Below are 220947 nucleotides of genomic sequence, written 5' to 3' on the forward strand. Positions count from 1 at the left end.
CCTGATGGGACACAACGGCTCAGTGAACACCGTCGCCTTCAGCCCGGACGGCGCCACCCTGGCCAGCGGCGGAGAGGACAGGACCATCCGGCTGTGGGACGTGGCCACCCGCCACCCGATCGGCGCCCCCCTGATGGGACACAACGGCTCAGTGAACACCGTCGCCTTCAGCCCGGACGGCGCCACCCTGGCCAGCGGCGGAGAGGACAGGACCATCCGGCTGTGGCAGGAGAGGCTGCCCGTGGACCCCTCCGCGGAGGTCTGCGCCGTTGTGGGCCGTTCCCTCACCCTGCAGGAATGGCGGCAGTACATCCCCGGACAGCCCTACCAGCAGGTCTGCCCTTAACGCGTTCCCGCACATCAACGGCCTGAATGGTACGGCGGGACAGGGCTGCCGCCCCGCTCCGCCGTACCCGGCCCGTCCCACGCCGCCCACAGGTCAATCCCAGACGACGCACCTCAGTGGATGACCGGCGTTGTCCACCCCGCGCCCGCCGTAGCGTTCACCTGAAGCCCACCCGGCGAGGAACTCCGTCATCGTCTCGGGCGTCGGCCCCATCGCCACGTTGTGGCGGTACAGCACGACCACCGGCCAGTCCACGGGATCGCCCACGGTCAACCAGCCCATGTCCTCACCGTCGATCGTGCTCCCCCACGGCAGGAACCCACCCGCCTCGGGCCACATCGCGAGGGGATACCCCTCGGGGTCGTCATCTCGCATGTCCCGGTAGTCGTCCCCCCACTCGGCCACCCGCCTCCGGTAGTCCTTGGGAAGACGTCTCGGATCGTGGATCGCCAGCCAGTCCGCGAACCGGCACGCGCCGTACCGCTCGATGAAGGCCACATGGTCCGCGGGCAGCCGTACTCCCATGTCAGAGAAGACCTCCTCCCACGTCGCGGCGCCGACGGACGGGACGGCGGGAGGAGGAACCAGCGCCACAAGGCGGTCCAGAGCAGTCAGATCACCGTTCACGGAGGGGACTGTAGCCCCGTGCCCCGTCGAACGGCCGGTGTCAGTGGCCGCCGGACAGTTCTCCGGACAGGGCGTCGTGCATGCGGGCGCTGGGCCGGTTGAGCCCGGTGATCCGTACGGTCTTGCCGCGGGCGGCGTACTTGGCCTCGACGGCGTCCAGGGCCGCCACCGAGGAGGCGTTCCAGAGTCGATCGATGTCGAACGTTCTCACCCCTCCCGGCTTCTCGGTGGCGCCCGCACCCCGGAGGAGACAGGGAAATCCGCCGATCAGGTTTCCTTTCGCGGCATCGCGGTACGCGATAGGGAGTCGGACAAAAAGGGAGAAAACGGATGATTACCCAGAATCAGATCTCAGCGGTGATCGACCAAACCGTCTACGACAACCACGGAGACAAGGTCGGCAAGGTCAAGCACGTCTACCTCGACGACAACACCGGTCGCCCCGAGTGGCTGTGCGTGCGGACCGGGCTGTTCGGCATCAACGAGACCTTCATCCCGATCCAGGGCGCCGACGTGGTCGGCGACCACGTGGAGGTCGCCTTCGACAAGGACCGCATCAAGGACGCTCCCAACATCGACGTCGAGTCCGGCGGTCACATGTCGCCACAGGAGGAGCGCGAGCTGTACCACTACTACGGCATCGACCTGGACGCTTCCTGGAAGGAGGCCAACCGGCCGGGCGAGACCGGCTGGGCACACACCGGCGGCCAGAGGGAGCGCGAGCGCCTGGGCTCCGCCGGCCGGGAGCGGGAGGCCGGAAGCGCGAACCTCACCGGCGACGACGCGATGACCCGCTCGGAGGAGCGGCTGACGACCCACACCGAGAGCCACGAAATCGGCCGGGCACGGCTGCGGAAGTACGTGGTCACCGAGGAGCAGCAGGTCACCGTACCGGTCACCCGGGAGGAGGTACGCGTCGAGCGCGAGCCGATCACCGAGGAGAACCGGGACGCCGCGCTGCGGGGCCCGGACATCAGCGAGGCCGAGCACGAGGTCACCCTGCACGAGGAACGGGCGGTGGTGGAGAAGAACACCGTCCCGGTGGAACGGGTCCGGATGACCACCGAGAAGGTCACCGACGAGGAGACCATCACCGAACAGGTCCGCAAGGAACGCATCGAGGCCGAAGGAGACATCGACGAGGACGGCCGCGCCTTCTGAGCGTGGGGGCGACCCATCCGGAAGCGCCTCACCGCCCCCCGCCCGCCGTCATGACCGGCCTGCCGCTCGCCTCGGAGCCGACGGTCGCGCCCCACAGGCGCCCGAACAGGTATCCAACAGGTCCCGCACGGGGCGAGCACGGCCGGTCAGTCTCCCTGTGCCTCTCGCCGGTTCCCGAAGAGCGGACCGCTCCGGGCAACGGCCCGCCTGCTCGCATTCGAGGGCGGCCCTCCTCGCGCCGGCGCCGGGCGCGTCGATGCCAGGGCGCGCCGATCGCCCCGGCCCGTACCACTCCCGGCCGAAGACGACGGGCCGGAAAACCGGGCAGCGCAGCCGGAGCCCCAGGATGGCCGAGAGCCGACCGCCACGGCGAGAGGGCCGGTACGGTATTACGCCAGTCTGAAAATACTAAAAAGCACCGTATTAAACCCCCTCGGATTCACAAGGCGGCACCCCCGGGAGCCGTCTGACCGGGGTCGTTCCGGCCCCGACGGGCCTTGGCGGACCGGTCCCCCGGCACCCGCCCACGACCGGCCAAAAATATGTGAATTCCTGAATTCGGCGGAACTTTCGATAGACCGTTCGACACAGCTCCGGGTTGTCGGTCGCCTGTCCGTTTCTTCAGATCTCGCCTGGCTGAGCTATGTCCGGATCCGGAACTTCGTTCACATAATGACAGATTTAATGATTTAGCTATACGATCGCCGTTCGTGGTTGGAGTTAATCCCCCAAGAACCCGATTGGCCGACGACCTGTTCTTTGTCATGCATGACAACGCGACCGGCCGTCTGCGGCTTCACGCCCGCCTGGCCGGTCTGGGGCTGGCCGCCGCCGTCCTGGGAGAGCTGATGCTCGCCGGGCGGACGACCGTGGGATTGGCATCGGGGCAGATACGGCTCGTCGTTCTCGACACGGCGCCGCCCGAAGACGCGGTCATCAGGACCGCCTTGGACCACATCATCGCCGAGCCCGCCCATCGCCTCCATACCTGGCTGCAGTTCTTCGCCCGTACGGCGCTCGCCGACGTGGCGGCCCGGATGACCGCCGACGGCCTGCTGCGCCCGCCCGGCAGACGCCCGTCGCGGAGGCAGGCACCGGTCGACGTGAACATCGCGGCGTGGCCCGGTGGACGCGTCAACCTGGCGATCCAACGCCGTGAACCGCTCAACGTCCAGGACAACGTCCTGCTGGGGCTGCTCGTCGTGACCGGCGGCAGCCGGCTCGTCCTGTGGGAACAGAACCCGGGGTATCTCTCCGATTCGGTCGCCGCCCTCCCGGCACCGCTCCAGGAACTGATCGCCCAGACCGAGGCTGCCGTGGGTGACTCCATCATCAGCCGCCGGTGAACCCACCCCCCTCACCCCAAGGATCCCCATGTCCGTGACAGAACGAAGGGCCAGCGCCGTTTCCGCCGCGCTGGCCCAGGACCGCCTCGGCGTGCCGTCGGTGGTGTTCTTCGTCATCTCGGCAGCGGCGCCGCTGACTGTCATCGGCGGCTCGGTGACCTCCGCCTACGCCGCGACCGGTGTGACCGGCGTGCCACTCGCCTTCATCCTGCTCGGAGGCATCCTGGGCCTGTTCGCCGTCGGTTACGTGACGATGGCCCGTTACGTCGTCAACGCCGGGGCGTTCTACGCGTACACCGCGAAAGGGCTCGGCAGACCGATCGGGGTGGCGACCGCGTGGGTCGCGTTGCTGGCCTACAACGCGCTCCAGGTGGGCCTCTACGGCATGATCGGCGCGGCGGCCCAGCAGCCGATCACCGACTGGTTCGGAAGCTCCCCTCCCTGGTGGGTCATCGGACTGATCGCCTGGGTGCTGACCGGGGTGCTCGGCCTCATGCGGGTCGACGTGAACGGGAAGGTCCTGTCGGTTCTGCTGCTGACGGAGATAGCCGTCGTCATCGTGTTCGACATCGCGGACCTGATCAACCCGTCGGCCTCGGGCTACAGCCTCGACGTCTTCGCCCCGTCGAGCCTCTTCGTCCCCGGGATCGGCGCGGTGGTCGCCATCTGCATCGCGTCCTTCGCGGGCTTCGAGTCGTCGGTGGTGTTCTCCGAGGAGACCAAGGACCCGAGGCGTACGGTGCCGATCGCGACCTACGTCGCGCTCGCCGTCATCTCCGGCCTCTACGCCGTCTCGTCCTGGGCGATGACCGTGCCGATCGGCTCGGGAAAGATCATCGACGCCTCACGTGAGCAGAGTTCGGCCCTGCTGTTCAACCTGGCCGGGGAGCACCTGGGGGCGACCATCGCCACCATCGGCTCTCTCCTGTTCGTGACGAGTCTCTTCGCCGCGCTGATCGCCTTCCACAACACGATCTCCCGCTACATCTTCGCCCTCGGCAGGGAGAGGGTGCTTCCCGAGACCTTCGGTCGTACCTCCCCCGGGACCGGCGCCCCGATCAACGGCTCGCTGGCGCAGAGTGTCATCGGGCTGATCACGATCGTCGTGTACGCGGTCTTCGGCCTGGATCCGGTCGTCCAGCTGTTCTTCACCGTCGGATCGTTCGGCGGCCTGGGACTGCTCATGATGCTGGCGGCCACCTCGGTCTCCGTGCTGGTCTTCTTCTCCAAGAACCCCAACGAGGAGAACGCCTGGCGGACCAGGATCGCCCCGGGCGTCTCCTCGGTCCTGCTGGTCGTGGTCATCGCGCTCGTCATGATCAATTTCGACACCGTGCTCGGCGTGGCCTCCGACTCCCCGCTGCGCTGGATCATGCCCGCCGTCTACTTCGTCGCCGTGGGGCTCGGCATCGTGTGGGGACTCACCCTGCGGTCCAACCGGCCGAAGGTGTACGCGAACATCGGGCGGGGCGCCCAGGCCGCCGTGGGAGGGGCCGAATGACAGAGATCATCCGCATCCAGAACGTTCCCGGAGCGGCCGAGGCCGTCGGCGCGATCATCGCCACCTCCTTCCACGAGCAGGAGATCTCGGCCTGGATGATCCCGTCGGACGACGACCGCCGCCAGGTGATGCCCCCCTTCTTCTCCATGGCCACCGAGAGTGCCCTCGTCCACGGCGAGGTCCACGCGACGGCCGACATGACCGCCGTGGCCGTGTGGTTCCACAAGGGAGTCGAGCCGCTTCCCGAGATCCCCGGCCGGGACGCCCGGGTGGCGGAGCTGGCCGGTCCCCACGCGGAGCGCATCGGGCGGATGGGAGAGGAGATGGACAAGCGCCACCCTCACGAACCGCACCACTACCTGGCGTTCCTCGCCGTGCTCCCCGGGCACCAGAGGCAGCGGACGGGGACCCGGCTGCTCCAGGGGTACCACCGCGGGCTCGACGAGGCGGGCATACCCGCGTACCTGGAGGCCAGCAGTACCCACAGCCGCAGGCTCTACCTGCGCCACGGCTATCAGGACCTCGGCGACCCGATACTCATGCCCGGCGGCCCGCCGATGTTCCCGATGTGGCGTCCGCCGAACCCCTGACCCGCGTACGGCCCCGCCCCCGCCTGACAGGCGCCCTGGCAGTCCTCGGGCGGCCCCGCCGACGCCCCTGTTGCCGGCGAGACCGCACTCACGTCGTCGGATCCCGAACCCGGGTGCCCGGCGATCGCGGGTTGACCCGGCGGAGGGTCGTGACGGGCTCGGGAACCGTTTTCCCGAGCCCGTCGACCCCCTCGCCGGTGGTGATCCACGTGCTTGCCGTACGGGTGACCACAGGAGACTCGAACGCCGGGCCGTACCAGGTGGTCCTGCCGCCGGCTTCGGCGTCGAAGCCGTATCCGCCCTTTTCCCGGTCGCCGGCCTGCTTTCCGATGGTCTTCTCGTCGCCGACGCCGTGGGGGAGCCTGTGGTGCCGTTCGACGGTTTCCGAACCCCGGGCGGCTCACCGGGGATACCTGTTCATGGGAGTGACGCGATCCTCATCCGAAAGCCGATTTTCGGCACGCGCGAAACCGTTCCGGTCGATGCGGTCGTCGATGCCGACGACCACCTACGAGGCCTCGCCCGCGTCGACGGTCACCGCGGGCCGTTCGGCCGCCGGGTCGTCAGTCGCGGCCAAGGCGGGAACGGCCGTGCCGACGACCATGTCGGTCAGCGTGATCTCTGAGATCAGGAGCAGGCGGCTGACGAGCATTCCAGGTCATCTCCTCGGGTGGATGTGACTCCGTTCCGTCCTGGCGGTGGGATGCCGTCGGCGAACGACTCACCGGTCTGAGATCGTCTCGTCAGCCCGGTCAGTGGAACCGCCGCGGAAACGTCCTGGAGAAGGCGTCCCCACGGTCGGCCGAAACCAAGCTGTTCCGGTCTTTCCCGGCTTCCGGTGAACCACTTGCCTCCGGTGGCTGCCGTGTTTCCGGCATCCGCTCTTCCGCTTTTTTGGTGGAACGAGAACCACTGTGCGACATTGCCTGTGGACGAACCTTGGGCCAACCTTGAACCGGCTGGTCCGACCAGCTGTCTCAGGCCGGAATTCCAGCTGGAAAGGTGAACGGAATGGCCGTGGAGTTCGGCTTGTTCGGTGGCGTCGAGGCGCGGGCCGACGGTCGGCTGATCGAGCTGGGCCATGCCCGGCAGCGATCCGTGCTGGCGGCACTGCTGATCGACGCGAACCGGACGACATCGGTCGAGCAGCTGGTGGACCGGGTGTGGGGCGAGCGTTCTCCCCAACGGGCTGAGGGAACCCTCTACAGCTACGTGTCCCGGCTGCGTCAGGCACTGGCTCCGGTCGCCGGTGAGGCGCGCCTTTCGCGAGCCTCCGGTGGCTATGTCCTCGCGGTCGACGTCTCCACCGTGGACCTGCACCGTTTTCGCGACCTGACCACCCGGGCCCGCACGGCCGACGACGACGGCACCGCCGCCTCCCTGCTGGAGCAGGCGCTCGGCCTGTGGCGGGGAGAGCTCTTCGCCTTCCTGGACACCCCGTGGTTCAACTCCGTACGCGAGTCCCTGGAAAGGGAACGGTTCGCGGCCGAACTGGATCTGGGCGATGTCCTGCTGCGGCTCGGACGGCACGCGGAAATGCCCTTCGAGCTGGCCGCCCGCGCCGGGGAACATCCGTTGGACGAGCGCCTGGCCGGGCAGCTCATGCTGGCCCTGTATCGCTGCGGCCGTTCGGCCGACGCTCTGAACCACTACCGGGACCTCCGGAGCCGGTTGGCGGATGATCTCGGTATCGACCCGGGCCCGGAGCTGCGGCATCTCCATCAGCAGATCCTCACCGCCGATCCGGCCATCGCCGCACCGTCTCCCGCCGTCTCCCCCGCGACCGGCGCCCACCCCGCGCCCACTCCGGTGCCGCGGCAACTCCCGGCGCCGCCACCGATGTTCACCGGCCGGGACCTGGAGGTGAAGGTCCTCTGCGGAATGCTGAATCCGGACGAGCCCCGGCACGCCCATGTGGTGGCCGTCGACGGAGTCGCCGGAGTCGGGAAGTCCGCGCTGGCGCTTCACACGAGCCATCGGATCGCGCACGGGTTCCCCGACGGGCAGCTCTACGTCAACCTGCAGGGCGCGGCGGCCGGAGGGGCGCCGCTGACGCCGTACGACGTCCTCGTCCGGTGGCTTCCCCAGCTCGGTGTGGCGGGCACGGATGTGCCCGGCGAAACAGGGGCGGCGAGCGCGCTGTGGCGCTCGGTGCTGGCGGGGCGGCGCCTGCTGCTGGTGCTCGACGACGCCTTCTCCGCCGAGCAGGTCCGTCCGCTGCTGCCCGCGGAACGCGGATGCGTGACGGTCGTGACCAGCAGGAGCGTGCTGTCCACCCTGGACGGAGCCGAGTTCGTGCACCTGGAGCCGCTGGCCCAGGAGGAGGCGGTGACGTTACTGGAGCGGCTGGCGGGTGCGGGCCGGGTGGCCGCGGACCCGACGGCCGCCGGCGACGTCGTCGGGTTCTGCGAACGCCTCCCGCTCCTGCTGCGCATCGTGGCCGCCAGGCTGGCGGCCCGTCCGAGCTGGCCGATCCGGGTGATCGCCGACCGGCTGGCCGAGGAGCACCGGCGTCTGAACGAACTACAGGCCGGTGAGCTGAGCGCGCGGGCGAGCCTCGCGGTGAGCCTGCGGGAGACGAGTGAGGAGGGCGCGCGGCTCTTCGCGTCTCTCGCGATGGTCGGCGTGACCGAGCTCGACCTGCCGCTGGCGGCCTCGCTCGCCGGTCTGCCCTGGGCCGCCGCCGAGGCCGTCCTGGAACAGCTCGTCGACGCCCGCCTCATCGACTCACCCGTTCCCGGCCGTTACCGGATGCACGATGTGGTCCGGCTCTACGCCCGCGAGCAGGCCCGTCTGCGGGCCGACACCGCCGGGTGGAGCGCCACGCGGCGCCGGGTGCTGGATCACTACCTGGCCCTCACCCAACAGGCCGCCCTTCTGCTGGATCCGGAGGAGGCGTCCGCGCTCACGGCCGGACCGCCGCCGGCCCATCCCTCCGGTTTCGCGTTCGACGACCGCTCGGAGGCGAGCGCCTGGATCGACTTCGCGGCCCCCCATCTGCCGATGATCATGGACGAACTGGCAGGCTCCGACGACCTGGCCGCCGACGTCGCCCTGCTCGCCCTGGAGGCCTATCCGGCGCTGGTGGTCCGCGACCGCTGGACGGAGCTGATCCGGCTGAGTTCCATCGCGGTCCGGACCTCTCGCGACGGTGGCCGACAGGTTCTGGAGGCGCGGGCCCACAATCTGCTGGGCATGGCGTACGGCAACACCGGCCGGTTGGACGAGAGCCTCGCCGAGTTCGATCTCGCCCTCCGCCAGTGGGAGGAGATCGGTGACCGGCACCAGATGGCCCGCGCCCTGAACAACCTGGGCCTCGTCGCACGCCTGCGCGGCGACCTGCCGGAGGCGGTGCGCTGCCACGAACGCAGCATCCTGCTGTTCCAGGAGGTCGGGGACTCCAACGGTCAGGCTCGGGCCCTGTCCAACCTGGGTCTCGTCCACCAGCGCATCGGTGACCACGATCAGGCGATCGTGGCGCACGAGGAGGCCGCCGAGATATTCCGGACCCTGGGCGACCGGTACCGTCTCGGCCTCATCCTGGGCAACCTGGCCCGGTCCGTACGGCTGGCCGGCCGGATCCGCGAGTCCCTCGACCGCTACCAGGACAGCCTGAGGGTCATCCGCGAGACCGGCAACCGTTCCGGTGAGGCCGAGCAACTGTGGGGGCTGGCACAGGCTCTGCACGACCTCGGCGAATCCGACCTCGCGCGTGCGCGGTGGCGCGCCGCCCTGGACATTCTCCGCGAGTGCGGTGACCTCACCGCCAAGGAGGTGGAGGCCATCCTCGCCCAGCCCGTTCCGCAGGCGCCGGCGGCCATCAGCAGGGGAGTCTGAACGAGGATCGGCCGTCCGGCCCGGACCCGGGAGCGGTCAGAGTGCCGTGTGGTGGTCGTTCCCGGAGGACTGCATCGTGTCGATTTTGGCGTGCAGCCGGGCCAGGTCCTCGGCGATGGCGGCCAGCCGGTCCTCGGTTCGCTGTTCCTCCGTCGAGGTGTTCTGGTCGTCCATCGCGTTGACCACGACGGCGATCAACAGGTTCAGCACCACGAAGGTCGTCATGAGGATGTAGCCGACGAAGAACACCCACGCCCACGGTTCCCGCCCCATGACCCTCTCGGCGATGTCCGGCCACGCCTCACCGGTCATGACCTGGAACAGGGTGAACAGCGAGGTGGGCAACTCGCCGAAGTACTCCGGGGCGATCCCTCCGAACAGCTGCGTCGCCAGGACCGCCGAGACGTACATGACCAGAACGAGCAGGCCGACGATCGACAGCATGCCGGGGATGGCGGACAGCAGGGCGTTGATGACGTTGCGCATGCTGGGCACGGCCGACACCAGGCGTAACGCGCGCAGGATTCGCAGGGTGCGCAGTATCGAGGTCGGGCCTGAGGCGGGGACCAGCGCGACGCCCACGATGATCGTGTCGAACCAGTTCCACGGGTCGCGGAAGAAGGCCCCACGGTAGGCGTACAGCCGGGCGGCCAGTTCGGCGGCGAAGACCGCCAGGGCGATCCTGTCGACGACGTGGAGCAGTCCGCCGACATGATCGACGAGGTAGGAGGACGTCTCACAGCCGATCGTGATCGCGTTGATCACGATGACCGCGACCACGGTCCGCTGGAGGCGGGAACTCTCAAGAAAACGGCGCGTCCGTTCCCGTACCGGCACCTGGTCGATTCCTGAAGGGTGGGGGTTCACCCGACGATCATCGCAAACCGCCGCCCATGATTTTCGGACAGATCCCCTGATGCGGCTCATCACAGGAGAATTCGACCGATGATCGGGCAGGGCCGTGAAGGCGCTCCGGCGGCTACGAGAGGTCGAAGGGAGCCGGGAAGTGGCCCTCCCAGATCCGGCGGGAGGCCTGTTCCGGGTAGGGCAGGGTCTCCGACGTGGCGTCCAGGACGCGGGTGAGCCGCCGGTCGGGCCGGTGGGCGGCCCATCCCGCGTCGCCGGTGGTGACGAAGCGGATCCACGCCTCCTTCAGCTCACGGGAGAGAGCGACGGCCTCGGGGGTGGGCTCGTCGCCGATGAGCTGCGCGCCGATGGGGCTGTCCAGCGTGCCGAACGCCAGGGGGACGTCAAGACTGTGGCAGGCGCCCAGGGCACCGCCGAGGGCCGGAGCGTTCCAGCGCAGCTCGAACAGGTACGAGGTGCCGCCCGCCGCGGCGTTCGCCTCGGCCAGCTTCTGCGACGGCATGCGGAAGAGGGCGTCGGAGTACACCGCCTCCACCAGTTCCTCAGGGTCGGCCCGCGCGAACGCGGCGCGGTACGCCTCCGCGCCGTGCGGCCGGGGGGCGAGCAGTTCCAGGGCCGTACGGGCGTCCTGCTCGGTGAAGGCGCCCCGCCGTCCGCCCATGACGCTGAACAGCCGGAACTCGTCCCGGGTGTGGCCGACGAGCAGTTCGGTACCGCTCGCGCGCGCGCCGGTCAGCGCGGACCAGGGCGTTTCGGGAAGGACCTCGCCGTCGACGACGGGGCACAGGGAGGTGCCGGTCCCCGTGATCCGCCCCCAGCTCTCCCGGTGGGCGTGGAGACCGGCGTTGAAGGAGGTGAGCTCCGCGGCCAGACGCCAGGGGTCGATGTCGCGCAGGGCCGCGGCGGTGGGGGCCGCCGCTCCCAACCGGTCCGCGAGCGCGGCGGTGATCCGCCGCGCCAGCGCGGGGGTGCTGTGCAGTCCCGGCACCGAGTGGGCGATGGCCCGCCGGAACAGGCCACGCGCCGGTTTCATCGTCAGGAGGGCGGCGACCGACCCCGCCCCGGCGGACTGTCCGGCCACGGTGACCTGGCCGGGGTCGCCTCCGAAGGCGGCGATGTTCCGCCGCACCCATTCCAGTGCCGCGATCTGGTCGAGGAATCCGCGGTTCGGCGGCGCGTCGTCGAGGAACGCGAATCCCTCCGCGCCCACGCGGCTGTTGACGGTCACCACGACGAGTCCCGCCTCGGCCAGCGCCGCCGGGTCGTACATCGGGTCGCTCGACATCGCCGTGACGTAGCCGCCCACGGGCAGCCACACCAGCACCGGCAGTCCCGCCGCGCCCGGGTCCGGAGTGCCGACGTTGAGCGTCAGCCAGTCCGTGCCCCGCTGCGGGCCCACGTCGACCGGCAGGGACAGCGGCACCACGGGACCGAACTCCGTCGCCTGCCTCGTCCCCTCCCAGCGGTCCGGCGGGGCGGGCGCGGCGAAGCGGAGCTCCCCCACCGGAGGGCGGGCGTAGGGGATGCCGCGGAACACCGCGTGCCCCTGCCGCCAGAGCCCCCGGACCGCGCCTTCCGTGGTCCGCACCCTCGGCTGCCCAGACATGACGTCCCCTTCCCTGAGAGGGCCCAGGATTGTAGGTCAGCTGTATTATGTCAACTGTATTGGAAAGACTCCGGGGCACGAGGGAGAGACCGGCGATGCCGAAACAGGTGGACCACCGTGAGCGCCGCGAGACGATCGCCCGCGCGTTGTGGCGGGTCGTTGAGCAGCGCGGCGTCACGCACCTGACGCTGCGCGTGGTGGCGCAGGAGGCGGGCATCTCCCTCGGGCAGCTGCAGCACTACTTCGCCTCCCGGACCGCCATGCTCTCCTTCGCCATGGACTTCGCGTCCGAGCGGACCTCGCTACGCGTCGCCCAGGACCTTGAGAGGCTCGGCGACCACCCGCACCCCCGCGACGTGCTGCGACTGACGCTCATGGAGATGCTCCCCCTGCACGCCGACGCCCGCGCGACCAGCCGGATGAGCGCCGCCTACGTCCTGGAGGCGCTGCACGACGAGGCCGTCCACGAGCAGGCGCGCCACGGCCTCACCCAGGGACGGGCCCTCGTCGAGCGGCTGGTCCGTCAGGCGATCGCCGACGGGCACCTCGCCCCCGACCGCGACCCGGCGATCGAGACCAACCTGCTTCTCGCCCTCACCGGCCTCACCCCCCTGATCGAACTGAACGTGATCGAACCCCGGGACGCGCTCGCCGCGATCGACCTGCACCTGGACCGGCTGTTCGACGGGAACGACCGGAGGGCGTGACCCACACCCCGCGACACGTCCGAAGCGGATTCCGCGCCGGAACGGCGGCCATCTCGAAGTCCGGCGAGATCGGCGGACCGGCCGCCGGTCCACGCCCCAGGAAGCATTCCGTGTGACGGGAAAAGCCGTCAGAGTGATTTCCCCAGGACGGAACGCATCGGGAAATTTCAAATTCCCACCTCTTCGCAGAAACGCGCCGATCCCCACGAGCCAATGGATTCCCTACGACGCGAAATCGGCGCTGTCAAGTCGGTGGACAGCCAATTTCCTGCGACAACGGCCAGCGCAATGACGCTGCGCATCCACCCGGCAGCCAACCGTGTAAATCAAATTCACAGTTGATTTTCACACATGTGATCGGCCTATGCTGACCCGTCGGCTCCCTTGGTCCCACAACAAACCCATCGCGCGGGAAACGCGCCATTCGGCGTGCCCGCACGCCCAAAGTCACGAACGCCGGGCGGCACCCGCGCACCCCAGAGGACGACGAGAAGAGGAGAATTCGGTGCCAACTCACTCCGCCACGCGGGGTCACGGAGGACCGCGGTCACGGCGGCTCGCCGCGGCCCTGCTCGCCGTGGCCGTCGGCGCGCTGTCCGGCGTGGTCGCCGCGAATCCCGCCTCGGCCGAGCCCGCCCCGGCCTACGACCACAGCAAGGACAAGGGCACCGCCCCGGGCACCCACGCCCCCCTGCCCAAGGGCTTCTCCACGACCGAGCTCTCGGTGAAGTTCAAGCCCGGCCTCGCCGTACGGCTGCGCGGGCAGGGCCTGGTCGCCAAGGACTCCGGAGACGCCGCGGACATCCAGAAGGTGCTGGCCAAGTACAAGGACGCCTCCATCAGGCCCCTGTCCTCGGCCTCCGAGACGAAGACCACCGAACGACGCCTCCAGCTGGAGAGGAAGACCGGCAGGCAACTGCCCGACCTGAACTCCTGGTTCGTCGTCACCGCCCCCAGGAGCGGCGTCGAAGGCCTGCTGAAGGACCTCAACGCCCTGCCCTCGGTCGAGATCGCCCAGGCCAAGTCGAACGTCCGCTCCTTCTCCGAACCGCTGCGTTCCCACCAGAAGTACCTCAACTCGGCCACCTCGGTGTCGGGGAGCGGGGTGGACGCCGAGTACGCCCACACCCAGACGGGTGGCAAGGGCGACGGCATCACCGTCACCGACATGGAGGTCCAGGCCACGGTCATCCCCTCCTACGGCGGGCAGACGATCTCCGCCGGAGACGACCACTCACTGATGCTGGCCTCCCCCGGCCAGGTCTGGGCATGGGGGGACAACAGCCAGGGCCAGCTCGGCACCGGGGACACCACGACCAGGAAGGTCCCGGTGCAGGTCCCCGGCCTGAGCACCTTCATGGACGTCGCCGCGGGCAACGACTTCTCCGTGGCGCGGAAGAGCGACGGCACCGTGTGGGCGTGGGGGGACAACAGCCAGGGCCAGCTCGGCAACGGCACCCTGACCGACAGCTCCGTCCCGGTGCAGGTCGCCGGGATCTACAACGCCAGGAGCATCAGCGTCGGCCCCAACCACGCCCTGGCCGTCCTGGTCGACGGCACCGTACGCGCCTGGGGGGACAACAGCCAGGGCCAGCTCGGCTACGTCGGCCCCGACTCTCCCATCGCCATCGCCGTCCCCGGCCTCTCCGGCGTCATCACCTCGACCGGCGGAATCGCGGCGGGCTACGGCCACTCCGTGGCCCTCATCAACGACGGCACCGTCAAGGCCTGGGGCGGCAACGGCACCGGCCAGCTGGGAGACGGCACCACGACCAACCGCGCCACCCCGGCCGCCGTCACCGGCCTGACCGACGTCAGGCAGATCAGCAGCCGGGGCTACCACACCCTGGCCCTCCTCAACGACAACACCGTCAAGGCCTGGGGTGACAACGACCAGGGCCAGATCGGCGACGGCACCACCGTCGACCGCAAGACCGCGGTCACCGTCCCCGGCCTGACCAACGTCAGCGGCATCTCCGCCGGAGCCCTGCACAGCCTCGTCACCACCTCCTCGCTCACCTCGACCACCTACGCCTGGGGTGACAACGCCCAGGGGCAGCTCGGTGACGGCACCACCGTCGACCGCCTCTCCCCCACCGCGATCTCCCCCTCCCTCGAATGGGTCGCGGCGGGCCGTACCCACAACATCGGCAAGTCCAGCTGGTTGTTCTACAACTGGGGCGTCAACGGCAGCGGCCAGCTGGGCGACGGCACCACCACCGCCCACATCACCCCGACCCAGCTGAGCGGGGTGACCAACCGCTGGAACCTCTGCCACGAGGACCTCGCGGGACGCGTCGCGGCCGGTCAGATCGTCCAGCTGCCGGCCGCGTTCGGCGACCCGTGCTCCACCGACGCCGGCACGATGTACCACGGCACCGCCGTCGCCGGAGTGATCGGCGCCCAGGACGACAACGGCGTCGGCATGGCGGGCATCGCGCCGCACGCCACCCTGCAACTGGCCGGCAACGCGGTCTCCGACCCCCTCGCCTACGCCACCGCCAACTCCCAGCCGGGCGACGTCATCCTCTTCGAGTTCGGGGCGGAGCCCGAGGCGTACAAGTACTACCCCTGGGAGTACGACAGCAGCATCTACGACCAGATCGTCCTGGCCGTCGCCGCCGGAGTGACCGTGGTCGAGGCGGGGGGCAACGGAAGCAGCAACCTCGACGACCCCCTGGACCCCTACTCCGTCGTCATCATGGGCCGCCCCGACTCGGGCGCCATCGTCGTCGGCGCCGGAGCGCCCCCCAGCCCCGGCGGCACGAACTGCCTCGGCTCGACCCCGCCCGCCGAGCGGACCGCGATGTCCTTCTCCACGTACGGCTCCCGCGTCGACCTCCAGGCCTACGGCGCCTGCGTGGCGACCCTCGGCATCCCCTCCGCGAACGACCTGACCCCCACGGAGACCAACCCCAACAAGACCTACACCGGCAGGTTCAGCGGCACCTCCAGCGCCAGCGCCATCGTCGCCGGAACCGTCGCCTCCCTGCAGGGCGTCGCCAAGGCCAACGGCGGCGTGCTCACCCCCGCCCAGGTCCGCGACACCCTCAAGCTCACCGGTACGGCCCAGCCCGCGAGTGACCCCCGCCACATCGGCCCGCAGCCGAACCTGCACGCCGCCATCGACGACATCCTGACCCCCTGACCTACTGACCGCACCGACCTGCCGGCCTTCTGGCCGGGCTGACCTCCTGGCCGGAACCGAGGGCCGGTGAACGCGCGGGCCACGGGACGACTCCCGTGGCCCGCGCCTCGTATCGTGGGGGCCTGTTCTATGACGGGAGACACCGGATGCGACTTGATCAAGCCCTTGTGGACGCGGCCATCGCGCAGATGGAACGGCGCTGGCCCGCCGACGAACCGGGGGGCGCCGCGGCCGTCTACCTGGAGGACGGGCAGATCATCACCAGCGTCGGCCTGGACAACTTCAACGACGGGGTGTCCCTGTGTCATGAGACCGGGGCCTTCTGCCAGGCCTACACGCTCAACAAGAGGATCACCGCCTCCGTGTGCGTCTTTCGGGAGTCCGCGCGGGACCGCGTCCTCTTTCTCCCTCCGTGTGGCGTCTGCCAGGAGCGTCTGGCCCTGTGGGGGCCTGACGTGCAGGTCGGTGTGCCCGACGGCTCCAGCCCTGCGGGGTGGGGCGTCCGCACCCTTCGCGAGGTGAACCCGTACTACTGGGCGCCGCAGTTCACCGAGGACGGCACCTGGCCCACCTTCGAGGCCCACTCCTCCTGAGCCGTCAGTGCGCTCCGGCGGCGCGGAGCAGGCCGGCCACCGCGGTCTGTCCCTTGGAGATCGCGTGGGCGAGGGGGGTGACGCCCTCTCGATCACCGAGGTCGACGTCGGCGCCCGCCGCGATGAGCAGGCGGACGATCTCCTGGTAGGGCCGGCCGCCGTCACCGAGGATGATCGCCTCAAGCAGGCCGGTCCAGCCGAGGTCGTTGACGTGATCGACCTTGATGCCGGTCTTCAGCACCTCCCGGACGTAGTCCACGTGCCCGCGCTCACAGGCGGGGATCAGGGAGACGCCCCCGTAGCGGTTGCGTATGGTCAGGTCGGGCCTGCCGGGCAGAAGGGCCTTGAGCATCGCGACGCTTCCGGTCACGCCCGTGACCAGCCAGGGGGTGTCGTGCCTGGAGTCCAGCGCGTTCGGGTCCGCGCCGGCCGCGATCAGCAGTTCGGCGACCTCCACGTGGTCGCCCGCCACGGCGAGCAGCAGCGCCGTACGCCGGAGCCCGTCGCGGGCCCCGACGTCGGCCCCGGAGGTCAGCGCGTCCCGGACGCCCGCGACGTCACCTCGCGCGGCGCGCGTCAGCAGTTCCTCGTTGAGCACCCTCTCTCCCTTCACCGTGCGACTCACCGTACGGCCGCCGCAGGCCGCGGCCAGCAGGCCGAGTCCGGAGAGCAGGATCGCTCGGCGCCTCATCCGCATCGTCCCTCTCCTCTGCTCTCGATACCCGGCCTCTCGGTCCCCTGACCCGACGCCCGGCCGCCGACGACGTCCGGCGCGGCGGCGGACAAGTGGGTCAGCGGAGCCGACCGGCGACGGCCTTGAGGCCCTCCTGGGCGATGGCCTCGTCGATGTCGCCGCTCGGCGCGCCGCCGACACCGATGCCCGCGATGGGCGCGCCGCCGGAGGCCACGGGGACGCCGCCGCCGAGGAAGAGAGTGCCCGGAATGTCGGCGATGTTCGGGCCGCCGCCGGTCACGCCCTTGCCAAGCTCGCTTGTCGTCCTGCCGAAGGAGACCGCGGTGAAGGCCTTGCGCCGCGCCGACTCCTCGGTCTGCGGGCCCGCGCCGTCACCCTTCAGCACCAGGCGGGTCACGCCGGACCGGTCGACGATCACCACCGTGACGCGCTGCCTCCGCTTGGCGGCCTCCTTCATCGCGGCGTCGGCGATCGTCAGGGCGGCGTCGGCGGAGAGCACGTCGGTCTGTACGACGGCCTGCCCGGCACGCTGCTCGTTCTTGGCGGGGGCGGCCTGGGCGGGGGCGGCGACGGCGAAACCGAGGGTGCCCGCCATGATGGCGAGCCCCGTGAGGGAGCCGACGACCAGGCGGGGACGCGCGGAACGGACTGTCATTGGTTTCTCCAGGTGCGGGTCGGTGGAACCTTGCACACCCAACGTTTCCAGCGACGGCGCTCCCGGCCATCGCGAGCATGGGTGGTTCCCCGGCGTCGAAGGGTCGAGGCGGGAGTCAACCGATCGGTTGACGCGTGGCCGTACCGCTCGGGCGGACCCCCGCCAGGGGATAACGTCGAGAAAGACCAGACAAGGAGGGTGATGAGGGAACGTATCTGGCTCAACTGGGCCATGCACGCGGGGTTCTACCTGCTGCTCGCCGCCTCCGCCCTGCGGCTGGTGTCCCGGCACGACATGGGGACGCGGACCGTCGCCTCGCTGGTCGTCGGCGGCCTCCTCGCCCTGACCTACACGGCGGGCGTCGTCTTCTGGAACCGCCTCGGGCGTGGGCGCGTCGTCTGGCTGGCGGGGGTGGCGGCGGTCTGGCTCGTGCTCGTGGTGCTCGCGCCGTCGTTCAGCTGGTGCGCGGTCCCCCTGCTCTTCCTGTGCCTGCGGTCGCTGAACGCGCGTGGTTTCGCGGTGGCCGCCGCCGCCCTCACGCTGGTCGTGATCGCGGCCCAGCTCAAGATCGCGCGAGAGTTCGACCTCAGCCTGATCCTCGCGCCGATCGGCATCGCCGCCATGACCGCGGTGATCTTCTGGGAGCTCCAGCGGGAGAGCGCCGCCCGGCAGCTCCTCATCGACGACCTGATCAGCACCCGGGGAACACTGGCCGACTCCCGGCACCGTACCGGCGTCCTTGAGGAGCGCGAGCGGCTGGCCAGGGAGATCCACGACACCCTCGCCCAGGGGCTCACCAGCATGGGCATCCTTCTGCAGGCCGCCGACCGCATGTGGGCCTCCGACCCCGAGCTGGCCCGCGCCCACGTACGGCGGGCGGCGGCGGCAGCCGCGGAGAACCTCGACGAGGCCCGGCGCTTCGTCCGCGACCTCCAGCCCCCGGGACTGGTGGAGGCCTCGCTGCCCGAGGCCCTGGCCAGGCTCTGCGCGGACGCCGGGGACGGCACCGGCCCTGACGTGCGCTTCCGCCAGGAGGGCGAGCAGTACCCGCTGGAGCCCGAGGTGCAGGCGGCGTTGCTGCGGGTGGCGCAGGGGGCGCTGGCCAACGTCCGCTACCACTCCCACGCGGGCACGGCCATGGTGACCCTGTCCTACCTCGACGGTGAGGTCACGCTGGACGTCTTCGACGACGGCGCCGGGTTCGACACCCCGGCCCCCGCGCCGGGCCGGGGATACGGGCTGCGGGCGATGCGCGACAGGGTGGCGGAGGTGAACGGCGTCCTGGTCGTCGAGAGCGTCCCCGGCGAGGGAACGGGGATCGCGGCCACGGTCCCGACCGGTGCGCGGGCACGAGACGGAGAGGAAGAGCGATGAGGCTGTTTCTGGTCGACGACCATCCGGTGGTCCGGGCGGGGCTGGTGGCGCTGCTCGGCGGTGAGCCCGACATGGAGGTCGTCGGCGAGGCCGCCGGTGGGGACGAGGCGCTGCGGGGTGTCGCCGCGAGTTCCCCGGACGTCGTGCTCATGGACCTGCAGCTCGGCGACGGCGTCGACGGGGTCGAGGCCACCCGGCGGATCCGGGAGCTGCCCACTCCGCCGCAGGTCCTGGTGCTGACGACGTACGAGACCGACGCGGACATCATGCGGGCCGTCGACGCCGGTGCCACCGGTTACCTGCTCAAGGCGTGTCCGCCGGAGGAGTTGTTCCAGGGCATCAGGGCCGCGGCCAAGGGCGAGTCGGTGCTGTCCGCCAAGGTCGCGGCCCGGATGATGAGGCGGATGCGCGACCCCGGCCCGGCGTTGAGCGCCCGCGAGGTGGAGATCCTGGAGCTGCTGGCGAGCGGCGCGGGCAACCGGGAGATCGCCAGGCGGCTCTTCATCACCGAGGCGACGGTCAAGACCCATCTGGTGCACATCTACGGCAAGCTCGGCGTGGACACGCGTACGGCCGCGGTGACCGCCGCCGTCGAGCGGCGCCTGATCAGGCTTCCCTGAGGCGCTTCAGAGATCGTTCTCCTGCTCGTTGAGGATGGCGAGCGCGATCGTGACCGCGCCCGCCGCGTCGCCCGCCTCGATCGCCCGGTACAGGTCCCGGTGGGTGGAGTCGGAGTCGAGCACGGCGTGTTCCATGCACTGGTCGCGGCGGACCGTGTCGCGCACCGCCTCGCTCATGCCCCGGTACAGGTCCAGCAGCACGGGGTTGTGTGCGGCCGCGGCGATGGCCAGGTGGAAGTCCACGTCGGCGTCGGCGAACGCGTCGAGGTCGGCGGCCTGGTGGGCGGCGGTGCGCCGCTCCAGCGTCTTCCGCAGCGCGTCGAGGTCGGCCGGTTCGCGTCGTTCGGCGGCGAGCCTGGCCGCCACGAGGTCCAGGCCGCGCCGTACGTCGATGATGTCCATGGTGGCCGCGCGGTCCAGGCGGCGCCTGAGGGCGACCTCGTTCTCGTCGGTCGCGGTGACGTAGGTTCCGTCGCCCTGACGAGTGGCGAGCAGACCGGCGTGGACGAGGACGCGGACGGCCTCGCGCACCGAGAGCCTGCTCACTCCCAGGGTCTCGGCCAGCCGCCCCTCTGTGGGGATCTTGGTGCCGACCGGCCAGACGCCGTTCGCGATCTCCTGGCGGAGCTCGTGGATGGCGGAGTCGACGAGGGAGGCCCGGCCCACGTGGCGCATTCTTCCTCTGCTTCTCTAATCATCTGATGTCTGATAATTCTAGGACACTGTCGCCCTCAGGTTAAGGGGATCAGCCGGTATGGCTCAGATTCTGTTCACCCATGTCCGCCCCCACGACGTCCTGGTCGAGGACGGTCGCGTCGTCCCCCTCGAACGCAGAACCGAGGAGTGCGAGGTGGTGGACTGCGGCGGACTGCTCGCCCTGCCCGCCCCGGTCGACGCGCACATCCACCCCGACAAGACCACCTGGGGGCAGCCCTGGCTGAGCCGTACCCCGGCCGGAACGCTGCGTGACCTGATCGAGGGAGACGTCGCGGCACGGGCCGGGATGACCGCACCGGTCGCCGAGCGGGCCGGGGCCCTCATGGACAACGCGATCGCCCGTGGCACCCGGGCGTGGCGGGCGCACGTGGACGTCGCCCCGGTGTACGGGCTGAGCAACGTGCACGGCGTACGGGAGGCCGCCCAGGCGCGCGGGGACCTGCTGGACGTGCAGATCGTCGCCTTCCCCCAGCTCGGCCTGCTCACGGCGCCGGGGACGGCGGAGCTGATGGAGCGGTCGCTGCGGGAGGGCGCCGACATCGTCGGCGGGCTCGACCCCGTGGGTGTCGACGGCGACCTGCACGGCCACCTCGACCTGCTGTACGGCATGGCCGAACGGCACGCCGTACCCGTCGACATCCACCTGCACGACCGCGGCGAGGAGGGCGTCGCGCAGGTGGTCGAGATCGCCCGCAGGGCGAGGTCCAGCGGGGTGCCGACCACGATCAGCCACGCCTTCTGCCTGGAAGGCCGCGAGGACCTCGCCGAGACGCTGTTCGAAGCAGGGGTCTCATTGACCACCTGCGCGCTCGGCGCGTCCCCGGTCCCGCCCGTCGGGCCGCTGCGCGAGGCAGGGGTGCCGGTCGGCCTCGGATCCGACGGGGTGCGGGACCCGTGGACGCCGTTCGGCGACGGCGACATGATCAACCGCGCGCACCTGCTCGCCTACCGCACCGACGCCCGTACCGATGAGGAACTGGCCGCGTGCTACGAGGTCGCGGCACACGGGGGCGCCGCCCTGCTCGGTCTCGAACCGGTCAGGCTCCAGCCCGGCGACCCCGCCACCTTCGTCCTGGTCCGCGCGGAGTCCATGGCCCAGGCCGTGGTGGACCGGCCGATCCCCCAGATCGTCGTCCGCGACGGCCGGGTCCGCCGGGCCGGATCGTGAACGGCCCCGAACTCGCCACCGGGCTTGCCACAGAACTCGCCGCCGAACTCGACACCCGGCTGGCGGCGGCGGACGAACGGCTGCGCACGGCCTACCCCGGCGAGCCGACCGGCAGGCAGCCGGTGCACACCATCTACGTCCCGGCCGACCGCTACACGCCGGACACCGTACGGACGTGGGGCGAGAAGGCCCGGACGGCGCTGGCCGCGCACGGCCGGACCGCCGAGGAGTTCGCCGACGCGCTCGGCCTGCCGCCGGGGACGGCGGCGGAGGTGTACGACCTGGTCCTGGCCAAGCTGGAGCGCGAACCGGTCGAGGACCTGAGGATCGACTTCGAGGACGGCTACGGCGACCGCCACGACGTCGAGGAGGACGCGGCCGCCCGGACCGCCGCGAGGGCCCTCGCCTCCGGTGACGGCACGCCCTTCTGCGGAATCCGGTTCAAGAGCTTCGAGGCACCGACCCGGCGGCGCGGCCTGCGCACCCTGGCGATCTTCCTGGAGACCCTCGGCCCACCGCCCGACGGCTTCGTCGTCACGCTCCCGAAGGTGACCTCCGTCGAGCAGGTGGAGGCGATGACGCTGACCACCGAACGACTGGAGACCGCCTACGGGCTGCCGCACGGGAGCCTGCGGTTCGAGATCCAGGTGGAGACACCGCAGGCGATCATGGATGTGGACGGCGTCTCGCCGCTGGCGCCGATGATCCACGCCTCGGCCGGGCGCTGCACGGGACTGCACTACGGCACCTACGACTACTCGGCGGCGCTCGGGGTCTCGGCCGCCTACCAGAGTGTGGAGCACCCGGTCGCCGACCACGCCAAGGCCGTCATGCGGGTCGCCGCCGCGGGCACCGGCGTACGCGTCTGCGACGGCTCGACCAACGTGCTCCCGGTCGGCGACGGCGACACGGTCCGCGCCGCCTGGAGGCTGCACGCGCGCCTGGTACGGCGCGCCCTTGAGGACGGTGTCCACCAGGGCTGGGACCTGCATCCGGCCCAGCTTCCCAGCCGGTACGCCGCCGTCTACGCCTTCTTCAGGGAGGAGCTGCCGGGCGCGGCGGCCCGGCTGCGCGGTTATCTCGAACGCCGGGAGTCCGGCTTCCTCGACGAGCCCGCGACCGCCAGGGCGATGGCCGGGTTCCTCGCCCGGGGCCTCGACTGCGGCGCCGTCGGCGAGGCCGAACTGCGCGCTCTCACCGGCGTCACCCCCGCCGAGCTGCGGGCCGTACGAAGTGGGCCGTCATGCGCATCCTGATCGTGAACGTGAACACCACCCGGTCGATGACGGAGACGATCCGTGCCCAGGCCGCGGCGTACGCGTCGCCGGGTGTCGAGATCGTCGGCCTCACCCCGTCGTTCGGGCCCGAGTCGGTCGAGGGGAACTTCGAGAGCTACCTGGCCGCGGTCGCGGTGATGGACCGGGTCGTCCGGTACGCCGAGCCGTACGACGCGGTGATCCAGGCCGGGTACGGCGAGCACGGCCGTGAGGGGCTCCAGGAACTGCTCGACGTCCCCGTGGTGGACATCACCGAGGCCGCCGCGCAGGTCGCGATGCTGATCGGGCGCACGTACTCGGTCGTCACCACCCTCGACCGAGCCGTGCCACAGATCGAGGACAGGCTGCGGCTCGCCGGGCTGACCGGCCGGTGCGCGTCGGTCCGGGCCAGCGGGCTGTCGGTCCTCGAACTCGACGAGGACCCCGGCCGGGCCGTCAGCGCGATCGTCGCCCAGGCCCGCAGGGCCGTCGAGGACGACCGGGCCGAGGTGATCTGCCTCGGATGCGGGGGAATGGCCGGTCTCGACCGGGAGATCACCGCCGCCACCGGGGTTCCGGTCGTGGACGGCGTCGCCGCCGCGGTCGCCCTCGCGGAGGGGCTCGTCCGGCTCGGCCTCACCACGAGCAAGGTGCGAACCTACGCGAAACCGCGTCCCAAGGCCGTGACCGGATGGCCGGTCCACACCGGGGGTGTCTCCTGATGGCCGGGCTCGACCTGCTGTTCCGTGCCCGTCGCGTCGTCACCCCCGCCGGGGAGAGGGCGTGCGACGTCGGCGTGCGGAACGGGACGATCGTCGCGGTCGAACCGCCGGACACGGATCTCGACGCCGCCGAGGTCGTCGAACTCGGCGACGACGAGGTGCTGCTGCCCGGACTCGTGGACAGCCACGTGCACGTGAACGACCCCGGCCGGGCCGAGTGGGAGGGGTTCGCGACCGCCACCCGGGCCGCGGCGGCCGGTGGCGTCACGACGATCGTCGACATGCCGCTGAACAGCGTCCCGCCCACCGTCGACACGGCCGCGTTGCGGGTGAAGCGGGAGGCCGCCGAGGGGCGGGCGTTCGTCGACGTCGGCTTCTGGGGCGGTGCCGTACCGGGCAACCTGCGTGAGCTGCGCGGACTCCACGACGCCGGGGTGTTCGGGTTCAAGTGCTTCCTGCTGCACTCCGGTGTGGACGAGTTCCCCCACCTTGAGCCGGACGAGCTGGCGGACGCGCTCCGGGAGACCCGGGCGTTCGACGCGCTGACGATCGTGCACGCCGAGGACCCGCACGTGATCGGCGACGCCCCGGCGGCGCGCGGCGCGAGCTACCGGGACTTCCTGCGCTCCCGGCCCCGTGGCGCGGAGAACCTCGCGATCGCACGCGTCATCGAACTGGCCCGCACGACCGGCTGCCGGGTGCACATCCTGCACCTGTCCAGCTCGGACGCGCTGCCGATGATCCGCTCGGCCCGGGACGACGGCGTCCGGATCACCGTGGAGACCTGCCCGCACTACCTGACGTTCACCGCGGAGGAGATCGCCGAGGGGGCCACCCAGTTCAAGTGCTGCCCGCCGATCCGTGAGGAGGCCAACCGCGAGTCGCTCTGGCGGGGTCTCGCCGACGGCACCGTCGACTGCGTGGTCTCCGACCACTCACCGTGCACGCCGGAGCTCAAGCGGTTCGACACCGGGGACTTCGGCACGGCCTGGGGCGGCATCGCGTCACTGCAGCTCGGCCTGCCCGCCGTGTGGACCGAGGCCGGACGCCGCGGCCACACCCTGACCGACGTGGTGCGCTGGATGGCCGAGGGCCCCGCGAGGGTGGCCGGTCTGTCCCGTAAGGGCCGGATCGCGCCGGGCCACCAGGCCGACTTCTGCGTGTTCGCCCCCGACCAGGTGTTCACGGTCGACAGGGACCGGCTGCACCACCGCAACCCCGTCACGCCCTACCACGGCCGCGAACTCACCGGCGTGGTCCGCGGCACCTGGCTGCGCGGCGTACGGATCGACATCGACGGCCCCCCGAAGGGCCGGCTGCTCAACCGAGGAGAGGCATGACCTTCACCCACCTTCCCGACCTGGCCTCACGCGCGCTGGCCGGCAGCGTCGTGTACGCCAACGACGAGTTGTTCGCCGAACGCGAGAACCTGATCAAGCCCGGTCCCTCGGTGTTCTCGACGGAGGACTTCGGCCACAAGGGCAAGGTGTACGACGGCTGGGAGACCCGGCGCCGCCGCGAGCCGGGCAACGACCACGCGATCATCCGGCTCGGCGTCCCCGGCGTGGTGCGCGGCGTGGTGATCGACACCGCCTGGTTCAGGGGCAACTACCCGCCCTACGCCTCGGTCGAGGCGACCAGCGTCGAGGGAGCGCCGTCACCGGCCGAGCTCGAACAGGCGACCTGGGAGACGATCGTCGAGAAGAGCCCGATCGAGGGCGACGCCGAGAACGCCTTCGAGGTGGCGGACCGGCGGCGCTGGACACACGTCCGGCTGAGCATCTACCCCGACGGCGGGGTGGCCCGGTTCCGGGTGTACGGCGAGCCCGTACCGGACCCCCGCCTCCTGGACGGCACGATCGACCTGGCCGCGCTGGAGAACGGCGGATCGGTGATCGACTGCTCCAACACGTTCTACTCCTCGCCGGTGCAGCTGCTGCTGCCCGGCAGGGCCGCGACCATGGGCGACGGCTGGGAGAACGCCCGCCGCCGCGACGACGGCAACGACCACGTGTCGATCAGGCTCGCGGCCCGTGGGCGGGTCCGCCGGGTGGAGATCGACACGTCGTACTTCGTCGGCAACGCGGCGGGCTGGGCCACGCTGAGAGGGACCGACGCCGATCGTCCCGGCGAGGACACCGAGTGGTTCGACCTGGTCCCCAGGACCCGGCTGCAGCCGGACACGCGTCACTTCTTCCGCCCGGTCTCCGCCGCTCCCGTGACGCACGTCCGTCTCGACGTCTTCCCCGACGGCGGCCTGGCCAGGCTCAGGGTGCACGGCGAACTGACCGCCGACGCCCACCGGGCCGCCGTCCTCGACTGGCTCGCCCTGCTCCCCGCGGAACACGCCGTCCAGGTACTCGGCGAGGCCGGTGCGTCCCGCCAGGCCGGCGAACTGCCTCCGGCGGTGCTCTCCGCGCTCATGGGAGAGCCTCGATAGGAGCGCGCCTCCTTCGCCCGGTGGCGGCCGAGACGGATACGAGAAGCGCGTCACTCTTCCGGCGTGTATCCGGATCTTCGCCCGCGTCGCCGTGATCGCAGACGGTATCTTCACCAGCGTGCTTCTCGACGCGACGAACGCCCGCCCGTTCCCGTCCGGCACACCGGTTCCGGCCATCCCCATCGCGCCCGGCCGTACCCTCCGCGCTCGGGATCGCGTCTCGCCGTGACCGCCTGACAACCACCGAACTCCCAAGGAGCGATCCATGGCACAGAACGTGACGACCGTCGATCTCCAGGCGAAGGCGGAGGCGTTGGCGAAGGAGGGCGTCGTCGGCATCACCATCACCTGGGCGGACAACAACGGCATCACCCGCTCCCGCACGGTCCCGGTCGACCAGCTGGCGGCCGTCGCGGAGCGCGGGGTCGGCGTCACCACGCTGTTCGCGGTGTTCGACTCCCACGACGGCATCACCTTCGGCCATCCGGGGCTCAGCACGCCGTCCGGTGACATCCGGCTGATCCCCGTCTCCGACCGGATCGTCCAGCTGGCCGGACAGCCCGCGTTCGCGTGGGTCCCCGGCAGGCAGGTCGCCGCCGACGGCTCCGCCTGGCCGTACGACCAGCGTGGGGCACTGGAGCGCCAGGTCGCCCGGGCGGCCGAACTCGGCCTGGAGTTCCGCGCGGGCTACGAGATGGAGTTCCACCTCAGCCACGCCGAGCCGGGACCCGGCGGGAGCACCCAGCTCGCCCTCCCCGGCCCGGCCTACGGCCCCCGCGTCCTGCTCGACGTCGACGGCTTCGCCGCGCAGCTCCTGGGTGACCTGCGGGACAACGGCGTGCGGGTCAACCAGTTCCACGCCGAGTACGGCCCGGCCCAGTTCGAGCTCAGCATCGCGGCGGCCGACCCCGTCACCGCCGCGGACCAGCAGTTGCTCGCCCGGCAGACCATCCACGCCGCCGCGAGGGCGCACGGGCTGCGGGCGAGCTTCGCCCCCCTGGTCACCGGCGCCGGGGTCGGCAACGGCTGGCACCTGCACACCTCGCTGTCCCGCGACGGGGTCAACCTGCTCTCCGGGGGCGAAGGCCCGTACGGCCTGACCGCCGAGGGAGCCGCCTACCTGGCCGGTCTCCTGCGCGACCTGCCGGCCATCACCGCCGTCACGGCGCCCAGCGTTCCCTCCCTGCACCGGCTCAGGCCCGGCTACTTCTCCAGCGCCTACACCTTCTGGGGGGTGGAGAACCGTGAGGCCGCCCTGCGGTTCGTCCCCGCGACCGAACTGCTCGGCGCCTCCCACGCCAACGTCGAGCTCAAGCCCTCCGACGCCTCCGCCAACCCCCATCTTGCCCTCGCCGTCGTCATCGCCTCCGGCCTGGCCGGGATCGCCGACGGTCTCACCCCGCCGGAGCCCATCCAGGAGAACCCCGACACGTGGTCCGCGGAGCGACGCGAAGCGGAGAACATCCGCCGTCTCCCCACCCACCCCCGACGAACAGCGCGCGGCCCTGCTCGGCAACGACCGTGTCCGCGCCGCCCTCGGCGAGGAACTCCTGGGCGCCTTCGCCGCCGTCCGCGCGGCCGACCAGGCCTGGGCCGAGGGCAAACCCCTCGAAGACATCATCACCGCCCACCTGTGGCGCTACTGACACCCCTTTCCAAGAACGCTTCGCGAACCGGCTCAGGGGTCTTCCCGGTCTTTGGAAAGGTTGTCCAGCTTCGGGTCATAGGTGGTGCGGAGTCCGGCGTGTGCGTCGACAGACGTGGCGAATGCCGCTCATGATCTGAAACGGGTCGGGCCACGGCTTTCCGTGGTGAATCGCCGGCTCGTCCGGAGCGGTGAGGGGCGATCATGGCCGAGCAGGGGCGCGTGCGCTGGAGGCGCTTCCTCCTGATCCTCCTTCCCGTCGGGGCGGTGACGTCGCTGCTGGTCGGCGCCGTGGCCCAGGGGGTCGTCGGCGCCACGTTCGTGGTCTCCGGGCAGGCGTTCAAGCTCTTCACCGACGAGTTGCGCGGGCAGGACTTCACGTTGTCCGCCGGTGTGGTGCGCGACCGGGAGGGCCGGGCCACCCCGGTCATCGTGACCGGCGTACGGCGGGCGTTCGCCAGGGGCCTGTGCCAGAGCGCGCTGGTGCGGACCCCCGTGGGCACGGTGACGATCAGGATCACCGGCGGCCAGGACGGCAACGAGGTGACGATCGAGGACATGGTGATCGACACCGCGGCGGCCCGTGGCGCGGCCACGCTGCGGGGCGTCGAGCTGGGCCGCGACGCCTCGACCCTGAACGGGGTGCCCGCCGCCCGAGGCCCGGCGGGCACCTTCGGCGGCCAGAGCCGGACCTTCACCCTGCACGACGTACGGCTGAGCGCGCGGGCCGTCTCCGCCGCGACGCTGAGCCTGCCCGACCTCGGGCTGAAGATCCTGCGCGGCGAGCACGAATGCTTCTGACCCGTGAACCGCTTCCGACCCGCGAACGGAGGACCATGAGATCGTGGCGGCGCTCACGACCCTTCTGGGGCGGCCTGTTCATCGTGACGGCGGGCCTGGAGCTGCTGTCCGTCTCCCTGACGATCGACGCCCTGCCGGTGGCCGTCATGTTCGGCGCGGTGGGGGCGGGCTACCTGATCGCGCTGGTCATGATGCTGGCGGGAGCGCTCATCTGGCTGCAGCCCGGCCAGCGGATCTTCCTCGGCCTGGTGAGCGTGGTGCTGTCCCTGGCCTCCTTCGTCTACTCCAACCTGGGCGGTTTCCTGGCCGGTATGGTCCTGGGCCTGCTGGGCGGCATGCTGGCGGCGGCCTGGGCCCCCGTCAACCGGCCCCTCAGCGGGCCCGCCGACCGAGCGAGCGACCAGGCCGTCGACCATGCCGTCGACCGGGCGGGCGGCCCCTCAGGGGGTGACGATGGCGAAGTCCGGCGTGGACTCCTCCAGTACGGCGCCCAGCCTCCGCAGGACGGTGGCGTCCCCGTCATGGTCGATGCCGTCAAGACCTCCGGAGCCGTCCCCGACGAGCAGGTCGAGCAGCCGCTGCCTGGTCAGCCGTAGCGTCAGGTCGGCGCTCTCCCCCGGCGACGTCCGCCGGTGGGTCAGCGCGCCGTTCGACATCGTGGTGCGGTGGTGTTCGTCCAGGTCGGTGAGGTGCCAGTCGATGGCGAACCGCTCGTTCCACGCCTTGGGGCCGTTGACGCGGATGGCCAGTGAGCCGAAGATCTGCTCGGCGGACAGCGCGCTGAGCATGTCCGGGGAGGTGGTGTCGGCCGTACCCGCCGAGGGGCCGTCGGCCAGTTCGGCGGCACCGGCCAGATAGAAGTTGCGCCAGGTGGCGTTCTCGGCGCCGTACCCGAGGCGGGTGTAGACCTCGGCCAGGAGCTGGCGGGCCTCGGTGTCCTTCTCGTCGGCGAAGACGGCGTGGTTGAGCAGGGTCGCGGCGAACCGCAGGTCCCCCTCGCGCACGTAGCGGCGGGCGTGCGCGACGACGGCCGCGGCGCCTCCCAGGCACTCGACGTAGCGCCTGGCCTGCGGGACGGGCGGATGCTCCCACAGATGGGCCGGGTTGCCGTCGAACCAGCCCAGGTAGCGCTGGTAGATCGCCTTGACGTTGTGGCTGACGGAGCCGTAGTAACCGTGGGTGTGCCAGGCCTGCTCCAGGGCGGGCGGCATCCGCATGGTCTCGGCGATCTCGACGCCGGTCAGGCCGTGGTTCATCAGCCGTACGGTCTGGTCGTGCAGGTAGGCGTACAGGTCACGCTGCTGCGCCAGGAAGGCGACGATGTCGTCCCTGCCCCAGGTCGGCCAGTGATGGGAGGCGAAGGCGACGTCGGCCTTGTCGGCGAACAGCGTGATCGCCTCGTCCAGGTAGCGGGCCCAGACCCGCGCGTCGCGAACCTCGGCGCCGCGCAGGGTGAGCAGGTTGTGCAGGTTGTGGGTGGCGTTCTCGGCCATGCACAGGGCCCGCCGGTCGGGGAAGAGGAAGTTCATCTCCGCCGGGGCCTCGGTGCCGGGGGTGAGCTGGAAGACGATCCGTATCCCGTCGATCGTCTCCTCCTGCCCGGTGTGGGTGACGTCGACGGTGGGCGGGATGAGGGTGACCGTACCCGCCGAGGTTCCCATCCCCAGCCCGCAGCCGAGCTGGCCCTCGGCGGTGCGCGGCAGGAGCTGGCCGTACATGTACAGGGCCCGGCGGTTCATCGCGGTGCCCGCGTAGACGTTCTCCGAGACGGCGTGCTCCATGAAGCCGGCCGGGGCCAGGATCGGGATTCCCTCGCCGTCGGTCACACCACGGGCTCCGCCGAAGTGGTCGACGTGGGAGTGGGTGTAGATCAGGCCGGTGACCGGCCGCTCGCCCCGGTGGTCCCGGTAGAGCCGCAGCGCCGCCGCCGCGCACTCGGTGGAGATCAGCGGGTCGATGACGACGACGCCGGTTTCGCCCTCCACGATCGTCATGTTCGACAGGTCCAGCCCGCGTACCTGGTAGACGCCCTCGGTCACCTCGAACAGCCCCTGTTTTGCGCACAGTTGCGCCTGCCGCCACAGGCTCGGATGCGCGTCCTGCGGGCAGTCGCCGTCCAGGAAGGCGTAGACGTCGTTGTCCCAGACGACCTTCCCGTCGGCCCCCTTCACCAGGGCGGGGTTGAGTTTCGCGACGAAGCCACGGTCGGCGTTGTCGAAGTCGGCACGGTCGTGAAAGGGAAGGTCTGCCATGAAACCGTGCTGCCCCCACCCCCTCCAACCAAAGGCCAGGAAAAACCCAAAAATCCCCTTATACGGGCTTCGACACCGTCGCGGCGGCGACTCGCGTCCAAGGCCGACGCCGCCGTGTCGGCAACGACACCGCGGCTTCGACGATCCGGATCGGCGACGACGGCTCCGTCCTGCCCGGCCGTCTCGGCTGGCTTGGCCGGCCCGGCCGTCCTCCGGCGCCCCGGCCGGGAACCGCAACGAGGACGGCCGCCGGAGCGGCACCGCGGGCGACCGGCCGGACCGGGCCCGTGGGTCGTACGGCCTGCGGACCCGCGCCACGCCCGCGCCGCGCGAATGCCCGTCTCCGGAGTCGTCCGGTTGCACAGTGTGATGACGAACCGGTCGGCTGTGGAGGTGGCGATGAACGTGTCGGGGAGCCTGTCGAGGCGGCGGATGGTCGCCGGGCTGGGGGCGCTGGCCGTACCTCTCGCCGGTCGTGGGGATGACACGCCGGCCCTCGCCGGTCGTGGGGGTGACGTGCCGGTCCCGGTCGCTCCGGCCGGTGCCACGCCCGAACGGGTCGCCCAGGACGAGGGTTTCTGGCGGTCGGTCGCACGGCAGTACCGGGTGAGCGCCGACTTCGTGAACCTGGAGAACGGCTACTACGGGATCATGCCCGAGCCGGTGCGCCTGGCCTACCACCGGGCGACGGACCGGCTCAACGAGAACAGCTCCCACCTGCTACGCACGACCTACAAGGACGAGGCGGAGCAGGTCAGGCGGCGGGTGGCGGCCGTGGTTGGGGTGGAGCCCGGGGAGATCGCCCTGACCAGGGGCGGTACGGAGGCCCTGCAGCTGCTGATCGCCGGGTATCGGCGGCTGCGGCCGGGCGACGCGGTGATGTACGCCGACCTGGACTACCACAGCGGGCGGTACGCCATGAACTGGCTGCGGCAGCGGCGGGGGGTCCAGGTCGAACGGCTGACCATCCCTGAGCCCGCGACCCGGCAGGCGGTGCTCGACGCCTACGCCACGGCGCTGAAGGAGCACCCGCGGGTCAGGCTGCTGCTGCTCAGCCACATGAACAACATCACCGGCCTGGTGACGCCGGTCGAGCGGATCGTCGCGATGGCGCGCGAGCGCGGCGTGGACGTGATCGTGGACGCCGCCCACTCCTGGGGGCAGCTGGACTTCACGATGGCCGACCTGGGGTCCGACTTCGGGGTGTTCTCCCTGCACAAGTGGATGGGGGCACCGCTGGGCACGGGCTTCATCCACATCCGCGCGAACCGTCTGGCCGACGTCGAACCGGCCTTCTGCGACGAGTCCTATCCCGCCGACGACATCCGCTCCCGGGTGCACTGCGGCACCCAGGACGTCGCCCCCTTCCTGACGGTCGGCGCCGCCCTGGACTTCCACGACCGGCTGGGCGCCGCGGTCAAGCAGGCGCGGCTGCGATTCCTGCGGGACCGCTGGGTGAGTCAGGTGCTGGAGGTGCCCAACGTGGAGGTCCTCACCCCCGAGGAGGACGGCATGTACGGTGCCATCACCGCCTTCCGGATCGCCGGCCGTACGTCCGAGGCGGACAACGCCGCGATCACCACCGAGCTGATGGACCGGTACCGGATCTTCACGGTTCGTCGTGGCGGGCTGGTCGGGGGCGCCTGTGTGCGGGTGACCCCGGCGCTGTTCACCTCGCGTGACGAGGTGGACCTGCTGGCCCGGGGGATACGTGACCTGGCGCACCGGATGGGGAGCTGAGCGCGGGGCGCGGAGTCGTGGCCCGCGCCCCGCACCGGTGTTCCTCCCGCCGTCCTGGTGGCGCCGTCCTTATGGGCGCTGTCTTTACGGGCGCCGTCCTTATGGGCGCCCCTTATGGCGCTCCGGTCCGTGCCGTGACGGCCTTGGCGGGCTGGGGCAGGCCCGCCGTACGGTCGAGGGCGGCGACGGCCGTGGCGCAGACGAGACCGATCACCGTCAGGGCCAGCCAGGACAGGGCGGGCAGGCCGACGCGCGCGCCGACGTCCAGGGTCCATCCGGTGAGCAGGTTGCCGGTGGCGATGCCGATTCCGGCCAGGGTGCTGTAGAGGCCGTAGAAGGTGCCCACGGCGTGGTCACCGCCGAAGGCGGCGATGGTCGTCATCTCGAACGGATAGATGATCATGGTGGCCACGCTCAGCAGGGCCGCCGTCGTCAGGGCCGGTGCCAGGGTGAACGCCCAGGCCACCGGGCCCGGCCCCGGGGCCGGGCCCTTCAGCCACAGCGTGCTCACGGCGACGGGCACGAAGGACAGGCCCATCAGGGCGAGACCCCTGGCGATGGCCTGGGGCGGCCGCCAGCGCGCCTGCGCCCAGGCGGTCAGCCGGGCCTGCAGGACGACGGTCAGCACCGCCGAGACCACGAAGACGCCGGTGACGCCGAGTTCGCTCGAACTCACCCTGCGGATCTCCAGCGGCAGCCCCAGATAGACCTGGAAGCCCAGCACGTAGGAGCCGGTCATGGCCAGGGAGAACAGCAGGAAGGACCGGTTGGTCAGCACGGTGTGCCAGTCCCGCAGCACGCCGGGCCGCCGTTCGCCGTCGGGACGGGACGGTGCCCGGGCGGGCAGGGCCCGCACCTGGGCGACGGTCAGGACGGCGAACATCGCCGCCGAGGTCAGGCACACCACGCTGAAGGCCATCGCGTCCAGCAACAGGCCGATCAGCGGCCCGATCAGGATGCCCAGCTGGTAGAAGGCGTTGAAGGCGGCGAAGGCCTCGACCTTGCGGGGCCCGGCCTCGGCGGCGAGGTAGGTGCGCACCGCCGGGTTGAACAACGCTCCCGCCAGCCCGACCAGCCCCGAGGCGATCAGCAGCACCGGCAGGGAGTCGGCCACCCCCAACAGGGCGAAGGCCACGGTGCGCAGGGCGCAACCGGCGACGATCAGGGGTTTGCAGCCCAGCCGGTCGGCCAGGGTGCCGCCGACGAGGAACAGACCCTGCTGGCTGAGGTTGCGCACGCCCAGGATCAGCCCGACCAGCGCGGTGGGCAGGGCCAGGGTGGTCGACAGGTGCCCGGCGAGGTACGGCATCAGCATGTAGAAGCCGATGTTGATGGTGAGCTGGTTGACCAGCAGCAGCCGTATGGGACGCTCGAAGGAGCGGGTCAGGGCCAGGGTGCTCTTCACCTGCGGCCTCCCGAAACGGAGCCGCCCGACGCGGGGTCCCCCGGCGTGGGACTTCCCGGCTCAGGATCTCCCGGCGCGGGGCTTCCCGGGACGGGGACTTCCTGCGTGACGCCTCCCCGCGCGGAGTTCCCCCGCGCGGCGTCTCCCTGTACGGCGGGCACGACGCTCCCCTGTACGGCGGGCAGGCCCACGGGGTCGAGCACGTTCGCGCACCGGGTCCAGCGCGTCACCTCCCGCTCCGTCGGATGTCCGATCCGGTCGGGGTCGGCCGCCGGGGTGCCGCACAGGCCGTGGGCCGCGCAGTAGTCGTCGTTGAAGACGGTCTCGGCGTAGCGGTGGGGGCCGTCGGGGAAGACGGCCGCGATCCGGGTGTGGCCGGGTGAGGTGCGCGCCAGCCAGGAGGCCACCAGGGCCACCGCGCCGACGCTCCAGCCTCCGGTGGCGTACCGCATCGCGGCCAGACGACGGCAGGCCCACACCGCCTCGGCCGGGGCGACCCAGTGGACCTCGCTGAAGGCCGCGTAGTCGACGTTGCGCGGGTGGATGCTGCTGCCCAGGCCGCGCATGAGGCGGTGGCGGGCGGGCTGGCCGAAGATGGTCGAGCCGACGGAGTCGACGCCGACCAGGCGCAGGTCGGGGTGGAAACGCCGCAGCGCGCGGAAGGTCCCCGCGCTGTGGCCGCCGGTGCCGACCGCGCAGACCAGGACGTCGACACGGCCGAGCTGCCCGGCCAGTTCGGTGGCCAGCGAGGTGTAGGCGGCGACGTTGTCGGGGTTGGCGTACTGGTCGGGACAGTAGGCGCCGGGTGACTCGGCCAGCAGTTCCCCGACCCGCAGGCGGCGGGCCTGCTGCCAGCCTCCCACCGGGTGGGGCTCGGTGACGGTGACCACGCGGGCGCCGTAGGCGGCCAGCAGGTGCCGCATCGGCGCCTCCAGGCCCGGGTCGCCGACCAGGGTGACCGGGTGGCCGTGGACGATTCCCGCCAGGGCGAGCCCCAGCCCGAAGGTTCCGCTGGTGGATTCGACGATGGGGGCGCCCGGGGCCAGGTGCCCGCGCTCGCGGGCGCGCTCGACGATGTACAGGGCGGAGCGGTCCTTGATGCCGCCGGGGTTGCCTCCCTCCAGCTTGGCCCAGAATCCGCGGTCGGTGCCCGCGGTGATGTCCGGGATCCACAGGGTCGGCGTGTTGCCGACCACGTGTTCGAGGGTGTGGCAGGTGCCGCCGGTGACCAACCGGCTGAGGACGGGGGTGATGGTCCGCGCTTCGCTGAGTGTGTCTGTCATGATCCGTTTCCCGTGGACGTGAGATGGTCGGCTGGTTCTCGGGCACGCCGAAGCCACGGCTCGGACCGGAAGGTGAGTCGTCGAAGGGCGCGCCGCACGGGACGGCCTATATGCGGAAGACGGATTTGGAGATCAGCATGGTGGTGCCGGGCAGGGAGTGGACCGGTCGTGTGCGCCGCGCCGTCGGCGCCGGTGCGGCCTGCGGCGACGCCATGACCGGCAGGCCGGTGAGGGGACCGGGCGACAGCGGGCGCGCCTCGGTGGCGGACGCCACCGTCGCCGCCCCGCACAGGCTGTGGTCGTGCTCCGGCGGATCGGGGGCGGGGCAGCGCTCCGGCACCCGTTCCCGCTGTGAACCGGCCACGGTGACGGAGGTGCTCGACTGTCCCGGGCCGGGTCCGTGATGGTGGTGCGCCGCCCGGGTGTGGGCGGCGGAGAGGATCAGATGCGCGAGCAGGGCCGCCGCGAGCGCGGCCAGGCACAGCGCGAGGGAGAGGCCCGCGCGCTGTACGGCTCGTCGCATCGGTGCGATCACCCCACAACCGTACATCACCCTTCGACATCGACCGATGACAGAGGGTAGTCAACCAGGCCTGGGATCAAGGTGGCGGTTGCCAATGCGACATTGGACGGCAAGATGGGACATGTGCCGCCCTTACCGATGACGTTGCGTCTGCTACGGGCGTTGGCGTTCACCACCGCCTGCCTGGCGGTCTCGGCGGGCGGGCACGCCTTCAGCGCGGGGGCCTCGCTTTCCGTCGCGGCCCTCGCGGCCGGCGCGGCGGGCCTCCTGGTCGTGGTGCTGCCGCTCGTCGGCCGTGAGCACCCACCGGCGGCGGTGGTCGGCACCACGATCGGCGCCCAGGTGCTGCTGCACGAGCTGTTCGCCCGCACCTCCGGCGGGTTCGCCGCCCAGGACGGGCACGGGCACCGGGCGGTGGGCATGGCGCTGGTCCACCTCGCGGTCGGGGCGATGAGCGGCTGGTGGCTGCACCGGGGCGAGAGCGCCTTCTGGCTCATGCTGCGCCTGCTGCGGCCCTTGTGGCCCCCGCTGCTCCGGCCGCCGGCCGCCACCTCCGACGACCCGCCGGCGCTTCGGCCCGTCGCCCCCGCGTCGTGGCCCTCCTCCGGCCGCGCCCAGCGGTGGCTCACCTCCACGATCCACCGCCGTGGACCTCCCGCGGACGACGCCGCCCCCTCAGGGGAGCGGCGCACCCGTGTCACCGACGCCCGCGCACTCGGGCGTCACCTTCGCCCCGGCCATCGCCGGGCCGTCTTCGGGAGCCCCTACCTTGTCATTCCTGACCTCGGCGGCATCGCCGCGCCGAACCGTCGGCACCGTCCTGGCAGCCGCGGTCGGCTGCCTGCTGGTGCTGGTGGGCACCGCCTCACCGGCGTTCGCCCATGACCGTCTCAAGAGCAGTTCACCGGCCGCCAACGCCAAGGTGACCAGCCCCGAGACCGTCACCCTGGAGTTCTCCTCACGTATGCGCTTCGCCAAGGTCGTCCTGACCGGTCCCGGCGACGAGACGACCAAGCTCGACGCGCCGGACGAGGGGAGCACGATTCGCGCCAAGGTGCCCGCCCAGCTGGCCCCGGGCCGTTACCAGATCGCCTGGCACGTGGCCTCCTCCGACGGCCACCCCATCAGCGGCCAGATCCCCTTCACCGTGATCGCCGACCCCGACAGCCCCTCCCCCAGCCCCACCCCGGAGTCCCCCTCGCCGTCGGTCTCCACACCGGCGAGTACAGAGGCGGCGTCCGCCGCCCCCTCCGAGGCCGTCACTCCCCCGGCCGCCGAGCCCTCTTCGGCCGCCGCGCCCGAGCCGAGCGGCGCCTCCGGCCTTCCCGGGTGGGTGTGGCCGGTCGGCGCGGTCGTCGTACTCGCCGGGGCGGGCGCGTGGCTGATCACGCGCCGTAAGGGAACCCAGGGGTAGGTTCCCCGCGCCCTCGGACACCCCGGCGTCATCGTGGGCATGGCGGCGGGGGCCGGGTGATCCCGGATGAGAGAGCGGCGGTGGCGCACCACGGCGTGCGCCACCGTCCGCGGCGTGCGCCGTACCGACCGGCGCGGACCAGCCGTACCGACCGGGGCAAACCAGCCATACCGGCCAACACGGACCCGCCGGACCGGCCCGGCCGACGTGGGCCGGTTGACAGCCCGATGGCCTAACTCGCTAATCTGCTCATATGAATACTTATTCAGATGTTTCATCGATTGATGGATGTGTCGTCAGGAAGGTCGATCCCGGCCGGGTCGCCGACGTGCGGGAGCGCATGCCCGCCCCGCGTGATCTCTCCGACGTGGCCGACATCTTCGGCCTGCTGTCGGACACCAACCGGTTGAGACTGCTGGTCGCCCTGCTTGAGGGTGAGATGTGCGTGTGCGACCTGGCCGCGGTGACCGGGCAGAGCGAGTCCGCCGCCTCGCACGCGCTGCGGCTGCTGCGCGCCCACCGTGTCGTGACCAGCCGCCGCGCGGGCCGGATGGTCTACTACCGGCTGGCGGACCCGCACGTGCGGATGCTCCTCGACGTGGCGTTGGTCCACATCGAGCACACCGAGCTCCTGCACCCCGAGCGCGACGGAGAGGGCTGAGATGGGAACCGGACACGGCCACGGGCATGTCCAGGGACACGCGGGAGGCCGTCACCGCAGGCGGCTGGCCCTGTCCTTCGTGCTGATCGGCGCCTTCTTCGTCGTCGAACTCGGCTACGGACTGGTCTCCGGGTCGCTGGCGCTGCTCTCCGACGCCGGGCACATGGCCGCCGACGTGGTCACCCTCGGCGCGGCGCTGGTGGCCACGAAGATCGCCACCCGGCCCGACACCACCGGCAGGCGCAGCTACGGCTCCTACCGGGCCGAGGTGTTCGCCTCCCTGCTGGCCGTGGTGCTGATGCTGGGCGTCGCGGTGTACGTGGTGGTCGAGGCCGTCGGCCGTATCGGCCAGACCGCCGAGGTCTCCTCCGGCCCGATGCTCGTCGTCGGCGCCATCGGCCTGTTCGTCAACCTGGCCGCGCTGCTGCTGTTGCGCTCCGGCGCCGGTGAGAGCCTCAACGTCAGGGGCGCCTACCTGGAGGTCGTGGCGGACACCGCGGGATCGGTCGGCGTCATCATCGCCGGTTGGCTGGTCGCGGCCACCGGCCAGGTGCTGTGGGACACCGTCGTGGCGCTGGCCATCGGCGTCTTCGTCGCGGTGCGTGCCCTGTCGCTGGGGCGCCAGGTCTTCGCCGTCCTGGGCCAGCACGTGCCCGAGGGTATGGACGCCGCCGCGGTGGCCGCGGACCTGGCCGCCCTCGACGGGGTGCGCGACGTGCACGACCTGCACCTGTGGACGCTGACCTCCGGCATGAACGTGGCCACCGCCCACCTGGTCGCCACCGACTTCGCCGACGGCCACGCCGTACTGGACCGCGCGCGTCACCTGCTGCGCACCCGCCACGGCGTCGAGCACGCCACCCTGCAGATCGAGCCGGCCGACCACCGGGGCTGCGACGAACTCGGCTGGTAGCCGCTCGCGCTGCTCCACCACGTCAGCGGCGGGCGGGTCCCTCCGGAGAAGGCGCCGGCCGAACGGCCAGCCCGGGGAGAGGTCGGCGCCGAGGAGTACCGGCAACGCCTTGAGGTGCTGCGAAGCCGACGGTGGCCACCCGTTAAATCCCGTTGCGGGGCTTACACGCTGCTCATCATGCTCGGGGGCATGACCATCCCCTATCGCCAGATTCGCGCGGCCTTCACCGAGGAGGCCATCACCGTCTACCAGGCCTACGACCCCGTCATCGCGGACCCGGCCGTCGCCGCCCAGCGGTTCGTGCCGCCCTTCAAACGCGAACGGATGACCTGGATCAAACCCTCCTTTCTCTGGATGATGTACCGCTGCGGCTATGCCACCAAGCCCGGCCAGACCAGGGTCCTGGCCGTCCACATCAGCCGGGAGGGCTTCGAGTGGGCACTCGGGCACTCCTGCCTCAGCCACCCCGGCGACGGCATCGATCCCGAAGTCTGGCGCCGGCGTCTGCGGGAGAGCCCGGTGCGTGTCCAGTGGGACCCCGAACGCGACCCGCGCCACAACCCCCTGCCGTACCGGTCGATCCAGATCGGCCTCTCCGGCGACGCCGTGACCCGCTATCTCGACCGGTGGACGCTGGGGATCACCGACCTGACCGGCCGGGTCCACGACATCCGTCAGGCACTGCGCGACGGCCGGGACATCACGGACATGCTTCCCGTGGAACGCCCCTATCCCCTGCCGGACGAACTCGCCCGGATCACGGAGGCCTCTGGGCATGCCGTCCCGGCAGGCCGGTGACGCCGATCGTGCCGTCTACGGGCGGCCCTCGCCGTACTCGGGAACCGGCACCCGTGTCTTCCTGTGCGCCCGGTTCCGCACCTGCTGCGGGAGGCGTATCCGGGGGGAGCGCGGTGCGCCGTCACCGCCGGGGTACGCCGGAAGGCGGATGGTGAACGTGGCACCGGCGCCCGGCCGTCCGTCGACGCCGACCGTGCCGCCGTGGGCGTCCACCACCTCGCTCACGAGGGCGAGACCGATGCCCAGGCCCCCCTGGTGGGGCTTGCCGACGTGTCTGGCGAACAGGTGCTCGCCGTCACGCGGGTCCAGTCCGACGCCGTCGTCCCGCACGCTGAGCTGGACCCACTCGGGACCCGAGCGGAGGGTCATCCAGATGTCGCCGCCCTCGCGGGCGTGCCGCAACGCGTTGTCGAGCAGCGCGGAGATCACCCGGCGCAGCGCGGACCGCGCTCCGCGCACGACGTGCTCGCCGGGACCCTTCCTCACCTCGATCGTCACCCCGCGCTGCTCGGCGCGGGCCGCCTCAGCCGTGGCGAGTTCCTCGGTCAGCGCGGCCAGGTCGACCGGGCCGAACGGCTGGAGCCGCCGTTTGAGCTGGGTGGACAGCAGCAGGTCCTCGATCACCTCGCCGAGTTGCCCGATGCCCGCGGCCAGCTGGTCGACGTCGCCGACGGCCAGGAGCGGTTCCGATCCCCGGCGCAGGTGCCGGGCGGTGAGCTGGGCGCGGACGTGCAGCCGGGTCAGCGGGGTGCGCAGTTCGTGGCTGACGTCGGCGGTGAAGCGCCGTTGCCGGTCGAGGGCCTCGCCCAGCGGCGCGATCGCCCGGCCCGCGAGGACCTGGCCGATCAGCAGCGCCGCCAGCAGCCCGGCGAGTTCGGCGGCGCCGAGGGTGCTCAGCAGCCGTTCCCGGTCGGCTATCCGGAAGCGCAGGTCCATCACCGCCTGCACCACGACGTCGTCACGTCGCTGGGTCCTGATCAGGTAGGTCAGCCCGCCGACCTCGGCGACCTCGACCCGGGGCCGCCCGTCCGCGGCGACCAGGTCCATGAACGCGCGCACCGGCAACCGGTCCGGCGACCCGGGAGACCTCCGTACGGTGTCTCCGCCCAGCTCGAACAGCCACATGCAGGGCGGGGGCTGGGTGATCGAGGCCGACCGCGCCGCCACGAACAGGTCACGCCGCGCGGCGACGTCCTGGCCGTTGACCGTGACGTAGTAGACCATCGCGCCCATGAGCGCGAGCACGAGGGAGAATCCGCCCGCGATCTGCACGGTGATCCGGCGGCGGGTCCGGATCAGCAGCCGCCGTTCCGGGTCGAGGCGCCGCCGCCCGTTCACAGTTCACCCAGGCGGTACCCCACGCCCCGTACGGTGCGTACGACGCCGTGCCCCAGTTTGTTGCGCAGGTAGTAGACGTAGGTGTCCACGATCGACTCGGTCTGGGCGCCGTCGAAGACCCGCTGCCGCAACGAGTCGCGCGTGTGCACCTGCCTTGGGCGGACCGCCAGCGCGTGGAGCAGGCGGCACTCCTGACCGGACAGGGTCACCTGCCGGCCGGAGGGCAACCGTACGAGGTGGGAGTCGGAGTCGAGCCAGGCCGCGCCGAGCGGCAGCAGTCTGGCCTGGTCCAGGTTCCTGCGTCGCAGGGCGCGCACCCTGGCCAGCAGTTCGTCGATCTCGAAGGGTTTGACCAGGTAGTCCTCGGCGCCCGCGTCGAGTCCGCTGACGCGGTCGGCCGTCGTGCCGAAGGCCGTGAGCACCAGCACCGGCACGGTGACGGCCTGCCTGCGCAGCCGTCGCAGCAGGTCGAGTCCGTCGATCGCGGGCAGTCCCCGATCGATGATCATGATGTCGTAACCGCGGCTCAACCCCAGGTGCAGGCCACGTTGCCCCTCCGGTGCCAGGTCTACGGTGTATCCCTGGTCGGCGAACACTTCGGCCAGCATGTCCGCCAGATCACGGTCGTCTTCGACGAGCAGCAGCCGGGAAGAGCGCGGTTCGGATGTCGCCGGTATCCGTGCCACTGGTCAACAATTGCACTGATATTGGTAAATTTCTAGTCAACTCTGGCGCAAAGGCAGGCGTGGCGCAGGCGTGGCGCGTGCGTCGCGCCCGCGCCCCGATCGGTCACGACCCCGGCGACCAGACATGATCATCCGGTCACCGGCGCCTCCTCCCGTCCACGCGCAGCCTCACCGATCTCCGCGATCTCCTCGATACTCGCCCGCTCGTGGCGTTCGGGCATGGCCAGTTTGTACAGCGGCAGCGCCCCCGCCGTGGTGAGCACCGCCACCAGGACGAGCATCGCGAAGACCTCCTGGGTGATCAGGCCCTGGGCCAGGCCGATGTTGATGAAGATGAGGATCATCAACCCCCGGGCGTTCATGATGGCGCCGACCGCCCACGACTCACGCCAGCCGAACCCCAGCGCCCTCGTGGACAGCGCGCAGCCGAAGTACTTCCCGCAGAAACCCGTGAGCAGGATCGCGACGAGCACCAGCAGCATCGGACCGCCGGTGATGCCGCCGAGATGGGTGTTCAGCCCGGAGAAGGCGAAGAAGACCGGCAGCAGCAGCGTGGAGACGACGTCCATCATGCGGCCGTGCAACGCCTGGCGGAACGCCGGTTCACGGGGCATGGCCAGCCCGGCGACGAAGCCGCCGAACACCGAGTAGACGCCGATCCAGTCGGTGAGCCAGCCCGCCGTGAGCGGCACCAGGACGATCACGTAGACGGCGTTGGCGCCGAGACGGCCGGTGCGCTCGACCTGGCGGCCCAGGGGACGCAGCAGCGGGGCGACCACCCCGAACATCACCGCCGCGAACACCGCCGCCAGGCCTATGGTGCGCAGCGCGTCACCGCCGCCCGTGCCCAGGTGGACCGCCGAGAGCACCGCGAGCAGGCACCACGCCACGGCGTCGTCGATGGAGGCCGCGACCAGGGTGATCCTGCCGACGCGGGTGTTCTCAAGACCGCGTTCGTACAGGATCCTGGCGAGCATGGGGAAGGCGGTCAGCGACAGCGCGCCGCCGAGGAACAGGGCGAACTCCACGCGGCCGACGTCGGGCCGGGAGAGACGATCCCACAGCAGGAACCCGAGGGCGCCGCCGAGGACCAGGGACGGGAGGATCCCCGAAACGGCCAGCGCCGTGGCCCTGCGCGCCTCCCCCGGCATCCGGACACTGTGGTCCATCCCCGCCCCGACCAGGAACATGTACAGCGTCAGCCCGATGGTGCTGAGCACGTACAGGATCGGCCGGACGTCGGCGGGGAACAGGGCCTCCTGCGCGCCGGGGAACACGGCGCCGAGCAACGTCGGCCCGAGCAGGACCCCGGCGACCATCTCACCGACGACCCGTGGCTGCATCACCATGGTCGCCAACCGGCCGCACACCGCCGCCGCCAGCAGGATCACGACCAGGGCGGGCAGCGCCCTGAGGACCAGGCCCAGGTTGGGGTCGACCGGGGAGGCCTGGGTGAAGGCCAGGAAACCGCTCATGACTCGTGCCTCCGTACGCCGACCGGATGGGGTTCTTCCGCGAAGTGGCGCTCGCACAGCCGCAGCCTGCGCGCGTCCCACACCATGTAGGTGCCGAGGACGAGCTGCACGAGGCTGCGCCACACGTCCTCCCAGCGGTCCCTGAACCGCATGAACAGCAACTTCACCCGGATCTCCGGGCCACGCCGGGCCGCCAGGGGGGTCAGCAGGCACGGCCCCCTGTTGGGCAGGGACCGGGTGTGGGAGGCGGTCGAGTCGAGTTCGCAGGCGTGCAGGACCTCCCGCACGGCCACCCGCATGGCGATCGGCGCCAGCCGCCACGCGGGGCAGGGCCGGTTCGCGGCCATTCCGAAGGGGATGTGGTTGATCTCCCTGGCCGGACGCGCCGCGAAACGGGCCGGGTCGAAGCGGTCCGAGTCGGGCAGGCCCGCGCGGTGGAACTCGGGGTAGTTGAAGCACAGCACGGAACCGGCCGGGATCGCGGCGCCCTCTCCGAGAGGGATCTCCCCGGTGGTGACGCGGTGGGCGATGCCGAACAGCGGGTAGAGCCGCAGCGTCTCCGAGATCACCTGGTCCAGATAACGGTCGTCGCCGCCCCGCGCCGCCTTCCGCACCCGGGGGTGCTGGGCCAGGACCATCAGCACGTGGGCCGTCGCCTCCGACATCTGGACGACCGCCGTGTTGAAGAAGGCCCCCTGCAGGTACAGCGCCTGCTCCCTGGCCGACAGACCCTGGGGAAGCTCGTGCCGTACCTCGGGCAGCCGTTCGACGAGGTATCCGGTCAGCCGGTCACGCCGGTCCATGTGCCGCAGGCCGCAGCACTTGAGCGAGGTGACGACGTCGTCCGCGTTGCCGACGATCAGGTCACGGGCCTTCGGCGGGCACGGTTCGCCGAAGACGAGTTCGTAGGAGAACTCCGCCCAGACCGGCATCATCAGGTCGCGCAGCCGTACCATCCCCCGCCTGTCCCGCAGCGCCCGGTTGACGCAGCGGCGGGTGAGCTCCTCGACCCTCGTCCGGGGCACGGCCAGGATCCGCCGGGTGGCCAGGGCGACGGCGTCGTAGCGCTCCCCCGCCTCCAGGTGTTCCTGGTGCATCTCGGGTCCCGGTGCCAGCCAGTACCAGAACAGGTCGGACAGGACGGCTCCCCTGCTCCGGCCCGAGGCGGCCGGGTGGGAGTAGACCTCCCTGAACCGGTCGACGCCGACCAGGTCACCGGGGACCGGGATGCTCTCCTCGCCGTTGATCCTGGTGAGGACGCGCACCCGCAGCGCGACGACCCGTGCGGGAAGCCACCAGGGCAGGCTGATCAGGACGGCCGTGAACAACACGGTCAGGGCGATCAGCATGGCCGTACCAGTCCCGGGTCGAGGTCGCGCGCTGACGCGGCGCCGCACAGGACGAGGGCCCGCTCGACCTCCTCGCGCAGCAGCCCGAGCACCCGGGCCACGCCGCGCTCGCCGTCCGCCGCGAGACCCCAGAGCACCGGGCGGCCTACCGCGACCGCCGAGGCTCCCAGCGCCATCGCCTTGACCACGTCCACCCCACGCCGGACCCCGCCGTCGAGCAGCACCGGTACGGCCCCGCCGACGGCGGCCACGATCCCCGGCAGCAGGTCGGCGGTCGCCGGGAGGGTGTCGAGCTGCCGGCCGCCGTGGTTGGAGACGAACAGCGCGGAGACACCGTGGTCGAGCGCGTGGAAGGCGTCGGCGGGGCGCACGACGCCCTTGAGCGCGATGGGCAGCTTCGTCATCCGTCTGAGCAGGTCGATGTGCCGCCAGGAGATGTCCGGCGACATGACGATCGGCCGCACCCGGTCGCCGTCGCGCAGGTTCTCGCAGCACATGCCCTCCGGCAGGTCGTCGAAGCCGTTGCGCAGGTCCCGCTCCCGCCGTCCCCGGCCGGGAGAGTCGACCGTGACGACCAGCGCCGTACATCCGGCCGCCTCGGCGCGCCGGACGATCCTCTCGGTGAAGGCCATGTCCGGCTGGACGTAGAGCTGGAACCACAGGGTGGCCTCCGGCGCCGCGGCCGCGACGTCCTCGACGGCGACGGTCGAGGCCATGCTCACGATCATGATCGTCCCGGCGGCGGCGGCCGCGCGGGCCGTGGCCTTCTCGCCCTCGGGGTCGGCGAGCCGGTGGAACGCGGTCGGCGCGACCAGCACCGGCATGGCGGCCCGGTCGCCCAGCAGGGTGACCCCGGTCCTCGGCTCGCCCGCGCCGCGCAGCACACGTGGCAGCAGGGCGAGCCGCGCGAAGGCCGCCTCGTTGGCCCGGACGGTGGTCTCGTCACCGGCTCCACCGGCGAAGTAGTCGTAGTGCGCGGGATGCAGGCGGTCGCGGGCGGCCTCCTCGAACTCCCTGACGTTCAGTGGGGGGCGCATGGCCGTCACGCCGGGATCGGAAGACTCTGACGCTGGAAGAACTCCCGCAACGGCCGCAGGTGGACCTCCTCGGAGGTCCAGTCGTTCTCCAGGTTCTCGGTGACGTGGTGTACGGCCACGACCACCCCTCCCCGGTAGTGCCGCACCACCGGGTGCAGGTAGTGGCCCTCGTGGGCCCGGGAGGCGTCGCCCTGCCTGATCCGCGCCACGGAGATGTCGAACGGGTCGACCTTGTCGTGGTCGGGGCCGTACTCCAGGGTGACCGCGAAGTGGCCGCCGTCGCCGATCGGCGGGCCCTGAAAGTCGACCGGCAGCTCCTCCAGGTAGCGCGCGCCGCCGTCGCCGTCCGGGACGATGACGTCGGCCAGCACGCCGAACTGCTGGAACAGCCCGGAGCTGCGGTTGACCCGTTCGAGTACGGCGTCCGCGAACGCGCCCGGGTCGGCGGGCAGGTCCCGGCCCGGCCAGGGGGCGTCGTGGTACCTGGTCTCCAGGATGCGGTGCAGGGCGCGGGCGCCGTACCGGAAACCGTGGATGAAGGCGTTGGTGCCGCGCTTGAAGTCACGGGACTGCGTGATGGTCCCGGCGAAGTACAGGCCGGGCACGTTGACCGACTCGTAGGCGGGTGTCAGCGCGGGGAAGCGGTTCCTGATCGTCAGCTCGGGACGACACTCGGGGGAGAAGATCGAGGCGTCGAACCGGAACCCGGTGGAGACGATCACCCGGTCGTACGGGATGTCCTTGGTGACCTCGTCGGCTCTGGCGAAGCTCACGGTCACCAGGTACGTGCCGTCCGCCCGGCGCTCGATGCGCCTGACGTCGCCGTCCAGCACCGCGTTTCCCAGTTTGAGCTGGTAGGTGTCGAGGAAGTTGCTGTTGACCGCGCGCAGGTGCCCGAGGAAGTGGGTCCGCCAGGCCAGCCGTACCGAGTGGGGGCCCGCGACGTGGATCACCGCGGCGGTCTCGATGAGGTTGTCGGCCGTCTCGAAGGCCGAGTTGCCCTTGCCGATGACGAGCACCCGCTTGGCCGTGTAGTCCGCCGGGTCGACGGAGGCGGTGTCGTAGCCCTCGGCCGTCTCGATGCCGGGGATCTCCGGGACGTTGGTCTTGGAGACCCCGGTGGCGACGACCACGTGCCTGGCCTGGTAGGTCCGGCCCTGTCCGTCGATCACCCGGAACGGCCCCTCCGCGTCCGGGCGGGAGACGTCGACGACCCGGGCGCCGTAGGTGATCCGCAGGTCGAGGGCGGCGGCGAAGTCGCCGAGGTAACGCACGAGGTCGTCGGCGCCGGGGAAGAAACGGTCGCTGTAACGGGTGAACACCAGCTCCGGGTCGTCCGAGAGCAGCGAGTTCCAGTCCACCCGGAAGTTGAGCTCCGGGTCCTCCTGGCCGGTGTGCTTCTTGTTGATGGAGATGAGCATCCGGTGGCGGGGGAAGGTCCGGAAGAACTGGCCGGGCTCGGGGCCCGCCTCCAGGATCCGGTACCTCCGCCCCGCCCGGTGCAGGAAGTGGCCCAGTTGCAGGCCCGCGGGCCCGGCGCCGATCACCAGATAGTCGAGGGTGCTGTCAGACACTGATGCCTCCGTCACTGCGTACGGTCGAACGGGACGACATCAGTGTTGGCGCGTGATTCTCAGAGATTGATCAGAGTCTCCCGGCCCCCTCGGCACGGTCGGAGCCGTACCGTTCGAGCAGGGCGCGCTTGTCCGGCTTCCCGCTGGCCGCGACCAGCGGGGCGGGGATCGTCATGATCGTCCGGGGAACGCTGTCGGCGCCGAGCTCGGTGCCGACCAGCGCGGCCAGCTCGCCGAGGTCCGGGACACGGCCGGGGGCGGGCACGACGAAGGCGTGTACGGCCTCCCCGGTCCGTTCGTCCATGGCGCCGGTCACGTACGCCTCGGCCACGTCGGGGTGACCGGCCAGCACACGCTCGATCGGCCCGGCGTAGACCACCATCGCGTTGACCATGATGACGTCCCTGGTCCTGCCGACCAGGTAGAGCAGGCCGTCCTCGTCGAGGTAGCCGAGGTCGCGGGTGCGCAGCCAGCCGTTCCGCAGCACCGCGTGGGTCTCCTCCGGCTGCCCCCAGTAGCCCGCGATGAGGTAGTCGTTGCGGACGTGGATCTCCCCGGTCCGTCCCGTGGCGACCGGACGGCCCTCCTCGTCGAGCACCCTGATCTCGACCCTGGGCTGCGGGCGGCCGACCGAGGCGAGGGCGCGCTCGGGGAACCTCTCAAGGTCCCCGGGGGTGAGCATGGAGATCATCCCGGCCTCGCTCGACCCGTACGCCTGGTAGACGACGGGCCCGAGCCGTTCGACCGCCTCCGTCAGCCGGTGCGGGCTGATCGGCGACCCGGCGACCATCAGCGCGCGCAGGCTGCCGACGTCGACCTGTTCCGTGCGGAGCAGGTCGAGCATGCGGCACAGCTTGGGCACCGGGAGGATGGCGCCGGTGATGCGGTGGCGCTCGATCGCGTACGGGAACGGCGGCCGCCCGTCGTCCTCGGGAATGACCGCGACACCGCCGCCGAGCAGGCACAACGCCAGGAACTCCTGGACCGCCAGACTGGACAGGGTGCCGAGCAGCAGATAACGCCGGAACGCCCCGGCCAGCTCGATCGCCAGCGGCGACCAGAGCCTGGGCTGCCACGACCAGCTCTCCCCCAGCGCGCGGTAGGTGAGCGCGCACCCCTTGGGCTGTCCGGTGCTGCCGCTGGTGAAGGCCATCAGGGCCACGTCGTCGGGGTGCCCCAGGAGGGCGGGCAGCCGCACACCTCCGTGGTGGGCCAGCAGGTCGACCGCACCGGGAACGTCCCCGGGAAGGGGACCGAGCGTCAGCACCGTGGCCGCCCCCGCGGCGGCGAACACCTCAGGGTCCGCCGTCGAGGCGTCCACGACCACGGCGTCCACCTCCGTGTCGAGCATGTGGGCGAGCTGGCCAGGCGTCTGTCCTGGGCGTACGAACACGACACGGCAGCCCAGCACGTGCGCGGCCGTCTGCGCGGCGAACGCCTCCGGCGAGACGCCCGTGTGGACGGCGACGCCCCGGGCGGGGTCGAGCCCGGCGTCGAGCATCGCACCGGCCATCTGCCCGACGAGGTCCAGCAGCTCACCCCGCGAGACGACCCGCGCCCCCTGCTCGAAGATCGGACTGTCGGGCGAACTCCGCAGCGCCTCAAGGAGCGCGTAGGGGAACGGCGGCTCGGGGGACCCGACGGGCCGGACGGACTCGGTGAACGACGGGAACTCGTACATGACTGGCTCCTCTGGTCTTCTGCCTTCTGCTTCGTGGACCTGTCCGGTCACCGGGCCGTCGGCGCGGAACCGGTGCGTTGTCCGCGACGGTAGGCGGCGCAGATCAGAGCCAGATCAGAACGACCGGTCGCCGGAGGGGACCTCGCCCAGGTCCAGCACCCCGACCGTCTCACCCCCGGACATCTCGCCCGTCAACTCGAATCCGAGCCTCCGGTAGAAGCCCTCGGGGCCGTCCTCCCCCGGCTCCCAGGTGACGTACATCCGCCTCTCGCCCCGGCGCCGCACCTCGGCGGCCACCGTCTCGACGGCGAAACGGCCGACCCCCCGTCCCTGCGCCTCGGGAACCACGTTGAGCCGCCACAGCCCGGAGCGGAAGTCGGCCCCCTTCCCGTCCCAGTCGATGTCCAGGAACGCCATGAGAAAACCCACCGGACGATCGCCGTCGAGGATGAGACGCGGCCAGGCCACCTCCCCGTGCGCGTAGGCCTCGGCCAGCGAGGTCGCCACCGGCGAGACGAACCGCTCCTGCTCAGGACGGACGTTCACCTTCATGGCCGCCTCGACGTTGGCGGGGGTGATGAGCTCAACCCGAAAAGTCACAGAACGACCATAACGGCCGTCATGCAAGCACCTCCGGCAATAATCTGAACGCCGACGCATGTCGAGGGCGAATCAGACTGAAATCCCTCCGGTCGATCGTCGCGACCTGGGTGATGCCCAGACGTTCCGCGATGGCGACCACGGACACGTCGGCCGGGTCAAGCCGAGCGCTCCTGTGAAGCCGGACCAGTTCAGCCATGCGTCGTACATCTGCGGGAAGCAGGTCGACCAGCTCGAATTCTTCGACAACGAGATCGAGGAACTGCGCATGCACGGCAGGACCCATATGCCGGTTGATCGTCCATCCGGCCTCGATCAGGATCGTTGACGATCGCCCTCACCGGACGCACCGATTCCGGCAATCGACAGCCGACGACGCCGAACCGGGCCGGACCGCTCCTCTTCTGTCGCTTCAGCCAGCTCCGGATCTGTCTTCACCAAGCGCAGGAGCCGACGCGCCTGGTCCGGCGACAGCCGATCCACCAGGTGGTGAAGCTCCTCATACGCATGCCCGGCGCTCATGACCACAAGTCTACGCTTACGGATCCAGCAGGCGGATGCTCAGCTCAAGTCGTGCCCGAACAGCGCGATCGGTGAGTTTTCAGTCGGCTCCTGTCACTTGCCCCACTGCTTCGTCTTCGGCTCGGTCTTAACACGCGCCTCCCGGTCAGCGGCTGCGCGACGACCTGCGTCACTCCCGCGGTTCCGAATTCTCCGTCATCTCCCGAGAGCGGGGGCCGGGTAGGCGGGGCGGCGGTCGATGCGGAGGAGGACCTCCTGGGAGCCGAAGTGGCGGTCGATGCGCCGGGTGGCCTCGGCCCAGTCGCCCATCGACCGGGCCGACGACAGGGCTTCGGCCACGAACGGGTCGCTCCAGCGCGCGACGGCGCGCCGCCACAGTACGGCGGGCTCCTCCGTCAGGAGGTTGCCCACGGTCCCCTCGTAGATGGGCATCGCGCGCACCTCCCCGTCGGGCTCGACCTGCATCAGGGGAATCACGAAACCCTGCTCGACGAAGGCCGGACGCATCTGGAGGATGACGTTGTCCGAGGCCGACACCCGCACCGACGGCGGCGCCGCCGACACCAGGCGCTCGACGTGCTCGGCGCCGGTCAGCGCGCGGATCTGGTCGTTCGTGAGCAGCTCGTGCTCGGCGAAGTCGGCCCGGCTGGCCAGCCCGGACGGTACGGCGGCGCCGAAGTTCAGGAACCGGACGTGCGGGAAGCGAGGGAGGACGGCCGTGCAGAACTCCTCCGTCTGGTGGAGGTTGCTCCGCACGACCGCGCAGTCGATCCCGAACTCCACGGGATCGGCGCCCTCCGCGACGCGCCCGCCGGAGACGTCGTCGAGGAGGGCCAGGGCGTTCATCGCCCGGTCGAAGGAGCCCGCCCGCCCCCGGATCCGGTCGTGGACGGCGGCGTCGGCCCCGTCGACGCTCACGGTGATCCGGGAGAACACCTGGGCGGCCTGCTCGGCCATCCGTGCGGTGAGCGTCCACCCGCCGGTGTAGAGGTTCACCTGGACGCCTGCCCGCCTGATGTGTTCGGCGACGTCGAAGATCCCCTTGACCAGCAGCGGTTCACCTCCGCCGAACTCCACCGCCTCCGGGCGCAGGGAGACGATCGCGTCGGCGACCCGGAGCATCTCACCGTGGCTCAGCTGCCGGGCCGGGCGCCTGCCCGACTCCGAGTAGCAGTGCGCGCACCGCAGAGGGCAGGCGTAGGTGACGTCCCAGATGACGTCGGTGGGTCCGGAGAGGATGTCGTCCATGTCAGAGGTTCCTTTCGTCGTTTCGGGCACGGCTTCGCCCTGCCGCCGTCGGCGGTGGGCGGAGCGGAAGGTCAGCGGGAGCCCTCCGGCGGCCGGTGTCCCGACGGGTCGCCGCCGTGCCAGTGGCCGACCAGGTCGGCGTAGAGGGGCGATCGGGCCGCCAGCTCCCGATGTGATCCGGTGAGCGCGGCGGTGCCGTCCATCAGCAGGACCCGCCCGGCCCGGCCCGCTGAGCTCATGCGGTGCGCGATCACGATGAGTGTGCCCTCGCGGGCTGCGAACGCCGCCTCGGCTCGCTGCTCGGCGGCCGGATCGAGATGGCAGGTGGCCTCGTCCAGGACGACGATCCTGGCCGGGGAGGCGTGGACGCGGGCCAGGGCGATGAGCTGCCGTTCTCCGGCGGAGAGCGCGGCGGGTTCCTCGATCGTGGCCCGGAGGCCGCCGAGCCGTTCGACGAGCGCGCCGGCTCCCACGGCCTCGGCCGCGGCCTCCAGCCTCTCGTCGGCGGCCCGCGTGCTCTCTGGGCGGAGGTAGGCGAGGTTCTCCGCCACGGTGCCGGTGAAGACGTACGCCTCCTGCGGCACCAGCGCCATCAACGAGCGCAGCCGGTGTTCGGGGACCGCCTCGATCGGCAGGCCGCCGAGCAGGACCCGGCCCTCGGTGGGGCGGCGCAACCCGGTCAGCAGCATGGACAGGGTGGATTTTCCGATGCCGCTGGGGCCGACGACGGCCAGGTGCTCGCCTTCGGCGATCGTGAGGTCCAGGTCGCGCACCACAGGCGTGGCCTCGGGCGCGTAGGCGAAGCCCAGGTTCTCCAGGCGCAGCCCGTGGCCGACCGGCTCCACGTCCGCGACGGTCGCCGGGGCGGTGCCGTACGGAGAGGGCGGGACGGGAGCGGCGAAGGACGGTCCCGGCGGCGGGGCGGTGCCGTACGGAGCAGGAGGAACAGGTGTGGGGGCGGACGGCTCCGGCGGCGGGGTGATGGTCTCGCCGAGTCTGCGCAGGGTGACGGCGAGGGTCACGCCCCAGCCGCCGACGACGCCGGTGAGGGCGCGCAGCGCCGGGTCGAGGCCGGTGGCCAGGTAGGTCGCCGCTCCGACGACCTCTCCCGCGCTCAGGTGACCGTCCCCGATCAGGGACCGGGCGGCGAGCAGCAGGGCGAGCAGCGGCAGGTGCGCGCCGAGCGCGACGACCAGGCGACGGCTCAGGCCGGCCCAGGCCAGGGCGTGGGTGGCCGCCACCTGGGTGTCGACGGCCGCCCGTACGGTCGCGTAGGCCTGTCGGCGCGCTCCGCAGGCGGCGACGTCGCGCAGGCCCGTCAGGATCGGGGTGGCCTGTCCGGTGAGCTCCTCATCGGCGAGGATGAGCGCTCGCTGACGGGCCACGAGCACGCGGAGCAGCCGGACGAAGACGACCAGCGCCACGGTGACGGGCACGGCCACGACGGCGGCGAGCAGGGGCGACAGGAGCAGCAGGCCGCCCAGCGCGGCGACGAGCGAGACACCCAGCGCACGGGTGCTCCGCAACAGCGCGGAGACCAGGTTGCGCACCGTCTCGACCTGCTCGGTGAGGCGGGTCACGGCGGCGGCGTCCGGTGGCCGCGCGCTCTTCGCGGCGCGGGTGACGGCGGCGGTGACGACAGCGGTGACCAGGTCGTCGCGGAGCGGTTCGACCACCGCCGCCAGGGCGGGGAACATCATCCGGACGGCCGCCGCCTGGACGAGCATCGTGAGCCCGAGAAGGCCGAGCCAGGCCAGACCGGTCCCCGGGCTCCCCGCCAGGAAGCCCCGGTCGACGGCGGTGGCGATGAGGAGGCCGGACAGCAGCGTCGGCAGCGCCTCGACGCCGGACCAGAGCGCGGCCACCGTCAGGGGACGCAGACGCGGACGCAACAGCGACATCAGCAGCCGGAGCCCGCCGTCACCCGTGAGACGGCCCTCGTACGGCGGGGCCTGCACGGGGACGGCCCCGGGCGGCGGGATGTCCCGCTCGGGCCGTGGGCGGGTCAGGGACGGACCGGGCACGGTTCCTCCTCGTGGAGCGGGTCGGCGTCGGCAGGCTCCCGACCGGTGCCGGACACCGGGACGCTGGACGCCGGAGCGGCGGACACCGAGGCGCCGGACACCGGGGCGGCGGCGGTGAACAGGGCTCGGTACGCCGGGTCCCGCCACAGCTCCCGGTGGGGACCGCGGGCCCGCACCCGTCCGTCGTCCAGCCACACGACCAGGTCGGCGCGGGCGGCGGTCGTGGCGCGGTGGGCGACGACCAGCCGGGTACGCCCGCGCATCTCCTCCGTCAGGGTCCGGATCACCTGGGCCTCGGTCGCCGTGTCGAGGCTGGAGGTCGCGTCGTCGAGAACGGTCAGGCGGGCTCGCCTGACCAGCGCGCGGGCCAGTCCGAGCCGCTGGAGCTCACCGCCGGACAGCGGGGCCGTGTCGGCGGGCGTGCCGTACCCCTGGGGAAGGCGGCGGACGACGTCGTCGACGTGCGCCGCACGCGCCGCCTCACGGACGTCGAAGGTACCGGCGGGCAGACCGTAGGCGACGGCCGACAGGAGGTCGCCGCCCAGCAGCACGGGGCGTTCGAAGGCGTAGGCGACGGCGTTCCTGAGCGCGTCGGGGTCGATCTCCGTGAGGGGCAGACCGTCGAGCAGCACCTGGCCGTGGTCGGGGTCCATCAGCCGTCCCGCCAGCAGGGCGAGGGTGCTCTTGCCGGCGCCGGAACGCCCGACGACGGCGGTCATCGCCCCAGCGGGGACCTCCAGGTCGACGCCGTCCAGGAGCGGCGGGCTGTCGCCGCCCACGGTGACGGCGCGGAACGAGAGCGCTCCGGCGCCCTCGGGCAGCGGGCGGGAGCCGGGAACCTGGACGGGCAGGGCGAGCACCTCCCCGACCCGCCGGGCCGCGGAACGGGCGTGGGCGAGGTCCATCAGCGAGTCGATCCTCTCGACGACGGCCAGGGCCAGCGCGGTGTAACCGGCCACGGCCAGCAACCGGCCCGGCTCAAGACGCCCGTCGGCGATGCCGAGCCCGGTCACCGCGAGCACGAGCACCTCGACGAGCAGCAGGAACAGCGAGAGCTGCCACACACTGCGGGCCTGGGCGCGCCACAGGGCGTGCCCGCTGGCGGACAGCTCCGCCAGCGGGGCGAGCACCCGGGAGATCTCGCGGTCGGCGGTGCCCGAGGCCCGCACGGTACGGATGCCGGCCAGGGCGTCGGTGAGGCGCGCGGCCAGGCGGCCCTGCGCGTCCTGGTAGCGGTCGTACAACCCCGAGACCCGGGCGACGAACACGCGGATGACGACGATCGCGACGGGCACACCGGCCAGGAAGGTCAGACCGACCCGCCAGTCGATCAGGAACAGCGCGACGGCGCCGCCGATGGAGGTGAGAAGCCCGGTGACCGTGTACAGCAGCGTCAGCGGGACGTATCCGGAGGTCGCGGCGTTGCTCACCAGGCGGTTGGCCAGCTCCCCGGTGGGGAACCGGCGCGCCTGAACGGTGTCGAGTCCCAGGACGTGGGCGGTGAGGCGGGAGCGCAGGGCCGACGTGGCGGACGCGGTGGCCGTCACCCCGGCCAGCGCGCCCGTGACCTCGGCGCCCGTGGCGACGGCGATGACGAGGGCGAGCCACGTCACGGCGTCCGCCGTTCCCCGTCCGGTCAGGACCGCGTCGACCGCGGCGGCGAGTGCGGCGGGCAGGGCCAGCGCGGCGGCGGACGAGATGAGGACGGACACCGTGGCCACCGCCAGCGGCGCCCACGCGCCACGCGTCAGCGACCAGAGGAGCCGGTCGCCGTGCTTGTGCGTCACTCGCTCTTCCGGCGCGTCCGACGCGTGGTCTGACATCGTTGTCCTCTCTCGGTTCTCCTGCGGCGTCGCTGCTGGGGAGCCACCCGGCCGGGAAGGGCCGCGCCCGGTTCGGTGACCGGGCGCGGCGCCGTCATGGCCGTCCTCCCGGGGAGGCGCCGGGCTCCGGCGCATCCCACGAGGCGGACGTGCTCAGGTGGTGGTCATGCTGCAGGTGCGGCCCCTGCAGGTGATGCCGCAGGTGGGGCCGCTGCACTCCCGCAGCGGGGACTCCTCCGCGGCGGCGGGGAGCAGGTCCAGGGCGGTGATGTCGAGTTCCATGACTTCTGCCTTTCTGTGGTTGGAGTCGCCGCGGGCGTCGCCGCCTCGCGGGCGATGTTCAGGTGTGCCTTCTCCGGGGCGCGTATCGCCCCGGAGGAGGTCCGGGCCACCGTGGTCGTGACGGCCCCCGAGCGGGGCCGTCGTCCCCCGGGACCCTCCCGACGCGGGAGACGTCAGACGGGGTTGGTCCAGTCGCAGGTGGGACCGGTGCAGGTGTGCTCGCAGGACTTGCCGTTACAGGTGACCTGGCACGGGTACAGGGGGCTCTCCTCCTGAGCGGGGAGCAGGTCCAGGGCCGTGATGTCGAGTTCCATGTCTTCTTCCTTTCCGTGGTCGGAATCACCGCGGGCGTGGACACGCCTGCGGCGTTCTTCTGGGAGGCGCGGACTCCGGGGATGGTCCGTGACGTTCCTTCGCCTCGGAGATCCGCGATCTCCTCGCGTTCCTCCCGCTGGGGAGGAGGTGTCACCGGTTGGTGCCCTCGCAGCTGAGCTGGCAGTGGTAGGTGTACTCACAGGAGTAGTTGCACGGGTACAGCCGGGACTCCTCCCTCTCGGGGAGCATGTCCAGGGCCGTGACATCGAGATCCATCGCCTTCTCCTTCTTTCTCCTGGTTGCCTGTCAAGGGCCGCGGGTGCCCGCCTCTTTCCCGCTCTCTCGGAGCGAGGAGAGGTGTCAGCTGCTGGTGACCTGGCAGGTGCCGCCGAGCCTGCAGGTCCTGGCGCAGGTCACCGTGCACACGTAGAGGGGGGACTCCTCGGCGGGGAGCAGGTCCAGAGCGGTGATGTCGAGTTCCATGACTTCTGCCTTTCTTGCTGTTCTCTGGAAGATGTCCGGCGCGAAGGCACACCTTCTCCGGCGGCGTCGCGTGAACACCACCGCGCCGGAAGGGGCCGTGCCCGGGCCGACACCCGGGCACGGCACCGTCAGGACCGTCCTCGGAACACGCCGGACACCCGGCGGCCACACGAGGACGAACGGCCTCAGGCCGAGGTGACCATGCAGGTGCGGCCGTGACAGGTGATGCTGCAGGAGATCTCGCACAGCTGCAGCGAGGACTCCTCGGCGGGGAGCAGGTCCAGAGCGGTGATGTCGAGTTCCATGACTTCTGCCTTTCTTGCTGTTCTCTGGAAGATGTCCGGCGCGAAGGCACACCTTCTCCGGCGGCGTCGCGTGAACACCACCGCGCCGGAAGGGGCCGCGCCCAGGCCGACACCCGGGCACGGCACCGTCAGGACCGTCCTCGGAACACGCCGGACACCCGGCGACCACACGAGGACGAACGGCCTCAGAAGGAGGTTTCCCAGCAGGTGTGGCCGGCGCAGGTGTTCGGAACGCAGGTGACCTTGCACAGGGCGAGCTTGGACTCCTCGGTGGGGAGCAGGTCCAGGGCCGTGATGTCGAGTTCCACAGTGGTGCCTTTCTGCTGATCCGTTGGTTCTGATACCGATTAGTGCGAGGGAGACGTCACCATTCGGTGATCTGGCAGGTACGGCCGATGCCGCAGGTACGCGGGTAGCAGGTGACCTGGCACGGGTAGAGCGGGGACTCCTCCTCGGCGGGGAGCAGGTCCAGAGCGGTGATGTCGAGTTCCATCGTTTTCCCTTCTTTGTTGGTGGTCGTCAGGGCCGGCCGCCTTCGACGGCGACGGCCCTCCGTACCGGCCGGTCCCGGGTTCCTCCACCGGGCGAGCCCGTGGGAGCCCCCGGGCCGGCCGGGGCTGTGGCCCCGTCCACGCCGGTTAGGCGGACGGGGGCGTCCCGGTGCGCAGGAAGCCGACGAGGCCGTCGCGGACGACCTTCCCGTCGCTCTCGGAGAGCGGGTCGTGACCTGCGCCGGGGATCTCCAGATAGGCCGCGTGGTGGCGGCTCCGGAGCAGCCGGTCGCGCAGGCGCCGGGAGTGGGAGACAGGGATGATCGGGTCCCGTTCGCCGTGGACGATGAGCAGGGGCGTTCGCAGGCGGTCGGCCAGCCGCAGCAGGTCGCGGGGCCCGAGGTCGTCGTGGATCTCCTCGCGGCCGCCGAGCCGGTCGAGCATGGTGCGCACCGTGGGGGGCCCGTCCTCGTACAGCTCCCGCCCGGACAGGAACGGGGCGACGACCGCGGCACGGGCCCACAGCTCCGGCCGCGCGGCGGCGGCCAGCAGCGCCAGGTAGGCCCCGTAGCTGGCGCCGTACAGCGCCGGTCGCTCCAGGAGCGGCCCTCGGGCGGCGCCCAGGGCGCGTCCCAGGTGGAGGATGTCGGCCAGGTCGGGGCCGCCCCACACGCCCTGGATCGCGTCGCGGTGGGCGGCGCCGTATCCGGTGCTGCCGCGCTGGTTGGGGGCGACCACCGCGATCCCCTCGGCGGCCAGGCGCTGGAACAACGGGTCGAAGCCGAGCTGCCAGGCCGCCTCGGGGCCGCCGTGCAGGGCGATCACGACCTGCGCGGCGGTGACCGGCTCGCCGTACACGACGGCCTCGATGACTCCGGCGGGACCGTCATAGGTGTGGACGCGGGCACCGGCCCAGCGGGGCCGGGACGGTTCGGGGACGGACGGGATCCGGTGTGCCCGCCGGGACACGGTGATCGGGCCGGGGGGCCGGTCGGGCGTGGTGTGGATCAGGTGCAGGTGGGTGTCGCCCCAGTGCGCCAGGGGGAACAGCGTCCCGCCCGGCAGGCCGCTCTCCTCCGTGACGTCCCCGACCAGGTCGTGCAGCAGGAGGTGAGAGCGGGCGCGGCGGGTGACCGCCAGGGCCAGCCGTCGCCCGTCGGGGGACAGGGCGAGCGGTGTCACGCCGCCCTCGATCGCGTTCAGCCGGTCGGGGAAGACGGTGGGCCCGTCGTCGTGCAGGAGACGCACGCCGAGCCGGTACACGCCGTCGCGCCGGGCGGCGGTGAGCAGCACACCCGTACGGGGCGCGGCCAGCAGCAGGTGCTCGTCGCCGGACAATCCGGTCAGGGGTTCGAGGGCGCCGCGCGCCAGGTCCAGGACCGCCGTGCTCGCCCCCGTCTTGGAACGGACGGCCAGGCGTGTGCCGTTCTCGTCGAGCCAGACCCCGCCGCCGACCAGGTCCGGCAGTACGATGACCGGTTCGGGCGGTTCGGCCCTGCCGGACAGGCGCAGCACCCTGCTCTGCTCGACGCCGGTCGCGAAGGCCACGGCCGCCGTTCCCCCGCCCGGCCCCGCGACGATCGTGAGGCCGTTGCCAAGGACGGTGCCCAGCTCGTGTTCCTCGGTGCGCCCGCTGTCCCGGGAGGGGACGGCGAGGAGGACGCGGTGCACGCCCTCGGTACCGATGTGGCAGAGCAGGAGGTGTCCGTCGTCGGTGACCATCGGCACCGTCATCGGCGTCTGCTCGTCGCGGGTGCGCGAGACCAGCGGTTCCCGCCCCGCGTCGGACAGGTCCCACAGCTCGGGGGCCAGGCGGCCGTGACCGTGGTCGGCCAGGCAGGCGAGGTACCGGCCGCGCCCGGAGAAGCGGAAGTTGATCCGGCGGACGTCGGGAAGGCGATCGGCTCCGGTCGCGAGACCGGCCGCCGTACGGCCCGCGCCCGCCGTGCCGAGTTTCATCGCGCCCGGCCCGCGGCCGCCGCGGGCACCGGAGCGCCCTTCGGCTCGTCCGCCATCCAGGGGCGCGGCCCGCCGTGGCGCAGCCTCAGCAGGAAGTCCAGAACGCCCGCCATGCCGGTGTTCCAGCCGAGGCTCACCTCGTGCCCGCCCTCGTCGGCCACGAGCAGCAGCCCGTCGTGGAGCATGGCGCGTGCCCACAGGCACGCGGCCAGTTCCTCGGCCCGCTCGCGGTAGGCGGGCTCGTCGAGCAGGTCGGCCATGTCCAGGAGGAACTGCCCGTCACCGGCCAGTCCGTGGCAGGCGGCCGTACCCATGTGCAGGCGGCCGGAGTGCACGGCCACCGCGGCGGCCTCGGCCGCGTCACGGAAGCGCGGTTCGCCGGTGGCCGCGTACAACCGGACCAGGAACGTTCCCACCCCGGAGGAGCCGCTGCACCAGTGGGTTTTGCGGGCCACGCCGCCGGGGCTCTCGGCCCACCAGGCGGCGTCGTCCTGGCGGATGGCCGCGGCCAGCAGGGTCTCCCCCGCCGCCACTGCGGTCTCCAGGCAGTCGTCCCGGCCGAGCGCGGTTCCCGCCGCCAGCAGGTAGGCCCCGATCCCGGCCACGCCGTGGCCGAAGCCGTAGTGCAGCACTCCCGCCAGTGCGGAGTCGAAGTCCGGGGGAATGCGCCACAGCACGGCCTCCGGGGTGCGCTGGGCCACCTTCAGCAGGGCGTCGGCGCACCTGTCCGCCTTGTCGCGGAACTCGGTGTCACCGGTGGCGTGCCAGAAGTGCAGCAGGGCCAGTCCCGTTCCGGCAAGGCCGTGACAGATGTCCGGGTTCGGCCAGTCGTCCGGCAGGCCCCGGGCCATGTCGAGCCCCTGGGCTCGCAGGGAGGCGTCGTCGAGCGCGCGGCCTGCCTCGTACAGGCTCCACGCGATGCCCGCCCGGCCGAAGTACAGCCCCGGCGAGGGCCGCGGCTCGCCGGCCAGGCGGCGCACGGTCCAGTCCGCCGCCTGCCGCAGCCCCGCCGTCAGGTCCTCGCGCGAGCCCGTCAGGAGGTCACCGCCCGTGCCCGGTTCGGAGGACGACGGAAGCTCGGGATCCACCACGGCGGCGAGCAGGGTGAGCACCCCGGCCGAGCCGTACTGCAGGGCGCACGGGTCGGCGGTCATGCCGAACCCGGTGACGGGCCACAGGGAACCGCGCCGCGTCACACCGCCCCCGGGTCCGGACGGCGATATCGTCCGCAGGACGTGGGCGAGCCCGTCCCCGAGCAGACGATCCTGGTCGGCCACGCTCAGGCGGTAGGCGCCCCCCGCTGAGGGAGACGGCCCGGTCCCGTCGGCCAGCTCGTCCAGGAACGCCCGCACCCGGGTCAGGTCCCAGCGCAGGGAGGGCTCCTCCCTCATCAGTCCCAGGATCATCGGCGCCAGCGCGGTCGCCGTCGCGTCGTCGGCGGTCACCACGCTCAGCAGCGTGCGCAGCCGGGACTCCCACGGCCTGACCTCCGGGGACAGGTCCTCGGGAACCGAGGGCTGGCAGCCGGTGGCCAGGAAGAACAGGGTCGCTCCCAGCGCGAACAGGTCGACCGTGGCCTCGGGCGCGGGCCCGTAGTGGGCGGCCAGCACCTGCTCGGGCGGGGCGTAACCGGGTGTGTAGGCCCGGCCGACCGGGGTGCCGGGCACGGCGGCCATCTCCAGGTCGATCAGCAGGCACTCGTCGTCGGGGGAGACCATGACGTTGTTCGGCGTCAGGTCGCGCAGCACGTACCCCCGCCCGTGGACCGTCGAGACCAGCGCCGTCATCCTCCGCGCCAGGCCGACCACCGTCTCGCGCCACTCCGCGGCGGGCCGGGAGGAGCGCTGCTCGTTGACCCAGACGCTGAGCGGGGTCCCGGCGAGGTGCTCCTGCGCGAGGAACAGGTTGCCGCCGGTCTCGAACAGCGCCGCCTTGCGCGCGGTGACCCCCAGCGGCCCGAACAGCTCCAGCATGCGGGCCTCGTGACGCAGCAGATCGCGTTCGTCGCGTCCGTCGATCGAGGCGCCGAGGTGCGGGCGGGCCTGTTTGATCACGACCATGCCGCCGTCGGTGCGGTCCTCCGCCAGGAACACCCCGCCCTTGGCGCTGTGCCGGAGGGCCTGGCGCACCACGAACCGGTCCGCCAGCAGGACCGACTCGGGCGCGGCGGTCCTGACCGCCGCCTGTCCCGACTCGAAGGGGCAGGGCGCCCACGCGGGCGGGGAGTACCAGGCGTTGCGTTCGTCGGTCACCCGGGTACCGTCGGGGGCGGTCAGCCGGGAGGCGTAGGTGCCGTCGTTGTCGAGCTCGCTGGGGGCGGAGAACACCCCGAAGCGGTAGTGCACCAGGCTGCCGGGCCGGTAGACGCGGTCGGACAGGATCGGCGGGCCCGGCAGGCCGTACGTGGCGGTGTGCAGTTCTTCGGCGATCGCCACGGCGGCCTCGTCGTCGGGCGGGTAGACCGTGACGAACTTGCCCATCGACCCGCGGTTCTGGTCGCGGGAGACGAGTCCGCTCAGTTCCGTGAGCGTGGCGGCGAACTTGAACGAGCAGCGGTGCCGGGCCAGCACCTCCACCACCCGCGTCAGCACCAGCGGCGCCGACAGCGGCGTCGCGGAGACGTGGAGTTTCCAGCCCTGCGGGCGGGTGGCCGCGTCCTGCGGTGTCACGTAGGTCCAGGGAGAGCCCTGCTGGATCTCCCAGCCGGGGACGACCCCTCCTTCCGCCCGTGGTTCCGCGTCACCCGGTCCGCTCACGGCCCTCGCCAGCGCCGCCGTGGCGACGTCCAGCAGGACGTGACGGTCCTCATCGAACCGGTTTCCCCCGTTGACAGCCTGCATGTCCACGTTTCCCCATCGTCTTCGCTCGATCTTGGCCCGCGTCGTCCACGACGGACGCGAACCGCTCACCGTCCGGGTTCGGCTCCGGGTGAGCGGCGTCGGCACCGGTCCGCTCACCGGCCTGTCGAGACCACCGTTTGAGCAGGCCGGCCCCCGGCCGAGGCCGTCGTGGGATCCACCGGCACCACCCCTGCCGGTCGGCCCCCCGATGCCGAACTTGACATCGACAAGATACGACGCGGATTCAATCTTGGCAACGGCAAGATTGAGGTGGGTCATTCCGGGGCCGACGTCCGCCCGGTCCCGAGTCCGTACGGCGAGCCGTCCGGCACGGCGAGCCGTCCGGCCCCCGACCGGCCCCCGACCCGGCTCTTTTCCGGCCTCCGAGGGGAGCCGAACGGGACCCCGGCGAAGCGCGATCCCGGAGGCGGCCCGTGTCGCGGGGTTCCCGCGAAAACCGGGACCCGGGGCGGCCGCCCAGCCGATGATTGAGCAGGTCCGCAGCCCTGAGGGGGCATTACGGCGTCCAGACGGCCCCGGTAGGCTGATCGCCGTGAGTAAGCAGTCCTACCATCACGGGGACCTGCGGCGGGCTCTGCTGGACGCCGCGCTGGAGGCCGTCACGAAGGACGGGCCGGTCGCGCTGAGCCTTCGCGAGATCGCCCGCCGGGCGGACGTCTCCCACGCCGCTCCCACTCACCATTTCCGCAACAAGGCCGGCCTGCTCACCGCGATCGCGGTCGAGGGTTACCACCTGTTGGCCGACGAGCTGGAACGGGTCCGGGTCACCGGCGGACTCGTCGAGCAGGGCGTCGCCTACGTCCTCTTCGCCACCGCCCACCCCGCCCACTTCGCGGTCATGCGCGTCCCCGACCTGCTCAACAGCCGTGACCCCGACTTCGTGGCCGCCCGCGACCGGGCCTGGCACCAGTGGCTGAGCGGCACCACCATGCCGGACGGCTCGACCGACTGGACCGCCGCCGTCGCCACATGGGCGATGATGCACGGCCTGGCCAACCTGCTCGTCGAGGGAAACGTGCAGCCCGAGCCCGGCGGTGACGTCGAGGCACTGGCCCGTGCCGTCGGCCGCCACCTCGCCCCCCTGAAACCGCGGGCACCGCACCGCGACTGAGATCCGGCGCCCTGACCGGCGACTTCCTTAACACCAGCGGCTTCCAAGTGGCTCGCAAGAATGTCCCCCAGCGACTTCCAAGTGGCTCGCAAGAATGTTCGGTGAACCTGGCGGCATCGGAACAACGCAGGTTTCCTCTCCGGACCGAGCCGCTCGAAGAAGAGCGCAGGCACGCTTCGTGTTTCACCCGGCTCCTTCGACCCGGCGAACGCGTCCGGAGGCGGCCGACGAGAAGTCCGGACCGGCGGTGTCACCGATCGTCCTGAGCGACTCTCCGAGATGGATGACCGACTGCAGATGAGCGGCACGCCCCTGCCCCCCTTCGAGGGCATCCTCACCGCCGAGCACGAGGCCCTCGTCGACGACATCCGTGATCAGTGGATGCGCGACGGCCTGTCCACCCGCCCCGTCGACAGGGGCGAGGCGGAGCTGGCGGTGCGCGAGATGTACACGATGATCGGCCTGGAGCCGCCTCTTCTCAGGGTGTGGGTGGACTCGCCGCCCGGCTGTTTCCCGATGGTCTCCGCCCTCGGCCACTCCGTCGTCCACTACGGGCACTTCGAGGACCGGCTCAAGGAGTGCCTGGAGAGCCGGCTCAGGAACCGGCTGGGGCAGCGGCTCTGGGACCGGCTCCGATGCCAGCTCCGCGCCCGGCTCTGGGAGCAACTGTGGGGGCAGCTCCGCGCCCAGTTACGGGGGCAGCTCCTGAGCCAGCTGGGAGACCGGGCCGGATCGGACCCGTCCAGGTACGTGTGGGGAGCCCAGGACATCTGGAGGGACGCCTACTGGATCGCGTTCTACACCTCCGCTCTGCGTGTGGCCGGGGTGGGATCCGACGACCACCTGGACGCGCTGGCGGAGGTGACCCGCAGGCTCGGCTGGTGGATCCCCCTGGCCGGCGCGGTCGTCATGTCCGGACGCCCCGTCGCGATCCGGCGTGACGGCGACCTGCGGCTCCACTGCGAGGACGGGCCCGCGCTCTCCTGGCCCGACGGGCACACGCTCTACGCCTGGCACGGCACCCGCGTTCCGAAGTGGGTGGTCGAGGCCCCGAACTGCGAGGCCATCGCGGCGGAGAAGGACGCCGAGGTCCGAAGGTGCGCCATCGAGTCCCTCGGCTGGGACCGCTACGTCGCCGAGACCGGACTGCCGCTGGTCGCCTCGGCCGAGGACCCCCGCGACCCGGCCCTGACCCTCGCCCTGTACGAGGTGCCCGAGGAGATCCTGGGGGAGCCGGCCCGGGTCCTGCTGCGCGTCGGCGACCCCGCGAACCCCGGCCAGCCGCGTAGGAGGGCCGGGCTGGTCGTTCCCGTGGAGACGACCACCCCGCTGGAGGCCTTCGAGTGGGATCACCCCCGGCTCTTCTGACGAACCCCACGACGACGAGCCAGGCGTATTCCCACAGGCCGGTGGGAGAGGCCGCCCGGCCGTACGGCCGCCGCCATCGCGGTTGTCTCTCCACACTTCCTGGAGTCATCTCCATCCCGGCCGGGGACGTCCGCCCTCCTAGACCACGGCGCACCCGTAGGTCGTGGTGAAAGGCGTGAGATCGGGAACGCCGAAGGTTTCGCACATCGCCTTGAACGCGACGACCTTGTCCTCGCCGAAGCGCCGGACCCGGGTGGCGTAGGACGCGGCGGAGACGAATGTGGGCGGGGTGGACTTGCTGTGGAACTTGTCGGCGTACATCACCAGTCTCTCCTCACCCGACTCGGCGACATAGTCGGCGACAGGGATGGGAAGCCCCTGGCTCCGCACGTCGTCCCGGCTGATCCCCACTCCGGTGTGGCAGGAGCAGAAACGGCAGATCTCCTCAGGAAATCCCTCCTCGCGGAGGAGTTCGTGACCGAGTACGCCGTGCCGTACGTAACGTGTGTGATCGAGCTTTCCGTCGGCGCCGTAAAGCCGATAGACCCCGATGTCGTGAAGCAGGCTTCCCGCCCGTACGAGGTCCCTGTCGAGGTCGGATCCGGTACGCGCGAGAATCTGCTCGGCGATGCCGCACACGATTTCACAGTGGGTGAAGACGAGCTCGAACGCCTCCCGCGTGGGCGCGTACTTCTCGTGGAGCGCGCGAATCTGTTCGTCTCCCGGAATCCGCATTCCGGGAGTCTAACAACGGGTGAGAACGGCGTTCGAGCGGTTCAGCCGAGGGTGCTCGCGTAGGCGAGCAGGCCGACGACCGCCGTACCGAGCAGGGTGAGCAGGACGGAGCGGCGGCTCGGCCTCGGCCCCTCACGCATGAGCCTGAACCCCAGCGGCAGGAACGCCACGCACAACCCCAGGGTCCCGGCGATCGTGAACGCGTCCGTCCCCTTGAGCACGCCGAGCGGCACCGCCCCCATCGAGGCGAGCGCGATCGAGCCGGTCAGGCCGAGAACCCGGCTGCGGTAGGCGCCGAAGGCCAGGACGTACCAGCCGAACATGATCGTGAACGACAGATAGCTGAACAGATGGGTGTCCTGGTAGGAGTCCTGGACGAAGACCGTCGCGGAGTCCAGGCCGCGCCGCAGCACCAGCCGGAACGCGGTCTGGTTGATCCCGGCGTGGAAGGTCCGCTCGAACAGCCCGAAGATGACGAACGCCCCACCCCACGCGGCCCACATGGGGTGGGTCCGCCCGATCCCGCGGGCCAGCGTGACGACGGCGGGCCACATCAGCACGTTGCCCGCAAGGAAGGCGGTGTAGCCGCCGATCACCAGGCCGGGAGCCCGCTGTACGGCCGCCAGCTGCTCGGTGAAGGGGAAGGGGAACGGCACCCGCGTCAACGCCCCCGCCAGCAGGAGCAGGGGTCCGACGATCATGGAGACCGCACTGATCCGGCGGCCGGGGAAGCTGTGGTCGGTTGGCATGGCCCGACGATCGCACCGCGTCCACCCGGGACGGATCAGCCCTCCGTGGACACTTCCCGGTCAGCCCCAGGGCTGTCGTTCATCCCCAGGGATGATCCGCCGTGGGTGGATGTGCCCTGGTTCGGCGGCGCGTTACCGTACCGGTCATGCCCGCTGAGAAGCCCACCCGCCGTCAGGTCGCCGCCGATGTCCTGACGGCCGTCGCGCTCCTGACCGTGGACATCGGTCTCGCGGGCAACCTGCTCATGGACCAGACCGGGTCCCCGTGGCGGCTCCCGGTCTCGCTGGCCGTCGCCGCCGCGATCGCCGTACCACTCGCGCTCAGGCGGTACCGGCCGCTCGGGGCGTTCGTCGTGATCGTGACGCTGTCGGTCTCCGCCGCCGTGCTCGGCCTGCTGTGGGACCCGTTCGTCGCCACGGCCTGCGCCCTGTACACGCTGACACTCGGCGCCCGGAGGGAGCTCGCCGTGCGGGCCATGGCCTGCGCCACCGCCACGACGGTGGTCGCCGCCGTCGTCGGTGACCTACCGCTCCCCGGCGGCGCGTGGTGGTACGGCCTGGCCCTGCCACTGCTCGCGGGCGCCTGGCGGTGGGCGCTCAACGTGCGTGAACGCCGTGACCAGGAGACACGCCTGGAACGGCAGCGTGAGCACCAGGTGCTGGTCGACGAGCGGCTGCGGATCGCCCGTGAGCTGCACGACGTGATGACCCACGGGATGGGGCTGATCGCGGTCAAGGCGAGCGTCGCCAACCACCTGGCGCGGAACCGGCCGGAGGAGGCCCTCGACGCGCTGCGGGTCATCGAGGAGACGAGCAGGCAGGCGCTCACCGAGACACGCAGGCTGCTCGGGGTGCTCCGGGAGGACACCGGACCGGCCCCCGTGCCGACCCTCGGCGGCCTCACCGAACTCGCCGAGCGGGCCGCCATGGCCGGGGTGGACGTCGAACTGTCGGTCGAGGGCGGGGACGACCTCCCGGAAGCCGTTGAGCTCGCCGCCTACCGGATCGTCCAGGAGGCCGTGACGAACGTCGTCAAGCACGCGGCCCCGGCCCACTGCCGGGTGGGCGTCCTGGCCGGGCAGGGGGTCGTGACGATCGAGGTGACCGACGACGGCCACGGCGCCCCGCCTCCCGCGACCTCCCCGGGACACGGCATCATCGGCATGCGGGAGCGGGTCACGATGTACGGCGGGCGGTTCGCCGCGGGGCCGCTGCCGGATGGGGGATTCCAGGTGAACGCGACCCTGCGCTACGGTGAGGCGCCGTGATCGAGCCGATCCGGGTGCTCATCGCCGACGACCAGGCCCTGCTGCGGGGCAGTTTCCGGGCGCTGATCGAGAACGAGCCCGAGATGACCGTCGTCGCGGAGGCGGGCACCGGCGCGGAGGCCGTCGAACTCGCCCTCGCCCACCTGCCCGACATCGTGCTCATGGACGTGCGCATGCCGACGATGGACGGCATCGAGGCCACCAGGCGGATCTGCGGGACACCGGAGACCCAGGGGGTGCGGGTCCTGATCCTGACCATGTTCGACCTGGACTCCCACGTGTACGCCGCGCTGCGCGCCGGGGCGGGCGGGTTCCTGCTCAAGGACACCCGGCCCGGGGAACTGTGCGACGCGATCCGCCTCGTCGCCCGGGGAGAGGGGCTCCTCGCCCCGGGCGTCACCCGCCGGTTGATCGCCGAGTTCGCCCGCTCCCCCGAGCGGCCCCCGGTGCTGACCCGCGAACTCCGACTCCTGACCGAAAGGGAACGGGAGGTCCTGACCCTGGTGGCACGCGGCCTGTCCAACACCGAACTCGCCGAGCGGCTACAGCTGTCGCTGGCCACGGTGAAGACCTACATCGGACGGCTGCTGGCGAAACTCCACGCCCGCGACAGAGCCCAACTCGTGATCATCGCCTACGAGTCGGGCCTGATCAGCCCACACCGCTGACCCCCGTCCCGAAAACGACGTCCCACGCCCTGACCGGACGCCGGTCAAGGCCGTTCCTCGTCACCGGCCAGGAGATGGACGATGTCGAGGTCGCGGAGCCGGTCCTGATCGGTTTCGACGGCGATGCGGGTGATCCTCCCGTCGTGGACGGTGAACGTGATGACGGCCTTCGGCCGTCCTCGGTGCGACCAGACGGCCGCCGGGACGCCGTCGACCAGGGCGAGCCTGGCCGCCTGGGCCCGTCCGGCGAAGAACGCCGCCACCGCTTCGGCGCCGCGGATCTCTATGGCCACGGCCTCCGGATCGAGCAACTCGACCAGGGCGGTGAAGTCCCCTCCCCGGGCCGCGGCGAGGAACGCCTCGACGATCTCCCGCTTCGCCGATCGCGCGGCGCCGGAGGCGTCGGCCGTCCCCCGCACCTGGCGCCTGGCCCGGCTGGCGAGTTGCCGGGCCGCCGCCGGGGAGCGGTCGAGGATGGCGCCGATCTCGGTGAACGACACGGCGAAGACGTCGTGCAGGACGAACGCGAGCCGCTCGGCGGGAGTCAGCGTGTCCAGCACCACCATCAGCGCGACACCGACCGAATCGGCCAGCAGCGTCTCCTCCTCGGGGGTGGCCTGGCCGACCGGGTGGGTGCTCGGTCGCGGTTCCGCCGGATCGGGCGGCAGCGCCCCGGCCGACTCCTCACGCCGGGCCCGGCGCGTCTCCAGCATGTTCAGGCAGACCCGGGCGACGACGGTGGTCAGCCACCCGGCCGGGTTCTCCACCTGGCCGGTTTCGGCGCGGCCGACCCGCAGCCAGGCCTCCTGCACCGCGTCCTCGGCTTCGGTCGGGGAGCCGAGCATCCGATAGGCCACCGCGTACAGGCGGCTCTGGTGCTCGGCGAACCGCTCGCTCAGCCAGTCCTGCTCAGCCATCCGTCACATTCCTCCGTCCGTGCCTGTCATACCAATTGACCGGCGAACGCACGCCGATGTGACATCCGGGCCCCGGTCCGGATGCCCGGCCCGCCGGCGCACACCACCCCACGCACAAGGAGCAAGGCATGAAAGCGCACGTCAGCTCGATCCTTCTCGGTGTCCGGGACATGGACCGGGCCAAGCGGTTCTACACGGAAGGACTCGGCTGGAAGATCAAGAACGACTACGGCATCTCGGTGTTCTTCGAATCGGACGGCGCCTCGCCCGTCGGCTTCTACGGTCGCGAGGGTCTGGCCGACCAGGTGGGCACGGGCCCGGAGGGCAGCGGCTTCAGCGGACTGGTCCTGACCTACGTCGTCCGTGGTGAGGCGCGGGTCGACGAGATCATGGCGGAGGCCGAGAAGGCCGGCGCCACGGTCCTCAAGCCCGCCGGCGCTCTGCCGTGGGGAGGGTACGGCGGCACCTTCGCCGACCCGGACGGCTACATCTGGAGTCTCGGCTACAGCCCCCGGGGAACGGACCAGCCCTACGCGGAGTAACCGCGATCCTCTGTCTCACAGCGGTGTCCGGGACGGCGAGGCGCGCCGCGGCCGTCCCGGACGGCGGTGCCCCGGTGCGGGAAGCGGCGCGTCACGATCCGGTGAAGAGAAATGACGCCTCCGGCAACGCGGAGGTCTGACCTGCCCGCCCCGAAAGGGGAGAACACAGGTGGCGTCCCCGGCCGTGGCCGTACCTGAGCCGGAGACCTTACCGCCCGCCCTGTCTCGCGCACCCGCCGCCGCAGCCACACTCCCAGGGCCGGCGGGTGAGCGGGGTCAGGTCGGGCAGTTCTCCACCGACGAGCTCGCCCGAGAACCAGCCCCACAGGAACTCCGTCATTGTCATGCCGATCACCCGGTCATCGTGGTGACGCGGCCAGATGGCCACCGGCCACCGGTCGGGCTCTCCCTCGGTCAGCCATCCCACATGATCGGCGTCAATGGTGTTCCCCCACGGCAGGAACCCACCCGGCTCCGGCCAGGCGGCGAACGGGCTGTCCTCCGGCCACTTCGCGCGGAAGGAACGATACTGATCGCCCAGTGTCCGCCCCTCGGTGTCCATGCTGGCCCCGTGCCCGTCCCGGCGGGGATCCGCCACCCCCAGCCAATCGGAGAAGTCACTCGACCCGTAGGCGTTGACGAAAGCCACGTAGTCCGAAGGCAGCCCCGTCCCCAGTTCCGCGAACAACTCCTCCCAGCTTCCCAGGGCGAACAACGGGGTCTCCGGCGGGGGCACAAGGGCGAGAAGCCGCTCCAGGGCGGTCGGGGCATCGCTCATGGAGCGACCATAACGAGACGGTCCGACAATCGCCTCCGGTGGAGCGCCCGTGGTGCGGCATGGCCGATCAGCCGAGGACCGTGATCGTCGAGAGTTTCCACCGTCGTGGGAAAGGGGCGGTTCCCGCCGGTCGGCTCCGCCGGGAAACGCCTCGCCGTACCGCTCGTGTGGCCCGTACGGCCGGCGCTTCCGTTGATAACGCCCCTGCCACAATGGTGGTGAATCGTGACCTTTGTACCGCCCCAAAGGCACACTAGGGTCAGGCGAAAACAGGCGCCGGAAAGCGGGAGTGGGATGGCGTGGGCAGCCAGGGCGGTCACCGTCGTCCTGGCCGTGGTGTCTCCGTTGCTCGTGACCGCGGCCATATGGATCTACGCGACCCTCCCCGAGGAGTGGAAGTCGCCCGAGACCGTCACGCCGCTGACGGCGGCGGGGGTGACCTTCCCCGCGGTCGGCGCGTTCCTCATCGCGCACCGGCCCAGGCTCAAGCTGGCGTGGCTGATGTGCCTGGGCGGGCTCGGCGGCGCCGTACACGACTTCTGCCAGGCGATGATGCTGCTGACCGCCTCGCACGGGAACCTCACGCTCGCGGGGTTCCTGAGGTTCGCGGTGTATCTGGGCTGGGGGGTCTCCGGGCTCGCGCTGGAGATGCTGCTGCCGCTGTACTCCCCGGACGGCAGGCTGCCCTCGCGGCGCTGGCGGGCGGTGGTGGTGCTCGGCGTGGTGTCCATCGTCGCCGAGACCACCCGCCAGTTCATCCGGCCCGACCCGCCGCTTGAGAGCTACCTGTTCCCGGCGGTCATCCACAACCCGCTGCAGATCCCCGAGCTGGCGCCGTACCACCAGACGATGCTGGTGGTGAACTGGACGGGGGTCCTGGCGACGCTGCCGCTGGCGGCGCTGTCCATGCTGCTGCGTTTCCGCGGGGCGGACCCGGAGGTCAGGCGGCAGATCGGCTGGCCGCTGCTGGCGTTCGCCGGATACATCGTGTTCATGTTCGTCGGCGTCGCCGCGCCGGAGCTGACCTGGCTGTCGATCCTGTGGGCGATGCTCATCCCGATCGCGCTGCTGTTCTCGGTGATGCGCTACCGGCTGTACGGCATCGACACCATCGTCAGCCGGACCTTCGTCGCGGCGGGGCTGCTGGCCGTGGTCGGTGGGGTCTACTTCGGCGTGGCCGCGCTGTCGAGCCTGCTGGTCTCCGGCCTCGACCAGATCGCCGGACTCGCCGCGGCCCTGTTCACCGGCGCGTTCTTCCAGCCGTTGCGCCGGATGCTGCAACGCGCCATCGACCGCCTGCTCTACGGTCCGGTCGGCGACCCGCGTGTGCTCGCGGAACGGCTGGTCCAGGAGGTACGCCGGGGGGATCCGGCGCAGGCGCTGGCATCGGTGATCGGCGTGCTGCGTGAGGGCCTGGCCGTACAGGGGGTCACGGTCGAGGTGACCGGCGGCGAGCCGGGACAGCGGGTCGGCGTGGCGAGCGCGACCAGCGGGCAGATCGGCGACGCCCCCCGTGAGGTGCCGCTGGTCTGGCACGGCGAGCGGGTGGGGCGGCTGCTGGTCGGGCCGCCGACCCCGCGCCGCTTCCCCGCCGCGCACGACGAGCGGGTCCTGGCCACGCTGGTCCCCTACGCGGCCGACGTGGCGCACGCGCTGCGGATGTCGGCCGACCTGCAACGTTCCAGGGAGCGCATCCTGAGCACCAGGGAGGAGGAACGGCGGCGGCTGCGCCGCGACCTGCACGACGGCCTCGGGCAGACGCTCAGCGGGCTGGCCATGACCATCAACATGGCCCGCCTCAGCCTGAAGACCTCCCCCGACGCCGCCGACGGGCTGCTGCGTGAGCTGCGCTCCGGCATGGACTCGGTCACCGGCGACATCAGGCAGCTCGTCTACGGCCTGCGCCCGCCCGCCCTCGACGACCTCGGGCTGGCCGCCGCCGTACGGGCGCTCGCCGGGCCCGCCGCCCCTGAGGGTCCCGTCACCGAGGTGAGCGTCGAGGGGGACCTGGAGGACCTGCCCGCCGCCGTCGAGGTGGCCGTCTACCGGATCGCGCAGGAGGCGCTGACCAACGTCCGGCGGCACGCGAACGCCACCCACGTCCGGGTCGAACTGCGCCGCGGACCCGAGGCGCTGCGCCTGCTGATCACCGACGACGGCGCCGGGCTGGCGCCGGAGCGCCGCGCGGGCGTCGGCCTGACCTCCATGCGCGAGCGCACCGCGGAGCTGGGCGGGCTCTGCCTCGTCAGCGGCGGCCCCGGGGAGGGCACCACGGTCGAGGTGACGCTCCCCCTTCCCGCGGTTCCCTTCGCCGACACGCAACCGGTGCCCCAGCACGGGTAGCCGGTCCCGCGACCTGCGGTCCGGGTGTGGCGCCCGCCGGGGACCTCACAGGGAGGGCACGTGGCCCGGGTCGTTCGTGGAGCGCTCCCGGGCCTCGGCAAGCGCCTGGGCGAGACTGTCGCGGATCATCAGGATCCGGGACAGGCCGGTCAGGTCCAGGACGTGGCGCATGAAGGGCTGCGGGGCGACCAGCAGCAGCGTCACACCCCGCTGCTGGGAACCGGTGAAGGCCGCGACGAGGCGGCTCAGGCCGACCGAGTCGCAGAAGGTGGTTCGTTCCAGGTTCAGCAGCAGGTGGTCGCCGTCCAGCTCCTCCCACAGCCTGTCGATCACGGCGCCCAGCACGGGAGAGGTGTCGTAGTCCAGCGCACCGCACACGTGCACGATCGTCGGATCGCCGCCCGCACCGGCCTCCACGGTGAAGGTCAGCTGCGCCTGCCCCGTCTGGTCGTTCTGGTCGGCGTGGTGCGACATGGCTTCCCTTCCACTGACAGGCGCCCCCTGCCGGTACACGGCTCTGGGACCACGGTAAGGCACATCCGGGCGTCCTGTGCGCCCCGCCGGCCCCGGGTGCCCGCCGGGGTCAGGCATGAGGAGAGAGCGGGACGCGTACGGCGAGCATGGCGACGTCGTCGTCGGCCTTCGGCCCGGCCATCTCGTCGGCCAGGGTCTCCAGCAACTCGGGCAGCGGCCGCTCCCCGTGGGCGGCCAGCAACGCGCGGGTCGTGCCGATGGCCTGTTCGACGTCCCGGCCAGGCCTGTCGACGAGGCCGTCGGTGTACAGCAGCAGCGTCGAGCCTGGCGCCAGGTCCATGCGGTGGTCGGTACGCGGTGGATGGCCGAGGCCCGGATAGAACAGCACGTCGTGCTGGTCGAGCCGCCGGGTACTCCGGTCGGGCAGGAGCAGCAGCGGAGGCGGATGACCGGCGTTTGACCAGGTCAACGCCCAGCCCGCGGCGCCGTACTCCAGACGGGCGTGCAGGATGCTGCCGGTCGCGGGCAGCCGCAGGCTCAGGCAGGCGTGTTCGAGAGCGGTCAGCGCGGCCGCGGGCCCGAGCGCGGGATGGTCGAGTACGGCCTGGCGAAGCATGCTGCGCACCTGTCCCATCAGGGCCGCGGCCCGTATGTCGTGGCCGGTGATGTCGCCCACGGTGATCGCCAGGGAGGACGTCACCGGCCCGCCGGGGACGCCGGGCAGCGGGAAACTGTCGTACCAGTCGCCCCCGACCATGTCGTCGGTGGCGGCGGGCCGGTACAGGGCCGCGCTGTCCAGTCCGGGCGTGGCGGGCAGGTCGGTCAGCATGGCGCTCTGCAGCTGGCGGGCGACGGTGATGCGTTCGCCGAGGAACAGCGCCCGGGCCACGGTGTGCGCGGTGTAGCTGGCCAGCGCGTTCAGCGTCGCCTGTTCCACCAGGTCAGGCTGGTGGTGCCGGTTCCAGCCGACCATGAGCACGCCGACCGGGCCGCGGCTGGCGATCAGCGGCAGGCACACCGCCGAGACCAGGCCCAGGGAGTCGAACGCGGCCACCGCCTCGGGGCTGTACTGGGCCGCCAGGTCCTCCCGGCTGGGGATGGCGATCATCCGGCGATCGCGCAGCGCCCGCGCCGAGGGGAAGGGCGCCTCGATTCCGTACTGGCCGAGGATCTCCTCGACCTCATGCGGGCCGTCCGTGTCGGGCACCCGCGTCAGCCTGCCGTCCCGCAGCAGGCTCAGTCCGATGTAGTGCGGCGCCAGGGCGCCGATCACCAGGTGGCGCAGTCGCTGCCGCACGTCCTGGACGCTGGCGGCCTCGGCCATCTCCTGGGAGGCGCGCAGCAGCATCGCGGCGTTGGCCTGGGCGGTCGCGCGCGCCTCCTCGGCGGCCGCCCGGGCGTCCTCCGCGGCGCGGGAGGCCAGGCGCAGCCGCAACTCGCTCGAACACGCCGCGGCCAGGTCGGCCAGGTCGGTCAGCTCCGCGCTGGTCCACCGGCGGGCGGTGGTGTCGACCGCGCACAGCGACCCCAGCACCCGCCCGTCCTCGTCGGTCAGCGGCATCCCCGCGTAGGCGACCATCCCCAGCTCGGCGACGGCCGGGACGGCTCGCACCCGCTCGTCGAGGCGGGCGTCCGTCAGGACCAGCGGTTCGCCGTCCGTCACGACGTAGCGGCACAGCGAGTGCGACAGCGGACTCTGCCGGTGCTCGGCCCATGATCCTGTCAGGCCGGCCAGGCCGGGGAAGACCTGACGGTCGCCCTCTACCAGGGACACCAGCGCCACCGGCGCCCGCAACGTCCGGGCCACCAGAGCGGCGAAGCGCTCCATGTTCGTGTCCGCCTTGGCCGACAGGCCGGTCCGTCCTCGCACTTCGCACCGCCTGTCCTCGGCGCCCTTGGTCGACATCGGTGTTCACCTGTCTTGTGTGATGCTTACTGGTCGTGGCGGCGAGCGCCGAACCGGTTACTGCCCATGGACGGCCGATATGTGCCTACTCTCCGGGGTGGATTCTCCTGCCCCGGGCCCTCAGGCCGTGGCCACCGTACTCCCGAGGTGTGCTTTTCGTACCTCCTCGACCCGGCCCCACACACCGGAAAAAGACCGAATTGTCCTACGATGGGAGGAAAAATAATACAGCGGTCAAGGTAGCGGGGCGATGCCGGTGTTTTCTTCCCCACATCGGCAAGAGAACGGGACGTGCATCATGGGCCATGGACGTGACCGGGACAAGTGGCGGCTTCATGATCCGGTCAGGTAGGTGAAAGGGCGTTCGGTGACGCGTTCTGAGGACGTTGGGCGTGAACCGTCGGTGACGGCGGGAGCCGACGTGTTCGCCGTCGACGGCGAGATCGGCGGTGATCTCGCCCTGGTGGACTGGGAGGCGACCCCGCTCGGGCCACCGGCTCGCTGGCCGCAGAGCCTGCGGACGGCGGTGAGCATCCTGCTGTCGTCCCGGTTCCCGATGTGGATGGCCTGGGGGCCCGACCTGACGTTCTTCTGCAACGCCGCCTACCGGCGCGACACCCTGGGCCGCAAGTACCCGTGGGCGCTCGGCCGCCCGGCGAACGAGGTGTGGGCGGAGATCTGGGACGACATCGGTCCCCGGATCGACACCGTGCTGACCACCGGCAGGGCGACCTGGGACGAGGCCCTGCTGCTGTTCCTGGAGCGGTCGGGGTACCCGGAGGAGACCTACCACACCTTCTCCTACAGCCCCCTGCGTGACGACGACGGCCAGGTGGTCGGCATGTTGTGCGTGGTCAGCGAGGACACCGAGCGGGTCGTCGGCGAACGGCGGATGGCGACGCTGCGGCACCTGGGCTCCGACCTCAGCGTGGTGCGCACCGAGCAGGAGATGCTCGCCTTCACCGGCAGGCAACTCGGCCGCAACCTGCGGGACCTCCCCTTCACGCTGACCTACCTGTTCCAGGACGACGACTCCGCCCGGCTGACGAACGCGACCGGCGTCGTCCCCGGGCACCCCGCCGCCCCTGCGGTCCTGGCCGCCGGGGACGCGGACGGAGTGTGGCCCGCGGCGACACTCGCCCAGGGGAAACCGGCGCTCGTGGACCTCCGGGGGGTTCCGTTCACCGCACTGCCCACCGGGGACTGGCCACAGCCGCCCACGCAGGCACTGGTCCTGCCGCTGCTGCGGCAGGGCGGCGAGCCGTACGGGTTCCTGGTGACCGCGCTGAACCGGTACCGGCCGTTGGACGACGGTTACCGCGGATTCGCCGAGCTGGTCGCCGGGCACATCGCGGCGGGGGTCGCCAGCGCCCGCAACTACCAGGCCCAGCAGCGGCGGGCCGAGGAACTGGCCGAACTCGACCGGGCCAAGACCGCGTTCTTCTCCAACATCAGTCACGAGTTCCGCACCCCGCTCACCTTGATCATGGGACCGCTGGAGGAGCTGCGCGGGCGGCTCGCCGAGGCGGACCCCGGGATACGCGAGGAGCTGGAGGCCGTCCACCGTAACGGGCTGCGGCTGGGCAAGCTCGTCAACACCCTGCTGGACTTCTCCCGCATCGAGGCGGGCCGTATGCGGGCCCGCTACCAGCCGGTCGACCTGGCCGCCGTCACCTCCGACCTGGCCAGCGTGTTCCGCTCGGCCGTCGAGAAGGCCGGTCTGTCCTTCGACGTCGACTGTCCGCCGCTGGACGACCCGGTCCACATCGACTACGGCCTGTGGGAGAAGGTGATCCTCAACCTGCTCAGCAACGCGCTGAAGTTCACCTTCGACGGCTCCATCCGCGTCCGCGTGCGCGCCCACGACGGCCACGCCGTGGTCACCGTCGCGGACACCGGCATCGGCGTGCCCGCCGGGGAACTGCCCAGGCTGTTCGAGCGCTTCCACCGCATCGAGAACGCCCGGTCCCGCTCCAACGAGGGAAGCGGAATCGGGCTGGCTCTGGTGTGGGAGCTCGTCGGTCTGCACGGCGGCACCATCACCGCCGACAGCGTCGAAGGAGAGGGCACCACCTTCACCATCCGTCTGCCCTTCGGGCACGCCCACCTGCCCCCCGAGGCGCTGACGTCCGCCACCGGTACGGCCGCGACCCTCTCCGTGACCTCCGCCGCGGCCGACCCCTACCTGCAGGAGGCCCTACGCTGGCTGCCCGACGATCCGACCGGCGGCCCGGCCGCCGAGGCGGTGGGGACGGCGGGAGCGGCGTCTGCAGCCGACCCCCCGGCACGGGTGCTGATCGCCGACGACAACGCCGACATGCGCGAGTACCTCGGCCGCATCCTGCGGGGCGCCGGTTACCTGGTCGACGCGGTCGGCGACGGACGACAGGCCCTGCGGGCCGTCCGCACGACCACTCCCGACCTGGTGGTCAGCGACGTGATGATGCCCCACCTGGACGGCCTGGGACTGGTCGCGGCGCTTCGGGCCGACTCGCGCACCGCCTCGGTCCCCATCCTGCTGTTGTCCGCCAGGGCCGGGCAGGAGGCCTCCATCGAAGGCCTGCGGGCCGGCGCCGACGACTACCTCGTCAAGCCGTTCGCCGCGGCCGAACTGCTGGCACGTGTACGGGCGAGCGTGGAGCTGGCCCGGTTGCGCGGCCACCACGCCCGCTGGCGCACCGCGCTGATCGACTCCCTGCGGGAGGCGTTCTTCGTCTGCGACGAGAACGGCGCGGTCATCGAGATCAACGCCTCCTTCGCCGACATCCTCGGCTACGGGGCCGACGGCCTGCCGTACCTGCCCGCCCATCCCTGGTGGCCCGACGCCGAGACCGATCCCGAGGCGCACCGGCAGGTCGCCGAGGCCTTCGCGGACCTGCTCGGCCAGGGCCGGGGCAGCCACACCCTGCCCATCACCCACCGCGACGGACACCGGCTGTGGATCAGCGTCACCTTCAACCAGGCCCAGGACCCCGAAACCGGCCGCAGGGTGACCGTCGGAACCTTCCGCGACGTCACCGCCGAGCACTACGCCGTCCAGCGCGAGAGCGCCCTGGCGTCGCTGAGCACGTGCCTGTCCCGGGCCACCAGCCTGGACGACGCGCTGCGCGGCGCGCTGACCGAACTGAAGAACCTCTGGCGCGCCCGGTCCGTGCTGGCCGCCGTCTTCGACGACGGCGACGAGCCGGCCCTGACCGCCACCGACGGCTCACCCGTCTGGCGGCTGCTGCCCGAGCGGCGCCGTGACGCCCTCACCGAACTGCGCGGACGGCCTCCGCTCTCCTCGGTGACCGACCGCACCGGGGCCGGCGTCCTTCTGGAGCACCCCGAGGGTCCACTGGCCCTGTGGATCGACCTGGGCGGCCACCGGCCCTTCACCGGCGAGGACCAGCTGCTGCTGTCGTTGCTGGCCGGGCATCTCGCCCAGGGCCTGGTCCGCGCCCACCAGATCGACCAGCAGCGCGAGACCGCCCTCGCCCTGCAGCGCGCCATCCTCGGCCCCTCCGACCTTCCCGACGGTTTCGCCGTCCGCTACGAACCGGCCACCCCTCCCCTGGAGGTCGGCGGCGACTGGTACGACACCGTCGCCCTGCCCGACGGCCGCATCGGCATCGTGGTCGGCGACTGCGTCGGCCGCGGGCTGGAGGCGGCGGCCGTCATGGGGCAGCTGCGCAGCGCCTGCCGCGCCCTGCTGCTGCAGGACGCACGGCCGGGCCGGACCCTCATGGCCCTGGACCACTTCGCCGCAGGCCTCCCCGGCGCGAGGTGCACCACTGTCTTCTGCAGCGTCCTGGATCCGCGCACCGGGCACCTGACCTACTCCAGCGCCGGGCATCCACCGGCCATCCTCGCCCACCCCGACGGCACCGTCCGCCTCCTGTCCGAGGGCCGCTCCGCCCCGCTGGCCGTCCTCCCCGGCAGGGCGCGTCCCGAAGGCGAGTGCGACATCCCCGCGCGCGCCACCCTGCTGCTGTACACCGACGGCCTCGTCGAACGCCGTCGCCGACCCCTGACCGCGGGCATCGACCAGGCGGGCGCGGCGGTCCAGGCGGGCCGGAACATCGCCGTCGACGATCTCGCCACCCAGATCATGTCCCGCCTGGCCCCGGAGGGGGGTTACGACGACGACGTCGCCCTGCTGCTGTACCGGCACCCCGCCCCCCTGGACGTGGTCTTCCCCGCCGAGTCGTCACAGCTCGCACCCATCCGTACGGCCCTGCGTGGTTGGCTCACCCAGTGCAGGCTCTCCCCGCTGGTCCTGCAGGGCGTCCTGCTCGCCGCCGGTGAGGCGTGCGCCAACGCCATCGAACACGGGCACCGCGACGCCCCCGGCGGCACGATCCGCCTGCGTGCCGAGGCCTTCGTCGACGATCTGCGGCTCACCGTGACCGACAGCGGCCACTGGAAGCCTCCCCGCCCCGAGATCAACACCCATCGCGGCCGTGGCATGGCCCTGATGCGCGCCATGATGCAGCACGTCACCGTCACCCCGGGTTCCACCGGAACCACCGTCGACATGCACACGAGGATCACCTGATGGCCACACCGCTCACCCTGGTCCCCGATCTCCGCCCGGACGGCGTCGCCCTGCTGACGGCTGTCGGTGAGATCGACATGAGCAACACCGACGTCCTCGCCGCCGCTCTCGAACGCACGACGGGCGCGGTCGTCCTCGACCTGACCTCCGTCGGCTACCTCGACAGCGCCGGTCTGTCGGTCCTGTTCGCCCATGTCGACCGGATCGAGCTCATCGCCCCTCCGCTCCTGCTCCCCGTCCTGAACATCTCCGGGTTCACCGACCTGGCCCCCGTCCACGCCTCGCCGGGCGTCTGACCCCCGCCCCTCCGGGGGTGGCGTGGCGCCCAGGGCCCTCTCAGGGCTTGAGGACGACCTTCTCGCAGTTCTCCCGCTTGTTCTTGAAGATGTCGAAGCCGTACGGCGCCTGTTCGAGCGGCAGGGTGTGGGTGATGATCCGGGTCGGGTCGAGGTCGCCCCGTTCGACCAGCCTCAGCAGCGGTTCCATGTACCGCTGCACATGGCACTGCCCGGTGCGCAGGGTGAGCGAGCGGTTCATCCACGCCCCGGCGGGGAACTTGTCGATCAGCCCGCCGTACACGCCGATGACCGAAACCACGCCGCCGCTGCGGCACGACAGGATGGCCTGTCGCAGGGCGTGCGGACGGTCGGTCTCGGAGCGGACGGCCTGCTTGATCCGGTCGTAGGCGCCGATGTGGGCGCTGCCGTGCGTGGCCTCAAGGCCGACGGCGTCCACGCACTTGTCCGGACCGCGTCCGCCGGTCAGTTCCAGCAGCCGGGAGCGGACATCGGTCTCCTCGAAGTCGACGGCGGTGTGGCCCGCCTCCTCGGCCATGCGCAGCCGGTACGGTTCCTTGTCGATCGCGATGACCTCGGCCGCGCCGAGCAGCCTCGCGCTGTCCATGGCGAGTTGTCCGACCGGGCCCGCGCCCCACACGGCGACGACGTCGCCGGGCTGGATGTCGCACATCTCGGCGCCCATGTAACCGGTGGGCAGGATGTCGGACAGGAACAGCACCTGCTCGTCGCTCAGCTCCGACTCGATCCGCAGCGGCCCGACGTCGGCGAACGGCACGCGTGCGTACTCCGCCTGCCCTCCGGCGAATCCGCCGGTCAGGTGCGAGTATCCGAAGATCCCGGCGACCGGGTGGCCGAACATCTTCTCCGCGATCCCGGCGTTGGGGTTGCTGTTCTCACAGCACGAGTACAGCCGCGCCGCGCACGCCGCGCAGGCGCCGCAGGCGATCGGGAACGGCACCACGACACGGTCGCCGACACGCAGCCGAGACGGGTCGACGCCGGATCCGACCTCGACCACCTCTCCCATGAACTCGTGGCCCATGACGTCGCCGTCCTGCATCGTCGGCACGTACCCGTCGAGAAGGTGCAGGTCGGAACCGCAGATCGCGGTCGAGGTGATCCGTACGATCGCGTCACGGCCGTTGAGGATCGTCGGGTCCGGCACGTCGCGGACCTCGACCTTGTTGCGTCCGGCCCAGGTGTTGGCCCTCATGCCCCCGCCCCCTTCGCGAGTTCCTCCGCCGACAGGGGCTGCGCCGGACGCTGCGGGAACTCCCGGCGGGCGCGTTTGCCCCAGGGCGCCCCGTCGGATCGCGTCACCTCACCGGTCTCCAGTACCTGCTTCAGCCTGCGCAGGTCGTCGTCGAGCTGCTGGTGCGGCTCCTCGCCGAAGTATTTGGCGACCGCCTTGCCGAGCGGGCCGCCCGGGATGTCGTAGACGAGCAGTACGTGCACCTCCGTGCTCACGCTGTCCGGGGCCGGCGCGAACCGGACTCTCCCCGCGTTCGGCACGTCGGCGTCGCCGGTCGAGCGCCAGCCGACCAGCTCTCCCGGCACCTCGTCGGTGATCTCGGCGTCCCACCCGACCGTCCGGTCGAACGGGGCGCTCGCCCTCCAGTGGCTCGTCCGTTCACCCGTGACGCGTACCTCGTCAAGGTGGCACATGAACGTCGGGAGGTTCTCCAGGTGACGCCAGAACGCGTAAACGTCCCGCGCCGGTCTGCGGATTGTCGTCGTGGCCGTCAATTCCATGGCTCCCCCTTTCCTGACTTCAGGTGCTACCGACCTCAGAGAGAGTTACACCTGTTGAGTAAGAAATAGTTGGATATATCCATATATTTCCGGTGCAGGCGAAACACGAACGCGCCACACAGGGCGAGGGCGGTGAGAGGCTCCGATCGGCGGCCCACCCGGCGAAAGCGTGGAACGACAGGGGCCGTCTCCGGAGAACGGCCACGTCCCGCCCCCCGAGAGACCGTGCAGAAACCATCAATAACCAGTACAGAAACCGTCAATGACATCCCCGCCATAAAACGACAAACTGGCCTCGCACCTCCCCAGAACCTCATGCTTTCCCGAGAGGCGCGTCTGGAGAACAGGCGTATCGGCCCCGTCGAGCTCAGCGCGTCGACGCCTCCCGGTTCGCGGTCCCGGCCAGGTCGCCGTCAACGGCTGTGGGCTCTCTCTCCCGCCCACGCTCCGCCAGGCGGCGCCTCACCGATCCCGACGCACTCATCCCCGTACTGGAGGGCGTATGTACCGTGACCAACTGACACGCCGGGCGTTCGTGAACCTGGTCGGACGCGCCGGTGGCGCGGGAGCCGCGTACGGGACGCTGACGGCGATGGGCCTGCTGGCCGTACCCGAGGCCTACGCCGGACGACCGGACCTGGCACGACACGGCGGCGGGCGGGGTGTCAAGGTCGCGGTGATCGGCGCCGGCATCTCCGGCATGGTCGCCGCGCTCGAACTCTCGGCCGCGCAGTACGACGTGCGGGTCTTCGAGGCGCAGGACCGGGTCGGCGGCCGGATCAGGACCTACCGCGGCGGGGACACCGTCGTCGAGAACGGCTCGGTCCAGCGCGTCGACTGGGACCGCGACCCGGGCCTCTACTTCAACGCGGGGCCCGCCAGGATCCCCCACCACCACGAGGCGCTCCTCGGGTACTGCCGCGACCTCGACATCCCCCTGCAGGTGTTCGTCAACGACAACCGCGCCGCCTACCTGCACGACGCCGCCGCGTTCGGCGGGCGGCCGCAGCGTGCCCGCCGGGTGATCACCGACACGCGAGGAGCCATCGCGGAGCTGGCGGCGCGCGCGCTCAAACAGGACCTGGACCGTCCCATGTCGGAGGAGGACCTCGCCCGGGTGCGTGACTTCATCCAGGGGTTCGGCGGGCTCGACGGGAACTACCGCTACACCGGGTCGCCGGACGCCGGATACTCCGAACCGCCGGGGGGACCCGAGCCGGGCCAGGTCCTCGAACCCCTCGACCTCGTCGAGATCTCCAAGGGTTCGTCGCTGCGCTGGCGCGCGCTGTTCAGCGAGCAGTACCCGCAGCAGTCGACCGTCGTGGAGCCGACCGGCGGCATGGACGCCATCGCGCGGGCCTTCTACCGGCGGACCCGGCGGTTCGTCACGCTCAACGCGCAGGTGACGAAGCTCAGACGATCCGGGTCCGGCGCCCAGGTCACCTGGCGTGACCGTGTCACCCGGCGCGTGCAGGTCTGGGACGCCGACCACGTGATCGTGACGGTCCCCCTCACGGTCGTCAACGCCATCGACAGCGACTTCTCGCCGCCCGTGAAACGGGCCGTCGAGGCGGCGGTCCCCTACTACATCCCGGCCGTCAAGATCGCGTTCCAGGCGGACCGGTGGTGGGAGAAGGACCACCAGATCTACGGCGGCATCTCGTGGAGCAGCCGGGACATCACCCAGATGTGGTACCCGAGCTCGAACCTCCACGCCCGCAAGGGCATTCTCGTCGGCGCCTACATCTGGACACACGACATCGGGAACTCCTTCTCGGCGATGACGCCCGCGCAACGCGCCGCCGCGGCCGTCGCCGACGGCGAACACCTCTACCCCGGTTACCGGAACCTGGTCGGGCGTCCCGTCTCCGTCGCGTGGCCGAACGTGCCCTTCCAGGGGGGCGCCTGGATCGACTGGGGGGACGACCCGGCCACCCGCCGCGACATCTACTCCGTACTGCTGCCGCCGGACGGGCCGTACTGGTTCGCCGGCGAGCACATGAGCCACATCAACGGCTGGCAGGAGGGCTCCATCCGCGCGACCCACAACGTGCTCCACGGCATCCAGGCCCGCGTCACGCACGAGTAGCGCAGGCTGTACCCCGCCCCGGTAGCGGGCGGTATCGATCATGGCGTGCCCCCGCCGCCATGCTTGCCACATGACGGCCGGCTCACGAGGGCCGCGACCAAGGACCGCCTGACAGGCGTGTCCTCCCCACCAGTGCTCCGCGGCCGAGGAAGGTCCCTCCTCGGCCGCGGGAAAGTCACGTGGACCTTCCGGGGGAGGTCCGGTGTCCCGAACTCCGGCGGACGCTAGGAGAACACATGTCCCATGCCCTACGACGTACTTCCTTATCCCGGGCACTCGTCGGCGTACTCGCCCTGCTGTGCCTGGTCCTCCCCCAGAACGTGGCGAACGCCGGGCCGCACGAGCCCGGCAAGATCTCGGCGAAGGCCCGCGCCGACCTGAGGGACGGCAAGGCCACCCTCTGGATCCGGCTGAAGGGCGAGGCCGACCTCGGCGCCGCCTCCAGGGCCACGACGAAGGCGGCGAAGACCAAGGCGGTCTACGCCGCCAAGACCGCGTACGCCGACCGGTCCCAGGCCGGGCTCCGCGCGCTGCTGACCAGGCGGCACGCCGAGTTCACCCCGTTCTGGATCGTCAACGCGGTGAAGGTGACCGCCGACGAGAAGCTCGCCGAGGAGATCGCCGCCCTGCCCGAGGTGACCGCCCTCGAACCGGTGGCCAAGATCGAGAAGCCGAAGGAGCCCGGGCCGAAACCCGGCAAGGCGCGTTCGAAGGCGACGGCCGGGGTCGAGTGGAACATCGACATGGTGAAGGCCCCGCAGGTGTGGAACGACCTGCACAACCGGGGTGAGGGCATCGTCATCGGTGTGATCGACAGCGGGATGGAGTTCACGCACCCGGCGCTGATCAAGTCCTACCGCGGCACGCGGGCCGATGGCTTCGTGGACCACAACTACAACTGGTTCGACGCCTACGGGACATGCCCCTCCTCCGCCCCGTGCGACATGACCGGGCACGGTACCCACGTGACCGGCATCGCGGCCGGCGCGGACGGGATCGGGGTCGCTCCGGGCGCCAAATGGATCGGCTCCAACGGCTGCGGCGACGACTGCGAGGAGGCCGAGTCTCTGGCGGCCGCTCAGTGGATGATCGCGCCCACCGACCTGAACGGCCAGAACCCCCGCCCCGACCTCGCCCCGGACGTCGTCAACAACTCCTGGGGCTGGCGGTCGACCAATCCGAACGGGGTCGACTTCAGGGACGCCGTCGACGCCTGGATCGCCGCGGGAATCTTCCCGATCTTCGCCAACGGCAACGACGGAACGCTGCAGCCGTGCGGCACGAGCCTCCACCCCGGAAGTTATCCGGGGACGTACAGCGTGGGCGCCCTCGACTCCAGCGGAGGCGTCGCCGACCTCTCCAGCCGAGGTCCGGGCGAGAACGGGGACGTCAAACCCAACGTCTCCGCTCCCGGGAAGGAAGTACGCTCCTCGATACCCGGGGAGGGCTACACCACCATGGACGGAACCTCCCAGGCGGCTCCGCACGTGGCGGGCGCGGTCGCGCTCGTCCTGTCCGCCGCCCCCTCCCTGCGGAAAGACGTCAGCGCCATCCGGGCGCTGTTCGACGACACCGCCGTCGACATCCCCGACACGAGCTGCGGCGGAACGGCCGACGACAACAACGTCGCCGGTGAGGGTGCCATGGACGTCCACGCCACCGTGCTGGCCGCGCCGGACGATCCGCTCGGCGGCCTGCACGGCACCGTCACGGCGAACGGCCAGCCCGTGCCGGACGCCGAGGTGAGGGTCACCGGCCCGCTCGGCCGTACGGCGGCCGGCGGCCAGGACGGCGCCTACTCCCTGCCTCGTCTGCCCCCCGGCGGCTACCAGGTCACCGTCTCCAGGTTCGGCTACCAGGACTTCACCGGGACGGCGACCGTCACGGACGGCCAGACGACGACCCTCGACGTCACGTTGACTCCGAAGCCGAGCGGCGTCGTCTCGGGGACGGTCACCGTGGCGGGCACCCCCGCCAAGGGCGCCACGGTCACCGTGGCCGGCACGGGGACCAAGGCGGTCGCCGACGCCACGGGCCACTACCAGCTCAGGCTGCCGTACGGCTCCCACCGTCTGCGGGTCGGCGCCTCGCGCTGCGACGCCCCCGCCGACGAGCAGATCACCGTGGCCGGGGACATGACCAGGAACGTCGGCCTGCAGCGGCGTGCCGACGCCTTCGGCTACACCTGCGCCGTCGGCGCCGAGCCGTACGTGGCGGGCACCCAGCCCGTCGCGCTGACCGATGTCTTCACCACCAAGCAGGTCGCACTGCCGTTCCCCGTGCCGTTCTACGGCGCGCTCAGGAACGAGGTCCGGGTCGCTCCCGTCGGCTTCGCGACCTTCGCCGACACCTCGTTCGCCAGCAGCAACAACGAGTCCCTGCCGAACGTCAACGTCCCCGACCTGGCGGTTTACCCGTTCTGGGATGACTTCGTGATAGGCGGCGCCACGGGCGTCTACACCGCCACGGTGGGCACGGCTCCGCACCGGTCCTTCGTGATCGAATGGCGTGACGTCGTGTTCCGGAGAACGGGGATGTCCATCTCGTTCTCCGTACTGCTCGGTGAGGACGGCACGATCAGCTACCGCTACAAGGACACCGGGATCGAACTGGGACAAGGCGGCAGCGCCACGATCGGCATCGAGAACGCCGACGGCACCGACGCGCTGCTCTACTCCTACAACACGTCCTCGCTCACCGACGGGCGGAGCCTGACGTTCGTCGCCGCCGGCCACGGTGTGGTGCGCGGTACGGTCACCGACGCCAACGACGGCCAGCCGGTGGCCGGGGCGACGGTGACCTTCCCCTACGTCGCCACGTTCACCACTGGCCAGGACGGCACCTTCTCCGGCCAGATCCGGGCCGGGAACCACACCGCGCAGGTCTCCGGGGAGAACTACGGCACGACCACCCGGCAGGTGACCGTCGTCGCGCGTGACATCACCACCATGGACACCGAGCTGATCACCGGAAAGGTCGTCGCCGCCCCCACACAGGTGAGCCTGACCGCCCCGCCCGGCACCACCGGGACCGCGACGGTCACCCTCACCAACCAGGGCTGGCCGACCCCCTACGACGTCATCGCCGAATCCGCCCAGTCCGGCTGGCTGAGCGTCTCACCCCTGACGGGCGGACTCCTCAAGAACCAGTCGGCGACCCTGACCGTCACCGTCTCGACCGCCGGTCTCGCGCCCGGCGACACGCGGGAGGGGGAACTCGTCATCCACTCGACCAGCGCGCGACGGCCGATCGTCAGGGTCCCGGTGACCCTGACGGTGCCCGAGTAATCGGGTCGCCCCAGGATTCCCGGTCATGCGAAGCTCGTCTCCTCAATTTCCACTAGATCCCCATTTATCCGGCTAATTGAGGAGACGACGTATGGCCGAGAACGACGCGGAGGAGAGGAAGGCCCGCAGGAAACGGGCCGTACAGGGGGCCGGACGGGTCCTCGCCCGCTCCGGCGCCCTCCTCTCCCTGGGTGAGCGTCTCTCCTCCCTGGTCGAACAGGCTCCCGCGGTCTACGACCTCTCCTCCCCCGTCGACTCCTACGGCGACGGCGTCATGGCCGACCTGGAGCGGCGGGTGGCGGAGCTGCTGGGGAAGGAGGACGCGGCCTTCTTCCCCACCGGCACCATGGCCCAGCAGGTCGCGCTGCGCTGCTGGGCGGGCCGTACCGGGAACAACCGGGTGGTGCTCCACCCGCTGTCCCATCCGGAGATGTTCGAGTCGGACGCCTTCGAGGTGGTCAGCGGCCTGCGTCCGGTGTGGGCCACGCGGGAGCCGCGTCAGCCGACCGCCGAGGAGATCAGGAAACTGCCCGAGCCGTACGGCACGCTGATGCTCGAACTGCCGTTGCGCGAAGCCGGATACCTGCTGCCCACGTGGGAGGAGCTGGTCGAGGTCACCGGGGCGGCACGGGAGCGGAACGCGGCCGTGCACTTCGACGGCGCGAGGCTGTGGGAGTCCACGACGCGCCTCGGACACCCGCTTGAGGAGATCGCCGCCCTCGCCGACACCGTCTACGTCTCCTTCTACAAGTCGCTCGGCGGGCTCTCCGGCGCCGCCGTGGCCGGGCCGCGCTCGCTCGTCGAGGAGATGCGGATCTGGCGGCACCGGTACGGCGGAAAGCTCGCCCAGCAGTTCCCCGCGGCGCTCTCCGCGTTCGTCGGGCTCGACCAGGAACTGCCCCGGCTGCCGGAGTACGTGGCGCACGCACGGCTGGTGGCCGCGGCGATGGCCGAGGGGTTCCGGGACGCCGGACTCGGGTGGTTCAAGGTGTGGCCGGAGGAGCCGCACACCCACCAGTTCCAGGTGTGGCTGCCGTTCCCCGTCGAAGCCCTGGAGACCGCGGTGATCCGGCAGGCGGAGGAGAACGGGGTCGCGATCTTCCAGATCTCGTGGTGGGAGCCGGGGCTTCCGCCCGGGATCGCCGTCACGGAGGTGACGGTGAACGCCGCCGGCCTCGAATGGACCCCGGACGAGGTCCGCGCCGCGACCCGCGACTTCGTCGGTTTCCTCAGTCGTTGAGTGGATCCTCGCCGTGGCGAAGCAACGTGTCGGTCGCCGGAGCCGAGACGAAGGCGGAGATCTCCCTCTTCTTCGAAGACGAGGAGGCCGCCGGTAGCCGCCGGTTCGTCCTTGAGGTGTACGACTCCCACGACTGGGACGGGGACTGGCGCTGCGCCTGACCGGTCGATCGGGCCGGAACCGTCCGCATCTCGGCTGAATTGCGCCTGGCATGCCGTAGCGCCTCCGACCTGCGCTGATACAGGGAAAGGAGGGGCTTACTCTGACGCTATAGAGACTTGGAGTGATGGATCGCTACTTTCGGTGACGTCCAGCCCGAGGGGATGACAAATCTGAACGGTCCCCCTTGGGCATTCGTTTCCTCTACGCGATCGGGAGACTTTCGCATGCGCAAGATCACCGCTGTGACGTTGGTCGGCCTCGTGGCCGGTGCTGTCGGTTTCGGCGGCGCCGCTGTCGCCTACGCGGGGCTCGGCGGCGCTCAGGGACCGGGCGTCCGTGCCGCCGCGGTCGTCAAGGCCGACGGCAGCGTGGTCCGCTCGAAGGGCATCACCGGCGTCCGCAAGCTCGCCACCGGCCGATACTGCATCGAGTTGGACGCCGACTACAACGCCGCGCGTAGCGTGCCGGTCGCCACCAAGCAGTGGAGCGCGCCGTGGAACTCCAGCGTGTTCGTCGAGTCCGACACGACCGCCTGCGGTAGCGCCGAACGGTACGTCCTGGTCTCCGGCGGCAACAACGGGGCCGCCGCCGACCTGGCCTTTCACGTGATCGTGCCCTGATCCGGCAGAGCCCGGCCCCCGACAGCCCGGCGCGTGGTGGTTGGCGTGCCGGGCTGTCGGGTCGTCAGTGAAAACAGAAATTTCCTGAAATACGCAGACGATCCCCTTCGGGTCCGCACCCGGAGGGGATCGTCTGCGTTCAGAGGGTGCAGTTCTTCTGGGTGTCGGTGCGGACTCTTCTGCCGGTGAACTCCTCCAGGATGGCGATGTTCGCCGGGGAGTAGTTGGTCGCGGTGATCCGGTCGGCGTCGGGGCCGCCCAGCTTGCCGGTGTACGGCGCCGACTTCTCCAGCCAGTAGGCCGTGCGCAGGAACTGGGTCAGGACCAGCTCACGCAGCTTCGGCTCGTTCTTGATCCTCGTCCAGTAGTCGGGGTGCCTGCTCTTGGCCACCCGCAGATAGAGCAGCAGGTAGCGCAGGTTGGTGGCGGCGATGTCGCGGGCGTTGCTGGCCCCGATACCCCTGATGTACTCCTGGAGGACCGTCACCGCGGGCAGGCCCGTCAGTCCGGCGTTCAGCTCGGCCAGCACGCCCTGGAGGTGATACTCCCCCTGGGTCCGGTCGCGCAGGTAGATGCCGTCCATGGAGTCGCTGAGCCGGTCCTGGATCAGCGGCAGGATCTCCTTGCGGGGGAACCCGTCGTACAGCGGCACGACCGTGTCCTGCCTGGAGGCGTTGATCCAGGCCGCGGTGTGCACGTTCCACCTGGTCCGCGCCGGGTCGAGGTCCCACATGTGGGTCTCCTCGTGGATCGCCACCATCATCGACTCGGCGAAGGCCTCGAAGCTGCTCGTCTGGACGAACTGGGTCCAGTACTGGTCTCTGGCCTGGGCGACGGCCAGCGCCTGGCCGCTCGGCCACCGCCTGCCGTACACCGCCTGGAGCGTCTGCATCCAGTTGGACGAGTTGAACCTCGCCCTGAGGTCGCTCACGTCCGCGGTCGGCTGTGAGGGTTCCTCGTAACAGTAGGGGACGGCGGAGCTGGTGGCAGTGGTGTTGGCAGAGGCGGTGGTGGTCACCGCCAGGGAGGGAAGCGCGAGAAGCGCGGTCACGAGAGACAGAATGCGTTTTCGACTCACCGGGCCCTCATTCCTGAGTGGACGCGCCGCCGGGCAAGCAGGGCACGGACGGCCGCCGCTCTTTCGTCGTCACGGTGGATCGTATGAACCCCGTTTTCTCAGGGAAAATCCCACTTCGGGATAACATCATCGAGTACCCACCCGGCCCTGACCATCGTCCACGCAGGTCAGAACCGGTGTTCAGGGGAGATCGGTGAACCGCTCGATCTGCTTGGTCTTGCCGGAGACGATGATGACGTCGCCGTAGGCCAGCACGGTCTCGGCGGTGGCGTAGGTGAACTCCTCCCCCGGAGGCTTGACCGCCACGATCGTGACACCGTACTTGCGGCGCAGGTTCGACTCACCCAGGGGCACCCCGACGTAGTCCCTGGGCGGCAGGGTCTTGATCAGCGCGAAGTTCTCGTCGACCTCCAGGTAGTCGAGCATCCGGCCGCCGACCAGGTGCGCGACGCGCTCGCCCATGTCGTGCTCGGGGAAGACCACGTGGTGGGCGCCGACCCGGCTCAGGATCCGGCCGTGCTGACGGCTGATCGCCTTGGCCCAGATGTCGTCGATCTCCAGCTCGCTCAGGATCGACGCGGTGAGGATGCTCGCCTCGATGTCACCGCCGATGGCCACGACCGCCCGGTAGAAGTCGGAGACCCCGAGCTGGTCCAGCGCGTGGGGGTCGGTGGAGTCGGCGGTGACGATGTGCGGAATCCGCCCGGCGAGACTCTGCACGACCTTGGGCCGGTGGTCGATCGCCAGCACCTCCGTGCCCTGGCGGACGAGCTCAAGGGCGAGCGAGGTGCCGAACCTGCCCAGCCCGATCACCACCACCGGGTCGTCTCTCCTGTCAGTCAACGATGATCCGCTCCTCGGGAGGCCCGCGCCGACGGGCGTGTTACTACAAGACAAGCGTGGCACCGATGACGAGGAGACCGGACGTCGGCTCTATCCCGCGTACTCCAGGAGGACCCGGAGCTCACCCGCCTCGGGAACACCGAGCTCCTCGTAGAGGGCCAGCGCCAGCCGCCCGTGCTCGTCCACCTGTTCGTGGTCGCCGAGCCGCCAGTGGGTCCACGCCAGGTCGGCGAGCGCCCGCGCCTGGACCTCGCGGTCGCCGAGCGTACGGCTGCGCTGGAGCACCAGGGTGTAGAGGGTGAGCGCGTCGTCGTGATGCGCGTACCGGTCGAGATAGGGCCGTATCACCAGGGACAGCAGGCTGAGGCAGATCTCGGGTCCGTGGACGGCGGTGGCGATGATGTTGGCGCGCTCCGCGTCGAGCCAGGCGAGCGCCTCGACGGCGTCGCGGACGGGCGGGACCGGGGTGGCGGGCCGCGGGACGCCCTCCCGCTCGGCGACGCCGTACGGGAAGAGCCGGTCCATCGCCGCGCGTGAGCGGTGCAGGTAGTAGGCGAGCAGCCGCATGACGGCGCCGTCGTCCTCGGCGATCGAACGCGCGTGCTCGCGGAGCAGGTCGTGGAAGGTGTACCGGCCGGGTTCGAGCTGCAGGAGCATGTGGGCGTCGAGGAGGCTCTCAAGGAGGTCCTCGGCCTCCTCCTCCGGGATCCCGGCCAGCGCCGCCGCGCCGTACGCGTCGATGTCACGGCCGGGCACCAGTCCGAGCAGGCGGAACATGTGCCGTTCCCGCTCGTCCAGCTGCTCGTAGGAGAGGGTGAAGGCGGCCGAGACCCCGTCCAGGAGCCTGCGGTGGTCGCGCAGCCGTTCCGCCAGGTAGGCCACCGTCCAGCGCGGACGGTGCTGGAGGCGGGCGGCGGCGATGCGGATGGCGAGCGGGAGGTACCCGCACAGGCGCAGCGTCTCGCGTACGGCCTCCGGCTCGCGCCGGGCGCGTTCCCCCACGATCCGCCCGAACAGTTCGGTGGCCTCCTCCTCGTCGAGCACTTCGACGGAGAGCGCGTGGGCGCCGTCCAGCTCGACGAGCCGTCGCCTGCTGGTGACCAGGACGAGGGTGTCGGAGTGCCCCGGCAGCAGGGGCCGTACGTGCTCGGCGTCCGCGGCGTCGTCCAGTACGGCGAGCACGCGGCGACCGGCCAGTTCCGCACGCCAGAGGGCGCCGCGCTCCGCCGGTGTGACCGGGATGCTCTCCGCGGGCACTCCGAGCTGGCGCAGCAGGGCCTCAAGCGCGGCGGCGGCGTCGACCGGTTCCTGGCCCGCGGTGTGCGCCCCCAGGTCGATGAAGAGCTGGCCGTCCGGGTAGCGTCCGGCCATCCGGTGGGCCGCGTGGACGGCGAGCGTGGTCTTGCCGATCCCGGCCATGCCGTCGATCGTGACGACCGCCGCTCCAGGGCGTTCCCCCACGAGCCGCTCCACCTCAGCGGTTCGCCCGGCAAAATCGGAAAAATCCGGAATGTCGTAGGGCAGGAAGGTCGAACGACGGGCCGGAGCCGAGGCCTCGGAAGCCGGACGAAGGGACGGGTCGTCCACCAGGACCGCCCGTTCCAGTTCGACGAAGGCGTGCCCGGGGTCGAGTCCCTGTTCCTCCGCGAGAGCCGTACGGTAGGCGCGCGCGGCGGCCAGGGCGTCGGCCTGCCGTCCCGACCGGTGCAGGGCGAGGACGAGATGACCGTTGAGCCTCTCGCGCAGCGGATTGGCGCTCACCTGGGCGGCCAGCTCGTCGAGCAGGTCATCGTGCCGCCCCTCGGCCAGCCCCTCCTCGGCCAGGCGCTCGTAGGCGGAAAGCCGCCGGTCGTTCCACAGCTCCCTGACGCCGGAGACGTAGTGCGCGTGCACGTCCTCAAGCGCCTCGCCGTGCCACAGGTCCAGGGCCTCGCGCAGCGCGCCCGCGGCCACCAGCTCGGCGAACTCCCCCGTGTCGACCTGCCCAGGCTCGGGCCGCGCGACGTAGCCGCCCGCCCGCGTCTCCAGCAGCCGTACGGCCCCGGCGGCGCGCAGCGCCTTGCGGATCACGGTGATCGAGGCGTGGATCTGCGACCTGGCGGTGTCGGGCCGGTCGTGGCCCCACATCGCGTCGATCAGTCGCTCGATGCTGATCACCCGATCGGCGTTGAGCAGGAGATAGGCCAGTACGGCCCGGTGACGTGGGGCGATGTCCGGCAGCGGGGCACCGTCGACGGTCATCCGAACGGGGCCGAGCAGGGCGAAGCGCAGCATCGTCCCTCCATCACCTCCACATCGTGAGCGCATAGCGAATCTATCAATACGGACATCCATTCTGATCTCACACCAACCGCAACGAAAGGAACGAGGAACACCATGGAAGCCCGTATGAAGAACCCCGCCTCGATCATCCCCGGCGTCATCAAGCCGATCCAGGAGCTGATCAAGGCCGCCCAGTCGCAGGGGCTCCCCCAGGAGCTCATGGAGATGATCCACCTGAGGGTCAGCCAGATCAACGGCTGCAGCTTCTGTGTGGACGCCGGTCTGAAGAACCTGCGCAAGCTCGGGGAGAACGAGGACCGCATCGGCCTGGTCGTGGCCTGGCGCGAGGCGCCGTACTACACCGACGCCGAGCGGGCCGCGCTGGAGCTGGCCGAGGCCTCGACCCGGCTGGCCGACCACTCCGACGCCGTCCCCGACGAGATCTGGGACAACGCCGCCGACCACTTCGACGAGAAGCAGCTGGCCTCGATCCTGCTGATGATCGCCGTGACCAACCTCTTCAACCGGCTGAACGCCCCGATCCGCCAGGTCGCGGGCAGCTGGTAACCCCCGGTAATCCCCCGACACCGACTTCCCCGACTCTGAAGGAGAACAGACATGTCCGTGGTCCGCTCGCACCGCTACCACGTCGCCGACGGCGACCTTGAGGAGTTCCTCTCCCGCAGGGGCGCGCTGATCGAGGCCGTCAGGCAGGGGCACCCCGGCCTCACCCACGCCGTGCTGATCCGGCTTGAGGACGGCGTCTACACCGACACCTGGCACTGGGAGAGCGGTGCGCAGATGGGCGCCGCGTTCGCCTCCCTGCCCACCATCGCCGAGGCCCCGCTGACCATGGCCCTCACCTCGGACGCCACCGCCCTGAACGGTCAGGTCGTCGACGAGCGCTGAACCCGGCTCCGGGTGAGGAGTGTCCCCTCCTCGACCATCCGCTCGACCGCGAGGGCCGGGTCGATCAACGCCTCCGGGGTGTGCAGGCCCGGCGCCACGGGGTCGCCGCGCAGGCCGAGCAGCCGTTCGACGCCGAGGGCGACACCGAGCGCGGTCAGCGGCCGCTGCCCCAGGGGGTGTGTGAGGTGGTGGGTCACGTCGAGCGGCGTCCCCTCGGGTCCGGTCCCCTCCAGGTCGATCCTGACCTCGACGGAGGCCGGCCCGCCGCGCCGCCTGCCCGAGGACTCGCCGACCACGAAGTCGAAGCGGACGTTCGGCGCGCCCGTCGCCAGCGCCAGGCTCGGCACATCGGGGATGGCGACCGTCTGGCCGGGCAGTACGGTGCCGTCGGCGGTGAGCACCTCCACCTGGGCCTCCTGACCGGTCACCCAGGTGAAGACGCCGTCACGGCGCACCAGCCCCGCCGAGGTCACGGCCATCAGGCGTTCCATGTCCTCGACGGCGGCAGGACCGCCCCCGTCCAGTTCGTCCAGTACCAGCGCGGCCCTGACGGTGTGGACCCGGTGGAACTCGCGGGCCAGCTCCAGCGCCGCGAGGACGACGAGTCCGGCGCAGCCGTGGCTGGCCAGCAGGATCGGCGCGGCGGACGCCCGCTGGGCACCGGCGAAGACCTCCGGCGTGATGTCCACCAGGCCGTTGGAGATGCTGAGGTACGGCAGCCCGCGTTCCTGCGCGTAACGCAGCCCGTTGAGGTGGGAGTCCCACACCGTCGCGACCACCGCCGAGCATTCCTGGCCGTCCGGCAGGCCGAGGTCGTCGCGCCGCAGGTCGAGGGGGACGGCCGTGGCGGTGCCGAGTTCGTCGGCGACCCGCCGCGCGCGGCCGAGGTCACGGCCCGCGACGGCCAGCGGCAGCGCCGGGTACCACCGCCGGAGAACGGCGGCGGTGCCCGCGCCCGCCTGCCCGGAGCCGCCCATGATCAGTACCGGTTCCATCGGGATTTCCTCTCGTACGGCTAAGCTACGTTTTGTAGGCTACACGTTGTAGCTTAAGCTGGGACCGCGACGCAAGAGGAGGACGATGGCCACATCACCGACCCGCCTGTCCAAGCAGGAGAGACGGGAGCAGCTGCTGGAGACCGCCCTGGCGGTCGTACGCGTCCAGGGTGCCGACGGCCTGACCCTGCCCACCCTGGCCGAGGCCGCCGAGGTGAGCAGGCCGATCGTCTACGACCACTTCGGCACCAGGAACGGCCTGCTGACCGCGCTCCACCGGCGGCTCGACGAACAGCACCGGGCCGCGCTGACCCGCGCGCTGGGCGAGGCCCCGCCGACCGGCCCCGAGGTCGCCCGCGTCATGAGCGCGGCCTACTTCACGTGCGCCACCGCCATGCCGGAGTTCAACGCCGTCACCGCCGCCCTGAAGGGGAACCCGGAGATAGAGGTGATCCAGCGCGAGATGCTCGACGACTACACCGACCTGATGGCCACCGCGCTCGCCCCGCACTCCGCTCTCGGCGCCCAGGCGCTCCGGCTGCGCTGTGTCGGCGTGCTCGGCGCGGCCGACGCGATCGCCGCCGAACTCAACCACGGGCGGACGACCCTCGACGACGCCGTCACCGCGCTGACCGACCTGATCGCGAGCGCCCTTTCTCAGCCCCTTTCTCAGGTCTCTCAGGCGCGGTAGACGGCCGTCGCGATCCGGACGAACGACCTGACCAGCGGGTTCGCGTCGCCCGTCCGCCACGCCACGACCACACGGCTCGGCGCCATGTCGGCCAGCGGCACCACGGTCAGCTCCTCCGGCGGGGTGTGCCCGAGCGGGGACATCCCGACCGTGCCGTTCCAGAGCACGGCCTGCAGGCACTCCTGTACGGCGCGCACCACCGGCCCCTCACGGGGCTCGCCGCCGTTCCAGTAGGACCGCCAGAGCGGATCGACGCCGTCGGGGAACTGGAACCAGCGCCGTCCCGCCAGGTCGGCCAGGCTCAGCCGGTCGCGGCGCGCCAGCGGATCGTCGGCGCGCAGCACCGCGCCGACCGGGTCGGCCCGCAACTCGCGCACCGTCAGACCGGTCTCGTCGAACGGCCCGCGCGTCAGCGCCACATCGACCAGCCCGGCGCGCAGCCCGCAGGTCGGGTCGGTCAGGTCGGTCTCCCGGACCCGGATCTCGACGTCCGGATGCCTGCGGCGGTACGCGGCGGCCAGCCGTGTCGCGCCCCGATCGGCGCCGTCGCCCAGGATGCCGACGGTGACGGTCGCGGCCCCCGCCGCGGCGGCCACCCGCACCCGTACCCGCTCCGCCTGTTCGAGCAGGGCGCGCGCCTCGTCGAACAGCACCGCCCCGGCCGGGGTGAGCCGGACGCCCAAGGGGGAACGGTGGAACAGGGCGGCGCCGACATCGGTCTCAAGCCGCCTGATCGCCCGGCTCAGCGGCGGCTGGCTCATGTGCAGCCGGGCGGCCGCCCGGCCGAAGTGGAGTTCCTCGGCGACGGCCACGAAATACCGAAGCGTACGTAGCTCCATGACCGGCGACGATACCCGCAGGGCATCACCGCCACCCAACAGGACTTGGACCGCGAAGGCCTCACAGCGCTGCAATCAGGGCATGACCTACGAACCCATACCCGACCCCGTCGTCCAGGTCTCCGGCGCCCAGGAGATCGCCCCCGGCCTGCTGGTGATCCCGAACCACCGGGCCGGGCTGGTGCCCAACATCGGCGTCATCGGCGGCACGCGAGCCGTACTGGTCGTCGAGACGGGCATCGGCACCGCCAACGCCGAGCAGGTCCTCGCCTTCGCCTCGGAGGTGGCGGCGGGCCGCAGGCTGTACCTGACCACGACGCACTTCCACCCCGAGCACGCCTTCGGCGCGCAGGTGTTCTCCGGCGAGGCCACCTACCTGGTCAACCGCGCCCAGGCCGACGACCTCAGGGCCAAGGGACAGGGCTACCTGGAGATGTTCCGCGGCCTGGGCGAGACCGTCGCCCGCCGCCTGGACGGCGTCACGGTGCCCGTTCCCGACCTGGTCTACGACGACGCCCACGGCCTGGACCTCGGCGGTCGCACCGTACGGCTGCGCCCGACCGGCCGGGGCCACACCAGGGGCGACCAGGTGGTCGAGGTGCCGGACGCCGGTGTGCTGTTCACCGGGGACCTCGCCGAGACCGGGCAGTTCGCCATCTTCCCCTGGTTCCCGCCGTACGACACCGACGTCTCCGGTGTGGGCTGGCTGACGGTGCTGGACCGGCTGGCCGCCGCGGGCCACAGGACCGTGGTCCCCGGCCACGGCGACCTCGGCGGCCCCGAGGTGCTCACCGGCGTCCGCGACTACCTGCGCGAACTGCGTGAGGAGACCTGGCTGCGGCGCGACTCGGCGGCGGACGAGGCCGAGATCGTCGCCGAGGTCAGGACGCTGCTCGTCGAACGGCACCCCGAGTGGACCGGCCACGAGTGGATCGAACGGGGCGTCGGCTGCCTGTGCGCGGAACACCCCGGGCACACCGAACGCACCGGGCACACGGAACACGCGGGGCCCTCGGCGCACGCCGGGTGACCTATCGGGCCGCGAGTGTCCGGGAGGAGCGGACCCGGCGGCCGAGCAGGGCCAGCAGGGCGGCCATGACCACGCCGACGGCCGCCAGGCTGATCCGGTCGGCCACCGTGTCGGCGTTGGAGACCAGCCCGAAGGCCGTGTGGGCGACCAGCGCCCCGGCCGCCAGGGCCAGGCTGTGCCCGTCCGTCCACAGTCCCCCGGCCGTCCAGCGGCGCAGCAGCCACCCGGCCCCCACGACCAGTACGACGGCGGCCGTCATGGGCGCCACGACCCACCCGTCGTGGGTGAAGAAGGGCCGGGTCGCGCCGCCGAAGGGGAACAGCAGCGCCAGGTACCCGAAGGCCACGACCGCACCGAACACCCCGGCCACCACGGGCCTCATCGGTCCGGCCTGTCCGGTCGGTCGGGTCGGCTCGGCCTGTCCGGTCGGTCGGGTTTGTCCGGTCGGTTCGGTCGGCTCGGTCTGTCCGGTCGGTCGGGTTTGTCCGGTCGGTTCTGTCGGGGAGACGCCCGGGGGGAACCGCAGTCGCAGGCCCGCCGCCGTCAGCAGGGCGACCACGGCCGCGCACCCGGCCAGGACCGCCACTGGCGCCTGGTATCCGGGGTCGATGCTCGTCACCACGGTCACCCGCAGCAGCAGCGCGCCCAGGACGAAGACCGTCCCGGCCGACCAGAGGCCCAGTCTGCCCAGGTAGGGCCGGTCACGCAGCGAGGGAAAGACCAGGTCGGTCAGCAGGATCGGGATCGCGGCGCTGAAGACCGCGTGATAGGGGATCTGCAACTCGGCGTAGGCGCTGTTCAGTCCCAGGATCCGGGGCGCCCACCCGGCGGCGCCGTACATCGTGGGGCTGCTCAGCGCCTGCAGGGCCAGGCCCTCCTCGACGACGCCGTAGGCCGCGCCGAGCAGCAGCACCCCGGCCCAGCCCGTCCCGGCCCGTCGTACCAGCTCGCGCACCAGGACGGTGCCCGCGCCGTAGATCGGAATCCACAGCAGCAGGATCCACGCCATGCGGAGCGGCGGGTTGCCGAGGGTGAACTCGGCCACGAGCGGTGTGACCACCGCGAGCAGCAACGCGGCCCGGCGGCCGCCTTTCCGGTTCGCTGTCATACGGCGATCGTGTTCCGCGCGTGCCCTCCTGGGCCTGTGCCTCCGGGCCTGTCCGTGGCAACCCGGGTGCGGGATCGGCGGCGACTTCGGACCCGCCCGTGGCAACCCGGGTGAGAGATCGACAACGACTTTGGTTGCTGCCCACGGCCGATTCCCCCGATTACGCTGGACGCCCGTGATGGCAGACGTACGGCCCGGCCCCGCCAGGACCACCTGGGACCGGGCGACGCGGGCGGGCGGCCTGGTCTGCGCGCTGGCCTCGGCGGTCGCGGTCGTGTGGGGCGAGCTCGGCGACACCTGGCTCCCCGTCGACGTGGCCGGTGGCGTGGTGGCGTGCGCCGCGTTGTGGCTGTCACGCCGCCGTCCCGCCACCATGGCGCTGGTGGCCGTGGCCATCTCGGTGCCCGCCGCCTCGGCGTCGGTCGCGGCGGGGGTAGCGACGCTGATGGCGGCCCTGTACCGGCGTTCGGCCGTCGCGGTCGGAGTCGGTGCCGCCTGGACGGCTGCGACGCTGACACGCTTCTGGCTCCGGCCGCCGGGGCTGGCGCCGTACCCGGTGTGGGCCCTGGTCGCGGTGCTGTTCGGGGTGGCGCTGACCGGGTGGGGGATGCTGGCGCGGGCCCGCCGTCAGCTCGTGCTCTCGCTGGTCGAGCGGGCCCGCAGAGCCGAGGAGGAGCAGCGGCGCCGCGCCGAACAGGCCCGCCACGCCGAACGCCTGGTCATCGCCCGCGAGATGCACGACGTGCTGGCGCACCGCCTCTCGCTGCTGGCGCTGCACGCCGGGGCGCTTGAGTTCAACGCGAAGGCCGACCCGGCCGAGGTGGTCGAGGCGGCCTCGGTGGTGCGCGCCAACGCGCACCAGGCGTTGCAGGAGCTGCGCCAGGTCATCTCGGTGCTGCGCGAGGCCCCCGTCCTGACCGAACTGGACCTGCGGTCCCTGGTCGAGGAGGTACGGCGGGCGGGCGCCCGGGTCGAGTCGCACGACGGCGGAATACGGCTGCCCGACCTGCCGGGCACCACGGCGCGGGCCGCCTACCGGATCGTCCAGGAAGGCCTCACCAACACCCTCAAACACGCGCCGGGACGGCCGGTGACCCTCCACCTCGACGGCGCTCCCGGCCGGGGGCTGACCATCGAGGTCCGCAACCCCGTCGAGGGCTCCTTCCACGACCTTCCCGGCTTCCCTGGTTCACACGGTTTCTCCGGTTCTCATGGCTTTCCCGGTTCACCTGGCGTCCCCGGCTTTCCTGGTTCTCCCGGCTCTCCCGGAGAGGGTGCCGGGCTGGCCGGGGTACGGGAGCGGGCCGAACTGGCGGGCGGCCGGGTCGAGCGCGCCGGCGTCGAGGGCGAGGAGTTCCACCTGGCGGTCTGGCTACCATGGCCGGCATGACGGCCATACGCGTACTGGTCGTGGACGACGACCCGCTCGTCAGGGCGGGGCTGACGCTGATGCTCAGGGGCGCCGAAGAACTGGTCGTGGTCGGCGGGGTGGCCGACGGCGCCGACGTCGGGTCCGCGGTCGACACCCACGCCCCCGACGTGGTGCTCATGGACATCCGGATGCCGGGCCTGGACGGAATCGACGCCACCCGGCTGCTCCGGCGGCGGCCCGCCCCGCCGTACGTCATCATGCTGACCACGTTCGACGCCGACGAGCACGTCTTCGGCGCCCTGCGCGCCGGGGCCGACGGGTTCCTGCTCAAGGACACCCCGCCGGAGGGCATCGTGGACGCGATCCGCAGGGTCGTGGCCGGTGAGCCGATCCTGTCCCCCAGCGTGACCCGGCGTCTGATCGCCCACCTGGCGCCGGAGACGGACGACCGCCGCCGCGACGACGCCGACCGGCTGCTGTCCAGGCTCAGCGACCGCGAACGCGAGGTCGCCGCCGCGGTCGGCCGGGGCATGTCCAACGGGGACATCGCCGCCGAACTCCACATGAGCGTCGGCACGGTCAAGGGCTACATCTCCAGGATCCTCACCAAGACCAACCTGGACAACCGCGTCCAACTCGCCCTCATAGCCCACGACGCCCCTCACTAGATCGCGCTTCTGTCGGAGCCGATCCCTACGGTGTGCGGCATGACGACTCCTCCCGAAGGTGGGGCCTGGCCGACTGTGCGCGCGGCCATCGCCACCGGCGATCCGGCACGCGTGGCGAAGGCCGTGCTCGCTCTCGACGAGGCGGGGCGCCGCGAGGTGGCCGCCGAGTTGCCCGGCCACATCGGCCCCGCCAAGGAGACCGCCGCGAAACGCAACCCGGGCATGAGCGAGTGGTCCTACGCCGAGAAGTGGACCGAGCCCATGCGCGTCGCGGGCGCGGGCACCCTCGGCGGGGCGGCGGCCACCGCCACCTGGCTCTACCGGCGTGACTTCGGCCTCTGGCGACGGCCGCTCGACGCGGAACCGATGCTGCGTGTGATCACCGCCCGTCCGCAGGACTGGCAGGCCGACCTCGCCGTACGGCTGGCGCTGCGGCTGCGCGGCAGCCGGGCCCAGGCCAATGACGACAGCGTTCCGCTCGCCCTGGAGCTGCTGCGCCGCAGCGGCGCCACCCTGCCCGAGCACGACCCGCTCGTCACCGCCTGGGCGTCCCAACCGCCGGACCTGGAACACGACCCGCTGGCCGAACATCTGGTGCCCCGGCTGTTCGAGGCCGAGGGGGTGGGCCGGCAACTGCGTAACGACAGCGTCGAACTGCCCGAATGGCGTGGCCGCCGCAGCTGGCTGGAGGCGCTGCGGGACGCGGTCGCGGCAGGCCGGTTCGCCGCCGAACCGCTGGTTGACGGATGCGTACGGCGCTTCCTGCGCGGCGGCAACGCCTCTGACCTGCGTTTCTTCGCCCGGCTGCACGAGCTGCTCGCTCCCGCGCCGAGCAGGGAACGCACCCGCGACTACCTGCGGCTGCTGCCCGTGGCCCCGGGGCCGGTGGCGGAGCTGGCGCTGCGGCAGCTCCGCGGCTCGGACTGGCTGAGCGGCGAGGAGGTCAACGAGGCGGTGGCGGCGCTGCTGTCCCGCCCCGAGGCCAAACTCGTCCGCGCCGGGCTGACCATGCTGGAACAGGTCGCCCGTGACACTCCCGGTGACCTCGACGACCTGGCCATCGCGCTCACCTCGGCGTTCCTGTGCGAGTCGTACGAGGTGCGCGAACGCGCGGTGCGTCTGGCCCTCAAGCACGCCGGGCGCTTCACGGCCACCGGGATCGAGGCCGTCCGTGAGGCGGCGGCCCTCCTTCCTCCCGGCCTGGCGGGACGGCTGGCGGAGGCGTACGCCGTGGAGACGTCCGGGCCCGAGGCGGCCGACGACTTCGAACCTGGGTCGCTGCCGCCGTTCGAACCGCTTCCCCGCGAACCGTTTCCCCCGGCGCTCACCGACCTGACCGTCTCCCGTGACCTGATGAACGACGGCATCACCTTCGAACGCTGGCTCGACGGCTTCGTCCGCGACCCGTCCAGACGGCTCCGCGCCGGCCGGGGGAACATCCACAAGCAGCACAAGTGGCACCACCCCGGGGAGTGGGCGAAGGCGCTGAACCGCTGGGAGGACCTCGACGAGGAGCTCAGACCCGGGGACCGGCTGCCGGATCCGCGTCACGTCTCGGCGCCGCACTACGCCGTGTTGCTGCGCTGCGCCGAGATCCACGCCGCGCTGAAGGCCGGGACGCTGCCGCCGTACCTCCTGGCCATCCCGACCCTGACCTCCGGCCACCTCGACCCGGCCGAGCTGGTGACCCGCCTTGAGGGATACGAACGGGCGGACGTACAGGCGCTGCCCGCCGATCTGGGGCAGGCGCTGCTACGGCTGCCACGCGAGGTGGACCCGGCGGTGATCGACCGCGCCGGGAAACTGACCTCGGAGGCGGGCGCCGTACTGGTCCGCTGGCTGGCCGACCGGCCGGAGCCCCGGCTGCGCGTCGACTGGTCGCACGCCGACGGCGACTACACGCATGACCGGCAGCAGGGTAAGTCCGTTCCCCGGCTGCGCCCCCGTATCCAGACCGAACCGACCGGGCTGGCGCTGGTCGACGCGCTGCTGTCCGATCCGTGCGCCTGGACGGGCGAAGAGAGCGGCGGATACATGCGGTCCTGGTGGCTGACGCTGCCCTCGGACCGGGAGGTGGTGGCCATGCACATGCTGCCGCACCTGTTCGACCTCTGGAACCGGCCCGGCCACTTCCACGAGTACGTGGCCACGCTGTTCTCCCAGGATGGGCCGGTCGGCGAGGCGACGGCACTGCTGGTCGCCGTCCAGATGATCGAACAGGGCATGTTCGCCCGGCCGGAACGCGGTCGGCAGCTGCTGCTGAACATGGCCGTCGCCGGCTGCCTGCCCACCGTGGAGTGCGGACGTCAGCTCGGGCTGTGCCTGCGCAGGGACGTGGCCAGGCTGGGCCACGTGCGTTCGGCCCTCGCGGAATGCGCGAGGCAGGGCGCGCATCGGCAGGTGTGGGAGATCATGACCGGACTGCTGCCCGTCTATCTGCCCGGGCCGGGCGAACGGCCGCACTCCGGGCACATCCAGGCGCTCTCCTTCGCGATCGACACCGCCCGCTGGGCGAAGGCGCGCGGTTCCGTCCCGGTGATCGCCGAAACGGCCGCCCGCAAAGGAGGCGGCGACTTCCTCAGGATCGCCCGCACCCTGCACGAGCAGTTGCTCGACGAAGGGTGACCTCAGTCGCCCTGGGACCAGGCGGCGACCGGCAGGGAGAGATAGACGCCGAAGTCGGTCAAGCCGGTCGCGGCGGCGACGGCCCCGTGGAGTCCGTCCACCCGCTCCTGCCGGTCGGCCGCCCTGCTCTCGAACCACTTGGACCTGATCTCGATCACCACGTCCAGGCCACAGCGGTCCAACGACCCCAGCGCCCGGAAGCGGATCTCGACGTCACCCGGCTGCAGGTCGCCGTCGTACGGCTCCTCAGGACACTCGACGGCCACGGACACCAGGTGCGGCAACACCTCCCCGAGCTCACGAAGCTTCGTCTCGGCGATGTCCGGCCGATGGGTGATTTCAACCAATGGCATCAGGGCAACCTACCCCTTTGCGCCGGTTCCGCTCTGCCTGTCGCCCAGGCCCAGGCCGCGATGGCGACGCGGTTTCTGGCGCCGGTTTTGCGTTGGATGGTGGCGATGTGGTTCTTCACCGTGCCCGGGGAGAGGAAGAGTTCGGCGGCGATCTCGGCGTTGGTCCTGCCGTCCGCGAGGAGTTTGACGATGTCGTCCTCCCTTTCGGTGAGGGCGACGTCGGGCCTGCCGCGGTCCGGTGTGTCACGGGGCAGGCCGTGGTCGCGCAGCAGCTGGACGGTGAGCTGCGGGCTGATGAGCATGTCACCGTTCATCGCGGCCCTGACGGCCTCGACGAGCAGCGTCGGACCGGAGCGTTTGAGGATGAACCCGGCGGCGCCGTGCCGCAGCGCCGCGTGGACGTACTCGTCATGGCCGAAGGTCGTGACGACCACCACGTGGACGGTGGTGTCGGCGAGGGCCCGGACCACCTCGATGCCGTCGGCGCCGGGCATCCGGATGTCGGCGAGCACGACGTCGGGTTCGATCGCCCTGGCGGTGTCGATCGCGGTACGGCCGTCGGCGGCCTCGGCCACGACGGTCATGTCGGGCTGGGCGTCGAGGATCATGCGGAAGGCGCTTCTGATGCCTTCCTGGTCGTCGGCGATGAGGATGCGGATGGACACTCAGGTGATTGTGCCAGTGGCTCCTCCACTCCCCGAAGGGAGCGGCGTCGTGGAGGGCGGGTCCTGCCCTGGGAACGGCAGGGACGCGGTCAGCGACCACCCGCCGGGTACGGACCGGGTGCGCAGTTCGCCGCCCTGTTCCCGGACGAGTCCGGCCAGACCGGGCAGGCCCAGCCCGCTGCGCCGGCCGCTCCGCGTCCGTGTCACGCCGTCGTTGGTCATCGTGACCTCCAGCGTGCCGGACGGTCGGGCGACGACGTCCAGGTCGACCCGTTCGGCACGGGGTGCGTGCCGCCGGACGTTGGTCAGCCCTTCGACCACGATCCGGTAGGCCAGGGCCGCGACCTCCGCCGGGACCTCCGCCCGCTGGTCCAGGCGCAGGTGGACCGTCGCCGGGCCCGCGGCCGAGAAGCGGTCGGCCGCCTCGCGGATGTCTCCGAGTCCTCCGGTGAAGGTGACGGGCCGGTCGTTGTGCAGCATGTCCAGGGTGCGGTCCAGCATCGACATGGCCCGCTGGCCCGCCGCCTCGACACGTTCGAGCGCCCGTAGCGGATCGCCCGTGACCCCGCCCGCCTGGGCGTGCGCCACCATCTCGCTGATGTCGTGGGCGACGAAGTCGTGCAGGTCCCTGGCGAGCCGAAGCCGCAGCACGGTGCGGGCGTCGACCACGGCGCGGGCCTGCCGTACGTCGAGGAACCGCAGGTAGCCGCCGGCCCCGGCGGCCAGGAGCGCGCCCGCCCCCCAGAACGCGCACGCGCCAACCGCCTCGAGCAGCGAGGCGGGGGTCAGGAAACGCAGCAACCAGACGGCCGTGGCCACACCGGCCGTCAACGCGGCGGGCACCGCCCTTCGCACCGGCGCGTGCCGGACGACCAGGCCGACCAGCGCCATGAGCGCCAGGTTCTCGGCCAGTTCCAGCAGCGCGGCGACCGGCTCAGGCCGTACGCCCGCGATGACGTGGGCCAGCGTGACGGCCAGGGAGACGGCCGCCGCCACCAGCGTCAGGGTGGGCAGGCGTCCCGGCGAAGACCGTGACAGCACCGTCGTCGTCACCGCGACCGCGACGGCTGCCAGCGAGGCCAGTGGCGACAGCGAGACGGCGATCCACATCAAGCTCACCGCGACCACGATACGTGTCCCGTTTCGTCCGGTCCCAGGTGCCGTTCGGCACCCTTCCTCCCGGTTGAAGGTGCCGAACGGCATCTGGGCCGGCGGGGTGCCGCACGGCGAGGCTTGGCCACATGAGATCCATTGCTCCCGCCTGGCGGGGTTACACGGCCGCGCTGTGCGCGCTGGCCTACGGCGTGCTCGCGGCGGCGTGGGCGCTCGGACTACCCGGTTATCCCTGGGGCACCGGCGACCCGAGTCAGAACAGGCCGATGTCCGCCCTGGGCGGGACGACGCCCCAGTTCGGCTGGTGGATCGCCGCGTTCTTCCTGCTCGCCGCGGTGACGGCGCTGGCGCTCGCCCGTGGGGGCGACAGTCGTGCGCCGTTGTTCCTGGCCTGGCCGATCGCCGCGATCCTGGTCCTGGTCGTGCCCGACTCACGGCTGATGATGGGTGTGGCGTACACACCGCTGATGCTGGCCCTGCCGCTCTTCGGCGGGGACCTGGGCGGCAAGACCCTCGTCGACGCCTGGCCGTGGTCCGTGGTGAACCAGCTTCTCCCCCTGCTGTGCGGGCTGCTGCTGGCCGCCGCGGCGCTGGCCTACGACCGCCGCCGGACCCTGCTGAGCTGGTTCACGCCGCGCCGGGGACGCACGGCCGTGTACGTGGCCGTCGTGGTGCCCCTGTTCTACTGCGCCACCCGGTGGGCGTGGGCGCTGGACATCCCGCTCGGGGTGACCTCGAAGTTCCTGTCCGACAACCCGAAGGCCCTGTGGCTGGTCGGCGCCTACCTGGCGACCTTCGGCGCGCTCGGCGGCGTGCTCACCCTCGGGCTCGTCCAGCGGTGGGGGGAGGTCTTCCCCCGGTGGATGCTCTTCCTGCGCGGCAGGCGGGTGCCGCCCATGCTGGCGGTCATCCCGGCCTCGGCCGTGTCGATCATCATCACCGTGGCCGGGCTGGCCTACATCCGGATGGCGGGCACCGGAGTCTTCACCATGGAGCTGTGGGCCGCGTGGCTGCCGGAGTGCTTCTGGCCGATCTGGGGTGCCGCGCTGGGCGTCGCCACCGTCTCCTACCACCTGCGCCGCAAGAGCGACGCGAGGGCCACGGCCGCGGCGGGCGTTCTCGACGCCGCCGGGGACCGGTGAGTCCACGAGCCGCCGCCGTCCGGGACATGGGGCCCGGACGGCGGCCTTCCTATCGTTGCGGTAACCGAGGGAGGCGGGGTTAGCGTCTGGACACGTCCAGCGAGACCAGGCGAAAGGGATGTGCGATGAGCAGGATCGTGGTGTTCGGGGCCGGAGGCAACGCGGGCAGGAAGGCCGTCGCCGAGGCGGTGTCCCGGGGGCACGCGGTGACGGCGGTGGTACGGGATCCCGGCAGGCACGAGGGGGTACGGGGTCACGGTGTCACGCTCGTCGCGGGGGACGTGACCCGGGCGGAGAACGTGGCGGCCGTGGCGGCCGGGCACGACGCCGTGATCTCCACGGTCTACCGCGCGGACGTGCCCGCGGACGAGTTCTACACCTCGGCCGCCGACGCGCTGGTCGCGGGTCTTTCCCAGGCGGGTGTGGAGCGGCTGGTCACGGTCGGGATCGGCACCGCCCTTGAGGTGGCCCCCGGGGTGGCCGTGCACGACGCGCCGGACTTCCCCGAGGAGTACCGGCGTTTCTCCGTCGGGCACTCGTCGGAGATCGCGATCCTCGCCGGGAGCGGGCTGGACTGGGTCGTGGTGACCCCGCCCCCGGTCTTCCTGGACGCCGAGGCCGAGCGCACCGGGGTCTACCGCGCCGGAGGCGGTGCCGTACTGCCCGTCGAGGAGGGCGCCCCGGCGTTCTCCTACGCCGACCTCGCGGTCGCGCTCGTCGACGAGGCGACCGAGAGGCGGCACACCCGCGCGGTGGTCGCGGTCGCCTGACCCGGAGGCCGGAAAGCCCGAAGGACCCGGAACCCCGTGAGGGTCAGACGGCGGCGTCGTAGGCCTCGCGGGCGGCCTCCAGCTCCGTCAGATGCTCCTCGGACCACCGGCACCAGGCGTACATCGGCCCGAGCAGGGACCGCCCCAGGTCGGTCAGTTCGTACTCGACCCTGGGCGGGACGCCGGGGTAGGCGGTGCGGGTGACGAAGCCGTCACGCTCCATCGCCCGCAGCGACTCCGTGAGGACCTTCGGGGTGATGCCCCGCAGCGGGACCTGGAGTTCGGAGAAGCGCCGCCGCCCCGGCTCCAGACAGACCATGATCTTGAGCGCCCACTTGTTGTGCATCCTCATCGGCGGGACGACGTTCCGGCAGCCGGCGAACATGTCCGGATCAAGTGGTTCGCTCATGTCCGTCACACTACTCAGGCCACCATGCTCTGCTCGTCCAGCTCGGTCAGTTGTACGGTGCACAGCCCGCCGCGTTCGGTCCTCACGTCGGTCACCTTGAGCTGGGTGCCGGGAGTGAGGTTGGCCTCCTCCCACGGACGAATCCGGGGGATTCCAACCGTCGCCGGTTGGTCTTCCTGTTTCGCCGCCGGTTGCCCGTTCGGAGGACTCCGTTGAGGTCTTACACCGGCTCCGCAGGCGTTTCACCTCTCCGCCAGCCCGGCGGCGAGGATGTTCTTCGCGGCGTTGACGTCCCGGTCGTGGACCGCCCCGCAGGCGCACTCCCACTCCCGGACGGTCAACGGCATCTTGTCTTGCAGGGTCCCGCACGCCGAGCACAGCTTGGAGGAGGGGAACCAGCGGTCCACCACCACCAGCGTGCGCCCGTACCAGGCCGCCTTGTACTCCAGCATGGAGCGCATCTGACGCCAGGAGGCGTCCGAGACGGCACGGCCAGCGAACGGTTTTTGACCATGTTGCGCACGGTCAGGTCCTCCACGGCGATCACTTGGTTCTCGCGAACAAGCCGTGTCGTGACCTGGTGCAGGAAATCCCTTCTACGGTCGGTGATCCGGACATACACCCGCGCGACCGCGAGCCGGGCCTTGGCCCGGTTGGCGGAACCCTTCTCCTTACGGGCCAACGCCCGCTGAGCCTTGGCCAGCCTGCGCCGATCTCGGCGTTCGTGACGCGGGTTGACGATCTTCTCGCCGGTCGAGAGCGTCGCCAGCGCGGTGATGCCCGCGTCCACCCCCACCGACCGCTCCACCGCAGCCAACGGTGTGATCGTCTCCTCGACCAGCAGGGACACGAACCACCGGCCCGCCGCGTCCCTGCTCACGGTCACGGTGGACGGCTCGGCCCCTTCCGGGAGGGGCCGCGACCACACGATGTTCAGCGGTGCGTCCATCTTCGCCAGCGTCAACCGGCCGTCCCGGAACCGAAACGCCGAGCGGGTGTACTCCGCCGACGCACGGGACTTCTTACGGGACTTGAAGGTGGGGTACTTGGCGCGTTTGGCGAAGAAGTTGGAGAACGCCGCCTGAAGGTGGCGCAACGCCTGCTGAAGCGGGACGGACGACACCTCGGACAGGAAATCGACGTCGCCCGAGCGTTTCCACGCCGTCAGCGCGGCCGAGGACTCCACGTAGGAGACGCGACGGCCCTCCAGCGTGTAGGCGCGGGTGCGTTCCTCCAGGGCCTTGTTGTAGACGAGGCGGACGCAGCCGAACGTCCGGGCAAGCTCGCAGGCCTGCTCGGGGGTCGGGTGGAAGCGGTACCTGTAGGCTCGCTTCACCATCTTCGTCACACTACGTATTGTGTCATACAACCAAGCGTGACTCGTATGCTTGTTCGAAATTGTGCGGCATGGTGCCGCGCTTCCTTTCCGCACCTGGAGGCGGGGGGCTCCACACCCAAGAATCCCCACGGCCGTCGAACACGTGAAGTCACCGCTCAGGGCCGTGCTGACGGACGTCAACACCGAGGTGGTGCAGTCGTGGCTGGCGGCGTTCGCCGACACCCCTGAGATCGACATCACCAGGGGGTCGATCCTCGACCAGAACGTCGACGCCTGGGTCACCCCGACCAACTCCAAGGGCCGGATGGACGGCGGCGTCGACGCGGTCATCAAGCGGCACCTCGGGGCGGGCATCCAGCTCCGGGTCCAGCGGGCCATCAAGGACGAGTTCGGCGGGACGCTCCCGGTCGGCGGCGCCGTGTGCGTGCGCTCCGGGGCGGTCACCCCGAAGTTCCTCATCTCGACGCCGACGATGACCCGTTCGGCGCAGGACGTGAGCGAGACGCTGAACGTCGCGCTGGCGTGCGCAGCCGCCTTCCAGGCCGTCCACATGCACAACAGGAACGAACCCGGCACCATCACCTCGGTCGCGCTGGTCGGCATGGGCGCGGCCACCGGCCAGGTCCCCGCCCGGGTCTGCGCCAACCTGATGTGGACCGGCTACACCCTGTTCAACGACCACTCCTTCGAGAACTACGACGACCTGCGCGAGACGGTCGTCAAGCAGCTCGACGGCATCGAAGAGCGCCCCGAGGAGCGGGTCCGGACGTCCCGCCCGGGCGCCGCTGACCCCGCGGCGCCGGGCCGTACACAGAGAAATGCCAGGAAGGCTGGGTAACGTGCCTCGCCTTGACCTCCTCCCCTCCCTGAAGGGAGGGGATTCCCACGGTCGCCCGCAGGGTTTCCTGTTTCACCGCCGGCCGCCCGCCCGAAAAGGATCTTTCATTGGGGTCTTACACCAGCTCCGCAGGCATTTCACCTCTCCGCCGGCCCGGCGGCGAGGGTGGAACCGATCGTGCAGGTGGCGGCTTGGCCATCGCTGCCACCGAACACATTATCGAATCCCGCGGCGTCGTGCCGCGTTTCCTCCCGGCCCTGAAGGACCGGGTTTCCACGCTTAAGGGGTTTCGATGAACTGGCAGCGCACGGTCGGCAAGGCCCTGGTCAGGGTCACCGGATTCCAGCTCAACCGGGTGAGGAACGCCCCCGAGGAGGAGCGGGAGCCGATACGGCCTCCCGCCGACCCGGTGACCGACCGGCTGCTGACCGCGCCGATCTTCGTCCTGTCCCCCGTCAGGTCGGGCTCCACGCTGCTGCGGGCGATGCTCAACGCCCACTCGATGCTGCACGCCCCGCACGAGCTGCACGTGCGCAGGCTGAGCGTGGACTTCGGCACCTCACTGTCGAGGCGGGCGATGGAGGCCCTCGGCCACAACGGCGCCGACCTGGAACACCTGCTGTGGGACCGGGTCCTGCACCGGGAGCTGGTCCGTAGCGGCAAGTCCTTCATCGTCGACAAGACACCCGCCAACGCCTTCGCCTTCGAACGCATCGCCACCTGCTGGCCCGACGCCCGCTTCGTCTTCCTGCTGCGGCACCCGGCCTCCATCGCGAAATCCTGGCACGAGGCCAGCCCCGAGCGCCGTACGCCGCAGGAGGCCGCGCTCGACGCCCTGCGCTACATGAAGGCCGTGCAGCGGGCGCGGCGGGCGCTCGACGGCCTGACCGTGCGCTACGAGGACCTGACCGAGAACCCGAGGCGGGAGACCCGGCGCCTGTGCGACTTCCTCGGCGTCCCCTGGGAGACCGGGATGCTCGAATACGGGGAGCAGGAGGTGCTCCAGAAGGGCCTCGGCGACTGGAAGGACAAGATCCGCTCGGGAAGCGTGCAGCCGGGGCGTGCCCTCCCGGCTCCCGACGAGGTCCCAGAGGTGCTGCGCCCGATGGCCGTCACCTGGGACTATGTGGCGGCCCTATGAGAGTCCGCTACCTGCTCCTGCACGCCTACGGGATGGGCGGCACGATCCGCACCGTGGTCAACCAGGCCAACGCGATGGCACGGGCCGGGCACGAGGTGGAGATCGTCAGCGTCGTGCGGCGCCGCGACTCCCCCCGCTTCCCCATCGACCCCCGGGTGCCGGTCACCGTCCTGGCCGACCAGCGTGCCGGGATACCCCAGGACTCACTGGGCCGCAGGGCCTGGCGGAGGGTCCGCGGGAAGGTCGTGCCGCCCGGCGAGTTCGCGGCGGCCTGCTTCACCGAACGGGTCGAGAGGGCCGTCGCCGACTACGTCTCCTCCCTGCGGGACGGCGTCCTGGTGACCACCCGTCCCGCGCTGAACCTCATCTCCGCCCGCCGTACCCCCAGGAGTGTGGTCCGGGTCGCGCAGGAGCACATCAACCTGGCCACCCACCCGGAGACCGTGCGGCGGCAGATCGCCCGCCACTACGGCAGGCTGGACGCGGTCGTGACGCTCACCGGGACCGACCGCGCCGACTACCAGGCGCTGCTGCCGGACACCCCGGTCGTGCGGATCCCCAACGCGATCCACCCCCTCGACCGGACGCCGTCCCGGCAGGACGACCGCCTGGTGGTGGCCGCCGGGCGGCTCGTCCCGCAGAAGGGCTTCGACCTGCTCGTCCCGGCCTTCGCCCAGGTCGTACGGCACCGCCCCGACTGGCGGCTGCGCCTGTACGGCACCGGCCAGGGGAAGGCCGCGTTGCGCGCGCTCGTCAGGGAACACCGGGTCGGCGACAACGTCACCCTGATGGGACGCAGCGACCGCCTCGACCGGGAGCTGGCCAGGGCGTCGGTCTACGCGCTCAGCTCCCGCTTCGAGGGACTGCCGATGGTGATGATCGAGGCCATGGCCCACGCCCTGCCGGTCGTCGCCTTCGACTGCCCGACCGGCCCGCGTGACGTCCTCACCGACGAGGTCGACGGGCTGCTCGTACCGCCGGGGGACGTGGACGCCCTGGCCGGGGGGCTGCTGCGACTGATCGGTGACCGCGAACTACGGCTGCGGATGGGGGCCGCGGCCGTACGGACCTCCCGGGACTACTCCCCCGAGGTCGTGACGCCGATGTGGGAACGGCTGTTCGCCGAACTCCTGGGCCCCACCCGGCACTGAGCCCGGTCTCCCGCGTCCGAGCCGTACCGGAGCACGAGGCCGTCACCGCGGGCAGGTCACACGCCTCCCCGGTCGTTCAGTTTCACCGCCATCTCGCGGGCGAACTGGCCGAGCCGTTCCTTGGGCAGGGCGCCGCACAGCTCGTTCAGCAGCGCCGTCACGACCGACAGCTCCGCCCTGTCCAGCAGCGCGAGTCGCTCCCCGGTGCCGTTCTTCTCGATCCAGGCGCGCAGCTGGGCCTCGTGGTCGTCCCGGGAGATCGGCCTGCCGTCGGCGCCACGGGCCATGGAGGTGACCGGCGGGGCCACATTGCGGTCGTACAGCCCGGCCCGGCGCCCCGCCCGGAGATACCAGGCCGCCTCCGCCGCGGCCCGTTCGCGTTCGCCGTCGGTCAGCTCCTCCCACGCCGGGTGAGACGTCCCCTCGTTGAGGAGTCTGTGGCGTGTCGCGGCGAGCTTCTCGGCGTGCCCGCGTTCGGTGTCGTCGGCGTAGTGGAAGGCGATGGGCATGCTGGTCCTCTCCGCCAGGAAAACCTGGCACCGGTCCTGGCGCAGCAGGGGCGCGGTTCTCCGCCCAGCATCCCAGAGGATCCGGCCGACGCGGAACCGCGGTGTCCACGGGCCGGATTCCAGCGGCTCACCGGCCTGTGGTCACGCCCCCGCCGTCTGGTCGTCGGCCCAGAAGTCGAACAGCTCGTCGGCGCCCAACTCGTCGAAGGGACGGTCGGGAGGAACCCGCCCGGTCACCAGGACCCACGTCGTCACCAACAGAGCCAGCAGCCGGTCGTCCTCGGGGTCCCGGCCGGGGGTGCGCACGAAGGTATGGGAGATGTCTACGCGCGACATGGACTCGCCTCCATGAGGGGTAGGCGGGAGGGTTCCCCCAACCCTCCGCCCCCCGAAGCCCGACCGCCACCACTCCAAACGTCTCCGGACGGATCCGGAAATCCCCTCCTCCATATCGGGCGGCCGTCGTCCCACAGCCGGCCGACTCCTTCCGCGGTCTCCGGACCCGCGAAGAATCCGTATTTCCGGCGCCCTCGCGCACTGGATCTCACGGTTAGGCTTCGCGGATCATGAAAGGTCGGAATCGGCACCGGTTGGAGTCACTGTGACCCTGAAAGAACGGTCTTCGATGAGTTCGATCGGCGCACCGGGGTTTCCCCTGATCGGTTCGCTGACGGTCGTCGCCCTTCTGCTCCTGTACGGGGCGAGCTTCCCCGGCGGTGTCTCCCTCTGGGTGCTTCCCGTTCTCCTGGTGGCCTTCGTCCTTGGAACGGTCTGGCTCGGTCGACTCGCCGTCAAGCTTTTCAACCCGGCTGCCAGGGCGGACGTCAGGCGGAACCTGCCGCGCTGGGCGGCGCCGCCGGCCATCGGGCTCCTGGTCCTCATCCTGGTCCTGGCGGGAGAGCCGGCGAGATCCAGATTCGCCCTGTCCGAGCAGGCCTTCGAAAGGGTCGCCCGGTCGGCGGTGGCGGGGGACGCCGACTGGAAGATGAGGTCCGGAACGCTGGGGTCGTTCGACATCTCCTGGGCCGAACGGCATGGAAACACTGTGCGCTTCGCGCTGGCCGGTGGCGGCGACGTCATCCACGCCCACGGCCTCATATGGAGCCCGTACGGGAAACCTTCATTGCCGGAAGAGGAGGAATACGAACCCTATGTCGAGCACTACTACGGTTCCTGGTATCTCTGGGTCGAGTCCTTCTAGCTTCTTCACGCTCGGCGTGTGGCTCTATGGTCCGGCCCGCGGATCGCGGGGAGCGGATCCGCGGTCCGCTGGTCTCCTGCGGGGAATGCGATGCCGACGGTTTTTCCGGCCCCCGCAACGCCGATGGGAGAAATCCACATGAAACCGCTGAGTTATTACCGTCGACACGTTCGGGCCTGCTGTATACCGTCCGAAGGGAAACGCCGGGTACGTGTATGAGGGAGGACCATGAGACCGATCGGGCTCATCCTCGGCGCCGCGGTGGTTCTGGCCGTCCCGTTGCTGGGAACGTCCCCCGCGCACGCCGACGGCTCTTTCGACTGCTGGTTCGGACAGCGGCAGCAGGAACAGGGTGGCTACGCGCTGGACGCGTGGAGTTGCAGCGGCACCGGCTACGTTGACTTCACGGTCACCGTCAGGTCCGGGGCGGCGGCGGGCACCTACCACTGCGGCTGGGGTTTCCCCTGGAGCGGCACCCTGGGCGCCCACTCCTGCTCGGTGACCGGGAGCGGAGCGAAGAAGGCGTCGTGACCTCCGCCCCGGGGAGGATCGTCGGGAAGGCCGGCGTCAGCAGGTGCGGAGCATGTTGAGCAGCGCCGCCTTCTCCTTGCGGGTCACGAAGAGCCGGTAGTGGTGTTTCACGGTGATCCACGAGGTCGCGTACCGGCACCAGTAGGCACGGCGTTGCGGGCGCCAGCCCTGCGGACCCCGCCCGCCTTTGGCGATGTTGGCGGAGTGGCTGACGGTGAGCAGTTCGGGGCGGGTGAGGTCGTTGGCGAACGCGCGCCGCTTGGCCTGGCTCCACCGTTTGGCGCCCGAGCGCCACGCGTAGGCGAGCGGCACCACGTGATCGACGTCCGCCTGCTTCTCGCTCCTGAGCCGTTTGCCGTCGTACGGGCTGTACCAGAGTCCCTTGACCGGACGGCAGGCCGCGTCACGCCGTACGTGCCGCCCGTCGCGGGCCAGAACCGTTTCCCGTGTGTCGCACCTTCCCGCGCGGCGTTCCCAAGGCTGGAACCGCCCGCGGTCGTAGCCGCGGATGCTCAGGGGCCTGGCGACCCTGAGCTGGGCCAGCATGTGACGGGAGAGGGCCGCGCCCGCGACCTGTGACCGCTTACGCGGTTCGGCCAACGCCTGCGGGGCGGTGAGGGCGGTGACGGGGACGAGCGTGAGGGTCAGTACTGCGACGAGGGTTGCCCGCCTCGAAGAAATCATGATCTCCCCCATACCCAACCAGATCCCGATACGACAGCCGGTTCCCCGCGGCTCCTGGAACACGTCCCGGCCCCTCCACATTTACATACATTCATCATGTATGTAACATCCTCGGCGTCATCACTCCAAGGGGCGGTCATGCGGGCGGTACGGCAGTCGGTGTGGGGAGAGGCCGAGACCATGGCACTGGTCGAGGTCGAGGAACCCACGCCGGTGTTCGGCGAGGTGCTGGTCAGGGTCATGGCGGCCGGGGTCAATCCGGTTGACGTCTTCACACGTCGGGGGCAGGCGTACAACCGGGTGCTCGACCTGCCGTTCGTCAACGGCTGGGACGTCGCGGGGACCGTGGTGGGGACCGGCTACGGCACGACCCGGTTCCGGCCCGGCGATCGGGTGTTCGGGATGCCCTGGTTCCCCCGGGCCGCGGGTTGCTACGCCGAGTACGTCACCGCTCCCGCCCGCCACTTCGCCCGCATGCCGGAGGGCCTGGGCTTCACCGAGGCGGCGGCGCTGCCGCTCGCCGGACTGACGGCGTGGCAGATGCTCACCGAGGTCGCCGCCGTCGCCCCGGGGCAGCGGGTCCTCGTGACCGGCGCGGCCGGGGGCGTGGGACATCTGGCGGTCCAGATCGCCAAGGCCCTCGGCGCCCACGTGACCGGCACCGCGAGCGCCGCGAAACACCCCTTCGTCCGCGAACTGGGGGCGGACGAGGTGATCGACCACACCACGACGGAGGTGCCCGCCGTGGCGCGTGACATGGATGTCGTCGTCCAGATGTTCGGCGGCGAGGCCGGGCTCAGGGCGCTGGAGTGCCTGCGGCCGGGTGGCGTCCTGGTCAGCGGGCAGGCGGCCTGGACCCCCGGGTTGCACGAGCGCGCCGACGAACTCGGCGTGCGCGCCGCGGCCTACCTCGTCGACCCCGACGGCGCCGGGCTCACCGCGCTGGCCGGTCTCGTGGCCGAAGGGCGGTTGAGGGCGCATGTCGACGCGGTGTTCCCACTGGCGGAGGCGGCCGAGGCGCACGACCTCCTCGGCTCGGGGCGTACCAGGGGCAAGATCGTGCTCGCCGTCGGCGAGACGAACTGAGGAGGGGACAGTGCGGGAACGACACAGGACGTATGTGCTGGTTCACGGGGCATGGCACGGCGGCTGGTGCTGGCGGCACGTGGCCGCGCGGTTGCGGGAGGCCGGTCACGAGGTCCACACCCCGACGCTGACCGGTCTCGGCGAACGGGCCCACCTGGCAGGCCCCGAGATCGGCCTGCGGACGCACGTGGACGACCTGCTGGGCCTGCTGGGATACGAGGATCTGCGGGACGTCGTGCTCGTCGGGCACAGTTACGCCGGTCTGGTCGTGCGCGAGGCCGCCGACCGTGTGCCGGAACGCGTCTCCCGGATCGTCATGGTCGACGCCTGGGCGGCCCGTGACGGGGAGTCGCTGGAGGACCTGGCTCCCGCGTTCTTTCTCGACTGGATCGAGTCGGTCACCGTGGACGGCATGATTCCGCCCTCCTCGGCGGCGGCCGTCGGCGTGACGGACCCGGACCAGGTGGCCTGGCTGGAACCCCGGCTGACGGCCCACCCCCGGCGGACGTTCTCCGAGCCGACCCGGCTGACCGGGGCCGTCGACACGATCGAGTGCCGAGCGGTGCTCTGTACACCGGACGGCCCCATGCCGTTCCCGAGACTGGCCGGCGAGTACGGCTGGGCGGCCGATGTCCTGGACGCGGGCCATGACGTCATGGTCACCGAGCCTCGGGCGCTGGCGGACATCCTGCTGCGGCACACGTACCCGGCCTGAACCGGCGACCGTCACGCGGTCCTGGAAAAGGACATGAAGAAGGCCCCGCGTGCGGCGCCCGTGACGGCTCGGAGAACCCGTTCGCCGCGTATGTTCCTCTAACCTCAGGTTCTGAGCAGGAGGGGATACGCGGGTGGCGGAGAACGCGAGTGTGCGGCGGAGCCAGCACGAACGCACCAGGGCGACCACGGGCGCCCTGGTCGCGGCGGCGCGCGAGCTTTTCATCGGCGACGGTTTCTCCGCCACCGCGGTGGACGAGATCTGTGCCAGGGCCGGCGTGACGCGTGGCGCGTTCTACCACCACTTCAGCAACAAGGAACACATCTTCCGCGAGGTCTACGCCGCCGAACAGGAGGCGCTCTCGATGACCGTACGGCAGGCGTTCCGGGCCCGGCAGGATCCGTGGGACGGGATGTCTGCGGGCTGCCGGCGCCTGCTGGAGGCCTCCCTCGAACCCGCCGTGCGCCAGATCACGCTGGTCGAGGCGCCGGGCGCGCTCGGCTGGTCCGCCATGCGGGACATCCAGGCCGGATGCAAGGAGCAGGTGCGGCGCGGGCTGGCCATCGCGATCGAGGCCGGGTGCGTCCCGGACCGGCCGTTGGACCCCGCCGCCTCACTGCTGTACGGGGGGATCTGCGAGATCGCCCTGGACATCGCACGCGCCCCGGACCAGCGTGCCGCGCTGGAGGACTCGCTGACCGAACTCGACCTGGTGCTCGCCGGTATCGCCCACCGTTCGGCACCGGGCTGCTCACACACGAAGTAGCCGCCAGTCGACGGACCACGCGGGTCGCCGTACTCCCGGAAGCCCGTACGGCGGGCGGTGAAACGTCGTCCTGCCCGCCGTACCTCAAAAGCGTGGCTCAGGCAGGAGGAACCTCAGTCAACGAGGGGCAGTTCCATCAGGAGCCGCTCGTGCACCGTGCGGTAGCCCACCGTCCGGTTCACCGCGATCATCGGCAGGTTCCGCTGGTTGACGGTCGTGCCGACGGTTCGCACACGCGGGAAGCGTTCGTGCAGCCGCAGGGTGTGCCGGGCCTTTATCCAGCGGGCCAGGCCACGCCGCCGGTGCCGGGGAAGCACCGCCGTGTCGTGCTGTGCCGCGTCCGGAGCGTCGTCCCCCGCCACGGTGATCACCGTCGCGGCGACGACCTGGCCCGTGTCGCGCCGCAGCGCCGCGTGCACCATCACCTGTTCGCCACCGGCGGTCAGTTGCGCCTCCCAGGCGCGCACCGCCTCCCGGTCCCACTCCTGCCGGGACGCCATCTGCAGCGCGGCGCCCGGGGCGTCCAGCACGTGGCCCATCACCTGGCCGAAGGCGAGAACCAGCGGCTCGGGAACCGGGCCGTGCCAGTACACCGGCCGGTATCGGGCGGGGTCCGGGCAGACGGCGAGATCACGGCAGCGGCGCAGCACCGTCTCGTCGAGCGACTGTTCCTGACGCTCAAGGCGCAGCAGCTCCCGCACACCGCGCCGGGTGCGGGCGAACGCCTCCCCCGGCTCCCCGGCCTGCGCCGTCGCCTGGACACGCTCCAGCCCGGCCCGGCGGGCGTCCTCCGCGATCCGGGTCAGCAGGGCGGACCCCACGCCGGCGCGCCGGGCCTGCGGGGCCACGAACAGGCGGAGGAAGCCGACGCGTGGATCGCGTGACTGTGGCCGGAGTTCGGCCACGCCGACGACCGGCCGGGCGTCGGCGCCCCGGGCGACCCACCGCGGTACGGCGGACGCCTCCTCGGCGAGCAGCCGTCCGGCCAGCGCGGTCGCGGAGGACGAGTCTCCGGAGGTCTCCCGCTGCCCGTCGCCGAACACCTCGCACCAGGCGGTGAGATCGGCCTCGGTCGCACGCCGTGGCACGAAGGGTTCCACGATCGCAGAGGTCATCCCGACACTGTGACACGCCTTTTTCGCGGGATGCCAGAGGGCGTCCGTGGGGTCCGGTGTATGGAGCGGATCACCTGTCGCGGCGAGGCGGGTGACGGAAGAATGGGGTTGTGGGGCTCGTCGGCCCCGTTGGTCTTCGGGCTTTCCAGGAGTTACGAGGGCATCCGATTTCGTCCGGACCTATCCGGAGTCATCCGGATCGTTTCGACCTTGTTCTGTCTCATCCGGGTGTGCCTGACCAGGTCAACCCCCGATCGGCCCCGGACGAGGCGGGATATGGGATCTCCCCATGCTTGACCCTCGGTTGATGCCAATATGACTCCAACTACTACCCGTAGATCACAGATCACTCATTTTCCGGCTGGGGGCGATGGCTCACTCACACCACGTCGCGACGCTACGCGCCTTCATCGCGCAGCTCAACGAGCTGCGTGAGCTGGCCGGTTCCCCCACGCTGTCCGACCTGCGCAGGATCTCACGGCCGTCGGGGAAGACCCCGGGCCTGGCGAGAGAGCTGACCGAGAGCACCACCCACGACATCCTCAGCGGGAAACGCAAGCGTGTCCCCGGCTGGCCGTGGGTGTCCTCCTTCGTGAGCGCCTGCACGACGGCCGCCGAGCTGACCGGGCTCGACGTGAGTGCTCTGGGAGACACGGACACCTGGCACCGGCGTTGGCGCGCCGCCCATCTCGGCACCCCCACCGTCCAGGAACCCGCGCCGGCCGAGACGGCTCCGGCCCCGACGCCCTCGGCGTCTCCGGCGTCCTCGACGTTCACCCAGCCCGCCGTACGGCCTCAGGAGCAGGCCGGGCCTCAGGAGACGCCCCGGAGGACGCGGCAGCGGCCCACCGCCCCGAGCGAGCCCCCGCTGCCCGAGGCCACCCAGCACCTACTGCAGGTCTACGGCAGGACCGGTGCCCGGCTGCTGCACCACAGCGACGTCGGCAACGGCGACGACTGCATGCGCCTGGCCGTCATCGCCCTGCTGAAGGGCTGGCCCGAGGAGGGGCGCCAGTGGCTGCGCCAGGCCGGCGACGCCGGGCACGCCGACGCGCCCGCGCTGTTCAACGACCCGCAGCAGTCGCGGGCCGCCGCCGAGCTGGCCTACCGGTACGGTCGCCACTACCAGCGGGCGGGACCGGAGCAGCTCAGCGTCGCGATGTTCTTCTACCGCCTGGCCGGGAACCACGGTCAGGCGGACGCGGCCTACCGGCTGGCGATGATCCACCAGAGCAAGGGAGAGGACTGGGCCGCGGCCAGCTGGTTCAACCGCGCCGCCTCGAACGGCCACCCCAAGGCCGCCAGGAAGTTCGACGGGGCATCCGAGCAGCTCACCCAGCCCCCGTGGAACACCGACGGCGCGCTGCCCATCGGACTGATCGAGGCCCCGGCTCCCGCGGAGCCGCCGGCCGGTGACTCCCCCGCCGACCACGGCTGAGGGCCGGCCGTACGGCGTGCCCGGAAGCGGCCGGGGACGGACGGGATGGGGTTGGCGTGCGGCGGCGGCCATGGTCCCGTCCCTTCCCCTCGGGTGGGCCCGGTTCCTCCTCCAGCACCGCGCCCACCGATGACGTGTCTATCAGTGATCAGCCGGTCACCTCAGGTGAATTGACAACTTCCGGGACCGGACCGCCATTGGGACGGTTCCATCGCGACTCTCCCTTCAGGCCGATTTCCTCGCGTACGCCCCCGGCGTCTGCCCGAAATGCCGCCGGAACGCCATGATGTAGCCGTTCACGCTGCTGAAGCCGACCATGGCGGCCACCGCGCCGACCAGGTGGCCGCGCTGGAGCAGGTCGAGGGAGTGGTTGAGCCGCAGCCTGGTCCGCCACTCGGAGAAGGCCAGGCCCGTCTCGGCCCGGAACGCCCGGCGCAGGCTCGTCGAACTCGTGTGCAGGCTCAGCGCCCACTCGGTGACCGTGCGCGGATCGTCGGGCCTGCGGCCCAGCTCCCTGGCGACGGTCGCCGCCAGCGGGCTGCTCGGCTGCGGCAGGGGGAGGCTCGCCCGCGTCGCCGCAGACAGGGAGGCGAACGCGAACGCATCGTCGGAGAGCACGGACCTGCGGGACCTGCTCAGCAACAGTCGGCGCTGCGCGTCGGTGACGTTGACCCCGGTGGCCTCGGTGTACGGCAGGCGGTACCGCTCGGCGTCGAACGACTCGGAGACGATCATCGAGTCCTCACCGAACCTGGCGCTGTGCTCGATCCCCGCCGGGATCCACAGGGCGACCGACGCCGACAGGCGGTGTTCCCTACTCTGCGCGGTCACCGTGATCCACCCGAGCGGGACGAACAGGAACTGGTGGTAGGTGTGCGCGTGCGGTGGATGCCCCCAGTCCGCGACGAACTCGTCGCCCGCCAGGATCTCCGGCCCAGGTACCTCTCCGATCACGGTCCGACCTCCTGACGGTCAGGGGCACGTGACCCCTGAGTGTGAGCGGCCGCCCTCCACGTTGGATCGACCCAAATAAGGTAAGGGTAACCTAAGTAACCATTTATCGGCTTGAGAGGCAGATGTACGGCCGCCGTGAGCGCCTGAATGGCACGGACGGACACACGGTTTGGCCGCCCGGTTGGATTTGTTTCGCCCTGTTCGTCCTATGGTCAGTTTCCTGAGCCCGTCGCCCTCTACCAAGGAGCAGCGCAGATGCCCACCCGCAATCCCCGTGCGGCCGTCACCTTTCCCATCGTGCTGAGAGAGCTGACCGTTCTGCGTGTCTCGGACGTCACGCCGGGAATGCGGCGGGTCACCTTCGGCGGCGAGCAGTTGCGGGCCTTCACCCGCGACGGGCTCGACCTGCCCGAACTGCGTTCCGAGGGCTTCGACGACCACGTGAAGTTCTTCTTCGGCGTCGGGGACGAGCCGCCCGTGCTGCCCACGCAGAACGTCAGCAGCCTCGACTGGCCGGTCGACGAACGGCCGCTCGCCAAGGACTACACCCCGCGCCGCTTCGATCCCGAGACCGGTGAGATCGACTTCGACTTCGTACGGCACGACGGCGGCGTGGCCTCGTCGTGGGCCGACCAGGCGGCCCCCGGACAGGTCGCCTGGATCGCCGGGCCGAAGATGTCCCACAGCCACCCGGAGGGCGCCGACTGGCTCCTGGTCATCGGCGACGAGACCGCGCTGCCCGCCATCGGCCGCTGGCTGGAGGAGATGCCCGAGGGCACCAGGGCCAAGGTCCTCATCGAGATCGCCGACCCCTCCCACCGGCAGGAACTGCCGACCAGGGCGGACGCCGACGTCGTCTGGCTGTCGCGGGACGGCTCCCCCGCCGGGACGACCGACCTGCTCGCGCGCGCCGTACGGGAGCTGGAGTGGCTGCCCGGGACCGTGTTCGTCTGGGCGGCCGGAGAGGCGGGCGCCCTCAAGGAGGTCCGGCGACACCTCGTCACCGAACGGGAGGTGCCCCGCGAGTGGATGCACATCACCGGCTACTGGCGCTACACCGCGCCCTCCCCCACCGCCGAGGCGCACGAGGAGGAGGACGACGACGCCCACGAGCGGCTGCACACGATGACCGACCTGGCGCCCGGATTCGCCGTCAGGGCCGCGATCACGCTCGGCCTGGTCGACCTGGTCCACTCCGGGGTGCGTGACCTGCCCGAGTTGGCCCGGCGTTCCGCCACGGACCCGGAGACCCTCGGCGTGCTGATGTCCTACCTGGTGTCGATCGAGGTGTTCGCGCGCGACGAGGACGGCGGCTACCGGCTCACCCCCATCAGTGACGAGCTGATCGAGGACGACCACTCGGCGGAGGAGTATCACCTCGACGGGGCCCATGCCGCCCTCGACCTGTCGCTGTCCGGACTGGTGCACACGCTCCGCACCGGCCAGAGCGGTTACCGCACCGCGGCGGGACAGACGCTGGGCGTCGCCGTACGGACCGACGAGGCGCTGGGGGGCTCCGCCCGTTCCATCGTCGAGGAGACCGCGCTGTGGGTCGTGCCCGGCGTCGTCGGCGCCTACGACTGGGAGAAGGTGAGCTCGCTGACCGCGGCGGGCAGCGGGACGGGCAGCGTCGTCAACGCCCTGGTCAAGGCCTTCCCCACGCTGAAGGTGCGGATCGCGGCCATGCCGTCGGCGCTGGGCGTGCTCAGGGAGAGCGTGCTCGACACCGACGTCCTGCCGAAGGTCGAGCTGGTCGCCTCGGCGAGCGCGGTGCCGCCCGGCGGGGACGGCACCTACCTGCTGGCGCACCTGCTGACCTGGCTGCCCGACGGCGACGCCGTACAGGTGCTCACCGAGACCGCGAACGGCCTGCCCGACGGCGCCGACCTGGTCATGGTCGAACCATGCATGCCGGACGACTTCTACGACGCCGAGGACATGCTCTACCACCTGCGGCTCAAGTGCGCCTTCGGCTCCGGGCTGCGTCCCGCCGAGCGGATCGAGGGGCTCGCCGCCCAGGCCGGGCTGCGCGTCAGGTTCTCCAGGAACATCGGCTGGGACCACCGGCTGTGGGTGTTCGAGGCCGCGCGCTGAGGTCTGTCCGGGTCAGTCGCGGCCGGTCCGGTAGACGGCGCCCCGGCGTTCGTACTCCAGGACCCGTTCGACGTTGAGGGAGACGTCGATGCCGTGACCGCGCTGGACGAGCCACAGGGCCAGTTCGAGGCCGCTGGTGACCCCTGCCGAGGTGACGAGGTCGCCGTCGTCCACCACCCGGGCGTCGACGACCTTGCCGCCCTGCTCGGCCAGTTTGTCCTTGCTCATGTGGTGGGTCGTGCAGGGCCGTCCCCTGACCAGGCCCGCCGCCCCCAGCAGCAGGGCGCCGACGCAGACCGACGCCATGACAGGGCGCGTACGGCGGGCGGCCCGCAGGGCGGCGGGGATCACCCCCCGCTTGATCTCCCTGGCCACGCCCGGCCGGTCGGGGTCACGCGCGTAGCCGCCCGGCACCAGGATCACGTCCGCGTTCTCCGGCTGCCAGGGGGCGGTGACCTGGATCCTGCTGCCGCAGCTCGCGACGATCGTTCTCGGTCCGTCGCAGGTGACGAGCGTCGTCTCGATGGGCGCGCCGAACTTGCTCGCGATGTCCAGCGTCTCCAGCGGGGCGGCGAAGTCCAGCTCCTCGACGCCGTCGAAGAGGACGATGTGCACCCGCCGCAGGGGCGACCCCGACGTCGTGGTCCCGGCCGCGCCCGTGGTCGTCGCCGTGGTCGTTCCTGAGGCCGTACCGGTGCTCACCGCAGTCGGCAGGAGCGCGCCGGTGGTGACGGCGGCGGCGCTCTGGAGAAGGGTTCTGCGTTCCATGAGCCATGAGTCTGCGGTCGGCGGCCGGGGCGGACCAGTGGCGTGAGTGCCGTGGTGCGCTAGGTTCTGGCCGTGTCCACCCCCGTGCCCCTCGGCGTGTCCGGCACCGTGTCCACTCCTGTGCCCGACGCCGTGTCCACCGCCGTGTCCGGTGGCGCGTCCGGCGCTGCGCACACCGTCGCCGTGCTGGCGCTGCCCGGGGTCGTGGCGTTCGACCTGGGTGTGCCCTGCCAGGTGTTCGCCAGCGCGTACTCGCCCGGCGGGACGCCGCTCTACCGGGTCCTGGTCTGCGGCCCCGGCGAGGTGACGGCCACCGCCGTGGGCGTCGCGTGTTTCCGGCTCAGCCCGGGGCACCCGCTCGCGGACGCCGCCTCCGCCGACACCGTCGTGGTTCCCGGCCTGACGCGGGGCGCGCCCGAGGTGACGCCCGAGGTGCTCGACGTCCTCCGTACGGCGGCGCGGCGTGGTGCCCGTGTCCTGTCCATCTGCACCGGCGCGTTCGTGCTCGCCGCCGCCGGGCTGCTCGACGGGCGCAGGGCCACCACACACTGGCGGATGACCGGGGAGCTGGCCCGCGCCTACCCGCTGGTCGAGGTCGAGGCGAAGGCCCTGTACGTCGACACCGGGCAGATCCTCACCTCGGCGGGTGTCGCGGCCGGACTCGACCTGTGCGTGCACGTGGTGCTGAACGACCACGGGCCCGCGGTCGCCGCGAACGTCGCCAGGGGCGTCGTGATGGCCCCGGAGCGCGAGGGCGGGCAGGCCCAGTTCGTCCGCCACCCGTCGCCCGCACCCGGCGGGGCCGATCTGGGGCCGACGCTGCGCTGGGCGCGCGAGCACATGCACCTGCCGCTGACGCTCGCCGACATCGCCCGCCAGGCGAACACCAGCGTCCGCAACCTCAACCGCCGCTTCCAGGACCAGGTGGGGACGACGCCGCTGCGGTGGCTGCTGCGGGCCCGGGTCGACCGGGCGCGGGAACTGCTGGAGAGCACGAACCTGCCGGTCGAGCGGGTCGCCGAGCGTTGCGGCTTCGGCTCGCCCGCGTCCTTCCGCGCCCGCTTCGCCCAACGGGCCGGGGTCAGCCCCAGCGCCTACCGCGCCGCCTTCCGCTTCCGGGAGAACGCCCGGGGAGACGTCCCGGACGTGCCCTGAACGTCCCTCGGCCGTCCAGGACGTCCGGGAGCCGCGTGAGAAACGTCCCGGGGGTCGGATGAGGGGGCGTTCAGGACGGTCCCAGGGAGCGTGCGAGGGGACGTTCAGGACGTTCGGAGGAACGGCCGAAAGGTCCTTCGGAGAAACGACCGGCGGAACTCCCGGACACATCCCGAAAAATCGTGAATAAGCAAAAGAAAAGGGGACGGGTGGCGCCCCGTCCCCTTTCCGATCTTCAGGTCAGATCATTGCCGAAGGTCAGAAACCCGCGGTGATCTTGGTGAACTCCCACTCGGCCTGCGGAACGCCGCCGCCGTTGACCCGGTCACGGTTGACCGCCCAGAAGGAGAACCTGGTCAGGCCCTTGGAGATGGCCCAGTCGCGGATCTTGGTCCACTGGGCCGGGCTGGTCGTCTCGTTGTTGTCGGACTTACCGTTCATGCCGGAGATGCCCATGTGCGCGTAGGCCTCGGAGTCGCTCCAGCCGAACGCGCTCTTCAGCGAGCTCTTCAGCCCCTCGGAGGCGTTGACCGTGTCCTGGTACATCTCGGTGCCGCTGAAGTTGAACGGCATGATCGTGTAGTTGTCGATCGGCGCGCCCAGTTCCTTGGCACGGTTGACCAGCCGGACGCCCGCGGCGCTCAGGGCCGTCTTGAACGTCGGGATGGTGACGACGATCTTCACGTTCGGGTTGTTCTGCCGGACGATCTTCAGGCCGTTGAGGATGCGGTCCTGGACGGTGTAGTTCTCGAACTCGTCGGTGTTCTCGATGTCGAAGTCGACCACGGCCGGGCCGAGCGCGGTGATGACCTTCTGCACGGCGCCGGCGAAGGCCTCGGGGGTGGAGCAGTTCGGGCCGAGCTTGTTGCCGCTCCAGCCGCCGAAGGAGATCTCGACGCTGCCGCCCTTGGACTTGATCGTGTTGATCGCGGTCTGGTCGGAGCCGCCGGTCAGCGGACGCTGGCCGTCCCACGCCGGGTTACAGCCGTTCTGGGCCAGGATGAAGGCCATCGTGAAGGCCTTGACGCCGGTCGCGTCCATCACCGTGCCCGGGTTGGGGGGGTTGCCCCAGCCCATGTACAGGTACGGGGCGCCGGGCAGCCTGGGCGACTGGGGGCAGCCGGAGGTGCTGGCGCTCACGTCGCGGCCCGCCGACTCGCCGTTGGCGTTGTAGGCCTTGATCGTGTAGTTGTACGCCCGGCAGGCGTCGAGGCCCGAGATGGTCGCGGTGGTCCCGGTGACCTGCGCCTTCTGCGTGGCGCCCTCGTAGACGCGGTAGCCGGTCACGGTGCCGCTGGAGGCAACCCAGGTCAGGGTGATGCTGGTCGCGGTCGGAGTCACCGAGACCGTACCGGGCTGACCGGGGGCGCCGTTGTCGCCCTGCGTGGTCCCGGTGACCGCGGTGCTGGCCTCGGAACGGTTGCCCGCGGCGTCACGGGCGCGCACGGTGTAGGTGTAGCTGGTCGAGGCGGCCAGACCCGAGTCGGTGTAGCTGGTGCCGGTGGCGGTGGTCACCAGGGTCGTGCCGCGGTAGACCTCGTAGCCGGTCACACCGACGTTGTCGGTGGAGGCGTCCCAGGCCAGCGAGATGCTGCTGGAGCTGGTGCCGGTGACGCGCACGTTGCCGGGGACCGAGGGGGGCGTCGGGTCATTGGGACCGCCCGTGCTGACCTTCCACAGGGCCGGAACCCGGTCGGGCTCCCAGCCGGGCAGCGAGGTGTGGCTCTGAAGGCACTGGTAGTCGACGCCGTTGTGGGTGACGACGGTGCCCGCCGTGTAGGAGGTGTAGGGAGCCCAGGCCGCGGCGACGGCCTGGACACTCGCCTGTACCGCGCCGGCGTCGGCCAGCGCGGGGGCGCCCAGGCCCGTCATGCCGGCGGCTAAGAGCGCGAGGATGAGGACACGAAATCTCACGTCACACTTCCAGAGGATGGGGGGTGTTCTGGCATGCCCGCCGCTGTCCCGCAAGGTGGGGACGGCCGTGGGCCGGAGTGCGTCTTTCACCGGGCGGGCCGTACCGAGATTTCACGTCGGCACTGCCTGGCCGGCATGTGTAACGGGACAGGGTCACGTTCAGCGCGGACGCCGAAGCGACCCGTTAAGCGCGAAGAGGCAGGTGAACACCTCTTCACCGTTTTTCCATTAGGAAACTTTCCTAATAGATTCGGATTGTAACGTCGCCCTGACGACCCTGCAAGGACTCCGGTAAAGCACTCCTGACAATGAAGGCCGTCGATGAGCGCGACGGTGGCAGGGAATCCGTGCTTTTTGGCGCGTTCCCAGCTGTCGGTTCCTCCTGTACGCGGCGCACAATCGCCCTGGGGAAAACTCACCGACAAAAGGGGGACACATGAAGGCCAGAGGAGCCTTGTCGCTCACCGTCTCGCTCACCGCCGCGGCGGTCGCGCTCACCGTCACGGCCCAGGCGCCCGCCGGTGCCGCCGTCCCGACACCGGACCCCTCCCCGACCACCTCCGTCTCCGCCGCACGGGCCGAGGAGACGAACTTCACCTCGGTCGACGACGCCGACCTGACCGGAAAGATCGAGAAGCACATCGCCAGGTACGGCGGGCAGCGCAAGGGCGCCAACCAGATCGTCTGGAGCGACAAGGGCGCCGTCATGACCTTCCCCACCCCGGTGAAGGCCACCGCGCGCACCGCCTACGCCAGGATCGCCTGCGGCTACGGCGACTACTGCCTGTACCAGCACGCCCTGTGGGACCGCGAGGGCGGAGCCATGATCGCCTTCTACGAGTACGGCTTCCACCAGCTGGCCGACTTCGGCTGGCAGGACATCACCAGCGCCCTGGAGAACAACCAGTCCGACCGCGCGGGCGGGGCGATCTACGACGACGCGACGACCCTGAACCGCTCCCGCGCGTGGTACAAGGCGGACGCCCTCGGCTCGGGCAACGACCGGGCCGACATCGCCTACCTCTTCCCGTGATCCTCCGATAGACGCCCGAGCCACTCCTCGAAGGTGGTCGGCGCGATGCGGGCGCCCTCGCCGGGCAGCAGCACCTCGCCGGCCATCTCGACGCCGAACAGCTCCGCCCACGTCGGCACCAGCCGCACCTTACGGCCGAGCACCTCGTTGGTCCGCCTGGCCATGTCCACCAGGTCCTCCGTGTACGGCCCGGCCACGTCGGGATGACGACCCTGGGGTTCACCCGTGACGACCTCGGCGAGGACGGCGGCCACGTCGGCGGGCGCGATCGGCCGCACCAACAGCGGCGCGACGGTGGCGACGCCGTCCCGCTCGGTCCAGCTCGCCACCATGGCGGCGAAGTCGTGGAACTGCGTGGCGGGCACGATCGTCCACGGCACCGGCCCCTCGGACACGAGCCGTTCCTGCTCCCGCTTGCCCGCGTAGTGGGCGTTGCCCTCGATCTTGTGGATGCCGACGATCGACAGCAGCACGTGGTGCCGGACGCCCGCCCGCTCCTCGGCCGCCAGCAGGTTGCGCGTCGTGGCGCCGAAGTAGGCGATCGCCTCCGCCCGGTCTCCTTCGCCCCCGTTGGTGACGTCGACGACGGCGTCCACCCCGGTCAGGGCCGCGTCGAGCCCCTCGCCGGTCGTCAGGTCGACGCCGAGCGAACGGCTGACACGTACGACCTCGTGCCCCTGCCCTTCGAGGGCGGCGACGGTGAGGGCTCCGATGTTGCCGGTGGCACCGGCGACTGCGATCCGCATGATGACCTTTCCTCCCGTGATGTCATCCGTACGCTATCTCGGACTAAAAAGATCCGCAATGTCTTAGATAGACTCATGGCATGAAGTTGCCCGTGAGCACCGAATGGGTCCTGCACTGCGCCGCGTCACTGGCGCAGCTCCTCCCCGGGGAGATCGCGTCGGCGGCGCAGCTCGCTCAGTACTACGACCTGCCCGCGCCCTATCTCGCCAAGCAGCTGCAGCTGCTCGTCAAGGCGGGGGTACTGGCCGCGACGACGGGTCCGCGGGGCGGGTTCAGGCTCGCGCGGCCCGCCTCGGAGGTGACGCTCCTGCAGATCGTCGAGGCGGTCGGCGGGACGGCCTCGCCGTACGAGTGCCGGGAGATCCGCATGCAGGGGCGCGGGGCGCTGCCCCCCGAGCAGTGTCAGGACACCTGCGTGCTGGCCAGGAAGATGGCCGAGGCGCACGAGGCGTGGCGGAGCAGCCTCGCCGGGGTCTCCCTCGCCGACGTCCTGGACACCCTGCCCGGTACGGCCCCCGCCCGCACCCGGTCACGACTGCTCACCCAGCCCTGACGGGCTCAGCCCCGGCGGTAGAGGGCGGTGAACAGCGGCCAGGTCAGGTCGGCCATCTCGGCGGGTGTGCGCGGGCAGCCGCGCTGCAGCCAGTCCGCGGCCACTCCGACCAGCGCCCCGGCGGCGAAGGCCGCGGGCACGTCGTGCGGGTCGCCGTCACCCTGCCGTACGGCCTCCCCCGCGCCTTCCACCGTGCCTTCCACCGTGCCTTCCGCCGCGGCTTCCCCTGCGCCTTCCACCGTGGCCCTGCCCCTGGCCTGACGTGCCCCGGCGTACCCCGCCGCGGTGGCACGGCGGCGGATGTGGTCGATCACCCGCGCGCTCCCGCTCGGCCCGAGCAGGGCACGGTAGAGTCCGGCGTGCTCGGCCAGCGTGGTGAAGAAGGCCAGCAACTTCTGGGGGGCGTCCCGCGCCGGGTCCGCCGAGACCGAGCCAGGACCGGGCACGGCCCCGATCAGCTCGTCGATCATCACGGTGCAGGCGGCCTCGGCCAGCTCGTGGACGTCCCGGTAGTGGTCGTAGAAGGTGGAACGACTCACCCCCGCCCGTCCCGCGACGTCGGCGACACTGAGACGGGACAGGTCCCGCTCCTCGACGAGCTCGATCAGCGCGGCCTGCAACGCCTTCTGCGTACGGCGCACCCGCCGATCACCCAGGGGAGCTCTGCCGTCTCTGTTCGTGGTCACGGGATAAATCTACCTTCTACCTACACATGTAGGTTTTCCTCCATATGTAGGTTAAGTTCGATGACAGGGGGCGTACGGGAGGAAGATCAGGCATCGTCGCCCGAGGCGAGCGCCCCCATCGACCGTTCCGTTCGGAGGAGAGGCCCGCGTGACTACCGACGAGCAGCTTCTGAACTACCCGTTCCCCGGTGAGACGGCGCTCGAGCCGCCCGCCGAGTGGGAGCGGTTGCGTGAGCAGTGTCCCGTGGCCCATGTCAGGCTGCCCAGTGGCGACCAGGCCACACTGCTCACCAAGTACGACGACGTCAAGCGGGTGCTGGCCGACCCCCGCTTCACCCGCCGACTCGACGCGCCCGACGCGGCCCGGCTCTCGGCGGAGGGCGACGGGGTGTTCAGCGGGGAGATGTCGCAGATCGTCCCCGACACGGGCGAGGGCCACCAGCACTGGCGACGCCTGGTCGCCAAGTGGTTCACCGCCAAACGGATGATCGCGCTGCGGCCCAAGATGACGGAGATCGCCGAACGGCTCGTCGACGACATGGTCGCCGGCGGCGCCCCCGGCGACCTGCGGGCCGCTCTGGGCTTCCCGCTGCCCGTCTACGTGATCTGCGACATGCTCGGCGTGCCCGCCGAGGACCGGGACCGCTTCTCCCACTGGTCGGACGCGCTGCTCAACCTCACCCGCTACACCAAGGCGGAGACCGAGGCCTCCCAGCTTGAGTTCTTCCAGTACATGTCGGAGCACGTCACCGCCAAGCGCGCCGAGCCGGGCGACGACCTGCTCAGCGAGCTGATCGCGGTCGGCCCTCCCGAGGAGGGCGGCCTGTCCGACCTCCAGATCGTGGTCACCGGCATGGGACTGCTGGTCGCCGGGCACGAGACCACCGCCAACATGATCGGCAAGATGGTCGCCATGCTGCTGAGCGACCGGAGCCGGTGGGAGCGACTGCTGGCCGACCCCTCGCTGGTGCGCACCGCGGTCGAGGAGGCGCTGCGCCTCGACGCCAACGCGGGCATCGGTCTGCCGCGTTATCTGCACGAGGAGATCGAGGTCAGCGGTACGGCACTGCCCCGGGGCACCACCGTGATCTGCAGCATGGCCTCGGCCAATCGGGACGAGGGCGTCTTCGACGCGGCGGCCGAGATGGACATGACCCGCTCCCCCAACCCGCACCTGGCCTTCGGCTCCGGGATCCACTCCTGCCTCGGCCAGGCCCTCGCCCGTACCGAACTCCAGGTGGTCCTTGAGGTACTGCTGCGCAAGCTGCCCACCCTGGAGCTGGCCGTACCCCAGGAGGAGCTGCGGCGGGTCGAGGGACTGGCCGTCGGCGGGCTGAGCGAGCTGCCGGTCCGGTGGTGAAGGTCGTGACAGTGACGCTCATGGCGTCGACGCCCGTGACGGCGACATTCACGACGGCGACGTCCACGACGGCGAAGGAGGAGTCGGCATGGGCTTGAGAGTGAGCGTTGACCAGACGAGGTGCTGCGGCGCCGGGCAGTGCGTGCTGACCGTGCCCGAGGTCTTCGACCAGCGCGAGGAGGACGGCATCGTCGTGCTGCTCGAACCCGCTCCCGCCGAGGAGCTGCACAGGGCGGTCCGTGAGGCCGCCGCGGTCTGCCCGACCTCGACGATCACGGTCCACGAGGACTGAGACCCCCGCCCCGGGGCCGTCGCCCCGGGGCTTTCGGTCCGCGAGCCATTTCACGACTCAGGGTTAATAATCGATTACTCTTGGTAGCCATTCTTCTGCCCCCATATCAATGCCATGTCACACATCACCAAGTTCACATATACCGCCAATGACAACAAACGACCGGCGTTCCATTTCCACACAAAGGCGCACATAAAAGAATTCGCCCTTTCTGACAATCGGCGAACCAGCCGAAAAGAAATGCAATACATACCCTGGGGCCATACACATCACCTTTCTTGTCGTGCGATACATGAGCTGCAACACCTCTCCACGACCGCCTATCGGCAGAAAGGCAGAACAAAATGAGTGACTCCGAGGTCGCCAGCAAGGAAGCCCTCGCAGCAGCCCCGAAGATCTGGCGGCACATCATCCAGGCGAACCCTGCGGCGGCGGTCGCGTTCGTCAACAGGGCCCCGGCTCAGCAGGCCGGCGAAGCCGTCTTCGCCAACCGTTCCGACGGCAGAGTCGACGTCTACTACTTCCTCTAAGCCTTGACAACATGGCTGTGACCTCGAAGAACACCTAGAGGTCACAGCCGTACGGCAAGCCCCCCGCGGGGCCGCCCAACCGGGCGGCCCCGTTTTTCGTGCGCGGGAGGCCCCGGCGAGGACGACACGCCCGGCGCGCGGAGGGGCGCCCTCCCACGGGGCGCCGGCCTGCGGAGAAAACACGGTGAGCCCGTATCATCATCCGGCCGTTACGTTAAATTAATTTTCAACTGATATGATGGAAACAATCACCCGAGCACGCCCCTAGCATCGTCGTTCAACGGCTTGGAAACCGCGAAAGGAAACAGCCGATGAACGACGAGTACAGCCAGACCGCGCTCATGGCGGCGGCGGCCCGCGCCGCCCATCTGGTGGTCGACCGAGCACCCTTCATTTTCGAGGACACCCTCGCGGAGGCCCTGCTGGGCGACCGGGCCGAGGAGCTGATCGGCTACCACCGCGCCTACGGAGAGCACCTCATCCTGTCCGGCGTCCGCGCGCAGGTCACCACCCGTAGTCGATACACCGAGCTTCGGCTGGCGGAACTGGCCGGGTTCGGGCTGAAGCAGTACGTGATCCTCGGCGCGGGTCTGGACACCTTCGCCAACCGTTCACCCCTGGCCCGCGAGGTGACGGTCTTCGAGGTCGACCACCCCGCCACCCAGCGCTGGAAGCGCGGCCTGCTCACGGCGGCGGGCGTCGCCCCGCAGGACGGACCGGTCTTCGTGGAGACCGACTTCGAGGCCGACGACCTCGTCGAGCGGCTCGTCGCCCAGGGGTTCGACCCGGCGGAACCCGCCCTGGTCAGCTGGCTCGGCGTCAGCATGTACCTCACCGCCCAGGCCATCGGCACCACGCTCACGGCGGTCGGCCGGCTGGCTCCCGGCAGCGAACTGGTCATGGAGTACGCCCTGCCGCCCGCCCTGTGCGACGAGACCGCGACCGCCTTCGGCCAGATGGCCATGGCCGCGGCGGCGGAGCGCGGCGAGCCCTGGCTGAGCTTCTTCACCCCCGAGGAGCTGTCCGCCACGCTCGCGGAGCACGGCCTGACGGTCGCCGAGCACGTCGGTCAGCGGGAGGCCGCCGATCCGGAGAGCTGGCTGAGCAACGAGAGGCTGCTGCCCCCGGAGAACTGCCGCCTGGTCCGCGCAGTGGTCCCGGCCCCCGCCGCGTGACCCCTCCTACGGTGCCCGCCGGCTCCCGCCGTCGTGGTCGTGGTCGTCACGGCCCCCGCCGCGTAGCCTGCTGAACAGCCACAGCACCGCCACCATGGCCGCCGCCCCCAGGGTCACGCCGGTGAGCAGGCCGAACAGGGTGTCGAGGCCGTCGAACTCCCCGATCTCAGTCTTGCCGACGACCAGCAACAGCACCGTGAACACGACCTCGGCCGCCAGGAGGACGGCGACCAGGGCGTAGAACTTCGGGCTGAGGAAGAAGCCCCGCCCCGGCCCCCGCGGCGGGGCGTTCAGCTCGGCGGCCGGTCCCAGGCTGGCGGCCCTGGGACGCTTGAAGTACTCGAACCACACCCAGGTGCCGCACGGCTCCCAGCCGTCGGGGGCGAGCGACTCGACGACGCCGGGGCGGCGCGTCTCCCTGCGGTACTCCCACTGCTGGGGGTGCTCGGGGTCGCGGGCACTGACGAACATGCCCTTGACGTCGACCTTCTCGACCTCCCAGCCCTGCGCGCCGTACTCGTTGAGCATCTTGACGTCGTGGAACAGGTCGGCGGTCCAGCGCCAGGTCTGGGCGCCCTCGACGGGCGGGGCCGAGGCGCCGGTCAGTTCGGCGGCCAGCTCGTCCGCCGGGCCGAACTCCTCCTCGGGGTCGCCGCCGCTCTCGGCGAGGTAGGCCCGAAGGTCGGCGACGGTCGCCTCGACCCGGTCCGCGGGCATGCCCGCCTCGGTCATCGCGGCGGTGAGCCGCTCGAAGTAACCGTTCATCGTGACACCTTCTCCGTACCGCCCCTGCCGAGTACGGCGCGCACGGACTCGTCGAAGCTCAGCCAGAGACCGCTCTGCTCGGCGAGCGTCCGCCTGCCCTGGTCGGTGAGCCGGTAGTAGCGGCGCCCCGGCCCGCGCTCGGTGACCCGGAACTCGGCGGTGACCAGCCCCGCCTCCTCAAGCCGGTTGAGCACCGGGTAGAGGGTGCCGCCCTTGATCTGACCCAGGCCCGACTCGGCCAGGTCCTTGGCGATCTCGTAGCCGTAGTTCTCCCCGGCCGTCAGGCTGGCCAGGACCAGCAGGTCGAGAACGCCCTTGAGCCAGCTCGCACGCCGGTCGTTCGTCATGTTGGCGATCCTACCTATGCCGCTTCCCTGACCAGTTCGGTCCGCTGCCGCTTGGCGAACGCGAGGGCGACCAGGTCGATCATCGCGTGGACCACGATCGGCAGGAGCAGGTCTCCGGTCCTGAAGTAGACGAAGGTCAGGCCGAGACCGGCCGCGGCGACCGGGATCATGCCGAGCCAGCCCTGGTAGACGTGGCCCGCGACGAACACCGCGAGCGCGAGCCCCGCCGCGACCTCCCGGCTGAGGCCGAAGGCCTCCGTACCGACGGCGATGAGCAGCCCCCGGAAGACGATCTCCTCGGTGATGCCCGCGGTCACCGAGAGTCCCGCGGCGTACCAGCGTTCGGTCCTCGTACGCGGCAGCAGGTGGCTGACGGCCTTCTGCTGGAGGGCGGCCCGAGTCGTCTTGGACGTCTTGTCCGCCCTGGCAGCGGCCCACCCGCGGGCGAACAAGACGACCGCCATCATGAACACGGCACCGACGACCATCCCCAGGGTGTCGGCCGCGGGCCTGTTGATCACCAGCCCGATGTCCGCCAGGTCGAGGTTCGGCTCGATCGCGACGATCACCAACGCCATGGCGGCCAGCACCCACAGTTCGGCGCTCCAGATCGTGAGCATCCTGCGGTAGACGCCGGGGTCCTGGTCACGGGTACGGCCGAGCCGGTCGTAGGTGCGCTTGCCCATCAAGGGGCTGACGACGACCAGATGAACGATCAGCACGACCGACAGTGCAAGGGCCAGGGGAGTGAACGACATGGGGGAAACCTCCGCTAAGTGCTTCGCTATCTAAACGGTAGAGCAACCTAGTTAGGAATACAACCTAGATTGCGGTGGCCACTCGGTGCCGACAAATTGAGTTGTCTTGACAGTTGAAATCGTCGGCAATAGCCTGTGGCGGGACGAGAGCACATCGAAGGAGCGAGACCCATGCGCATCGTGATCAGCGAGTTCATGAGCCTGGACGGCGTCGTGCAGGCACCGGGCGGCCCCCAGGAGGACACCGACGGTGGCTTCACCCACGGCGGCTGGTCACACCCGTTCTTCGACCCCAAGGTCGTCGGCGGCTTCTTCGACGAAGGGCTGTCCGCGGCGCAGGCGCTGCTGTTCGGGCGCCGCACCTGGCAGACGATGGCCGCGGCCTGGCCGGAGCGCGGCGGCGACCCGTTCGCCGACCGGATGAACTCCATCCAGAAGTACGTGGTCTCGCGCACCCTCCGCGACGACGAGCTGACCTGGGAGAACACCAGCCTTCTGCCTGGCGAGGAGGCCGTGGCCCACATCCGGAAGCTGCGTGAGCAGGACGGGGGCGACCTGCTGGTCATGGGCAGCCCCACGCTGGCGCGCACCCTCATCGGTGAGGGCCTGGTCGACGAGCTCAGACTCGTCGTCATGCCGGTGATCCTCGGCGGCGGCAAGTCGATCTTCCCCGGCGACGGCGCGCTGCACACGTTCGACCTGGTCTCCCTGGTCACCGCCACCACGGGAGCGCAGGTGTGCGTCTACCGCCCCGCCGTACCCGCGTGACCGTTCGACCGGTGCTCGGTGCGACCGGCGTGCTCACAGGATCGGTGTGACCGTGTGACCACGTGATCGGTGCGACCGGGACCCATGAAAACACAGCAGCCCCCTCCGGATGCCCGCGGAGGGGGCTGCTGTGTTTTCACGGAACGACGAGCCTTTTCACCTCCCCGCCAGGTGCCCCGCGACGGTCGGCGCAGGACCGTTCGAGCCGAGTTGAAACGCCCGGCGGCCCGCTCGCGCGTCCTCCACGGCCTGTTGACCGCTCTGAGCCACGACTTCAGGATGAAGAACACACCACGACCATGCGAGAACACCTCAGCAGCGAGCCGCTCCGAGGTCAGAGGAGGTTCCTGAGAATGAACCTGAGCGAAGAGCTGAGAAACGCCCCGTGGCGCAAGGCCACCAAGAGCGGCTCCAATGGCGGCAACTGTCTTGAGGTCGCCCCGCTCTCCGGGGGCCGCGTCGCCATCCGCGACACCGAGGCCCCCGACCAGGCCCCCTACGTCGTACGCGCCGCAGTCTGGGACGCCTTCATCGACGGCGCCAAGAACGGCGAGTTCGACTTCTGACCCCCGGTTTGGGGACGACGCCCATGAACCAGGTGAACGCCGGTCACCGGTTCACAGCAGGCGTCTCTGTATGACGTCGGCGAGGACGGCGTTCACGACCCTGCCGACTTCGCCGGGTCCCGGGGCGGTTCTCCCCCGGTCGGCGAACAGCAGGTGGCCGGCGCCGATCAGGGAGAGTGCGAGTGCGTCCGCGTCGGCGTCCACCGCGATGCGGCCCATCTCGCGCTCCTCCCTCAGGTAGCCGGCGACCATGGTCGCGGCGTCCGTCAGGACCGGGATGCCGGGAGCCGGTCGGCCCTGACGCAGCCGGGCGCGTAGTTCGTCCCGGAAGATGATGAGCCCGACGATCCCCACGGCGACCGGGTCGAACAGGTCGACCAACGCCCCGGTCAGGTTGCCCGCGACGTCTCCGGTCCCCGCCGAGCCACGCAGGGTCGCGGCCTGGCCCTCAAGCCGGGCGATGCGGTCTCGCACGAGGTCGGCGAGGAAGGCGTCGAAGTCCTCGAAGTGCCGGTGCAGGACCCCCTTGGCGACACCCGCCTCCGTTGTGACGGCCCGGCTGGTCAGGCCGTTCGCCCCGTCCTGGAGCAGGACTCGCTCGGCGGCGTCGAACAGCTGCTGCCGTACGTCCCGAAGGGCCACCCCGGTCGGCATCTCCGGCCCCTCCTTCTCCTCGAACCCTTCTTCGCTTACCGCGAACCGTAACCCGATTGTCGAGTGGGCATGTGCCCACTATGGTGGGCACATGCCCACTCTAATGCGAGAGCAACCGGAGCCCCAGCGGAACGAAGCCCATAAGGCCAGGCAGATGGCCGAGTCGTTCGGAGTCGACGCCGAACGCTACGACCGCGCCCGGCCCCCTTACCCCGACGCCCTGGTGCGGCGGATCATCGCCGACAGTCCCGGTCTCGGCGTCCTCGACGTCGGCTGCGGCACCGGCATAGAGGCCCGCCAGTTCCTGGCGGCCGGATGCGAGGTGCTGGGGGTCGAGCCGGACGCGCGGATGGCCGAGTTCGCCCGCCGTACCGGGGTCGAGGTCGAGGTCGCGACCTTCGAGGACTGGGACGCGGCGGGCCGTACCTTCGACGCGGTCGTCGCCGGGCAGTCCTGGCACTGGGTCGACCCGGCCGTGGGCGCGGCCAAGGCGGCGCGGGTGCTGCGCCCCGGTGGCCTGCTCGCGGTGTTCGCCCACGCCTACGACGCGCCACCCCCCGTCGCCGATGCGTTCGCCACGGCCTTCGGGAAGGCGGTGCCCGACTCGCCACTCGGCGCCGCATCACCGAAACCGGCCGGGGACGTCTACCGGACGATGTTCACGACGTTCGCCGACGGCATCAGGGAGGCGACCGTGTTCGGCGAGCCGGAACACCTGCGGTTCGACTGGGAGCGGTACTACAGCCGCGCCGACTGGCTCGACCTGCTCCCCACCACCGGCGTGCTCACCCGGCTCCCCCCGGACAAGCTGGCCGAGATACTTCAGGACGTCGGAGCCGCCATCGACGACATCGGAGGTGGTTTCACCATGACCTACACCACGATGGCCGTCACCGCGTCCCTGCCCACCTGAACCGGATCCGCCCTCACGATCGACCACGTGAAGCGGGCGGGAGCCCCGCCCGCTAGACGAGGTCCAGGCCGCCGTCGACGGTGAGGACCTGGCCGGTCAGCCAGGTCGTGGCGGGGTCGGCCAGACGCAGGATCCAGGTGGCGACCTCCTCTGGTTCGCCGCGACGGCCGAGCGGGATGCGAGCGGCCTCGTCCTGCTTGATCTGCTCGACGACGGTCTCGGGCAGGCCGGCGGCGGCCAGGGCCTGGCTTTCCGTGGGGCCGGGGGCCAGGGCGTTGACGCGGACGCCGTCGCCGGCCAGTTCCAGGGCCCAGCTGCGGGTGAGCTGTTCGAGGGCGGCCGCGGTGCTGGAGACGGCCCGCGCCGACGACGTTGGCGCACACGTCGGCGTGGCCGACGACCCGAACCACACCTGAACCCGGTACGGCTGAGCGGCCCGTGCCCTGGGAACGTCCAGTGGCCGGTCTACCGGGGACGGGAGCGGGAAGCGAGGGTCACGGCGGTGAGAAGGGCCAGGGCGACGGCCAGGACCGGGACCGCGCCGAGGTTCAGGAACAGGATCGCGCCGGTCAGGGCGCCGGTGAACAGGGCGGTTATCGAGACCGAACGGCGTAGCCCGGCCCGCTCCGGTGGGTCGGCGGCCAGGAGGGTGAGAGTGCTGGTCAGGACGGTGATGGTGACCAGGTCGGGCACCGCGAGGCGGCGTGCCGCGGCGTTCTGCAGGCCCATGCCGTACCCCAGCAGGGCGATCAGCGCAGCCCGGACGCCGGCCGTACGGTGGCCCGCCAGCAGGGCGACCACGAGGGCCACCGCGACCAGGAGGGCGTGCACGGCCGTGAGGACCGTGAACTCCCGCCGCGCCTGCGGCATCCACCGGGCCAGACGGCCGGTGCTCCAGGCCCCGGCGGTGAAGACCGCCACGGCCAGGGGCGGCGCCCAGACCGACAGCTGCGGGTCACCGGCCAGGGCGAAACCGAGGAAGGCCACGTTGCCGGTCATGTTGGCGACGAAGACCCGGCTCAGCCCGAGGAAGCTGAGCGCGTCCACGAGTCCGGTCGTGACGGTCAGCACCACCAGCAGGGCGGGCAGGATGCCGTGCCGGTTCGCCCCGGGCACGAACAGCAGGTCGGAGACCCGCCGCAACCCGCCCCTCACGACCGTCCCCGTGTACGGCTCCGCGCCCCCACGACGCCGTCCATCCCCGAACTCCCCATCGCCGTGCCGACGTGAGACGGTTCCTACCCGCGAAGGCGCCCGGACCCAACGCGAGAGTCGTGGGAGAGGCGCCGCCCGACCCCACTCCGAGGCGCGACGGGCCGAGGCTCCGTGGGCTGAGGTGGCCTGATCCGGTCTCCGGGAACTCCGGTGGTGACGTGGCCGTTTGGCCGAATGATCACATCTCACAGGCATCGGTAGCAGGAGAGGAAGCCGTGATCTTCAAACGGATGCTGGGAGCCTTCGGCGTCGGAGGCCCTTCGGTGGACACGGTTCTGGCCACCCCGCGTGTGCAGCCCGGTGGGACGCTGCACGGCGAGGTGCACATCAAGGGTGGTGACTTCGACGCCGAGATCGAGTACGTCTCGCTCGGCCTGGTCGCCAGGACCGAGTCCGAGCACGGCGACGGAGAGTACGTGGGGCTGGTGGAGTTCCACAACGTCTCGGTCTCCGGGCCGTTCTCCCTGCGCACCGGTCAGGACAGGGTGATCCCCTTCCAGATCGCCGTCCCGTGGGAGTCTCCGCTCTCGGAGATCGGCGGTCAGCACCTGCACGGCATGGCCCTGGGGGTGCGCACCGAGCTGTCCATCGCCGCCGCGGTCGACAAGGGCGACATGGACCCGCTGGTGATCGAGCCGCTGGCCTCCCAGGAGGCGGTGCTGCGGGCCTTCTCCCAGCTCGGGTTCCACTTCAAGAGCGCCGACCTGGAGACGGGCCACATCCGTGGCGTCCACCAGCAGCTGCCGTTCTACCAGGAGATCGAGTTCTATCCGCCGCCCGCCTACTCGGGGCGGATCAACGAGGTCGAGCTGACCTTCGTCACCAACCCGGGCGGGTTCGACCTCATCCTTGAGGCCGACAAGCGTTCGGGCGGCCACAGCCACGGTGGGGACTCCTTCGCCCACTGGCAGAGCGACCACCACGGGGCGCCGCACCGCGACTGGGCCGGTGAGATCAACAACTGGCTCGCCGCCCTGTCCCATGGCGGTCACGGTGGTTTCTCCGGCCATCACGACCCCTACGCCCACGGGGGGTACGGCGGGCACCACGGGGAGCACCACGGCGGTCACCATGGCGGCCATCACGACGGGGGTCCCGGCTGGGGCACGGTCGCGGCGGCCGGAGCGGCCGGTCTGGTCGGCGGTTTCGTCGCGGGCGAGGTCGTCGAGGAGATCTTCGAGGGCGACGACGAGGGCGAAGGCGACTGGTAGAACCGCCGCCCGGCCTGGACGGGCTGTACGACCTCGAACAGCCCCGCCGTACGGTCTCGGCCCGCCCGCTTCGGATCCGCCCGGCCGGACGGTCTTGGGTCCAGGTGGTGAAACGTGATGTGGCCCCCGCCCTGAAACGGGCGGGGGCCACATCTGTTCTCGTGGAAGGGGCGGCTACGACCGGCGCCTGCCGTACTGACCCGCGGCGAAGGCGACGCCCACGGCGGCCAGGGCGATCTGGATGATCAGCTCGATCCAGTCGACCCCGCGGGTGCTGGCCACGCCGAGCACGGTCGCGATCGCCGTGCCGATCAGCGCGGCGACGACGCCGATCACGACGGTGAGCCAGATCGGGATGTTCTGACGGCCGGGAACGACGAGTCGTCCGAGGACTCCGATCACAAGACCGACGATGACTGCGGAGATGATGCCGGTCACTGCCATGGTGCGCACACTCCTGTGAGGCTGCCTCCGACCGGGGGGTGGAGGCGGTCAACCTGACGTCGCGTCAACGACCGGGCGACCCGTCGTGGTTCCCGGAGTTCTGAGCGCCGCCCCGTGAGGCGGCGGCGCTCAGAAGGTCATCAGGAACTCGTAGACGTTCAGCAACGTCATCAGGATCCACAGAGCGACGGCGGGAAACCGGGCGCGTCTCCACCAGAGACCACCCCCGCCAGGCAGAACCACGATGTTCTCTCCCTCGATCGCGGCCCCCTTCCTACTCTGCCCGATGCGCCCGGGGTTCGGGGGCAACGTCGCGCAAAGCCACGCCGGGTTCCCTCCCGCCCGCGCCCGCCTCCTGAGAACGATTTCCCCGGCCCCGCGTGTGCTCAGCCCCCCACCGGTACGCTCGGGGTATGATCCGCGACCTTTTGAACGTCTATGACCAGCAGATGCGCGGTGTCCCCCTCAGACCCCCTTCCGGTGTCTCCCACGAGCAGGACGGTCCGGTGCTGCGGGTCGTCGGCGAGCACCGGGGGCTGGTGACCGGGCCCCGTGACCTGGGGATCGAGGGCGCGGCTCTGGACACACTGATCGCCAGGCAGCGCGACTACTTCGCGGCGCGCGGTGAGGCGGTCGAGTGGAAGACCCGGGGGCACGACCACCCCGAGGACATCGTGGAACGGCTGGTGAAGGCCGGTTTCCACGCCGAGGAGACCGAGACGGTCATGATCGGCCTGGTATCCGAGACGGCGGCCGAGCCGGTCCTGCCCGCCGGGGTCGTCCTGCGGGAGGTCCACGACCTGGCCGACCTGCGGCGCATCGCCGCGATGGAGTCCGAGGTGTGGGACGCCGACATGGGGTGGCTGGTCGACGACCTCTCGGCTCGGCTGACCACCGCGCCTGCCGACATGACCGTGCTGGTCGCCGAGGCCGACGGGCGGGTGGTCTCCGCGGCGTGGCTGGTCTACCGGCCGGGCACGGAGTTCGCCTCGCTCTGGGGCGGTTCGACGCTGGCCCCCTGGCGCGGCAGGGGCATCTACCGGGCGCTGGTCGCCGAGCGGGCGCGCAGGGCGGCCTCACGCGGGGTGCGTTATCTCCAGGTCGACGCCTCCGACGACAGCAGGCCGATCCTGGCCCGGCTCGGCTTCCACGCCGTCACCACGACCACCCCCTACGTCTGGGCCCCCTGACGCCGGTCGGTCGCCAAGGCCTGAGCGTGCGGTGGCCCGCCCTGCCCGCTTCCTGATTTCGTCGGTGTCGGCGGATACCGTGGCGTCGCCGTCACCGAACGTCCACGAGCCTCCAGGCCGTCCCGGCCGGTGTTCGGCCGGGGAGGCGCACGCCGCTCCCGCCTCCGTCAGGTTCTTCTAAGGGTTTCGTGAGCCAGGGCGGCGTCCGGTGACTTTCCTCACTCCTCACGTTATCCATGAGGTCCTACCCCAGGTCAGGCCGTACAGCACGGCGGCGATCACCGGGACCGGCATAACGCTTGCCTGTGAACCATCTCCCGCTTTCTCCGCTTAACCCACGACCATGGAACGCTCTGGGCAAAGCGAACAGTGAGTGTCGGATGGAGACCAAGGTGTCATCGGGTAACGCGGGATCGATGTGGCGTCTCCGCGGCCGGGCGATCGCCTCGGCCGCCGCGATCGTCGCTGTGACGCTGGTCGCGGCGGCCTGCTCGACCGGCGGGGAGGAAGGCCGGGCGACCCCCGACGCGCAGCGGTTCAGCGCCCCGCCCGAGTCCTCACCCGTCAAGATCGCCGAGCCTCCCTCGGTCGACCCCGGATGGCCTCGCTGGGGCTTCACCCACACCGGGGTCAGCGCCAACAACATCACCGAACGGTTCGAACGGGACGTGAGCCGGGCGCTCTCCGCAACGCCGCTCCTGCAGAACCAGCACATCATGGGCTTCGGCGCGCTCAACCCCGAGCCCCACCCGGGGGACTTCTACTGGGAGGACCTCGACAGCCGGATGAACCTCATGCGGCAGTCCGGCGGCACCCCCGTCATCACGCTCTGCTGCGCGCCCGACTGGATGAAGGGCGGCCCCCAGGGCCCGACGGAGGAGTCCGCCTGGGAGGAGCACCTGGAGGACGCCCCCTACCCCGAGCACTTCGACGACTTCGCCCAGCTGACCGCGGCCGTCGCCGCCAGGTACCGCGACGTCAAGTACTTCATGGTCTGGAACGAGCTCAAGGGGTTCTGGAAGGACCACGCCAAGCCCGCCGACTACAAGGGCTACACCGAGCTGTACAACAAGGTCTACGACGCGGTGAAGAAGGTCAGGCCCGACGCCAAGATCGGCGGGCCGTACATCGGGTTCGACACCAACCGTGAGGGCTCCTCCGAGCTGCGGGGGCCGTGGGGGGTCGTCAACCAGAACGTCCTGGACGCCTTCGACTACTGGTTCAAGAACAAGAGGGGCGCCGACTTCGTCGTGGTCGACGGCGCCTCGCTGACCGACGCCCACGAGATGATGCCCGACGCCTTCGGCGCGCTGGGCAAGTTCAGCGCGGTCACCTCCTGGCTGCGGAAGAAGGCCGGGGACACGCCGATCTGGTGGTCGGAGTGGTACTTCGTGCCCGAGGACGGCACCGCGTGGCCCCTGCCCAAGCGGCTGGCCGTACAGGCGGCCTCGATGATCGAGTTCGCCAGGAGCGGCGCGGCGACCGCGCTGTACTGGAACCCGCAGGCCAAGAGCGGCGCCTGTGACGGCTGCATGTGGGACCCGAAGACCGGTGCCCTGCTGCCCGTCGGCAAGCTGGTGAACGACTTCGCCGAATGGTTCCCCGCCGACGCCGGACTCCAGGACGTCACCTCCTCCGACCCCGCCGTCCGGGTGCTGGCCCAGCCCCGGCAACTGGTGATGGTCAACACCACCGAGAAGGAGGTCGACGCGACCGTGGACGGCAGGAAGGTCACCCTCCAGCCCTACGAGGTCAAGTGGAGCGCCCGCTGACCTGGGTCATTCGAGACGGGTCGGCGGAGTGTGGACCTGCTGGAAGATCACCGAGGTCTTGAAGCCGACGATCTCCCGGCGTTTGCTGAGGCGGTCCAGCAGGAAGGCGTGCAGGTGCTCCAGGTCCTGCACGGCGACGTGGAGCAGGAAGTCCTCGTCCCCCGCCACGACGAAGACGCTGAGCACCTCGGGCAGCGCCGCCGCCGCGCGCTGGAAGGTGTCGATGACCTCCCGGCTCAGGGGCCGCACCCGGACGGAGATCATCGCCTGGGTGGTCCGGTTGAGCGCCGCCGGGTCGATGTCGGCGTGATAGCCGCGGATGACGCCCCGGCGGGTGAGGGCGCGGACCCGTTCCAGACAGGTCGAGGGGGCGACGCCGAGCTGTCTGGCCAGTTCCCTGTTCGACTGCCGCGCATCCGTTTGGAGCAGGCGCACTATCTCCGAATCAAGTTCGTCCATGCGTGGATCGTCGCGCGTTTTCCGGCCGAACGTTCGGTGTCACCATCGGCTCACTGTTCATATGACTAGTTTCTGACGGTATGACGGGACACAAGCTGGGCGCCTGGCAGGGAACGGCATTGCTGGTCGGGGCGGTTCTCGGGCCGGGGATGCTGGTGCTCCCCCACCTCGCGGCCGTCTCGGCGGGCCCCGCCTCGGTGCTGGCGTGGGTCGGGTTGCTGGCGTTGAGCGTTCCGGTCGCGGCCACGTTCGCGGCGCTGGGCACCCGCAACCCGGGGGGCGGCGGGGTCTCGGCGTTCGTGAGGCCGGTGTTCGGACCACGGGTTTCCGCGATGGTCGGCTGGTGGTTCTACGGCGCGGTGCCCATGGGCACACTGGCCGGGGCGCTCATCGGCGGCCAGTACGTGGCGGCGAGCCTCGACGTCACCGGAACGGGCGCCTCCGGCCTCGCGGGCGTGGTCGCGGGAGCACTGCTCGCGGGGGCGTTGGCGGCCAACGCGGCGGGGCTGCGGGTCTCGGGACGGCTACAGCTGGTCATGGTGCTGACGCTCGTCGGGCTGCTGGTGGTCGCCGTCGCGGCGGCCGCCCCTTCGATGACGACCGCCCATTTCACCCCTTTCGCCCCGTACGGCCTGGCCGGGGTGGCCGACGCGGCCGGGGTGCTGCTGTTCGCGTTCGTCGGCTGGGAGGTGGCCAGCCACCTGTCCGGTGAGTTCGCCGACCGGCGGCGCGGGCTCATCCGGGCGACCGGGGCGACGCTGGCCGTGATCACGGTGCTGTACCTGGGGGTCGCGTTCGTGGCGACGGGCACGGGCGCGACACGGAGCCCGGTGCCGCTGACCGTCCTGCTGGAGATGGGCGTCGGGCCCGTGGCGCGCCCGGTGACCGGTGTGGTCACACTGCTGCTGACGTTCGGGGCGGTCAACACCTACATCGCGGGGGCCGCCCGGCTCGGAGCCGCCCTGGCCGCCGAGGGCGCCCTGCCCCGCCGTTTCGCCGACCCGGCCGGTGGGGTACGGCGGAGCCTGGGGCTGCTGGGGGTGCTGACGGTCGGGGTCGCGGTGGTGGCGCTGGTCTCCGGGCTGGGCGTGGACCCGTTGATGCGGGCCACGTCCGCGTGCCTGGCCGCGGTGACGACGGCGGGCACCGCCGCGGCGGTCCCGACGCTCACCGGGGGCAGGCGGGCGCTCGCCGTCACGGCGACGATCTCCTCGGGGGTGGCGACGGCGTTCTGCGGGTGGTACCTGCTGGTCCCGCTCGCCCTGGCGGCGGTCGCCGTACTCGGGTTCCGCGCCCGCCCGGCCCTGGCCGCGCGGGGGAGGTAGGCCGCTACGCGCGGCGGGCGCCGTGAGCCTCGGGCAGCCCGCCCACCTGGGCCGGTTGGTCGCGGAAGGTGGAGGCGAGGACGCGTTCCTGGGCGCGGGCGCCCCACTCCTCGACGCGGCGGCGTCCCCCGGGAAGGGCGCCGAGCACGCGGTAACGGAAGGTGTTGCCCGCGATCGCGAGGACGGGCGCCCACGGCAGGCGGGCCGGCAGTCCGAGGTCACGCATGCCGGACAGACCGACGAACGCGGTGAGCATGCTCAGGACGCGGGCGCGCTCATAGCGCTGGTGCAGGCGCTCGACCAGGGCGCTCCTGTGGCCGAAGGCGCGCATGCGCTGGGCGTCGACGGTCACGCGGGCCAGGTCCCGGCCCGCCTGGGACTGTCCCCCGGCGGACAGCAGGATGTGGTAGTTCATCCGGTGCCGCACGTTCTCCTCGTCCGTGAGGAAGTCGGGGGCGACGCCCATCAGCCATCCGACGTAGCGCCACAGGTGCATGAGGTCGTCGCGTTGCCGGCGGCTGAGGGGCACCCCCAGTGCGAGGCAGCCCAGGATCACGGTGGCGTCGAACAGGCCCAGCGTTCCCGCCTGGTCGGCCTGGTTGACCGGCAGTCCCCAGCGCCCGCTGTCCCACCGCGGCTCGAACCGGGAGTTGACCAGGGCGTGCATCGCGCGCACGTGGACGGTCAGCCGCCACCCTTCGGCACCGGGCCGCATGCCGCCGGGCCGGGTGACCTCGTGCGTCCACTTCTGGGTCTCGGCGAGGCGCCTGAGCGTGTTGTCGCCGCCGAGTCCCTCGGTGAGCACGAGGAGGTCGGCCGGTCCGCCGAAACGGTAGCCACCGATCAGTGACAGGTCCAGAAGCACGTCGTTCGCGTTGCGGCCGAGGTAGCGGAAGGCCACGGCACCCCGCTCGACCCGATCCCAGTCGACCCATTCGGGCACCTCGATGAGTTCGTCCATGAACCGCCTGAGCGCGGGCGGCAGGTCGTCCCCCCGGTGGGGCGCGTCCCGGAGGGCGGCGGCCACCTGGCGGTGCGTGACACGGCCGGGGTCGCCGGGGGGAAGGCGCATCGCCCCGGCCAGGTCGGCTCCGAGTTCGTCACGCTCCAGCAGGGCGGCGCGGAGCCGTTCCATGAACGACTCGTCGACCTCGGCGCCGACGCGGGTGAGTCGGAGCATCGGACGGGAGATGCCCCGGCCGCGTTGCTCGGCCTCTCGGAAGCGCGTGGGGTGGCGGCCGGTGACAACAGGGGTCATATCCACATTGATAACGCGATAAATCACCCGGATCCAATCCGCATATGCCCGGAATGCGCCTCAGCGTGCTCCGGGCACCCCGCCCTCCGGGGTGCCGGGGTGCCGGGGCCACGCGGAGTTCGGCGTGGCCCCGGCGCCGGTGTGGTGACGCGAAGACCGAAGCTCAGCGGGGCCGGCCGTCACCGACCGGTCCGCCGGGGCCGATCGGGACCGGCGACAGCGGGAGGTACAGCTGCGTCATCAGGCTCTCGGCCGTGACGTTCTCGCTCCGCGAGGGAGCGGTGATCGTCGTCTTGGCTCCCCAGCCGCGGTAATGGGTGTCCACCACGGCGTGCTCGGTGCGGCGGACCCCCTTGGTCCCCTCCTCCAGGGCCAGGGTGACCTTCTCGCTGGACTCCGTGACCAGGCGGACGGGCAGCTGGTCGGCGTCGACGAAGAGCCGGTAGGAGACCTTGCGCACGCCCCAGGTCCCCTCGCCGTACAGCTCGTCGGTGGTGATGGCACCCCGGTACTCACCGGGCCTCGGGCTGACGGACCTGGCGATCAGCTTCCTGAGGACCGCAGGGTCGAGAATGTCCAGGACCTGGCTGCCCCGCTGGCCTTTCGCCCCCCAGAGGACCTCGTCCCCGAACCTGAGCCAGTCCTCTCCCTCGGACATCCTGTCCGGCCTGAGGCCGGAGACGTAGGTGTGACGCCCCACCTTGATCGCGTGGAGCGGGGATCGCAGCCGCTCCAGATCCTTCTCGGAGAAGAGCTTCCCGGCCTCCGGGGGGACCTGACTTCTGGAGACGAGGTCGTAGTCCACGTTTCCAGCCCGTCCGAACCCAAGCGAGCCAGTGGTTTTAACGATGAAAGAACCTTTCATCCCCGAATAAGTGGCTCGGGCGACCTCCGTGATCTGAACCCCGCGCCCCGGGACGAGGTGAGCCTGCACGCTCTGGACCGGGCGCGGGACCGGAGAGGCCTGGGCCTGGCCGCTACCCGCGACGACGACGGCCGTCACCGAAACGGTGACCGCGATGGCGAGACGTCTCATATCGATTCCCCCTGTATCAACACACAGGGGAAAGATCATTCCGGGTCGAGATCACGGGGTGATCACACATCACCCGTCCCGTACCGGAACACGACCAGGGCCTCCCCGCGGTGGTGGCGGGGAGGCCCTGGTCGTGTGAAGGTCAGGAGAAGACCTGCTGGATGACGCTCTCGCCGTCGCCGACGATCCTGCGGAAACGGCGGGCCAGCTCGACCGCCTCCTCCTTGGAGCGCACCTCGACCAGGGCGAACCCGGCCACGGCCTCCTTGGCCTCCGCGAACGGGCCGTCCGTCACGGTGATCTCTCCGCCGGAGGAGACCAGCCGTACGCCTCCGGGTTCCAGGCCGCCGGTGGCCAGCAGGACGCCGGCCGCCGTCAGCTCTTCGACGAAGGCCGCCATCTCGGCGTACAGCCGCTCGTCGGGGGCGGTCTCCGAAGGCTTGGTGGTCATCAGGTAGCGCATGGTCGTTCCTCTTCCTCGGTGTGCTGTTCCATTCTCCGCCCCTACGTCGAACGAGCGATGTGACAGGGAACGCCGCCGTTCCCTGTCACATCGCTCGTTCGACGTGTCAGCGAAGAACCCGGCGCAGAAAGGCCAAGGACATGACCGCCGTCCAGCTCCCCCGCACCACCTCCACCACCGCTCCCGTCGCCTCCCGCACCTCGCTGACCTGCCTGGCCGTCGCCGCTCCGCTGTGGGCGGCCGTCTCCCTGGCCCAGGCCGCGACCCGCGAGGGCTTCGACCTGCTCCGTCACCCGCTGAGCGCGCTGAGCAACGGCTCCCTCGGCTGGCTGCAGATCGCCAACTTCGTCCTCGCCGGACTCCTGACCGTCGCCGGGGCGAGCGGCCTGCGCCGGGCCCTGGCGGGCGGTCCCGGCGGGCGGTGGGCGCCGCGCCTGGTCCTGGCCTACGGCGTCGGCATGGTCGCCGCCGGTCTCCTCGTCATGGACCCGGGCGACGGCTTCCCGGCCGGCACGCCGTACGGCATGCCGCAGGCGCTGAGCTGGCACGCCTACGGCCACATGGCGGCGGGCACGCTCGCCTTCGGCACCCTGATCGCCGCCTGCTACGTCCTGGGCCACCGCTTCGGCCGTACCGGGGAGCGCGGACTCGCCGTCGCCTCCCGCGTCGCGGGCACCGCCCTGCTCGCCGGTGACCTGTGGGCCATGACCGGCGGTACGGCGGGCTCCCTGACGCTGGCCGTCGGCGCGATCACGGCGATGCTCTGGATCTCCGTGGTCGCCGTCCGCCACCGGTGAGGCCTCTCGGGAAGAAAACCGCGGTCCATGCGGGAAGACATGGACCGCGGTTTCCCGCATATCCCCGGGCGGCTCGCCTCTCGCCGCCCCCGTGGCGCATTGCGAATCTACCTGCGAAAAGAATTCCTACGTATACGCATTTCTCCTGATATCGACAGCTGTTTCTGACATGCATCCTTTGTCGTGTCGCCGAAAAAATCGGTGACGCCCGTGGCCCCGGCCCCGGGTCGTTCCATTGGAGGAGGAGACATGAAGCCGACCACGAAGATGAAGAAGATCACTGTCCGTCGCGCCGGCGACGTCCGTCTGACCAGCGCCACGTGCTCCTGCCCTTACCCCCAGGCCAACTAGTAGCCGCCGGGTAGCGGAATGAGGCTGTGCGCACCGATCCGTGCGCACAGCCATCCGGCCTCTCAGGGACCGGAACGACGGCGGAAAGGGTTTGAAGGGCGTGGACGACGTCAGGATCGCTTTCCACGAGCTGAGCTTCGTCTCCGAGGGGGACGACGTGGTGGTCGGCAGGGTGGACGCGGACTCGTACGCGGTGCTGCCCAGCGACGGCGCCGCCCTGCTCAGGGAGATGACCCGGGGCATGCCGCCGGAACACGCCGCGCGGTGGTACGAGGACACCTACGGCGAGCAGGTCGACATCGACGAGTTCCTTGAGACACTGCACGAGCTGGGGTTCGTCCGCTCCGGCAGTGACTCCGACGGTGACTCCGACGGGAACGTGACCGCACCGGACCCGGACAGGCGGCTGCCGTTCCGCAGGCTGGGAGAGGCCGCGTTCTCCCCCCTCGCGTGGGTGCTCTACGGCGCCGTGTTCTGCGTGTGGCTGTTCACCGCCCTGCGCGACACCGGCATACTGCCCAGCCCCCACCACATCTTCTTCACCGACTCGCTGCTCGTCGTCCAGTTCGGGATCATCTTCGGGCAGTTGCCGCTGGTCTTCCTGCACGAGGCCTTCCACATGCTCGCCGGGCGGCGGCTCGGGCTGCGCAGCAGGCTCAGCGTCAGCAACCGCTATCTGTACATCGTCTTCGAGACGCAGATGAACGGCCTGCTCAGCGTCGAACGCGGGAAACGCTACCTGCCGTTCCTGGTGGGGATGGTGTGCGACGTCGTCGTCTTCAGCCTGCTCGGCCTGGCCGCGCACCTCACCAGGACCGCCGACGGCGCCTTCTCACTGACCGGCCGGGTCTGTCTCGCCCTGGCCTTCACGGTCCTGATGCGCTTCGCCTGGCAGTTCCAGCTCTACCTGCGCACCGACCTCTACTACGTGTTCGCGACCGCGCTCAACTGCCACGACCTGCACAACGCCAGTACGGCGCTGCTGCGCAACCGGATCTGGCGGCTGCTGCGGCGCCCGGAACGGCTCGTGGACGAGGAGCAGTGGACCGAGTACGACCGCAGGGTCGGCCGGTGGTACGGCCCCTTCATCAGCCTCGGTGTCCTGGCCATGCTGCTCATCACCGTGTTCGGGTCGCTGCCCGTGGCCGTGCGGTACGTCCAGACCGCGCTGCGGAGCATGGAGGGCGGAGTGGCGACCCCGGCCTTCTGGGACGGGGCGCTGGGACTGCTCATCCTCGTGAACTGGTTCGTCACACCGGCCTACCTCGCCCGGCGCAAGCGCAGGCAAGCCCGCCAGGACCGGCCACGGACGGTCGCCGAGCCGGCAACCACCAAGGGAGTGAACTAGAGATGCCTGCCCACCTGAGGATCGTCGGCGACCGCCGTACCGACCGGCTGCGCCGGGCCACCGAGGAGCCGGACGGCGGACGCGCCGTCGTCGCCGTGTGCCACCAGCGGCTGCGCGGCCCCTACACGGGTGTCGACACGCTGCTGCGGGCCGTGCTGCCCGAGGCGTACGCCCGCTGGCCCGAACTGGTCGACCGGCACCGGGTCGAGCTGCTCTACGGCGTCCCCGAGCTGGCGGAGCTGGTCGGGGAGGCGCCGCAGCAGCTCGCGTTCAAGGGGCCGTTCGAGGAGCGCACCCGCTTCTACGGCTCCCAGATGATCCGGTGCATGAACCAGGGCATCGTGACGTTCCTCAACGAGCACGCGCGGCGGCTCGCCGAGGCGGGCGACCCGGCGCCGCTCCTGGTGTTCGAGGACGCGCACGCCGCCGAGCCGTCCACCCAGGAGCTCATCGCGCTGCTCCTGCGCAGGTCCGACCCCGGCAGGCTGCGGGTCGTCGTCTCCACCGTTCCCGTGGCCTCCCTGACCGGGGAGCTCGAAGGGGCGCTGACCCGCCACACGGAGACCGTCCAGGCCGCACCCGGTGAGCCCTCCCCCGACGGGCGGTCCGTCGAGGAGCTGGTCAGGGCGTACGTCATGGCAGACGGCATCAGCGACGACCCGGCCGAGATCGCCGCCTACGAGGCGGCCGACCCGGAGTTCGTCCGGCGGCTGCACGACCTGCGCGCCGAGGAGCTGTCCCCGGACGCGGACCTGGGGACCAGGATGGGCGCGCTGCCGTACCACCGTGAGCGCGGCGCCGACCCCGGCGGCCTGGGCCGGGAGGCGCTCACCGAGGGGCTGCGGATCAGCGCGGAGATCGGCTTCTCCGCGATGACCCTGGACATGGGACTACGCGGCAGGGCGGTGACCGACCCGGTCGCCGACGCCGACGACTTCCGCCGGTTCACGGCGCTGGCGGCCAACGCGCTGGTGCCGCTGCACCGCCTCGACGAGTCGTTCGACCTCTACATGGACCTGCGCAGGCGGTACACCGACCCGAACGCGCACATGATCTCCAGCTACGGCATCGCCATGCTGTACACCCGGTTCTTCTCGCCCCGCGACCACGAGACGGCGCTGGCCTGGCAGAACAACGCGGTGGCCATCGCCGCCCTGCTCCCCGACCCCAGGGAGCGCACCCTGCGCCAGGTGTTCAACGACAACGCCCTCGCGCTCATCGAGATGCACCGGGGCAACCTGGAGCACGGCCTCGAACTCATCCGGGTGGGCATCGAACGGCTCGACGCCATGCTGGAGCCCGACGAGTGGGTGGTGCACCGCTCACAGCTGCTCTACAACAGGACCCGGCTGCTGGCCGCGCTCGGCCGGACGGACGAGGCCTACGCCGACTTCACCGTGCTGATCGAGATGGACCCGTACTACACCGACTACCTGTGCGAACGGGCCAAGATCTCCCGCAGGCGGGGGGACCTCGACGCGGCGCTCGCCGACTACGACCGGGCGGTCGCCATGGCCCCGCCCTTCCCCGAGCTGTTCTACAACCGGGGCACCGCCCGCGCCGAGGCGGGGGACGCCGACGGCGCGCTGGCCGACTTCGGCTACGTGCTGGAGATGGAACCGGACGACGTGGCCACCCGGATGCGGCGCGCCGAGCTGCTCCTCGGCCTCGGGGACTTCGAGGCGGCCGAGGCCGACGTCGTCGCGGGCCTCGAACTGCGGCCCGCCGACCCGGAGCTGCTGTGCATGCGGGGCACGATCGCCCTGGAGTACGGCGACGCCGAGCAGGCCGCCCGGTGGCTGGACGCCGCGCTCGACGGCGACCCCGGATACGCGGCGGCGCTGGTCAACCGGGCGGTCGCGTCCTTCGAGCTGGGCCGTCCCGCCTCCTCCGTCGAGGACCTGACCCGGGTGCTCGACCTGCTCGGCCCCGACCCCGACGTGCTGCTCAACCGTGGCCTGGCGCACGAGGCGGCGGGCAGCGCCGACCTGGCGCTGCGGGACGTCGAGACCGCGCTCGGGCTGCCCGGCGCCGACGTGGCCGAGCTGGAACCCGTACGGAAGCGGTGCAGGCGGCGGCTGGCCGGTGTGTGACCCGTACGGTCACCTGCCCGCCCCGCGTTCGAAGGAGGCGACGATGCCGAGGCGCTGGGCGAGCAGCACGGCGTTGACCCGGTCGCACACCCCGAGCTTGCGGTAGAGCCGCTCCTGGTGCTTGGTCACCGTGCGCGGCGACAACCCCAGCCTGCGGGCGATGGCCACGGCGCTCAGGCCCGCGCAGAGCAGGCGCAGCACGTCGTGCTCCCGGGGGGTGAGCCGTACGTCGACGGCCGGGTCCGCCGTCCTGGTGATCGCCGTGTACGGCCTGACCAGCGTCTCCAGCGCCTCAAGCCGTGCCTCGCCCAGCGCGGTGCCGCCTGAGCCGATCACCCCGGCCAGCCACTCTCCCGCCGAGTCGGGGGTGACGTCCCAGCACCACAGGTCCTCGTGCCGGGTGAACACCCCCAGCTTCGGCCCGCTCCCTGCCAGCTCGCGCGCCAGGTCCTGCCCGCCGTGGGAGGCGGCCCACAGCAGGCGCAGTGTGTCTGCCGCGACGGGATCTCCCGGTCCTGGTCGTCCGGGATCGCCGGTCTCCGTCCGCTCAAGCGCCGACTCGTTCACCGTCATCGTCGCGGCGAGCATGGCGAGCAACATCGAGACGATTCGATGCACCCGTTCTCCTCCTTGCCTGATGAATGTGCCCTTGGTGAATGCCCCCGGTGCGATTCCACTACTAACCCAGTTCGGGCTCCCCGGCCATATCGCGGGTTGATTTGGGGGCCAAATGGGGGCCGCGTTTATTCCACCTTCCGTGAAAGGGGTTTGACCCGGTCCCGGCATCGCGTTTTCCGTGAGAACGGGCCCTGCCCAGGGGACTTTCCCCTCTCCCGACTAACCTGGTTTCGAGAAAACCGGTGAGGGGGGCGTTCGCGATGGGTCACGCGGTCGCGACGGCCGCGACGGCCGCGACGGCCGCGACGGCCGCGACGGCCGCGACGAAGGAGGATCACCGTGATCGAACGGATGGACAATGTCGGCATCGTCGTCGAGGATCTCGACGCCGCCATCGCGTTCTTCACCGAGCTCGGCATGGAACTTGAGGGCAGGACTCTGATCGAGGGAGCCTGGGCGGCCCGTGTCGTCGGGCTCGACGACGGCATGCGGTCCGAGATCGCGATGATGCGCGTCCCCGGCGGCCACGGCAGGCTTGAGCTGGCGAAGTACCACACCCCGGCGGGGATCCGCCCGGAGCCGGAGAGGGCGCCGGTGAACACGCTGGGGACGCACCGCGTCATGTTCGCCGTCACGGACATCAACGACACCCTCGACCGGCTGCGCGCCCACGGCGCCGAACTCGTCGGCGAGGTGGCGCGATTCGAGGACAGCTACCTGCTCTGCTACCTCCGTGGCCCGTCGGGCATCATCGTCGCCCTGGCCGAACAGATCGGCTGATCCCCGAGGGGTCAGCCGACCAGTTTGAGGATCTCCTCGGCGACCAGACCGGGCTCGTCCTGGGGGACCATGTGGCCGGAGCGTTCGGCCAGGACGTGACGGCCCAGGGGCTGGGCCTCGACGAGCTTCCTGTGGGCGGCGACCAGCGCGGGGCGGAATCGCCTCTCCACCTTGCTCGGGGAGAGCGCGCCGCTGATCGCCGTGACCGGGACCGGCGGCAGCGCCGCCCCCGAGTCGCGCAGGCGGGCGAGGCCGTCGGCGAGCGCGGCGTACTCGGCGCGGGTGGTGCGCAGCTCGGCCACGCCGGTCATCTCGGCCAGCGCCTCCCGCCGCATCTCCCGGGGGAACAGCGCGAGGATGCGGCGCAGCTCCGCCGGGACGACCTTGACGCCGAGGCGTGCCAGGCCGATCGTGACGGACTGCACGGCCATGGTCATGGCCCGCACGCTTCGCCAGTAGTAGAAGTCCAGGTCCTCGACGGCCTGGTCGATGAGCACGAGCCCGGCGACCCGCCCGGGGTTGGCGGCGGCGTAGGAGCGGATGATCGGGCCGCCCAGACTGTGCCCGGCCAGGATGTAGCGCTCCTCGCCCAGGGCGTCCAGCAGGTGCCCCAGGTCCTCGACCATGCGTTCCAGGTCGCGGCGGTGCGCGTCGCGGTCGCTGCGGCCGAACCCGGCCCGGTCGTAGGCGACGACCCTGGTGCGTTCGGCCACCAGGGGCATGACCAGCCCCCACTCGACCCGGGAGGCGCCGAGCCCCGATTCGAGGACGACGACGGGCCGGCCCTCCCCCTGACTGACCCCCTGGCTGACATGGTGCAGCCGCCGTCCGTCCGGCAGGGTCGCGTACCCGGACTCTCCGAAGACACTAGACATTGACGTTCTCCTCCCGGACGGGAACCAGCTCAGCACGGATGGTACGGGCCGTCGAGGCGATGAAGACCCCGGCGAGCAGGCCGGGCAGGGCGATCGAGACGACCGCCCCGGCCGTACCGTACGTCTTCTCCACGGTGTTCAGCAGCGCGGCCCCGGCCAGGCCGCCGATCGCCAGGCCCACTCCGAACAGGCTGGCCATGTAGCTGCGCCTGGCGGGGCCGGTGACCGCGATCATGATCAACGTGACCATCGGGACGATCATCGGCGTCAGGACCAGGCCGGTGAAGAAGGCCAGCAGCGTCAGGGGCAGGACCGGGGCCGCCGCGCCCGCCGCGAAGGCCAGCGCGGAGCAGGCGACGATCCGGGCGGCGACCACCGGGACCCTCCCGGGGTCGGCCTGGAAGATCGCGTCGAGCCGCCTCCCGAAGGAGACCAGCGCGACGATGGCCCCGGCCGAGGAGGCCGCCGTGAACAGGCCCCGCACGTCGGTCTCCATGCCCCAGCGTTCCTTGAGGTGGACCGAGAGGAACGTCGCCGCCGGGACCAGGAGCATGCCGTAGGCGACGAAGGCGGCGAAGACCCTGCGCAGCGTCGGCGAGCGCAGCGGGCTCCCGTCCGGCGTCGCCTCCTCACGCCGCCCGATCCCCGGGTCGCGCAGCCGCAGCGCCGACAGGCAGCCGAGCATCGACAGCACGCCGAGCACCGCGTAGACCGCCCGCCAGTCCAGGCCGAACCAGCCGGACAGCGCCGAGACCGTCAACGGGCTCAGGATCGCCCCCGCGGGCATCGCGGCGCCGTACAGGGCCAGGACCCTTCCCCGTACGGCGGGCGGGTAGACGTCGGCCAGCAGCGGGGAGTGCAGCGCGATCTGGCTGCCGTTGGCCAGCCCGCTGACCAGCAGCAACGCGCCCAGAGTCCAGATGTCCCCGGCGAAGGCGATCGCGAAGGTCGACCCGCTCCAGACGAGGCCGGTGACGATGGAGACCAGGGCGCGGATCGGACGGCCCCTGACCACGGCCGACATCAGGAACGGCGCCACCCCGACGGCCAGCAGCTGGATCGCGAGCAGGGAGGTGAGGGTGCCGGTCGAGACGCCGAACGAGCTCGTGATGTCCGGGGCGAGCACGCTGAGGGCCTGGTTCACGAACGCGTCGGTGATCGCCAGCATGCCGACGGCGAAGACGGGATAGAGCCTCATGCGGACCTCATGACGGGTCGAAGACGATCGGCTTGACCTCGCCCCGGCTGTACAGCGCGGCCTGGCCGGGCATCGAGACGCTCCAGGAGCGCATGCCGTCCCCGCCCAGGGCGACGATCCGCAGGCAGGGGCCGCCGGCGAAGGCCGTACCCTCCGCGTAGTAGGTCGAGCGCAGGGAGACGTCGAGCCCGAGCGCCCCGCCCCGGCCCGGCGCCCCGGTCGGCAGCCGGTGCCCCTCCCCGTAGGCCTCGTACGTCGGGGAGGCGGCCCGTTCGACGGCGCCGAGGAGGTCCTCGTCGTCGGAGATCCGCGCCCGCCAGGCGACCCAGGCCGTGGCGTCCGCCGAGTCCGGGGCTGCGTGGCCGTCGAAGGCGAGCAGCCGGTGCAGCAGCCTCCGGTGCTCGGCGGGCCAGGCACCGACCCGGCCGAATTCGGCGGCGACGGCCTCACGGAGCCTGGCCTGCCAGACCCCGGTGTCCGGCCACCGGTCGTCGAGCGCCCACGCGGTCACCTCCTCCAGGCTCACGGAGAAGGCCCTGGGCAGCAGTTCGGCCAGGCGCCTGCCCCGGCTGGTGTCCCGGCCCGGCTCGTCGTTGAAGACGTCCGGGTGCCAGCGCTCCGGCGCCAGGGCGGGGTCCGGGGTGACGGTGTCGGGGGCCGTGTTGCAGTTCTGCAGGTAGCCGGAGGCCGGGTTGACGATCCGCACCAGGTCCTCGGCGGGCCTGACGCCGAGCCAGGCGGTGGCCGAGGTGTTGCCGTCGAGCGCTCCCCCGCCCTGCCCCGGGGGCCTGAGCGGCACCCGCCCGGTGCGCTGGTAGAGGCAGTCGCCCGAGGCGTCGGCGGCCAGCACGTTCTGCGGCGGGAAGGCGCACGCGTCGAGCGCCGCGCGCAGCTCCCCCACGTCGCGGGCCCGCACCATGGCCGCGAACTGCCGCTCCGTCTCCCCGGCCAGCCCCATGTACGGCGTGCACACCACGTAGACCGCCTCGGCGTCCCTGGCCAGGACGGGCGCGACCACGCCGTTGTGCACGACGTACTCGTGGCCCTCGTGCCGCAGGACCTCCCTGGGCTCCCCGTCGTAGAGGTAGCGGTCGCCCTGGACGGCGATCCGGTAGGCGTCGGAGACCCTCGGACCCCCGGTGGTCAGCCCCCAGGCGCAGGTCCGGTTGTGGGCCAGCGGCGGCAGCATGGCCCCCAGGAAGCAGAAGCCCGCGTAGTGCAGGTCACCGGCCCTGACGACGGCCTCGTGCATGGCGAACGCGCCGCCGAAGGGCAGGTGCGGGTCGCTGACCACGAACGTCTCACCGGTCGCGGTCCGCCAGGGCCGTACCACCCAGGCGTTCGAGCCGAGTGGGGCGTAGCCGACGTCCTTCTCCGAGGCCGGTTCGTTCGAGAGCGCCCCGGCGGCGCGCAGCGCCTCGACGCCGTCGGTGATGATCCAGAACAGCATGACCATCCGGTTGACGCCGATCGGCAGGGCCGCCTCAAGCGGCGGTGCCCAGTCGGGGACCCGCTCGGGGTGCTCCTCCATCCACGCGCCGATCCCGGCGACGAACGCCTCGTAGCAGGTCCGCAGGTCACCGGGCATGGACTCAAGTCCCCGCCTCGCCTCTTCGAGGACCTGCCAGCGCCGGTGCACGGCGTCGCGCTCCGGCTCGCCGAGTTCGCCGCGGACGAGGAGGTACTGCCTGAGCACGCCGTGCAGGTCGTCCCGCGCCTGCGCGTACCCGAGCCCGAAGTAGGCGGCGGGCTCGGTGGAGGCGTCGACCAGCGGCGTGCCGTACGCGTCCCGGAGAACCCGCACTGAGCCCCAGGAATTGTCCATGCGTTAACCATGGGTGAAGAATGTCCGGAATTCCTTGGCCGATCGGACGAGGAATCACCCCGGGTGTTGGCCGATACTGCACGGATGAACCAGGTCGAGTACCTCGAACCGTCACTCGCCCAGGTGGTCGAGCGGATCGGGACCCGCTACGTGACGGTCGTCGGCGCCCCGCGCGGGGTCGAGGTCCCGGTCTCCGGGCCCGCGATCCACGATCCACTGAGTTCCGTACCGCCCCGCCCCGGGTCGATGGTGCTGCTGATCGGGCTGACCGCCGGGTCCCCCGAGGCCGCCGCGACGCTGCGCGGGCTCGGCGGGGCCACGGCCGCCGTGCTGCGGGCCGGCGCACAGGACGCCGCGCCGCTGGCCGAGGCCGCCGCCCAGGCGGGGGTCGCGCTGGTCGCGCTGGAGTCGGCCATGTCCTGGAGCCACCTGCACACACTGGTCGAGGAGACCGTCCTGCTCGGCGAGAACCTGGTCTCGGCGCCGGGCGGCGACCTGGGCAGCGTCCCGGTCGGCGACCTGAACACGCTGGTCAACCTGATCGCCGAGACCCTCGACCGGCCGGTGGGGATCGTGGACACCCAGTGGCGGCTGCTGGCCTACTCGGCCGTACCCGGCCAGGTCAACGACGACCTGCAACGCGACGTCATCCTGAACCGGGTCGTGCCCGAACGCAACGCCCCACGGGAGACCAGACGGCTGCTGCTGACCACCGGCCGCGCGCTGCGCTTCCTCACCAACGCGCCCTACGACACCGCCGACCACACCATCTGGCGGGTCGGGGCGGGCATCCGCGGCGGCCGGGAACCCCTCGGCATGCTGTGGGTCCTCGAAGGCCGCGACCAGCTTCCCGACGACAGGCTCGTACTGGTCGAGGAGTTCGCCCGGCTGGCGGCGGCGCACCTGCTGCGGGCGCGCACGGCCAGGACAGCCGACCGGGAACGCCACGGCGAACTGGTCGGGCAGGCCCTGGACGGCACCAACCCGCGAACCGCCTGCCGTCGCCTCGGTCTCGACCCGGACGCGGGGATCGCCGTGCTGGCCGTGGCCGGGCTCTCCCTCGGCGCCGACGACCCGCCCGGGGAACACCTGCTCGACGGGGTCGCCACCTACTTCGACGCCTACCGGCGCTCGGCGGCCTGCGTACTGCGCGCCGAGACCGTCTACTGCCTGGTCCCGACGCCGGACCTGACGACGCTCAGGGAGATCGCCGCCGACCTGGTCCGGCAGCTCGGCAGGCGCGGGCGGCTGGTCGCCGCGATCGGCGGGCGGGTCCCGGCGGAGGCGCTGCCGCGTTCCCGCCGCGAGGCCGACCTCGCACTCGCCGCCCTGCGCGCCTCGGCCACGGCCGTGGGCACGATCGACGAGGTCCGCGCGGCGGCGACGCTCATCGAGTTGCGCGCGCTCCTCGACGACCACCCTGACCTGCTCCTCCACGAGCCCTCCGAAGGGCTGTCGGAGGCGGCCGAGTCGGCGTTGGCCTGGATCGAGAGTCACGGGGACGTCCGGGCCGCCGCCCGACGCCTTGGCGTGCACCCCAACACGCTCCGCTACCGTGTCCGCAGACTCGCCGCCGACGGCCTCGACCTGTCCGACCCCCAGACGCGCCTGGTCACCTGGCTACGCCTGCGCCTCCTGTGACGGCTGTGCCTCCTGTCCCGCGCCTCCTGTGAACGACTGTGCCGAGGCACAGCCGTTCTGGCGGCATCCGTTCTGACGGCGCTCGTCGTGCGGGGGTCAGCGGGGAGCCCAGCGCCACAGTGGCGGGCCGTTGAGCGCGGCGACGTAGATCTCGCCCGCCGGGCCTACCGCGAGCTGGTGGGGGTCGGCGTCCTGGTCCGCCAGCGCCCAACGCCGCGTCACCGACCCGTCCCCGGCGAGGGTGACGACGTAGCCGCGGTGCCGTCCGCCCTCCTCGTCCAGGGCGTCACCTCCGTCGAGCACGTACAGCACGTCACCGGGGCCGACCGCCACGTCGTACGGCCTGCCGATCGCGGCCGAGGAGTGGGTGGCCAGGTGCCGGCCGTCGGCGGAGAAGACCTGCACCCGCGCGTTGCGCCGGTCGGCGACCACGACGTCGCCGTTGCCGCGCAGCGCGATCCCGTGCGGGATGGAGAAGGCGCCGTCACGATCTCCCAGCTCGCCCCACGCCCCGGCGAACCGCCCGTCGGCGTCGAACACCCCCACCCTGGAGTTGCGGTAGCCGTCGGAGACGAAGGCGCGCCCGTTCCCTCCGGCCGCCACGTCGGTCGGCCTGGCGAAGATGTAGGGGTCCCCGGTGCAGCGCAGGTTCGTCAGCGTGTTCCGTACGGCCAGGCAGGTGTCGAGGCCGAAGCCGTAGTCGTGCCCGATCGTCCTTTCGAGCCGCCCGTCCCCGGTGAACACCGTGACGTGGTTGGTCGTCACGTCCGTGACCCACACCCGGCCCCTCCCGTCGACCGAGACGCCGTGCGGGGAGGCGAACATCCCCGCTCCCCAGGAGCGCGTGAACTCCCCGGTGCCCGCGTCGAGAACGACGACCGGATCGACGTCCATCATCCGGTCCGCCGCGAACGCCCCACCGCCCCGGTGCAGCAGCAACACCTCACCCGTTCCGGTCACCGCGACCCCGGACCCGATCGCGGCCCCGGCGGGCGGCCGTCCCCACGGGGTCAACGTCGAGCCCGGCGGAACCGTACGGTCAACGGCCTCGGAGACCACGGCTCCCCGGGGCGGGTTCCCCCGCAGGAGCAGCCCGGCGGCCCCGGCGGCGAGCAGCGGTACGGCGGCCAGCAGGACACGCCTGCGGATCCGCCCTCCCCGGGAGGGGCCGTCGCTTCGCGAGGCCGTGCCGCTCCGGGAGACGTTCTGGGGGGTGGCGTCGTTCTGGGGGGTGGCGTCGCGCATCGCCATGGGGCTCGCTCCGAGGGGTACGAGCGCCCCGGTCGTGGCGGGGCGCACACGGACCGGGTCACGTGTGCGCCCAGTGTCGGCCCCGTCACCGGGGAACCGCCATCGGGGACCTCCCCGATCATCCGGTCAGGGAGATCCCGATACGCGCCATGGCCGACGGCGGTCCTCCCGGAGTCCACGACGGAGATCAGCGGGGTGTGCGGACCCCACCGGTGCGGTTCCGTGTGGTCGCCGGGACAGGGCTCCCCGGCGAACGGGGATCAGAGCCGGTAGAAGTCGGTGTAGTGGTTGGGGGAGAACCAGACGACGCCGGTGGAGCGGTTGACGACGACGCGGTAGGCGTCACGCGCCGCGCCCTTGGCCCGGGAGTACACGTCGTACTCGTAGTAGGTGGCGCCCGAGGGCAGCTGCCCCTCACGGTTGTAGAACCGACCGCCGGTGTAGTTGTACCGGCCGTCCGGCCAGGAGTACCACCCGCTGCTCGTCGGGTATCCCTTGGCCGCCCAGGTCGAGGCGGCCGAGCGGGCGTCGGAACACCGGGAGACGGTGCAGGTCGGGTAGACGGCGGCGTCGGCGGGGGTGACGGCGACCAGGCCGGTCAGGAACGTCATCACGACGATCGCGACGGCGAGCGGGATGGACCGGAGACGACGGGGGGCGTTCACGGGGCCTCCTCACAGACCACGAAGGGGTGGGCAACCGCCAGGATCACCGCGGGATCGCGCGACGAGGACGACACCCGCCGAAGGAGAGGTGAACTCTTCGTGGCCCGGAGAAGATATGCGTTTCCCAAGAACTGCAATTCCCCGCCACGGTTTCCGGGTGCTCGTGTGAAGCCTCTCCGCCCATCCGAAATTCCAGGTGTCCGCCGCGCCTTTCGGACACCCGCCGAGAAAGGGGGTTTCCGCCTTACCAGATCGACCACTCCCCGTACCGCGCCGCCCACGGTCCGCGCTCCGGCGCCACTTCCGCCCCTCAGGCCACACCCGGGCCACCACCGGAGGCGAAATCCATGAACATTAATCGAAGTGACGTTCCAAACCGTGGTTTCTAGGGTTCACTTGTTCCATGAGAAATAGTCAGACGGTTGTAGAACTGTCCACCGTCACGCCACCGGTCGGCTGACCGGATGTCCGCTTTCCGATCGGTGGTTGTCTTCGCCACGGATGGCGTGAGCACGTTCGACATCGGGGGGATAGGCGCGATCTTCGCCGACCGCCTCGAAGCCGAGCTTCCGCCGTTCGACTTCACGGTGTGCGCCGAGCGGCCCGGTCCGCTCCGCACCGACCTGGGCCTGTCGATGCACGTCGAGCACGGTCTCGAACGCCTCGACAAGGCCGAACTGATCATCCTGATGCCGGGGTACGACACCCGCCCCGAACCCACCCCCGAGTTGATCGCCGGACTGCGCGCGGCCAACCGGCGCGGCGCGATCATCGCCGCCTTCTGCACCGGCACCCACCTGCTGGCCGCGACCGGGCTGCTCGACGGACTGCGCGCGAGCACCCACTGGCACCTCCTGGATGACTTCGCCCAGGTCTATCCCGACGTCACCGTGACCGCCGACACCCTCTACATCGACGAGGGGCTGGTGATCACCGGCGCCGGGATCATCGCGGGCATCGACATGTGCCTGCATCTGCTACGCCGCGAGCACGGCGCGGCCGTGGCCAACGCCGTCGCCCGTGCGTTGGTCGCCGCGCCACACCGGGACGGTGACCAGGCCCAGGTCATCACCCGCTCGGTGCCCGACAACGAGGACGAGTTGTTCGCCGGGGTCATCCACTGGGCCCGCGACAACCTGGACAGACCACTGCTCGTCAACGACCTGGCCGCCCAGGCGCTGATGAGCCCGCGCACCTTCGCCCGCAAGTTCAGGGCCGCCATGGGCACGACGCCGCACTCCTGGCTGCTGGCCCAGCGGCTCAGCCGCGCCGAGGAGCTTCTCGAAACCACCGAACTGCGGATCGAGGAGATCGCCCGGCTCGTCGGATACAACTCCGTCGCGGTCTTCCGCGAGCAGTTCGCCAAACGGCGGGGCCTGTCGCCCCGCGCCCACCGTCAGCGCTACAGCCGCAGCCCCGAACCGAGTTACCCCTCCATGGCGGCCGGCTGAGAACCACCTGACCGGGCGGGGGCCGATCGCGACAGAACCCCCGCCTACCAGGGGTCCGCCAATACATCCCATATATCCTACCAGGATAGTGGGTATGATGGACGCCGTGTCAGGATCTCCATCTGTCGTCATCGTGGGTGGTGGCGCGAGCGGCACCTTGGCCGCGGTCCACCTCCTCCGTCTGGCGCGGGCGCGTGCCATGCCACTGGAGATCATGCTGATCGACCAGTACGGCAGGCACGCGCAGGGCCAGGCCTACTCGACCGTCGACCCACGGCACCTGCTCAACGCCGCGACCGACAGGATGAGCGGGCTGGAAGGCGACCCGGGGCACCTGCTGCGCTGGGCCCGGGACAACGGGCTCGACGTCGACGGCTCCGGCTACCTGCCCCGGCAGGCCTACGGGCGCTACCTGCGCGACCTGCTGGCCGCCGCCGAGGACCGGCCCGTCCGGGTGGTGCGCCGGGTGACCGCCACGGCGACCGCCCTTCTGCAGGGCCCCGACGTGCGGGTCCAGCTCTCCGGAGGCGGCCAGATCGGCGCCGACGCCGCCGTGCTCGCGCTGGGCAACCGCCCCCAGGCCTCCTGGCCGAGGGTCGTGGACGCGGGCAGCCGCCGCTACGTCGCCGACCCGTGGGCCCCGGGCGCCCTGGCCAGGATCCGTGACGGCGCGCCGGTCCTCGTGGTGGGAACCGGGCTGACCATGGTCGACGTGGCGCTCACCGTGACCTCCGCGCACCCGGGCACGGTGGTGCACGCGCTGTCGCGGCACGCCCTGCTGCCCCGGCCCCACCCCTGTCCCGTGCCGCCCCCGGTCCAGGCCGCGATCCCCGAGGGACCGCTCGGCCTGGCCGCCCTGCTGCGCGCCGTACGGCTGGCCGTACGGGACAACGGGGGCGACTGGCACGCGGTGATCGACGGCCTGCGCCCGAGGACCCAGCGGCTGTGGGCGAACCTGAGCCCGGACGACCGGCGGCGTTTCCTCGACCTGGTCGCGCGCCACTGGGAGGTCCACCGGCACCGCATCCCGCCCTCGACGGCCGCCAGGATCGGCGAGCTACGGGCGAACGGCAGGCTGCGTGTGCTCCGCGGCCGGCTGGTCCGGGCCACGACCGGCCCCGAGGGGGTCAGCGCCCGGGTGAGCGCCGACGGCGCCGTCAGGCGGCTCGACGTCGGCTGGCTGGTCAACGCGACCGGCCCGGGAACCGGCGTCGCCGGTGACCCCTTCCTGTCCCGCCTGGTCGCCGACGGCGTGGTACGGCAGGACGCGCTGCGGCTCGGGATCGACGCCGATCCCCGCGGCGCCGTCCTCGACGCGACGGGCCGGCCGAGCGACCGGATCTTCACGCTGGGGCCGACGCTGCGCGGGACCCTCTACGAGACGACGGCCATCGCGGAGATCCGTGCCCAGGCCGCGGCCCTGGCCCCTCGCATCGCCGACGCTCTGGCCTTGGCCGTCCATCCACGGTGACCCTCAGGCCACCCAAATCACACCTTGTGCACTTTCCTCACGCATAGTGTCATGAAGGCTACTCGTCCAACGGGCCGCCCTCCCAGGACCGGGACGCTCATCGGCACGGGCGGACGCGCGGCCCGGCGGAGCGCCTTCGAACAGGAAGGGAGCCAACGCCAATGACGGTGGCCCTGGACAAGAGCGTCGAGGACTTCATCACCAGCCCCCACCAACTGTTCATCGACGGCCAATGGGTCGACGCCGCGTCCGGCAGGACCTTCGCCACCCCCGACCCCGCGACCGGCCAGACCCTCGCGCACGTCGCCGAGGCCGACGCCGAGGACGTCGACCGGGCGGTACGCGCGGCCCGCAGGGCCTTCGAACACGGCCCGTGGTCCAGGATGACCGCCTCCGAGCGGGGACGGATCATCTGGCGGATCGGCGACCTGATCCTGGAGCACGCCGAGGAACTCGCCCAGCTCGAATCCCTGGACAACGGCAAGCCCCTGTCCGTCGCGCGGGTCGCGGACGTCCCGCTGGCCGCCGACCTGTTCCACTACATGGCGGGCTGGGCCACCAAGATCGAGGGAAACACGATCGCGCTTTCGGTGCCGGGTTCGACCTTCCACGCCTACACCCTGCGCGAGCCGGTCGGCGTGGTCGCCCAGATCATCCCGTGGAACTTCCCGCTGCTGATGGCCGCCTGGAAGCTCGGTCCCGCCCTGGCCACCGGGAACGTGGTGATCCTCAAGCCCGCCGAGCAGACCCCGCTCTCGGCCCTGCGGCTGGCCGAGCTGATCGCCGAGGCGGGGGTTCCGGACGGCGTGGTCAACGTCCTGCCCGGGTACGGCGAGACCGCGGGCGCGGCGCTGGCCGCCCACGACGGCGTGGACAAGGTCGCCTTCACCGGCTCGACCGAGGTCGGCAGGCTGATCGTCCACGCCGCGGCGGGCAACCTGAAGAAGGTCACCCTGGAGCTCGGCGGCAAGAGCCCCAACGTCGTCTTCGACGACGCCGACCCCGCCCTCGCCGTCCGGGGCGCGGCGAACGCGATCTTCTTCAACCACGGCCAGTGCTGCATCGCCGGGTCCAGGCTCTTCGTGCACCGCAGCCGGTTCGACGAGGTCGTGGAGGGGGTCGCCGAGATCGCCCGCGGCATCAGGCTCGGCCCCGGCCTCGACGCGGACACGCAGATGGGGCCGTTGGTCTCCGACGAGCAGCTGCGCCGGGTGACCGGCTACCTGGATTCGGGCCGTCAGGAGGGCGCCAGGACCGTGACCGGCGGCGACCGGCACGGCGACCAGGGCTACTTCGTCCAGCCGACCGTGATCACCGACGTGCGGCCGGAGATGCGGCTCGTCCGTGAGGAGATCTTCGGGCCCGTCGTGGTCGCCTCGCCCTTCTCCGACCTGGACGAGATCGCCGCCCAGGCCAACGACACCGTCTACGGGCTCGGGGCGGGCATCTGGACCCGTGACATCTCCAAGGCGCACGCCCTGGCCGGCCGGATCCGCGCGGGCACGGTCTGGATCAACTGCTACAACGTCTTCGACGCCGCCCTGCCGTTCGGCGGCTACAAGCAGTCAGGCTGGGGCCGCGAGATGGGCCACCAGGTCCTCGACGCCTACACCGAGGTCAAGTCGGTCTGCACCCAGCTCCACATCTGACCCCACCCCCGGCGCGCCCGCCGAGCAGGTCCGGGCGCGCCGGACGCCTTTCCCGAAGCCGGGCCCAAGGGGCGGAGGGCCCTGATGGCAGGGCCCTCCGCGCGACGCTCAGTCGCCGTTGAAGAGGTAGAACGGCGGCAGGCCGCCGTCCGGGTAGATCCCGTAGTCGTTGCCCAGGGTGAGATCGGTGAAATCGCCCACCTCGACGAGCGTGGGCCTGTCGTAGCGCGTGTCGCCGTCCACGTGTTTCCTCCTTCGGGGGATCGGATGCTGTGCGCATCGTCCCCGACCCTTTTCGCCACGCACTGTAGTCACTAAGACACTCTTGGCTATCCGGTAGGGCCTCCCTCTTCCGGGCACGACCCCGCTGAGACCGTAGGGCGACCAGTCGGCCGCAGTCGCCGTTCCAGGAGCCGTCAAGAATTTCTCAGCCACGAAAAGCCCGCCGGATATGCCGAGCGGGAACCCCGCAGGCGACATCGCGCCCAGACCGTGATCGACGTCCTACACCCCTACGACCGCCCGGCCGACGCCGCCGACCTGCTCGGCGGCGCCATCCACACCGCAAACCGGACCCTGCGCGAGGCCATCACCGCCGACCCCGCCCTGGCCGGGATGGGCACCACCCTGGTGGCCCTGACGTGGTCGGGCACCACCGCCGTCGTGGCCAACGTGGGTTGGGGGTTGCTCGCGCAGGAAGGAGCAGAAAGGCTGATGGACGAAGGCCGTATGGAGCATTGAAAGTGGATGAGTCCGTGCTGCGGCCTGACGCGATACGTAACACGGTCAAAACCGGCCCAGACCTCGCGACCTTCTTCGTGCCATCGCCGTTGCGATCCAACGTTCGGAGGATCTCAGGATGCCTGATCTGACGCCTGCCCCTGCATGGCGAAAGTCCAGCCTCGGCAATGGCGGCAATGGTTGCGTCGAGGTCGCCACCAACCTCCCCGGCCTGATCGCCGTCCGAGACAGCAAAAACCCCTCCGGCCCGGCCTTGGCCTGTCCGCGTGAGCCTTGCAGTACAGGGCGCTTATCAGGCGCTCATTGCCCCCCTTTACAGGATGTAGGTAAGCTTTCCCTCGCTGTAGTATCGGACCTCTCTAACATTCAGCAGAATTGACGCGAGCGCTCCGGCCAGCACCTTCCCTCGCCGGTCAAGGCTCGTGATCTGCTCGGCGACAGCCGCCTCCGAGCGGGCGACATCGCCAAGTGCGACGATGGACTGGTAGTCACCGTTCCAGTCTCGCAATTGGTCCTGGAGCTCGGCGGGTATCTCGTCTCGATCGATTTCACCATCGGCGACATCTCTGATCGAAAATTCAAGATAGTCGGCGGAAAGGACAAGATATCTCATTTGATGGGCCTAAAGAGTCGATGGACCGGCACCCCGGTCGCCCTGCCCCTGGAGAAGATCTCCAAAAGGACCTCGATAACGCCTTCTCCTTCGCCAAGGAGTCCGGCCGGTTGGGTCGCGCCGCTATCACATTGATTACATTCGACTCTTTTCTTTGCGGCTGCTTGATACTCGGGGTCCTTGTAGAGCTTCGTAAGCTTCTTGTAGTGATCGGCGGCCCTCAGATTGTCCTTCTGCGCGTGCGCCATTGTCCATTTCATGGCGCTCTTGGCGGGGCAGTCGTCAGGACGGATGGTGCACGGTCATCGGCTCCTCCGCGACGTCGCCCGTCGTGTGGCTCAGCTGGGTGAAGGCGTGGTCCGCGTCGGCGATCGCCTCGGGTCGCACGTCGCGTGCGGTCCGTCCCTCGGCGATCTTCTGCCAGTTGGTCCGAGCCAGTACGCGTTGCACCGCGATCACCTGGGCGGCCTGTAGCCGGCCCCGGACACCGGGGTCGAGGACGGCGGCCAGCGCGTCCTCGTCGTCGAGCATGTACTGCAGGAGCCGTCCCGCCAGGCTCGGGGTGGTGAACACCAGCCGGTGGAACGCCACGACCCCGGGGTGGTCGTTGAGGCCGGTGACCGGCTCGAAGCGATCGAGACCGGCCAGGAAGTGCCGGTGCAGCGCCGTCATCGGCGCGGTCTCGGGGCGCCGGTCGCGGACCACGCGTGCGGCCTCACCGATGTGGTCCGCGAAGCGGTGCAGGATCAGGTCTTCCTTGGTGGCGAAGTAGCGGAACAGCGTCGGTTTCGACACCTCGGCCGTCGCGGCGATGTCGGACACCGACACCTGGTCGAACCCGCGCGCCAGGAACAGCGAGATCGCCGCGTCGGCGATCGCGTCCCGGGTTCGTACCTTCTTGCGGGCCCGCAGCCCGACCGGCTCGCTCACCTTGCCAGGGTAACATTATTTACCGGGTTGCTTTTTTAACCCGGTAACGAAAAGCTGCGGCCATGGAATAGACGGACGATGAGGCTGCCATGACACCCACGGGAGGGCCCGCGGTGCTCGTCACCGGGGCGACCGGACGCGTCGGCCGCGCCGTGGTCGACCTGCTGACCGACGCGGGCGTGCCGGTCCGTGCCCTCGTGCGCCGTCCCGAGTCGGCGGCGACACTGCCCGCCGGCGTCGAGATCGTCACCGGCGATCTCACGGTGCCCGAATCCCTCGACGCCGCGCTGCACGCCGTCAGCACGGTCTTCCTGGTCTGGACCGCCCCGCCGTGGACCGCGGCGGCCGTCGTCGACCGGCTGGCCGCCCACGCGCGGCGGGTCGTCCACCTGTCCGCGCCGCACCGGACCCCGCACCCGTTCTTCCGGCAACCGAACCCGATGGCGGCGCTGCACGCCGAGATCGAGCGGCTCATCGCGGCCACCGGGCTCGACGCGACGATCGTCCGGCCGGGGATGTTCGCGTCGAACGCCCTGTTCTGGTGGTCCGCCGCGATCCGTGGCGAAGGCGTGGTCCGGTGGCCGTACGGCGCGGCCGAGACAGCCCCGGTCGACGATCGAGACGTGGCCGAGGTCATCGCGCGGATCCTGCGCGAGGACGGGCACACCGGCGGCGACTACGTCCTGACCGGCCCCGAGCCACTCACGCAGGCCGAACAGGTGCGCGTCATCGGAGACGCGCTGGGCCGTCGGCTGACGTTCGAGGAACTGCCGCCCGACGAGTTCCGGCGCGAGGCCCCGGAAGCCGCGCGCCCGGCCGTGGACATGCTCCTGGCGGCGTGGAACGCCACGATGGGACACCCGGCACACGTCACCTCGACGGTGTCCGACCTCCTCGGAAGGCCCGCGCGAACCTTCCGCCAGTGGGCCGTCGACCACGCCGCGTCGTTCACCGGGGACCCCGCCCCGACGACCTTGTCACATGAGCGCCGGGCCACGGGAACCACGTGAGGGGACGTCGCGACCACCGGCCCGCCCACGTGTCCCCCTCCGCGACAAGGTTCAGGGCCGGGACGTCCTCTCCTGCGATCTCACCAGGGCGGTGAAGGCCTCGACGGCGTCGACGACCGCCTCGAAGCGGAACGAGTGGTACAGGTCGAAGGCGTGGTTCCCGCCGCGCAGTTCGACGTAGACGACGGGGGCGGCCGAGGTCTCGCGCAGGCGGTCGGCGAAGTGCCGGGCTTCGGTCACGGGCACGATCGGGTCCAGATCGCCGTGGGCCACGAGGAACGGCGGCGCGTCGGCCGTGATGTGGGCCAGCGGCGAGGACTCGGGCCCCTGGCCGAAGTAGGTGCCGTACCAGCCGTTCAGGTAGACGGCGCCGGACACGGAGGTGTCGGCGTCCTCGAAGCCCGGCTGGAAGGCGGGGTCGTTCTGGGTGAGCGCGGCCAGCGCCGCCATGTGCCCGCCCGCCGAACTGCCCGCGACGAACAGCGTCGACGGGTCGGCGCCGTACTCGTGGCCGTGCTCCCGCACCCACGCGATGACCTTCTTGAGGTCGATGAGGTGATCCGGGTGCTGGGCCTGGGGCCGCAGCCGGTAGGTGGCGCTGACGCACACCCATCCCTGACCGGCCAGGTGGTGGAGCAGGGGAAGCGACTGGCTGTTCTTGCGTCCGCCGGAGTAGGTGCCGCCGTGCAGATGGATCATGACGGGCGCCCCCTGCGGGCGCGAACGGTGATGGTAGACGTCGAGCAGGTTGCGACGTCCGGCGTCGCCGTACGAGAGGTCGGCCACGCGCCGGACGTCCAGGCGGCGCCGGAAGACGGGCAGGAACAGGACGCGCGCCAGCGGAGGGCGGCGCCGCAGCCCTTCGGCGAGGTCGGCGTCGAGGGCGGCACGCCATCCGGTGCCCAGCCCCTGGTCCAGAGCGTGTTCCACCCGTGCCCGTTCCCCGAGCGCGCGACGGGCGATGACCGCGAGCCCGAGCGTGGTCACGGCGGCCAGGGCGACGATCGCCCACCCGCCTGCCGAGTCGATGTCCCCTTCGGCGAACGCCAGCGCCGTCGGGAGCAGCAGGAGCCAGAAGAAGGCCGCGAACGGCAGTTCGTTGGCGGCCAGGCCGAAGTAGTAGCTCACCCGGCCGAGCGGGCGTGAGAACGGCACCGGCCGCAGCGCGAACAGCGTGCCGATCGCGACGAGCGTCACCGGGAACAGATAGCCGACGGGCACCGAACCTCCAAGCCTTTCCGCGCACCCCAGCCTCCCCGACCCGTCCATGTCGCATCAACGACGGATCCGATAACGTCTTTTAACCCTGAACTAAATAATCCGGAGGCCCGCCCGTGGAGATGCGAGAGATCGAGATCTTTCTGGCGGCGGCCGAGGAGCTGCACTTCAGCCGTACGGCCGAGCGGCTGGGCATCAGCCCGGCCCGCGTCAGCCAGACGATCAAAAAGCAGGAGCGGCGTATCGGCGCGCCCCTGTTCGACCGCACCACCCGAGCCGTACGGCTCTCCCCACTCGGCGAGCAGCTGTACCAGGCGCTCAAGAGCGGCCACCGGCAGATCGAGCAAGGAATCGCGGCCGCTCAGGCCGCCGCCGACGGCACCGCGGGAACACTGACCCTCGGCACCACCGGCCCGTACTCCCTGCAGATCAAGAACGTTCTCGACCTGTTCCTGGCCCGCCACCCGGACGCCCGCCTCCAGCACCGCGAGATCCAGCCCGCCTCCCCTCTGGACCTGATCAAGTCGGGCGAGCTGGACGTGGCCTACCTGTGGTTGCCGATCCGCGAACCCGACCTGACCGTCGGACCGGTCTCGCACACCTCCGAGGTGATGCTGATGGTCTCCGCAGACCATCCCTACGCGGGACGGGACAGCATCTGTCTTGAGGATCTCGGCGACTGCGTCGTGGTCGAAGGCCAGTCGATCCCCCTCTGCATGGAGGAGGTCTTCAACCCTCGGCACACCCCTTCCGGCCGCCCTGTCCGCCGCGGCCCCAAGGTCACCACCTGGCAGGAGGCACTCAGCGTCGTCTCCTCGGGCCAGGCCACCGCCGGGGTCACCGCCGAGGCGGTCGACTTCTACTCATGGCCCAGCCTGGCCTTCGTCCCGATCCGGGACGCCCCCCTCTCCCGGTGGGCCTTCGTCTGGCGTACCTCGGACGAGACTCCGCTCGTTCGCGCGTTCGTCAGAGCGGCCGCCGACGCCCGGCGACCGGCGGGGTGACGGGACTCAGCGGGCCGGGCCGGTTGGTCAAGAAGTGACGGGTCTCAGTGTGTGTGTTTGAGATCGAAGATCTTGTTCAGCGGCAGACGATTTTGGCCCCTTGACGGCTGACAGCTCGGGCCGGGCCTGCTCGACCAGCGTCTTCCATACCGCTGGTCTGATCGACCGGAATTGCGTTCCGCGCTCCCGGTATGGCCATGACCTCAGCCAGGCAGGTGTCGATTCCGAGCACGTCACCCTCCCTTGCCACCAGCGAACCGGAGACAGCGTAAGGGGAACGAATCGCGCTGAGCCGGCAATAGCGAGGGGGTGGAGATTCCATACAGCTAAGGCATAGAAAAACAACACCGGCGATAGGTCGTAGGTTATTGTGAATTTTATTCGCGACTGCTGGTCAGCTCGGCCCTGGCGCTTCCCAGCGGGTGGCCGAGAACGTCACCGAGACGGGGTCTGTAGCGGAGAGTTCGGTCACCTTGACCAGGGCCACGAAATCTTCACCACTATTGAATATACAGAATCGGTCACCCAACCTCAGATCGGACACCAACACGTCGAGACTCTCGCGCGAACCGCGTGCCGCGATGTCCTGGCAGGCGGCGAGGTCCGGGTCAGCACCGCCCTGCACCCGGCCCACGTATGCGCCGAACCGCAGTTTCGGGTTTCCGTTCAGGCAGCCCGGAAAGTAGCCGATATCTCCCGTTCCGCTGAGCATTAGGCCAGGTCCATTATGGAAGCTGATTCCCGGCCTGGAGCCACCCAGTCCAACGGTGCCGACGCCACAATCGTTCGCCTTGGCGATGCTTTCCACCAGCCTGAAGGGCACGTTCTCATAGACCTTGTCACCGGGCTGCGGCAGCCCGCCCGTGGCCTCCGCCTTTTCTTCCGCCGCTGGCCCGGCCCACATGGTCGCAGCCAGCGTGATCTCCTCGACGACCGGGGATCCGCTCACCTTCACCACCCGCAGGAGTATCACACGGCTGCCATCGGCGGACTCGAAGCCCTCGCAGAAACGCTCCCCCACCGCCAGGTACCGGGTGCTATACCTGCCGATACTCGTCCCATCGATGAGCGACGCCCGCGCGGCGTCACGGCAACCCGCCCCGTCGGGTTCCGCCGCCCCCTTCGGCACACTGGCAACTGGCACGCCGTCGAAGCCGAACTCCCCTTGCCAGAACGAGCAGGGGGGCTGCCATTCCAGGATGGGCGGCGCGTCCTCTTTCTCGCGCGGCCGCTCTGATTCCATGCTCATGGAACTGAGGACGCGCGGACCGTCGTCCGCGAACGCGACGTAGACGCGCCGTGGGCATCCGTTCTTGATCGCCTCGATATTGCTGAATGAGACTTCCTTGTCCTTGTAGAGCAGCCCCATTCCGGAACCCCCGCAGCCCACGAGGACGGCTGCCATGAGCAGCACGAGACACCCGCCACGTAACGCACTTCTCCGACGACCCCTGATGCCCGACATTCCATCACGGTAACTCCGGTCGTAGGCGGCGTCGATCTCGGCGCTGATGGCGCGGTAGCGCGCAGCGAGGTGCTGCAGCGCCGCCTTGACGCTCTGAGTGGGTTTTGATCCATAAATGCGGTGAAAGATGGCGGTTATTCGCGCTCTCTGCGCTGACGGAGTTGGAGGCTCTGGAACAGATGTGCACCACTTGAGGTGATTGAGACGCACACGGACACTTTTTGCGCCCAGGTTTCTGTTTGACCCAAAATGCCTGCCATGTGCTGTTATGGCAGGTAGCCGCGGCGCCTCACCTGCCTGACCTGACCAATACGCCTCTGGCCGGCAGACCCGTACGGCGCTACGCCACGGTCATGACCGAACACCGCCGCTATCCCAGCGATCTGTCCGATGCCCGCTGGCAGCTCATCAAACCGACCCTGACCGCCTGGCGTACCGAACGCCTCGCCTGCGTCCTGGGCATCGGCCGCCCGCCCGAGCACGATACGAGGCTCTGTCGGCCAGCTCCGAAGCCATGATCCACATCATGATGATCAACCTCATGAGTCGCCGCCTCACCGGAGAATCCACCCCGACCTGGCGAGACACCTGAGCCCAAATCCAACGGAATCTACGGGATCAAACACCACTCAGAGGGCGCCGGAGAAGGTGTCGCAGTCGGCGGGGGCTCCTGTTCGATAGCCGGTGGTGAACCACTTCATCCGTTGTTCGGCGCTGCCGTGGGTCCAGCCTTCGGGGTCGACCCTGCCCTGGGTGCGCCGCTGGATCCTGTCGTCGCCGACGGCCGCCGCGGCGTCCAGGGCCTCCTGGATGTCGGCGGCGGTGAACGGGCCGGTGTAGAAGCCGGTCTCGACGGCGTGCTTGGCCCACACCCCCGCGTAGCAGTCCGCCTGGAGCTCCAGCCTGACCGAGGCGCTCTCGGCCCCCTTGCGGTCGTTGCCGACCCGCCGGGACGTGCCGATCAGGTTCTGCACGTGGTGACCGTACTCGTGGGCGATCACATACGCCTGGGCGAACGGGCCTCCCCTGGCGCCGAAACGGCTCTCAAGGTCGCCGAAGAAGCCCAGGTCGAGATAGACACGGCTGTCTGCCGGGCAGTAGAACGGGCCGACCGCCGAACTGGCCTGGCCGCAGCCGGTGTTCACTCCCCCGGTGAACAGGATGGTCCTGGCGTTGCGGTAGGCGCCCTTGCCGCGTTCGGTGAACGCCTCACGCCAGTAGACCTGCACACTGTTGACCACGCCGACCACCCGGCACTTGTCCGACTGGTCGGCGTCGCTGCCCTTGCGGCACTGGGCGGCCAGGTCGGAGCCGGAGGTCACGGGGCGCCGGGCCCCTCCGTCGCCCCCGTCACCACCGTCGCCGCCGCCGAGCAGGGCCGCCGGGTCGATCCCGAAGAACAGCGCCGCGACCACCAGCACGATCACGCCGACGACACCGCCGCCGACCATGAGTCCCCCGCCGGGGAACCCGCCACCACCGCCGCCGACGTCCTCGACCTGGGAGGCGTCGAGGTCCACGTCGTCGCGAAAGTCCATCGGAGCCGCTTTCTCTGGACGAGGTCTGCGCGGCCCCATTGTCGCCCCGATCTCCCCGCCGAGAAAGCCCGATGGGTTCCCTACTCGGCGTGCTCGACCGTGGTTTTCGGGAGGGCGGGCATCACGAGTGCCGTGACCAGGTAGAGCGCGGCGGAGACGATCAGGACGATGCCGAGCGCGTGACCGTGGTCGGGCGACCTCGGTGCTCCGGTGACCGAATCGGTGATGGAACGGTCGTCGGGGTCGCGGAGCCTCAACGTGACCTGGTGGTACGGCGGGCCTACCCGCTCAGCAGCGCGCCGATGTCGCTCTGGCGGTAACGGCGTTGGCCGCTGGGGGTTCGCGCCGAGGGGATGCGGCCGGTGAGGGCCCACCGGTTGACGGTCTTGGGGTCCACACCGAAGATCCGGGCGACCTCGCCGGGGGTGAGGAGTCGTTCGACGGTGTCCGGTCCGGTGGTGAAGGTGCCGTCGGGGGCGACGGCCTTGAGGGCGGCCATGGGGAACTCCTGGGGGTCTCAGTAGCGGAGGGTGTGCAGGATCTGGTCGTGGCGTGCCAGCGCTCTGGCCAGCCGGTGCAGGGTGGTACGGCCGAGCACGTCCCTGGCCCCGGCTCCGCGCTGGTCGGGCCGCAGGGGGTGGTAGCGGACGGCCCACCACCGGGGCAGGCCGGGCAGGTCGTGTTCCTCGTACCGCCAGGCGGGGTGGGTGCTGATGAGCAGGTCGATCAGGCGCCGTTCGTCGTCGGTCATGGTCGTCCCGGTTCGGAGGCGGGCAGGGAACACACGTCGTTCGGGCCGTGAGGTCAGGGCTTCGACCCTTTTCGCGGGGCGGGTGCCCGGCCCCGAGCCGGGGAGCATGCGGCCGGGCACCCTGGAGGAGGACCGGCCCCACGGATGGGGCCGGTGCGCCAGACGGCTCCCCCTTCCCCAACACGCTCGGCGTGTGTGGGAGCCGTCTGCGAGGGTGTGCGGCCCAGGTCCCTCCTACCTGAGCCGCACGTTCACGGGGTACGGCGGATGAGGTTCCTCCGCCCGCCGTACCGGCTTCAGGAGCGCGGCAACCCGCGCAACGCCGTGGACCGGCCTGACCCAACGGTCTGAAGGGCCCGGGAGATCCGGGCGGACTGCCTGGCCCGAGCGCTCTGGAGAGCGCGGGCGACGGCGACGGCCCGGATGCTCGGCGGCACCGCCGGAGACACCTGGGCGGCCAGCTTGCGGTCCAACTCCTCGGCCGACTCCGCCCGCACCAACAGCACGTCCCCGGCGTACGGCCTGCCGGGCAGGGCGCTCCGGTAGGCGCTCCACAGGCCGGACCGCGAGCTGTGGAAGACCAGCCAGCCGGGATGAGCCTGTTGCACGGTGTCACAGGCTCGATCGGAGAACTCGACCCCTTGACGGGGCACCCGGGCCGTCGGCATCACGCGGCCCTCCCGTCCGGCGAACGCCGTCCCCCGGCGGACACCGTCTCCCCACCGGGCTCCTCGTTCCGTACCCCGGAAGACGGACGACCGGCCCCACCCCTCCTCCGCCGAACCGGCGCCGGAACAGGCCGCGCCACGGACCGCGTCGCCCGGATCATCTCGGCCTCCCGCATCCGCTCCTCCAACCCGTCGCCGGTGGGGTCCTCGACGATGACCGGCCGAGGACCGTCCCAGGCGGCGACCGCGTAGAAGCTGCGCCGTCCCAGGCTGTAGAGGACGGTCCAGTCGGCCCACGACTGGTCGATCCGCTCGGCCTCCGCCTTCGCCGGGCCGTCCCACACTCTCCGATACACCGGCTCGTACGGCTGGCCGTCGCGGTGCCGTCCGGTCACGAGGGCACCCCCTCAACAACGGTGCGGGCCTTCTCCTCCTGCGCGGCGATGACGGCCTGGACCTCCTCGAAGGTGTCGGCGTCCACCGCCGACTCCGCCCCGGCCCGTACGGCGAGGCGGGGGAAGGGCTGGTCGCGGAAGGCCCAGAACCGGCCCGCGCTGCTGATGAGCAACCGCCAGCCCGGGATCACCGGACGGTCGGGGGTGTGCTGCATGATCTGGACCTCCGTGATCCGATCAGAGGCGTGCCTGGGCGAGGTGATCGCCAGACGGGCCTGCCCTGCGGGACAAGAAACAGCCGGAACCCGAACACGAGCGCGGGAAACGGGACATCGGTCTCCGCCCCGGTACGGCCTGCCGTTCGCGGGCCGTACACCGCCGGAGTGGCCGGGCTGGCGCACCCTCGCCCAGGAGATCCCCGCCCGGGGAACGCCGGGGGCGGGATGCCGGATTCGTCGCGGCGGCGACGGCCGGGCAGGCGCGACGGACGCGGCCCCCGGCCCCCGCTCCGGAGCGACGGCCGACTCGTCCACGTTCGGAACCCGCTCCGGAACGGCGACGGGATCGTCCGGGGACACCGGCGTCTCGTCGGCCGCCTCCGCAGGACCATCCGGTACGGCGTTCGCGGCCGGAACCATCGCGGGCGCCCCCGGTTCGGGATCAGGATCGGGACGACGCTGACCGGGCACCAGCGGAACCACCTCCCCCGGCGCGACCTCCACCGGAGGCCGAGGCGCCGGAAGAACCTGCGGGCCGTACGCACGCCGGGCCTGCAGCCGGGCGTCCATCAACACCCCGGACGGCTGCACGTACTCATGCCCGTCCTGGGCGGAACAGCCGTGGGCATAGGGGGAATGCCCACACCGGGCACACCCCATGGGCAGCGGCACGGCACCGGCGAAACAGCCACAACCGTCCCGGATCGACGTGCCCGAGCCAAAGCCCGGAGCACTACTCTTACTCACGTCAGGAGTCACCTTCCTGATAGAGGGCCTGTCCCGGCGGTGCAACGCCGGGCAGGTCGTTTCTTTTAAGTTGGCTGGTAGGCGCTCTAGTGTGTCCTGCCCTACCACGGTAGGCTCACGACTATCTCGCCCTATGCCACAAGAGCGTGCAAGGTGCCAGCCCTCTACGGTCTGGCTCGTGAGCGGATCTCTGGAGTCATTCCCTGGATGGCGGCTGGATAGGGCCAGATGGAAGCAGGTGTACGACATCCTGCGAGAGCGCCTGGAGGCCGGGACGTACAAGACCGGGTTTCCGATCCCGAGTCTCAGCCAACTGGAGCAGGAGTGGCCCGACTTGGCCCGCAACACCATCCGTAAGGCGATAGCCCGGCTGGAGAAGGAGGGCTTCGTGCGAGGAGAGGTGGGCGTCGGAACCTTTGTCCGCCCCAAGGACGAGTGGCAGGCCGCCGACGACTGAGCAGCCCCGAAGGCCGAAGTACCGTCCGGCGCAGCCTGTCGTAGCCAGCTCTGCCATGATTCCCTCACTCACAGTCGTTGCTTGGGAACTCATAGTGCCGCTTCGGTGGTCAACTCGCAATACCCAAATGAGCAATACCCAAAAATGAGTTACCGTGAGCCTCTCAAGCCAGGAGGCACCCCCGATGACCCACATCTACAGCCCCACGGTGAGACGACGGCGCCTATCTGCTGCACTACGTCGAGCCCGTGACGACGCCGGGCTCACCGCCGAAGCGGCGGCCAAGCTTCTCGGATGGCCCGCGTCCAAGGTCACCCGGATAGAACGCAACGAGTGGCGAAGACCCACCGTCAGCGATGTGACCGACATGCTCGACGTGTACGGCGTCACCGACGAGGCCGTACGGAAGGCGATGAGCACACTGGCCCGTCAGGCACGTGAACGAGGATGGTGGGAGGGGGAGCTACGCGCCGAGCTGGGAGGCAGCCTCGTGGAGTTCGAAACCGAGGCATCAAGGATTCGCACTTTCGAGGCCCTCCTCATTCCCGGCCTGCTTCAGACCGCCGACTACGCACGTGCCGTTTTCCGAGGCGGCATGGTCATTGACGAAGGCGCGATTGAGCGGCGCGTTCACGCCCGCCTCGCTCGTCAACAGATCCTGGAACGCGGCCAGCCACCCAACCTATGGGCGATCATCGATGAGGCTGCCCTCTCCAAGCACGTCGGAGGCCCTGCAGTCATGCGGCAACAAATCCTCCACCTGATCACCATGGCGGCACGGCCGACCATCGGCATCCAGGTCTTGCCAAACGCCGCTGGCGCTCATGCGTCCATGACAGGGTCGTTCACCATCTTGTCGTATCCGACCCCCGACGATTCCGATCTTGTCTACATCGAAACAGGCACCCGTGGGGATCTGTACCTCGAAGGGATGGATGAGATCGAGCGCTATACGCTCAAGTATGACCACGTGCGCGGTTCGGCGCTTAGCGCCGAGGCTTCAGCAGCGTACCTGGCTGACCTGGCCCAACAACTGAAGTAGGCGAGATCGATCATGGAGCTAACGCACTCCCACGAACTCACCTGGCGCAAGTCTTCTCTCAGCAGCGCTGAGGGAGGTAATTGCGTTGAGGTGGCGACGAACTTTCCTGATCTGGTCGCCGTCCGTGACAGCAAAGACCCCTCCGGCCCGGCCCTGGCCTTCACCCCCGCCCAGTGGCGCTCGTTCATCGGCCGCGTGAACACCGGCGCCTTCGACGCCTGATCTCCCTTCGAGGCCCCGGCACCGTACGGCGCTGGGGCCTTGTGCATGTCAGGGACAGCTCACACAGTGAGGACCAGGAACCCAACGAAGGCGAGAAACAGCCATGTCCCCTGACCTGACCTGCGCCCAGTTCCGCAAGTCCAGCCTTAGCGGCGCGAACGGAGACGACTGCGTCGAGGTTACGACGGACCTCCCCGACCTGATCGCCGTCCGCGACAGCAAAGACCCCTCCGGCCCCGCCCTGGCCTTCACCCCCACCCAGTGGCACTCGTTCATCGGCCGCGTGAACACCGGCGCCTTCGACGCCTGATCACCTGTTCCCCCGCGAGACCCTGCCGATCCGTAATCGCCTGAAATGGCGGGGAAACCCGGGCGGCGGGCGGAGCGTCTGTCTTACGGTGAGGGGCCGGGTGGCGGAAGGGGTGGGCGGGTGGAGATCGAGCTGTCCAAGGCGGTCGAAGGGCTGCGTGACGAGTTGCTGGAGGCGGCGGTCACCGGAGCGGGCAGCCACATCGCGTTCGCGGTGGGGCCGATCGAGCTGGAGTTCGCCGTGGAGTTGAAGGCCGACGCCAAGGCCAAGGCCGGGTTCAAGGCCTGGGTCGTCTCCGCCGACGCCGAAGCGGGGGTGAGCCGGGCACGGACCCACACCGTTCGCGTCACGCTCACGCCCAAGCACCGCGACGGCGGTGACCTGCTGATCACCGACACCTCCGGGCAGATCGCCGGGCCGGGCGAGGTCGGCGGGCACCTGGGCCGCTGACTGTCCGGCCTGCTGTTCGACCGGTCCAGGGCCTCGGCGCCGATGCCGGGGCCTTCTGCGGAAGGGAGCGCGGGTGCAGCGTCAGCGGGTGGTCGCCGTCATCACCACCACCTCGGTGGCCGCGTCCGGGCGGGGGTCGGGGTATGTGGTCGGGCCGCGACTGGTGCTGACCTCCGCCCATGTGACCGGCCCGACCGGCTCGCCGGTGGAGGTGTTCCGTCCAGGGCATCCGCAGACCTACCTCGGGCGCGTGGTGTGGTCGGGCACACCAGGTGGGCGCGACGACGCCGCCCTGGTCGTCATCGACGACCCGGCCTGGAGGCCGCCGTCGGGCCGAGCGGTGCGCTGGGGCCGTACCCTCACCTACCGGCCCGGCATCCCGTGCGAGAGCTGGGGGCTGCCCGCCCTGGTGCAGCGCGAGGGCCGTCCGGCTGAGTTGCTGCAGCCCTCCGGGACCCTCAACCCCGGCGACCGCTACGTGGGTGACCGCTACGTCATGGCCGTGACCGGCACCGCTCCCGGCACGCCGGCAGACAAGTCCTCGCCGTGGGCGGGCATGTCGGGGGCGGCACTGTTCTGCGGGGACCTGCTGGCCGGGGTCGTCGCCGCCGATCCCGCAGGGCGCGGCCACGGCCATCTGGAGGCGGTGCCGGCCTACGTGCTGCACCACGACCCGGCCTTCCGCGCCGTGCTGGGCGAGCACAGCGCAATCGAGGAAAGGGAAGGGGTGGTGCTGGAGCCGATCGAGTTCCAGCACCTGGCCGAAGCGGCCGACCCCGCCGCAGTCGTCGTGCCCGGCGGGATCGGGGTCTCACCGGCGGGCCTGCTGCGGGCGCGCCGCCAGATCGTGCCCTTCCACGGCCGCCAGGACGTCCTGGCGCGACTGAACGCCTGGGCCGACCTGCCGGGGTTCGGGGCGCTTCTGTTGCACGGTGTGGGCGGGCAGGGCAAGACTCGCCTGGCCACCCACCTGGCCGGGCAACTGGCCGCCGCCGGGTGGGGCACGCTGTGGCTGCGCCCGAACGCCTCCCCTGCCGATCTGGCCGTGATCGCCGACACCGCCGCCGGGCTGCTGGTGGTCATCGACTACGCCGAATCACGCACCGATCAGGTCACCGCCCTGCTGGAGGCCGCCACCCGCCTGGAGAGCCCCTGCCCGCTGAAGGTACTGCTGGTGGCCCGCACCGCCGGCTCGTGGTGGCACAGCCTCAAACGCGCCTCCTCCACCAACGGGGCTCTGCTGGAGCACGCTCCCCTCATCGACCTGCAGGCCCTGGAGCAGGACCCGGCAGAGCGCGGGCACGCCTACCGCCAGGCCGCGCTCGCCTTCGCCCACGCCCTGGAACAGTCCCCGGCCCTCGCCGAGGACTCGTCCCCCGCCGGGTCGGCCGGGGAGTCGTGGAGCGCCCTGGCCGCCGCCCTGCCCCTGCCGGCCGCGCTGGGCACGGCGCAGCGGGGGAACGCGCTGACCCTGCACATGAGCGCGCTGACCGATCTGCTGGACGCCGCCACCGGCGCAACGGCTGTGGGCGGCGGCCATGAGATGGGTCCAGCGGGGGCGGGGGTGGGGGCGGCCGGGGTGGAGGACCGGCTGCTGGAACACGAGGAGCGCTACTGGAGGTCCGCCGCGGTCGTCTTCGGTCTGTATGACCGTACCCGCGATGGGCTGGTGCTGCCTCAGGTCCTGACCGATGCCCTGGCCGCGGCCATCGCGCTGGGCGCCGCCGACCACTCCCAGGCCCTGGCGCTGCTGGCCCGTCTCCCCGCGCTGGCCGAGCGGTCGACTGCCGAACGCCGTGAGCGGGTACGCGACTGGCTGGCCGCCCTCTACCCGCCGACCGACCCCCACCAACCCTGGGGGACGCTGCAGCCGGACCTGGTGGCCGAGCGTTTCATCGGCCGCCACCTGCTCGCCCGGCCCGGCCTGGCCGACCAACTGACCGTCGGCGCCGATACGGTCCAGGCAGTGCAGCTGCTGACCATCTACACCCGGGCGGCCGGCCATCGCGTCTTCGCCGGCAGCCTGGATGCGGCGTTGACCGCGTTGTGCGCACGCCAGGCTGCGGTGCTGGTACCGGCGGCGATCGAGGTCGCTCCCCAGGCGGAGCGCCCGGCCCCGTTGCTGGACGCCCTGCAGCAGGTGCTGAACGTTCCCGACCTGCCACACGCCGCCATGCGGGCCTGGCATGACCACCTGCCGCAGCACAGCCAGGTCCTGGCCGGATGGGCCGTCCACCTCACCGCCCACCTGGCCACCTGGCACCGCGACCACCAGGACCTGCCCAACCTCGCGGTGAGCCTGAACAACCTGTCGGTTCGGCTGGGGGGTCTGGGGCGGCGGGAGGAGGGCCTGGCCGCTATCGAGGAAGCCGTCGCGATCCGCCGGGAACTGGCCCGGACACACCCGGACGCCTACCTACCCGACCTCGCCATGAGCCTGAACAACCTGTCGGTTGATCTGGGGGATCTAGGACGGCGCGAGGAAGGCCTGGCCGCCATCGAAGAAGCCACCACCAGCTACCGGAAGCTAGCCCGGACACACCCGGACGCCTACCTACCCAACCTCGCCACGAGCCTGAACAACCTGTCGATCCGGCTAGGGGACGTGGGGCGGCGCGAGGAAGCCCTGACCGCCATCGAAGAAGCCACCACCATCCTCCGGAAGCTGGCCCGGACACACCCGGACGCCTACCTACCCGACCTCGCCATGAGCCTGAACAACCTGTCGATCCGGCTAGGGGGCGTGGGGCGGCGCGAGGAAGCCCTGACCGCCATCGAAGAAGCCACCGCGATCCGCCAGGGCCTGGCCAAGGCCCGGCCCGCGGTGTACCAGGCCGAACTGGAGCAGTCCTTAGCTGTCATGGAGTGGCTTCGCGGAACATAGCGGCAGTGATCGCCGGCCCGCCACAGGCGATCAAGCACACGCGTTCGCGCAGTTCAGCCGTCGCCCGCCTGGCCGTCGCCGCACTCCCCCGCCACCTGCGCGCCCGGGGTCGAGGGGCCCCGCCTTCGCACATCTTCTGATTAGACATACATCTAATTTGACACACCTCTAATCCGTCGGGCATCCTGCCGACGAAGCTGCTTAGACAGTCTTCGAAGCAGCGCGGACCGGTACGGCCCGCGCGAACGATGAGGAGAGGCACCATGAGTGGATGCTGCGGTCCCACCACCGTCGAGTTGGAGCCCAGCCGCCAGGCCGTACGGCTCGATGACCTGCCCGTCGTGGTCATCGGCGCGGGGCCGGTCGGGCTGGCCGCGGCGGCTCACCTGGCCGAGCGGGGCCTCGACTTCGTGGTGCTTGAGGCGGGCGAGCGGGTGGGCGCGTCGGTGGCCCGGTGGGGGCACGTCCGGGTGTTCAGCCCGTGGAAGTACGACATCGATTCGGCCGCGCGCCGCCTGCTGGAGGCCGGCGGCTGGAGCGCCCCCGATGAGGAGTGGCTGCCGACCGGGGCCGAGCTGATCGAGGACTACCTGGCGCCGCTGGCCGAGCTGTTCGGCGACCGGGTCCGTACCGGCGCGAAGGTGACGGCGATCAGCAGGCTCGGCTACGACCGGGTCCGCACCGTCGGTCGTGAGCGGGCGCCGTTCCTGGTCCGGCTGGCCGACGGCGGCGAACTGCACGCCCGTGCCGTCGTCGACGCCTCCGGCACCTACGTCACCCCGAACGTGCTCGGCGCCTCCGGCCTGCCCGCGCACGGCGAGGCCGACGCGGCCGACCTGGTCGACCACGCGCTGCCCGACGTGCTCGGCGCCGACCGCGACCGCTACGCCGGTAGGCACGTCCTGGTCGTCGGCGCCGGTCACTCGGCCGCCACCACACTGCTCGCCCTCGCCCAACTGGAGGACACCCCGATCACCTGGGCGATCCGGGCGGGCGACGCCACCCGCGCCTACGGCGGCGGCGAGGCGGACGCGCTGCCCGCGCGGGGGGCGCTCGGCACCCGCCTGCACGCCCACGTCGAAAGCGGCCGCATCCGCCTGGTGACCGGCTTCTTCACCCACGCCGTCGAACGCGACGGCGAGCGGGTGCGGGTGATCAGCCGTGACCCGTCCGGCCACGAGCGGGGCGTCACGGTGGACCGGATCGTCAGCGCGACCGGTTACCGCCCCGACCACACCGTCGCCGGTGAGCTGCGCCTCGACCTGGACCCGGTCCTGGGCTCCACCCGGGCGCTCGCGCCGCTGATCGATCCGAACGCGCACTCCTGCGGCACCGTGCCGCCGCACGGCGCCGACGAGCTGACCCACCCGGAGGACGGCTACTACGCCGTGGGGGTCAAGAGCTACGGCCGTGCCCCGACCTTCCTGCTGGCCACCGGTTACGAGCAGGCCCGCTCGGTGGTCGCGGCGCTGGCCGGCGACTGGCAGGCCGCCCGGGACGTCCAGCTCGACCTGCCCGAGACCGGCGTGTGCTCCTCCGGCCTGGCCGAGGCCCAGGAACAGCGGGTCGGCCTGGCCACCGGGATCGGCGGCGGCCTGCTGTCCACGCCCCTCCCGTTGGTCACCGTCGGCGCGAGCGCCACCGCCGAGTCCGGCGGCGGCTGCTGCGGCTGACCTGAGCACCCCGAACGTCCCCCGCCGTCGCGTCGCCGACCTTCACCGCCGCCTATCATTTAGACAGACATCGAACCAGCGGCGCGACCGGGAGGCTCCCTCATGATCGCCATCAGCCTGCCTCTCGCCCAGGGCGGCCAGGACTCCCTCGGCGGAGCGTGCTGCGCGCCGATCGTCCGGCAGCCGCTCGGCGAAGGCGAAGCCGCCGAGCTGGCCGTGTTGCTGAAGGCGGTGGCCGATCCGGTCCGGCTGCGCCTGCTGTCCATGATCGGTTCCCACGCCGGTGGCGAGGCGTGTGTGTGCGACCTGACCGACGCCTTCGAGCTGACCGCGCCCACCATCAGCCACCACCTGAAGGTGCTGCGCACCGCCGGTCTGATCGACTCCGAGCGGCGCGGCACCTGGGTCTACTACTGGATCATCCCCGAGACGGTGAACAGGCTGGGCGCCCTGTTCACCCCGCTGACCGAGCCAGGCTCACGGTCCGGCCGCCCGGCGGACTCCACGGTCATTCGAGCCTGAACCCGCGAGGCCTGCCTCTGCGGAACGGCCGTCACGACCTGTCCGCACGGGGCTCGGGACGGCACTCGGGCAGCAGAGCCGCCACCAGCTTCACGACGCGATCCCTGATCTCCTCCCGGATCACCCGTACGGCCTCGATGCCCTGACCCGCCGGGTCGTCGAGCTTCCAGTCCTCGTGGCGTTTGCCGGGGAAGATCGGGCAGGCGTCTCCGCAGCCCATGGTGATCACGGCGTCGGAAGCCTCGACCACGTCGATGGTGAGCGCCTTGGGCCGCTCACCGGTGATGTCGATGCCCACCTCGCGCATGGCCTCGACCGCGACCGGGTTGACCTGGCCGGCGGGCGCGGACCCGGCGGAGCGGACCTCGATCCGGTCGCCGGCCAGGTGGGTGAGCCATCCGGCGGCCATCTGGGAGCGTCCGGCGTTGTGCACGCAGACGAACAGGACGGACGACTTGCCGGTGACGGTCTCGGGGGCGCTCTCAGACACGGGCGGGCTCCTTGACGGTGAACAAGCGGCGGCAGGCCAGGCTGACGTAGACCAGGGCGACCAGGACAGGGACCTCGATGAGTGGGCCGACCACGCCGGCCAGGGCCTGGCCGGAGGTGACACCGAAGACGCCGACCGCGACCGCGATGGCCAGCTCGAAGTTGTTGCCCGCGGCGGTGAAGGCGAGTGTCGTCGTCTTGTCGTAGGGCAGGCCGATCACCCTGCCGGTCAGGAAGCCGCCGCCCCACATGAGCGCGAAGTAGGCCAGCAACGGCAGGGCGATGCGGGCCACGTCGCCGGGGCGGGAGGTGATGGTGTGGCCTTGCAGCGCGAACAGGATGACGATGGTGAACAGCAGCCCGTACAGGGCCAGCGGGCCGACGCGTGGCAGGAAACGGCTTTCGTACCAGTCCCGGCCGCGGGCGCGTTCACCAAGTTCGCGGGACAGGTAGCCGGCGGCCAGCGGGATGCCGAGGAAGATGAGCACGTACTGGGCGATGCCCCAGGCCGAGACCTCCAGCGCAGACTGCACGAGGCCCAGCCATCCGGGCAGCACCTGCAGATAGAACCAGCCCAGCGCGCCGAACGCGACCACCTGGAAGACCGAGTTGAGCGCCACCAGTACGGCGGCGGCCTCGCGGTCGCCGCAGGCCAGGTCGTTCCAGATGAGCACCATGGCGATACAACGGGCCAGCCCGACGATGATCAGGCCGGTGCGGTATTCGGGCAGGTCCGGAAGGAGGATCCACGCCAGGGCGAACATCAGCGCCGGACCGAGGACCCAGTTGAGCACCAGCGAGGAGATCAGCAGCCGACGGTCACCGGTCACCGTACCCAACCGGTCGTAGCGGACCTTGGCCAGCACCGGGTACATCATCAGCAACAGGCCGAGCGCGATCGGCAATGAGATCTCGCCGACCTTGACGGCGTCCAGCACGGTGTTCAGGCCGGGCACCAGGCGACCTAGGAGCAGTCCGGCGGCCATGGCCACGATGATCCACACGGGCAGGAACCGGTCCGGCCTCGACAGGGCGCCGATCACATTGGCGGGCGGCGCGGCGGCCATCACAGTACGGCCGCCGGTGCGGTGAGGGTGGGCGGGGTGAGCAGAGCCGACAGCTCGCCGAGGACTTCGGGCACCAGCCGGTAGTACACCCAGGAGGCACGCCGCTCCGCGGTCAGCAGCCCGACCTCCTTGAGCACCTTCAGATGGTGACTGATGGTCGGCTGGGACAGCTCGAAGGCACCGGTGATGTCGCACACGCACACCTCGCCGCCCGCGCGGCTGGCCACGATGGACAGGATGCGCAGCCGTACCGGATCGCCCAGTGCCTTGAACACCCGCGCGACCCCGGCCGCCTGCTCGACGTCGAGCGGCTCGCGCGTCAGCGGCGGGCTGCACTCCAAGATCTCCAGAGGTTCCACACGCTCTCCATATAGACATTCATCGAAATCAACGTACGCCTATATTGACAGATGTCAAAGCCATGAGGGAACGGGGCCGGCCGTGCGCAGGAGACAGGAGAGCGGGAAACCGGAGACGGCAAAGGCCCCGCTGAATTGGCCGTACGGCGATGCCGACGGCGCCGCCGATCTGGTTGACGGTGGACAGCACCCCGCCCGCCGCGCCCGCGTCGCGCCCGGGGACGCCCGCGAGGACGACGTTGACGAGAATGGGCGCGGCGAGACCGAGCCCGAGGCCACCGATGAGGAGCGCGAGGGCGAGCAGCCAGTACCCGGGATCGTCGCCGTCCCTGACGACGGACCACAGGACGAGCTGGGAGGCCGCGACGGTGAGCGAGCCGGTGACCAGGAGCGTTCTGCCCGCCCTGGCGGCGAGGGCGACGCCGAGGCCGGAGGTGACGATCGAGCCGAGCGCGTACGGAAGGATCACCAGGCCGGTCTCCCACGCGGTTCGGCCGGTTCCGTTCTGGAGGTAGACCGAGAGGGTCAGGAAGTACGACCCGATGCCGCCGAAGAAGAGCACCGAAGCGCCCAGGCCGACCGTGAAGGCGCGGATTCTCAGCAGAGCCGGGTCGAAGACGGGTTCGTCTCCCCGCCCGGTGAGGCGGCGCTCGTGGACGAGGAAGATCGCGAGCACGATGGTTCCTGCCGCCAGGAGGGCGTAGCCGCCCCAGGTCCATCCCCATGCCTCGGTCTGGACGATAGGCAGCAGCAGGAGAAGGATGCCCGTGGCCGCGAGGAGCGCACCCGGGAGGTCCAGCCGGGCGGTCGAGGCGGAGCGGGACTCCGGCAGCACCTTCGCGCCGACGACGAGTGCCAGGATCGAGACGGGCACGTTGATCCAGAAGATCGTACGCCAGCCCAGGCCGAACAGGTCGGCGTCGACGAGCAGCCCGCCCAGCAGCGGGCCGGCGACCGAGGCGAGGCCCTGAACGGCTCCGTAGGCGCCGAACGCCTTGGCACGCTCAGCCGGGGCGAATGACGCCCGGATGATCCCGAACACCTGCGGGACCATGATCCCGGCGGTCAGTCCCTGGCCGGCCCGCATGCCGATGAGCGTCCCCGGATCGACGGCCAGCGCGCACAGCGCCGAGGTGACCATGAACCCGGCCAGTCCGATCATGAACAGCCGCCTGCGGCCGTACCGGTCACCGAGCCGTCCACCGGTGATCAGGCCCGCGCCCAGGGCGAGGGCGTAGGCGGCGATCGTCCACTGGATCTGGGCGTCGTCGGCGCTCAGGTCCTGGGCTATCGCCGGGGCCGCGACGGTGACGATCGTCGCGTCGAGAAGGTCCATGAAGGAACCGAAGAGCACCACCAACAGCGCGGCGCCGGAGACGGGTGCCGGAACGGCCCCAATGGTGTGAATGCCCTTTCGGGGGCTCGGGGAATGGGTCATGTCGACCACCGTCGTCGGCCTAGTTGCCACCGAGTGGCCGCTATCGGGGGGAGAATCGAAGAATCATGGCCGCCACCTCCGCGCGGGCGCTCAAGCTGCTGTCGATCTTCGGGATCGGCGCGACCCTGACCGCCGAGGAACTCGCCGCCCGGCTCGGAGCGTCGGTGAGAACCGTACGTCGCGACATCGAAACGCTCCGGGACCTCGGGTACGAGATCGAGGCCGTCCGCGGAGCGGGTGGCGGGTATCGGCTCGGGCACGCCACCCGCCTGCCACCGGTCGTCTTCGACGAGGACCAGGCCGTCGCCGTGGCCGTCGCGCTCCAGACCGTGCCGACGGTCCTGTCCGGCATCCGCGAGAACGCGGCCCGTGCCCTCGCCACGCTGCACCAGGCGATGCCCGCGCGCAGCCGCCTGCACGCGGAGGCGTTCACCGTCTCCTCGGCTCGCAACTACTGGGAGTTCCCCGCGCCACCGATCGACGCCGAGATCGTCCGCGCCGTCGGCAGCGCGATCAACCGGCGGCACCTCGTCCGCGTGGACTACACCGGCGACGGCGAACCCGTCACGCTCACGCTGGAGCCGCACGACCTCGTGGTCTGGGCCGCACGCTGGTACCTGGTCGCCTTCGACCCGGACGGGGACCGATGGCGCGCGATGCGCGTGGACCGCTTCACGCCGCACACGCCCACGCACACCCCCTTCGTCCGGCGTGACATCCCGCACGGCGACCCCGTCGCCTTCGTCATGACCGCGCACGACCGTGGAGACGCCGCCGCCGAATGGCGGTGCCGTGGTTCAGTCGTCCTCGCCCTGCCCGCCTCGACCGTCGCCAGGTTCGCCCCCGGTGGATCGACGGTCGAGTACGACACCGAGACCACGTGCCGACTCACCCTTGGCGCGTGGTCATGGCCGGGACTGGCGGGGCTGCTCCTCACCTTCGACGCCGACATCACGGACATCGAACCGGCTGAACTCCGGCAGGCCCTGCACTCCCTGCGCGCCCGGATCAGCAGGGGGCTCGAACCCACCACGCCACCTTCGCCAGGGCGGTGAGGCGGGCTCCGGCGTCGGCGGCGCCGGAGCCCGGGACACACCTCAGTTACCTATGGGAACCTGGAGCACGAATTCCCGGTACGCCTCGTCGAACTGCGCCATCGCCGCCGAAGGCGACGGCGGTACCTGGCCACCGCCTCCGGCCAGCTCGCGCAGGCCGTCGGTGACGTCGATGGCGGCGGCCGTCAGCCACGGCGCGGAGACGGGCTGGAGGACACCGTTGGCCCGATCGAGCTGTCCGACCTGCTTCACGGTCACCGACGCGCCGTAGAGCGCCCGTACGGCGGATCGGAAGTATTCCAGCGCCTCGGCGCGAAGCCTGGAGTTGCTGGTCCCCCTCGCCTCGTGCAGAGTGGCGAACCCCCGGGTCAGATCTCCGACGTACTGGAACTCCTGGCTCACCGGCAGCACCCGGCTCGTACGGAAGGCGATCGCCCACTCCGGCGGGCAGGTCGTCAGGCAGGGCGGGGGCGGGCATCCAGGGCACCACCTGTTCACCAGAACAGGGATCTCCAGGCAGTCCAGGATTCTGCCCCACCATTCGATCTGCGTGCAGTTCCTGAGGTTTTTGGCCGAGGCAGACGTACTGGTGACTCCCTGAACCGATAACAGGGATACGAGAAGAGCGAGCAGACAAGCCGCCCACCGGCTACGTTTCACTGATCCTCCTGGGGGGTGCCGGGTGCGTTTTCCTCACGCGCACCGGGGCGATTTTCGTCCGGCTCCGGGCCGGAGCACCCTCGTTCTACATCTCCGTTATCCGCCGGTCCATCCTGACATCCGGCCCATGACGGCAAAGGCCCGTCCGAAAATCGATCCGCTGCGAGAAGAGCCAGGAAGACCGACGTTCACCGGCCTACGACTTTCCAGGAACGACAGGACCGAGAGGCCCGGAAACAACTGATCCCGATCCGCGCGGGAACCCGAATCACGGGCCTTTAAGATCATGAATTGGATTGGGCGAAGTGAACAACGGAATACCCCCGGAACGGGCCGGGCACATCGTGGGTCCATTCCACGGTCGAATACCGTCCCGAGGCTCGGCTAATCGCCCTTGTCGTTCACCGGGACCGACTCCGGTCCCGACTGCCGAGTTCACCGGTGAAGGGCGTTGTCCCGCGCCCGTCCGCGACCCGCCATTCATGGGCGGTGAAGGCGTGCCCTTCCCGGCGCCCGCATACGACGCGCGGTCCAGGCGCCTCCTCAGGACACGCCGACCGCGCGAAGGCGGACCGAGGCGGCGTCCCGGCCGATCCGGTCGTCGCCACTTGGGGCCGGGTACTCGAACCGGACCGTCCGCGATGCGACAGTTGGACCGCGCGGCATCATCCGTAGGCGACGACAGGATGGCCATCATGCCTCTTGAGGGCGAGTACGGGCCGAGTCCGGCTCAGTGGATACGCGAACAGGTCGAGCTGTACGAGAGTTCGGACGGCACGCGGGGGACGACGCTCTGGGACACGGGGCTGCCCGTCGTCATCCTCACGACGCGCGGCGCGCGGAGCGGCAAGCTTCGCAAGATCCCGCTGATGCGCGTGGAGCACGAGGGACGGTACGCGGCCGTGGCCTCGAAGGGCGGCTTCCCGCGTCATCCGGACTGGTACTTCAACGTCAGGTCCGACCCGCGCGTGGAACTCCGTGACGGCACCGTACGCCGGGACATGACGGCCCGTGAGGTCACCGGGGACGAGCGGGCCGAGTGGTGGGAGCGCGCGGTCGCCGCGTATCCGGCGTACGCGGAGTACCAGGAGAAGACAGACCGGGTGATCCCCGTCTTCGTGCTGGAACCGGGTGCGTGACACCGGGAGGGCGTGTCCCGTTTTCCCAGGTCGGCATGTTCCCTACGTGAGCCGGTCACACGGATTTCACGCGCCCGTGGTCCTGGGCGGGGACCGTTCGACGTATGAGCGCCCTCCTCGCCTCCGCTCTGCTCGCCTCCCTCCTCTCACCCGCCGACGCCCTCACGAGCCCCTCCACGGACGCCGTCACGGGCGCCGCCGGGGAGTGCTCGGGGGTCGCCTCCGACTTCGACGCCGACGGCCGTCCTGACACCGTGGTCGCCGCGCCGTACGCCACGGTCGGCGGGGTTTTCCGCGCCGGTGAGGTGACCGTCAGGTACGGCACCGGCAGGACCGAACGGCTGGCCCAGGGGAGCCGGGGCGCGCCCGGCGCCGCGGAGACCGGTGACTCGTTCGGCTCGGCCGTCGCGGCCGGTGACTTCGACGGCGACGGGTGCGCCGACCTCGCCGTGGGGGCGTCGGAGGAGTTCCTCGACGCCAGGAGGCCCGGGGAGGACGGTGACGGGGTGGTGCACCTGTTCCACGGCTCGCCCCGGGGGCTGCGCCCGGGGAAGGCTCTGGACGTCACGGAGTTCGGGCGGCGCGCGACGGGAGACCGGTTCGGCGCCGCGCTCGCGGTCGGGCAGCTCGACGGCGACAAGGCCGACGAACTGGTCATCGGGGTTCCCGGACTCGGCGTCGGGGGCGGGATCGGCGTCTACGGCGTCAAGGGGCACCGGCCGTACACGCTCACCAAGGAGACCCCGTGGATCGCCCAGGACGCGCTGAGCACCGACGAGTTCGGGGCGACGGTGGCGGCCGGTGACTTCGACGGCGACGGCCGCGACGAGGTGGCGGTCGGCGCGCCGGGGGACGGCGGACCGCGTTCGGGGGCCGGTTCGGTGACGATCCTGGACCTGGCCACGCGGCAGGCGGGGGCCTACACCCAGGAGAGCCCGAACGTGAAGGGCTCGGCGGAGAAGTGGGACCATTTCGGCGCCGCCCTCGCCGTCGGGGACTTCGACGCCGACGGCCGCGACGACCTGGCGATCGGAGTGCCGGGTGAGGACCTCGACGCGAACGTGCGCGCCCTGGACTACGGCGCGGGCGCGGTCCACGTGCTGTACGGCTCCCGCCGGGGGCTGAGCGCGCTCGGCAGCGAGATGTGGACCCAGAACACCCGGGGCGTCGTGGGCAGGGCCCGTTACGCCGACCGGTTCGGCACCGCGCTCGCGGCCGGTGACTTCAACGGGGACGGGGACGACGACCTGGCGATCGGCATTCCCGGTGAGAGCGCGGTCCAGGTCCTGGCGGGGACCCGCTCCGGCGGGCTGACCAGGCACCACAACGTCCTCATCCCGCGTGGACGCGACGGTTTCGGCGCCTCCCTGGCCCCGGTCAGGCGGGCGAACGGCTCCCCCGACGATCTCCTCGTCGGCTCCCCCGACCACGGCACGGTGGTCCTCATCGGCGGCGCCGTGCGCAAGGGCTCGTATCCGGGGCTGTCCGCCCGGCGGCTGCGCCCGCACGGGTCCGGTCCCGCCGGGTCGCTGTACGGCTACGCCCTCCTGCCGTGAGAGCACTCGGAAGCGTGCGTACGATCGAAGGCGAAGCACCCGTTTCCAGGTAAGGATGTGTCATGGCTGGTCTGGGAACCGGCGAGATCCTCATCATCGCCCTCGTCCTGGTGGTCCTCTTCGGATCGAGGAAGCTGCCCGACATGGCCAGGTCCGTCGGCCGGTCACTGCGCGTGTTCAAGGCGGAGACCACCAAGCCGCACGAGGACGACGAGTCACGGCCCGTCTCGGCCGCCTCGCTTGAGGAGCGGGCGCGCCTGCTTGAGGAGCAGGCCGCCCGCCTGCGCGCCCAGGCCTCAAAGGGCTAGCGTCACAGGACCGTCAGCCCCCGGTCGGTGAGGATGGCCGCCGCCTGCCCCGAGGTGATGACGGCCCCGGCGAGGGAGCGCAGGTCGCGGTCGTCGGGCTGACCGAGGTCGGTTCCCCGCAGATCCGTCCTGGTGAACGTGGTGTTCACCAGCCGTGCCCTGATGATCCGGCAGTCGGTGAGGACGGCGTCGGTGAAGTCGCAGCCGGACAGGTTGGCCTCGTCGAACCGTACGCCCTCGATCTCCTGCTTCCTGAAGGAGCAGCCGGACACGTCGGCCAGGGTGAGGTTGGAGCGCGAGACGGTGAACGGGGTTCCCCGGGTCCCGGTGAGGGTCGCGCCGATCATCCGGCAGCCGGTGAAGCTCACGTCGGTCAGCAGGGCGTTGCCGAACCGGGCGCTCGACAGGTCGGCGTTGACGAAGACCGCGTCGGTCAGCTCCGCGTTGAGGAACCTGAGGTCGGCCCCTCCCCCACCGTCGAACCTGGCGCCGTCGAGGTCGGCGCCCCGGAAGTCGGCGCCGTCGAGCGCGCACCGGTCGAACACACACCCCACGAGGACGGCCTCACTCAGGTCGGCCCGCCGCAGGTCACAGTTGACGAACCTGTACGGCTCAGCCGCCAGCACGTCGGTCAGCGCCATGTTCGAGAGGTCCAGCCCCTCCACGTCCCGCTGGGTCGCGAGCAACTCCGTGACGTCCATGCGTAGACATCCAACCAGAGCCCCGGCCGACTCTTGACGAGATCGCCTGAGCGAAAAGAGAGCACCGCTCTTGACTTCCATCCCACGGGAGGGCACGATTGTCCTATCGAGAGCGCCGCTCTCGAAAACAACGAGTGCTCACGGAGGAGACATGGAAACCCGGTTCCTGCAGGTCGACGGTGGCCGGATCGCCTACGACGTCGAGGGTGACGGCCCGCTGGTGGTCATGATCCCCGGCATGCTCGACAGCCGTGAGTCCTACCGGTTCCTGCGCCCGCTGCTCGTGCGGGCCGGATACCGCGTGGCGACCATGGACATCCGTGGCTGCGGGGAGTCCTCAGCCGAGTGGGACGACCACTCCTACGAGGCCCAGGGCCGCGACATCGCCGCCCTGGTCGAGCACCTGGACGCCGGGCCCGCCGTACTGGTCGGCAACTCCTACTCCGCCGGGTCCATCATGTGCGCCGCCGCCGAGGCCCCCGCCCTGGTCGCCGGGGTTGTGCCGATCGCGAGCTTCGTCCCCAACCTGCCGACGGGGCCGGCCAAGAAGGCGCTGCTGGCGCTGGTCGGTAAGGCCGTCGTGGCCTTCCCCTCGATCTGGGGCGCCTACCTCAAGTCCGCCTACCCCAGCGCGCCGCCCGCCGACTTCGCCGACTACCGCGCCCGGTCGGTCGCCGCCCTGCGCGCCCGCAGGAACGCGACCCGCGCCTACGTCTCCGCACCCCCGATGAGCGAGGCCTGGCTCGACCGGGTCACCTGCCCGGCGCTGGTCGTCATGGGCACCGCCGACCCCGACTTCGCCGACCCCGTGGCCGTCGCCGAACTCCAGGCGGCCAGGATGAACGCCCCGCTGACGCTGGTCGAGGGGGCGGGCCACTACCCGCACGCCGAGTTCCCCGAGGTCCTCGCCGGCTCCCTGCTGCCCTTCCTCGCCCGCGCGCACGCCCGGGTCGCCGTGTGACACCAGGACGCCGAGGTCGCCGTGTGGCGCCTGGGCACAGGGGTCTCCGTGTGACCCCGGGACGCCGAAACCATGAATACCGGACTGCCGGAATTCTCGCGAAGTGCAGAAATAGAATGAAATGACCGAAATCTCACCCTATTTCTCTCCGGGCAGGAACCTTTCCGACCGTTCACGCGTCAGTTATCGCGGGGAGAGACGATAGGAGACAAATGCCCGACAAGCCGGGGTTGCTGACACGTGTCATCGCGGGATTCAAGGGTGAGGTGCCCGCGACCACCCTGGAGGCGATACAGAAGGCGGGGATAGGCGTCTACCAGGTACTCGACGAGGTCGAGGTCCTGCGCAGGGGCATGGCGGTCGAGGGGGTCGACCCGTGGAGCGCCTCCGAGGCGGTCTCCGCGCAGCAGCTGTACTCGTGGAACGCGTTCGTGCTGCAGACGCTCGGCGACAAGATGATCGAGGCGGACTACCGCGCCGACGCCAAGACGGTCGGCTACCTGCCGCAGGTCACCGCCGAGCAGGTGTGGTCCTTCTTCGGCCAGGTCGAGGGATGGCTCTCCCTGGCCCGTCAGTCCGCGGCCAACCCCGGGTTCAAGATCGCCGACCTGCGTGAGCTGCCCGCCGACCTGCCCGGCTGGGTCGAGGTCCAGCCCTGCCCGCGCGCCCACCTGGAGGCGATGATCGCCGCCGCCGCCGCGATCAAGGAACACGCGGAGCTGGCGCTCGGCCTGCTCGAACAGGCGGGCGTCCCCGAAGAGCGGGTCGCCGACCGCGACCGGCTGCGGCAGATCGCCGCGCAGGCCGCGACCGCCGCGGACTACGCGATCAACATGTACTCCCCCAACGCGGACACGCAGCTGCACGAGCTGATCGAGGAACGGCTGCGCGGCGCCCTGGAGACCTACCACCACCTGGGACAACTGGTGGCGATGCCCACCCTGCTCAGGACGTACGGCCAGGGCGGCGCCCCCGCGGCCTCGACCGAGCCCGCGTCCCCGCAGCAGCGCAGGAAACTGCCGCGTCCCGGCCAGCCCGGCTTCGACCCGTGGTGCCTGACCGACCCCAAGACGCTGAACCGGTGGACGAAGGACGCGCGCGCCCGCGAGTCCATCACCGAGCTGTGGCGGCACGACCCCAACCCCGCCCAGACATTGCGTTTCCAGGAGGACATCAACGACGGGATCGAGCGCGGTGACGTCTCGGTGCTGAGCCAGCACTACTACTGCTGCCCGTGGGCGCCGATCTACCGGGTGAACAAGCCGATCCGGGTCGGCGACCGGCGACTGCAGGCGGGGCAGGAGTTCACCTACGAGGCCTCCGCCGAGGAGATCCTGGAGACCGGGCGGTTCGTCAGGAAGATCATCAATGGTCCGTTCACCACGACGAACCAGGTCGACTACTGCAATCCCGGCGACTTCCACGACGACTGACGGACCTTCGGACCTGCGGGGAAAAGCCTCGTTCGCCTTTCAGAAAAAAAGACTCTTTCCCAAATGCCGTCAGACGGTTAGGTTTCCATTCAGTGTCACGCCGCGATTCTCACCGGTGACACGTCAGGAGATTTCTCCGTAATTCTGAGCAGTGGAGGAGTCCAGATGCGCACAAATCTGCGCAGAAACGCGATCCGGCTCGTCGCCGCGGCTTCGGCTTTCGGCCTGCCTCTCGCATTGGTCCCACCGGCCCAGGCCGATCCAGGGGTGAGCGCCGTACAGAGTCAGCTGGTCAACTCTGTGACGGCGCCCCTGGTCAAGAACCACCTGCGGGCGCTGCAGAACATCGCGAACGCCAACAACGGGACCCGCGCCGCGGGGACGAAGGGGCATGACGCCTCCGCCGAGTACGTCGCGGCGAAGCTGCGCAAGGCCGGTTGGCGTGTCACGCTCCAACCGTTCGAGTTCGGCTACTTCACCGAGAACTCGGCCGCGACACTGGCCCAGATCTCCCCCGATCCCAAGACGTACACCCCGACCGAGCCGGGCAGTTCCACCCTCGGCGACTTCTCGACCATGACCTACTCCGCCTCCGGCGACGTCACCGGGACCGTGCAGGCCGTGGACCTGACGCTGCCGCCGACCCCGGCCCCCAGCTCTACCTCGGGCTGTGAGGCGTCGGACTTCGCCGGCTTCACCAGGGGCAACGTCGCGCTGGTCCAGCGCGGCACCTGCGACTTCGAGGTCAAGGCGCGCAACGCCCTGGCCGCGGGCGCCTCGGCGGTCATCATCTTCAACGAGGGCCAGCCCGGCCGTACCAACACCGTTCTGGGACGGCTCGCCGGCCCCGGTGTGACCATCCCCGTGCTGGGGGCGAGCTTCGCCGTCGGCGAGGACCTGGCCTCCCCGGCCGGCACCGTCGTGCACATCAAGACCGACACCACCAGCGAGAACCGCCTCACCCACAACGTGATCGCCGACTCGCGCTGGGGCGACCCGAACAAGGTCGTCATGATCGGCGCGCACCTCGACTCGGTCGTCGACGGCCCCGGCATCAACGACAACGGCTCGGGCAGCGCGGCCGACCTCACCGTCGCCGAGGCGCTCGGCAGGATCCCCACGACCAACAGGCTCCGCTTCGCCTGGTGGAGCGCGGAGGAGCTCGGCCTGCTCGGCTCCCAGTACTACGTCGACAACCTGCCCGCCGACCAGCGCTCGAAGGTCAAGCTGTACCTCAACTTCGACATGGTCGCCTCCCCCAACTACGCGCTGAAGATCTACGACGGTGACGACTCCGACCAGACGGGCTCGCCCGCCGGTCCCGCCGGTTCCGCCGAGATCGAGAAGCTCTTCGAGAAGTACTTCGACACCCTGCGCCAGCCCCACAACGGCACCGACTTCGACGGCCGCTCCGACTACGGACCGTTCATCGAGGTCGGCATCCCCTCCGGTGGCCTGTTCACCGGCGCCGAGGGCATCAAGACGGCCGAGGAGGCCGCGCTGTTCGGCGGCGTCGCGGGCCAGCCGTACGACGGGTGCTACCACCAGGCCTGTGACACCGTCGCCAACATCAGCGACAAGGCCCTCGCGCTGAACACCGGCGCGATCGCCACCGCCGCCGTGGTGTACGGCTTCAGCAGGAACCTGCCCGGTTCCGGGGCTCCGGCCGCGGCCGCCCCCCAGAAGAAGACCCTGGCCTCCGTGGCCGCCGACGGCCGCGTCAGCGGCTGACGACGGACACGACCCCGGCGAGACTCCCGACGGCCTCCGGTCACCCGACCGGGGGCCGTCCCACGTCACGGCCCCGGACCGACCGCGATCTCGGCCTCGGCTTCGGCTTCGGCTTTGGGAAATCGGACGTCCGGCAGGTCAGCGGCCGTCCTTCATCATTTCGACGATCGATGAACCGCCCCTGTTCCGTCCCTGTTCATCCCCCGGACATTGGATCTTGTTTTCTGTGTAGCGGAACGCTCGTAGATCTTGGACGTCCTTTTCGGACCGAAGATAAACGGGGTTCTTGTGTTCTCATTCACCAGAAAGAGCGTCGCCGCAGTGATGCTGGGACTCTGTCTCACCGCCGTGACGACCACCACGGGGGCCGGGTCCGCCTCGGCCGACCTCCTCACCGGCCACACCGCTCCCTCCGCCAAGCCCGTCCCCCCGGCCCCCACCGAGCCGCCGGACTACCTCACCCCCGAGGACCGCGCGCTCATGGAGCGGCAGCAGACGCTCGTCCGGGCGGGCACCAAGATCCGCAACCTCGTCGAGGACGGCCGGGAGGCCGGATACACGGGGCTGGAGATCTCCGGTGACCGGTTGGTCCTGTGGTGGAAGGGCACACCGCCCGGGCGGATCGAGCGGGCCGTCCGCCAGGCGGGCGTGCCGGTCGACGTACGCCCCGCGACCCACTCCAGGGCCGAACTGCGGACCGCCTCGGACAGGCTGTGGCAGAGCGCGGGCATCGAGCACGGCGGCCGGATCCACGCCGTCAAGGCGCTGGTCGACGGCAGCGGGTTGCAGGCGCTGGCCGACCCCGCCCAGGCCCGTTCCCTCACCGCGATCCCGGACGTCGGGGTGCCCGTCGCCGTCGAGCCGCGTGAGCCGATCAAGGCGACCAGCACCCGCTGCGACGACACCGTCGGCTGGTACGGCGGTGGGGCGCTACGCCACGACACCTTCTTCGGCGCGGCGTGCGGCGGCCAGGAGAGGCTGCGCTACACCTGCACCGCCGGGTTCGGCGTGCGGGCCGGCGGCACCCAGTTCCTGCTGACCGCCGGACACTGCGGCGCGCCCGGCGACCTGTTCACCGACCCCGGCCGCGAGGAGATCGGCAGGGCGACGCACGAGAACGTCGGCCACGACCTGCTGCTCATCCAGACCCGGGTGGTCGGCCGGATCTGGGACGGCACCCCGGGCGTCAACGACTTCACCAAACCGGTCGTCGGCTGGGGCTGGTCCTTCCCCGGCCAGTCTCTGTGCTACTCGGGCACCACGACCGGCGCCCGGTGCGGTTACACCGTTGACAGCGCCTTCACCAGGATGTGCGGCAAGGACATCTACGGCAACTCGGAGTGCTGGGACGACCTGATCTCCGCGAGGAAGAACGGGCAGGGACCCAGGGAGGGCGACAGCGGCGGCCCCGTCTTCAACCTGGAGAACGGATCGAGCGCGACCCGCGCGATCGGCACCGTCACCGGTTACGGCTACGGCGGTTCGAACGAGTGGCTCATCTTCCAGGACTTCGGCACCGCGACCCGCGACTGGCCCGGCCTGGACATCGTGACCTACTGATCCTCCGCGGACACGACGGCGGGAGGGATGGTCCGACCGGCCCCTTCCGCCGCGCCGTCACTCCACGGAGACGTCCCCCATGGACTCAAGCAGCACGCGGAGCGTCCCGGCGAGCCGTTCACGATCGTCGAGGTCCAGTACGGCCAGCAGTCGTGCCTCGTTGGCCACGTGCAGTCCGACCAGTTCCTCGACGATCTCCCACCCCCTGGGCGTGAGCCGTACGGGCACCAGACGGCGGTCCCTGACGTCCCTGACCCGCTCGACCAGGCCCCTGGCCTCAAGCCTGTCGATCCTGTTGGTGATCGCCCCCGAGGTGACCATCGCCGCCCGCAGCAACGCCACCGCCGTCAACTCGTACGGCGGACCCGCCCTGCGCAGCGTGGCCAGCACGTCGAACTCCCAGTGCTCCAGCCCGTGCGTGGCGAAGAACTCCTTCAGCTCGCGCTCGAACAGCCGGGAAAGGCGCGAAACGCGGCCGACGATCCCCATCGGCCACACGTCAAGGGTCGGCCGCTCCCGCTCCCACTGGGCCAGCAACGCGTCCACCGCGTCACCCATCGCACCTCCCGGCCAGAGCGCCACGGCCCATGTCTTCCCGTCGGCAAGGGTAGCGGCGGCGGGCCGTACCCGTGCGATCACCGGTGCGCGCCGCCGGGCGCCCGCGGATCACATCGTGACAGGTCGTGCCGGAGGGGCCCACGGCCGGCCCCACACCTCTGGACCGAACGCCGCCACGCGTTCGCCGCCCATCGGATCATGGCCTCGCTTCCTCGGTCACCCGCTCTCCTCCCGGCGGACGGAGAAGGCACCTGCGGCAGCCGCCAGCACCGCCGCCTCCGCAGCCTGTTTCGGGAGCCGCGGGTCCGGATCGACACGCAGGAGCACCAGCTGGTGGTAGAGCGGCGCCGTGGCGGCGACCAGCAGGCTCCGCGCGTCCGTGTGCCGTGCGGGGAGCTCACCGCGCTCGACGGCGCGTTCGATGAGAATCTCGCACTGGGCGTACCGGTCCGCCCACAACCGCGTCTGGGCCCGCGCGGCCTGTTCCGAGTGGAACGAGGCGGCCATCAGGGCGACGGCGAGCGACGGCCGCACGACCAGGGATTCCTGGATCTCCTGATTGAGAGCCGTCAGATCGCCCTGCAGTGAGCCGGTGTCCGGGGGCTGCCAGTCGATCTCACCGGCGGCGTCAATGACGTCGACGATCAGTCCGCCGACATCGCGCCAACGCCGGTAGACCGTGGCACGGTGCACTCCGGCCCGCGTCGCGACGCCCTCCATCGTGAGTCCTTCGTGACCGCGTTCGGCGAGTTCGGCGCGCACCGCGTCGAGAACCTGGGCGCGGACGCGGGCGGTGCGGCCGCCGGGGCGGCGGTCCGGCGTCGTGTCCAGTGGGTCTGTCATCGGCAATCGGTATCCGGTTGAGAAAGGCGGCAGGACTGTGCCAGCATCCTAACGCGACAGTTGTCGCCTTGTGTTCGTCAGAGAGGAACCGCCTTCACGATGCCGCCCGTTCCCGCCGACCCCACCGTGCTCCGCCCGATGCCCGAGCACCCGCGTGTGGTTCTGCTCAAACCGCTGGTGAAGTCGCCGCTGATCGAGATCGGTGACTACTCCTACTACGACGATCCGGACGACCCGACCGCGTTCGAGACACGCAACGTCCTGTACCACTACGGCCCCGAGCGGCTTGTCATCGGCAAGTACTGCGCGCTGGGGACGGGCACCCGGTTCATCATGAACGGCGCCAACCACCGCATGGACGGCCCTTCCACCTTCCCGTTCCCCACCATGGGGGGCTCCTGGGCGGAACACTTCGACCTGATCACCAACCTGCCCGGCCGGGGCGACACGGTCGTCGGCAACGACGTGTGGTTCGGCCACGGCGCCACGGTCATGCCCGGAGTACGCATCGGTCACGGCGCGATCATCGCCGCAGGCTCCGTGGTCACCGGCGACGTCCCCGACTACGGCATCGTCGGCGGCAACCCGGCCCGGCTCATCCGCCGCCGCTACGGCGACGCCGACATCGCCCGCCTCCTCGCCCTGGCCTGGTGGGACTGGCCGCCAGGGCACCTCACCGAGCACGTCCGGACGATCATGTCCGGCAGCGTCGACGACCTGGAGCGCGCGGCGCCCGCCCTCCGCGACCGCTGATCCGCCCCGAACCAAGCACCGCAGAATCGGTTCAACAGCATGCCCGTTCCGTCCCACCTCGACCCGTTCGCCGGCTGGCTTCGTGACCACGCCGCCCCGCTCGATCACCTCGACCCCGAAGCGCCGCTCGACGACCTGCCGGCTCAGCTCGCCACGACCATCCCGGTGGGCGTCGAGGAACCACTGCGCTGGATGCGCCGGCACAACGCCACCGCCAAGGTGCCGATGCGTTTCGCCGGGATCGACATCCCGGCCGCCGGAGGCTCCCTCCTGCCCGCCCTGGCCCCCCTCGCCGACTACCTGCGCGACATCGACCCCGAAATCCTGCCGGCCGTCGAGCAGGCGGTGAGGATCGCCGGATCGTTCGCCGGATCGTTCGCCGGAGCCTCCGCCGCCGCACCCGCCTGGGCCCACCTGCCCGCCGCGGGATGAGTCATCTTGGGTTGGAAGACCCTTCCAGCAGGTCAGAGGATGATGATCTCTTCTTTCACGTAGGCCAAGTTGACCGAACTCAGCACATGGGTCGTTTGAGGCAGAGGGCTGAGGTCTCGGGATGAATCGACAGACTGGAGCGGGGCACTGCGTTCAGGCCGATTAGCGAGATTCCTGGATAGAGTTCACGGCAGTGCGGCCGTGTCGCACTGGTGCCCGCAGGCTCGTGAGCTAGGAAGCTGATCACGAGCTGTGCCCTTGTCCTGCTCCGGCAGAGGCCTCCGGGCCTGCATCGTGCCCCAGTTACGCGTCGGGCGCCACGCCTCGCCGCAGGACGGCGCCCCCCTCCCCGTCCGGTTCCATCCGCCAGCCTGGCGGCCACTCGTGCTCGGCACCGATGGCCTCGGATGCGACAAACGCCCCGTCGAGGTGGACACGCTGGCTCTGGAGGACGCGCTCAAACGAAGTCCTCCCGTTGAAGGTGGCCCCGCGGAACCGGGTGCCGCGCTTGAAGGTGGCCCCCACGAACGAGGCATCGCCGTTGAAGCTGGCCTTGTCGAACTGGGCGCCGCGCTTGAAGGTGGCCCCCACAAACCGGGTGCCGCGCTTGAAGGTGGCCCCCACGAACGAGGCATTGCTATCGAAGTCGGCCCCCACGAACAAGGCGTCGCCGTTGAAGATGGCCCAGGCGAACCGGGCGCTGTCGTTGAAGCGGGTCTCATGGAATGAGGTGTAGCCGTTGAAGGCGGTTTGGCGGAACCGGACGTCGCCGTTGAAGGCGGCCTTGTCGAAGTAGAGCGAGGCGCCGCGTTTGAAGGTGGCCTCCTCGAACGAGGTGCCGCTGTTGAAGATGGCCCCGTGGAACGAGACGCCGTCGTCGAAGGTGGCCCCGTCGAACCGGGCGCCGCCATCAAAGCTGGTCCCATGAAACGAGGCGTCGCCGTCGAAGGTGGCCTTGTCGAACCGGGCGCATCTGTTGAAGATGGCCCCGTCGAAGTAGAGCGAGGCGCCGCGTTTGAGGGTGGCCCCCTCGAAGTGGGCATCGCCATTGAAGGCGGACCCGTCGAAGTGGGCGTCGCCGTCGAAGGTGGCCCCGTCGAACCAGGCGTCGCCGTTGAAGGTGATTCTGCGGAACCGGGTGCCGCGTTTGGGGGCGTCCCGGTCGAAGTGGAACCAGGGGCCGCCATCGAAGGTGGTCCCGTGGAACCGGGCCTTGCCGAACCGGGCGCATCTGTTGAAGATGGCCCCGTCGAAGTAGAGCGAGGCGCCGCGTTTGAGGGTGGCCCCCTCGAAGTGGGCGTCGCCGTTGAAGGCGGACCCGTCGAAGTGGGCGTCGCCGTTGAAGGCGGACCCGTCGAAGTGGGCGTCGCCATTGAGGGTGGACCCGTCGAAGTGGGCGTCGCCGTTGAAGGTGGCCTCCTCGAAGTGGGCGTTGCCGTTGAAGGTGGCCCCCGCGAATGCGGCCTTGTTTACTCGGCACTCACGGAAGTCGAAATCGATGAGCAGAGCCTCGGTCAGGTCAAGCAGGATGTTGGGCCAGAACTCGTCAGGTGGCGGTGTGGCGCGTTGCCGCCGGCGTCGTTGAGCGGGGGCAGGACCGCGCAGATGAGTGGTCAGGATGCGTTGGGCGGCCAGCCGGACCTGCCGCTCTTCGCGTGGATCGCGGCCTCCGGGCGGCTCGGCCCTGCCGCCGATGGCTGCGCGGGGAACGGCCGGCCCCGCGTCTTTTTGATCATCGTCCGTGGGCGGCGTGTAGGGCATGCGCAGATACGCGGTGATTACGTCCACGATCGTCTGCCGCAGCGCGCGGTTGTTCTGCGCGAGCTGCTCCAGTGCGTAAAGGCCGGCTAATCGGACGGGGGCTTCGGCGTTGCCGAGCTGCTCGACCGCCTTGCCGTAGCGGTCGGTGTCGTGGCCGCGTTCGCCGAGCTGGAAGGTGCGCCGGGCGGTGTCGGCGTTGCGGGCGGTGTAGTAGACCGCGGCCAGCGCGGCCAGGCCGGTGGCGACCGCCAGGACGCGGCCGCGGACCGCGTCAACGGCGGCGGCCAGGTCCTTGCCGGTCAGACCCGTGACGCCGTCGACGTGGACCAGCCACCAGGCAGCGCCAGGACCGAGTAGCCAGCCGATCGCCGCGACGAGGACCACGGCGGCGACAGTGACAACGATCGAGAGAGGCTTCATCGCGGTCCTTGCGGGGATGTTTCGATCTCGTGGAGGTTTCCCCAACACCTTGGCGGCTATCAGTCGAGAAGTCTCAGGGTTTCCGGCACCTCCCAGGCCGTGAGCTGCCGCTCAGGGTCGGTTTCCTGCTGCGAGAACTGGTGGATCAGGTCGACGAGGGCTTGCCAGTCCAGCGCGGGGAGGTCCTGCACCACGACAGGAACTCCCCGACGGTCCCCATGATCGCGTTCGCGGTGCCCTCGCTGCGATACCGCACCGCGGCGCCCGGTTTGCGTGATCGCGCCGGCATCGGCTCGTCCACCAGCCAGCGCATCATCGCCATCAGCTGCGCAAGGCTCGGGCCGGCCCAGCCCAGCCCATGACCTCGGCAATACGACAAGTACAAAGCGATCCGGCCCGCGTACGTCTTCTCGTTGTTGAACGCCCGCCCCGCCCCCGCAGCCCCGCCAGGTATGCGCACGCCTCGACATGCAACTCCAGGTCCTCATCGAGGACCACCACCCACGACACCGACTCATCGGGGGCCACCGCTCGCTCGGCCCGGTAGTGCCGCTCGGCCGCGTCTGACCTGCCCAACATGCCGTACGGACCCTCAGATACTGTGCGCCAAACAGCCGTCATCACTACTTGAAGTACTTGCCGCACAACTAAGAGTCACCAAAGATAAGCGCTGGAACCGTCCGCCTCCGGCGAGACGATCGGCATGGGCGGCCGCCGAACGACGGAGACCCTGCCGCACGAGGCCGCGCACGCCCCGGCCCGCGTACGCGGCACCAAGGACACTGGCAGCGGCCACCGCCACCACGACAAGCGGTTCGAGCGCCCGCCCTGCCTCGACGGCCCCAGCGGGCACCGCAGTCAAGACTCGCGATCAACTCCCAGGTCAGTACGCCTAGAGCTTGAGCAGGCCGAGGTCCACGGTCTCGGCCATCGCCTGGGCGCCCGCGTCGTTGAGGTGCATGTGGTCGCCGCTGTCGAACTCGGCGCGCAGGTGGTCGGGCCGCTCCGGATCCTGTACGGCCGCCGCCACGTCGAACACCCCGTCGAAGACGTCCGTGCCGCGGATCCACTCGTTGACCGTCCGCCGGATCTCCCGAACCTCGGGCGAGTCCATCCCGGGGTAGGTCGAGTCGGCGAACGGGCCGATGGTCGCCACGAGGATCCGCAGGCCCGCCTCGTGGCTCCTGCGGGCCAGTTCGGTGAACCCGGCGACGAGTTCCCCGGCCGACACGGGCGGCTGTCCCCACATGCCGGGCAGACCCAGGTCGTTGATGCCGAAGTTGACCAGCACGTGGCTCACACCCGGCACCTGGAGCACGTCGCGCTCGAAGCGGGCCAGGGCGTGTTCGCCGATCCCGTCGGTCAGCAGGCGGTTGCCCGCGATGCCCTGGTTGACCACCCAGCCCCGTTCCAGCCGCCGGTTCAGCAGGTTCGGGGAGCGCCGGTTGGTGCCCGGAGTGGTGCCGACCCCCTCGAACCAGGAGTCACCGAAGGCGACGGCGACCGTGGTGCCCTCGGGAGCGAGCACGTCGACCCCGGTGACGTAGAAACGCGCGCCGACCTCCCGCGCGCCGGGAAGCGTCGTCGCCGAGACGGCGTCGCCCTCGACCACGTAACCGGTCTCGGCGGGCTGGTGGGAGAAGGTGGCCAGGCCCGTCTCCTCGGGGAGGTACAGGCTCAGCACCAGGTCGGTCCCCGCCTCGACCGCCAGTTCGACCGGGTCGCTCACGACCTCGCCGCCCGCCGGGACCGTCGTGCCGTCCCGCCCGTCGAAGCGGAGTCCGGTGTCGGTCTCGGGGTCGATCTCCCCGCCCCGCCCACCCGCGGGCCGTACGGCGACGCGGGCGGCGGCCAGGCTGAGCGGGTCGGTGCCGTACCGGTTGCTGAGCCGTACGCGCAGGGTGGTTCCCCCGCCGTCGAGGTGGAGGATCTGCCGCAGGGTCCTGTCCGTGAAGGAGAGCGGCTGGTTGAACGAGAGCTGCGAGGGGTCGATCACCGCGGACCTGAAGGCCGCCACCCATGTCGTGGTCACAGTCGCCCCAACCCATGGCCAAACCGCCATATTCCATCCGGGAAGGTCGTGTGTCTCCGAGCCCCGGAAAGGCGAATTGATTTCTGTCCGGCATTCGCCCGTCAGGTGAATTCCGACGTCCCGGGATTTATCGGAGATCCGCGCCGCCCCCGCCTCCGAGGGGGTATTCGAACTGGTCTGCGACAAGCCGGAGCCCCGTCCCCGCCGGGGGTACAGGGAGAGATGAGCCCTTCCCTACAGGCATGAAATGTTCTCATCCCGCAATCTCCTCTCCGCCCCCTTTGCGTGAAGTCGGCATATGATCGACAGGCTCTATAGCTATATGACTCGATGTCGAGCCAAAGACCGGAGGATCATCCTTGTCGGGAAACTTGGACTGGTCCAGACTCACGCCTGACAGCGCGAAGCCTGTCGACCTGCGCACCAACCAGCCGCACTCCGCCCGGGTCTACGACTACATGCTGGGGGGCAAGGACAACTTCGCGGCGGACCGCAAGGTCGCCGAGGAGGTCATGGCCCTGTCGCCCTACCTGCGGACATCCGTACGGGCGAACCGGAACTTCATGATCCGCGTCGCCCGCCACCTCGCCTCGGACCTGGGCATCAGCCAGTTCCTGGACATCGGCACCGGGTTGCCGACCTCGCCGAACCTCCACGAGGTCGTGCAGCAGGTCAACCCCGACGCCCGGATCGTCTACATCGACAACGACCCCATCGTGCTGCAGCACGCCCGCGCCCTCCTCGTCGGCACCCCGACCGGCAGGACCACCTACATCGACGCCGACATCCACGACCCGCAGGGCATCCTCAACGCGGCCGAGACCCAGAACACCCTCGACCTGAGCAAGCCCGTCGCCCTCTGCCTGATCGCCATCCTGCACTTCATCCCCGACGAGAACGAGGCGCACGAGATCGTCAGGGAGCTCATGCGGCCCCTGCCCTCCGGCAGCGCCCTGGCCCTGTCGACCATCGCGATCGACGCCGCCCCCGAGCGCGTCACGTCGGCGGTCAAGGCCTTCAACGCACGCGGCATCGCCTCCAAGACCCGCACCAGGGCCGAGGTCGACCTCTTCTTCGAGGGCTTGGACATCGTGCCCCCCGGCCTCGTCCCCGTGCACCACTGGCACCCCGACGACGAGGCGCGCTCCCTCAGGGACGACGAGGTCTCGATGTACGGCGGCATCGGCGTCAAACGCTGAGCCCCCGGTCGCCCCGCCCGTCCCGGGTGGGGCGGCCCGTGTCGTGGCATGCTGGCCGGGTGACACCCGAGGACCTCGCCCACCTGCGCCGGGCCCGTAACCTCATGGACCGTGAGTACGCCCGGCCTCTCGACGTCCCCGCGCTCGCCCGCGCCGCGTTCATGTCGCCCGGCCACTTCTCCCGCAGCTTCAAGGCCGCCTACGGCGAGACGCCGTACAACTACCTCATGACGCGCCGCATCGAGCGGGCCAAGGCGCTGCTGCGCCGGGGCGACCTGTCGGTGACCGAGGTCTGCGTCGAGGTCGGCTGTACCTCCCTCGGCTCGTTCAGCTCGCGCTTCACCGAACTGGTCGGCGAGAGCCCCAGCGCCTACCGGGCACGCGACCACAGCGGGAACGCCGCCATGCCCGGCTGCTACGCCAGGATCATCACCCGGCCGAGCAGAATCCGAGAAGCCCCCGTTGAGGACGCCTGAGTACGGTTTTTCCCATGGCACTCATGCTTTCCCACGTCTTTCTCGAAGTCCGCGACCAGGACGAGGCCCTTGCCTTCTACCGGGACGTTCTCGGCCTGGAGGTCAAGTCCGACGTCGTGATCGAGGGGTACCGCTGGCTCACCCTCACCACCCCATCCCAGCCCGACGTCGAGATCGTCCTGAACCAGGTCGGCACGGTCTACCCGACCGACCGCGAGCAGCTCGAGGCCCTGCTGGCCAAGGGGGTGCTGAACGGCGTCTTCTTCAAGGCCGACGACGTCGACGCCACCTTCGAGAAGATCCGCGTGTCCGGGGTCGAGGTGCTCCAGGAGCCCATCGACCAGCCGTACGGCGTCCGCGACTGTGCCTTCCGCGACCCCTCCGGCAACATGATCCGCTTCTCTGGGCCGCAGCTTCGCCGGTCCTAGAGCTCAGGCCTCCACTCCTGGGCCAGGAGACCGAGCAGCACCTGGTCCAGGAACTCGCCCATCACCCAGGCCGAGGAGCGCGCCACGCCCTCGCGGACGAAGCCGTTGCGCTCGGCCGAGCGCAGCATCGCGACGTTGTCCGCCAGCGTCTCGACCTGCAGCCGTTGCAGGCCGCGCACGACGAACCCGTAGTGACACAGCACCGCGACCACGTCGGTGCCGTAACCCTTGCCCCGGGAGGACGGCAGCAGCCCGAGCCCGACGTGCGCGGACCGGTTGTGGGTGTCGATGCCCCACAGCACCGCGGAGCCGGCCAGCGCGCCGCCGTCCAGCTCCACCACGGAGAAATGGACGTTCTGCTGGTTCTTGTCGTCCACCACGAACTGTGAGTCCTTCGAGCCGGGCGTGATCGGCCGCCACGGATGGCCCATGGCCCGCGAGGTGTTGACCACGTCCCCGTGGAGTTCGGCCTCCAGGACCGGAATGTCGTCCTCGTGCCGAGCCCTGAGCCCTACCTTGCTTCCCCTTAGCATGCGAGATTCCTACCCGACCAGCCCGATATGCGGCAAACAAATAAAAGTGATCGATTTCGAGTGGCCATCCACAGGGCACTAGGCTGGCCGCATGGCGGAGATCTTCGTCCCGGACGGGTCGTGGACATTCGACGGCGAGACCCTGAGGATCGTCCCGGGTGGCGACAAGAACATCCATGAGCTGCGCAAACTCGTCGGCGAGCTGACCATCCCGCTCGTCGCGATCAGCAGCGTCTCCTTCGAGCCCGCACGCAAGGGCGGCAACCTGCAACTCCGGCTACGGCCGGGCACCGACCCGCTCACCGACGTCGCCGCCGGACGGCTCACCGACCCCGCCGACCCCTACCGGCTGTCGATCCCCAAGGACCGCACCGGGGCCGCGGGCTACTTCGCCGACGAGGTGCGCGCCTACCTGGAGGTCGGGCGGACGCCGGAGACGCTTCCCGAGGGATTCCTGCTGCCCGGGCCCGCCGTGCCGATCTCCGCGACCGCGGGCGACGGCACGGTGAACTTCGACGGCCACACCGTCTGGCTCGACTGGACCGGCTTCGCCAAGACGGCCAAGCAGTCCGCCGGGTCCCGGATGTTCCCGCTGCGGGAGGTGACCGGTGTCGAATGGGCTCCGCAGTCGGGCATCGGATACGGACGGCTCCGCTTCCACCTCAGCGGCGTCCCCTCGGGGAAGTCCCCGGAGGAGGACCCCAACTGCATCTCGTGGGGGGTGCAGCGCTACGGAGGCTCGACCGTCCTGGTCGCCGCCGCCGTGCTCGCCCGGCTGCCACGCCGTACGGCCGTCGCGCCCACTCCGGCCCTCGACCCGAAGGACGAGCGGGAGAAGCTCGTGCGCCGGGTGGCCGAGCTGGAGAACCACGACGCCATCCTGCGCCGCCTGGGCGAACTCGGCGAGCTGCGCCGTTCCGGCGTGCTCACCGAGGACGAGTTCACCTACGCCAAACAGGCCCTGCTGGCCCGCCTCAACGAGGAGTGACCTCCCGCCGTGCCACCCGAACCTGTTCGAACCGCCCTGAACGGGTTCGGAGCGCCCCAGGCGAGTCCGGCCTGAATTCGTCCCCGGCCCCGGTCAGAGCGCTCCGAGGTAGACCCAGGCGCCGCCGTACCTGACGAACCGGCTGTTCTCCTCCATCTCCCCCGGCACGCCCCGCTCCAGATAGTGGGCGCGGAAACGCACCGTCCCCTCGGTGTGCACGGCGCTGCCGCCGGTGGTCTCCAGGATCTCCAGGCGCACCCAGCGCGTCCCGCCGCCGAGGTCGAGATGCCCAGGGCGGGTGCTCGGGTGCCAGGTGCGCAGCAGGTAACCGGCGTCCCCCACGCTGAAGGCGCTGAACCGGGAGCGCATCAGCGCCTCCGCCGTACTCGCCGCCGCCTCCCCCCGGTGCAGTGGACCGCAGTGGTCGCGGTACGGCACGGCCGCCCCGCAGGGACACGAGGTGGCGGAGGGGCGAAGCTGGGTGCGACGTGACATTCCCTCATTGTGCCTGGCCGATTCCGCGTGTGGTTCAGCGCCGGATCGTCCAGTCCGGCACCCAGGTTCCGGCCGTTTCGTGACCGGCCGCCGTGGCGGCGAGATACGCGCGGAGGGTCGCCAGCGCGGGGTGGGGGTTGTCGCGGCGCCACAGGAGCGAGTGCGGGTAGACGGGCGTGGGATCGGTCACCGGGATGCGGCGAAGACCGTGGTCGGCGGGCCAGACGAGGCGGGTCCGCTCGCTCATGAAGGTGGCCAGGGCCGGGGTGTCGGCGACGCTGTCGATGAGCACGTCGGAGCCGAAGTTCGGCCCGGTCGCCTCGATGGTGAGGCCGAACTCGGCGACGAGGTCGTCGTAGTAGGCGCCCCACTCGGTGCCGGGGACGATACCGGGCATCCAGATCCGGTGCCCGACGAGCTGGGCCACGGTCACCGAACGGGCGCCCGCCAGCGCGTGGGCGGGGCCGGTGAGAAGCTGGAGCGGCTCGTCGAGCACCCGGACGGACTCGACGTCCTCGGGAAGGGGTCGGCCGGGCATGGCGACGGCGCGGAAGGACGCGTCGATCACGCCGGACCTGATCGCCGCGACGGCCTGCTCGATGTCGAACAGCATCACCACGTCGAGTTCGATCTCGGGATGAGCCTGGTGGAAGCCGCGCATCAGGCCCGACGTCGCGCCCCGTGAGGCGATCACGTCGACGCGCAGCGGACGGCCGCCGGGACGCACGGACGCGACCGCGCGCTCGGCGACCCTGAGCAGCTCCCGCGCGTGGGGCAGGAACGCCTGTCCGTCGATGGTGAGCTCGGCACCGCGCGGCGTGCGGGTGAACAGCCGCACGCCGAGGTCGCGCTCCAGCGTGGCGACGCGCTTGGAGACGGCCTGCTGGGTGACCGCGAGCTCGGCCGCGGCCTCCTGGAACTGCCCCGCCTCCGCGACGGCGACGAAGGTCCGGACGGCTTCTAGATCCATGCCGACACCCTAGTGACACAACCATCGGTTGTGGCCCTGCGGCCTCCCGGTTGTTTGATCCCAGGGCGTGGCTCTCGCTTTGATACTCCCGATCACCGAACGGTTGTGCGATGACGACCACGAGAGACGGGCGGCGGTTCGGATGGCTTTGAGAGACAGACACCGGCTGGGGCGGTCGTTCGGGTGGCTCTGGGGGGCGTACGGTACCAGCGCGCTCGGCACCTGGCTCGCCTTCGGCGCGTTCCCGCTGATCGCCGTCCAGGTGTTGCACGCCGGACCCGCCGAGGTCGCGGCGCTGTCCTCCGTGGGGGCGGCGGTCGGCGCGGCCGTGGCGGTGCCGCTCGGCCCGTGGGTCGAGTTCCGCCGCAAACGGCCGGTGCTGATCGGGACGGACCTGGCGCGGTTCGCGGCGCTGCTGACGATCCCCGCCGCGTTCGCGCTCGGCGTGCTCACCTTCGTCCAGCTCCTGCTGGTCTCGGTCGTCGTCGCGGCGGCCGACATCACCTTCCGCGCCGCCTCCGGCGCCTACCTGAAGACGCTGCTGCCCGCCGAGGACCTGCTCGTCGCCAACGCCCGGTTCGAGTCCACGACCTGGACGACCACGATCGTCGGACCCCCGCTCGGCGGTGCCGCGATCGGACTCCTCGGCCCGGTGGCGACGGTACTGGCCGACGCGATCAGCTACCTGATCTCAGCCCTGGGCATCCGCCTCTCAGCCCCGAGCCGTCGCCCGTCCGCCCCGGACAGCCGCCCCGCCGTTTCGGGCGACCGTACGGCGGACGGTCGGGAACCACGGCCCGGACGCCGGGAGGTCTCGCGGGCCGGGGACCTGCTCGACGGCTGGCGGTACATCCTCGCCGACCCGGCACTGCGGCCGCTGTTCCTCAACACCGCCCTGTTCAACGGCCTGGTGATGGCCGCCGACGCGCTGCTGGCCGTCCTGATGCTCGGCCCGCTCGGGTTCACCCCGTGGCAGTACGGCCTCGCCTTCGCCGTACCCGCGATCGGCGGGCTGGTCGGCGCGCGGCTGGCCCGGCCGCTCGTCACCCGGTTCGGACAGCATCGGGTCCTGGTGACGGCCGGGACCCTACGCGCGCTCTGGCTCGTCGGGCTCGTCTTCCTCGGGCCGGGCACCGGAGGGCTGCTGCTGGTGATGGGCGTCGAACTCGGGCTCATCCTCTGCTGCGGGGTCTTCAACCCCGTCTACGCCACCTACCGCCTCGAACGCACCGCGAACGACCGGATCACCCGCACGCTGTCCGCCTGGGCGGTGACGACCAGGGCCTCGACCGCGCTCCTGACGGCGATCTGGGGCGTACTCGGCAGCCTGCTCGGCCCACGCGCGGCCATCGGCCTGGCCGGCGCGCTCCTGCTGGTGACCCCCCTGTTCCTCCCCCGCCGCCTCGCGACGCCCCGCGCCGAACCGCTCCCGTCGCTCACCGAAAAACCCACCGAGACACCTGCGGAAGCGCCCGTCGAAGCACCCACCCGAACGCCCACCGAAGCACCCAACGAATCGCCCGTCGAAGCACCCACCGGATCGACCACCAGACCGACCACCGGATCGCCCGCCGGATCGCCCGCCCAGGAGAGAAGATGACCGACACGACCCCGACGCTGGACCCCAGGACCACCGCGCTGCTCGTCATGGACTACCAGCGGGGAATCCTGGACACGCTCCCCGACCCCCGGTCGCCGCTGTCACGGACGGCCGACGCCATCGCCGGCATGCGGGCGTACGGCGCCACCGTCGCCTACGTGCGGGTCGGGTTCACCGAGGACGACTGGGCGGCGATCCCGCCGACCAACGAACCCTTCTCCTTCCTCGGACGGCAACGCCTCATGCACCACGCGGACGCCGCGACGGACATCCACCCCCGGCTCGCCCCCGAACCCGGCGACATCGTCGTCCGCAAGACCCGCATCGGCGCGCTGTCCACGACGGACCTGGACCGGCGGCTGCGGGATCGCGGAGTCACCACCCTGGTCATCGCCGGTATCTCCACCAGTGGCGTCGTGCTGTCCACCGTCACCGACGCCGCCGACCGCGACTACCGGCTCCACATCCTCTCCGACTGTGTCGCCGACCCGGACCCACAGGTTCACCGGGCCCTGATGACCGGCGTCTTCCCGAGAGTGGCCCACATCATCGACGTCGCGGAACTCCGCTCACTCCTGCGCACGGAGTGACCGCCACCTTCCCAGGAGGCCTCTCCCCGAGACGTTTCCCGCCGAGGCGCTCCTGCTCGGACGGAGAGCCAGGGCGGCGGCCACGCAGGCGACCGGGAAGGCGGGCAGGACGTAACGGTTGTCGAAGTCGAGCGCCGCGACCGGAGCCACCAGCAGGAACAGCGCCACCGCCCACGGCAGCAGGGCCGTACGACGCCGCCGCAGCACCCCGAGCCCGCCCAGCAGCAGAACCGCCCCCAGCAACGGGCCGTGTAGGAATGACGGATAGGAGTAGGCCGCCAGCAGCCCCGCGTACGGCTCGACGGAGGACAGTCCCCGGATGCCCGGGTCGTACTCCTGGCGAACCTTGTCGATCAGCGGGAAGTCGGGCAGCGGCCAGCTCCCCCGGGGAAAGGTGAGGGCCGAACCGACCCGCTTCGGATGGGCGACCGGAGCCCAGGCGAAGGCGAGCGAGGTGTCCGCGGCGACGTCGCGGAGATAGTCGAACGGCTGGGCGGCGATGGCGCGCAGCGCGAACGACCGGGCCAGGTCGTTGTGGGAGAACCGGTCTCCGGGCAGCCGGTTGAGGGAGGCGTCCGCCGCCCAGACGTACTCGGAGGCCGCGTCGACGACCGTGCCGTTCGGGCACAGCACGGCCTCCCGCGCCGGAGGCCTGATGACCGAGCAGTCGGCGAAGGTCATGGTGCGCGCCCACAACGCCACCCCGTCGGAACCGCTGAGCGCGAACCTGCCGTGGTGGGCGGCGTACCAGCCCGCGTAGGCCGTCAGCGGCATGACCCCGGCCAGCGCCAGCGCCACCACGGGACGCCATCCCGCCCGCCGTACGAGAAGGTGGAGCAACAGCAGGCCGAGCAACGGCACCGCGACGGTCCTGGTCAGCCCGGCGAACGCCGTCAACAGGCCCGCGCAGGCCGCCGCCGGGACCGTCGGCACCCGCCGCCACAGCAGAACCGTGAGCGCGGCCACCACCAGAAAGATCAACTGGGTGTCGGAGAGGACGGCGTGCTCAAGCCGTAGAAATCCGGGGTCGAACAGGACCGGCAACGTGGCCAGGGTCGCCCCCCAGCCGGGCAGCGACCGGCGCCGCAACGTCGCGTAGACCATCAGCGCGATGCCCAGCCCCATGACGTGCTGGACTCCCGCGATCACCACCACGCTGTGGAAGGGCCGCAGCAGCCACAGCAGGAAGGGGTACCCGGCCGGATGGAACTGCGCGGACGGCCTCATGTGCATGGCCGTGTCGAGATAGGTGAACGAGTCGTACCAGTAGAGCTGGGCAGGCCGGTAACCGAGCATGACCAGCCCTCGTAGCGCCCCCGCGCCCACGAGGACCAGCACGAACAGCCGATGCCGCCGCAACGCCGGACCGTACGGCCTGCCCGGGAGCCGGATGCGACGGCGCCGGAGCGGCCCGGGTGCCCCGGTGGGCGGGCTGTGCCCGTTTTCTCTCCGCCGCTCGACCCGTGGAACGTCCACCGGCTGCGAAACCGACGTGTCCAGCCGAACCGGTGAACCTGGTGATTCGGCATCCGAAGGTGGGGAATATCCGGACTGGAGCTCCGGGGGTGCGGACCGTGGGTTCGGCATCGACCACTCTCCTGTTCCCGCGCGGGACGGCTTCCCGCGTCGGTGGTGGAGTAGACCCGTTGATCGATAACCTGAACGTCACCAAATTTGGTTATGGCGGCGTTATGCGTGTTCCGGGATGCTGTCCGGGCGCGCGTTCCGTACGCGCCGGGGGATTCGACCGGACGAGGTGCGCGTTCCCGCGAACCTCGCGGAGCATGTGTTCCGTGCGCGCCGGGGATTCAGGGGGAGGATCGTTGCGCGTTCTGATCGCCGAGGACGAGCGCATGCTCGCGGACTCGATCGCCGAGGGCCTGCGCGCGGAGGCGCTGGCCGTCGACATCGCCTACGACGGCGAATCCGCCCTCGAACGGCTCGGCGTCCACGACTACGACGTGCTTGTCCTGGACCGCGACCTGCCCGGAGTGCACGGCGACGACGTCTGCAGGACCGTGGTCGACTCGGGCGCCCTGGTCAGGATCCTGATGCTGACCGCGGCGGCCGACGTCCGCTCCCGGGTGGCCGGGCTCTCCCTCGGCGCCGACGATTACCTGCCCAAACCGTTCGCCTTCGAGGAACTGCTCGCCCGGGTGCACGCCCTCGGCCGCCGCGCCAGGCCCGCCGACCCGCCGATGCTCGAACGCGCCGGTGTACGGCTCGACCGCGCCCACCGGCAGGTCTACCGCGAGGGCCGTTACGTGCCGCTGGCCCGCAAGGAGTTCGGTGTGCTCGCCGAACTGCTGCGGGCCGACGGAGCGGTCGTCTCGTCCGAGGACCTGCTGGAGAAGGTGTGGGACGAGCACATCGACCCCTTCACCAACACCGTGCGGACCACAATGATGAAGCTGCGCCGCAAACTCGGCGACCCACCCGTCATCGAGACCGTCCCCGGCGTCGGATACCGCATCCCATGAAGCCGACCGCCAGAATGCGGCTCGCGGTGGCCTGCGGCGCGGTGTTCCTCGTCATCGGCACCCTGCTGCTGACCGGGGTCTACCTCCTGGTGCGCAACAGTCTGGAACCCCGTGACGGCCTGGGCAAACCCAAGTACATCACGATGGCCGAGGGGCCCTACGACGCGAACAACCGCGAGTACCAGGTGGCCATCAGACGGGCCGAACAGGTCCGGCGTATCTACCAGCGCGACACGCTGAGCACCCTCCTCACCGTGGGAGGCGCCGGACTCGCCGTCTCCAGCGCGATAGCCGTCTGGTACGGCTGGTGGGTGGGCGGCTGGGCGCTGCGCCCGGTCCAGCAGGTGACCGAGACCGCCAGACGGGTCGCCCAGAGCCACAACCTGACCGAACGCATCGCCTACACCGGGCCACGCGACGAGGTCGCCGAACTGGCCGACGTCTTCGACACCATGCTCACCCGTCTCGCCCGCGCCTTCGACGGCCAGCGCCGCTTCGTCGCCAACGCCTCACACGAGCTGCGCACCCCGCTGACCATCAACCGGACACTGGTCGACGTGGCCGTCAGACGCCCCGACGCGACCGACGACCTCAAACGACTCGGTGAGTCCCTGCTGCTGGTCAACACCCGGCACGAACGGCTGATCGACGGTCTCCTCGCCCTCGCCGAAGGTGAGCAGGCCGTACTCGACCGGCGTCCCTTCGACCTGTCGGACGTGGTCGAACACGTCCTCGACCAGGCGGGCGCCGAGGCGGGGGAACGCTCGGTGACCGTGCACCGGCTGCTGGACTCCGTGCCGACCGCGGGAGATCCGGTGCTGCTGGAACGGCTCGTGCAGAACCTCGTCGAGAACGCCATCCGGCACAACCACGAGGGTGGCGAGGTGTGGGTGACCACCCGTCAGCGCACGGACGCGGCCGAACTGGTCGTGGCGAACACGGGCCTGCCGGTCCCGCCGTACGAGATCGAGACGATCTTCGAGCCCTTCCGCAGGCTGCACGGCGACCGGCTACGCTCCGAACGCGGCAGCGGCCTCGGCCTGTCCATCGTCCGCGCCATAGCCGACGCCCACGACGGCACCGTGACAGCCCGCCCCAGAGAAGAAGGCGGCCTGACCATAACCACCGAACTCCCCAGCCCGACATGACACCTCATCACCGGTGCCCAGAGCCCTGAAAACCCATCCCCGCACATGCGGGGAGCACACGGTGAGTGAAGCGCTGTGGGTCGTGGCGGTGGGACCATCCCCGCGTGCGCGGGGAGCACGGCTCGGCACGGTCGAACTCCGCGCCCTGTGCGGGACCATCCCCGCGTGCGCGGGGAGCACAGCAGACCGGCCTGGAGATCGTGGCTGCGCAGGGGACCATCCCCGCGTGCGCGGGGAGCACCATATCCCGATCCTCGCCGAGTTGGGCCTTCCGGGACCATCCCCGCGTGCGCGGGGAGCACCCTCGGTGACCTGCGGGTTCATGGTGGGGTGGGGCGGATTTTTATTACTTTCGTTGAGTCGGACATTTCGGACAGCGCCAGCACCCTGATCGGCAACCACCGTCCGTCCATAGCGACGACGCTTGGAGGCCTTGCTCCAGCCCTTGGGAGCCTCCGTGGTGGCCGAGGTGATCGCGGGCCGTTCCTTGGGGCGACGGATCAGGACGAGTCCCTCGTGGTCGATCGGGTGCCACTTGTGGTCGTACGTCGCGAAGGCGAAGCCCTGCTCGGTGTCGGTGGTGTGGGCCAGGAGCGCGCGGCCGGTGTCCACGTACTGCGCCACCTCGGCCCACAGCGCCTCCCGAACCCTGGTCGAGGGTCTCCCGATGAAGACGCCCGGGGAGATCTCCATCAGCCAGCGGGTCAGGAATCCCCGAAGGCCGGCAGGACAACGGGTGAGCACGATGACGGTCACCAGGGCACTCCGTCATCGTGATTGTGGCCCGACTCCACCTCGACCCCGTCGTCGCTCTGGAGCATCACCCGGTCCATGTCGTCCTCGGCGGGAACCTCCTGCGTCTCGCCCAGCAGCACGAGGTGCTTGATGTCGTTCACGCAGCGCCGCAGCAGACCGAGTCTGTTGACCTCGTCCCGGATCGCCCGTCGGGTGCGGGAACCGATGTCCTCCTCGCTCTCGGCCACCACGTCGAACGCGACGGGAATGGCGACCTCCGTCTTGTAGAGGTCGGCGATGTCCAGCACGAACGCCAACTCATGCCCGGAGTGGACGAAGCCGAGCCCCGGGGCGCAGCCGAGGGCGGAGACGGCGGTCTGGGCGATGCCGTACATGCACTGGGCGGCGGCGGTGACGGCGCGGTTGATGGGGTCGCCGGAGTCGAAGTCTCCGGGGACGTAGACCCGGCCGTTCCAGGAGACTCCGGTTCTGCCGGACTCCCTGCGGTAGCAGTCCTTGACCCTGCGTCCTTCCCTGCCGAGGAGTTCCTGCCGGGTGAGACCGGCCGGGTCCTCCTTCGGGAAGCGCATGCGGTACATCTCGCGGGCGACGTCGAGTCGAGTACGGCGGTTGGCCCACCTGGCCGCCTGCGCCTCGACCAGGTTGGAGGAGCGGTTCAGCGATCTGCCGCCCGCGTAGAAGCGCACTCCCTGCTCCCCGACCCACGCCACGCCAGCGCCGCTGTCGCCCAGCACACTCATCGCCTGGTGCGTGACCCGTACCCCGGGGCCGAGCAGGAGCGTCCCGATCGTCGCGGACGGGATGTGGGTGACGCCCTCGGCGTCCTCCGCGGTGAGGGCGTTGTCCTCACGGTGCAGGACGCATCGTTCGAGGTAGACGAACGACAGCCGGTCACCCATCCGGGTGAGTTCACGTGGTGAGGAGGCACCACGTCTGCCGACGGTGGTCACGTCACACCACCGCCAGCGTCATCAGGCCGCAGCCGTACGCCTTGGCCCGACCGAGGCCGTGGGTCAGGGTACGGCGAAGCGCGTCCGGGTCGGTCACCTCAAGGCGCCCGTCGAACGTGACGGCGGTCAGCGTCACCGGTTTCCGCTGCCCGGCCTTGGTGAAGGAGAGCTGTCGCTGGTCGTGGACGACCAGTTCGTACCGGTCGCCCTTCGGCGTCGGCGCGTACTGCTCGTCCTCCGGCAGGAGACGCCGTTCCTCGGGCGTCTCGACCACCCGGAACCCCGCCCTCTCCTGGTGGGTCAGCAGCCAGCCCGACTGGTGGCGTCGTCCGACGTGCGCGGTGACCTTGGTCGGTTCCTCCGGGGCGCGGCGGATGCTGTGGACGGGGTTGGCGGTGAGCCGGAAGGCCCACCGGTCTCCCTTGGCGAGCCGGGCCAGGAAGGACTCGTAGTCACGGGTGTCCCACCGGCCCGTCTGGGGCCAGCCCGCCTGCTCGACCAGATGGGTGAGGTCGGGTTCGTCGGGGCTGGCGATGTAGAGGAGGGTCTCGGCCGCCCCGCCGCGATCGAGTCGCCACAGCACCCTCGGGCCTTCTCCGACCTGTGGAACCTCCGCGAAGGAGGACATCACCGCGGCGTGCAGCCGCTGCGGTGACGCCAGCAGTTTGCGGGCGCCGATCCTGGCGGTGTTGAGACGGAACCTGGTCAGATACATCAGACGCTCTCCAGCGCGGACATCGGATCGTGGCCGGGCCGTACGACGGTGCCGGGCACCTGCATCCGCACCGGTGGCAGGTGCCGGACGCCGCGCAGGGCGTATCGGCGGTGCAGTGGGTCGAAGCTGAGCGGCTGGTCGCGCAGGGTGTCCTCCCCCGGCCCCTCGACGAGGATCTCCAGGTTGACGGTGCCGCGTTGCCGTCGTTGGCACCACCGCGCGGCCCGCCACTCCTCCGCCCGCAACGCCTCCTCCAGGGTGAGGTCGTGATGAACCCCCAGCTCCACCGGCCGGGACGGCGGGCAGGAGCGGCGACCGAGATAGAGGGGAAAGACCGGTTCCCGTAACGCCCGGTACAGCCCCTCGACCGTCTCGCCCTCTCCTTCGACTCCGGCGACGAAGACCGCGTCGGCCAGGTAGAAGCGCTCGGAGACCGGCATGGCCTCGCCGCCCGCGAAGTGGTGCGCGGTGTGGAAGTCACGCAGGAGCGTGCCACGCTGGTCGATCCGCACCCCGAAGCGCAACGCGGCCAGGTCGTCGATGTCGTCGGTCCGCAGCCGCCCCTCGGCCGCCGCGAGGAGTCCGATGACGCCGCTCTTGGTCGGAGCCGCCTCGGTCGTACGGCGCGCGAAGCGCGAGGACGCCCCCCACGACTGCAGGGGGCCGGCCAGTTGCATCAGCAGGACGCTCATGCCCCGCCCTGTCGCCGGACGACCTCGGCACCGACCGCCGTCACCAGTTCGTCGAGAGACACCTCCGTGGCGAGGCCGGACAACGCCTCGGTGCTGCTCCCGATCCGCAGCAACCATGCGGGGTCGTCACCCGCGACGCCGTACGCCTTCTCGACCTCGGGGACGTAGGCGGCCAGCGCCCGCGCCGCGTGCCGGACATATCCACCGGTCTCCGGTTCCGTACGGCACGGCTCCTCGAAGGCTCCGGCGAAGCTGACCGGCCTGGCGGAACGGACCTTGACCAGCACCGCGTCCGGCAGCGTGTGGTTGGCGAAGGTGTTGATCTTCCCGGTGGGCATCGAGGTCAGGAAGCATCGGGTGAACGCCTCGACGGCCCGCCGTACGGGCTCGGTGGTCTGCTCGTCCTCCCGCAGGCCCTCGCCGAGGTTGCGGCGCAGCAGGTCGACGTCCACGGCGGCGTAGCGGTAGAGGGTGGCGGAGTTGAACTCCACGGTGCCGATCATGCCCGCGCCCGCGTCGTCGTCCTCCCGCTCCTTGTAGTCGTCTACGGCCGTGTAGTAGTCGGACTCGTTGTCCGCCCGGTGCACGCTGATGGCGTGCGCGACCTGCGCCGCGGCATCGACGTTGATCTCGGCACCGTCGGCGACCATTCGGCCGAACAGCGCGATGTCCACCGAGTGCCTGCCGCCCGCGAGCTGCCT

Annotated in this window: 218 protein-coding genes, 3 pseudogenes and 1 CRISPR repeat array (1 of these 222 only partly in view); of the genes and pseudogenes, 110 read left to right on the forward strand and 111 right to left on the reverse strand. The window is 70.8% G+C overall.

Annotated features, from left to right (window positions below):
• Nucleotides 1-346: WD40 repeat domain-containing protein (locus ACFYY8_RS10335; RefSeq protein ID WP_390039230.1), on the forward strand; the 346-nt coding region annotated here is incomplete at its 5' end.
• 93 nt (nucleotides 347-439) lie between these two features.
• Here ACFYY8_RS10335 and ACFYY8_RS10340 read toward each other — a convergent pair.
• Together ACFYY8_RS10340 and ACFYY8_RS10345 are read right to left on the reverse strand one after the other, a co-directional pair.
• On the reverse strand, nucleotides 440-973 hold the full coding sequence (locus ACFYY8_RS10340) for a hypothetical protein (RefSeq protein ID WP_390039232.1): 534 nt from the start codon (nucleotides 971-973) through the stop codon (nucleotides 440-442).
• A 40-nt stretch (nucleotides 974-1013) separates the two neighbouring features.
• Nucleotides 1014-1184, reverse strand: coding sequence for a hypothetical protein (locus ACFYY8_RS10345; RefSeq protein ID WP_390039234.1), 171 nt, complete (start codon nucleotides 1182-1184; stop codon nucleotides 1014-1016).
• A gap of 119 nt (nucleotides 1185-1303) precedes the next feature.
• On the opposite strand from ACFYY8_RS10345, the gene ACFYY8_RS10350 reads away from it, so the two are divergent.
• The 4 genes from ACFYY8_RS10350 to ACFYY8_RS10365 all read left to right on the forward strand — a co-directional run bounded on the left by ACFYY8_RS10350 (nucleotide 1304) and on the right by ACFYY8_RS10365 (nucleotide 5571).
• Complete coding sequence (locus ACFYY8_RS10350; protein WP_390039236.1) at nucleotides 1304-2134, forward strand: DUF2382 domain-containing protein; 831 nt, start codon at nucleotides 1304-1306, stop codon at nucleotides 2132-2134.
• Nucleotides 2135-2844: 710 nt separating this feature from the next.
• Nucleotides 2845-3480 carry a GPP34 family phosphoprotein gene (locus tag ACFYY8_RS10355; RefSeq protein WP_390039238.1) on the forward strand — a complete coding sequence of 212 codons (636 nt, stop codon included), beginning with the start codon at nucleotides 2845-2847 and terminating at the stop codon, nucleotides 3478-3480.
• 28 nt (nucleotides 3481-3508) lie between these two features.
• Nucleotides 3509-4981 (forward strand): APC family permease, encoded by a 1473-nt coding sequence (locus ACFYY8_RS10360; protein WP_390039240.1) that lies wholly within the window; start codon nucleotides 3509-3511, stop codon nucleotides 4979-4981.
• Nucleotides 4978-5571 (forward strand): GNAT family N-acetyltransferase, encoded by a 594-nt coding sequence (locus ACFYY8_RS10365; protein WP_390039242.1) that lies wholly within the window; start codon nucleotides 4978-4980, stop codon nucleotides 5569-5571. The genes ACFYY8_RS10360 and ACFYY8_RS10365 overlap by 4 nt, the downstream gene beginning before the upstream one ends.
• Nucleotides 5572-6079: 508 nt before the next feature.
• Here ACFYY8_RS10365 and ACFYY8_RS10370 read toward each other — a convergent pair.
• On the reverse strand, nucleotides 6080-6223 hold the full coding sequence (locus ACFYY8_RS10370; RefSeq protein ID WP_390039244.1) for a hypothetical protein: 144 nt from the start codon (nucleotides 6221-6223) through the stop codon (nucleotides 6080-6082).
• Between the two features lie 359 nt (nucleotides 6224-6582).
• Between ACFYY8_RS10370 and ACFYY8_RS10375 the strand changes: the two genes are divergently transcribed.
• The gene (locus ACFYY8_RS10375) at nucleotides 6583-9408 is read left to right on the forward strand and encodes a BTAD domain-containing putative transcriptional regulator (protein ID WP_390039246.1); all 2826 of its coding nucleotides are present in this window, start codon (nucleotides 6583-6585) and stop codon (nucleotides 9406-9408) included.
• Between the two features lie 36 nt (nucleotides 9409-9444).
• On the opposite strand, the gene ACFYY8_RS10380 is transcribed toward ACFYY8_RS10375, so the two are convergent.
• Both ACFYY8_RS10380 and ACFYY8_RS10385 read right to left on the reverse strand, forming a co-directional pair.
• Nucleotides 9445-10275, reverse strand: coding sequence for an ion transporter (locus ACFYY8_RS10380; RefSeq protein WP_390039248.1), 831 nt, complete (start codon nucleotides 10273-10275; stop codon nucleotides 9445-9447).
• A 112-nt stretch (nucleotides 10276-10387) separates the two neighbouring features.
• Nucleotides 10388-11881 carry a carboxylesterase/lipase family protein gene (locus ACFYY8_RS10385; protein WP_390039250.1) on the reverse strand — a complete coding sequence of 498 codons (1494 nt, stop codon included), beginning with the start codon at nucleotides 11879-11881 and terminating at the stop codon, nucleotides 10388-10390.
• A gap of 95 nt (nucleotides 11882-11976) precedes the next feature.
• On the opposite strand from ACFYY8_RS10385, the gene ACFYY8_RS10390 reads away from it, so the two are divergent.
• From ACFYY8_RS10390 to ACFYY8_RS10400, 3 genes are all read left to right on the forward strand, one after another.
• A complete protein-coding gene (locus ACFYY8_RS10390; RefSeq protein ID WP_390039252.1) occupies nucleotides 11977-12588 on the forward strand; it encodes a TetR/AcrR family transcriptional regulator in 612 nt (203 codons plus the stop codon).
• A 505-nt stretch (nucleotides 12589-13093) separates the two neighbouring features.
• Nucleotides 13094-15736 (forward strand): S8 family serine peptidase, encoded by a 2643-nt coding sequence (locus tag ACFYY8_RS10395; RefSeq protein ID WP_390039254.1) that lies wholly within the window; start codon nucleotides 13094-13096, stop codon nucleotides 15734-15736.
• A gap of 146 nt (nucleotides 15737-15882) precedes the next feature.
• Nucleotides 15883-16329, forward strand: a complete 447-nt coding sequence (locus tag ACFYY8_RS10400) for a cytidine deaminase (protein ID WP_390039256.1) — start codon at nucleotides 15883-15885, stop codon at nucleotides 16327-16329.
• 4 nt (nucleotides 16330-16333) lie between these two features.
• Here the strand turns inward: ACFYY8_RS10400 and ACFYY8_RS10405 are convergent, their stop codons facing one another.
• Both ACFYY8_RS10405 and ACFYY8_RS10410 read right to left on the reverse strand, forming a co-directional pair.
• On the reverse strand, nucleotides 16334-17020 hold the full coding sequence (locus ACFYY8_RS10405; protein ID WP_390039258.1) for an ankyrin repeat domain-containing protein: 687 nt from the start codon (nucleotides 17018-17020) through the stop codon (nucleotides 16334-16336).
• 100 nt (nucleotides 17021-17120) lie between these two features.
• A complete protein-coding gene (locus ACFYY8_RS10410) occupies nucleotides 17121-17678 on the reverse strand; it encodes a heme-binding protein (protein WP_390039260.1) in 558 nt (185 codons plus the stop codon).
• Between the two features lie 201 nt (nucleotides 17679-17879).
• Here ACFYY8_RS10410 and ACFYY8_RS10415 point away from each other — a divergent pair, with 201 nt between their 5' ends.
• Nucleotides 17880-19052 carry a sensor histidine kinase gene (locus tag ACFYY8_RS10415; RefSeq protein ID WP_390039262.1) on the forward strand — a complete coding sequence of 391 codons (1173 nt, stop codon included), beginning with the start codon at nucleotides 17880-17882 and terminating at the stop codon, nucleotides 19050-19052.
• Entirely contained in the window at nucleotides 19049-19672 is a 624-nt protein-coding gene (locus tag ACFYY8_RS10420; protein WP_390039264.1) for a response regulator, read from the forward strand. Before ACFYY8_RS10415 ends, ACFYY8_RS10420 begins: the two co-directional genes overlap by 4 nt.
• A gap of 6 nt (nucleotides 19673-19678) precedes the next feature.
• Here the strand turns inward: ACFYY8_RS10420 and ACFYY8_RS10425 are convergent, their stop codons facing one another.
• Nucleotides 19679-20347, reverse strand: coding sequence for a FadR/GntR family transcriptional regulator (locus ACFYY8_RS10425; RefSeq protein ID WP_390039266.1), 669 nt, complete (start codon nucleotides 20345-20347; stop codon nucleotides 19679-19681).
• A 79-nt stretch (nucleotides 20348-20426) separates the two neighbouring features.
• On the opposite strand from ACFYY8_RS10425, the gene ACFYY8_RS10430 reads away from it, so the two are divergent.
• The 8 genes and pseudogenes from ACFYY8_RS10430 to ACFYY8_RS10465 form a co-directional block, all read left to right on the forward strand.
• Nucleotides 20427-21557, forward strand: coding sequence for an amidohydrolase family protein (locus ACFYY8_RS10430; protein WP_390039268.1), 1131 nt, complete (start codon nucleotides 20427-20429; stop codon nucleotides 21555-21557).
• Nucleotides 21554-22813: a DUF6986 family protein gene (locus tag ACFYY8_RS10435; RefSeq protein WP_390039270.1), complete on the forward strand. Its 1260-nt coding sequence runs from the start codon at nucleotides 21554-21556 to the stop codon at nucleotides 22811-22813. Before ACFYY8_RS10430 ends, ACFYY8_RS10435 begins: the two co-directional genes overlap by 4 nt.
• The gene (locus ACFYY8_RS10440; RefSeq protein ID WP_390039272.1) at nucleotides 22801-23535 is read left to right on the forward strand and encodes an aspartate/glutamate racemase family protein; all 735 of its coding nucleotides are present in this window, start codon (nucleotides 22801-22803) and stop codon (nucleotides 23533-23535) included. The genes ACFYY8_RS10435 and ACFYY8_RS10440 overlap by 13 nt, the downstream gene beginning before the upstream one ends.
• Nucleotides 23535-24875, forward strand: coding sequence for an allantoinase AllB (allB, locus tag ACFYY8_RS10445; RefSeq protein WP_390039274.1), 1341 nt, complete (start codon nucleotides 23535-23537; stop codon nucleotides 24873-24875). The genes ACFYY8_RS10440 and allB overlap by 1 nt, the downstream gene beginning before the upstream one ends.
• On the forward strand, nucleotides 24872-25975 hold the full coding sequence (gene alc / locus ACFYY8_RS10450; protein WP_390039276.1) for an allantoicase: 1104 nt from the start codon (nucleotides 24872-24874) through the stop codon (nucleotides 25973-25975). The genes allB and alc overlap by 4 nt, the downstream gene beginning before the upstream one ends.
• Nucleotides 25976-26240: 265 nt before the next feature.
• On the forward strand, nucleotides 26241-27755 hold the full coding sequence (locus tag ACFYY8_RS10455; RefSeq protein WP_390039278.1) for a glutamine synthetase: 1515 nt from the start codon (nucleotides 26241-26243) through the stop codon (nucleotides 27753-27755).
• A 69-nt stretch (nucleotides 27756-27824) separates the two neighbouring features.
• The gene (locus ACFYY8_RS10460) at nucleotides 27825-28421 is read left to right on the forward strand and encodes a DUF6230 family protein (RefSeq protein ID WP_390039280.1); all 597 of its coding nucleotides are present in this window, start codon (nucleotides 27825-27827) and stop codon (nucleotides 28419-28421) included.
• 35 nt (nucleotides 28422-28456) lie between these two features.
• Nucleotides 28457-28765: pseudogene (locus ACFYY8_RS10465) on the forward strand (DUF6114 domain-containing protein); the annotation flags it as partial.
• A 96-nt stretch (nucleotides 28766-28861) separates the two neighbouring features.
• Here the strand turns inward: ACFYY8_RS10465 and ACFYY8_RS10470 are convergent.
• Nucleotides 28862-30673 carry an alkyl/aryl-sulfatase gene (locus ACFYY8_RS10470; RefSeq protein ID WP_390039282.1) on the reverse strand — a complete coding sequence of 604 codons (1812 nt, stop codon included), beginning with the start codon at nucleotides 30671-30673 and terminating at the stop codon, nucleotides 28862-28864.
• Nucleotides 30674-31072: 399 nt separating this feature from the next.
• Between ACFYY8_RS10470 and ACFYY8_RS10475 the strand changes: the two genes are divergently transcribed.
• The gene (locus ACFYY8_RS10475; RefSeq protein WP_390039284.1) at nucleotides 31073-32413 is read left to right on the forward strand and encodes an aminotransferase class V-fold PLP-dependent enzyme; all 1341 of its coding nucleotides are present in this window, start codon (nucleotides 31073-31075) and stop codon (nucleotides 32411-32413) included.
• 112 nt (nucleotides 32414-32525) lie between these two features.
• Here the strand turns inward: ACFYY8_RS10475 and ACFYY8_RS10480 are convergent, their stop codons facing one another.
• The 3 genes from ACFYY8_RS10480 to ACFYY8_RS10490 form a co-directional block, all read right to left on the reverse strand.
• The gene (locus tag ACFYY8_RS10480) at nucleotides 32526-33818 is read right to left on the reverse strand and encodes an MFS transporter (protein ID WP_390039286.1); all 1293 of its coding nucleotides are present in this window, start codon (nucleotides 33816-33818) and stop codon (nucleotides 32526-32528) included.
• Nucleotides 33815-35101 (reverse strand): PLP-dependent cysteine synthase family protein, encoded by a 1287-nt coding sequence (locus ACFYY8_RS10485; RefSeq protein WP_390039288.1) that lies wholly within the window; start codon nucleotides 35099-35101, stop codon nucleotides 33815-33817. Before ACFYY8_RS10485 ends, ACFYY8_RS10480 begins: the two co-directional genes overlap by 4 nt.
• 106 nt (nucleotides 35102-35207) lie before the next feature.
• On the reverse strand, nucleotides 35208-35636 hold the full coding sequence (locus ACFYY8_RS10490) for a hypothetical protein (RefSeq protein ID WP_390039290.1): 429 nt from the start codon (nucleotides 35634-35636) through the stop codon (nucleotides 35208-35210).
• A 111-nt stretch (nucleotides 35637-35747) separates the two neighbouring features.
• On the opposite strand from ACFYY8_RS10490, the gene ACFYY8_RS10495 reads away from it, so the two are divergent.
• From ACFYY8_RS10495 to ACFYY8_RS10515, 5 genes are all read left to right on the forward strand, one after another.
• Entirely contained in the window at nucleotides 35748-36509 is a 762-nt protein-coding gene (locus ACFYY8_RS10495) for a hypothetical protein (protein ID WP_390039291.1), read from the forward strand.
• A complete protein-coding gene (locus ACFYY8_RS10500) occupies nucleotides 36472-37038 on the forward strand; it encodes a copper resistance protein CopC (RefSeq protein WP_390039293.1) in 567 nt (188 codons plus the stop codon). The genes ACFYY8_RS10495 and ACFYY8_RS10500 overlap by 38 nt, the downstream gene beginning before the upstream one ends.
• A gap of 253 nt (nucleotides 37039-37291) precedes the next feature.
• Nucleotides 37292-37699, forward strand: coding sequence for an ArsR/SmtB family transcription factor (locus tag ACFYY8_RS10505; protein WP_390039295.1), 408 nt, complete (start codon nucleotides 37292-37294; stop codon nucleotides 37697-37699).
• A 1-nt stretch (nucleotide 37700) separates the two neighbouring features.
• Entirely contained in the window at nucleotides 37701-38612 is a 912-nt protein-coding gene (locus ACFYY8_RS10510; RefSeq protein WP_390039297.1) for a cation diffusion facilitator family transporter, read from the forward strand.
• A 189-nt stretch (nucleotides 38613-38801) separates the two neighbouring features.
• On the forward strand, nucleotides 38802-39410 hold the full coding sequence (locus tag ACFYY8_RS10515) for a DUF4291 domain-containing protein (protein WP_390039299.1): 609 nt from the start codon (nucleotides 38802-38804) through the stop codon (nucleotides 39408-39410).
• A 15-nt stretch (nucleotides 39411-39425) separates the two neighbouring features.
• Here the strand turns inward: ACFYY8_RS10515 and ACFYY8_RS10520 are convergent, their stop codons facing one another.
• From ACFYY8_RS10520 to lanL, 22 genes are all read right to left on the reverse strand, one after another.
• Nucleotides 39426-40748 (reverse strand): sensor histidine kinase, encoded by a 1323-nt coding sequence (locus ACFYY8_RS10520; RefSeq protein WP_390039301.1) that lies wholly within the window; start codon nucleotides 40746-40748, stop codon nucleotides 39426-39428.
• On the reverse strand, nucleotides 40745-41434 hold the full coding sequence (locus tag ACFYY8_RS10525) for a response regulator transcription factor (protein ID WP_390039304.1): 690 nt from the start codon (nucleotides 41432-41434) through the stop codon (nucleotides 40745-40747). The genes ACFYY8_RS10520 and ACFYY8_RS10525 overlap by 4 nt, the downstream gene beginning before the upstream one ends.
• Before the next feature lie 128 nt (nucleotides 41435-41562).
• The gene (locus ACFYY8_RS10530; protein WP_390039306.1) at nucleotides 41563-42909 is read right to left on the reverse strand and encodes a cation:proton antiporter; all 1347 of its coding nucleotides are present in this window, start codon (nucleotides 42907-42909) and stop codon (nucleotides 41563-41565) included.
• Nucleotides 42906-44258, reverse strand: coding sequence for a cytochrome P450 (locus ACFYY8_RS10535; protein WP_390039308.1), 1353 nt, complete (start codon nucleotides 44256-44258; stop codon nucleotides 42906-42908). Before ACFYY8_RS10535 ends, ACFYY8_RS10530 begins: the two co-directional genes overlap by 4 nt.
• Nucleotides 44252-45295 (reverse strand): alpha-hydroxy acid oxidase, encoded by a 1044-nt coding sequence (locus ACFYY8_RS10540; protein ID WP_390040078.1) that lies wholly within the window; start codon nucleotides 45293-45295, stop codon nucleotides 44252-44254. Before ACFYY8_RS10540 ends, ACFYY8_RS10535 begins: the two co-directional genes overlap by 7 nt.
• Before the next feature lie 5 nt (nucleotides 45296-45300).
• Entirely contained in the window at nucleotides 45301-46869 is a 1569-nt protein-coding gene (locus ACFYY8_RS10545; protein ID WP_390039310.1) for an NAD(P)-binding domain-containing protein, read from the reverse strand.
• A 70-nt stretch (nucleotides 46870-46939) separates the two neighbouring features.
• The gene (locus ACFYY8_RS10550) at nucleotides 46940-48550 is read right to left on the reverse strand and encodes an AMP-binding protein (RefSeq protein ID WP_390039312.1); all 1611 of its coding nucleotides are present in this window, start codon (nucleotides 48548-48550) and stop codon (nucleotides 46940-46942) included.
• A gap of 114 nt (nucleotides 48551-48664) precedes the next feature.
• Complete coding sequence (locus ACFYY8_RS10555) at nucleotides 48665-49150, reverse strand: GNAT family N-acetyltransferase (protein WP_390039315.1); 486 nt, start codon at nucleotides 49148-49150, stop codon at nucleotides 48665-48667.
• 19 nt (nucleotides 49151-49169) lie between these two features.
• Nucleotides 49170-49436 (reverse strand): PIN domain-containing protein, encoded by a 267-nt coding sequence (locus ACFYY8_RS10560; protein ID WP_390039317.1) that lies wholly within the window; start codon nucleotides 49434-49436, stop codon nucleotides 49170-49172.
• Between the two features lie 29 nt (nucleotides 49437-49465).
• Complete coding sequence (locus ACFYY8_RS10565; protein WP_390039319.1) at nucleotides 49466-49672, reverse strand: hypothetical protein; 207 nt, start codon at nucleotides 49670-49672, stop codon at nucleotides 49466-49468.
• Nucleotides 49673-49867: 195 nt separating this feature from the next.
• Nucleotides 49868-50920: a radical SAM protein gene (locus tag ACFYY8_RS10570; protein WP_390039321.1), complete on the reverse strand. Its 1053-nt coding sequence runs from the start codon at nucleotides 50918-50920 to the stop codon at nucleotides 49868-49870.
• Nucleotides 50921-50991: 71 nt separating this feature from the next.
• Nucleotides 50992-52944, reverse strand: a complete 1953-nt coding sequence (locus ACFYY8_RS10575) for an ATP-binding cassette domain-containing protein (protein WP_390039324.1) — start codon at nucleotides 52942-52944, stop codon at nucleotides 50992-50994.
• A complete protein-coding gene (locus tag ACFYY8_RS10580) occupies nucleotides 52926-54731 on the reverse strand; it encodes an ABC transporter ATP-binding protein (protein ID WP_390039326.1) in 1806 nt (601 codons plus the stop codon). The genes ACFYY8_RS10575 and ACFYY8_RS10580 overlap by 19 nt, the downstream gene beginning before the upstream one ends.
• 189 nt (nucleotides 54732-54920) lie before the next feature.
• Complete coding sequence (locus ACFYY8_RS10585) at nucleotides 54921-55049, reverse strand: ALQxL family class IV lanthipeptide (protein WP_390039329.1); 129 nt, start codon at nucleotides 55047-55049, stop codon at nucleotides 54921-54923.
• Between the two features lie 173 nt (nucleotides 55050-55222).
• Nucleotides 55223-55363 (reverse strand): ALQxL family class IV lanthipeptide, encoded by a 141-nt coding sequence (locus ACFYY8_RS10590; RefSeq protein ID WP_386188116.1) that lies wholly within the window; start codon nucleotides 55361-55363, stop codon nucleotides 55223-55225.
• Nucleotides 55364-55514: 151 nt separating this feature from the next.
• Nucleotides 55515-55640, reverse strand: a complete 126-nt coding sequence (locus tag ACFYY8_RS10595; RefSeq protein WP_390039332.1) for an ALQxL family class IV lanthipeptide — start codon at nucleotides 55638-55640, stop codon at nucleotides 55515-55517.
• A gap of 84 nt (nucleotides 55641-55724) precedes the next feature.
• On the reverse strand, nucleotides 55725-55847 hold the full coding sequence (locus tag ACFYY8_RS10600; protein WP_390039334.1) for an ALQxL family class IV lanthipeptide: 123 nt from the start codon (nucleotides 55845-55847) through the stop codon (nucleotides 55725-55727).
• Nucleotides 55848-56032: 185 nt separating this feature from the next.
• On the reverse strand, nucleotides 56033-56152 hold the full coding sequence (locus ACFYY8_RS10605; protein ID WP_390039336.1) for an ALQxL family class IV lanthipeptide: 120 nt from the start codon (nucleotides 56150-56152) through the stop codon (nucleotides 56033-56035).
• A 185-nt stretch (nucleotides 56153-56337) separates the two neighbouring features.
• A complete protein-coding gene (locus ACFYY8_RS10610) occupies nucleotides 56338-56460 on the reverse strand; it encodes an ALQxL family class IV lanthipeptide (protein WP_390039338.1) in 123 nt (40 codons plus the stop codon).
• Between the two features lie 56 nt (nucleotides 56461-56516).
• Nucleotides 56517-56645, reverse strand: a complete 129-nt coding sequence (locus tag ACFYY8_RS10615; protein WP_390039340.1) for an ALQxL family class IV lanthipeptide — start codon at nucleotides 56643-56645, stop codon at nucleotides 56517-56519.
• A 145-nt stretch (nucleotides 56646-56790) separates the two neighbouring features.
• Nucleotides 56791-58602: an alpha/beta hydrolase family protein gene (locus ACFYY8_RS10620; protein ID WP_390039342.1), complete on the reverse strand. Its 1812-nt coding sequence runs from the start codon at nucleotides 58600-58602 to the stop codon at nucleotides 56791-56793.
• The gene (gene lanL / locus ACFYY8_RS10625) at nucleotides 58599-61442 is read right to left on the reverse strand and encodes a class IV lanthionine synthetase LanL (RefSeq protein WP_390040080.1); all 2844 of its coding nucleotides are present in this window, start codon (nucleotides 61440-61442) and stop codon (nucleotides 58599-58601) included. Before lanL ends, ACFYY8_RS10620 begins: the two co-directional genes overlap by 4 nt.
• Nucleotides 61443-61995: 553 nt before the next feature.
• On the opposite strand from lanL, the gene ACFYY8_RS10630 reads away from it, so the two are divergent.
• Together ACFYY8_RS10630 and ACFYY8_RS10635 are read left to right on the forward strand one after the other, a co-directional pair.
• Nucleotides 61996-62574, forward strand: a complete 579-nt coding sequence (locus ACFYY8_RS10630) for a TetR/AcrR family transcriptional regulator (RefSeq protein WP_390039344.1) — start codon at nucleotides 61996-61998, stop codon at nucleotides 62572-62574.
• Nucleotides 62575-62853: 279 nt separating this feature from the next.
• Nucleotides 62854-63942: a DUF6745 domain-containing protein gene (locus ACFYY8_RS10635; RefSeq protein ID WP_390039346.1), complete on the forward strand. Its 1089-nt coding sequence runs from the start codon at nucleotides 62854-62856 to the stop codon at nucleotides 63940-63942.
• A gap of 138 nt (nucleotides 63943-64080) precedes the next feature.
• On the opposite strand, the gene ACFYY8_RS10640 is transcribed toward ACFYY8_RS10635, so the two are convergent.
• A complete protein-coding gene (locus tag ACFYY8_RS10640) occupies nucleotides 64081-64677 on the reverse strand; it encodes an HD domain-containing protein (RefSeq protein ID WP_390039348.1) in 597 nt (198 codons plus the stop codon).
• 41 nt (nucleotides 64678-64718) lie between these two features.
• Nucleotides 64719-65426, reverse strand: a complete 708-nt coding sequence (locus ACFYY8_RS10645) for a hypothetical protein (RefSeq protein WP_390039350.1) — start codon at nucleotides 65424-65426, stop codon at nucleotides 64719-64721.
• 146 nt (nucleotides 65427-65572) lie between these two features.
• Between ACFYY8_RS10645 and ACFYY8_RS10650 the strand changes: the two genes are divergently transcribed.
• Both ACFYY8_RS10650 and ACFYY8_RS10655 read left to right on the forward strand, forming a co-directional pair.
• The gene (locus tag ACFYY8_RS10650) at nucleotides 65573-66694 is read left to right on the forward strand and encodes a sensor histidine kinase (protein WP_390039352.1); all 1122 of its coding nucleotides are present in this window, start codon (nucleotides 65573-65575) and stop codon (nucleotides 66692-66694) included.
• A complete protein-coding gene (locus ACFYY8_RS10655; protein WP_390039354.1) occupies nucleotides 66691-67362 on the forward strand; it encodes a response regulator in 672 nt (223 codons plus the stop codon). The genes ACFYY8_RS10650 and ACFYY8_RS10655 overlap by 4 nt, the downstream gene beginning before the upstream one ends.
• A gap of 44 nt (nucleotides 67363-67406) precedes the next feature.
• On the opposite strand, the gene ACFYY8_RS10660 is transcribed toward ACFYY8_RS10655, so the two are convergent.
• Nucleotides 67407-68279 carry a sigma-70 family RNA polymerase sigma factor gene (locus tag ACFYY8_RS10660; RefSeq protein WP_390039356.1) on the reverse strand — a complete coding sequence of 291 codons (873 nt, stop codon included), beginning with the start codon at nucleotides 68277-68279 and terminating at the stop codon, nucleotides 67407-67409.
• A gap of 128 nt (nucleotides 68280-68407) precedes the next feature.
• On the opposite strand from ACFYY8_RS10660, the gene ACFYY8_RS10665 reads away from it, so the two are divergent.
• Nucleotides 68408-68821, forward strand: coding sequence for a VOC family protein (locus ACFYY8_RS10665; RefSeq protein WP_390039358.1), 414 nt, complete (start codon nucleotides 68408-68410; stop codon nucleotides 68819-68821).
• Between the two features lie 208 nt (nucleotides 68822-69029).
• Here ACFYY8_RS10665 and ACFYY8_RS10670 read toward each other — a convergent pair whose 3' ends face one another.
• Nucleotides 69030-69599, reverse strand: a complete 570-nt coding sequence (locus ACFYY8_RS10670; RefSeq protein ID WP_390039360.1) for a hypothetical protein — start codon at nucleotides 69597-69599, stop codon at nucleotides 69030-69032.
• 294 nt (nucleotides 69600-69893) lie between these two features.
• On the opposite strand from ACFYY8_RS10670, the gene ACFYY8_RS10675 reads away from it, so the two are divergent.
• Nucleotides 69894-71942, forward strand: coding sequence for a sensor histidine kinase (locus ACFYY8_RS10675; protein ID WP_390039362.1), 2049 nt, complete (start codon nucleotides 69894-69896; stop codon nucleotides 71940-71942).
• 45 nt (nucleotides 71943-71987) lie between these two features.
• Here ACFYY8_RS10675 and ACFYY8_RS10680 read toward each other — a convergent pair whose 3' ends face one another.
• Together ACFYY8_RS10680 and ACFYY8_RS10685 are read right to left on the reverse strand one after the other, a co-directional pair.
• Complete coding sequence (locus ACFYY8_RS10680) at nucleotides 71988-72416, reverse strand: STAS domain-containing protein (RefSeq protein WP_390039364.1); 429 nt, start codon at nucleotides 72414-72416, stop codon at nucleotides 71988-71990.
• Nucleotides 72417-72525: 109 nt separating this feature from the next.
• On the reverse strand, nucleotides 72526-74322 hold the full coding sequence (locus tag ACFYY8_RS10685; protein ID WP_390039366.1) for a SpoIIE family protein phosphatase: 1797 nt from the start codon (nucleotides 74320-74322) through the stop codon (nucleotides 72526-72528).
• 367 nt (nucleotides 74323-74689) lie between these two features.
• Here ACFYY8_RS10685 and ACFYY8_RS10690 point away from each other — a divergent pair, with 367 nt between their 5' ends.
• Entirely contained in the window at nucleotides 74690-78859 is a 4170-nt protein-coding gene (locus ACFYY8_RS10690) for a SpoIIE family protein phosphatase (RefSeq protein WP_390039368.1), read from the forward strand.
• Nucleotides 78859-79155, forward strand: a complete 297-nt coding sequence (locus ACFYY8_RS10695) for an STAS domain-containing protein (protein ID WP_352015626.1) — start codon at nucleotides 78859-78861, stop codon at nucleotides 79153-79155. Before ACFYY8_RS10690 ends, ACFYY8_RS10695 begins: the two co-directional genes overlap by 1 nt.
• Before the next feature lie 40 nt (nucleotides 79156-79195).
• On the opposite strand, the gene ACFYY8_RS10700 is transcribed toward ACFYY8_RS10695, so the two are convergent.
• Both ACFYY8_RS10700 and ACFYY8_RS10705 read right to left on the reverse strand, forming a co-directional pair.
• Nucleotides 79196-80371: a zinc-dependent alcohol dehydrogenase gene (locus tag ACFYY8_RS10700; protein ID WP_390039371.1), complete on the reverse strand. Its 1176-nt coding sequence runs from the start codon at nucleotides 80369-80371 to the stop codon at nucleotides 79196-79198.
• Nucleotides 80368-80910, reverse strand: a complete 543-nt coding sequence (locus tag ACFYY8_RS10705) for an SRPBCC family protein (protein WP_390039373.1) — start codon at nucleotides 80908-80910, stop codon at nucleotides 80368-80370. Before ACFYY8_RS10705 ends, ACFYY8_RS10700 begins: the two co-directional genes overlap by 4 nt.
• A gap of 502 nt (nucleotides 80911-81412) precedes the next feature.
• Here ACFYY8_RS10705 and ACFYY8_RS10710 point away from each other — a divergent pair.
• The 5 genes from ACFYY8_RS10710 to ACFYY8_RS10730 all read left to right on the forward strand — a co-directional run bounded on the left by ACFYY8_RS10710 (nucleotide 81413) and on the right by ACFYY8_RS10730 (nucleotide 88308).
• Entirely contained in the window at nucleotides 81413-82999 is a 1587-nt protein-coding gene (locus tag ACFYY8_RS10710) for a flavin monoamine oxidase family protein (RefSeq protein ID WP_390039375.1), read from the forward strand.
• 236 nt (nucleotides 83000-83235) lie between these two features.
• The gene (locus ACFYY8_RS10715; protein ID WP_390039377.1) at nucleotides 83236-86286 is read left to right on the forward strand and encodes a S8 family serine peptidase; all 3051 of its coding nucleotides are present in this window, start codon (nucleotides 83236-83238) and stop codon (nucleotides 86284-86286) included.
• Nucleotides 86287-86377: 91 nt separating this feature from the next.
• Nucleotides 86378-87526, forward strand: coding sequence for a threonine aldolase family protein (locus ACFYY8_RS10720; protein WP_390039379.1), 1149 nt, complete (start codon nucleotides 86378-86380; stop codon nucleotides 87524-87526).
• Nucleotides 87527-87552: 26 nt separating this feature from the next.
• Nucleotides 87553-87687 carry a hypothetical protein gene (locus ACFYY8_RS10725; protein WP_390039381.1) on the forward strand — a complete coding sequence of 45 codons (135 nt, stop codon included), beginning with the start codon at nucleotides 87553-87555 and terminating at the stop codon, nucleotides 87685-87687.
• A gap of 225 nt (nucleotides 87688-87912) precedes the next feature.
• On the forward strand, nucleotides 87913-88308 hold the full coding sequence (locus tag ACFYY8_RS10730) for a hypothetical protein (RefSeq protein ID WP_362914852.1): 396 nt from the start codon (nucleotides 87913-87915) through the stop codon (nucleotides 88306-88308).
• 139 nt (nucleotides 88309-88447) lie between these two features.
• Here the strand turns inward: ACFYY8_RS10730 and ACFYY8_RS10735 are convergent, their stop codons facing one another.
• The 3 genes from ACFYY8_RS10735 to ACFYY8_RS10745 form a co-directional block, all read right to left on the reverse strand.
• The gene (locus ACFYY8_RS10735; RefSeq protein ID WP_390039383.1) at nucleotides 88448-89359 is read right to left on the reverse strand and encodes a hypothetical protein; all 912 of its coding nucleotides are present in this window, start codon (nucleotides 89357-89359) and stop codon (nucleotides 88448-88450) included.
• Between the two features lie 207 nt (nucleotides 89360-89566).
• Nucleotides 89567-90229 carry a potassium channel family protein gene (locus ACFYY8_RS10740; RefSeq protein WP_390039385.1) on the reverse strand — a complete coding sequence of 221 codons (663 nt, stop codon included), beginning with the start codon at nucleotides 90227-90229 and terminating at the stop codon, nucleotides 89567-89569.
• 90 nt (nucleotides 90230-90319) lie between these two features.
• On the reverse strand, nucleotides 90320-92503 hold the full coding sequence (locus tag ACFYY8_RS10745) for a BTAD domain-containing putative transcriptional regulator (RefSeq protein WP_390039387.1): 2184 nt from the start codon (nucleotides 92501-92503) through the stop codon (nucleotides 90320-90322).
• A gap of 102 nt (nucleotides 92504-92605) precedes the next feature.
• On the opposite strand from ACFYY8_RS10745, the gene ACFYY8_RS10750 reads away from it, so the two are divergent.
• Together ACFYY8_RS10750 and ACFYY8_RS10755 are read left to right on the forward strand one after the other, a co-directional pair.
• The gene (locus tag ACFYY8_RS10750; protein ID WP_390039389.1) at nucleotides 92606-93058 is read left to right on the forward strand and encodes a carboxymuconolactone decarboxylase family protein; all 453 of its coding nucleotides are present in this window, start codon (nucleotides 92606-92608) and stop codon (nucleotides 93056-93058) included.
• Nucleotides 93059-93109: 51 nt separating this feature from the next.
• Nucleotides 93110-93400, forward strand: coding sequence for a hypothetical protein (locus ACFYY8_RS10755; RefSeq protein WP_390039391.1), 291 nt, complete (start codon nucleotides 93110-93112; stop codon nucleotides 93398-93400).
• Here ACFYY8_RS10755 and ACFYY8_RS10760 read toward each other — a convergent pair.
• Nucleotides 93379-94395: a hypothetical protein gene (locus tag ACFYY8_RS10760; RefSeq protein WP_390039393.1), complete on the reverse strand. Its 1017-nt coding sequence runs from the start codon at nucleotides 94393-94395 to the stop codon at nucleotides 93379-93381. The two genes, ACFYY8_RS10755 and ACFYY8_RS10760, sit on opposite strands and share 22 nt — an antisense overlap.
• Before the next feature lie 85 nt (nucleotides 94396-94480).
• On the opposite strand from ACFYY8_RS10760, the gene ACFYY8_RS10765 reads away from it, so the two are divergent.
• On the forward strand, nucleotides 94481-95086 hold the full coding sequence (locus ACFYY8_RS10765) for a TetR/AcrR family transcriptional regulator (RefSeq protein WP_390039395.1): 606 nt from the start codon (nucleotides 94481-94483) through the stop codon (nucleotides 95084-95086).
• On the opposite strand, the gene ACFYY8_RS10770 is transcribed toward ACFYY8_RS10765, so the two are convergent.
• On the reverse strand, nucleotides 95074-95925 hold the full coding sequence (locus ACFYY8_RS10770) for a LysR family transcriptional regulator (protein WP_390039397.1): 852 nt from the start codon (nucleotides 95923-95925) through the stop codon (nucleotides 95074-95076). The two genes, ACFYY8_RS10765 and ACFYY8_RS10770, sit on opposite strands and share 13 nt — an antisense overlap.
• 82 nt (nucleotides 95926-96007) lie before the next feature.
• On the opposite strand from ACFYY8_RS10770, the gene ACFYY8_RS10775 reads away from it, so the two are divergent.
• Nucleotides 96008-96955, forward strand: coding sequence for an MBL fold metallo-hydrolase (locus ACFYY8_RS10775; protein WP_390039399.1), 948 nt, complete (start codon nucleotides 96008-96010; stop codon nucleotides 96953-96955).
• Between the two features lies 1 nt (nucleotide 96956).
• Here ACFYY8_RS10775 and ACFYY8_RS10780 read toward each other — a convergent pair whose 3' ends face one another.
• The gene (locus ACFYY8_RS10780) at nucleotides 96957-98063 is read right to left on the reverse strand and encodes a hypothetical protein (RefSeq protein ID WP_390039401.1); all 1107 of its coding nucleotides are present in this window, start codon (nucleotides 98061-98063) and stop codon (nucleotides 96957-96959) included.
• 178 nt (nucleotides 98064-98241) lie between these two features.
• Between ACFYY8_RS10780 and ACFYY8_RS10785 the strand changes: the two genes are divergently transcribed.
• The 3 genes from ACFYY8_RS10785 to ACFYY8_RS10795 are packed head-to-tail and all read left to right on the forward strand — an operon-like array spanning nucleotide 98242 to nucleotide 102728.
• Nucleotides 98242-99453: a sensor histidine kinase gene (locus tag ACFYY8_RS10785; protein WP_390039403.1), complete on the forward strand. Its 1212-nt coding sequence runs from the start codon at nucleotides 98242-98244 to the stop codon at nucleotides 99451-99453.
• On the forward strand, nucleotides 99441-100103 hold the full coding sequence (locus ACFYY8_RS10790) for a response regulator (RefSeq protein WP_390039405.1): 663 nt from the start codon (nucleotides 99441-99443) through the stop codon (nucleotides 100101-100103). The genes ACFYY8_RS10785 and ACFYY8_RS10790 overlap by 13 nt, the downstream gene beginning before the upstream one ends.
• A 39-nt stretch (nucleotides 100104-100142) precedes the next feature.
• Nucleotides 100143-102728: a hypothetical protein gene (locus ACFYY8_RS10795; protein WP_390039407.1), complete on the forward strand. Its 2586-nt coding sequence runs from the start codon at nucleotides 100143-100145 to the stop codon at nucleotides 102726-102728.
• Nucleotides 102729-102730: 2 nt separating this feature from the next.
• On the opposite strand, the gene ACFYY8_RS10800 is transcribed toward ACFYY8_RS10795, so the two are convergent.
• Genes ACFYY8_RS10800 through ACFYY8_RS10810 form a run of 3 tightly spaced genes read right to left on the reverse strand, consistent with a single transcriptional unit; the run spans nucleotide 102731 to nucleotide 104856 of the window.
• Entirely contained in the window at nucleotides 102731-103081 is a 351-nt protein-coding gene (locus ACFYY8_RS10800; RefSeq protein ID WP_390039409.1) for a hypothetical protein, read from the reverse strand.
• Nucleotides 103081-103746: a response regulator gene (locus ACFYY8_RS10805; RefSeq protein WP_390039411.1), complete on the reverse strand. Its 666-nt coding sequence runs from the start codon at nucleotides 103744-103746 to the stop codon at nucleotides 103081-103083. The genes ACFYY8_RS10800 and ACFYY8_RS10805 overlap by 1 nt, the downstream gene beginning before the upstream one ends.
• Nucleotides 103747-104856, reverse strand: a complete 1110-nt coding sequence (locus ACFYY8_RS10810) for a sensor histidine kinase (protein WP_390040082.1) — start codon at nucleotides 104854-104856, stop codon at nucleotides 103747-103749. It lies immediately after the preceding gene.
• Nucleotides 104857-104987: 131 nt separating this feature from the next.
• Here ACFYY8_RS10810 and ACFYY8_RS10815 point away from each other — a divergent pair, with 131 nt between their 5' ends.
• Complete coding sequence (locus tag ACFYY8_RS10815; RefSeq protein ID WP_390039413.1) at nucleotides 104988-106001, forward strand: hypothetical protein; 1014 nt, start codon at nucleotides 104988-104990, stop codon at nucleotides 105999-106001.
• 125 nt (nucleotides 106002-106126) lie between these two features.
• Nucleotides 106127-106771, forward strand: a complete 645-nt coding sequence (locus ACFYY8_RS10820; protein ID WP_390039415.1) for an NAD(P)-dependent oxidoreductase — start codon at nucleotides 106127-106129, stop codon at nucleotides 106769-106771.
• 43 nt (nucleotides 106772-106814) lie between these two features.
• Here ACFYY8_RS10820 and ACFYY8_RS10825 read toward each other — a convergent pair whose 3' ends face one another.
• Both ACFYY8_RS10825 and ACFYY8_RS10830 read right to left on the reverse strand, forming a co-directional pair.
• Complete coding sequence (locus ACFYY8_RS10825) at nucleotides 106815-107180, reverse strand: winged helix-turn-helix transcriptional regulator (protein ID WP_390039417.1); 366 nt, start codon at nucleotides 107178-107180, stop codon at nucleotides 106815-106817.
• Nucleotides 107181-107338: 158 nt separating this feature from the next.
• Nucleotides 107339-108519, reverse strand: a pseudogene (locus ACFYY8_RS10830) (RNA-guided endonuclease InsQ/TnpB family protein); the annotation flags it as partial.
• A 142-nt stretch (nucleotides 108520-108661) separates the two neighbouring features.
• On the opposite strand from ACFYY8_RS10830, the gene ACFYY8_RS10835 reads away from it, so the two are divergent.
• The 3 genes from ACFYY8_RS10835 (at nucleotide 108662) to ACFYY8_RS10845 (ending at nucleotide 111649) form a co-directional block, all read left to right on the forward strand.
• The gene (locus tag ACFYY8_RS10835; RefSeq protein WP_390039419.1) at nucleotides 108662-109357 is read left to right on the forward strand and encodes a macro domain-containing protein; all 696 of its coding nucleotides are present in this window, start codon (nucleotides 108662-108664) and stop codon (nucleotides 109355-109357) included.
• Nucleotides 109358-109649: 292 nt separating this feature from the next.
• Complete coding sequence (locus tag ACFYY8_RS10840) at nucleotides 109650-110498, forward strand: sulfotransferase family protein (RefSeq protein WP_390039421.1); 849 nt, start codon at nucleotides 109650-109652, stop codon at nucleotides 110496-110498.
• Nucleotides 110495-111649 (forward strand): glycosyltransferase family 4 protein, encoded by a 1155-nt coding sequence (locus ACFYY8_RS10845; RefSeq protein ID WP_390039423.1) that lies wholly within the window; start codon nucleotides 110495-110497, stop codon nucleotides 111647-111649. The genes ACFYY8_RS10840 and ACFYY8_RS10845 overlap by 4 nt, the downstream gene beginning before the upstream one ends.
• Nucleotides 111650-111705: 56 nt before the next feature.
• Here ACFYY8_RS10845 and ACFYY8_RS10850 read toward each other — a convergent pair whose 3' ends face one another.
• Both ACFYY8_RS10850 and ACFYY8_RS10855 read right to left on the reverse strand, forming a co-directional pair.
• Nucleotides 111706-112158: a hypothetical protein gene (locus tag ACFYY8_RS10850; protein WP_390039425.1), complete on the reverse strand. Its 453-nt coding sequence runs from the start codon at nucleotides 112156-112158 to the stop codon at nucleotides 111706-111708.
• Between the two features lie 141 nt (nucleotides 112159-112299).
• Nucleotides 112300-112494 carry a hypothetical protein gene (locus ACFYY8_RS10855; protein ID WP_390039427.1) on the reverse strand — a complete coding sequence of 65 codons (195 nt, stop codon included), beginning with the start codon at nucleotides 112492-112494 and terminating at the stop codon, nucleotides 112300-112302.
• Nucleotides 112495-112783: 289 nt separating this feature from the next.
• Here ACFYY8_RS10855 and ACFYY8_RS10860 point away from each other — a divergent pair, with 289 nt between their 5' ends.
• Together ACFYY8_RS10860 and ACFYY8_RS10865 are read left to right on the forward strand one after the other, a co-directional pair.
• Nucleotides 112784-113359, forward strand: a complete 576-nt coding sequence (locus tag ACFYY8_RS10860; protein WP_390039429.1) for a hypothetical protein — start codon at nucleotides 112784-112786, stop codon at nucleotides 113357-113359.
• Between the two features lie 228 nt (nucleotides 113360-113587).
• Nucleotides 113588-113890 (forward strand): hypothetical protein, encoded by a 303-nt coding sequence (locus tag ACFYY8_RS10865; protein WP_390039431.1) that lies wholly within the window; start codon nucleotides 113588-113590, stop codon nucleotides 113888-113890.
• Between the two features lie 36 nt (nucleotides 113891-113926).
• Here the strand turns inward: ACFYY8_RS10865 and ACFYY8_RS10870 are convergent, their stop codons facing one another.
• Entirely contained in the window at nucleotides 113927-114574 is a 648-nt protein-coding gene (locus ACFYY8_RS10870) for an HNH endonuclease family protein (protein WP_390039433.1), read from the reverse strand.
• Between the two features lie 138 nt (nucleotides 114575-114712).
• Here ACFYY8_RS10870 and ACFYY8_RS10875 point away from each other — a divergent pair, with 138 nt between their 5' ends.
• The 3 genes from ACFYY8_RS10875 (at nucleotide 114713) to ACFYY8_RS10885 (ending at nucleotide 117141) form a co-directional block, all read left to right on the forward strand.
• Nucleotides 114713-115660, forward strand: a complete 948-nt coding sequence (locus ACFYY8_RS10875; RefSeq protein ID WP_390039435.1) for an NADP-dependent oxidoreductase — start codon at nucleotides 114713-114715, stop codon at nucleotides 115658-115660.
• Between the two features lie 10 nt (nucleotides 115661-115670).
• Entirely contained in the window at nucleotides 115671-116375 is a 705-nt protein-coding gene (locus tag ACFYY8_RS10880; protein ID WP_390039437.1) for an alpha/beta fold hydrolase, read from the forward strand.
• 133 nt (nucleotides 116376-116508) lie between these two features.
• Nucleotides 116509-117141, forward strand: a complete 633-nt coding sequence (locus ACFYY8_RS10885; RefSeq protein ID WP_390039439.1) for a TetR/AcrR family transcriptional regulator — start codon at nucleotides 116509-116511, stop codon at nucleotides 117139-117141.
• A gap of 113 nt (nucleotides 117142-117254) precedes the next feature.
• Here ACFYY8_RS10885 and ACFYY8_RS10890 read toward each other — a convergent pair whose 3' ends face one another.
• Nucleotides 117255-118256: a GNAT family N-acetyltransferase gene (locus ACFYY8_RS10890; protein ID WP_390039441.1), complete on the reverse strand. Its 1002-nt coding sequence runs from the start codon at nucleotides 118254-118256 to the stop codon at nucleotides 117255-117257.
• 370 nt (nucleotides 118257-118626) lie between these two features.
• On the opposite strand from ACFYY8_RS10890, the gene ACFYY8_RS10895 reads away from it, so the two are divergent.
• Nucleotides 118627-119694 (forward strand): tetratricopeptide repeat protein, encoded by a 1068-nt coding sequence (locus ACFYY8_RS10895; protein ID WP_390039443.1) that lies wholly within the window; start codon nucleotides 118627-118629, stop codon nucleotides 119692-119694.
• A gap of 225 nt (nucleotides 119695-119919) precedes the next feature.
• Here ACFYY8_RS10895 and ACFYY8_RS10900 read toward each other — a convergent pair whose 3' ends face one another.
• Nucleotides 119920-120648: a helix-turn-helix domain-containing protein gene (locus ACFYY8_RS10900; RefSeq protein WP_390039445.1), complete on the reverse strand. Its 729-nt coding sequence runs from the start codon at nucleotides 120646-120648 to the stop codon at nucleotides 119920-119922.
• A gap of 255 nt (nucleotides 120649-120903) precedes the next feature.
• On the opposite strand from ACFYY8_RS10900, the gene ACFYY8_RS10905 reads away from it, so the two are divergent.
• Complete coding sequence (locus ACFYY8_RS10905; protein WP_390039447.1) at nucleotides 120904-122742, forward strand: SIP domain-containing protein; 1839 nt, start codon at nucleotides 120904-120906, stop codon at nucleotides 122740-122742.
• A 12-nt stretch (nucleotides 122743-122754) separates the two neighbouring features.
• On the opposite strand, the gene ACFYY8_RS10910 is transcribed toward ACFYY8_RS10905, so the two are convergent.
• Nucleotides 122755-123510, reverse strand: coding sequence for a DJ-1/PfpI family protein (locus ACFYY8_RS10910; RefSeq protein ID WP_390039449.1), 756 nt, complete (start codon nucleotides 123508-123510; stop codon nucleotides 122755-122757).
• A 72-nt stretch (nucleotides 123511-123582) separates the two neighbouring features.
• Between ACFYY8_RS10910 and ACFYY8_RS10915 the strand changes: the two genes are divergently transcribed.
• A complete protein-coding gene (locus tag ACFYY8_RS10915; protein WP_390039451.1) occupies nucleotides 123583-124665 on the forward strand; it encodes a GlxA family transcriptional regulator in 1083 nt (360 codons plus the stop codon).
• A 258-nt stretch (nucleotides 124666-124923) separates the two neighbouring features.
• Here ACFYY8_RS10915 and ACFYY8_RS10920 read toward each other — a convergent pair whose 3' ends face one another.
• Nucleotides 124924-126579: a fibronectin type III domain-containing protein gene (locus ACFYY8_RS10920; protein WP_390039453.1), complete on the reverse strand. Its 1656-nt coding sequence runs from the start codon at nucleotides 126577-126579 to the stop codon at nucleotides 124924-124926.
• A 436-nt stretch (nucleotides 126580-127015) separates the two neighbouring features.
• Between ACFYY8_RS10920 and ACFYY8_RS10925 the strand changes: the two genes are divergently transcribed.
• Nucleotides 127016-127612, forward strand: a complete 597-nt coding sequence (locus ACFYY8_RS10925; protein ID WP_390039455.1) for a hypothetical protein — start codon at nucleotides 127016-127018, stop codon at nucleotides 127610-127612.
• On the opposite strand, the gene ACFYY8_RS10930 is transcribed toward ACFYY8_RS10925, so the two are convergent.
• On the reverse strand, nucleotides 127597-128358 hold the full coding sequence (locus ACFYY8_RS10930) for an SDR family oxidoreductase (protein ID WP_390039457.1): 762 nt from the start codon (nucleotides 128356-128358) through the stop codon (nucleotides 127597-127599). The two genes, ACFYY8_RS10925 and ACFYY8_RS10930, sit on opposite strands and share 16 nt — an antisense overlap.
• Nucleotides 128359-128438: 80 nt before the next feature.
• Here ACFYY8_RS10930 and ACFYY8_RS10935 point away from each other — a divergent pair, with 80 nt between their 5' ends.
• On the forward strand, nucleotides 128439-128912 hold the full coding sequence (locus ACFYY8_RS10935; protein WP_390039459.1) for an RrF2 family transcriptional regulator: 474 nt from the start codon (nucleotides 128439-128441) through the stop codon (nucleotides 128910-128912).
• A 5-nt stretch (nucleotides 128913-128917) separates the two neighbouring features.
• Here ACFYY8_RS10935 and ACFYY8_RS10940 read toward each other — a convergent pair whose 3' ends face one another.
• Nucleotides 128918-129598 carry a TetR/AcrR family transcriptional regulator gene (locus tag ACFYY8_RS10940; protein ID WP_390039461.1) on the reverse strand — a complete coding sequence of 227 codons (681 nt, stop codon included), beginning with the start codon at nucleotides 129596-129598 and terminating at the stop codon, nucleotides 128918-128920.
• Nucleotides 129599-129746: 148 nt separating this feature from the next.
• Here ACFYY8_RS10940 and ACFYY8_RS10945 point away from each other — a divergent pair, with 148 nt between their 5' ends.
• From ACFYY8_RS10945 to ACFYY8_RS10960, 4 genes are all read left to right on the forward strand, one after another.
• The gene (locus ACFYY8_RS10945; protein ID WP_390039463.1) at nucleotides 129747-130958 is read left to right on the forward strand and encodes a cytochrome P450; all 1212 of its coding nucleotides are present in this window, start codon (nucleotides 129747-129749) and stop codon (nucleotides 130956-130958) included.
• A gap of 94 nt (nucleotides 130959-131052) precedes the next feature.
• Entirely contained in the window at nucleotides 131053-131250 is a 198-nt protein-coding gene (locus ACFYY8_RS10950; protein WP_352015502.1) for a ferredoxin, read from the forward strand.
• Nucleotides 131251-131594: 344 nt separating this feature from the next.
• Nucleotides 131595-131780 carry a hypothetical protein gene (locus ACFYY8_RS10955; RefSeq protein ID WP_390039464.1) on the forward strand — a complete coding sequence of 62 codons (186 nt, stop codon included), beginning with the start codon at nucleotides 131595-131597 and terminating at the stop codon, nucleotides 131778-131780.
• 311 nt (nucleotides 131781-132091) lie between these two features.
• Nucleotides 132092-132955 (forward strand): class I SAM-dependent methyltransferase, encoded by an 864-nt coding sequence (locus ACFYY8_RS10960; protein WP_390039466.1) that lies wholly within the window; start codon nucleotides 132092-132094, stop codon nucleotides 132953-132955.
• A gap of 6 nt (nucleotides 132956-132961) precedes the next feature.
• On the opposite strand, the gene ACFYY8_RS10965 is transcribed toward ACFYY8_RS10960, so the two are convergent.
• The 3 genes from ACFYY8_RS10965 to ACFYY8_RS10975 are packed head-to-tail and all read right to left on the reverse strand — an operon-like array spanning nucleotide 132962 to nucleotide 134825.
• Nucleotides 132962-133720, reverse strand: a complete 759-nt coding sequence (locus ACFYY8_RS10965; RefSeq protein WP_390039468.1) for a hypothetical protein — start codon at nucleotides 133718-133720, stop codon at nucleotides 132962-132964.
• Nucleotides 133717-134067 (reverse strand): PadR family transcriptional regulator, encoded by a 351-nt coding sequence (locus tag ACFYY8_RS10970; protein ID WP_390039470.1) that lies wholly within the window; start codon nucleotides 134065-134067, stop codon nucleotides 133717-133719. The genes ACFYY8_RS10965 and ACFYY8_RS10970 overlap by 4 nt, the downstream gene beginning before the upstream one ends.
• A 14-nt stretch (nucleotides 134068-134081) precedes the next feature.
• A complete protein-coding gene (locus tag ACFYY8_RS10975; RefSeq protein WP_390039472.1) occupies nucleotides 134082-134825 on the reverse strand; it encodes a CPBP family intramembrane glutamic endopeptidase in 744 nt (247 codons plus the stop codon).
• 171 nt (nucleotides 134826-134996) lie between these two features.
• Here ACFYY8_RS10975 and ACFYY8_RS10980 point away from each other — a divergent pair, with 171 nt between their 5' ends.
• Both ACFYY8_RS10980 and ACFYY8_RS10985 read left to right on the forward strand, forming a co-directional pair.
• Nucleotides 134997-135593 (forward strand): dihydrofolate reductase family protein, encoded by a 597-nt coding sequence (locus ACFYY8_RS10980; protein WP_390039474.1) that lies wholly within the window; start codon nucleotides 134997-134999, stop codon nucleotides 135591-135593.
• Nucleotides 135594-135946: 353 nt separating this feature from the next.
• Entirely contained in the window at nucleotides 135947-136159 is a 213-nt protein-coding gene (locus tag ACFYY8_RS10985; protein WP_390039476.1) for a DUF397 domain-containing protein, read from the forward strand.
• A gap of 51 nt (nucleotides 136160-136210) precedes the next feature.
• Here ACFYY8_RS10985 and ACFYY8_RS10990 read toward each other — a convergent pair whose 3' ends face one another.
• Nucleotides 136211-136813 carry a TetR/AcrR family transcriptional regulator gene (locus ACFYY8_RS10990; RefSeq protein ID WP_390039478.1) on the reverse strand — a complete coding sequence of 201 codons (603 nt, stop codon included), beginning with the start codon at nucleotides 136811-136813 and terminating at the stop codon, nucleotides 136211-136213.
• 154 nt (nucleotides 136814-136967) lie between these two features.
• Here ACFYY8_RS10990 and ACFYY8_RS10995 point away from each other — a divergent pair, with 154 nt between their 5' ends.
• Nucleotides 136968-137726, forward strand: a complete 759-nt coding sequence (locus tag ACFYY8_RS10995; protein WP_390039480.1) for a class I SAM-dependent methyltransferase — start codon at nucleotides 136968-136970, stop codon at nucleotides 137724-137726.
• Nucleotides 137727-137778: 52 nt separating this feature from the next.
• On the opposite strand, the gene ACFYY8_RS11000 is transcribed toward ACFYY8_RS10995, so the two are convergent.
• Both ACFYY8_RS11000 and ACFYY8_RS11005 read right to left on the reverse strand, forming a co-directional pair.
• Complete coding sequence (locus tag ACFYY8_RS11000) at nucleotides 137779-138138, reverse strand: SDR family NAD(P)-dependent oxidoreductase (RefSeq protein WP_390039482.1); 360 nt, start codon at nucleotides 138136-138138, stop codon at nucleotides 137779-137781.
• A 53-nt stretch (nucleotides 138139-138191) separates the two neighbouring features.
• Nucleotides 138192-138881: a YoaK family protein gene (locus tag ACFYY8_RS11005; protein ID WP_390039484.1), complete on the reverse strand. Its 690-nt coding sequence runs from the start codon at nucleotides 138879-138881 to the stop codon at nucleotides 138192-138194.
• Between the two features lie 275 nt (nucleotides 138882-139156).
• On the opposite strand from ACFYY8_RS11005, the gene ACFYY8_RS11010 reads away from it, so the two are divergent.
• Nucleotides 139157-140152 carry a sporulation protein gene (locus tag ACFYY8_RS11010; protein ID WP_390039486.1) on the forward strand — a complete coding sequence of 332 codons (996 nt, stop codon included), beginning with the start codon at nucleotides 139157-139159 and terminating at the stop codon, nucleotides 140150-140152.
• A gap of 174 nt (nucleotides 140153-140326) precedes the next feature.
• Here the strand turns inward: ACFYY8_RS11010 and ACFYY8_RS11015 are convergent, their stop codons facing one another.
• On the reverse strand, nucleotides 140327-140596 hold the full coding sequence (locus ACFYY8_RS11015; RefSeq protein ID WP_390039488.1) for a GlsB/YeaQ/YmgE family stress response membrane protein: 270 nt from the start codon (nucleotides 140594-140596) through the stop codon (nucleotides 140327-140329).
• Between the two features lie 413 nt (nucleotides 140597-141009).
• On the opposite strand from ACFYY8_RS11015, the gene ACFYY8_RS11020 reads away from it, so the two are divergent.
• Together ACFYY8_RS11020 and ACFYY8_RS11025 are read left to right on the forward strand one after the other, a co-directional pair.
• Nucleotides 141010-141786: a GNAT family N-acetyltransferase gene (locus ACFYY8_RS11020; protein WP_390039491.1), complete on the forward strand. Its 777-nt coding sequence runs from the start codon at nucleotides 141010-141012 to the stop codon at nucleotides 141784-141786.
• Nucleotides 141787-142178: 392 nt separating this feature from the next.
• Complete coding sequence (locus ACFYY8_RS11025; RefSeq protein WP_390039493.1) at nucleotides 142179-143558, forward strand: xylan 1,4-beta-xylosidase; 1380 nt, start codon at nucleotides 142179-142181, stop codon at nucleotides 143556-143558.
• Nucleotides 143559-143564: 6 nt separating this feature from the next.
• Here ACFYY8_RS11025 and ACFYY8_RS11030 read toward each other — a convergent pair whose 3' ends face one another.
• Nucleotides 143565-144017, reverse strand: a complete 453-nt coding sequence (locus tag ACFYY8_RS11030; RefSeq protein WP_390039495.1) for an Lrp/AsnC family transcriptional regulator — start codon at nucleotides 144015-144017, stop codon at nucleotides 143565-143567.
• Nucleotides 144018-144097: 80 nt separating this feature from the next.
• Here ACFYY8_RS11030 and ACFYY8_RS11035 point away from each other — a divergent pair, with 80 nt between their 5' ends.
• Nucleotides 144098-145342, forward strand: a complete 1245-nt coding sequence (locus tag ACFYY8_RS11035; protein WP_390039497.1) for an APC family permease — start codon at nucleotides 144098-144100, stop codon at nucleotides 145340-145342.
• Nucleotides 145343-145346: 4 nt separating this feature from the next.
• Here the strand turns inward: ACFYY8_RS11035 and ACFYY8_RS11040 are convergent, their stop codons facing one another.
• The 3 genes from ACFYY8_RS11040 to ACFYY8_RS11050 all read right to left on the reverse strand — a co-directional run bounded on the left by ACFYY8_RS11040 (nucleotide 145347) and on the right by ACFYY8_RS11050 (nucleotide 148099).
• Complete coding sequence (locus ACFYY8_RS11040; RefSeq protein WP_390039499.1) at nucleotides 145347-146600, reverse strand: oxygenase MpaB family protein; 1254 nt, start codon at nucleotides 146598-146600, stop codon at nucleotides 145347-145349.
• Between the two features lie 163 nt (nucleotides 146601-146763).
• Complete coding sequence (locus tag ACFYY8_RS11045; protein ID WP_390039501.1) at nucleotides 146764-147405, reverse strand: hypothetical protein; 642 nt, start codon at nucleotides 147403-147405, stop codon at nucleotides 146764-146766.
• A gap of 373 nt (nucleotides 147406-147778) precedes the next feature.
• Entirely contained in the window at nucleotides 147779-148099 is a 321-nt protein-coding gene (locus tag ACFYY8_RS11050) for a YciI family protein (RefSeq protein WP_390039503.1), read from the reverse strand.
• Nucleotides 148100-148239: 140 nt separating this feature from the next.
• Between ACFYY8_RS11050 and ACFYY8_RS11055 the strand changes: the two genes are divergently transcribed.
• From ACFYY8_RS11055 to ACFYY8_RS11065, 3 genes are all read left to right on the forward strand, one after another.
• Entirely contained in the window at nucleotides 148240-148896 is a 657-nt protein-coding gene (locus tag ACFYY8_RS11055; RefSeq protein ID WP_390039505.1) for a DUF998 domain-containing protein, read from the forward strand.
• Nucleotides 148897-149347: 451 nt separating this feature from the next.
• Entirely contained in the window at nucleotides 149348-150595 is a 1248-nt protein-coding gene (locus ACFYY8_RS11060; protein WP_390039507.1) for a hypothetical protein, read from the forward strand.
• A 2-nt stretch (nucleotides 150596-150597) separates the two neighbouring features.
• The gene (locus tag ACFYY8_RS11065; RefSeq protein WP_390039510.1) at nucleotides 150598-152688 is read left to right on the forward strand and encodes a tetratricopeptide repeat protein; all 2091 of its coding nucleotides are present in this window, start codon (nucleotides 150598-150600) and stop codon (nucleotides 152686-152688) included.
• Between the two features lie 9 nt (nucleotides 152689-152697).
• Here the strand turns inward: ACFYY8_RS11065 and ACFYY8_RS11070 are convergent, their stop codons facing one another.
• Nucleotides 152698-153306 carry a response regulator transcription factor gene (locus ACFYY8_RS11070; protein ID WP_390039512.1) on the reverse strand — a complete coding sequence of 203 codons (609 nt, stop codon included), beginning with the start codon at nucleotides 153304-153306 and terminating at the stop codon, nucleotides 152698-152700.
• A gap of 351 nt (nucleotides 153307-153657) precedes the next feature.
• Between ACFYY8_RS11070 and ACFYY8_RS11075 the strand changes: the two genes are divergently transcribed.
• Nucleotides 153658-154086 (forward strand): VOC family protein, encoded by a 429-nt coding sequence (locus tag ACFYY8_RS11075; protein WP_390040084.1) that lies wholly within the window; start codon nucleotides 153658-153660, stop codon nucleotides 154084-154086.
• A gap of 11 nt (nucleotides 154087-154097) precedes the next feature.
• On the opposite strand, the gene ACFYY8_RS11080 is transcribed toward ACFYY8_RS11075, so the two are convergent.
• The 3 genes from ACFYY8_RS11080 to ACFYY8_RS11090 are packed head-to-tail and all read right to left on the reverse strand — an operon-like array spanning nucleotide 154098 to nucleotide 157984.
• Entirely contained in the window at nucleotides 154098-154961 is an 864-nt protein-coding gene (locus tag ACFYY8_RS11080; RefSeq protein WP_390039514.1) for an alpha/beta fold hydrolase, read from the reverse strand.
• Nucleotides 154954-156159: an MFS transporter gene (locus ACFYY8_RS11085; RefSeq protein ID WP_390039516.1), complete on the reverse strand. Its 1206-nt coding sequence runs from the start codon at nucleotides 156157-156159 to the stop codon at nucleotides 154954-154956. Before ACFYY8_RS11085 ends, ACFYY8_RS11080 begins: the two co-directional genes overlap by 8 nt.
• Nucleotides 156160-156166: 7 nt before the next feature.
• Nucleotides 156167-157984 carry a penicillin acylase family protein gene (locus ACFYY8_RS11090; protein ID WP_390039518.1) on the reverse strand — a complete coding sequence of 606 codons (1818 nt, stop codon included), beginning with the start codon at nucleotides 157982-157984 and terminating at the stop codon, nucleotides 156167-156169.
• An 84-nt stretch (nucleotides 157985-158068) separates the two neighbouring features.
• Here ACFYY8_RS11090 and ACFYY8_RS11095 point away from each other — a divergent pair, with 84 nt between their 5' ends.
• Nucleotides 158069-159625 (forward strand): PucR family transcriptional regulator, encoded by a 1557-nt coding sequence (locus tag ACFYY8_RS11095; protein WP_390039520.1) that lies wholly within the window; start codon nucleotides 158069-158071, stop codon nucleotides 159623-159625.
• A 96-nt stretch (nucleotides 159626-159721) separates the two neighbouring features.
• On the opposite strand, the gene ACFYY8_RS11100 is transcribed toward ACFYY8_RS11095, so the two are convergent.
• Complete coding sequence (locus ACFYY8_RS11100) at nucleotides 159722-160876, reverse strand: peptidyl-alpha-hydroxyglycine alpha-amidating lyase family protein (RefSeq protein WP_390039522.1); 1155 nt, start codon at nucleotides 160874-160876, stop codon at nucleotides 159722-159724.
• Nucleotides 160877-161136: 260 nt separating this feature from the next.
• Nucleotides 161137-161541 (reverse strand): ribonuclease domain-containing protein, encoded by a 405-nt coding sequence (locus tag ACFYY8_RS11105; protein ID WP_390039524.1) that lies wholly within the window; start codon nucleotides 161539-161541, stop codon nucleotides 161137-161139.
• A 464-nt stretch (nucleotides 161542-162005) separates the two neighbouring features.
• On the opposite strand from ACFYY8_RS11105, the gene ACFYY8_RS11110 reads away from it, so the two are divergent.
• The 3 genes from ACFYY8_RS11110 (at nucleotide 162006) to ACFYY8_RS11120 (ending at nucleotide 166112) form a co-directional block, all read left to right on the forward strand.
• Nucleotides 162006-162992: a GlxA family transcriptional regulator gene (locus ACFYY8_RS11110; RefSeq protein ID WP_390039526.1), complete on the forward strand. Its 987-nt coding sequence runs from the start codon at nucleotides 162006-162008 to the stop codon at nucleotides 162990-162992.
• Nucleotides 162993-163098: 106 nt separating this feature from the next.
• Nucleotides 163099-164463, forward strand: a complete 1365-nt coding sequence (locus ACFYY8_RS11115; protein ID WP_390039528.1) for an FAD/NAD(P)-binding protein — start codon at nucleotides 163099-163101, stop codon at nucleotides 164461-164463.
• 161 nt (nucleotides 164464-164624) lie between these two features.
• Nucleotides 164625-166112 (forward strand): aldehyde dehydrogenase family protein, encoded by a 1488-nt coding sequence (locus ACFYY8_RS11120; protein WP_362917929.1) that lies wholly within the window; start codon nucleotides 164625-164627, stop codon nucleotides 166110-166112.
• A gap of 108 nt (nucleotides 166113-166220) precedes the next feature.
• Here ACFYY8_RS11120 and ACFYY8_RS11125 read toward each other — a convergent pair whose 3' ends face one another.
• On the reverse strand, nucleotides 166221-166355 hold the full coding sequence (locus tag ACFYY8_RS11125) for a lasso RiPP family leader peptide-containing protein (protein ID WP_390039531.1): 135 nt from the start codon (nucleotides 166353-166355) through the stop codon (nucleotides 166221-166223).
• A gap of 249 nt (nucleotides 166356-166604) precedes the next feature.
• Between ACFYY8_RS11125 and ACFYY8_RS11130 the strand changes: the two genes are divergently transcribed.
• Together ACFYY8_RS11130 and ACFYY8_RS11135 are read left to right on the forward strand one after the other, a co-directional pair.
• On the forward strand, nucleotides 166605-166853 hold the full coding sequence (locus ACFYY8_RS11130; protein WP_390039533.1) for a hypothetical protein: 249 nt from the start codon (nucleotides 166605-166607) through the stop codon (nucleotides 166851-166853).
• 118 nt (nucleotides 166854-166971) lie between these two features.
• Nucleotides 166972-167232 (forward strand): DUF397 domain-containing protein, encoded by a 261-nt coding sequence (locus ACFYY8_RS11135; protein WP_390039535.1) that lies wholly within the window; start codon nucleotides 166972-166974, stop codon nucleotides 167230-167232.
• Here the strand turns inward: ACFYY8_RS11135 and ACFYY8_RS11140 are convergent.
• The gene (locus ACFYY8_RS11140; RefSeq protein ID WP_390040097.1) at nucleotides 167167-167466 is read right to left on the reverse strand and encodes a hypothetical protein; all 300 of its coding nucleotides are present in this window, start codon (nucleotides 167464-167466) and stop codon (nucleotides 167167-167169) included. The two genes, ACFYY8_RS11135 and ACFYY8_RS11140, sit on opposite strands and share 66 nt — an antisense overlap.
• 282 nt (nucleotides 167467-167748) lie before the next feature.
• Nucleotides 167749-168396: a TetR/AcrR family transcriptional regulator gene (locus ACFYY8_RS11145; protein WP_390039537.1), complete on the reverse strand. Its 648-nt coding sequence runs from the start codon at nucleotides 168394-168396 to the stop codon at nucleotides 167749-167751.
• 89 nt (nucleotides 168397-168485) lie between these two features.
• Here ACFYY8_RS11145 and ACFYY8_RS11150 point away from each other — a divergent pair, with 89 nt between their 5' ends.
• Nucleotides 168486-169406 carry an NAD(P)H-binding protein gene (locus ACFYY8_RS11150; RefSeq protein WP_390039539.1) on the forward strand — a complete coding sequence of 307 codons (921 nt, stop codon included), beginning with the start codon at nucleotides 168486-168488 and terminating at the stop codon, nucleotides 169404-169406.
• Nucleotides 169407-169457: 51 nt separating this feature from the next.
• Here ACFYY8_RS11150 and ACFYY8_RS11155 read toward each other — a convergent pair whose 3' ends face one another.
• Nucleotides 169458-170627 carry an alpha/beta hydrolase gene (locus ACFYY8_RS11155; protein WP_390039541.1) on the reverse strand — a complete coding sequence of 390 codons (1170 nt, stop codon included), beginning with the start codon at nucleotides 170625-170627 and terminating at the stop codon, nucleotides 169458-169460.
• 119 nt (nucleotides 170628-170746) lie between these two features.
• Here ACFYY8_RS11155 and ACFYY8_RS11160 point away from each other — a divergent pair, with 119 nt between their 5' ends.
• Nucleotides 170747-171628, forward strand: coding sequence for a LysR substrate-binding domain-containing protein (locus tag ACFYY8_RS11160; protein ID WP_390040086.1), 882 nt, complete (start codon nucleotides 170747-170749; stop codon nucleotides 171626-171628).
• Nucleotides 171629-172022: 394 nt separating this feature from the next.
• On the opposite strand, the gene ACFYY8_RS11165 is transcribed toward ACFYY8_RS11160, so the two are convergent.
• On the reverse strand, nucleotides 172023-172997 hold the full coding sequence (locus ACFYY8_RS11165; RefSeq protein ID WP_390039543.1) for a hypothetical protein: 975 nt from the start codon (nucleotides 172995-172997) through the stop codon (nucleotides 172023-172025).
• A 449-nt stretch (nucleotides 172998-173446) separates the two neighbouring features.
• Here ACFYY8_RS11165 and ACFYY8_RS11170 point away from each other — a divergent pair, with 449 nt between their 5' ends.
• Nucleotides 173447-173611 (forward strand): hypothetical protein, encoded by a 165-nt coding sequence (locus ACFYY8_RS11170; RefSeq protein WP_390039545.1) that lies wholly within the window; start codon nucleotides 173447-173449, stop codon nucleotides 173609-173611.
• Between the two features lie 111 nt (nucleotides 173612-173722).
• Here ACFYY8_RS11170 and ACFYY8_RS11175 read toward each other — a convergent pair whose 3' ends face one another.
• From ACFYY8_RS11175 to ACFYY8_RS11205, 7 genes are all read right to left on the reverse strand, one after another.
• Nucleotides 173723-174631 (reverse strand): neutral zinc metallopeptidase, encoded by a 909-nt coding sequence (locus tag ACFYY8_RS11175; RefSeq protein WP_390039547.1) that lies wholly within the window; start codon nucleotides 174629-174631, stop codon nucleotides 173723-173725.
• A gap of 80 nt (nucleotides 174632-174711) precedes the next feature.
• Entirely contained in the window at nucleotides 174712-174888 is a 177-nt protein-coding gene (locus tag ACFYY8_RS11180) for a hypothetical protein (protein ID WP_390039549.1), read from the reverse strand.
• Nucleotides 174889-174911: 23 nt separating this feature from the next.
• Nucleotides 174912-175130, reverse strand: a complete 219-nt coding sequence (locus tag ACFYY8_RS11185) for a BldC family transcriptional regulator (protein ID WP_390039551.1) — start codon at nucleotides 175128-175130, stop codon at nucleotides 174912-174914.
• Nucleotides 175131-175148: 18 nt separating this feature from the next.
• Nucleotides 175149-175382, reverse strand: coding sequence for a hypothetical protein (locus tag ACFYY8_RS11190; RefSeq protein WP_390039553.1), 234 nt, complete (start codon nucleotides 175380-175382; stop codon nucleotides 175149-175151).
• A 296-nt stretch (nucleotides 175383-175678) separates the two neighbouring features.
• A complete protein-coding gene (locus ACFYY8_RS11195; RefSeq protein ID WP_390039555.1) occupies nucleotides 175679-176053 on the reverse strand; it encodes a hypothetical protein in 375 nt (124 codons plus the stop codon).
• Nucleotides 176050-176445 carry a hypothetical protein gene (locus tag ACFYY8_RS11200; protein WP_390039557.1) on the reverse strand — a complete coding sequence of 132 codons (396 nt, stop codon included), beginning with the start codon at nucleotides 176443-176445 and terminating at the stop codon, nucleotides 176050-176052. The genes ACFYY8_RS11195 and ACFYY8_RS11200 overlap by 4 nt, the downstream gene beginning before the upstream one ends.
• Entirely contained in the window at nucleotides 176442-177233 is a 792-nt protein-coding gene (locus ACFYY8_RS11205) for a hypothetical protein (RefSeq protein ID WP_390039559.1), read from the reverse strand. Before ACFYY8_RS11205 ends, ACFYY8_RS11200 begins: the two co-directional genes overlap by 4 nt.
• 355 nt (nucleotides 177234-177588) lie before the next feature.
• Here ACFYY8_RS11205 and ACFYY8_RS11210 point away from each other — a divergent pair, with 355 nt between their 5' ends.
• From ACFYY8_RS11210 to ACFYY8_RS11245, 8 genes are all read left to right on the forward strand, one after another.
• Nucleotides 177589-177867 carry a winged helix-turn-helix domain-containing protein gene (locus ACFYY8_RS11210; RefSeq protein ID WP_362782888.1) on the forward strand — a complete coding sequence of 93 codons (279 nt, stop codon included), beginning with the start codon at nucleotides 177589-177591 and terminating at the stop codon, nucleotides 177865-177867.
• A 184-nt stretch (nucleotides 177868-178051) separates the two neighbouring features.
• Nucleotides 178052-178909 (forward strand): helix-turn-helix domain-containing protein, encoded by an 858-nt coding sequence (locus ACFYY8_RS11215; RefSeq protein ID WP_390039561.1) that lies wholly within the window; start codon nucleotides 178052-178054, stop codon nucleotides 178907-178909.
• 12 nt (nucleotides 178910-178921) lie between these two features.
• Nucleotides 178922-179131 carry a DUF397 domain-containing protein gene (locus ACFYY8_RS11220; protein ID WP_390039563.1) on the forward strand — a complete coding sequence of 70 codons (210 nt, stop codon included), beginning with the start codon at nucleotides 178922-178924 and terminating at the stop codon, nucleotides 179129-179131.
• A 103-nt stretch (nucleotides 179132-179234) separates the two neighbouring features.
• On the forward strand, nucleotides 179235-179441 hold the full coding sequence (locus ACFYY8_RS11225; protein ID WP_390039565.1) for a DUF397 domain-containing protein: 207 nt from the start codon (nucleotides 179235-179237) through the stop codon (nucleotides 179439-179441).
• A 120-nt stretch (nucleotides 179442-179561) separates the two neighbouring features.
• Nucleotides 179562-179891, forward strand: coding sequence for a trypco2 family protein (locus ACFYY8_RS11230; RefSeq protein WP_352015462.1), 330 nt, complete (start codon nucleotides 179562-179564; stop codon nucleotides 179889-179891).
• 73 nt (nucleotides 179892-179964) lie between these two features.
• A complete protein-coding gene (locus ACFYY8_RS11235) occupies nucleotides 179965-182775 on the forward strand; it encodes a tetratricopeptide repeat protein (RefSeq protein WP_390039567.1) in 2811 nt (936 codons plus the stop codon).
• Between the two features lie 263 nt (nucleotides 182776-183038).
• Nucleotides 183039-184448, forward strand: coding sequence for an FAD-dependent oxidoreductase (locus tag ACFYY8_RS11240; protein WP_390039569.1), 1410 nt, complete (start codon nucleotides 183039-183041; stop codon nucleotides 184446-184448).
• A gap of 102 nt (nucleotides 184449-184550) precedes the next feature.
• A complete protein-coding gene (locus ACFYY8_RS11245) occupies nucleotides 184551-184970 on the forward strand; it encodes a metalloregulator ArsR/SmtB family transcription factor (RefSeq protein ID WP_390039571.1) in 420 nt (139 codons plus the stop codon).
• A 31-nt stretch (nucleotides 184971-185001) separates the two neighbouring features.
• Here ACFYY8_RS11245 and ACFYY8_RS11250 read toward each other — a convergent pair whose 3' ends face one another.
• Genes ACFYY8_RS11250 through ACFYY8_RS11265 form a run of 4 tightly spaced genes read right to left on the reverse strand, consistent with a single transcriptional unit; the run spans nucleotide 185002 to nucleotide 188323 of the window.
• Nucleotides 185002-185460 (reverse strand): arsenate reductase ArsC, encoded by a 459-nt coding sequence (locus ACFYY8_RS11250; RefSeq protein WP_390039573.1) that lies wholly within the window; start codon nucleotides 185458-185460, stop codon nucleotides 185002-185004.
• Complete coding sequence (gene arsB, locus ACFYY8_RS11255; protein ID WP_390039575.1) at nucleotides 185453-186526, reverse strand: ACR3 family arsenite efflux transporter; 1074 nt, start codon at nucleotides 186524-186526, stop codon at nucleotides 185453-185455. The genes ACFYY8_RS11250 and arsB overlap by 8 nt, the downstream gene beginning before the upstream one ends.
• Nucleotides 186526-186885 (reverse strand): ArsR/SmtB family transcription factor, encoded by a 360-nt coding sequence (locus ACFYY8_RS11260; RefSeq protein ID WP_390039577.1) that lies wholly within the window; start codon nucleotides 186883-186885, stop codon nucleotides 186526-186528. Before ACFYY8_RS11260 ends, arsB begins: the two co-directional genes overlap by 1 nt.
• Before the next feature lie 28 nt (nucleotides 186886-186913).
• Nucleotides 186914-188323 (reverse strand): MFS transporter, encoded by a 1410-nt coding sequence (locus tag ACFYY8_RS11265; protein ID WP_390039579.1) that lies wholly within the window; start codon nucleotides 188321-188323, stop codon nucleotides 186914-186916.
• Between the two features lie 65 nt (nucleotides 188324-188388).
• On the opposite strand from ACFYY8_RS11265, the gene ACFYY8_RS11270 reads away from it, so the two are divergent.
• Nucleotides 188389-189378, forward strand: a complete 990-nt coding sequence (locus ACFYY8_RS11270) for a helix-turn-helix transcriptional regulator (protein WP_390039581.1) — start codon at nucleotides 188389-188391, stop codon at nucleotides 189376-189378.
• Nucleotides 189379-189420: 42 nt separating this feature from the next.
• On the opposite strand, the gene ACFYY8_RS11275 is transcribed toward ACFYY8_RS11270, so the two are convergent.
• Nucleotides 189421-189876 carry a hypothetical protein gene (locus ACFYY8_RS11275; RefSeq protein WP_390039583.1) on the reverse strand — a complete coding sequence of 152 codons (456 nt, stop codon included), beginning with the start codon at nucleotides 189874-189876 and terminating at the stop codon, nucleotides 189421-189423.
• 857 nt (nucleotides 189877-190733) lie between these two features.
• On the opposite strand from ACFYY8_RS11275, the gene ACFYY8_RS11280 reads away from it, so the two are divergent.
• The 3 genes from ACFYY8_RS11280 to ACFYY8_RS11290 all read left to right on the forward strand — a co-directional run bounded on the left by ACFYY8_RS11280 (nucleotide 190734) and on the right by ACFYY8_RS11290 (nucleotide 193041).
• A complete protein-coding gene (locus ACFYY8_RS11280; protein ID WP_390039585.1) occupies nucleotides 190734-191177 on the forward strand; it encodes a nitroreductase family deazaflavin-dependent oxidoreductase in 444 nt (147 codons plus the stop codon).
• A 104-nt stretch (nucleotides 191178-191281) separates the two neighbouring features.
• A complete protein-coding gene (locus tag ACFYY8_RS11285; RefSeq protein WP_390039587.1) occupies nucleotides 191282-192733 on the forward strand; it encodes an FG-GAP and VCBS repeat-containing protein in 1452 nt (483 codons plus the stop codon).
• Between the two features lie 62 nt (nucleotides 192734-192795).
• Nucleotides 192796-193041 carry a Sec-independent protein translocase subunit TatA gene (locus tag ACFYY8_RS11290; protein WP_390039589.1) on the forward strand — a complete coding sequence of 82 codons (246 nt, stop codon included), beginning with the start codon at nucleotides 192796-192798 and terminating at the stop codon, nucleotides 193039-193041.
• A gap of 2 nt (nucleotides 193042-193043) precedes the next feature.
• On the opposite strand, the gene ACFYY8_RS11295 is transcribed toward ACFYY8_RS11290, so the two are convergent.
• A complete protein-coding gene (locus ACFYY8_RS11295; RefSeq protein WP_390039591.1) occupies nucleotides 193044-193742 on the reverse strand; it encodes a pentapeptide repeat-containing protein in 699 nt (232 codons plus the stop codon).
• A gap of 151 nt (nucleotides 193743-193893) precedes the next feature.
• Between ACFYY8_RS11295 and ACFYY8_RS11300 the strand changes: the two genes are divergently transcribed.
• The 4 genes from ACFYY8_RS11300 to ACFYY8_RS11315 all read left to right on the forward strand — a co-directional run bounded on the left by ACFYY8_RS11300 (nucleotide 193894) and on the right by ACFYY8_RS11315 (nucleotide 199427).
• Entirely contained in the window at nucleotides 193894-194703 is an 810-nt protein-coding gene (locus ACFYY8_RS11300) for an alpha/beta fold hydrolase (protein ID WP_390039593.1), read from the forward strand.
• Nucleotides 194704-194915: 212 nt separating this feature from the next.
• Complete coding sequence (locus ACFYY8_RS11305) at nucleotides 194916-196136, forward strand: hypothetical protein (RefSeq protein WP_390039595.1); 1221 nt, start codon at nucleotides 194916-194918, stop codon at nucleotides 196134-196136.
• Nucleotides 196137-196301: 165 nt separating this feature from the next.
• On the forward strand, nucleotides 196302-197867 hold the full coding sequence (locus ACFYY8_RS11310; protein ID WP_390039597.1) for a M28 family metallopeptidase: 1566 nt from the start codon (nucleotides 196302-196304) through the stop codon (nucleotides 197865-197867).
• Between the two features lie 321 nt (nucleotides 197868-198188).
• Nucleotides 198189-199427 (forward strand): hypothetical protein, encoded by a 1239-nt coding sequence (locus ACFYY8_RS11315; protein ID WP_390039599.1) that lies wholly within the window; start codon nucleotides 198189-198191, stop codon nucleotides 199425-199427.
• Nucleotides 199428-199484: 57 nt separating this feature from the next.
• Here the strand turns inward: ACFYY8_RS11315 and ACFYY8_RS11320 are convergent, their stop codons facing one another.
• Nucleotides 199485-199985 (reverse strand): MarR family winged helix-turn-helix transcriptional regulator, encoded by a 501-nt coding sequence (locus tag ACFYY8_RS11320; protein ID WP_390039601.1) that lies wholly within the window; start codon nucleotides 199983-199985, stop codon nucleotides 199485-199487.
• Nucleotides 199986-200201: 216 nt separating this feature from the next.
• Nucleotides 200202-200828, reverse strand: a complete 627-nt coding sequence (locus ACFYY8_RS11325) for a TetR/AcrR family transcriptional regulator (protein ID WP_390039603.1) — start codon at nucleotides 200826-200828, stop codon at nucleotides 200202-200204.
• Between the two features lie 99 nt (nucleotides 200829-200927).
• Here ACFYY8_RS11325 and ACFYY8_RS11330 point away from each other — a divergent pair, with 99 nt between their 5' ends.
• Nucleotides 200928-201581 (forward strand): CatB-related O-acetyltransferase, encoded by a 654-nt coding sequence (locus ACFYY8_RS11330; RefSeq protein ID WP_390039605.1) that lies wholly within the window; start codon nucleotides 200928-200930, stop codon nucleotides 201579-201581.
• Between the two features lie 39 nt (nucleotides 201582-201620).
• Nucleotides 201621-202013 (forward strand): erythromycin esterase family protein, encoded by a 393-nt coding sequence (locus ACFYY8_RS11335; protein WP_390039607.1) that lies wholly within the window; start codon nucleotides 201621-201623, stop codon nucleotides 202011-202013.
• 303 nt (nucleotides 202014-202316) lie between these two features.
• Here ACFYY8_RS11335 and ACFYY8_RS11340 read toward each other — a convergent pair whose 3' ends face one another.
• The 3 genes from ACFYY8_RS11340 to ACFYY8_RS11350 all read right to left on the reverse strand — a co-directional run bounded on the left by ACFYY8_RS11340 (nucleotide 202317) and on the right by ACFYY8_RS11350 (nucleotide 206226).
• The gene (locus ACFYY8_RS11340) at nucleotides 202317-204194 is read right to left on the reverse strand and encodes a pentapeptide repeat-containing protein (RefSeq protein WP_390039609.1); all 1878 of its coding nucleotides are present in this window, start codon (nucleotides 204192-204194) and stop codon (nucleotides 202317-202319) included.
• 59 nt (nucleotides 204195-204253) lie between these two features.
• Nucleotides 204254-204388, reverse strand: coding sequence for a hypothetical protein (locus ACFYY8_RS11345; protein ID WP_390039611.1), 135 nt, complete (start codon nucleotides 204386-204388; stop codon nucleotides 204254-204256).
• Nucleotides 204389-205086: 698 nt separating this feature from the next.
• The gene (locus ACFYY8_RS11350) at nucleotides 205087-206226 is read right to left on the reverse strand and encodes an SGNH/GDSL hydrolase family protein (RefSeq protein ID WP_390039613.1); all 1140 of its coding nucleotides are present in this window, start codon (nucleotides 206224-206226) and stop codon (nucleotides 205087-205089) included.
• Nucleotides 206227-206585: 359 nt separating this feature from the next.
• On the opposite strand from ACFYY8_RS11350, the gene ACFYY8_RS11355 reads away from it, so the two are divergent.
• The 3 genes from ACFYY8_RS11355 (at nucleotide 206586) to ACFYY8_RS11365 (ending at nucleotide 208329) form a co-directional block, all read left to right on the forward strand.
• Nucleotides 206586-207425: an SAM-dependent methyltransferase gene (locus tag ACFYY8_RS11355; RefSeq protein WP_390039615.1), complete on the forward strand. Its 840-nt coding sequence runs from the start codon at nucleotides 206586-206588 to the stop codon at nucleotides 207423-207425.
• A 104-nt stretch (nucleotides 207426-207529) separates the two neighbouring features.
• Nucleotides 207530-207901, forward strand: a complete 372-nt coding sequence (locus ACFYY8_RS11360) for a helix-turn-helix transcriptional regulator (RefSeq protein ID WP_352015505.1) — start codon at nucleotides 207530-207532, stop codon at nucleotides 207899-207901.
• 14 nt (nucleotides 207902-207915) lie between these two features.
• Nucleotides 207916-208329: a VOC family protein gene (locus tag ACFYY8_RS11365; protein WP_352015481.1), complete on the forward strand. Its 414-nt coding sequence runs from the start codon at nucleotides 207916-207918 to the stop codon at nucleotides 208327-208329.
• Here ACFYY8_RS11365 and ACFYY8_RS11370 read toward each other — a convergent pair.
• Nucleotides 208326-208862, reverse strand: coding sequence for a GNAT family N-acetyltransferase (locus tag ACFYY8_RS11370; protein ID WP_390039618.1), 537 nt, complete (start codon nucleotides 208860-208862; stop codon nucleotides 208326-208328). The two genes, ACFYY8_RS11365 and ACFYY8_RS11370, sit on opposite strands and share 4 nt — an antisense overlap.
• A 91-nt stretch (nucleotides 208863-208953) precedes the next feature.
• Here ACFYY8_RS11370 and ACFYY8_RS11375 point away from each other — a divergent pair, with 91 nt between their 5' ends.
• Nucleotides 208954-209850 (forward strand): DUF4429 domain-containing protein, encoded by an 897-nt coding sequence (locus ACFYY8_RS11375; RefSeq protein ID WP_390039620.1) that lies wholly within the window; start codon nucleotides 208954-208956, stop codon nucleotides 209848-209850.
• 93 nt (nucleotides 209851-209943) lie between these two features.
• Here ACFYY8_RS11375 and ACFYY8_RS11380 read toward each other — a convergent pair whose 3' ends face one another.
• Nucleotides 209944-210345 carry a YchJ family protein gene (locus ACFYY8_RS11380; protein ID WP_390039622.1) on the reverse strand — a complete coding sequence of 134 codons (402 nt, stop codon included), beginning with the start codon at nucleotides 210343-210345 and terminating at the stop codon, nucleotides 209944-209946.
• A 34-nt stretch (nucleotides 210346-210379) separates the two neighbouring features.
• Nucleotides 210380-211315 (reverse strand): LysR family transcriptional regulator, encoded by a 936-nt coding sequence (locus ACFYY8_RS11385; RefSeq protein ID WP_390039624.1) that lies wholly within the window; start codon nucleotides 211313-211315, stop codon nucleotides 210380-210382.
• A gap of 148 nt (nucleotides 211316-211463) precedes the next feature.
• Here ACFYY8_RS11385 and ACFYY8_RS11390 point away from each other — a divergent pair, with 148 nt between their 5' ends.
• Nucleotides 211464-212915: an MFS transporter gene (locus ACFYY8_RS11390; protein ID WP_390039626.1), complete on the forward strand. Its 1452-nt coding sequence runs from the start codon at nucleotides 211464-211466 to the stop codon at nucleotides 212913-212915.
• The gene (locus ACFYY8_RS11395; protein ID WP_390039628.1) at nucleotides 212912-213505 is read left to right on the forward strand and encodes a cysteine hydrolase family protein; all 594 of its coding nucleotides are present in this window, start codon (nucleotides 212912-212914) and stop codon (nucleotides 213503-213505) included. The genes ACFYY8_RS11390 and ACFYY8_RS11395 overlap by 4 nt, the downstream gene beginning before the upstream one ends.
• Here ACFYY8_RS11395 and ACFYY8_RS11400 read toward each other — a convergent pair.
• On the reverse strand, nucleotides 213485-214864 hold the full coding sequence (locus ACFYY8_RS11400; RefSeq protein WP_390039630.1) for a hypothetical protein: 1380 nt from the start codon (nucleotides 214862-214864) through the stop codon (nucleotides 213485-213487). The genes ACFYY8_RS11395 and ACFYY8_RS11400 overlap by 21 nt on opposite strands.
• Nucleotides 214865-215328: 464 nt before the next feature.
• Between ACFYY8_RS11400 and ACFYY8_RS11405 the strand changes: the two genes are divergently transcribed.
• Both ACFYY8_RS11405 and ACFYY8_RS11410 read left to right on the forward strand, forming a co-directional pair.
• On the forward strand, nucleotides 215329-215985 hold the full coding sequence (locus ACFYY8_RS11405; protein WP_390039632.1) for a response regulator transcription factor: 657 nt from the start codon (nucleotides 215329-215331) through the stop codon (nucleotides 215983-215985).
• Nucleotides 215982-217133 carry a sensor histidine kinase gene (locus tag ACFYY8_RS11410; RefSeq protein ID WP_390039634.1) on the forward strand — a complete coding sequence of 384 codons (1152 nt, stop codon included), beginning with the start codon at nucleotides 215982-215984 and terminating at the stop codon, nucleotides 217131-217133. Before ACFYY8_RS11405 ends, ACFYY8_RS11410 begins: the two co-directional genes overlap by 4 nt.
• 29 nt (nucleotides 217134-217162) lie before the next feature.
• Nucleotides 217163-217435: a CRISPR direct-repeat array (repeat unit 29 nt; unit sequence GGGACCATCCCCGCGTGCGCGGGGAGCAC).
• Nucleotides 217436-217541: 106 nt separating this feature from the next.
• On the opposite strand, the pseudogene cas2e reads toward ACFYY8_RS11410, so the two are convergent.
• The 5 genes and pseudogenes from cas2e to cas7e all read right to left on the reverse strand — a co-directional run.
• A pseudogene (cas2e, locus tag ACFYY8_RS11415) lies at nucleotides 217542-217889 on the reverse strand (type I-E CRISPR-associated endoribonuclease Cas2e); the annotation flags it as partial.
• Nucleotides 217886-218839 carry a type I-E CRISPR-associated endonuclease Cas1e gene (gene cas1e / locus ACFYY8_RS11420; RefSeq protein WP_390039635.1) on the reverse strand — a complete coding sequence of 318 codons (954 nt, stop codon included), beginning with the start codon at nucleotides 218837-218839 and terminating at the stop codon, nucleotides 217886-217888. The pseudogene cas2e and the gene cas1e, both read right to left, overlap by 4 nt.
• A gap of 1 nt (nucleotide 218840) precedes the next feature.
• A complete protein-coding gene (gene cas6e / locus ACFYY8_RS11425; RefSeq protein WP_390039637.1) occupies nucleotides 218841-219554 on the reverse strand; it encodes a type I-E CRISPR-associated protein Cas6/Cse3/CasE in 714 nt (237 codons plus the stop codon).
• The gene (gene cas5e, locus ACFYY8_RS11430) at nucleotides 219554-220246 is read right to left on the reverse strand and encodes a type I-E CRISPR-associated protein Cas5/CasD (RefSeq protein ID WP_390039639.1); all 693 of its coding nucleotides are present in this window, start codon (nucleotides 220244-220246) and stop codon (nucleotides 219554-219556) included. The genes cas6e and cas5e overlap by 1 nt, the downstream gene beginning before the upstream one ends.
• On the reverse strand, nucleotides 220243-220947 hold the 3' portion of the coding sequence (gene cas7e, locus ACFYY8_RS11435) for a type I-E CRISPR-associated protein Cas7/Cse4/CasC (RefSeq protein ID WP_390039641.1). 486 nt of this gene lie beyond the right edge of the window; the window shows 705 of its 1191 coding nt (coding positions 487-1191); its start codon lies off the right edge, out of view; the stop codon is at nucleotides 220243-220245. Before cas7e ends, cas5e begins: the two co-directional genes overlap by 4 nt.

Source organism: Streptosporangium sp. NPDC001559 (genome assembly GCF_042893955.1).
Taxonomy (GTDB): Bacteria; Actinomycetota; Actinomycetes; order Streptosporangiales; family Streptosporangiaceae; genus Streptosporangium.

What these genes read in the sequence shown, in the direction of transcription:
- ACFYY8_RS10350 (WP_390039236.1), top strand. Translation starts at nt 1,304, where the DNA reads ATGATTACCCAGAATCAGATCTCAGCGGTGATCGACCAAACCGTCTAC.
- ACFYY8_RS10360 (WP_390039240.1), top strand. Translation starts at nt 3,509, where the DNA reads ATGTCCGTGACAGAACGAAGGGCCAGCGCCGTTTCCGCCGCGCTGGCC.
- ACFYY8_RS10365 (WP_390039242.1), top strand. Translation starts at nt 4,978, where the DNA reads ATGACAGAGATCATCCGCATCCAGAACGTTCCCGGAGCGGCCGAGGCC.
- ACFYY8_RS10370 (WP_390039244.1), bottom strand. Translation starts at nt 6,223, where the DNA reads ATGCTCGTCAGCCGCCTGCTCCTGATCTCAGAGATCACGCTGACCGAC.
- ACFYY8_RS10375 (WP_390039246.1), top strand. Translation starts at nt 6,583, where the DNA reads ATGGCCGTGGAGTTCGGCTTGTTCGGTGGCGTCGAGGCGCGGGCCGAC.
- ACFYY8_RS10385 (WP_390039250.1), bottom strand. Translation starts at nt 11,881, where the DNA reads ATGTCTGGGCAGCCGAGGGTGCGGACCACGGAAGGCGCGGTCCGGGGG.
- ACFYY8_RS10390 (WP_390039252.1), top strand. Translation starts at nt 11,977, where the DNA reads ATGCCGAAACAGGTGGACCACCGTGAGCGCCGCGAGACGATCGCCCGC.
- ACFYY8_RS10400 (WP_390039256.1), top strand. Translation starts at nt 15,883, where the DNA reads ATGCGACTTGATCAAGCCCTTGTGGACGCGGCCATCGCGCAGATGGAA.
- ACFYY8_RS10405 (WP_390039258.1), bottom strand. Translation starts at nt 17,020, where the DNA reads ATGAGGCGCCGAGCGATCCTGCTCTCCGGACTCGGCCTGCTGGCCGCG.
- ACFYY8_RS10410 (WP_390039260.1), bottom strand. Translation starts at nt 17,678, where the DNA reads ATGACAGTCCGTTCCGCGCGTCCCCGCCTGGTCGTCGGCTCCCTCACG.
- ACFYY8_RS10415 (WP_390039262.1), top strand. Translation starts at nt 17,880, where the DNA reads ATGAGGGAACGTATCTGGCTCAACTGGGCCATGCACGCGGGGTTCTAC.
- ACFYY8_RS10420 (WP_390039264.1), top strand. Translation starts at nt 19,049, where the DNA reads ATGAGGCTGTTTCTGGTCGACGACCATCCGGTGGTCCGGGCGGGGCTG.
- ACFYY8_RS10425 (WP_390039266.1), bottom strand. Translation starts at nt 20,347, where the DNA reads ATGCGCCACGTGGGCCGGGCCTCCCTCGTCGACTCCGCCATCCACGAG.
- ACFYY8_RS10430 (WP_390039268.1), top strand. Translation starts at nt 20,427, where the DNA reads ATGGCTCAGATTCTGTTCACCCATGTCCGCCCCCACGACGTCCTGGTC.
- ACFYY8_RS10440 (WP_390039272.1), top strand. Translation starts at nt 22,801, where the DNA reads ATGCGCATCCTGATCGTGAACGTGAACACCACCCGGTCGATGACGGAG.
- allB (WP_390039274.1), top strand. Translation starts at nt 23,535, where the DNA reads ATGGCCGGGCTCGACCTGCTGTTCCGTGCCCGTCGCGTCGTCACCCCC.
- alc (WP_390039276.1), top strand. Translation starts at nt 24,872, where the DNA reads ATGACCTTCACCCACCTTCCCGACCTGGCCTCACGCGCGCTGGCCGGC.
- ACFYY8_RS10455 (WP_390039278.1), top strand. Translation starts at nt 26,241, where the DNA reads ATGGCACAGAACGTGACGACCGTCGATCTCCAGGCGAAGGCGGAGGCG.
- ACFYY8_RS10460 (WP_390039280.1), top strand. Translation starts at nt 27,825, where the DNA reads ATGGCCGAGCAGGGGCGCGTGCGCTGGAGGCGCTTCCTCCTGATCCTC.
- ACFYY8_RS10470 (WP_390039282.1), bottom strand. Translation starts at nt 30,673, where the DNA reads ATGGCAGACCTTCCCTTTCACGACCGTGCCGACTTCGACAACGCCGAC.
- ACFYY8_RS10475 (WP_390039284.1), top strand. Translation starts at nt 31,073, where the DNA reads ATGAACGTGTCGGGGAGCCTGTCGAGGCGGCGGATGGTCGCCGGGCTG.
- ACFYY8_RS10485 (WP_390039288.1), bottom strand. Translation starts at nt 35,101, where the DNA reads ATGACAGACACACTCAGCGAAGCGCGGACCATCACCCCCGTCCTCAGC.
- ACFYY8_RS10505 (WP_390039295.1), top strand. Translation starts at nt 37,292, where the DNA reads ATGAATACTTATTCAGATGTTTCATCGATTGATGGATGTGTCGTCAGG.
- ACFYY8_RS10510 (WP_390039297.1), top strand. Translation starts at nt 37,701, where the DNA reads ATGGGAACCGGACACGGCCACGGGCATGTCCAGGGACACGCGGGAGGC.
- ACFYY8_RS10515 (WP_390039299.1), top strand. Translation starts at nt 38,802, where the DNA reads ATGACCATCCCCTATCGCCAGATTCGCGCGGCCTTCACCGAGGAGGCC.
- ACFYY8_RS10530 (WP_390039306.1), bottom strand. Translation starts at nt 42,909, where the DNA reads ATGAGCGGTTTCCTGGCCTTCACCCAGGCCTCCCCGGTCGACCCCAAC.
- ACFYY8_RS10535 (WP_390039308.1), bottom strand. Translation starts at nt 44,258, where the DNA reads ATGCTGATCGCCCTGACCGTGTTGTTCACGGCCGTCCTGATCAGCCTG.
- ACFYY8_RS10540 (WP_390040078.1), bottom strand. Translation starts at nt 45,295, where the DNA reads ATGCGCCCCCCACTGAACGTCAGGGAGTTCGAGGAGGCCGCCCGCGAC.
- ACFYY8_RS10550 (WP_390039312.1), bottom strand. Translation starts at nt 48,550, where the DNA reads ATGTACGAGTTCCCGTCGTTCACCGAGTCCGTCCGGCCCGTCGGGTCC.
- ACFYY8_RS10560 (WP_390039317.1), bottom strand. Translation starts at nt 49,436, where the DNA reads ATGGGTCCTGCCGTGCATGCGCAGTTCCTCGATCTCGTTGTCGAAGAA.
- ACFYY8_RS10565 (WP_390039319.1), bottom strand. Translation starts at nt 49,672, where the DNA reads ATGAGCGCCGGGCATGCGTATGAGGAGCTTCACCACCTGGTGGATCGG.
- ACFYY8_RS10570 (WP_390039321.1), bottom strand. Translation starts at nt 50,920, where the DNA reads ATGGACGACATCCTCTCCGGACCCACCGACGTCATCTGGGACGTCACC.
- ACFYY8_RS10585 (WP_390039329.1), bottom strand. Translation starts at nt 55,049, where the DNA reads ATGGAACTCGACATCACCGCCCTGGACCTGCTCCCCGCCGCCGCGGAG.
- ACFYY8_RS10590 (WP_386188116.1), bottom strand. Translation starts at nt 55,363, where the DNA reads ATGGAACTCGACATCACGGCCCTGGACCTGCTCCCCGCTCAGGAGGAG.
- ACFYY8_RS10595 (WP_390039332.1), bottom strand. Translation starts at nt 55,640, where the DNA reads ATGGATCTCGATGTCACGGCCCTGGACATGCTCCCCGAGAGGGAGGAG.
- ACFYY8_RS10600 (WP_390039334.1), bottom strand. Translation starts at nt 55,847, where the DNA reads ATGGAACTCGACATCACCGCTCTGGACCTGCTCCCCGCCGAGGAGTCC.
- ACFYY8_RS10605 (WP_390039336.1), bottom strand. Translation starts at nt 56,152, where the DNA reads ATGGAACTCGACATCACCGCTCTGGACCTGCTCCCCGCCGAGGAGTCC.
- ACFYY8_RS10615 (WP_390039340.1), bottom strand. Translation starts at nt 56,645, where the DNA reads ATGGAACTCGACATCACCGCTCTGGACCTGCTCCCCGCCGAGGAGGAG.
- ACFYY8_RS10620 (WP_390039342.1), bottom strand. Translation starts at nt 58,602, where the DNA reads ATGAAACTCGGCACGGCGGGCGCGGGCCGTACGGCGGCCGGTCTCGCG.
- lanL (WP_390040080.1), bottom strand. Translation starts at nt 61,442, where the DNA reads ATGCAGGCTGTCAACGGGGGAAACCGGTTCGATGAGGACCGTCACGTC.
- ACFYY8_RS10635 (WP_390039346.1), top strand. Translation starts at nt 62,854, where the DNA reads ATGGATGACCGACTGCAGATGAGCGGCACGCCCCTGCCCCCCTTCGAG.
- ACFYY8_RS10640 (WP_390039348.1), bottom strand. Translation starts at nt 64,677, where the DNA reads ATGCGGATTCCGGGAGACGAACAGATTCGCGCGCTCCACGAGAAGTAC.
- ACFYY8_RS10645 (WP_390039350.1), bottom strand. Translation starts at nt 65,426, where the DNA reads ATGCCAACCGACCACAGCTTCCCCGGCCGCCGGATCAGTGCGGTCTCC.
- ACFYY8_RS10650 (WP_390039352.1), top strand. Translation starts at nt 65,573, where the DNA reads ATGCCCGCTGAGAAGCCCACCCGCCGTCAGGTCGCCGCCGATGTCCTG.
- ACFYY8_RS10660 (WP_390039356.1), bottom strand. Translation starts at nt 68,279, where the DNA reads ATGGCTGAGCAGGACTGGCTGAGCGAGCGGTTCGCCGAGCACCAGAGC.
- ACFYY8_RS10665 (WP_390039358.1), top strand. Translation starts at nt 68,408, where the DNA reads ATGAAAGCGCACGTCAGCTCGATCCTTCTCGGTGTCCGGGACATGGAC.
- ACFYY8_RS10670 (WP_390039360.1), bottom strand. Translation starts at nt 69,599, where the DNA reads ATGAGCGATGCCCCGACCGCCCTGGAGCGGCTTCTCGCCCTTGTGCCC.
- ACFYY8_RS10675 (WP_390039362.1), top strand. Translation starts at nt 69,894, where the DNA reads ATGGCGTGGGCAGCCAGGGCGGTCACCGTCGTCCTGGCCGTGGTGTCT.
- ACFYY8_RS10680 (WP_390039364.1), bottom strand. Translation starts at nt 72,416, where the DNA reads ATGTCGCACCACGCCGACCAGAACGACCAGACGGGGCAGGCGCAGCTG.
- ACFYY8_RS10685 (WP_390039366.1), bottom strand. Translation starts at nt 74,322, where the DNA reads ATGTCGACCAAGGGCGCCGAGGACAGGCGGTGCGAAGTGCGAGGACGG.
- ACFYY8_RS10695 (WP_352015626.1), top strand. Translation starts at nt 78,859, where the DNA reads ATGGCCACACCGCTCACCCTGGTCCCCGATCTCCGCCCGGACGGCGTC.
- ACFYY8_RS10700 (WP_390039371.1), bottom strand. Translation starts at nt 80,371, where the DNA reads ATGAGGGCCAACACCTGGGCCGGACGCAACAAGGTCGAGGTCCGCGAC.
- ACFYY8_RS10705 (WP_390039373.1), bottom strand. Translation starts at nt 80,910, where the DNA reads ATGGAATTGACGGCCACGACGACAATCCGCAGACCGGCGCGGGACGTT.
- ACFYY8_RS10710 (WP_390039375.1), top strand. Translation starts at nt 81,413, where the DNA reads ATGTACCGTGACCAACTGACACGCCGGGCGTTCGTGAACCTGGTCGGA.
- ACFYY8_RS10715 (WP_390039377.1), top strand. Translation starts at nt 83,236, where the DNA reads ATGTCCCATGCCCTACGACGTACTTCCTTATCCCGGGCACTCGTCGGC.
- ACFYY8_RS10720 (WP_390039379.1), top strand. Translation starts at nt 86,378, where the DNA reads ATGGCCGAGAACGACGCGGAGGAGAGGAAGGCCCGCAGGAAACGGGCC.
- ACFYY8_RS10730 (WP_362914852.1), top strand. Translation starts at nt 87,913, where the DNA reads ATGCGCAAGATCACCGCTGTGACGTTGGTCGGCCTCGTGGCCGGTGCT.
- ACFYY8_RS10745 (WP_390039387.1), bottom strand. Translation starts at nt 92,503, where the DNA reads ATGCTGCGCTTCGCCCTGCTCGGCCCCGTTCGGATGACCGTCGACGGT.
- ACFYY8_RS10750 (WP_390039389.1), top strand. Translation starts at nt 92,606, where the DNA reads ATGGAAGCCCGTATGAAGAACCCCGCCTCGATCATCCCCGGCGTCATC.
- ACFYY8_RS10755 (WP_390039391.1), top strand. Translation starts at nt 93,110, where the DNA reads ATGTCCGTGGTCCGCTCGCACCGCTACCACGTCGCCGACGGCGACCTT.
- ACFYY8_RS10760 (WP_390039393.1), bottom strand. Translation starts at nt 94,395, where the DNA reads ATGGAACCGGTACTGATCATGGGCGGCTCCGGGCAGGCGGGCGCGGGC.
- ACFYY8_RS10765 (WP_390039395.1), top strand. Translation starts at nt 94,481, where the DNA reads ATGGCCACATCACCGACCCGCCTGTCCAAGCAGGAGAGACGGGAGCAG.
- ACFYY8_RS10770 (WP_390039397.1), bottom strand. Translation starts at nt 95,925, where the DNA reads ATGGAGCTACGTACGCTTCGGTATTTCGTGGCCGTCGCCGAGGAACTC.
- ACFYY8_RS10775 (WP_390039399.1), top strand. Translation starts at nt 96,008, where the DNA reads ATGACCTACGAACCCATACCCGACCCCGTCGTCCAGGTCTCCGGCGCC.
- ACFYY8_RS10780 (WP_390039401.1), bottom strand. Translation starts at nt 98,063, where the DNA reads ATGACAGCGAACCGGAAAGGCGGCCGCCGGGCCGCGTTGCTGCTCGCG.
- ACFYY8_RS10785 (WP_390039403.1), top strand. Translation starts at nt 98,242, where the DNA reads ATGGCAGACGTACGGCCCGGCCCCGCCAGGACCACCTGGGACCGGGCG.
- ACFYY8_RS10790 (WP_390039405.1), top strand. Translation starts at nt 99,441, where the DNA reads ATGGCCGGCATGACGGCCATACGCGTACTGGTCGTGGACGACGACCCG.
- ACFYY8_RS10795 (WP_390039407.1), top strand. Translation starts at nt 100,143, where the DNA reads ATGACGACTCCTCCCGAAGGTGGGGCCTGGCCGACTGTGCGCGCGGCC.
- ACFYY8_RS10800 (WP_390039409.1), bottom strand. Translation starts at nt 103,081, where the DNA reads ATGCCATTGGTTGAAATCACCCATCGGCCGGACATCGCCGAGACGAAG.
- ACFYY8_RS10810 (WP_390040082.1), bottom strand. Translation starts at nt 104,856, where the DNA reads ATGTGGATCGCCGTCTCGCTGTCGCCACTGGCCTCGCTGGCAGCCGTC.
- ACFYY8_RS10815 (WP_390039413.1), top strand. Translation starts at nt 104,988, where the DNA reads ATGAGATCCATTGCTCCCGCCTGGCGGGGTTACACGGCCGCGCTGTGC.
- ACFYY8_RS10820 (WP_390039415.1), top strand. Translation starts at nt 106,127, where the DNA reads ATGAGCAGGATCGTGGTGTTCGGGGCCGGAGGCAACGCGGGCAGGAAG.
- ACFYY8_RS10825 (WP_390039417.1), bottom strand. Translation starts at nt 107,180, where the DNA reads ATGAGCGAACCACTTGATCCGGACATGTTCGCCGGCTGCCGGAACGTC.
- ACFYY8_RS10840 (WP_390039421.1), top strand. Translation starts at nt 109,650, where the DNA reads ATGAACTGGCAGCGCACGGTCGGCAAGGCCCTGGTCAGGGTCACCGGA.
- ACFYY8_RS10845 (WP_390039423.1), top strand. Translation starts at nt 110,495, where the DNA reads ATGAGAGTCCGCTACCTGCTCCTGCACGCCTACGGGATGGGCGGCACG.
- ACFYY8_RS10850 (WP_390039425.1), bottom strand. Translation starts at nt 112,158, where the DNA reads ATGCCCATCGCCTTCCACTACGCCGACGACACCGAACGCGGGCACGCC.
- ACFYY8_RS10855 (WP_390039427.1), bottom strand. Translation starts at nt 112,494, where the DNA reads ATGTCGCGCGTAGACATCTCCCATACCTTCGTGCGCACCCCCGGCCGG.
- ACFYY8_RS10860 (WP_390039429.1), top strand. Translation starts at nt 112,784, where the DNA reads ATGAGTTCGATCGGCGCACCGGGGTTTCCCCTGATCGGTTCGCTGACG.
- ACFYY8_RS10865 (WP_390039431.1), top strand. Translation starts at nt 113,588, where the DNA reads ATGAGACCGATCGGGCTCATCCTCGGCGCCGCGGTGGTTCTGGCCGTC.
- ACFYY8_RS10870 (WP_390039433.1), bottom strand. Translation starts at nt 114,574, where the DNA reads ATGATTTCTTCGAGGCGGGCAACCCTCGTCGCAGTACTGACCCTCACG.
- ACFYY8_RS10875 (WP_390039435.1), top strand. Translation starts at nt 114,713, where the DNA reads ATGCGGGCGGTACGGCAGTCGGTGTGGGGAGAGGCCGAGACCATGGCA.
- ACFYY8_RS10890 (WP_390039441.1), bottom strand. Translation starts at nt 118,256, where the DNA reads ATGACCTCTGCGATCGTGGAACCCTTCGTGCCACGGCGTGCGACCGAG.
- ACFYY8_RS10895 (WP_390039443.1), top strand. Translation starts at nt 118,627, where the DNA reads ATGGCTCACTCACACCACGTCGCGACGCTACGCGCCTTCATCGCGCAG.
- ACFYY8_RS10905 (WP_390039447.1), top strand. Translation starts at nt 120,904, where the DNA reads ATGCCCACCCGCAATCCCCGTGCGGCCGTCACCTTTCCCATCGTGCTG.
- ACFYY8_RS10910 (WP_390039449.1), bottom strand. Translation starts at nt 123,510, where the DNA reads ATGGAACGCAGAACCCTTCTCCAGAGCGCCGCCGCCGTCACCACCGGC.
- ACFYY8_RS10925 (WP_390039455.1), top strand. Translation starts at nt 127,016, where the DNA reads ATGAAGGCCAGAGGAGCCTTGTCGCTCACCGTCTCGCTCACCGCCGCG.
- ACFYY8_RS10930 (WP_390039457.1), bottom strand. Translation starts at nt 128,358, where the DNA reads ATGCGGATCGCAGTCGCCGGTGCCACCGGCAACATCGGAGCCCTCACC.
- ACFYY8_RS10935 (WP_390039459.1), top strand. Translation starts at nt 128,439, where the DNA reads ATGAAGTTGCCCGTGAGCACCGAATGGGTCCTGCACTGCGCCGCGTCA.
- ACFYY8_RS10955 (WP_390039464.1), top strand. Translation starts at nt 131,595, where the DNA reads ATGAGTGACTCCGAGGTCGCCAGCAAGGAAGCCCTCGCAGCAGCCCCG.
- ACFYY8_RS10960 (WP_390039466.1), top strand. Translation starts at nt 132,092, where the DNA reads ATGAACGACGAGTACAGCCAGACCGCGCTCATGGCGGCGGCGGCCCGC.
- ACFYY8_RS10965 (WP_390039468.1), bottom strand. Translation starts at nt 133,720, where the DNA reads ATGAACGGTTACTTCGAGCGGCTCACCGCCGCGATGACCGAGGCGGGC.
- ACFYY8_RS10970 (WP_390039470.1), bottom strand. Translation starts at nt 134,067, where the DNA reads ATGACGAACGACCGGCGTGCGAGCTGGCTCAAGGGCGTTCTCGACCTG.
- ACFYY8_RS10975 (WP_390039472.1), bottom strand. Translation starts at nt 134,825, where the DNA reads ATGTCGTTCACTCCCCTGGCCCTTGCACTGTCGGTCGTGCTGATCGTT.
- ACFYY8_RS10980 (WP_390039474.1), top strand. Translation starts at nt 134,997, where the DNA reads ATGCGCATCGTGATCAGCGAGTTCATGAGCCTGGACGGCGTCGTGCAG.
- ACFYY8_RS10985 (WP_390039476.1), top strand. Translation starts at nt 135,947, where the DNA reads ATGAACCTGAGCGAAGAGCTGAGAAACGCCCCGTGGCGCAAGGCCACC.
- ACFYY8_RS10990 (WP_390039478.1), bottom strand. Translation starts at nt 136,813, where the DNA reads ATGCCGACCGGGGTGGCCCTTCGGGACGTACGGCAGCAGCTGTTCGAC.
- ACFYY8_RS10995 (WP_390039480.1), top strand. Translation starts at nt 136,968, where the DNA reads ATGGCCGAGTCGTTCGGAGTCGACGCCGAACGCTACGACCGCGCCCGG.
- ACFYY8_RS11015 (WP_390039488.1), bottom strand. Translation starts at nt 140,596, where the DNA reads ATGGCAGTGACCGGCATCATCTCCGCAGTCATCGTCGGTCTTGTGATC.
- ACFYY8_RS11020 (WP_390039491.1), top strand. Translation starts at nt 141,010, where the DNA reads ATGATCCGCGACCTTTTGAACGTCTATGACCAGCAGATGCGCGGTGTC.
- ACFYY8_RS11030 (WP_390039495.1), bottom strand. Translation starts at nt 144,017, where the DNA reads ATGGACGAACTTGATTCGGAGATAGTGCGCCTGCTCCAAACGGATGCG.
- ACFYY8_RS11035 (WP_390039497.1), top strand. Translation starts at nt 144,098, where the DNA reads ATGACGGGACACAAGCTGGGCGCCTGGCAGGGAACGGCATTGCTGGTC.
- ACFYY8_RS11040 (WP_390039499.1), bottom strand. Translation starts at nt 146,600, where the DNA reads ATGACCCCTGTTGTCACCGGCCGCCACCCCACGCGCTTCCGAGAGGCC.
- ACFYY8_RS11050 (WP_390039503.1), bottom strand. Translation starts at nt 148,099, where the DNA reads ATGCGCTACCTGATGACCACCAAGCCTTCGGAGACCGCCCCCGACGAG.
- ACFYY8_RS11055 (WP_390039505.1), top strand. Translation starts at nt 148,240, where the DNA reads ATGACCGCCGTCCAGCTCCCCCGCACCACCTCCACCACCGCTCCCGTC.
- ACFYY8_RS11065 (WP_390039510.1), top strand. Translation starts at nt 150,598, where the DNA reads ATGCCTGCCCACCTGAGGATCGTCGGCGACCGCCGTACCGACCGGCTG.
- ACFYY8_RS11075 (WP_390040084.1), top strand. Translation starts at nt 153,658, where the DNA reads ATGGACAATGTCGGCATCGTCGTCGAGGATCTCGACGCCGCCATCGCG.
- ACFYY8_RS11080 (WP_390039514.1), bottom strand. Translation starts at nt 154,961, where the DNA reads ATGTCTAGTGTCTTCGGAGAGTCCGGGTACGCGACCCTGCCGGACGGA.
- ACFYY8_RS11085 (WP_390039516.1), bottom strand. Translation starts at nt 156,159, where the DNA reads ATGAGGCTCTATCCCGTCTTCGCCGTCGGCATGCTGGCGATCACCGAC.
- ACFYY8_RS11090 (WP_390039518.1), bottom strand. Translation starts at nt 157,984, where the DNA reads ATGGACAATTCCTGGGGCTCAGTGCGGGTTCTCCGGGACGCGTACGGC.
- ACFYY8_RS11095 (WP_390039520.1), top strand. Translation starts at nt 158,069, where the DNA reads ATGAACCAGGTCGAGTACCTCGAACCGTCACTCGCCCAGGTGGTCGAG.
- ACFYY8_RS11100 (WP_390039522.1), bottom strand. Translation starts at nt 160,876, where the DNA reads ATGGCGATGCGCGACGCCACCCCCCAGAACGACGCCACCCCCCAGAAC.
- ACFYY8_RS11110 (WP_390039526.1), top strand. Translation starts at nt 162,006, where the DNA reads ATGTCCGCTTTCCGATCGGTGGTTGTCTTCGCCACGGATGGCGTGAGC.
- ACFYY8_RS11120 (WP_362917929.1), top strand. Translation starts at nt 164,625, where the DNA reads ATGACGGTGGCCCTGGACAAGAGCGTCGAGGACTTCATCACCAGCCCC.
- ACFYY8_RS11135 (WP_390039535.1), top strand. Translation starts at nt 166,972, where the DNA reads ATGCCTGATCTGACGCCTGCCCCTGCATGGCGAAAGTCCAGCCTCGGC.
- ACFYY8_RS11140 (WP_390040097.1), bottom strand. Translation starts at nt 167,466, where the DNA reads ATGAGATATCTTGTCCTTTCCGCCGACTATCTTGAATTTTCGATCAGA.
- ACFYY8_RS11150 (WP_390039539.1), top strand. Translation starts at nt 168,486, where the DNA reads ATGACACCCACGGGAGGGCCCGCGGTGCTCGTCACCGGGGCGACCGGA.
- ACFYY8_RS11160 (WP_390040086.1), top strand. Translation starts at nt 170,747, where the DNA reads ATGCGAGAGATCGAGATCTTTCTGGCGGCGGCCGAGGAGCTGCACTTC.
- ACFYY8_RS11165 (WP_390039543.1), bottom strand. Translation starts at nt 172,997, where the DNA reads ATGGGGCTGCTCTACAAGGACAAGGAAGTCTCATTCAGCAATATCGAG.
- ACFYY8_RS11170 (WP_390039545.1), top strand. Translation starts at nt 173,447, where the DNA reads ATGACCGAACACCGCCGCTATCCCAGCGATCTGTCCGATGCCCGCTGG.
- ACFYY8_RS11175 (WP_390039547.1), bottom strand. Translation starts at nt 174,631, where the DNA reads ATGGACTTTCGCGACGACGTGGACCTCGACGCCTCCCAGGTCGAGGAC.
- ACFYY8_RS11185 (WP_390039551.1), bottom strand. Translation starts at nt 175,130, where the DNA reads ATGGCCGCCCTCAAGGCCGTCGCCCCCGACGGCACCTTCACCACCGGA.
- ACFYY8_RS11190 (WP_390039553.1), bottom strand. Translation starts at nt 175,382, where the DNA reads ATGACCGACGACGAACGGCGCCTGATCGACCTGCTCATCAGCACCCAC.
- ACFYY8_RS11205 (WP_390039559.1), bottom strand. Translation starts at nt 177,233, where the DNA reads ATGGACGCCCGGCTGCAGGCCCGGCGTGCGTACGGCCCGCAGGTTCTT.
- ACFYY8_RS11215 (WP_390039561.1), top strand. Translation starts at nt 178,052, where the DNA reads ATGACCCACATCTACAGCCCCACGGTGAGACGACGGCGCCTATCTGCT.
- ACFYY8_RS11220 (WP_390039563.1), top strand. Translation starts at nt 178,922, where the DNA reads ATGGAGCTAACGCACTCCCACGAACTCACCTGGCGCAAGTCTTCTCTC.
- ACFYY8_RS11225 (WP_390039565.1), top strand. Translation starts at nt 179,235, where the DNA reads ATGTCCCCTGACCTGACCTGCGCCCAGTTCCGCAAGTCCAGCCTTAGC.
- ACFYY8_RS11240 (WP_390039569.1), top strand. Translation starts at nt 183,039, where the DNA reads ATGAGTGGATGCTGCGGTCCCACCACCGTCGAGTTGGAGCCCAGCCGC.
- ACFYY8_RS11245 (WP_390039571.1), top strand. Translation starts at nt 184,551, where the DNA reads ATGATCGCCATCAGCCTGCCTCTCGCCCAGGGCGGCCAGGACTCCCTC.
- arsB (WP_390039575.1), bottom strand. Translation starts at nt 186,526, where the DNA reads ATGGCCGCCGCGCCGCCCGCCAATGTGATCGGCGCCCTGTCGAGGCCG.
- ACFYY8_RS11265 (WP_390039579.1), bottom strand. Translation starts at nt 188,323, where the DNA reads ATGACCCATTCCCCGAGCCCCCGAAAGGGCATTCACACCATTGGGGCC.
- ACFYY8_RS11270 (WP_390039581.1), top strand. Translation starts at nt 188,389, where the DNA reads ATGGCCGCCACCTCCGCGCGGGCGCTCAAGCTGCTGTCGATCTTCGGG.
- ACFYY8_RS11280 (WP_390039585.1), top strand. Translation starts at nt 190,734, where the DNA reads ATGCCTCTTGAGGGCGAGTACGGGCCGAGTCCGGCTCAGTGGATACGC.
- ACFYY8_RS11285 (WP_390039587.1), top strand. Translation starts at nt 191,282, where the DNA reads ATGAGCGCCCTCCTCGCCTCCGCTCTGCTCGCCTCCCTCCTCTCACCC.
- ACFYY8_RS11290 (WP_390039589.1), top strand. Translation starts at nt 192,796, where the DNA reads ATGGCTGGTCTGGGAACCGGCGAGATCCTCATCATCGCCCTCGTCCTG.
- ACFYY8_RS11295 (WP_390039591.1), bottom strand. Translation starts at nt 193,742, where the DNA reads ATGGACGTCACGGAGTTGCTCGCGACCCAGCGGGACGTGGAGGGGCTG.
- ACFYY8_RS11300 (WP_390039593.1), top strand. Translation starts at nt 193,894, where the DNA reads ATGGAAACCCGGTTCCTGCAGGTCGACGGTGGCCGGATCGCCTACGAC.
- ACFYY8_RS11305 (WP_390039595.1), top strand. Translation starts at nt 194,916, where the DNA reads ATGCCCGACAAGCCGGGGTTGCTGACACGTGTCATCGCGGGATTCAAG.
- ACFYY8_RS11310 (WP_390039597.1), top strand. Translation starts at nt 196,302, where the DNA reads ATGCGCACAAATCTGCGCAGAAACGCGATCCGGCTCGTCGCCGCGGCT.
- ACFYY8_RS11320 (WP_390039601.1), bottom strand. Translation starts at nt 199,985, where the DNA reads ATGGGTGACGCGGTGGACGCGTTGCTGGCCCAGTGGGAGCGGGAGCGG.
- ACFYY8_RS11325 (WP_390039603.1), bottom strand. Translation starts at nt 200,828, where the DNA reads ATGACAGACCCACTGGACACGACGCCGGACCGCCGCCCCGGCGGCCGC.
- ACFYY8_RS11330 (WP_390039605.1), top strand. Translation starts at nt 200,928, where the DNA reads ATGCCGCCCGTTCCCGCCGACCCCACCGTGCTCCGCCCGATGCCCGAG.
- ACFYY8_RS11335 (WP_390039607.1), top strand. Translation starts at nt 201,621, where the DNA reads ATGCCCGTTCCGTCCCACCTCGACCCGTTCGCCGGCTGGCTTCGTGAC.
- ACFYY8_RS11340 (WP_390039609.1), bottom strand. Translation starts at nt 204,194, where the DNA reads ATGAAGCCTCTCTCGATCGTTGTCACTGTCGCCGCCGTGGTCCTCGTC.
- ACFYY8_RS11360 (WP_352015505.1), top strand. Translation starts at nt 207,530, where the DNA reads ATGGACCGTGAGTACGCCCGGCCTCTCGACGTCCCCGCGCTCGCCCGC.
- ACFYY8_RS11365 (WP_352015481.1), top strand. Translation starts at nt 207,916, where the DNA reads ATGGCACTCATGCTTTCCCACGTCTTTCTCGAAGTCCGCGACCAGGAC.
- ACFYY8_RS11370 (WP_390039618.1), bottom strand. Translation starts at nt 208,862, where the DNA reads ATGCTAAGGGGAAGCAAGGTAGGGCTCAGGGCTCGGCACGAGGACGAC.
- ACFYY8_RS11375 (WP_390039620.1), top strand. Translation starts at nt 208,954, where the DNA reads ATGGCGGAGATCTTCGTCCCGGACGGGTCGTGGACATTCGACGGCGAG.
- ACFYY8_RS11380 (WP_390039622.1), bottom strand. Translation starts at nt 210,345, where the DNA reads ATGTCACGTCGCACCCAGCTTCGCCCCTCCGCCACCTCGTGTCCCTGC.
- ACFYY8_RS11385 (WP_390039624.1), bottom strand. Translation starts at nt 211,315, where the DNA reads ATGGATCTAGAAGCCGTCCGGACCTTCGTCGCCGTCGCGGAGGCGGGG.
- ACFYY8_RS11395 (WP_390039628.1), top strand. Translation starts at nt 212,912, where the DNA reads ATGACCGACACGACCCCGACGCTGGACCCCAGGACCACCGCGCTGCTC.
- ACFYY8_RS11410 (WP_390039634.1), top strand. Translation starts at nt 215,982, where the DNA reads ATGAAGCCGACCGCCAGAATGCGGCTCGCGGTGGCCTGCGGCGCGGTG.
- cas6e (WP_390039637.1), bottom strand. Translation starts at nt 219,554, where the DNA reads ATGTATCTGACCAGGTTCCGTCTCAACACCGCCAGGATCGGCGCCCGC.
- cas5e (WP_390039639.1), bottom strand. Translation starts at nt 220,246, where the DNA reads ATGAGCGTCCTGCTGATGCAACTGGCCGGCCCCCTGCAGTCGTGGGGG.